Annotated in this window: 222 protein-coding genes and 1 tRNA gene (1 of these 223 cut by a window edge); 95 read left to right on the top strand and 128 right to left on the bottom strand. The window is 67.8% G+C overall.

Features of this window, described 5'->3' with window-relative positions:
- The 5 genes from D6850_RS09690 to D6850_RS09675 all read left to right on the top strand — a co-directional run.
- A protein-coding gene (locus D6850_RS09690; protein ID WP_121166253.1) for an AAA family ATPase crosses the window boundary here: on the top strand, nt 1–82 show its final stretch. The gene continues 758 nt to the left of window position 1, outside the view; the window shows 82 of its 840 coding nt (coding positions 759–840); the start codon falls outside the window, past its left edge; its stop codon occupies nt 80–82.
- Nucleotides 83–324: 242 nt separating this feature from the next.
- Nucleotides 325–1,692, top strand: a complete 1,368-nt coding sequence (locus D6850_RS09685) for a DUF2927 domain-containing protein (protein WP_121166911.1) — start codon at nt 325–327, stop codon at nt 1,690–1,692.
- Between the two features lie 3 nt (nt 1,693–1,695).
- Complete coding sequence (locus tag D6850_RS19465) at nt 1,696–1,863, top strand: hypothetical protein (RefSeq protein WP_166434034.1); 168 nt, start codon at nt 1,696–1,698, stop codon at nt 1,861–1,863.
- Nucleotides 1,864–1,870: 7 nt separating this feature from the next.
- Nucleotides 1,871–3,055, top strand: a complete 1,185-nt coding sequence (locus D6850_RS09680) for a vWA domain-containing protein (protein WP_121166251.1) — start codon at nt 1,871–1,873, stop codon at nt 3,053–3,055.
- A gap of 41 nt (nt 3,056–3,096) precedes the next feature.
- Nucleotides 3,097–4,080 (top strand): LysR family transcriptional regulator, encoded by a 984-nt coding sequence (locus D6850_RS09675; RefSeq protein ID WP_121166909.1) that lies wholly within the window; start codon nt 3,097–3,099, stop codon nt 4,078–4,080.
- On the opposite strand, the gene D6850_RS09670 is transcribed toward D6850_RS09675, so the two are convergent.
- Nucleotides 4,067–5,593: a trimethylamine methyltransferase family protein gene (locus tag D6850_RS09670; protein WP_121166249.1), complete on the bottom strand. Its 1,527-nt coding sequence runs from the start codon at nt 5,591–5,593 to the stop codon at nt 4,067–4,069. The two genes, D6850_RS09675 and D6850_RS09670, sit on opposite strands and share 14 nt — an antisense overlap.
- 29 nt (nt 5,594–5,622) lie before the next feature.
- On the opposite strand from D6850_RS09670, the gene D6850_RS19460 reads away from it, so the two are divergent.
- From D6850_RS19460 to D6850_RS09660, 3 genes are all read left to right on the top strand, one after another.
- Nucleotides 5,623–5,784: a hypothetical protein gene (locus D6850_RS19460; protein WP_166434033.1), complete on the top strand. Its 162-nt coding sequence runs from the start codon at nt 5,623–5,625 to the stop codon at nt 5,782–5,784.
- Nucleotides 5,781–8,201 (top strand): GcvT family protein, encoded by a 2,421-nt coding sequence (locus D6850_RS09665; protein ID WP_121166248.1) that lies wholly within the window; start codon nt 5,781–5,783, stop codon nt 8,199–8,201. Before D6850_RS19460 ends, D6850_RS09665 begins: the two co-directional genes overlap by 4 nt.
- Before the next feature lie 275 nt (nt 8,202–8,476).
- Nucleotides 8,477–9,421 (top strand): DMT family transporter, encoded by a 945-nt coding sequence (locus D6850_RS09660; RefSeq protein WP_245964144.1) that lies wholly within the window; start codon nt 8,477–8,479, stop codon nt 9,419–9,421.
- Nucleotides 9,422–9,592: 171 nt separating this feature from the next.
- Here the strand turns inward: D6850_RS09660 and D6850_RS09655 are convergent, their stop codons facing one another.
- The 5 genes from D6850_RS09655 to pdxH all read right to left on the bottom strand — a co-directional run bounded on the left by D6850_RS09655 (nt 9,593) and on the right by pdxH (nt 15,717).
- Nucleotides 9,593–13,264 carry a vitamin B12-dependent ribonucleotide reductase gene (locus tag D6850_RS09655; protein ID WP_121166246.1) on the bottom strand — a complete coding sequence of 1,224 codons (3,672 nt, stop codon included), beginning with the start codon at nt 13,262–13,264 and terminating at the stop codon, nt 9,593–9,595.
- A gap of 601 nt (nt 13,265–13,865) precedes the next feature.
- Nucleotides 13,866–13,942: transfer RNA gene (locus D6850_RS09650), tRNA-Pro, on the bottom strand.
- Nucleotides 13,943–14,006: 64 nt separating this feature from the next.
- The gene (locus tag D6850_RS09645) at nt 14,007–14,492 is read right to left on the bottom strand and encodes a DUF192 domain-containing protein (protein ID WP_121166244.1); all 486 of its coding nucleotides are present in this window, start codon (nt 14,490–14,492) and stop codon (nt 14,007–14,009) included.
- Nucleotides 14,459–14,983 carry a cold-shock protein gene (locus D6850_RS09640; RefSeq protein WP_121166242.1) on the bottom strand — a complete coding sequence of 175 codons (525 nt, stop codon included), beginning with the start codon at nt 14,981–14,983 and terminating at the stop codon, nt 14,459–14,461. Before D6850_RS09640 ends, D6850_RS09645 begins: the two co-directional genes overlap by 34 nt.
- 128 nt (nt 14,984–15,111) lie before the next feature.
- Complete coding sequence (gene pdxH / locus D6850_RS09635) at nt 15,112–15,717, bottom strand: pyridoxamine 5'-phosphate oxidase (RefSeq protein WP_121166905.1); 606 nt, start codon at nt 15,715–15,717, stop codon at nt 15,112–15,114.
- Between the two features lie 157 nt (nt 15,718–15,874).
- Between pdxH and fabI the strand changes: the two genes are divergently transcribed.
- The 7 genes from fabI to D6850_RS09600 all read left to right on the top strand — a co-directional run bounded on the left by fabI (nt 15,875) and on the right by D6850_RS09600 (nt 23,085).
- On the top strand, nt 15,875–16,690 hold the full coding sequence (gene fabI, locus D6850_RS09630; protein WP_121166903.1) for an enoyl-ACP reductase FabI: 816 nt from the start codon (nt 15,875–15,877) through the stop codon (nt 16,688–16,690).
- Between the two features lie 4 nt (nt 16,691–16,694).
- Nucleotides 16,695–17,294 (top strand): LysE family translocator, encoded by a 600-nt coding sequence (locus D6850_RS09625; RefSeq protein WP_121166240.1) that lies wholly within the window; start codon nt 16,695–16,697, stop codon nt 17,292–17,294.
- A gap of 26 nt (nt 17,295–17,320) precedes the next feature.
- Nucleotides 17,321–17,821, top strand: a complete 501-nt coding sequence (gpt, locus tag D6850_RS09620) for a xanthine phosphoribosyltransferase (RefSeq protein WP_121166238.1) — start codon at nt 17,321–17,323, stop codon at nt 17,819–17,821.
- 47 nt (nt 17,822–17,868) lie between these two features.
- Nucleotides 17,869–19,065, top strand: a complete 1,197-nt coding sequence (locus tag D6850_RS09615; RefSeq protein WP_121166236.1) for an aminotransferase — start codon at nt 17,869–17,871, stop codon at nt 19,063–19,065.
- A 56-nt stretch (nt 19,066–19,121) separates the two neighbouring features.
- Entirely contained in the window at nt 19,122–20,963 is a 1,842-nt protein-coding gene (locus D6850_RS09610; RefSeq protein ID WP_121166234.1) for a peptidyl-prolyl cis-trans isomerase, read from the top strand.
- 12 nt (nt 20,964–20,975) lie between these two features.
- Entirely contained in the window at nt 20,976–22,484 is a 1,509-nt protein-coding gene (trpE, locus tag D6850_RS09605; protein WP_121166232.1) for an anthranilate synthase component I, read from the top strand.
- 64 nt (nt 22,485–22,548) lie between these two features.
- Entirely contained in the window at nt 22,549–23,085 is a 537-nt protein-coding gene (locus D6850_RS09600) for a pseudouridine synthase (RefSeq protein WP_121166230.1), read from the top strand.
- A 6-nt stretch (nt 23,086–23,091) separates the two neighbouring features.
- Here the strand turns inward: D6850_RS09600 and D6850_RS09595 are convergent, their stop codons facing one another.
- Nucleotides 23,092–23,586 carry a hypothetical protein gene (locus tag D6850_RS09595; protein WP_121166228.1) on the bottom strand — a complete coding sequence of 165 codons (495 nt, stop codon included), beginning with the start codon at nt 23,584–23,586 and terminating at the stop codon, nt 23,092–23,094.
- Nucleotides 23,587–23,678: 92 nt separating this feature from the next.
- Nucleotides 23,679–25,154, bottom strand: coding sequence for a divergent polysaccharide deacteylase family protein (locus D6850_RS09590; RefSeq protein WP_245964143.1), 1,476 nt, complete (start codon nt 25,152–25,154; stop codon nt 23,679–23,681).
- A 113-nt stretch (nt 25,155–25,267) separates the two neighbouring features.
- On the opposite strand from D6850_RS09590, the gene D6850_RS09585 reads away from it, so the two are divergent.
- The 6 genes from D6850_RS09585 (at nt 25,268) to lexA (ending at nt 30,134) form a co-directional block, all read left to right on the top strand.
- Nucleotides 25,268–25,861, top strand: a complete 594-nt coding sequence (locus D6850_RS09585) for an anthranilate synthase component II (protein ID WP_121166227.1) — start codon at nt 25,268–25,270, stop codon at nt 25,859–25,861.
- Entirely contained in the window at nt 25,858–26,880 is a 1,023-nt protein-coding gene (gene trpD / locus D6850_RS09580) for an anthranilate phosphoribosyltransferase (protein ID WP_121166225.1), read from the top strand. Before D6850_RS09585 ends, trpD begins: the two co-directional genes overlap by 4 nt.
- Entirely contained in the window at nt 26,877–27,692 is an 816-nt protein-coding gene (gene trpC, locus D6850_RS09575) for an indole-3-glycerol phosphate synthase TrpC (protein WP_121166223.1), read from the top strand. The genes trpD and trpC overlap by 4 nt, the downstream gene beginning before the upstream one ends.
- Complete coding sequence (gene moaC, locus D6850_RS09570) at nt 27,692–28,180, top strand: cyclic pyranopterin monophosphate synthase MoaC (protein WP_121166221.1); 489 nt, start codon at nt 27,692–27,694, stop codon at nt 28,178–28,180. The genes trpC and moaC overlap by 1 nt, the downstream gene beginning before the upstream one ends.
- Nucleotides 28,177–29,352, top strand: a complete 1,176-nt coding sequence (locus D6850_RS09565; RefSeq protein ID WP_121166219.1) for a molybdopterin molybdotransferase MoeA — start codon at nt 28,177–28,179, stop codon at nt 29,350–29,352. The genes moaC and D6850_RS09565 overlap by 4 nt, the downstream gene beginning before the upstream one ends.
- Before the next feature lie 80 nt (nt 29,353–29,432).
- Entirely contained in the window at nt 29,433–30,134 is a 702-nt protein-coding gene (lexA, locus tag D6850_RS09560; RefSeq protein ID WP_121166217.1) for a transcriptional repressor LexA, read from the top strand.
- Between the two features lie 4 nt (nt 30,135–30,138).
- On the opposite strand, the gene D6850_RS09555 is transcribed toward lexA, so the two are convergent.
- A complete protein-coding gene (locus D6850_RS09555; RefSeq protein WP_166434032.1) occupies nt 30,139–32,160 on the bottom strand; it encodes a ComEC/Rec2 family competence protein in 2,022 nt (673 codons plus the stop codon).
- A gap of 62 nt (nt 32,161–32,222) precedes the next feature.
- Here D6850_RS09555 and gltX point away from each other — a divergent pair, with 62 nt between their 5' ends.
- Both gltX and gltA read left to right on the top strand, forming a co-directional pair.
- Nucleotides 32,223–33,632: a glutamate--tRNA ligase gene (gene gltX, locus D6850_RS09550; RefSeq protein ID WP_121166215.1), complete on the top strand. Its 1,410-nt coding sequence runs from the start codon at nt 32,223–32,225 to the stop codon at nt 33,630–33,632.
- Between the two features lie 81 nt (nt 33,633–33,713).
- The gene (gltA, locus tag D6850_RS09545) at nt 33,714–35,009 is read left to right on the top strand and encodes a citrate synthase (protein ID WP_121166213.1); all 1,296 of its coding nucleotides are present in this window, start codon (nt 33,714–33,716) and stop codon (nt 35,007–35,009) included.
- Between the two features lie 82 nt (nt 35,010–35,091).
- Here gltA and D6850_RS09540 read toward each other — a convergent pair whose 3' ends face one another.
- From D6850_RS09540 to D6850_RS09500, 9 genes are all read right to left on the bottom strand, one after another.
- On the bottom strand, nt 35,092–35,907 hold the full coding sequence (locus D6850_RS09540) for an enoyl-CoA hydratase-related protein (protein ID WP_121166211.1): 816 nt from the start codon (nt 35,905–35,907) through the stop codon (nt 35,092–35,094).
- A gap of 40 nt (nt 35,908–35,947) precedes the next feature.
- Entirely contained in the window at nt 35,948–36,400 is a 453-nt protein-coding gene (locus D6850_RS09535; protein WP_121166209.1) for a cytochrome c-type biogenesis protein, read from the bottom strand.
- Nucleotides 36,397–38,364, bottom strand: coding sequence for a heme lyase CcmF/NrfE family subunit (locus D6850_RS09530; RefSeq protein WP_121166207.1), 1,968 nt, complete (start codon nt 38,362–38,364; stop codon nt 36,397–36,399). Before D6850_RS09530 ends, D6850_RS09535 begins: the two co-directional genes overlap by 4 nt.
- A gap of 79 nt (nt 38,365–38,443) precedes the next feature.
- Complete coding sequence (locus D6850_RS09525; RefSeq protein ID WP_121166205.1) at nt 38,444–38,986, bottom strand: holin family protein; 543 nt, start codon at nt 38,984–38,986, stop codon at nt 38,444–38,446.
- On the bottom strand, nt 38,977–39,588 hold the full coding sequence (locus D6850_RS09520; protein WP_121166203.1) for a holin-associated N-acetylmuramidase: 612 nt from the start codon (nt 39,586–39,588) through the stop codon (nt 38,977–38,979). Before D6850_RS09520 ends, D6850_RS09525 begins: the two co-directional genes overlap by 10 nt.
- 69 nt (nt 39,589–39,657) lie before the next feature.
- Entirely contained in the window at nt 39,658–40,107 is a 450-nt protein-coding gene (gene ccmE, locus D6850_RS09515; protein WP_121166201.1) for a cytochrome c maturation protein CcmE, read from the bottom strand.
- Between the two features lie 17 nt (nt 40,108–40,124).
- Nucleotides 40,125–41,153, bottom strand: a complete 1,029-nt coding sequence (argC, locus tag D6850_RS09510; protein ID WP_121166199.1) for an N-acetyl-gamma-glutamyl-phosphate reductase — start codon at nt 41,151–41,153, stop codon at nt 40,125–40,127.
- Nucleotides 41,154–41,227: 74 nt separating this feature from the next.
- On the bottom strand, nt 41,228–42,040 hold the full coding sequence (locus tag D6850_RS09505; protein ID WP_121166197.1) for a glutamate racemase: 813 nt from the start codon (nt 42,038–42,040) through the stop codon (nt 41,228–41,230).
- Nucleotides 42,041–42,122: 82 nt separating this feature from the next.
- The gene (locus D6850_RS09500) at nt 42,123–45,542 is read right to left on the bottom strand and encodes an indolepyruvate ferredoxin oxidoreductase family protein (RefSeq protein WP_121166195.1); all 3,420 of its coding nucleotides are present in this window, start codon (nt 45,540–45,542) and stop codon (nt 42,123–42,125) included.
- Between the two features lie 170 nt (nt 45,543–45,712).
- On the opposite strand from D6850_RS09500, the gene D6850_RS09495 reads away from it, so the two are divergent.
- On the top strand, nt 45,713–46,606 hold the full coding sequence (locus D6850_RS09495) for a LysR family transcriptional regulator (protein WP_121166897.1): 894 nt from the start codon (nt 45,713–45,715) through the stop codon (nt 46,604–46,606).
- A 369-nt stretch (nt 46,607–46,975) separates the two neighbouring features.
- Here the strand turns inward: D6850_RS09495 and D6850_RS09490 are convergent, their stop codons facing one another.
- The 3 genes from D6850_RS09490 to prfA all read right to left on the bottom strand — a co-directional run bounded on the left by D6850_RS09490 (nt 46,976) and on the right by prfA (nt 49,609).
- Nucleotides 46,976–47,515: a DUF4167 domain-containing protein gene (locus D6850_RS09490; RefSeq protein ID WP_121166193.1), complete on the bottom strand. Its 540-nt coding sequence runs from the start codon at nt 47,513–47,515 to the stop codon at nt 46,976–46,978.
- Between the two features lie 241 nt (nt 47,516–47,756).
- Nucleotides 47,757–48,563, bottom strand: a complete 807-nt coding sequence (gene prmC, locus D6850_RS09485; protein WP_121166191.1) for a peptide chain release factor N(5)-glutamine methyltransferase — start codon at nt 48,561–48,563, stop codon at nt 47,757–47,759.
- The gene (gene prfA, locus D6850_RS09480; protein WP_121166189.1) at nt 48,560–49,609 is read right to left on the bottom strand and encodes a peptide chain release factor 1; all 1,050 of its coding nucleotides are present in this window, start codon (nt 49,607–49,609) and stop codon (nt 48,560–48,562) included. The genes prmC and prfA overlap by 4 nt, the downstream gene beginning before the upstream one ends.
- A 73-nt stretch (nt 49,610–49,682) precedes the next feature.
- Here prfA and D6850_RS09475 point away from each other — a divergent pair, with 73 nt between their 5' ends.
- On the top strand, nt 49,683–49,967 hold the full coding sequence (locus D6850_RS09475) for a hypothetical protein (RefSeq protein ID WP_121166187.1): 285 nt from the start codon (nt 49,683–49,685) through the stop codon (nt 49,965–49,967).
- On the opposite strand, the gene D6850_RS09470 is transcribed toward D6850_RS09475, so the two are convergent.
- Together D6850_RS09470 and speB are read right to left on the bottom strand one after the other, a co-directional pair.
- On the bottom strand, nt 49,908–50,327 hold the full coding sequence (locus D6850_RS09470; RefSeq protein ID WP_121166185.1) for a DUF1499 domain-containing protein: 420 nt from the start codon (nt 50,325–50,327) through the stop codon (nt 49,908–49,910). The two genes, D6850_RS09475 and D6850_RS09470, sit on opposite strands and share 60 nt — an antisense overlap.
- 47 nt (nt 50,328–50,374) lie before the next feature.
- Nucleotides 50,375–51,340, bottom strand: a complete 966-nt coding sequence (gene speB / locus D6850_RS09465) for an agmatinase (RefSeq protein WP_121166183.1) — start codon at nt 51,338–51,340, stop codon at nt 50,375–50,377.
- Nucleotides 51,341–51,461: 121 nt separating this feature from the next.
- Here speB and mazG point away from each other — a divergent pair, with 121 nt between their 5' ends.
- Nucleotides 51,462–52,271 (top strand): nucleoside triphosphate pyrophosphohydrolase, encoded by an 810-nt coding sequence (gene mazG, locus D6850_RS09460; protein WP_121166181.1) that lies wholly within the window; start codon nt 51,462–51,464, stop codon nt 52,269–52,271.
- 68 nt (nt 52,272–52,339) lie between these two features.
- Here mazG and D6850_RS09455 read toward each other — a convergent pair whose 3' ends face one another.
- Nucleotides 52,340–53,470 carry a M24 family metallopeptidase gene (locus tag D6850_RS09455; protein WP_121166179.1) on the bottom strand — a complete coding sequence of 377 codons (1,131 nt, stop codon included), beginning with the start codon at nt 53,468–53,470 and terminating at the stop codon, nt 52,340–52,342.
- Nucleotides 53,467–54,498, bottom strand: a complete 1,032-nt coding sequence (locus D6850_RS09450) for a pyridoxal-phosphate dependent enzyme (RefSeq protein ID WP_121166177.1) — start codon at nt 54,496–54,498, stop codon at nt 53,467–53,469. The genes D6850_RS09455 and D6850_RS09450 overlap by 4 nt, the downstream gene beginning before the upstream one ends.
- A 134-nt stretch (nt 54,499–54,632) precedes the next feature.
- Between D6850_RS09450 and purL the strand changes: the two genes are divergently transcribed.
- Nucleotides 54,633–56,798, top strand: coding sequence for a phosphoribosylformylglycinamidine synthase subunit PurL (purL, locus tag D6850_RS09445; protein ID WP_121166175.1), 2,166 nt, complete (start codon nt 54,633–54,635; stop codon nt 56,796–56,798).
- 12 nt (nt 56,799–56,810) lie between these two features.
- Here the strand turns inward: purL and D6850_RS09440 are convergent, their stop codons facing one another.
- The 4 genes from D6850_RS09440 to D6850_RS09425 form a co-directional block, all read right to left on the bottom strand.
- Entirely contained in the window at nt 56,811–57,584 is a 774-nt protein-coding gene (locus D6850_RS09440) for a COG3904 family protein (RefSeq protein ID WP_121166173.1), read from the bottom strand.
- A complete protein-coding gene (locus tag D6850_RS09435) occupies nt 57,581–58,903 on the bottom strand; it encodes a hypothetical protein (RefSeq protein ID WP_121166171.1) in 1,323 nt (440 codons plus the stop codon). The genes D6850_RS09440 and D6850_RS09435 overlap by 4 nt, the downstream gene beginning before the upstream one ends.
- Nucleotides 58,904–58,995: 92 nt before the next feature.
- Nucleotides 58,996–59,727, bottom strand: a complete 732-nt coding sequence (locus D6850_RS09430) for a maleate cis-trans isomerase family protein (protein WP_121166169.1) — start codon at nt 59,725–59,727, stop codon at nt 58,996–58,998.
- Nucleotides 59,717–60,829, bottom strand: a complete 1,113-nt coding sequence (locus D6850_RS09425) for an anhydro-N-acetylmuramic acid kinase (protein WP_121166167.1) — start codon at nt 60,827–60,829, stop codon at nt 59,717–59,719. Before D6850_RS09425 ends, D6850_RS09430 begins: the two co-directional genes overlap by 11 nt.
- A gap of 63 nt (nt 60,830–60,892) precedes the next feature.
- On the opposite strand from D6850_RS09425, the gene tyrS reads away from it, so the two are divergent.
- On the top strand, nt 60,893–62,143 hold the full coding sequence (gene tyrS, locus D6850_RS09420; protein ID WP_121166165.1) for a tyrosine--tRNA ligase: 1,251 nt from the start codon (nt 60,893–60,895) through the stop codon (nt 62,141–62,143).
- Between the two features lie 72 nt (nt 62,144–62,215).
- Here tyrS and aroB read toward each other — a convergent pair whose 3' ends face one another.
- Nucleotides 62,216–63,328 carry a 3-dehydroquinate synthase gene (aroB, locus tag D6850_RS09415; protein ID WP_121166163.1) on the bottom strand — a complete coding sequence of 371 codons (1,113 nt, stop codon included), beginning with the start codon at nt 63,326–63,328 and terminating at the stop codon, nt 62,216–62,218.
- Nucleotides 63,325–63,834: a shikimate kinase gene (locus D6850_RS09410; RefSeq protein WP_121166161.1), complete on the bottom strand. Its 510-nt coding sequence runs from the start codon at nt 63,832–63,834 to the stop codon at nt 63,325–63,327. Before D6850_RS09410 ends, aroB begins: the two co-directional genes overlap by 4 nt.
- Nucleotides 63,835–63,997: 163 nt before the next feature.
- On the opposite strand from D6850_RS09410, the gene D6850_RS19455 reads away from it, so the two are divergent.
- The 4 genes from D6850_RS19455 to D6850_RS09395 all read left to right on the top strand — a co-directional run bounded on the left by D6850_RS19455 (nt 63,998) and on the right by D6850_RS09395 (nt 67,983).
- Nucleotides 63,998–64,147, top strand: a complete 150-nt coding sequence (locus D6850_RS19455; protein WP_166434031.1) for a hypothetical protein — start codon at nt 63,998–64,000, stop codon at nt 64,145–64,147.
- Nucleotides 64,134–65,657, top strand: a complete 1,524-nt coding sequence (locus tag D6850_RS09405; RefSeq protein WP_147438885.1) for a hypothetical protein — start codon at nt 64,134–64,136, stop codon at nt 65,655–65,657. The genes D6850_RS19455 and D6850_RS09405 overlap by 14 nt, the downstream gene beginning before the upstream one ends.
- Entirely contained in the window at nt 65,654–66,586 is a 933-nt protein-coding gene (locus D6850_RS09400) for a site-specific tyrosine recombinase XerD (RefSeq protein WP_121166157.1), read from the top strand. The genes D6850_RS09405 and D6850_RS09400 overlap by 4 nt, the downstream gene beginning before the upstream one ends.
- Before the next feature lie 83 nt (nt 66,587–66,669).
- Nucleotides 66,670–67,983: an HlyC/CorC family transporter gene (locus tag D6850_RS09395; RefSeq protein WP_121166155.1), complete on the top strand. Its 1,314-nt coding sequence runs from the start codon at nt 66,670–66,672 to the stop codon at nt 67,981–67,983.
- A 130-nt stretch (nt 67,984–68,113) separates the two neighbouring features.
- Here D6850_RS09395 and D6850_RS09390 read toward each other — a convergent pair whose 3' ends face one another.
- Nucleotides 68,114–70,534, bottom strand: a complete 2,421-nt coding sequence (locus tag D6850_RS09390) for a GcvT family protein (protein ID WP_121166153.1) — start codon at nt 70,532–70,534, stop codon at nt 68,114–68,116.
- A gap of 209 nt (nt 70,535–70,743) precedes the next feature.
- Here D6850_RS09390 and D6850_RS19285 point away from each other — a divergent pair, with 209 nt between their 5' ends.
- Together D6850_RS19285 and amt are read left to right on the top strand one after the other, a co-directional pair.
- Nucleotides 70,744–71,046, top strand: coding sequence for a hypothetical protein (locus D6850_RS19285; protein WP_147438884.1), 303 nt, complete (start codon nt 70,744–70,746; stop codon nt 71,044–71,046).
- Nucleotides 71,047–71,068: 22 nt separating this feature from the next.
- Nucleotides 71,069–72,391 (top strand): ammonium transporter, encoded by a 1,323-nt coding sequence (gene amt, locus D6850_RS09385; RefSeq protein WP_121166151.1) that lies wholly within the window; start codon nt 71,069–71,071, stop codon nt 72,389–72,391.
- A 249-nt stretch (nt 72,392–72,640) separates the two neighbouring features.
- Here amt and D6850_RS09380 read toward each other — a convergent pair whose 3' ends face one another.
- A complete protein-coding gene (locus D6850_RS09380; protein WP_121166149.1) occupies nt 72,641–74,002 on the bottom strand; it encodes a DUF2254 domain-containing protein in 1,362 nt (453 codons plus the stop codon).
- A 140-nt stretch (nt 74,003–74,142) separates the two neighbouring features.
- Here D6850_RS09380 and D6850_RS09375 point away from each other — a divergent pair, with 140 nt between their 5' ends.
- Nucleotides 74,143–76,560 carry a GcvT family protein gene (locus D6850_RS09375; RefSeq protein ID WP_121166147.1) on the top strand — a complete coding sequence of 806 codons (2,418 nt, stop codon included), beginning with the start codon at nt 74,143–74,145 and terminating at the stop codon, nt 76,558–76,560.
- A 57-nt stretch (nt 76,561–76,617) separates the two neighbouring features.
- On the opposite strand, the gene D6850_RS09370 is transcribed toward D6850_RS09375, so the two are convergent.
- The 3 genes from D6850_RS09370 to D6850_RS09360 all read right to left on the bottom strand — a co-directional run bounded on the left by D6850_RS09370 (nt 76,618) and on the right by D6850_RS09360 (nt 80,002).
- Nucleotides 76,618–77,982, bottom strand: coding sequence for a cytochrome P450 (locus tag D6850_RS09370; RefSeq protein WP_121166145.1), 1,365 nt, complete (start codon nt 77,980–77,982; stop codon nt 76,618–76,620).
- Complete coding sequence (locus D6850_RS09365; RefSeq protein WP_121166143.1) at nt 77,979–79,187, bottom strand: hypothetical protein; 1,209 nt, start codon at nt 79,185–79,187, stop codon at nt 77,979–77,981. Before D6850_RS09365 ends, D6850_RS09370 begins: the two co-directional genes overlap by 4 nt.
- Before the next feature lie 62 nt (nt 79,188–79,249).
- Nucleotides 79,250–80,002 (bottom strand): cytochrome c biogenesis CcdA family protein, encoded by a 753-nt coding sequence (locus tag D6850_RS09360; protein WP_121166141.1) that lies wholly within the window; start codon nt 80,000–80,002, stop codon nt 79,250–79,252.
- Nucleotides 80,003–80,095: 93 nt separating this feature from the next.
- Here D6850_RS09360 and D6850_RS09355 point away from each other — a divergent pair, with 93 nt between their 5' ends.
- Entirely contained in the window at nt 80,096–80,317 is a 222-nt protein-coding gene (locus tag D6850_RS09355; RefSeq protein WP_206019235.1) for a sulfurtransferase TusA family protein, read from the top strand.
- A 42-nt stretch (nt 80,318–80,359) separates the two neighbouring features.
- Here D6850_RS09355 and D6850_RS09350 read toward each other — a convergent pair whose 3' ends face one another.
- From D6850_RS09350 to purC, 6 genes are all read right to left on the bottom strand, one after another.
- Complete coding sequence (locus D6850_RS09350) at nt 80,360–83,044, bottom strand: Rne/Rng family ribonuclease (protein WP_121166137.1); 2,685 nt, start codon at nt 83,042–83,044, stop codon at nt 80,360–80,362.
- Nucleotides 83,045–83,528: 484 nt separating this feature from the next.
- Nucleotides 83,529–84,851, bottom strand: a complete 1,323-nt coding sequence (locus tag D6850_RS09345) for a sigma-54-dependent transcriptional regulator (RefSeq protein ID WP_121166895.1) — start codon at nt 84,849–84,851, stop codon at nt 83,529–83,531.
- Between the two features lie 28 nt (nt 84,852–84,879).
- Nucleotides 84,880–86,640, bottom strand: a complete 1,761-nt coding sequence (locus D6850_RS09340; protein ID WP_121166135.1) for a sensor histidine kinase — start codon at nt 86,638–86,640, stop codon at nt 84,880–84,882.
- Nucleotides 86,641–86,687: 47 nt separating this feature from the next.
- The gene (purQ, locus tag D6850_RS09335) at nt 86,688–87,356 is read right to left on the bottom strand and encodes a phosphoribosylformylglycinamidine synthase subunit PurQ (RefSeq protein WP_121166133.1); all 669 of its coding nucleotides are present in this window, start codon (nt 87,354–87,356) and stop codon (nt 86,688–86,690) included.
- Nucleotides 87,356–87,595 carry a phosphoribosylformylglycinamidine synthase subunit PurS gene (purS, locus tag D6850_RS09330; protein WP_121166131.1) on the bottom strand — a complete coding sequence of 80 codons (240 nt, stop codon included), beginning with the start codon at nt 87,593–87,595 and terminating at the stop codon, nt 87,356–87,358. Before purS ends, purQ begins: the two co-directional genes overlap by 1 nt.
- 14 nt (nt 87,596–87,609) lie before the next feature.
- A complete protein-coding gene (purC, locus tag D6850_RS09325) occupies nt 87,610–88,371 on the bottom strand; it encodes a phosphoribosylaminoimidazolesuccinocarboxamide synthase (RefSeq protein WP_121166129.1) in 762 nt (253 codons plus the stop codon).
- Between the two features lie 174 nt (nt 88,372–88,545).
- Here purC and D6850_RS09320 point away from each other — a divergent pair, with 174 nt between their 5' ends.
- Both D6850_RS09320 and bmt read left to right on the top strand, forming a co-directional pair.
- The gene (locus tag D6850_RS09320; RefSeq protein ID WP_121166127.1) at nt 88,546–88,860 is read left to right on the top strand and encodes a DUF1476 domain-containing protein; all 315 of its coding nucleotides are present in this window, start codon (nt 88,546–88,548) and stop codon (nt 88,858–88,860) included.
- An 86-nt stretch (nt 88,861–88,946) separates the two neighbouring features.
- Entirely contained in the window at nt 88,947–89,957 is a 1,011-nt protein-coding gene (gene bmt, locus D6850_RS09315; RefSeq protein ID WP_121166125.1) for a betaine--homocysteine S-methyltransferase, read from the top strand.
- A 64-nt stretch (nt 89,958–90,021) separates the two neighbouring features.
- On the opposite strand, the gene D6850_RS09310 is transcribed toward bmt, so the two are convergent.
- Nucleotides 90,022–91,131: a PA0069 family radical SAM protein gene (locus D6850_RS09310; protein WP_121166123.1), complete on the bottom strand. Its 1,110-nt coding sequence runs from the start codon at nt 91,129–91,131 to the stop codon at nt 90,022–90,024.
- A gap of 231 nt (nt 91,132–91,362) precedes the next feature.
- Between D6850_RS09310 and D6850_RS09305 the strand changes: the two genes are divergently transcribed.
- The 3 genes from D6850_RS09305 to D6850_RS09300 all read left to right on the top strand — a co-directional run bounded on the left by D6850_RS09305 (nt 91,363) and on the right by D6850_RS09300 (nt 93,079).
- Complete coding sequence (locus tag D6850_RS09305; RefSeq protein WP_121166121.1) at nt 91,363–92,067, top strand: corrinoid protein; 705 nt, start codon at nt 91,363–91,365, stop codon at nt 92,065–92,067.
- 123 nt (nt 92,068–92,190) lie between these two features.
- Nucleotides 92,191–92,364 (top strand): hypothetical protein, encoded by a 174-nt coding sequence (locus D6850_RS19450; RefSeq protein WP_166434030.1) that lies wholly within the window; start codon nt 92,191–92,193, stop codon nt 92,362–92,364.
- A 31-nt stretch (nt 92,365–92,395) separates the two neighbouring features.
- Entirely contained in the window at nt 92,396–93,079 is a 684-nt protein-coding gene (locus tag D6850_RS09300) for a DUF1638 domain-containing protein (RefSeq protein ID WP_121166119.1), read from the top strand.
- A gap of 42 nt (nt 93,080–93,121) precedes the next feature.
- Here D6850_RS09300 and D6850_RS09295 read toward each other — a convergent pair whose 3' ends face one another.
- Nucleotides 93,122–93,532, bottom strand: coding sequence for a SufE family protein (locus D6850_RS09295; protein WP_121166117.1), 411 nt, complete (start codon nt 93,530–93,532; stop codon nt 93,122–93,124).
- Between the two features lie 142 nt (nt 93,533–93,674).
- On the opposite strand from D6850_RS09295, the gene D6850_RS09290 reads away from it, so the two are divergent.
- The 5 genes from D6850_RS09290 (at nt 93,675) to D6850_RS09270 (ending at nt 98,276) form a co-directional block, all read left to right on the top strand.
- The gene (locus D6850_RS09290; protein ID WP_121166115.1) at nt 93,675–94,199 is read left to right on the top strand and encodes a hypothetical protein; all 525 of its coding nucleotides are present in this window, start codon (nt 93,675–93,677) and stop codon (nt 94,197–94,199) included.
- Between the two features lie 249 nt (nt 94,200–94,448).
- Nucleotides 94,449–95,309 carry an FAD binding domain-containing protein gene (locus D6850_RS09285; protein ID WP_121166113.1) on the top strand — a complete coding sequence of 287 codons (861 nt, stop codon included), beginning with the start codon at nt 94,449–94,451 and terminating at the stop codon, nt 95,307–95,309.
- Nucleotides 95,309–95,785, top strand: coding sequence for a (2Fe-2S)-binding protein (locus D6850_RS09280; protein ID WP_121166111.1), 477 nt, complete (start codon nt 95,309–95,311; stop codon nt 95,783–95,785). Before D6850_RS09285 ends, D6850_RS09280 begins: the two co-directional genes overlap by 1 nt.
- A gap of 1 nt (nt 95,786) precedes the next feature.
- Nucleotides 95,787–98,027, top strand: a complete 2,241-nt coding sequence (locus D6850_RS09275; protein ID WP_121166109.1) for a xanthine dehydrogenase family protein molybdopterin-binding subunit — start codon at nt 95,787–95,789, stop codon at nt 98,025–98,027.
- A 3-nt stretch (nt 98,028–98,030) separates the two neighbouring features.
- Nucleotides 98,031–98,276: a MoaD/ThiS family protein gene (locus D6850_RS09270; RefSeq protein ID WP_121166107.1), complete on the top strand. Its 246-nt coding sequence runs from the start codon at nt 98,031–98,033 to the stop codon at nt 98,274–98,276.
- Nucleotides 98,277–98,434: 158 nt separating this feature from the next.
- Here D6850_RS09270 and D6850_RS09265 read toward each other — a convergent pair whose 3' ends face one another.
- Nucleotides 98,435–99,166: a class I SAM-dependent methyltransferase gene (locus tag D6850_RS09265; RefSeq protein ID WP_121166893.1), complete on the bottom strand. Its 732-nt coding sequence runs from the start codon at nt 99,164–99,166 to the stop codon at nt 98,435–98,437.
- Nucleotides 99,167–99,643: 477 nt separating this feature from the next.
- Here D6850_RS09265 and D6850_RS09260 point away from each other — a divergent pair, with 477 nt between their 5' ends.
- The 3 genes from D6850_RS09260 to D6850_RS09250 all read left to right on the top strand — a co-directional run bounded on the left by D6850_RS09260 (nt 99,644) and on the right by D6850_RS09250 (nt 102,658).
- Nucleotides 99,644–100,492 (top strand): fumarylacetoacetate hydrolase family protein, encoded by an 849-nt coding sequence (locus D6850_RS09260; protein ID WP_121166105.1) that lies wholly within the window; start codon nt 99,644–99,646, stop codon nt 100,490–100,492.
- Complete coding sequence (locus tag D6850_RS09255; protein ID WP_121166103.1) at nt 100,489–102,114, top strand: GMC family oxidoreductase; 1,626 nt, start codon at nt 100,489–100,491, stop codon at nt 102,112–102,114. The genes D6850_RS09260 and D6850_RS09255 overlap by 4 nt, the downstream gene beginning before the upstream one ends.
- 193 nt (nt 102,115–102,307) lie before the next feature.
- A complete protein-coding gene (locus D6850_RS09250) occupies nt 102,308–102,658 on the top strand; it encodes a hypothetical protein (RefSeq protein ID WP_147438883.1) in 351 nt (116 codons plus the stop codon).
- A gap of 116 nt (nt 102,659–102,774) precedes the next feature.
- Here the strand turns inward: D6850_RS09250 and D6850_RS09245 are convergent, their stop codons facing one another.
- From D6850_RS09245 to D6850_RS09235, 3 genes are all read right to left on the bottom strand, one after another.
- Entirely contained in the window at nt 102,775–103,251 is a 477-nt protein-coding gene (locus D6850_RS09245) for a copper chaperone PCu(A)C (protein ID WP_121166099.1), read from the bottom strand.
- A gap of 69 nt (nt 103,252–103,320) precedes the next feature.
- On the bottom strand, nt 103,321–103,689 hold the full coding sequence (locus D6850_RS09240) for a hypothetical protein (protein WP_121166097.1): 369 nt from the start codon (nt 103,687–103,689) through the stop codon (nt 103,321–103,323).
- 705 nt (nt 103,690–104,394) lie between these two features.
- Nucleotides 104,395–105,513, bottom strand: a complete 1,119-nt coding sequence (locus D6850_RS09235) for a helix-turn-helix transcriptional regulator (RefSeq protein ID WP_121166095.1) — start codon at nt 105,511–105,513, stop codon at nt 104,395–104,397.
- Nucleotides 105,514–105,778: 265 nt separating this feature from the next.
- On the opposite strand from D6850_RS09235, the gene D6850_RS19445 reads away from it, so the two are divergent.
- Entirely contained in the window at nt 105,779–105,949 is a 171-nt protein-coding gene (locus tag D6850_RS19445) for a hypothetical protein (protein WP_166434029.1), read from the top strand.
- 38 nt (nt 105,950–105,987) lie between these two features.
- On the opposite strand, the gene D6850_RS09230 is transcribed toward D6850_RS19445, so the two are convergent.
- Both D6850_RS09230 and D6850_RS09225 read right to left on the bottom strand, forming a co-directional pair.
- Complete coding sequence (locus D6850_RS09230) at nt 105,988–106,704, bottom strand: RlmE family RNA methyltransferase (RefSeq protein ID WP_121166093.1); 717 nt, start codon at nt 106,702–106,704, stop codon at nt 105,988–105,990.
- Entirely contained in the window at nt 106,704–107,819 is a 1,116-nt protein-coding gene (locus tag D6850_RS09225; protein ID WP_121166091.1) for a Ppx/GppA phosphatase family protein, read from the bottom strand. The genes D6850_RS09230 and D6850_RS09225 overlap by 1 nt, the downstream gene beginning before the upstream one ends.
- 253 nt (nt 107,820–108,072) lie before the next feature.
- Here D6850_RS09225 and D6850_RS09220 point away from each other — a divergent pair, with 253 nt between their 5' ends.
- From D6850_RS09220 to D6850_RS09210, 3 genes are read left to right on the top strand one after another with little or no spacing between them, the layout of a single operon-like run.
- Entirely contained in the window at nt 108,073–108,384 is a 312-nt protein-coding gene (locus D6850_RS09220) for a virulence factor (protein ID WP_121166089.1), read from the top strand.
- 26 nt (nt 108,385–108,410) lie between these two features.
- Nucleotides 108,411–109,343, top strand: a complete 933-nt coding sequence (locus D6850_RS09215) for a methylenetetrahydrofolate reductase (RefSeq protein ID WP_121166087.1) — start codon at nt 108,411–108,413, stop codon at nt 109,341–109,343.
- A 27-nt stretch (nt 109,344–109,370) separates the two neighbouring features.
- On the top strand, nt 109,371–110,429 hold the full coding sequence (locus D6850_RS09210; protein WP_121166085.1) for a methyltetrahydrofolate cobalamin methyltransferase: 1,059 nt from the start codon (nt 109,371–109,373) through the stop codon (nt 110,427–110,429).
- Between the two features lie 89 nt (nt 110,430–110,518).
- On the opposite strand, the gene grxD is transcribed toward D6850_RS09210, so the two are convergent.
- Genes grxD through D6850_RS09195 form a run of 3 tightly spaced genes read right to left on the bottom strand, consistent with a single transcriptional unit; the run spans nt 110,519 to nt 111,349 of the window.
- Complete coding sequence (gene grxD, locus D6850_RS09205; protein WP_121166891.1) at nt 110,519–110,881, bottom strand: Grx4 family monothiol glutaredoxin; 363 nt, start codon at nt 110,879–110,881, stop codon at nt 110,519–110,521.
- Nucleotides 110,874–111,113, bottom strand: coding sequence for a hypothetical protein (locus D6850_RS09200; RefSeq protein WP_121166083.1), 240 nt, complete (start codon nt 111,111–111,113; stop codon nt 110,874–110,876). The genes grxD and D6850_RS09200 overlap by 8 nt, the downstream gene beginning before the upstream one ends.
- Nucleotides 111,113–111,349, bottom strand: coding sequence for a BolA family protein (locus D6850_RS09195; RefSeq protein ID WP_121166081.1), 237 nt, complete (start codon nt 111,347–111,349; stop codon nt 111,113–111,115). The genes D6850_RS09200 and D6850_RS09195 overlap by 1 nt, the downstream gene beginning before the upstream one ends.
- Nucleotides 111,350–111,486: 137 nt before the next feature.
- Here D6850_RS09195 and D6850_RS09190 point away from each other — a divergent pair, with 137 nt between their 5' ends.
- On the top strand, nt 111,487–112,440 hold the full coding sequence (locus D6850_RS09190; protein ID WP_121166079.1) for a glycosyltransferase family 2 protein: 954 nt from the start codon (nt 111,487–111,489) through the stop codon (nt 112,438–112,440).
- A 204-nt stretch (nt 112,441–112,644) separates the two neighbouring features.
- A complete protein-coding gene (locus D6850_RS09185) occupies nt 112,645–114,108 on the top strand; it encodes a DEAD/DEAH box helicase (RefSeq protein ID WP_121166077.1) in 1,464 nt (487 codons plus the stop codon).
- Between the two features lie 81 nt (nt 114,109–114,189).
- On the opposite strand, the gene D6850_RS09180 is transcribed toward D6850_RS09185, so the two are convergent.
- The 30 genes from D6850_RS09180 to D6850_RS09045 all read right to left on the bottom strand — a co-directional run bounded on the left by D6850_RS09180 (nt 114,190) and on the right by D6850_RS09045 (nt 139,070).
- Entirely contained in the window at nt 114,190–115,029 is an 840-nt protein-coding gene (locus tag D6850_RS09180; RefSeq protein ID WP_121166075.1) for a HalD/BesD family halogenase, read from the bottom strand.
- A 101-nt stretch (nt 115,030–115,130) separates the two neighbouring features.
- Complete coding sequence (locus tag D6850_RS09175) at nt 115,131–116,798, bottom strand: ribonuclease J (protein ID WP_121166073.1); 1,668 nt, start codon at nt 116,796–116,798, stop codon at nt 115,131–115,133.
- Nucleotides 116,799–116,804: 6 nt separating this feature from the next.
- On the bottom strand, nt 116,805–117,575 hold the full coding sequence (locus D6850_RS09170) for a type III pantothenate kinase (RefSeq protein WP_121166071.1): 771 nt from the start codon (nt 117,573–117,575) through the stop codon (nt 116,805–116,807).
- Between the two features lie 16 nt (nt 117,576–117,591).
- Nucleotides 117,592–118,353: a biotin--[acetyl-CoA-carboxylase] ligase gene (locus D6850_RS09165; protein WP_121166069.1), complete on the bottom strand. Its 762-nt coding sequence runs from the start codon at nt 118,351–118,353 to the stop codon at nt 117,592–117,594.
- A 28-nt stretch (nt 118,354–118,381) separates the two neighbouring features.
- The gene (gene nuoN, locus D6850_RS09160; protein WP_206019234.1) at nt 118,382–119,818 is read right to left on the bottom strand and encodes an NADH-quinone oxidoreductase subunit NuoN; all 1,437 of its coding nucleotides are present in this window, start codon (nt 119,816–119,818) and stop codon (nt 118,382–118,384) included.
- A gap of 12 nt (nt 119,819–119,830) precedes the next feature.
- Nucleotides 119,831–121,384: an NADH-quinone oxidoreductase subunit M gene (locus D6850_RS09155; protein ID WP_121166067.1), complete on the bottom strand. Its 1,554-nt coding sequence runs from the start codon at nt 121,382–121,384 to the stop codon at nt 119,831–119,833.
- The gene (gene nuoL, locus D6850_RS09150; protein WP_121166065.1) at nt 121,384–123,552 is read right to left on the bottom strand and encodes an NADH-quinone oxidoreductase subunit L; all 2,169 of its coding nucleotides are present in this window, start codon (nt 123,550–123,552) and stop codon (nt 121,384–121,386) included. The genes D6850_RS09155 and nuoL overlap by 1 nt, the downstream gene beginning before the upstream one ends.
- A gap of 4 nt (nt 123,553–123,556) precedes the next feature.
- Nucleotides 123,557–123,862 (bottom strand): NADH-quinone oxidoreductase subunit NuoK, encoded by a 306-nt coding sequence (gene nuoK / locus D6850_RS09145; RefSeq protein WP_121166063.1) that lies wholly within the window; start codon nt 123,860–123,862, stop codon nt 123,557–123,559.
- A gap of 217 nt (nt 123,863–124,079) precedes the next feature.
- Nucleotides 124,080–124,688, bottom strand: coding sequence for an NADH-quinone oxidoreductase subunit J (locus D6850_RS09140; RefSeq protein WP_121166056.1), 609 nt, complete (start codon nt 124,686–124,688; stop codon nt 124,080–124,082).
- Nucleotides 124,685–125,095: a carboxymuconolactone decarboxylase family protein gene (locus D6850_RS09135; protein WP_121166055.1), complete on the bottom strand. Its 411-nt coding sequence runs from the start codon at nt 125,093–125,095 to the stop codon at nt 124,685–124,687. Before D6850_RS09135 ends, D6850_RS09140 begins: the two co-directional genes overlap by 4 nt.
- Nucleotides 125,092–125,586, bottom strand: coding sequence for an NADH-quinone oxidoreductase subunit NuoI (nuoI, locus tag D6850_RS09130; protein ID WP_121166053.1), 495 nt, complete (start codon nt 125,584–125,586; stop codon nt 125,092–125,094). Before nuoI ends, D6850_RS09135 begins: the two co-directional genes overlap by 4 nt.
- 3 nt (nt 125,587–125,589) lie before the next feature.
- A complete protein-coding gene (locus D6850_RS09125; protein ID WP_121166051.1) occupies nt 125,590–126,360 on the bottom strand; it encodes a class I SAM-dependent methyltransferase in 771 nt (256 codons plus the stop codon).
- 4 nt (nt 126,361–126,364) lie between these two features.
- The gene (gene nuoH / locus D6850_RS09120; RefSeq protein ID WP_121166049.1) at nt 126,365–127,402 is read right to left on the bottom strand and encodes an NADH-quinone oxidoreductase subunit NuoH; all 1,038 of its coding nucleotides are present in this window, start codon (nt 127,400–127,402) and stop codon (nt 126,365–126,367) included.
- A gap of 7 nt (nt 127,403–127,409) precedes the next feature.
- Nucleotides 127,410–127,796 carry a hypothetical protein gene (locus tag D6850_RS09115; RefSeq protein WP_121166887.1) on the bottom strand — a complete coding sequence of 129 codons (387 nt, stop codon included), beginning with the start codon at nt 127,794–127,796 and terminating at the stop codon, nt 127,410–127,412.
- Between the two features lie 76 nt (nt 127,797–127,872).
- Entirely contained in the window at nt 127,873–129,930 is a 2,058-nt protein-coding gene (gene nuoG / locus D6850_RS09110) for an NADH-quinone oxidoreductase subunit NuoG (protein WP_121166047.1), read from the bottom strand.
- A 6-nt stretch (nt 129,931–129,936) separates the two neighbouring features.
- On the bottom strand, nt 129,937–130,341 hold the full coding sequence (locus D6850_RS09105; protein ID WP_121166885.1) for a DUF5333 domain-containing protein: 405 nt from the start codon (nt 130,339–130,341) through the stop codon (nt 129,937–129,939).
- 127 nt (nt 130,342–130,468) lie between these two features.
- A complete protein-coding gene (locus tag D6850_RS09100; protein ID WP_121166045.1) occupies nt 130,469–130,807 on the bottom strand; it encodes a hypothetical protein in 339 nt (112 codons plus the stop codon).
- A gap of 10 nt (nt 130,808–130,817) precedes the next feature.
- A complete protein-coding gene (locus D6850_RS09095; RefSeq protein WP_121166043.1) occupies nt 130,818–131,234 on the bottom strand; it encodes an MAPEG family protein in 417 nt (138 codons plus the stop codon).
- 4 nt (nt 131,235–131,238) lie between these two features.
- Nucleotides 131,239–132,534 carry an NADH-quinone oxidoreductase subunit NuoF gene (gene nuoF, locus D6850_RS09090; RefSeq protein WP_121166040.1) on the bottom strand — a complete coding sequence of 432 codons (1,296 nt, stop codon included), beginning with the start codon at nt 132,532–132,534 and terminating at the stop codon, nt 131,239–131,241.
- A 7-nt stretch (nt 132,535–132,541) separates the two neighbouring features.
- Nucleotides 132,542–132,766 (bottom strand): DUF5337 domain-containing protein, encoded by a 225-nt coding sequence (locus tag D6850_RS09085; protein ID WP_121166038.1) that lies wholly within the window; start codon nt 132,764–132,766, stop codon nt 132,542–132,544.
- Nucleotides 132,767–132,778: 12 nt separating this feature from the next.
- Nucleotides 132,779–133,465 carry an NADH-quinone oxidoreductase subunit E gene (locus D6850_RS09080; protein ID WP_121166036.1) on the bottom strand — a complete coding sequence of 229 codons (687 nt, stop codon included), beginning with the start codon at nt 133,463–133,465 and terminating at the stop codon, nt 132,779–132,781.
- 47 nt (nt 133,466–133,512) lie between these two features.
- Nucleotides 133,513–134,691 carry an NADH-quinone oxidoreductase subunit E gene (locus D6850_RS09075; protein ID WP_121166034.1) on the bottom strand — a complete coding sequence of 393 codons (1,179 nt, stop codon included), beginning with the start codon at nt 134,689–134,691 and terminating at the stop codon, nt 133,513–133,515.
- Between the two features lie 101 nt (nt 134,692–134,792).
- Nucleotides 134,793–135,473, bottom strand: a complete 681-nt coding sequence (locus D6850_RS09070) for a hypothetical protein (protein WP_121166032.1) — start codon at nt 135,471–135,473, stop codon at nt 134,793–134,795.
- A 35-nt stretch (nt 135,474–135,508) separates the two neighbouring features.
- Nucleotides 135,509–135,640 carry a hypothetical protein gene (locus D6850_RS19835; RefSeq protein WP_281272576.1) on the bottom strand — a complete coding sequence of 44 codons (132 nt, stop codon included), beginning with the start codon at nt 135,638–135,640 and terminating at the stop codon, nt 135,509–135,511.
- Nucleotides 135,637–136,857 (bottom strand): NADH-quinone oxidoreductase subunit D, encoded by a 1,221-nt coding sequence (locus D6850_RS09065; protein WP_121166883.1) that lies wholly within the window; start codon nt 136,855–136,857, stop codon nt 135,637–135,639. The genes D6850_RS19835 and D6850_RS09065 overlap by 4 nt, the downstream gene beginning before the upstream one ends.
- Nucleotides 136,857–136,985 carry a hypothetical protein gene (locus D6850_RS19830; RefSeq protein ID WP_281272575.1) on the bottom strand — a complete coding sequence of 43 codons (129 nt, stop codon included), beginning with the start codon at nt 136,983–136,985 and terminating at the stop codon, nt 136,857–136,859. Before D6850_RS19830 ends, D6850_RS09065 begins: the two co-directional genes overlap by 1 nt.
- Before the next feature lie 19 nt (nt 136,986–137,004).
- A complete protein-coding gene (locus D6850_RS09060) occupies nt 137,005–137,442 on the bottom strand; it encodes a GFA family protein (RefSeq protein ID WP_121166030.1) in 438 nt (145 codons plus the stop codon).
- Complete coding sequence (locus D6850_RS09055) at nt 137,443–138,051, bottom strand: NADH-quinone oxidoreductase subunit C (protein WP_121166028.1); 609 nt, start codon at nt 138,049–138,051, stop codon at nt 137,443–137,445.
- Nucleotides 138,052–138,087: 36 nt separating this feature from the next.
- Nucleotides 138,088–138,714 (bottom strand): NuoB/complex I 20 kDa subunit family protein, encoded by a 627-nt coding sequence (locus tag D6850_RS09050; RefSeq protein ID WP_121166026.1) that lies wholly within the window; start codon nt 138,712–138,714, stop codon nt 138,088–138,090.
- A complete protein-coding gene (locus D6850_RS09045) occupies nt 138,705–139,070 on the bottom strand; it encodes an NADH-quinone oxidoreductase subunit A (protein ID WP_121166024.1) in 366 nt (121 codons plus the stop codon). Before D6850_RS09045 ends, D6850_RS09050 begins: the two co-directional genes overlap by 10 nt.
- A gap of 300 nt (nt 139,071–139,370) precedes the next feature.
- Here D6850_RS09045 and D6850_RS09040 point away from each other — a divergent pair, with 300 nt between their 5' ends.
- Entirely contained in the window at nt 139,371–139,889 is a 519-nt protein-coding gene (locus D6850_RS09040) for a VPLPA-CTERM sorting domain-containing protein (protein WP_121166022.1), read from the top strand.
- A gap of 12 nt (nt 139,890–139,901) precedes the next feature.
- Here D6850_RS09040 and D6850_RS09035 read toward each other — a convergent pair whose 3' ends face one another.
- From D6850_RS09035 to D6850_RS08990, 10 genes are all read right to left on the bottom strand, one after another.
- The gene (locus D6850_RS09035; protein WP_121166020.1) at nt 139,902–140,687 is read right to left on the bottom strand and encodes a crotonase/enoyl-CoA hydratase family protein; all 786 of its coding nucleotides are present in this window, start codon (nt 140,685–140,687) and stop codon (nt 139,902–139,904) included.
- Nucleotides 140,688–140,689: 2 nt separating this feature from the next.
- On the bottom strand, nt 140,690–141,544 hold the full coding sequence (locus tag D6850_RS09030) for a hydroxymethylglutaryl-CoA lyase (protein WP_121166018.1): 855 nt from the start codon (nt 141,542–141,544) through the stop codon (nt 140,690–140,692).
- Between the two features lie 48 nt (nt 141,545–141,592).
- Nucleotides 141,593–142,261: a glutathione S-transferase family protein gene (locus D6850_RS09025; protein WP_121166016.1), complete on the bottom strand. Its 669-nt coding sequence runs from the start codon at nt 142,259–142,261 to the stop codon at nt 141,593–141,595.
- 90 nt (nt 142,262–142,351) lie between these two features.
- On the bottom strand, nt 142,352–144,289 hold the full coding sequence (locus D6850_RS09020) for an ATP-binding protein (RefSeq protein ID WP_121166014.1): 1,938 nt from the start codon (nt 144,287–144,289) through the stop codon (nt 142,352–142,354).
- 1 nt (nt 144,290) lies between these two features.
- A complete protein-coding gene (locus D6850_RS09015; RefSeq protein ID WP_121166012.1) occupies nt 144,291–144,815 on the bottom strand; it encodes an O-acetyl-ADP-ribose deacetylase in 525 nt (174 codons plus the stop codon).
- A gap of 55 nt (nt 144,816–144,870) precedes the next feature.
- A complete protein-coding gene (locus D6850_RS09010; protein ID WP_147438882.1) occupies nt 144,871–145,440 on the bottom strand; it encodes a thermonuclease family protein in 570 nt (189 codons plus the stop codon).
- 5 nt (nt 145,441–145,445) lie between these two features.
- Entirely contained in the window at nt 145,446–147,050 is a 1,605-nt protein-coding gene (locus D6850_RS09005) for a carboxyl transferase domain-containing protein (protein ID WP_121166008.1), read from the bottom strand.
- Nucleotide 147,051: 1 nt separating this feature from the next.
- Nucleotides 147,052–147,525, bottom strand: coding sequence for a lysozyme inhibitor LprI family protein (locus D6850_RS09000; protein ID WP_121166006.1), 474 nt, complete (start codon nt 147,523–147,525; stop codon nt 147,052–147,054).
- Nucleotides 147,522–149,066 (bottom strand): AMP-binding protein, encoded by a 1,545-nt coding sequence (locus D6850_RS08995; RefSeq protein WP_121166004.1) that lies wholly within the window; start codon nt 149,064–149,066, stop codon nt 147,522–147,524. The genes D6850_RS09000 and D6850_RS08995 overlap by 4 nt, the downstream gene beginning before the upstream one ends.
- A gap of 74 nt (nt 149,067–149,140) precedes the next feature.
- The gene (locus tag D6850_RS08990; RefSeq protein ID WP_121166002.1) at nt 149,141–150,304 is read right to left on the bottom strand and encodes an isovaleryl-CoA dehydrogenase; all 1,164 of its coding nucleotides are present in this window, start codon (nt 150,302–150,304) and stop codon (nt 149,141–149,143) included.
- Nucleotides 150,305–150,467: 163 nt separating this feature from the next.
- Here D6850_RS08990 and D6850_RS08985 point away from each other — a divergent pair, with 163 nt between their 5' ends.
- Both D6850_RS08985 and D6850_RS08980 read left to right on the top strand, forming a co-directional pair.
- Complete coding sequence (locus D6850_RS08985) at nt 150,468–150,938, top strand: pyridoxamine 5'-phosphate oxidase family protein (protein WP_166434028.1); 471 nt, start codon at nt 150,468–150,470, stop codon at nt 150,936–150,938.
- Nucleotides 150,938–151,411: a CreA family protein gene (locus tag D6850_RS08980; RefSeq protein WP_121166000.1), complete on the top strand. Its 474-nt coding sequence runs from the start codon at nt 150,938–150,940 to the stop codon at nt 151,409–151,411. Before D6850_RS08985 ends, D6850_RS08980 begins: the two co-directional genes overlap by 1 nt.
- 3 nt (nt 151,412–151,414) lie before the next feature.
- Here D6850_RS08980 and D6850_RS08975 read toward each other — a convergent pair whose 3' ends face one another.
- Together D6850_RS08975 and D6850_RS08970 are read right to left on the bottom strand one after the other, a co-directional pair.
- Nucleotides 151,415–152,614, bottom strand: coding sequence for a DegT/DnrJ/EryC1/StrS family aminotransferase (locus tag D6850_RS08975; protein WP_121165998.1), 1,200 nt, complete (start codon nt 152,612–152,614; stop codon nt 151,415–151,417).
- On the bottom strand, nt 152,611–153,276 hold the full coding sequence (locus D6850_RS08970; RefSeq protein ID WP_121165996.1) for an HAD-IA family hydrolase: 666 nt from the start codon (nt 153,274–153,276) through the stop codon (nt 152,611–152,613). Before D6850_RS08970 ends, D6850_RS08975 begins: the two co-directional genes overlap by 4 nt.
- A gap of 144 nt (nt 153,277–153,420) precedes the next feature.
- Here D6850_RS08970 and glmU point away from each other — a divergent pair, with 144 nt between their 5' ends.
- Entirely contained in the window at nt 153,421–154,776 is a 1,356-nt protein-coding gene (gene glmU, locus D6850_RS08965) for a bifunctional UDP-N-acetylglucosamine diphosphorylase/glucosamine-1-phosphate N-acetyltransferase GlmU (RefSeq protein ID WP_121165994.1), read from the top strand.
- Entirely contained in the window at nt 154,776–156,599 is a 1,824-nt protein-coding gene (glmS, locus tag D6850_RS08960) for a glutamine--fructose-6-phosphate transaminase (isomerizing) (RefSeq protein WP_121165992.1), read from the top strand. Before glmU ends, glmS begins: the two co-directional genes overlap by 1 nt.
- Nucleotides 156,600–156,606: 7 nt before the next feature.
- On the opposite strand, the gene D6850_RS08955 is transcribed toward glmS, so the two are convergent.
- A complete protein-coding gene (locus D6850_RS08955) occupies nt 156,607–157,119 on the bottom strand; it encodes a hypothetical protein (protein WP_121165990.1) in 513 nt (170 codons plus the stop codon).
- Nucleotides 157,120–157,204: 85 nt separating this feature from the next.
- Between D6850_RS08955 and moaA the strand changes: the two genes are divergently transcribed.
- Genes moaA through D6850_RS08940 form a run of 3 tightly spaced genes read left to right on the top strand, consistent with a single transcriptional unit; the run spans nt 157,205 to nt 160,544 of the window.
- Nucleotides 157,205–158,212 carry a GTP 3',8-cyclase MoaA gene (gene moaA / locus D6850_RS08950; RefSeq protein ID WP_121166879.1) on the top strand — a complete coding sequence of 336 codons (1,008 nt, stop codon included), beginning with the start codon at nt 157,205–157,207 and terminating at the stop codon, nt 158,210–158,212.
- Nucleotides 158,212–159,516: a 3-deoxy-D-manno-octulosonic acid transferase gene (locus D6850_RS08945; RefSeq protein WP_121165988.1), complete on the top strand. Its 1,305-nt coding sequence runs from the start codon at nt 158,212–158,214 to the stop codon at nt 159,514–159,516. Before moaA ends, D6850_RS08945 begins: the two co-directional genes overlap by 1 nt.
- Nucleotides 159,504–160,544 carry a glycosyltransferase family 4 protein gene (locus D6850_RS08940; RefSeq protein WP_121165986.1) on the top strand — a complete coding sequence of 347 codons (1,041 nt, stop codon included), beginning with the start codon at nt 159,504–159,506 and terminating at the stop codon, nt 160,542–160,544. Before D6850_RS08945 ends, D6850_RS08940 begins: the two co-directional genes overlap by 13 nt.
- A 36-nt stretch (nt 160,545–160,580) precedes the next feature.
- Here the strand turns inward: D6850_RS08940 and D6850_RS08935 are convergent, their stop codons facing one another.
- A complete protein-coding gene (locus tag D6850_RS08935; protein ID WP_121165984.1) occupies nt 160,581–161,741 on the bottom strand; it encodes a M20 aminoacylase family protein in 1,161 nt (386 codons plus the stop codon).
- Nucleotides 161,742–161,780: 39 nt separating this feature from the next.
- Nucleotides 161,781–163,391 (bottom strand): dipeptide ABC transporter ATP-binding protein, encoded by a 1,611-nt coding sequence (locus tag D6850_RS08930; RefSeq protein ID WP_281272581.1) that lies wholly within the window; start codon nt 163,389–163,391, stop codon nt 161,781–161,783.
- 134 nt (nt 163,392–163,525) lie between these two features.
- On the opposite strand from D6850_RS08930, the gene D6850_RS08925 reads away from it, so the two are divergent.
- From D6850_RS08925 to D6850_RS08915, 3 genes are all read left to right on the top strand, one after another.
- Nucleotides 163,526–165,211, top strand: coding sequence for a peptide ABC transporter substrate-binding protein (locus D6850_RS08925; RefSeq protein ID WP_121165980.1), 1,686 nt, complete (start codon nt 163,526–163,528; stop codon nt 165,209–165,211).
- Nucleotides 165,212–165,272: 61 nt separating this feature from the next.
- A complete protein-coding gene (locus D6850_RS08920; protein ID WP_121165978.1) occupies nt 165,273–166,280 on the top strand; it encodes an ABC transporter permease in 1,008 nt (335 codons plus the stop codon).
- The gene (locus D6850_RS08915; protein WP_121165976.1) at nt 166,273–167,112 is read left to right on the top strand and encodes an ABC transporter permease; all 840 of its coding nucleotides are present in this window, start codon (nt 166,273–166,275) and stop codon (nt 167,110–167,112) included. The genes D6850_RS08920 and D6850_RS08915 overlap by 8 nt, the downstream gene beginning before the upstream one ends.
- A 69-nt stretch (nt 167,113–167,181) precedes the next feature.
- Here D6850_RS08915 and D6850_RS08910 read toward each other — a convergent pair whose 3' ends face one another.
- From D6850_RS08910 to D6850_RS08900, 3 genes are all read right to left on the bottom strand, one after another.
- Nucleotides 167,182–168,615 carry an NAD(P)(+) transhydrogenase (Re/Si-specific) subunit beta gene (locus tag D6850_RS08910; protein ID WP_121165974.1) on the bottom strand — a complete coding sequence of 478 codons (1,434 nt, stop codon included), beginning with the start codon at nt 168,613–168,615 and terminating at the stop codon, nt 167,182–167,184.
- Nucleotides 168,616–168,628: 13 nt separating this feature from the next.
- Nucleotides 168,629–170,203 (bottom strand): Re/Si-specific NAD(P)(+) transhydrogenase subunit alpha, encoded by a 1,575-nt coding sequence (locus D6850_RS08905; RefSeq protein ID WP_121165972.1) that lies wholly within the window; start codon nt 170,201–170,203, stop codon nt 168,629–168,631.
- A 98-nt stretch (nt 170,204–170,301) separates the two neighbouring features.
- A complete protein-coding gene (locus D6850_RS08900; RefSeq protein ID WP_121166877.1) occupies nt 170,302–170,751 on the bottom strand; it encodes a methyltransferase family protein in 450 nt (149 codons plus the stop codon).
- 98 nt (nt 170,752–170,849) lie between these two features.
- Between D6850_RS08900 and D6850_RS08895 the strand changes: the two genes are divergently transcribed.
- Nucleotides 170,850–171,242 (top strand): MmcQ/YjbR family DNA-binding protein, encoded by a 393-nt coding sequence (locus tag D6850_RS08895; RefSeq protein ID WP_121165970.1) that lies wholly within the window; start codon nt 170,850–170,852, stop codon nt 171,240–171,242.
- 298 nt (nt 171,243–171,540) lie between these two features.
- On the opposite strand, the gene D6850_RS08890 is transcribed toward D6850_RS08895, so the two are convergent.
- A complete protein-coding gene (locus tag D6850_RS08890; RefSeq protein ID WP_121165968.1) occupies nt 171,541–172,317 on the bottom strand; it encodes a gamma-glutamyl-gamma-aminobutyrate hydrolase family protein in 777 nt (258 codons plus the stop codon).
- Nucleotides 172,318–172,399: 82 nt separating this feature from the next.
- Nucleotides 172,400–172,594, bottom strand: coding sequence for a hypothetical protein (locus tag D6850_RS08885; protein ID WP_121165966.1), 195 nt, complete (start codon nt 172,592–172,594; stop codon nt 172,400–172,402).
- Between the two features lie 112 nt (nt 172,595–172,706).
- Between D6850_RS08885 and pepN the strand changes: the two genes are divergently transcribed.
- Nucleotides 172,707–175,283: an aminopeptidase N gene (pepN, locus tag D6850_RS08880; RefSeq protein ID WP_121165964.1), complete on the top strand. Its 2,577-nt coding sequence runs from the start codon at nt 172,707–172,709 to the stop codon at nt 175,281–175,283.
- Here the strand turns inward: pepN and D6850_RS08875 are convergent.
- Nucleotides 175,280–175,837: a transglycosylase SLT domain-containing protein gene (locus D6850_RS08875; protein ID WP_342769533.1), complete on the bottom strand. Its 558-nt coding sequence runs from the start codon at nt 175,835–175,837 to the stop codon at nt 175,280–175,282. The two genes, pepN and D6850_RS08875, sit on opposite strands and share 4 nt — an antisense overlap.
- Nucleotides 175,838–176,103: 266 nt before the next feature.
- Here D6850_RS08875 and D6850_RS08870 point away from each other — a divergent pair, with 266 nt between their 5' ends.
- Nucleotides 176,104–177,369 carry a hypothetical protein gene (locus D6850_RS08870; protein ID WP_121165960.1) on the top strand — a complete coding sequence of 422 codons (1,266 nt, stop codon included), beginning with the start codon at nt 176,104–176,106 and terminating at the stop codon, nt 177,367–177,369.
- 18 nt (nt 177,370–177,387) lie between these two features.
- On the opposite strand, the gene D6850_RS08865 is transcribed toward D6850_RS08870, so the two are convergent.
- Nucleotides 177,388–177,876 carry a winged helix-turn-helix transcriptional regulator gene (locus D6850_RS08865; protein WP_206019233.1) on the bottom strand — a complete coding sequence of 163 codons (489 nt, stop codon included), beginning with the start codon at nt 177,874–177,876 and terminating at the stop codon, nt 177,388–177,390.
- An 89-nt stretch (nt 177,877–177,965) separates the two neighbouring features.
- On the opposite strand from D6850_RS08865, the gene gatB reads away from it, so the two are divergent.
- The 3 genes from gatB (at nt 177,966) to D6850_RS08850 (ending at nt 180,434) form a co-directional block, all read left to right on the top strand.
- The gene (gene gatB / locus D6850_RS08860; protein WP_121165956.1) at nt 177,966–179,474 is read left to right on the top strand and encodes an Asp-tRNA(Asn)/Glu-tRNA(Gln) amidotransferase subunit GatB; all 1,509 of its coding nucleotides are present in this window, start codon (nt 177,966–177,968) and stop codon (nt 179,472–179,474) included.
- A 1-nt stretch (nt 179,475) separates the two neighbouring features.
- Nucleotides 179,476–179,955, top strand: coding sequence for a thioesterase family protein (locus tag D6850_RS08855; protein ID WP_425452374.1), 480 nt, complete (start codon nt 179,476–179,478; stop codon nt 179,953–179,955).
- Between the two features lie 80 nt (nt 179,956–180,035).
- Nucleotides 180,036–180,434 (top strand): DUF4177 domain-containing protein, encoded by a 399-nt coding sequence (locus D6850_RS08850; RefSeq protein WP_121165954.1) that lies wholly within the window; start codon nt 180,036–180,038, stop codon nt 180,432–180,434.
- Nucleotides 180,435–180,500: 66 nt separating this feature from the next.
- On the opposite strand, the gene D6850_RS08845 is transcribed toward D6850_RS08850, so the two are convergent.
- Nucleotides 180,501–180,758, bottom strand: a complete 258-nt coding sequence (locus D6850_RS08845) for a BolA family protein (protein WP_121166873.1) — start codon at nt 180,756–180,758, stop codon at nt 180,501–180,503.
- Between the two features lie 73 nt (nt 180,759–180,831).
- Between D6850_RS08845 and D6850_RS08840 the strand changes: the two genes are divergently transcribed.
- A complete protein-coding gene (locus tag D6850_RS08840; protein WP_121165952.1) occupies nt 180,832–181,458 on the top strand; it encodes a J domain-containing protein in 627 nt (208 codons plus the stop codon).
- A gap of 57 nt (nt 181,459–181,515) precedes the next feature.
- Here D6850_RS08840 and D6850_RS08835 read toward each other — a convergent pair whose 3' ends face one another.
- From D6850_RS08835 to D6850_RS08815, 5 genes are all read right to left on the bottom strand, one after another.
- Complete coding sequence (locus tag D6850_RS08835; RefSeq protein ID WP_121165950.1) at nt 181,516–181,938, bottom strand: OsmC family protein; 423 nt, start codon at nt 181,936–181,938, stop codon at nt 181,516–181,518.
- Nucleotides 181,939–182,057: 119 nt separating this feature from the next.
- Nucleotides 182,058–182,540, bottom strand: a complete 483-nt coding sequence (gene msrB, locus D6850_RS08830; RefSeq protein ID WP_121165948.1) for a peptide-methionine (R)-S-oxide reductase MsrB — start codon at nt 182,538–182,540, stop codon at nt 182,058–182,060.
- Between the two features lie 126 nt (nt 182,541–182,666).
- Complete coding sequence (locus D6850_RS08825) at nt 182,667–183,263, bottom strand: fasciclin domain-containing protein (RefSeq protein ID WP_121165946.1); 597 nt, start codon at nt 183,261–183,263, stop codon at nt 182,667–182,669.
- Between the two features lie 137 nt (nt 183,264–183,400).
- A complete protein-coding gene (locus D6850_RS08820; protein WP_121165944.1) occupies nt 183,401–184,105 on the bottom strand; it encodes an anti-sigma factor in 705 nt (234 codons plus the stop codon).
- Entirely contained in the window at nt 184,102–184,641 is a 540-nt protein-coding gene (locus D6850_RS08815; RefSeq protein WP_166434027.1) for a sigma-70 family RNA polymerase sigma factor, read from the bottom strand. Before D6850_RS08815 ends, D6850_RS08820 begins: the two co-directional genes overlap by 4 nt.
- Before the next feature lie 142 nt (nt 184,642–184,783).
- Between D6850_RS08815 and cobS the strand changes: the two genes are divergently transcribed.
- The 3 genes from cobS to cobT all read left to right on the top strand — a co-directional run bounded on the left by cobS (nt 184,784) and on the right by cobT (nt 189,383).
- Complete coding sequence (gene cobS / locus D6850_RS08810; protein ID WP_121165942.1) at nt 184,784–185,782, top strand: cobaltochelatase subunit CobS; 999 nt, start codon at nt 184,784–184,786, stop codon at nt 185,780–185,782.
- Nucleotides 185,783–186,322: 540 nt separating this feature from the next.
- Nucleotides 186,323–187,264, top strand: a complete 942-nt coding sequence (locus tag D6850_RS08800; RefSeq protein WP_147438881.1) for a hypothetical protein — start codon at nt 186,323–186,325, stop codon at nt 187,262–187,264.
- Between the two features lie 241 nt (nt 187,265–187,505).
- Nucleotides 187,506–189,383, top strand: coding sequence for a cobaltochelatase subunit CobT (cobT, locus tag D6850_RS08795; protein ID WP_121165937.1), 1,878 nt, complete (start codon nt 187,506–187,508; stop codon nt 189,381–189,383).
- On the opposite strand, the gene D6850_RS08790 is transcribed toward cobT, so the two are convergent.
- Complete coding sequence (locus D6850_RS08790) at nt 189,367–190,200, bottom strand: class I SAM-dependent methyltransferase (protein WP_121165935.1); 834 nt, start codon at nt 190,198–190,200, stop codon at nt 189,367–189,369. The two genes, cobT and D6850_RS08790, sit on opposite strands and share 17 nt — an antisense overlap.
- A 112-nt stretch (nt 190,201–190,312) precedes the next feature.
- Here D6850_RS08790 and D6850_RS08785 point away from each other — a divergent pair, with 112 nt between their 5' ends.
- Together D6850_RS08785 and D6850_RS08780 are read left to right on the top strand one after the other, a co-directional pair.
- A complete protein-coding gene (locus tag D6850_RS08785) occupies nt 190,313–192,130 on the top strand; it encodes an aminopeptidase P family protein (protein WP_121165933.1) in 1,818 nt (605 codons plus the stop codon).
- A 67-nt stretch (nt 192,131–192,197) separates the two neighbouring features.
- Nucleotides 192,198–192,539, top strand: coding sequence for a DUF427 domain-containing protein (locus tag D6850_RS08780; protein ID WP_121165931.1), 342 nt, complete (start codon nt 192,198–192,200; stop codon nt 192,537–192,539).
- 24 nt (nt 192,540–192,563) lie between these two features.
- Here the strand turns inward: D6850_RS08780 and D6850_RS08775 are convergent, their stop codons facing one another.
- Complete coding sequence (locus D6850_RS08775) at nt 192,564–194,252, bottom strand: chloride channel protein (RefSeq protein ID WP_121165930.1); 1,689 nt, start codon at nt 194,250–194,252, stop codon at nt 192,564–192,566.
- Nucleotides 194,253–194,333: 81 nt separating this feature from the next.
- Between D6850_RS08775 and D6850_RS08770 the strand changes: the two genes are divergently transcribed.
- Nucleotides 194,334–195,713: an FAD-binding oxidoreductase gene (locus D6850_RS08770; protein WP_206019232.1), complete on the top strand. Its 1,380-nt coding sequence runs from the start codon at nt 194,334–194,336 to the stop codon at nt 195,711–195,713.
- Between the two features lie 19 nt (nt 195,714–195,732).
- Here D6850_RS08770 and D6850_RS08765 read toward each other — a convergent pair whose 3' ends face one another.
- The gene (locus D6850_RS08765) at nt 195,733–196,305 is read right to left on the bottom strand and encodes a hypothetical protein (RefSeq protein ID WP_121165926.1); all 573 of its coding nucleotides are present in this window, start codon (nt 196,303–196,305) and stop codon (nt 195,733–195,735) included.
- A gap of 79 nt (nt 196,306–196,384) precedes the next feature.
- Here D6850_RS08765 and D6850_RS08760 point away from each other — a divergent pair, with 79 nt between their 5' ends.
- From D6850_RS08760 to D6850_RS08710, 11 genes are all read left to right on the top strand, one after another.
- A complete protein-coding gene (locus D6850_RS08760) occupies nt 196,385–196,924 on the top strand; it encodes a tellurite resistance TerB family protein (RefSeq protein ID WP_342769532.1) in 540 nt (179 codons plus the stop codon).
- A 48-nt stretch (nt 196,925–196,972) separates the two neighbouring features.
- Nucleotides 196,973–197,413 carry a tellurite resistance TerB family protein gene (locus tag D6850_RS08755; protein WP_121165924.1) on the top strand — a complete coding sequence of 147 codons (441 nt, stop codon included), beginning with the start codon at nt 196,973–196,975 and terminating at the stop codon, nt 197,411–197,413.
- Entirely contained in the window at nt 197,410–198,165 is a 756-nt protein-coding gene (locus D6850_RS08750; RefSeq protein WP_121165922.1) for a phosphate/phosphite/phosphonate ABC transporter substrate-binding protein, read from the top strand. The genes D6850_RS08755 and D6850_RS08750 overlap by 4 nt, the downstream gene beginning before the upstream one ends.
- A gap of 114 nt (nt 198,166–198,279) precedes the next feature.
- Entirely contained in the window at nt 198,280–199,056 is a 777-nt protein-coding gene (locus tag D6850_RS08745) for an ABC transporter ATP-binding protein (protein ID WP_121165920.1), read from the top strand.
- A gap of 42 nt (nt 199,057–199,098) precedes the next feature.
- On the top strand, nt 199,099–199,815 hold the full coding sequence (locus tag D6850_RS08740) for a transporter substrate-binding domain-containing protein (RefSeq protein ID WP_121165918.1): 717 nt from the start codon (nt 199,099–199,101) through the stop codon (nt 199,813–199,815).
- 128 nt (nt 199,816–199,943) lie between these two features.
- Nucleotides 199,944–200,780 (top strand): ABC transporter permease, encoded by an 837-nt coding sequence (locus D6850_RS08735; protein ID WP_121165916.1) that lies wholly within the window; start codon nt 199,944–199,946, stop codon nt 200,778–200,780.
- A complete protein-coding gene (locus D6850_RS08730; protein WP_121165914.1) occupies nt 200,777–201,583 on the top strand; it encodes an ABC transporter permease in 807 nt (268 codons plus the stop codon). The genes D6850_RS08735 and D6850_RS08730 overlap by 4 nt, the downstream gene beginning before the upstream one ends.
- 31 nt (nt 201,584–201,614) lie before the next feature.
- On the top strand, nt 201,615–202,931 hold the full coding sequence (locus D6850_RS08725) for a glutamine synthetase family protein (protein WP_121165912.1): 1,317 nt from the start codon (nt 201,615–201,617) through the stop codon (nt 202,929–202,931).
- A gap of 82 nt (nt 202,932–203,013) precedes the next feature.
- The gene (locus D6850_RS08720; protein ID WP_245964141.1) at nt 203,014–203,706 is read left to right on the top strand and encodes a type 1 glutamine amidotransferase; all 693 of its coding nucleotides are present in this window, start codon (nt 203,014–203,016) and stop codon (nt 203,704–203,706) included.
- Nucleotides 203,706–205,064, top strand: a complete 1,359-nt coding sequence (locus D6850_RS08715; protein WP_121165910.1) for a glutamine synthetase family protein — start codon at nt 203,706–203,708, stop codon at nt 205,062–205,064. The genes D6850_RS08720 and D6850_RS08715 overlap by 1 nt, the downstream gene beginning before the upstream one ends.
- Before the next feature lie 5 nt (nt 205,065–205,069).
- Entirely contained in the window at nt 205,070–206,374 is a 1,305-nt protein-coding gene (locus D6850_RS08710) for an NAD(P)/FAD-dependent oxidoreductase (protein ID WP_121165908.1), read from the top strand.
- 55 nt (nt 206,375–206,429) lie between these two features.
- Here the strand turns inward: D6850_RS08710 and D6850_RS08705 are convergent, their stop codons facing one another.
- On the bottom strand, nt 206,430–206,837 hold the full coding sequence (locus D6850_RS08705) for a universal stress protein (protein ID WP_121165906.1): 408 nt from the start codon (nt 206,835–206,837) through the stop codon (nt 206,430–206,432).
- Between the two features lie 72 nt (nt 206,838–206,909).
- The gene (locus tag D6850_RS08700; RefSeq protein ID WP_121165904.1) at nt 206,910–207,230 is read right to left on the bottom strand and encodes an antibiotic biosynthesis monooxygenase family protein; all 321 of its coding nucleotides are present in this window, start codon (nt 207,228–207,230) and stop codon (nt 206,910–206,912) included.
- Nucleotides 207,231–207,342: 112 nt separating this feature from the next.
- Between D6850_RS08700 and D6850_RS08695 the strand changes: the two genes are divergently transcribed.
- On the top strand, nt 207,343–207,987 hold the full coding sequence (locus D6850_RS08695) for a hypothetical protein (protein ID WP_121165902.1): 645 nt from the start codon (nt 207,343–207,345) through the stop codon (nt 207,985–207,987).
- A 15-nt stretch (nt 207,988–208,002) separates the two neighbouring features.
- On the opposite strand, the gene D6850_RS08690 is transcribed toward D6850_RS08695, so the two are convergent.
- The 7 genes from D6850_RS08690 to proS all read right to left on the bottom strand — a co-directional run bounded on the left by D6850_RS08690 (nt 208,003) and on the right by proS (nt 215,841).
- Nucleotides 208,003–210,294, bottom strand: coding sequence for a glycosyl hydrolase family 28-related protein (locus D6850_RS08690; RefSeq protein ID WP_121165900.1), 2,292 nt, complete (start codon nt 210,292–210,294; stop codon nt 208,003–208,005).
- A 158-nt stretch (nt 210,295–210,452) separates the two neighbouring features.
- On the bottom strand, nt 210,453–210,860 hold the full coding sequence (locus tag D6850_RS08685; RefSeq protein WP_121165898.1) for a DUF4864 domain-containing protein: 408 nt from the start codon (nt 210,858–210,860) through the stop codon (nt 210,453–210,455).
- A 57-nt stretch (nt 210,861–210,917) separates the two neighbouring features.
- The gene (locus tag D6850_RS08680; protein WP_121165896.1) at nt 210,918–211,901 is read right to left on the bottom strand and encodes an Ldh family oxidoreductase; all 984 of its coding nucleotides are present in this window, start codon (nt 211,899–211,901) and stop codon (nt 210,918–210,920) included.
- Nucleotides 211,902–211,962: 61 nt separating this feature from the next.
- A complete protein-coding gene (locus D6850_RS08675) occupies nt 211,963–212,649 on the bottom strand; it encodes an ABC transporter ATP-binding protein (protein WP_121165894.1) in 687 nt (228 codons plus the stop codon).
- Complete coding sequence (locus D6850_RS08670) at nt 212,642–213,931, bottom strand: lipoprotein-releasing ABC transporter permease subunit (RefSeq protein ID WP_121165892.1); 1,290 nt, start codon at nt 213,929–213,931, stop codon at nt 212,642–212,644. The genes D6850_RS08675 and D6850_RS08670 overlap by 8 nt, the downstream gene beginning before the upstream one ends.
- A gap of 52 nt (nt 213,932–213,983) precedes the next feature.
- The gene (locus D6850_RS08665) at nt 213,984–214,484 is read right to left on the bottom strand and encodes a DUF2937 family protein (protein WP_121165890.1); all 501 of its coding nucleotides are present in this window, start codon (nt 214,482–214,484) and stop codon (nt 213,984–213,986) included.
- A gap of 1 nt (nt 214,485) precedes the next feature.
- Nucleotides 214,486–215,841, bottom strand: a complete 1,356-nt coding sequence (gene proS / locus D6850_RS08660; RefSeq protein ID WP_121165888.1) for a proline--tRNA ligase — start codon at nt 215,839–215,841, stop codon at nt 214,486–214,488.
- A gap of 148 nt (nt 215,842–215,989) precedes the next feature.
- Here proS and D6850_RS08655 point away from each other — a divergent pair, with 148 nt between their 5' ends.
- Genes D6850_RS08655 through D6850_RS08640 form a run of 4 tightly spaced genes read left to right on the top strand, consistent with a single transcriptional unit; the run spans nt 215,990 to nt 221,556 of the window.
- On the top strand, nt 215,990–217,054 hold the full coding sequence (locus D6850_RS08655) for an AI-2E family transporter (RefSeq protein WP_121166865.1): 1,065 nt from the start codon (nt 215,990–215,992) through the stop codon (nt 217,052–217,054).
- Entirely contained in the window at nt 217,054–217,728 is a 675-nt protein-coding gene (locus D6850_RS08650; RefSeq protein ID WP_121165886.1) for a P-loop NTPase family protein, read from the top strand. Before D6850_RS08655 ends, D6850_RS08650 begins: the two co-directional genes overlap by 1 nt.
- A 53-nt stretch (nt 217,729–217,781) precedes the next feature.
- The gene (locus D6850_RS08645) at nt 217,782–219,956 is read left to right on the top strand and encodes an RNA degradosome polyphosphate kinase (protein WP_121165884.1); all 2,175 of its coding nucleotides are present in this window, start codon (nt 217,782–217,784) and stop codon (nt 219,954–219,956) included.
- 55 nt (nt 219,957–220,011) lie between these two features.
- A complete protein-coding gene (locus tag D6850_RS08640) occupies nt 220,012–221,556 on the top strand; it encodes a Ppx/GppA family phosphatase (protein ID WP_121165882.1) in 1,545 nt (514 codons plus the stop codon).
- Between the two features lie 9 nt (nt 221,557–221,565).
- On the opposite strand, the gene D6850_RS08635 is transcribed toward D6850_RS08640, so the two are convergent.
- From D6850_RS08635 to D6850_RS08615, 5 genes are read right to left on the bottom strand one after another with little or no spacing between them, the layout of a single operon-like run.
- A complete protein-coding gene (locus D6850_RS08635; RefSeq protein WP_121165880.1) occupies nt 221,566–221,931 on the bottom strand; it encodes a hypothetical protein in 366 nt (121 codons plus the stop codon).
- 31 nt (nt 221,932–221,962) lie between these two features.
- The gene (locus D6850_RS08630) at nt 221,963–223,000 is read right to left on the bottom strand and encodes an endonuclease/exonuclease/phosphatase family protein (protein WP_121165878.1); all 1,038 of its coding nucleotides are present in this window, start codon (nt 222,998–223,000) and stop codon (nt 221,963–221,965) included.
- Nucleotides 222,997–223,680, bottom strand: a complete 684-nt coding sequence (locus tag D6850_RS08625) for a molecular chaperone DjiA (RefSeq protein WP_121165876.1) — start codon at nt 223,678–223,680, stop codon at nt 222,997–222,999. The genes D6850_RS08630 and D6850_RS08625 overlap by 4 nt, the downstream gene beginning before the upstream one ends.
- Before the next feature lie 59 nt (nt 223,681–223,739).
- Nucleotides 223,740–224,354 (bottom strand): VOC family protein, encoded by a 615-nt coding sequence (locus D6850_RS08620; protein WP_121165874.1) that lies wholly within the window; start codon nt 224,352–224,354, stop codon nt 223,740–223,742.
- 14 nt (nt 224,355–224,368) lie between these two features.
- Nucleotides 224,369–224,875 (bottom strand): MAPEG family protein, encoded by a 507-nt coding sequence (locus D6850_RS08615; RefSeq protein WP_121165872.1) that lies wholly within the window; start codon nt 224,873–224,875, stop codon nt 224,369–224,371.
- Between the last annotated feature and the right edge of the window lie 23 nt (nt 224,876–224,898).

Here is a 224,898-nt window from a genome sequence, read left to right as displayed (position 1 = left end):
CCTGCATGGCGCGCTGCTGAAGAACGAACAGGACGTGCATCTGTTCGAGCGTCTTGCCTTCATGGCGCGCCGGCAGCGGTGAATCCGGCGCCCGAGGGGCGGCGCCGCGCGCGCAAGGCGCTGAAGAACGGTCGTTTCAGCCCCGCCGGCCGGCCGGGTTCGCATTTGCCCCACTTTCGCCTCAAATGCACCATATAGACGACAGGATGCAACACGAGCCTGTGCCCGATCCGGCCCCGGCCCTGACTGGCGGTCGCGACACTCTCCCGCCGCCACGCGCGCGGACGGGGGATGTTCAGTGACCGCAAGAACGCCGGGGGGCCCATGCGTCGATTGATCCTGCCTGTCTGTCTGATGCTCGGGGCGTGCATGCCCGGCCCGTCCAGGGACGTGACCTCGCGCGCGGCGACCGCGACCGAGGGCGGCATGCCCGTGATGCGGTCCTTTCCGGCGTCCCGACCCACCGCGCCGGCGCGCGCCAACAGCGATATCGCGCGCGACTTCATCGACCTCGCGATGCAGCTTGAATCGGGGCGCGCGCTTCCGGTGCTGACGCGCTTCGAGGGGCCGATCACGGTGCGCGTGACGGGCGCCGCGCCGCCGACGCTCATGCCCGATCTGGGCCGTCTGCTGCACCGGCTGCGCGCGGAGGCCGGGATCGACATCAGGCAGGTCGCCGCGAATGACGCCAACATCACGATCGAAGCCGTCACCCGCGCCGAGATCCGCCGCAACCTGCCCGAGGCGGCGTGTTTCGTTGCGCCCAACATTTCGCGGCTGTCCCAGTATCGCGCCGCCCGGCGCAAGCGACTCACCAACTGGAGCGGGCTGACCACGCGGCGCAGGGTCGCGATCTTCGTGCCCAATGACTCGAGCCCCCAGGAAGCGCGCGATTGCCTGCACGAAGAGCTCGCCCAGGCGCTCGGGCCGCTCAACGATCTCTACCGGCTGCCGGATTCGGTGTTCAACGACGACAACGTGCACACGGTGCTGACCGGGTTCGACATGCTGATCCTGCGCGCCTTCTATGCGCCGGAACTGCAATCGGGCATGTCGCGCCGCGCGGTCATGGCGCGGCTGCCCGCGATCCTCGCCCGCCTCAACCCGCGCGGCGAAACGATCGCGCCGCGCCCCGCCAGCACCACGCCACGCGCCTGGATCCGCGCGGTGCAGACCGCGCTCGGCCCCGGGGCCGGCCCGGCCGCAAGGCGCGCCGCCGCGCAGGACGCCGTGCGAATCGCGCAGACGGCCGGCTGGACCGATCACCGCCGGGGATTCAGCCATTTCGCGCTGGGGCGGCTGACGCGCAGCACTGATCCCGATTTCGCGCATGAGCAGTTCCGCTTCGCCGACGCCTTCTACCGTCGCTCACCCGGCGCCGCGCTGCACCGGGCGCATGCGGCCGCGCAGCTTGCCTCTCACGCCATCACAGAGGGGCGCGGCGAGGCGGCGCTGCGTTTGCTTGCCCCGCATGTCGCCATCGCCCAGACGCATGAGAACGCGGCGCTGCTCGCCTCCCTGATGATGCTGCGCGCCGAGGCGCTTGACCTCACGGGGCGGGCCTCCGAGGCCCGCGCCGTGCGGCTGGACAGCATCGGCTGGGCGCGTTACGGATACGGCGCGGACTGGGCGGTGCGCGCGAAGCTGCGTGAAATCTCGGCCCTGAACCCGCTGAAGGCAAGAGACGGGTAGGCCATGATCATCCTGATGGCGGCGCTCATAGGCGCCGCGTTCGGAGCTTTCCGCGCCCACAGGCGCAAGGGGCGGCTCCCGGACATTCTGCAATACGCCGCCGTTCACGCGCTGATCTTCGCGCTGGTCGCGCTGTTCGCCGTCATCTTCCTCGAGCGCGCGCTGCGCTGAGGCGGCGATGTTCCTGCCCTTCTTCGACAATCTGCGCGGCGCCGGGGTTCCGGCCACGCTGCGCGAATACCTCGCCTTTCTCGACGGGATGAGCGCGGGACTCGCCACCTATGACATCGAGGCGTTCTATTACCTCGCCCGCGCCGCGATGGTGAAGGACGAACGCCATATCGACCGCTTTGACCGCGCCTTCGCCGCCAGTTTCGGCGGGTTGGAGGAAATCGACGCGGGCGACGTGCTCGAGGCGATGGACCTGCCCGCCGAGTGGCTTGAGAAGCTGGCCGAAAAGCACCTGAGCGAGGAGGAACGCGCCGAGATCGAGGCGTTGGGCGGCTTTGACAAGCTGATGGAGACGTTGAAGGAACGGCTCAAGGAACAGCAGGACCGCCATCAGGGCGGCAACAAGTGGATCGGCACCGCCGGCACCTCGCCTTTCGGAGCCTATGGCTACAACCCCGAAGGCGTGCGCATCGGGCAGCATGAATCGCGCCACCGCCGCGCCGTGAAGGTCTGGGACAAGCGCGAGTTCCGCAACCTCGACGGCGACGTGGAGCTGGGCACGCGCAACATCAAGGTCGCGCTCAAGCGCCTGCGCCAATGGGCGCGCGACGGCGCGGCCGACGAGCTTGACCTCGACGGCACGATCCGCGCGACCGCCGAACACGGCTATCTCGACGTGCAGACGCGGCCCGAGCGCCGCAACGCGGTGAAGGTGCTGCTGTTCCTCGACGTGGGCGGATCGATGGACGATCACATCAAGGTGGTCGAGGAACTGTTCTCGGCCGCGCGGGCCGAGTTCAAGCATCTCGAACACTACTATTTCCACAATTGTCTGTACGAGGGCGTGTGGCGCGACAACCGCCGTCGCTGGGACGCGCAGACGCCGACGCGCGAGGTGATGAACACCTATGGCGGCGACTACAAGTGCATCTTTGTCGGCGACGCGGCGATGTCCCCTTACGAGATCGCCTATCCGGGCGGCGCGAACGAGCACTGGAACGCCGAGGCCGGACAGGTCTGGCTGACCCGCGCGCGCGAACAATGGCCCGACAATCTCTGGATCAACCCGGTGCCGCAGGCGCATTGGCAATACACACAGTCCACGCAGATGATCCGCCAGATCTTCGACGACCGCATGGTTCCGATGACGCTGGAAGGGCTGGCGCAAGGCATGAAGATGCTCACCCGCTGAGGCCCCTTGCGGTCCGCGCCCAATTCGCGAGGATCATGGACATGAAACGCTCCTCGCTCAGTCTCAAGTGGCTCGAGGTTTTCGAACTGGCCGCGCAGCGCGGCTCGGTGCAGGCGGTGGCCGAGGAAACCGGCCTTTCGGTCAGCACCGTCTCGCACCATATCCGGGCGCTGGAATCCGCGCTTGGCGTGGCGCTGCTCGATCATTCGCGCCGCCCGATGGTGGTGACGGCCGCCGGGGCCGCGTTTCTGCGGGACGTGGACGCGGGGCTGCGCCTGATCCGGCGGGCCGAGACGCAGGCGCGCGCCGGCCCCCTGCCCGAGACCCGCGCGCTGTCGCTCGCGCTGATCGAGGATTTCGACAGCGAGATCGCACCCGAGTTGGCCCGGATGTTGGCCGAGGGGATGCCGCGTTGCGTCTTTCGTCACCTCACACGGCCCAGCCACGAGATCCTGCAACTGCTGCGCAACCGCGACATCGATCTCGGCGTCGCCACGCGCCCGCAGTTCGAGCCGCCGGAGCTGGGCGAATACCCGCTTTTGCGCGATCCCTTCGTGCTCGCCGCGCCGGCCGGGTCGGGTGACGGCGCGGAGGCCCATCTCGCCGGGGAGACGGGGCTGCCGCTCCTGCGGTACACGGGCCGGCAGATCATCGGCGCGCAGATCGAGGCGCATTTGCGCCGCCTGCGGATCGATCTGCCCAACCGGTTCGAGTTCGAGAGCAACCAGTCGATCATGGGCCTTGTCGCCGCCGGCGGTGGCTGGGCGATCACCACGCCGCTCAACTTCATGCGCGCGCGCCGCTTTCACCGCGACATCGCGCTAATGCCGTTCCCCGGCAAGGGCTTCGCGCGCACCGTGTCGCTCTTCGCGCCCGAGGATCACGCCGGCGCCGCGGCCGACACCGTCACCGGGGCGCTGCGCCAGTTGATCCAGGCCCGCGCCATCGATCCGGCGGTCGAACGGATGCCGTGGCTGGCCGACCAGTTCCGGCTGGCCGAAAGCGAACCGGTCAGAGAATCGTGAAACCCTTGCGGATCGCCGCGTCCTGCGCGTCCGTCAGGTATCGTGGACGATGTTCCGCCAGCACCTCGCGCACCTTTGCGTTGGCCCGCGTCCAGGCGTCGGTCGCGCCCGCCTCGGCCCAGGCGCGCGGCGTCAAGCGGTCGGCGATGGCGGGATAGACGTAGTCGCGCTCCATCGCCGCCAGCGTCTGCGCGCCGCCCAGGAAATGCCCCTCGCCCAGCACCGCCGCATGGATCGCCTCGAGGCCGATGTTGTCCTCGCTCACCTCGACGCCGCGCAGGGCGCGATAGGTCGCGGCGTGCATCTCGTCGTCGAGCACGAAAGCCTCGAAGCTCGCACCCAGGAGCGAGGCGGTCATGCCCGAGCTTTCATAGATCAGGTTGCCCCCGGCAAGCGCCGCGGCGAGCGAGGTCAGACCCTTCTCGGCGCCGTATTGCGCGTCGATCGCCTTGGCGTCGGTCATCGAGCAGGCCACGCCCGAAACCAGCCCCAGCGAGTTCGACAGTTGCGCCGAGGCGGCATTGAGCACGGCGATCTCCCCGCCCCCGCCGGCAAAGGCGCCGGTGCGCAGATCGATCACCAGCGGCCAGTTGGAGAACACCATCGGATGCCCCGGTTTCACCACCTGCACCATCACCAGGCTCGCCAGCGTTTCGGCCAGGCTCTGCGCGAGGAACCCGGCCAGCGTCGCGGGCGCCGTCGCGCCCGCCTGCGCGGCGGTGATGCAGGAGACGGGGATGTTGTGCGCAAGGCACTGATAGGTCACGTCAACGGCGTCCGCCCCGAACCGCATGGGCGAGATCACCGGGCTGATATGCGCCTTGACGAAGGGACGTTCGGCGAAGCGGCCGGCGCCGCCCGCCGCGATGTCGAACATTTCGACCAGCGGGGCGACGTGTTCGGGCAAGGTGAAGGCGGTGGCGACGGGTTTCGTGGTGTTCTTCAACAGCGCATAGGCGGTGTTCACGTCAAGCGCCCATTCATCGGCCATGTCGGTCGCGATGCAGCAGCGGGTGAACCAGCTCACGTTGGTCAGCGTGTCCTGGAGGCGCGTGAAATCGTGCAGGTCGGCCAGCGTCGAGGCGCGGTAAAGCCCGCTGTCCAGATCGAGCGTCTGCACCGCCGCGCCGCCGGTGCCGAAATGCACCGCTTGGCCGCCCACGGTGATGGAGCGCGCCGGATCGCGCCCGTGGAGCGTGAAGGTCGAGGGCGCGGCGGCGATGGCCGCCTTGACCATCGCGGGCGGCAGCGCGATGCGTTCGCCCCGCACGCGCCGCCCGCCCGCGGCAAGCAGCGCATCGGCAAGCCGGCCGGGAACCTCCCCCATGCCCAGATCGTCAAGCAGATGCAGCGCCGCGCGGTAGATCACGGCCATGTCCGCGTCCGAGAGCGGACGATAGGCGCCTCCCGCCTGCCCCGGCGGTGCGGGGTTGACGAGCGGCGGGGCGGCGCGCTGCGCCATGCGCGCCCGACGCCCGGAGCGGCGCGACCCCTTCCTGACCTCGATTGTCATCCCCTTGCCCCCGCTGCGGTTGCGGCTTCATGGAACGCCCGGCGGCCCTTTCGGGCAAGGGCAAAGCGGTGCTGCGCAACATATCGGAATTAATTTGCGATAAAATCGCAACTCCGGGAATCGCCATTGACCCGGCCGCCCGGAAGGTCGCCATTGGGCGCACGCCAACCCCGGGGAAAGGACGAAGATGAAATCGCAAACGCGCTGCGTGGTCATCGGCGGCGGCATCGCCGGATGCTCCACGCTCTATCACCTCACGCAGGAGGGCTGGAGCGACGTGATGCTGCTCGAGCGGGACGAGCTGACCAGCGGCACCACATGGCATTCCGCCGCGCAGGTCACGAATTTCGGCATGAACCAGACGATGGTAGGGCTGAAATCCCATTCCATCGCGCTCTACAAGAAGCTGCGCGACGATCCCGACTACCCGGTGGGCTATCATCACGGCGACGGCGGCATCCGGCTGGCCAACACCGAGGCGCAGATGGACGGTTATCGCCACTTCGCGTCTATGGCGCGCGGCATGGGGGTCACATTCGAGGTGATCGACGCCGCCGAATGCGCCCGGCGCCATCCGCTCATCTCGACCGAGAACCTCGTCGGCGGGCTCTGGGATGGCGAGGACGGCGACATCGACGCGGCGCAGCTCTGCCAGGCGCTCGCCTTTCACGCGCGCCGCGCGGGGGCCGAGGTCCACCGCAACACGCCCGTGACCGGCCTAACCCAGCATCGGGACCACAGCTGGACCGTGCACACCGCCAAGGGCGACATCCACGCCGAGGTGGTGGTGAACGCCTGCGGCTACCGCGTGAACGAGGTCGGCGCGATGATGGGCGTGCATCATCCCGTCGCCTCGATGGAGCACCAGTATTTCGTGACCGACGACATCCCCGCCATTGCCGAGGCCGGTCATCGGATGCCGCTCTTGCGCTGTCCGATCAGCGACTACTATTCGCGCCAGGAGAAGAACGGGCTGCTGGTGGGGTTCTACGAACAGGGCTGCAAGACGTGGGGGATGGACGGGATCAGCCCGGATTTCTCGAACGATCTCTGCCCGGACGACCTCGACCGGGTGATGGACGTGCTCGAAGGGGCGTTCGCGCGGATGCCGGTGCTGGCCGAAGTGGGGATCAAGCGGGTGGTGAACGGCCCGATCACCTACACGATCGACGGCGCGCCGCTGGTCGGCCCCGTACCGGGCAAGCGCAACGCCTTCTGCATCATCGGCCTGCGCGCGGGCCTTGGCGAAGGCGGCGGGCATGGCTGGCTGCTCGCCCAGCAGATCGTGCACGGCGAGGCCTGCTATGATACCTGGGGGCTCGATCCGCGCCGCTTTACCGGGCACGCCAACGTTGAGCTGACCGCGCTCAAGGCGGTTGAAGATTACCGCAACGAGTTCCGCTTTCACTTCCCGCATGAACATCGCCCCGCCGGGCGGCCCGCCAAGACCACGCCGCTTACCCCGATCCTCGCCGCCGAGGGGGCGGAGTTCACCGTGGTCAATGGCTGGGAACGCGCGGATTACTTCAAACCGACGCCGGATTTCCACGAAACGCCGAGCTTCCGTTTCACCGAAGCCTTCCCGGTGATCGCCGCCGAGGTCGCCGCCGTGCAGAACGCCGTGGGGCTTTGCGAGGTCAACGGCTTCAACCGCTATGAGCTGAGCGGCAGCGGCGTGCATGACTTCCTCGACCGGATGATCTGCGGCGCCGTGCCGCGCAAAGCGGGACGCGTGGGGCTGGGCTACCTGCTCAACCATCACGGCATGCTCAAGGCCGAGGCGACCGTCGCCGACCTGCCGGACGGGCGGGTCTGGTACGGCTCCGCCGCGGCCGCCGAATGGCACGACATGGACTGGCTGACGCAGCATCTGCGCGCGGACGAGGACGTGCGGATCCGAAGCCTCACCAACGACTCGACAATCCTCGTCCTCGCCGGGCCGAAGGCGCGCGCGGTGATGCAGGCGGTGAGCCGCGCGGACTGGTCGGCAGAGGCGTTCCCGTGGCTTTCGGTGCGCGAATGCTTCATCGGCATCGCGCCCGCCGTGGTCATGGGCGTCAGTTTCTCTGGCGAGCTGGCCTATGAAATCCACGTGCCCAACGCGCAGCTCTACGCCGCCTGGCTCGCGCTCCGCGCCGCCGGCGCGGCGCATGGGCTGCGCCTGTTCGGGGCGCGGGCGGTGGATTCGATGCGGCTCGAAAAAGGCTACCTGCACTGGAAGGCCGACCTGCTGACCGAATTCGACCCGTTCGAAACAGGCCTGGGGCGCTTCGTGCGCATGGACAAGCCCGATTTCATCGGCAAGGCCGCGCTGGCCGAACGGCAGGCCGCCGGCCCTCGCCACCGCCTCGTCTGTCTGCATGTTCACGGCGACGCGGCCCCGGCGCATGGCGGCGCGTCGGTTATGCGGGAAGGCCGCGTCGTCGGCACGATCACCTCGGGCGAGTGGGGGCACCGGGTGGGGATGAACCTCGCCTACGCCTTCATTGAGCCGAAGCTGGGCGCCGAGGGGACGGAGCTCTCCATCGACATCATCGGCGCGCTGACGCCGGCGACGGTGATCCCGATGGGCCCTTACGATCCGGCCCTCGCGCGGGTGCGCGCCTGAGGCGCGAAGACCCGCCCGAAAGGGTTGTTCGGACCGGGCGCGCCGCCATCACCGCGCGGCGGCGCTGACGCGCGGCCATGCCCTCGCTGCAAGGGGGGTATTCGCGCCCGCGCGTTGACAGACCGCGCGGGCGGGCCTCGCTCGGACGGCAAGGGCAAACCGCGCGATGGCGTCGCGCGGGGCTGCCCTGTTCCAAACCCATTTTCGTCCTGAACGCCCGGATGCCCGCGCCTCCCCCATGAGGGAGGCGTTCAACGTCATGAGGTAGCGCAATGATGCAGAACCCGTCCCTGTCCCCCGAGATGCCGGTCATCCGCCCGGATTCCGGCATGCTCTACATGATCGCGGCGATGCTGCTTCTGCCGGTGGGCGACACCTTGGCCAAGCTGCTGAGCGAGACGATGAACCCGCTCGGCGTGACCATGAGCCGGATACTGGCGCAGGCGCTGTTCCTGGCGCCGGTCGCCTGGGTGCTGCGCCGCCGGCTGCGGGGGTCCATGTTCTCGCCCGTGGTGGCGCTGTCGGGCGGGTTGCTGATCGTGTCGCTGACCAGCCTGATCACGGCCTTCACGGTCATGCCGATCGCCACCGCCATCGCCATCTTCTTCGTGGAGCCGCTGATCCTGACGCTGCTGGCCGGGCTGATGCTGGGCGAACGCGCCGGGCCGCGCCGGCTGATCGCGGTCGGCGTCGGGCTGATCGGCGCGCTGATCGTCATCCGCCCCGGCTTTTCCAGCTATGGCTGGGCGACGCTGCTGCCGCTGGTTTCCGCGGTGGTCTACGCGATCAACATGATCATCCTCAAGCGCGCCTCCGCCACGCGCTCGGCGCTGACGGTGCAATGCGGCGCGACGGTCTATGCCGCCCTGGGGCTGATGGTGATCACGGGCGGGCTGCACCTGGCGGGCATGACCGGGTTCACGCCGCAAACGGCGGACCTCCGCGTCTGGGCGCTGATCCTCTGCGCGGGCGCGGTGGCGGCGACGAGCTTCGTGCTGGTGGCCGAGGCCTACCGCAACGCGGACGCGACCGCGCTCGCCCCGTTCCAGTATCTCGAGATCGTGACCGCGACCGCGCTCGGCTTCCTGGTGTTCGGCGACTTTCCCGACGCGCTGACCTGGGTGGGCGTGGCGATCATCCTCGGCTCGGGCGTCTACATCTTCCACCGCGAGCAACTGTCGACCACCCGCGCGCCGCGCCGCAAGCGCGGCGGGCGTTAGGGGCGACGCCAGACGCGCATAAAGAAGGGGCGCCGCGTGGCGCCCCCCCAGTTTCGCCGGAACAGGCTCGATTGGTTCACCGCTCGGAAATTTATTGCCTGCGGCCTGTCCTGCGTTCAGGGCGAGCGCACCCGCCCCAAAACATGTTTCTCTCGCGCCGTCGCGCCCCCCTTAGCTGCACCCGCTCGTCGCGCCGCAGGTGTTGCACTTCATGCAGGTGCCGTTTCGGACCAGCGTGTAGTTGCCGCAATCGCCGCAGGCCTCGCCCTCGTAGCCTTGCATGCGGGCCTTGGTGCGCGCGTCAATGCTGACGCTGGCGGACGTGACCGTCGCGCTCGCGCTGACTGTCCCGCTGGCCGTTTCCGGCACGAGTTGCCCCAGCGCGGAGACGGGATCCTGGCCCGTCTCGACCGGCAGGGCGCCCAGCGATTGCCCGCCGTTCAACACGACGAGTTCCTGGGGCAGACGCTTGCGCAGATACCCGGTCGAGCTGATCTGCTTGAGCACCTCGAGCGACTTGCTGGCGGCGGCTTCGCTCATCTCGGAGATGTTGCTGACGCCTTCCTCCTCGCCGCGGCCGAGATCGTCGAAACTGTGGCCTTCGGGCTTCACATGCGCGAGATCCGTGCGGTCGAGATAGCTGACCGCGAGTTCGCGGAAGATGTAGTCGAGGATCGAGGTCGCGTTCTTGATGCTGTCATTGCCCTGCACCATGCCGGCGGGTTCGAACTTGGTGAAGGTGAAGGCGTCGACGAACTCTTCCAGCGGCACGCCGTATTGCAGGCCGACGGACACGGCGATGGCGAAGTTGTTCATCATCGCGCGGAAACCGGCGCCTTCCTTGTGCATGTCGATGAAGATCTCGCCCAGTTGCCCGTCGGAATACTCCCCGGTGCGCAGGTAGACCTTGTGCCCGCCGATGATCGCCTTCTGGGTATAGCCCTTGCGGCGTTCCGGCATCTTCTCGCGCTCGACCTTGACGACCTCCTTGACGATGACCTTCTCGACGATCTTCTCGGCCAGCACCGCCGCCTTTTCCTGCGGCGTTCCGGTTTCGAGCACATCGGCGGCCTCATCGTCATCCTCGACCAGCGCCGCGGCGAGCGGCTGGCTCAGCTTGGAGCCGTCGCGGTAGAGCGCGTTGGCCTTCACGCCGAGTGACCAGCTCAGCTCATACGCCTTCTGGCAATCCTCGATCGTGGCGTCATTGGGCATGTTGATCGTCTTGGAGATCGCGCCCGAGATGAAGGATTGCGCCGCGGCCATCATGGTGATGTGGCTGTCGACGTCGAGATACCGCTTGCCGCGGCGACCGCAGGGGTTGGCGCAGTCGAAGACGTGGTAATGCGCGGGGTCGAGATGCGGCGCGCCCTCGAGCGTCATGGTCCCGCAGACGTGATCGTTCGCCGCGTCGATGTCCGACTTGGAATAGCCCAGATGCGCCAGCAGATCGAAGGCCGGATCGTTCAGCTGCGCATGGGGCACGCCCAGCACGTTGGTGCAGAACTCGGTTCCCAGCGTCCACTGGTTGAAGACGAAACGGATGTCGAACGCCGTACCCAGCGCCGCGTCGACCTTGGCCAGCTCGTTCGGCCCGAAGCCGTGGCCGATCAGCGAGGTATGATTGACGCCCGGCGCGTTGCCGATGGTCCCGTGCCCGACGGCGTAGCTCACGATCTCTTCGATCTGCGCGCTGGAATACCCGAGTGTTTCGAGCGCCGCCGGAACAGAGCGGTTGATGATCTTGAAATACCCGCCCCCGGCGAGCTTCTTGAACTTGACCAGCGCGAAGTCGGGCTCGATGCCCGTCGTGTCGCAATCCATCACCAGCCCGATCGTGCCGGTGGGCGCGATCACGGTGGCCTGCGCGTTGCGGTAGCCGTGCTCTTCGCCCAGCTTCAGCGCCTCGTCCCAGCTCGACATCGCAAGCTCCACCAGCCGGCTGTGCGGGCAGTTGGCGAGGTCGAGCGGCACCGGTTTCACCGCGAGCCCCTCGTAGCCTTCGGTTGCGCCATAGGCCGCGTTGCGGTGGTTGCGCATGACGCGCAGCATGTGCTCGCGGTTGCGCTCATACCCCGCGAAGGGACCAAGCTCACCGGCCATCTCGGCGCTGGTGGCGTAGCTCACCCCGGTCATGATCGCGGTGAGCGCCCCGCAAAGCGCGCGGCCCTCGTCCGAGTCATAGCCCAGCCCCATGTTCATCAGGAGGCCGCCGATATTGGCGTAGCCAAGGCCCAGCGTGCGGAAGTCAAAGCTGCGCTGCGCGATTTCCTTGCTTGGAAACTGCGCCATCATCACGCTGATCTCGAGCGTCACGGTCCAGAGGCGCGTCGCGTGCATGTAGCTCTCGGCGTCGAACTTGCCGCCCTTGTAGAAGGTCAGCAGGTTCATCGAGGCGAGGTTGCAGGCCGTGTCATCGAGGAACATGTATTCCGAGCACGGGTTGGAGCCGCGGATCTCGCCGTCCTCGGGGCAGGTGTGCCAGGCGTTGACCGTGTCGTGATACTGGATGCCCGGATCGGCGCAGGCCCATGCGGCGTGGCCGACGTCCTCCCAGAGATCGCGCGCCTTGATCGTGCGGGCGACCTTGCCGTCGGTGCGGTTGATGAGCGCCCAGTCGCCGTCCTCCTCGACCGCCTTCAGGAAGGCGTCGGTCACGCGGATCGAGTTGTTGGAGTTCTGGCCCGACACGCTCGCGTAGGCCTCGGAGTCCCAGTCGGTGTCGTAGGTCGGGAACTCGATGCTGTCATAGCCCTGGCGCGCATAGTCCAGCACCCGCTTGACGTAGGTTTCCGGGATCGCCTGTTTCTTGGCGCCGCGGATGGCGTCCTTCAGTTGCGCGTTCTTCTTGGGGTCGACCGAATCCTCGGTGCTGCCGTCCCAGGCGCGGATCGCGGCGAAGATGTCGTTGAGCTTCTGCTCGTGCATCTTGCTTCCCGCGACGATGCTGGCGACCTTCTGTTCCTCGCGTACTTTCCAGTTGATGAATTCCTGGATGTCGGGGTGGTCGGCGTCGCAGATCACCATCTTGGCCGCGCGCCGCGTGGTGCCGCCCGACTTTATCGCGCCCGCCGCGCGGTCGCCGATCTTGAGAAAGCCCATGAGGCCCGAGGACTTGCCCCCGCCCGAGAGCGGCTCATCCGCGGCGCGCAGGGAACTGAAGTTGGTGCCGGTGCCCGAGCCGTATTTGAACAGCCGCGCCTCGCGCACCCAGAGATCCATGATGCCGCCATCGGCCACCAGGTCGTCGGCGACCGACTGGATGAAGCAGGCGTGCGGCTGCGGGTGCTCATAGGCGCTGGTCGAGCGGGTCAGCTTGCCCGTCTTGTGATCGACGTAGTAATGTCCCTGCCCCGGGCCGTCGATGCCATAGGCCCAGTGCAGCCCGGTGTTGAACCATTGCGGGCTGTTGGGCGCGGCCATTTGTTCGGCCAGCATGACGCGCATCTCGTCGTAATAGGCGCGCGCGTCCTCTTCGGTCGAGAAGTAGCCGCCCTTCCATCCCCAGTAGGTCCATGCGCCGGCGAGGCGATCGAAGACTTGCTTGGCGCTGGTCTCGCCGGTGCGCTGCACGTTGTCGCCGTCGGGAACCGAGCGCCACAGGAACTCGGGCACGCCCTTTTCGCGCACCCGCTTGAGCCGCACGGGAACGCCGGCCTTGCGAAAATATTTCTGCGCGATGACGTCCGAGGCGACCTGGCTCCACTTGGCGGGAACCTCGACGTTGTCGAGGTTGAAGACGACCTTGCCGTCGGGGTTGCGGATTTCCGACTGGACGGTCTTGAACTCCAGATCCGCGTAAGCGTCCTGCCCTGCCCTGGTGAATTTTCTTTCAATCTTCATGCTCGCTGCCCCATCGCTCAGCCCGATCCAAAAACCTACGCGGCGCGACGTTGCGCGCCTGCGCTCTCTCGATATCACCGGCCACGGGGCGCTCTGTCCGATCACGGCTATCGACCGCGATCGGCAATACCTGGCGTCGAACGCCTAGGTGTCTTGAGAAACTGTCCCTGCCCGACTGCGCCACACCATATCTAGTGGCCCTGCCGCCGGCTCACACAACTTGGCGTATTCGGGCATATCAGGTCAACGGGATTTTTACGGTTTGTTGACCAGAAAACAGTTGACCTTCGGACATTTCCGTCCTCGCGGAGGCGATCCCCGATTCATCCCCAGAACCGCCCACCGATGCCGCAACTGCATTGCTGCACCTGCACGGCACGGCAAAGGCCAGAGTTTCGGATGGTTTACGCGGATGGGCCAAGGGCAACCGCTTGCCTTGGCGGCAAAATCATCCACCGTCGGTCAACAGGAGGTTAACGAAAAACCGCCGACGAAAAATAATTCGGGGACGCGCGGGGGGCGACGCAGGGATGCAACACTGCCGCCCGGGGGCCGCCGTCGCAAGGGCGAAAATGCATGGGAAGCGCCCCTCGGGGCCGCGTGGTCGGGGCGGCGAGATTCGAACTCACGACCCCCTGTACCCAAAACAGGTGCGCTACCAGACTGCGCCACGCCCCGGACCACGGGCCTGTCTCTATCGCCGAATGGCGCGCTTGGGAAGGGCTATCGCGCAGGGATGCGTTCAGCAGGGCCAAGCTGCGCGGTCGGAGGCGAAGGCCGGGTGGCGCAGGACGCTGCCCCGGGTGATTCCCAGCCGCCGCGCCAGCCCGCCGTTGATCTCGAGCACGGCGCGCGTGTCATGGGGCCCGAAGATCGGAGACAAATCGCCCGGCGTCGCGTTGCTGTGCACCTTGCGCACCGTGCCGGTGGCGTCGAGAAAGATCATGTCGAGCGGGATCAGCGTGTTCTTCATCCAGAAGGCGACGCGCTTTTCATGGGGATAGACGAACAGCATGCCCGCGCTGCGCGCCAGGCTTTCGCGGTGCATCAGGCCCTGCGCGCGCTCGGCGTCGTCGTCGGCCAGCTCGACGGTAAAGTTCGCCTGCCCCCAATCGCCGCGCAGATCGACGCGGTCCTCGCGGCAAACATCCGCGGCGGCCGGGGTCGCGATCGTCAGCGCCAGCAGCGACGCCGCTATTGCTTTCCGGATTTCACCGCGCTTTCCCATCCGCACACCTCCGTCGCCATGCGGCCACGCTTACCATCTATCACGCGGATTGCCAGCGCCTCGCCCGGTTGCAGATCGGCAAGGCCCGACCGGCGCAGCACCTCGATATGCACGAACACGTCTTCGGGCTGCCCGAAGGTGTTGGCGAATCCGAATCCCTTGCCCTTGTCGAACCACTTGATGCGCGCCGGAACGAGCGGCGCGGCGCGGATCAGTTCGGGGTCGATCTCGTCGAGGTCGGCGAGGCCTGCGCCTTCGGATTTCGGGGGTTCGATGTGGTGAACCTCGACGGCCTGGACCCCACGGCTGGTATCCTGCACGTCGATCTCGATATCGGCCTCGTCTGCGATCGAACTCTGGCCGAAATTGCGAAGCACATTGGCGTGTAACAGTATGTCCGGACCGCCCTGGTCCGAGACCACGAATCCGAACCCCTTGACGGGATCGAACCATTTTACGCGCCCGCGCACCCTGCGCACAGTGTCTTCCATTAGAGCCGTTGTTCTCACATTCTTGATGACGTTACGTAATTCTAGCCGCTACGACCTTCGTAGATACACGGCTTCTCGGAAATCTCCAAGAACTGATTCTATGGGTGAATCGGCGGAAATACGCTGGCTCAGGGATTCAGGCGGGTGATTTTCCATTCACTTTCAACGCCTTCGCGACGCCACACGAACCTGTCATGCAGACGGAATTCGCCATCCGCCCAGAACTCTATTTCGACCGGCGTGATCTTGAAACCTCCCCAGAAGGGCGGACGGGGGGGATTCGTTCCATGCCGGGCCGAGACCTTGGCGACCTCCGCCATCAGCGCCGCGCGGCCGCCAAGCGGGCGCGACTGGCGCGAGGCCCACGCGCCCAGGCGACTCTTGAGCGAGCGCGACTTGTAATAGGCGTCGGCCTCGGGCCCCTCGAACCGCGCGACATTGCCGCGCACGCGCACTTGGCGGCGCAGCGATTTCCAGTGCATCACGAAGGCGGCCTTGCCGCTGTGGGCCAGTTCGACGCCCTTGGCGCTCTCGTAGTTGGTGTAGAAGACGAAACCGTCCGGCGCGATTTCCTTGAGCAGGACCATCCGGGCGTTGGGCAGCCCGTCCGCGTCCACCGTCGACAGCGCGATGGCGTTGGGGTCGTTCACCTCCCGCTCCGCGGCCTCGTCCAGCCAGCGCTGCGCAATGCGGAACGGGTCGTCCCCTTTGAATATCCCGGTCCGATTTGCCATCTGCATCGCTCCCTGCCCGCGGCGCCGCCGGGCGGCCCCGTGCGCATCTTCGCCTGCTTGCGCAGCACGCGCAAGCGGCAGGCGCGCCGAGGCTTGATGCGCCGCGGGGGATACCATAAGAAAACCGTGAAACAACGAAATGCGCCGGGAGCGGGACATGTCAAATCAACTGATGGCGGGCAAGCGCGGAGTGATCATGGGCCTCGCCAATGACAAGTCGATCGCCTGGGGCATCGCGCGGGCCTGCGCCGACGCAGGCGCGGAGCTCGCCTTCACCTACATGGGCGACGCCTTCAAGAAACGGGTGGAGCCGCTGGCCGCGTCGCTGGGCGCCGAGCACCTATTCGACTGCGACGTCTCCGACCCCGCCTCGATCGACGCGGCCTTCAAGGGGATCGAAGAGGTCTGGGGCAAGATCGATTTCCTCGTCCACGCCATCGGCTTTTCGGACAAGAACGAACTGCGCGGCCGCTATGTCGACACCAGCCGCGACAATTTCCTGCGCACGATGGATGTCAGCTGCTACAGCTTCACCGCCGTCGCGCAGCGCGCCGAAAAGCTGATGGATGACGGCGGCGCGATGCTTACCCTCACCTATTACGGCGCCGAGCAGGTCATGCCGCATTACAACGTCATGGGCATCGCCAAGGCCGCGCTCGAGGCGTCGGTGATGTATCTCGCCGAGGATCTGGGCCGCGACGGCATCCGCGTCAACGCCATCTCGGCCGGCCCGATCAAGACGCTGGCCGCCAGCGGCATCGGCGATTTCCGCTATATCCTGAAATGGAACGAACTCAACTCGCCGCTGCGGCGCAACGTGACCATCGACGACGTCGGCAAGGCGGCGCTCTACCTGCTGAGCGATCTGGGCAGCGGCACCACCGGCGAGACGCTGCATGTCGACGCAGGCTATCACGTGGTCGGCATGAAGGCGGTGGACGCGCCCGACATCGACGCCGCCGGCAAGGGCTAGCGCGGTGCTGGACGTCGCCACGGTCCTTTTGTTCAACGTCGCGATCCTGGGCGCGCTGGTCAGCCCCGGCCCCGCCTTCATCGTGATGATCCGGTCCTCCTTTGCCGGTGGCAGGCGGGCCGGGCTGCTGACCGGGCTTGGCCTGTCGGTCGCGGCGGTCGCGTGGTCGGCGCTGGCGCTGCTGGGGCTTGAGGTGGCGTTCCGCGCCGTGCCCGCGGCCTACATCGTGCTGAAGGTGCTGGGGGCTTGCTATCTTGTCTGGCTGGCGATCTCGCTCTGGCGCCATGCCGACCGGCCGGTCGAGAGCGTGCCGTCGGGCTTCGGGAATGGTTTGCGGCTGGGCCTGATCACCAATCTCGCCAACCCCAAGCTCGTCTTTCTCATCGCCGCGATCTTCTCCACCGTGGTTCCGGCCGGGCTGTCGGTGACGGCCAAGCTGCAACTGCTGGCCAACCACCTCGCGCTTGAACTGCTGTGGTATGCCTTCGCCGCTTTCGTTCTGACCACCGGCCCGATGCGCCGGGCCTATGTCGCCACCAAGGCCCGTTTCGACCGCTGCGCGGCGGTGGTGCTGGGTGCGCTGGCCCTCAGGATCGCAAGCTGACGCACAACCCACAAGGAACCCCGCCGATGATCACGCCCCTGCCCCACGAGAAAGGCTTTCACGTCAGCTGGGACCAGCTGCACCGCGACGCGCGCGCGCTCGCCTGGCGGCTGGACGGGCACGGGCCGGACGACGGCGCCTGGCGCGCGGTGGTGGCGATCACCCGCGGCGGCATGGCCCCGGCCATGATCGTCGCGCGCGAGCTCAACGTGCGCACCGTCGACACCATCAGCGTCAAGAGCTACGACAACCAGACCCAGGCCGAACCGCGCATCATCAAGTTCCCCGACATGGAGATCGTCGGCGACGGAACCGGCGTGCTGATCGTCGACGACCTCGTCGACACCGGCCGCACGCTCGAGGTGGTGCGCGCGCAGATGCCCGGGGCGCATGTCGCCACCGTCTACGCCAAGCCGATGGGCCGCCCGCAGGTGCAGACCTATATCACCGAGGTGAGCCAGGACACCTGGATCTTCTTCCCCTGGGACATGGCGCTGCAATATGTCGAACCCTATCGCGGCGCCTGACGCGAAGATCGCCCGCGAGGGCGGATGAGCACCACCGGAGACCCGCCATGGCACGCACCGCCAACACGTTCACGCCCCCCGTCATGGCGGCCTTCCGCTGGCTTGAGGGGCTGGAGTTTTCGCCCGACCACCCGCTCATCAACGTGAGCCAGGCCGCGCCGGTCGAGTCCCCGCCCGAGGGGCTGCGCCGCGCCATCGCCGAGGCGGCGATGAGCGAGGGCGACGCGCATCTCTACGGGCCAGTCCTCGGCAACGACGCCCTGCGCGCGGAACTGGCGCACTGGTGGGGCGCGGCCTATGGCGGCGCGCTCGAGCCCGGAAACGTCGGCATCACCTCGGGCTGCAACCAGGCCTTCTGCGCTGCCATCGCCACGCTCTGCGACCAGGGCGACGAGGTCATCCTGCCGACGCCGTGGTATTTCAATCACAAGATGTGGCTCGACATGAACGGGGTGCAGAGCGTCCCGCTGCCCACGGGGGCGGACCTGCTGCCCGACCCCGAGCGGGCGGCGTCGCTCATCACCTCAAGGACGCGCGCCATCGTCCTGGTGACGCCCAACAATCCCGGCGGCGTGGAATACCCGGCCGAACTGGTGCGCGCCCTCTATGAACTCGCGCGCGAGCGTGGGATCGCGCTGATCATCGATGAGACCTACCGCGATTTCGACGCCCGCGCCGGCGCGCCGCACGACCTCATGACCGACCCCGACTGGGCCGACACGCTGATCGCGCTCTATTCCTTTTCCAAGGCCTACCGGCTGACCGGCCACCGGGTCGGCGCGATGATCGCCTCGCCCGCGCGGCTGGCCGAGGCCGAGAAGTTCCTCGACTGCGCCGCCATCTGCCCCAACCAGCTGGGCCAGATCGGCGCACTCTGGGGGATGCGCAACCTCGGCCAGTGGCTCGCCGGGGAGCGGGCCGAGATCCTTGAGCGCCGCGCGGCGATTCACGCACACATGCCCGCGCTCGCGCGCGAGGGCTGGTCGCTGATGGGCTGCGGCGCCTATTTCGCCTACCTGCGCCATCCCTTCGCCGAAAGCTCGGACGCGCTCGCTCCGAAACTGGTGCGCGAGGCGGGCGTTCTGCTGTTGCCGGGCACGATGTTCACGCCCGCCGGCGACCCGATGGGCGCGCGCACGTTCCGGGTGGCCTTCGCCAACGTGGACCGCGCCGGGATCGGCGCGCTCGCCGGGCGTCTGGCGGGGCTGGGCTGGCCCCTTGCCCCGGCCCCGGCCAGCGCGTAGACAGTGCCGGACCCAGCGTTTCCCGGCGCCGGAACCCGCATGCGAAAGAGGCCCCGATGAAAGCCAAGAAGCTATCGAAGACCGCAACCTGGATCCTCATGGGGCTCCTGATCCTCGGGCTCGGCGGCTTCGGCGTGACCAACCTTTCGGGCAGCGTGCGAAGCGTCGGCCATGTCGGCGACGCCGAGATCGACATCAACGAATACGCCCGCGCGCTCCAGAACGAGATCCGCGCGCTCGAGGCCGAGCGCGGCAGCCCGGTTTCCTTCGCGCAGGCCAAGGCGGCGGGCATAGACCAGCAGGTGCTGTCGCGGCTGGTCTCCGCGGCCGCGCTCGACGATGAAACGGCGCGGCTGGGCCTGTCGGTCGGGGACCGCAACCTGCGCGAACAGATCTTAGAGATCCCGGGTTTTCGCGGGATGGACGGCGAATTCGATCGCGAAGCATATACCTACGCGCTCGAACAGGCCGGCCTGACCGAAGCCAAGTTCGAATCCGACATGCGCAAGGAGGCCGCGCGCCGGCTGGTGCAGGACGCCGTCGTCTCGGGCGTGGGCGCGCCCGCGCCCTACACCGACACGCTGCTGGACTACATCTCGGAATCGCGCGACGTCACGCTCGCGACGCTGGGGCGGGCCGATCTGTCCGGCGGCCTGCCCGACCCCTCAACGGAGGATCTGCGCAGCTATTACCAGTCCCACCTGCCCGATTTCACCACCCCCGAAACCCGGCAGATCACCTACGCGTGGCTCACCCCCGACATGGTGCTGGACGAAGTCGAGCTGGACGAGGACACGCTGCGCGCCGCGTATGACGACCATTCCGAACGTTTCAACCAGCCCGAACGCCGCCTGGTCGAACGGCTCGCCTTCAGCGACGCCGCCACAGCCCGGGCGGCCAGGGAAGAAATCGCCGCCGGGAACCGCAGCTTTGAGGACTACGTGAGCGACCGCGGGCTGGAGCTGAGCGACATCGACATGGGCGACGTCACCGCCGGCGAACTCGGCGAGGCGGGCGCGGATGTCTTCAAAGCCGAGGCCGGCGAAATCGTCGGCCCGCTCGACAGCCCGGTCGGCCCTGCCCTGTTCCGCGTCAACGCGGTGCTCGCGGCGCAGGAGACCAGCTTTGAGGACGCCAAGCCCGAGTTGCGCGAGGAACTGGCGGCGGACCGGGCGCGGCGGATCGTCGACAGCCGGATCGACGGGATCGACGACCTGCTCGCCGGCGGCGCCACGCTCGAACAGGTGGCCGACGAAACCGCGTTGGAGCTGGGCAGCATCGACTGGTATCCCGGCATGAATGACGGCATCGCCGCCTATGCCGGTTTCCGCGACGCGGCGGCCGAGCTCGAAGAGGACGACTTCCCCGAGGTCATCTCGTTCGAGGAAGGCCCGATCGTCGCGATGCGTCTTGACGCGGTGAAGGAACCCGCCGTCCAGCCCTTCGAGAAGGTCGAGGACGCGGTCCGCGCCGCGTGGCGCGCCGAGGCGGTGACCAAGGCGCTGCGCGCCGAGGTGGCGGACAAGGTGACGGCGCTTGAAAACGGCGAAAGCTTCGAGGCGGCCGGCCTTGACGGCAAGAGCGTGACCGACATCACCCGCCGTGGTTTCCAGCCCGGCACCCCGCCCGAGTTCATCGAGACCGTGTTCGGCATGTCCGAGGGCGAGGCGACGGTGATCGACGGCGACGAGCGCATCTTCGTGCTGCGTCTCGAGCGCGTCACGCCCCCCGATCCCAAGGACGATGAGCTTGCCGAGCTGCGCACCGCGCTTGCCGAGCAGGCGGCGAACGGCATCGCGCAGGATCTCTATCGCGCGCTGGCCGGCGACATCCGCAGCCGGGTCGGCATCTCGCTCGACACGCAGGCGCTCAACGCCGTGCATTCCAGTTTCCAGTAGAGGCGGCGCCCCGTGGACCTGACCCCCGGCTTTGACGATTTCGCCGCGCGCCACGAGGCGGGCCAGAGCCAGGTGGTCTATGCCCGGCTCGCCGCCGATCTCGACACGCCGGTGTCGCTTATGTTGAAACTGACGGGCGCGGCGACCGACGCCTTCATGCTCGAATCCGTGACCGGCGGAGAGGTGCGCGGGCGCTATTCCATCATCGGCATGAAACCGGACGTGATCTGGCAGTGCCACGGTCAGACGAGCCGCATCAACCGCGCAGCGCGCTTTGACGCGGAGGCGTGGGAGGATCAGCCGGGCGCGCCGCTCGACAACCTGCGCGCGCTCATCGCCGAGAGCCGGATCGAGCTGCCCGACGACCTGCCAGCGGCAAGCGCCGGGCTCTTCGGGTATCTCGGCTACGACATGATCCGCCTGGTCGAGCACCTGCCGAACGTGCCGCCCGATCCGCTCGGCCTGCCCGATGCGGTGATGCTGCGCCCCTCGGTCGTGGCCGTGCTCGACGGGGTCAAGGGCGAGGTGATCGTCGTGGCTCCCGCATGGGCCGGCGGCGGCCAGTCGGCGCGCGCGGCCTACGCGCAGGCGGCCGAACGGGTGATGGACGCGGTGCGCGACCTCGACCGCGCCCTGCCCCATGCGAGCCGCGAGATCGGCGAGGCCGACGAGGATGCCGAGCCGGTGTCGAACTTCACCCGCGACGCCTATAAACGGGCCGTGGAGAGAGCCAAGGAATACATCCGCGCCGGCGATATCTTCCAGGTGGTGCCCAGCCAGCGCTGGACCCAGCCCTTCCGTCGCCCGCCCTTCGCGCTTTACCGCAGCCTGCGGCGCACCAACCCGTCGCCCTTCATGTTCTATTTCAACTTCGGCGGGTTCCAGGTGATCGGCGCCAGCCCCGAGATCCTCGTGCGGGTCTTTGGTAGCGAGGTGACGGTCCGCCCCATCGCCGGCACGCGCCCCCGCGGCGCGACCCCGGAAGAGGACCGCGCGCACGAGGCGGACCTGCTGGCCGACAAGAAGGAGCTGGCCGAACACCTGATGCTGCTTGACCTCGGACGCAACGATTGCGGGCGGGTGAGCAAGGTCGGCACCGTGCGCCCGACCGAGGAATTCATCATCGAACGCTACAGCCACGTGATGCACATCGTTTCCAACGTGGTGGGCGAACTGGCCCCCGAACACGACGCGCTGAGCGCGCTGCTGGCCGGGCTGCCCGCGGGCACGGTGTCAGGTGCGCCCAAGGTGCGCGCGATGCAGATCATCGACGAGCTCGAGCCGGAGAAACGCGGCGTCTATGGCGGCGGCGTCGGCTATTTCAGCGCGGGCGGAGACATGGACATCTGCATCGCGCTGCGCACCGCGGTGGTCAAGGATCGGGAACTCTACATCCAGGCCGGCGGCGGCGTCGTGCATGACAGCGACCCCGAGGCCGAATACATGGAGACGGTCCACAAATCCAACGCCATCCGCCGCGCGGCGGCGGACGCGGCGCGGTTCAACGACGGGAACACATGACCGGGATTCTTCGCCGAGAAGTCTCGCGATCAGAGTTTTCGGCGAGAATTCTCAGCCTGCGCACATGCCCCGGCTGATCCTCTTCAACAAGCCGCACGGCGTGCTGTCGCAATTCACCGACGAGGGCTCGGGGCGGCCCACCCTGGCGGATCATATCAATCTGCCGGGCGTCTATCCCGCCGGGCGGCTGGATCGCGACAGCGAGGGGCTCTTGATCCTGACCGATGACGGCCGGACGCAGGCGCGCATCGCGGATCCGAAACACAAGACCGAAAAGACCTACCTGGTGCAGGTCGAGGGCCTCCCCGACGACGCGGCGCTCGCTGGGCTGCGCGCGGGCGTCACGCTGAAGGACGGCCCGACCCGACCCGCGCGGGTGCGCCGCATCGACGCGCCCGATCTCTGGGAGCGCGATCCGCCGGTGCGCTTTCGCAAAAACGTGCCCGACTGCTGGCTCGAGGTCACGATCACCGAAGGGCGCAACCGGCAGGTGCGCCGCATGACGGCGCATGTCGGCCATCCGACATTGCGGCTCGTGCGTTGGCGCATCGGCGACTGGTCGATGGACGGCATCGCGCCGGGGTGCTGGCGCGACGCCTGAGCGGAGTCAATACCGGCCGATATCGACGTTGCGGATCATCGCCAGCGTCTTGCCATTGGCGTTCACCGCCCGCAGATCGACGGTATAGCGGTTGCCCTTGCCGCCCGAACAGGGCGGCAGATAGCCGGGGCTGGCGTATTTGCCCGTGCCGCGCGCCGCCTTGACCACCTTGGCGCCGCCGGGAAGCCGCGCCGTCATCCCCGGCAACGGCGGCAGATCGGTCGTGGCGCCCTTGACCGGATAGGCGATGCGGCCATGCCCGCCGTTCTGCGACAGCGGTTTATAGCTCTTGTCGTTGTAATCCGCGACGATCCATCTCGCGCCCTGCGGAACGCCCGTCACGCGCATCGGCGGCGTGGCCCCGTTGCCGCCATGCAACCTGCAGTGCTGGCCCGCAGGCACCTTGCGCCCGTCCCAGCCGCCGCCCAGTTTCACGGACATGTCCGCCATCGCCGCGCCGGTCGTCATGACCAGCGCCGCCGTAAAGCCCAAGAGTTTCATGCTATCGTCTCCGCTTTCAAAATCGCACTCTCAAATGCGGCGTCAGGATAGCGGAGGTCGGTTCAGGCGGCAACGCGCGCCGAGCAGGCAGGCTATTGCGGCTCCTCCGTCAGCACCGCCGAGATCGGCGCGATCGCCACGCTGCTGGCGCGGTCCTGGAGCCCCCAGAGCAAAAGCGCGCTGATCGTGTCGGCGCGCAGGCGGCCCAGCATGATCACCTTGCCCTGCCGGCGCCCGGCCTTGAACGCCGCCTGGTCGAGGAACCGGCGGATCACCGCCGCGTCCTGCCCCTTGGCGTCGAAATCGCGGAACACCGCGCCCGTCGGCACGCCTTCGCGCGAGATCAGCTTGCGCGCGGTGTCGAGCCCGTTGGGAAACAGCACCAGCCCGTGCCCGCTCTCGAGCAGGATCGGCGCGAGCTGCTCGGCCGCGGCGCGGTCGGATTGCAGCCCCGCGCCCGTACCCTCGATCACCGCGACCGCGCCGGGGACGGCGTCCAGCACCGTCTGCATCGCGATCTCGGTGTCGCTGGCGCGCGCGCCGGGCGGCAGGTCGGCCAGCGCCAGCACCTCGAACCCCGCGTCGCGGTATTTGCGGGCCGCCTCGGCCGCGCCGTCCCATGACGCGTCGACGGCGAAGCTCAGCGGGTAGGGAAAACTCGCCAGCGCGTCGAGCCCGATCGGGCTCGTGCCGTCGTCGATCAGGATGATCGCCATCAGCGGCTTGTCTTCGGGGTTGTCGAAGGGTTCGGCGTTCGCCTCGATCGCCCGCGCGCTTTCGGACTGCTCCGGTTCGGCCTCGATCAGCTCTTCCGGCGTGTCGGTGACCGACGGCAGGCGGTTGGTCGCGACGTTCTCGGCAAGGTTGCCGATCGTCTTGGCGGGCGGCTCTTCCTGTGCGGTTTCGGCCTCGGCTTCGGCGGCCCCGCCCATTGCGTCCGGCTCGGGCGGTTCCGTCATCGCCTCCGGCTCGGGGGGCTCGGTCACGGCCTCCGGCTCTTCGGCGAGGTCGAGGTCGGGAACGGCCGACGCCACGTCCGGCGCCGTCGCTTCGCCGTCCTGTTCGGGAAAGGCCGCGCTCTCGGCCTCGGCGCTTGGCGGAGCGGGCTGTTCGGGATCGACGGAAATGGACTGCTCCCCGGCGTCTTCGACCGGCGCGTCCGGCACGGCCGAAGACGTGCCGACGGCGGGCGCCTCCGGTTCGCTGGCGGCGCTCATGCCGCTGTCCTCGGCGATGACCTGCGGCGCGGTCAGGTTGGCGTCCGCCATGCCGGTCTCGGGAACTGCGGCGGACTCCATGTCCGACTCGGCGATCGAACTCAGATCGTCGGGCGCGGGGGCGCCGACCTCGGGCGTCTCCCCGGCCTGCGGCGGGGCGTCCGGCTCTGAACTGAGGGTTGCGGGGACATCGTCGCGCGCGCCGTTGAACTCGGACCCCGCGGGCACGTCGACCCCGGCCGCCTCGGGCGCGGAAGGACCGGGAACGCCCGTCGCCAGCGACGCCGCGCCAAGCCCCACCGCGCACACCACCGTACCCGTGACGATCCCACCCAAAAAACCTTGTGCCATGTCCGTTTCACCCTCTCACAGTCTCTGCGCCCCTTGACGCTGCCTGCCAAGCCTGAACAAGTATACCGCGACCGGCCCCCCGGCCTCCACCCCCCAATCGCGCGAGGCGCAGGATGCTGCTGCTGATAGATAACTACGACAGTTTCACCTATAATCTCGTCCATTACGTGGGCGAACTGGGCGCGCAGGCGATCGTGCGCCGCAACGACGCGCTCAGCGTCGAGGAGGCGATGGCGATGCGGCCCGCGGGCATCCTGCTCTCGCCCGGCCCCTGCACTCCGGACGAGGCGGGCATCTGCCTCGACCTTGTCAAGGCCGCCGCCGAGGCGCGCGTGCCGCTGCTCGGGGTCTGCCTCGGGCACCAGGCGATCGGGCAGGCCTTCGGCGGGCGCGTGGTGCGCCATTCCGAGATCGTGCACGGCAAGATGGGGCTCGTCCAGCACCGGCAGGAGGGCGTCTTCGCCGACCTGCCCTCGCCCTTCGAGGCGACGCGCTATCACAGCCTCGTGGTCGAACGCGACAGCCTGCCCGACGCGCTCACGGTGACGGCGGAACTGGCGGACGGGACGATCATGGGTCTGCAACACGCGGATCTGCCGATCCACGGCGTGCAGTTCCACCCCGAATCGATCGCCTCGCAGCATGGACACGCGCTGCTCGGGAATTTCCTGAAGCTGTTGCCCCAGACCCCCGGCGAGGCGGCATGAGCGACGGAATGAAATCCCTGATCGGGGCCGCCGCCGACCGCCCGCTGAGCCGACAGGAGGCCGAAACCGCCTTTGCGCTGCTGTTCGACGGCGAAGCCACGCCAAGCCAGATGGGCGGCTTCCTCATGGCGCTGCGCACCCGCGGCGAGACGGTCGACGAATACGCCGCCGCCGCCGCCGTGATGCGCGCCAAGTGCAAGCCGGTGCGCGCGCCCGAGGGCGCGATGGACATCGTTGGCACCGGCGGCGACGGCAAGGGCACGCTCAACATCTCGACCGCCGCCGCCTTCGCGGTCGCGGGTGCGGGCGTGCCGGTGGCCAAGCACGGCAACCGCAATCTCAGCTCGAAATCGGGGGCGGCGGACGCGCTCGGGCAGATGGGCGTCAACGTGATGGTCGAACCCGACGTGGTCGAGGCCGCGCTGAACGCCGCCGGGATCGCCTTCATGATGGCGCCGATGCATCACCCCGCGATGGCCAATGTCGGCCCGGTGCGCGCGGAACTGGGCACACGCACCATCTTCAACATCCTCGGGCCGCTGACCAACCCGGCGGGCGTGAGACGGCAACTGACCGGCGCGTTCTCGCGCGACCTGATCCGCCCGATGGCCGAGACGCTGGGCCGGCTCGGGTCCGAGCGCGCCTGGCTCGTCCACGGCAGCGACGGCACCGACGAGATGACGATCACCGGCGTCACCTGGGTCGCCGCACTCGAGGCGGACGGAACCGTCCGCGAGACCGAGTTGCATCCCGAGGATTTCGGCCTACCTGTGCATCCGTTCGAAGACATCCTCGGCGGCACGCCCCAGGAGAACGGCGCCGCATTCCGCGCGCTGCTCGACGGGGCGCCGGGGGCCTATCGCGACGCGGTGCTGCTCAACGCGGCGGCCGCCCTTGTCATCGCGGAACGCGCGTCCGACCTTGCGACCGGGGTGGCGCTGGCGCGCGAGAGCATCGACAGCGGCGCGGCGCTGACCTGCCTGCGCACGCTGGCGAAAATCACATCGGAGAAAGCATGACCACACCCAGCATCCTTGAACGGATCAAGACCTACAAGCTCGAAGAGATCGCCGCCGCCAAGGCCGAAACGCCCATCGAGGAGATGCAGGAACGGGCGCGCGCCGCGCCCGAAGTGCGCGATTTCCAGGACGCGCTCCTCCAGGCGAGCAAGCAGGGCTACGGTCTTATCGCGGAGATCAAGAAGGCCAGCCCGTCCAAGGGCCTGATCCGCGAGGATTTCGATCCCGCAACACTGGCCAAGGCCTACGAGGACGGCGGCGCGACCTGCCTCAGCGTGCTGACCGACACGCCCAGCTTCCAGGGCGCCAAGGAGCATCTGACCGAAGCGCGCGCCGCCTGCGCCCTGCCGGTGCTGCGCAAGGAATTCATGTATGACCCCTACCAGGTGGCCGAGGCCCGAGCGCTCGGGGCGGATTGCATCCTGATCATCATGGCCAGCGTCGACGACGCCGAGGCCGCCGCCCTCGAGGCCGCCGCCGCCGATTGGGGCATGGGCGCGATCATTGAGGTCCATAACGAAACCGAACTTGAACGCGCCGCGCTGCTCGAGTCCAGGATGATCGGCATAAACAACCGTGATCTCAACACCTTCGAGACGTCTCTTGACACAACCCGCAGGTTGTCGCGCCTGGCGCCGATCGACGCGCTGCTGATCTGCGAAAGCGGCCTGAACAGCGCAGCGGACCTCGACGATATCGCGCGCTTCGGCGCGCGCTGCTTCCTGATCGGCGAAACCCTTATGCGCGCCGATGACGTCACCGTGGCGACCCGCGCGATCCTCGCCGACCCGGTGAACCGCGGAGGCGTCTGATGCCCGAACAGCCCGGCGGCCTGACCCATTTCGACGCCAAGGGCGACGCCCACATGGTCGACGTCTCGGCCAAGCCCGTGACCGAACGGATCGCGACCGCCGAATGCCACATCAGCATGACGCCGCAAACCCTTGAAATCGCGTCCGAAGGGCGCGCCAAGAAGGGCGACGTGCTGTCGGTTGCGCGGCTTGCCGGCATCATGGGCGCGAAACGCACGGCCGACCTGATCCCGCTCTGCCATCCGCTGCCGTTGTCGAAGGTGGCGCTCGATCTCAGCTTCGACCCGGACCTGCCGGGTGTGCGCATCAAAGCCACGGTCAAGACCACCGGGCGCACTGGCGTGGAGATGGAGGCGCTCACCGCCGCCTCGACCGCCGCATTGACGGTCTATGACATGCTCAAGGCGGTGGACCGCGCCATGCAGATCGGGGGCCTGCGCGTGATCCTGAAAGATGGCGGAAAATCAGGGCGGTACAGCGCGACATGATCACGGTTGCCCAGGCGCTTGACCATCTCTTCGCGCTGGCGCCGCGGATGCCGCAGGAAGACGCGCCGCTGGTCAGGGCCGCGGGCCGGACGCTGGCGCGCGACGTGGCGGCAAGGCGCGACCAGCCCCCCTTCGACGCCTCCGCGATGGACGGCTACGCGGTCCGCTCCGAAGACGTCGCGCAGGGCGCGCGGCTCACCGTCATCGGCGAGGCGGCGGCGGGCCACCGCTTTGCCGGGGCCGTCGGGCGGGGCGAAGCGGTGCGCATCTTCACCGGCGCGCCAATGCCCGAAGGCAGCGACCGGGTCGTGATCCAGGAGGACGTCACGCGCGCGGACGCGCGCATCACGCTCAGCGCGCCCGAAGACGCCGCGCCCCACGTGCGCGCCGCGGGCGGGGATTTCCGCGCCGGGGCCGCGATGAGCGCGCCTCGCCGGCTGCGCCCCGAGGACATCGCGCTGCTGGCGGCGATGAACGTGGCCCGCGTCCCGGTGGCGCGCAAACCGCGCGTCGCGATCATCGCCACCGGGGATGAGCTCGTCATGCCGGGCGAGGATCCGGGGCCGGACCAGATCATCGCCTCCAACTCATTCGGGTTGAAGGCGCTGCTCGATCAGCACGGGGCCGAGGCGCGTCTGCTGCCGATCGCGCGCGACACCGTTCCCGCGCTCGAGACGGCGTTCGACCTCGCGCGCGACGCCGATCTCGTGCTCACCATCGGCGGCGCTTCGGTCGGGGATCACGACCTCGTCGGCAGCGTCGCCGAAAGCCTCGGGATGGAGCGCAGCTTCTACAAGATCGCGATGCGTCCGGGCAAACCCCTGATGGCCGGGCGGATGAACGATGCGATGATGATAGGACTGCCGGGAAATCCCGTCTCCGCAATGGTTTGCGGCTATGTCTTCGTGTTACCCGTGTTGCGCGCGATGCTCGGGTTCGCACCCGAAGCCGCGCCGCGCCAAAGCGCCCCGCTCGCGGCGGATATCCCCGCGAATGGCGCGCGCGAACACTATATGCGCGCCACGTTCGACCCCGACGACGCCCTGCGCGCCGAGACCCGGCAGGACAGCGCGCTGCTGGCGGTGCTCGCCTCGGCCGACGCGCTACTCGTCCGGCCGCCGGGCGATGGCCCGCGCAAGGCCGGCGACATGGTCGACTACCTCGCGCTCTGACCGCGCGGGCGGCATGTATTGACACAAAACGGGAACATGGGTAGAACAAAAAGACCCCGCCCCGTGGAGAGGATCAAGGCATGTTGACCAAGAAGCAGTTGGATTTGCTGGATTACATCAACAAATGCGTGCAGCGGAACGGCGTTCCGCCCAGTTTCGATGAAATGAAGGACGCGCTCGATCTGCGCTCCAAGTCCGGCATCCACCGCCTGATCACCGCGCTGGAGGAGCGCGGCTTCATCCGCCGCCTCGCCCATCGCGCCCGCGCGCTCGAGATCGTCAAGCTCCCCGAAAGCCTCGGCGGCGCGCCCACGACAGGCTTCGCGCCCCGCGTGATCGAAGGCGACCGCCCTGCGGCGAAGATACCGGCCAACGCGCTCGGCGTCGAGGCGGTGCACGCGCTGGAGCTGCCGGTGATGGGGCGCATCGCCGCCGGCGTCCCGATCGAGGCGATCCAGCACGCCTCGCACAATGTGGCGGTGCCCGGCGCGATGGTCAGCGGGCCGGGCGAACATTACGCGCTCGAGGTCAGGGGCGACTCGATGATCGACGCGGGCATCAACGACGGCGATGTCGTGGTGATCCGCGAGACCAGCACCGCCGATAACGGCGATATCGTCGTGGCGCTGGTCGAGGATCAGGAGGCCACGCTCAAGCGGTTCTTCCGCCGCGGCGGCGCCATCGCGCTGGAGGCGGCGAACCCTGCCTACGAGACGCGCGTGCTGCCCGGCGACAAGGTCAAGGTGCAAGGCCGCCTCGTCGGACTGATCCGCACCTACTGATGGCTCAACGCCGGTTCCAGGGCCGATCGCCGGTGCGCTCGCGCGCGCTGACGACGCGCAGCCCCGCCTGCCCGGCATAAAGCGCGAGCGCCCCTGTCTGGCGCAGGGTGCCGGGATGGATCACGGTGCAGGCCAACCCCTCGGGCGGGTCGGTGTTGAACACCAGCCAGTCCGTCGCGGCGCATCCCGTCAACGCCTTCGCGGCGCGCTTGCCCCGCACCATTGTGATCGCCACGCCCCCCGGCAGGACGGCGGGCCAGCGCGCCGCCGCTTCTTCCTGCTCTGCCGGATCGCCGTCATTCTCAAGCCAGTTGCGCGCGATGAACCCCGCGCCGCGCGGCGTGCTGAGCGCGCGGCCCGAAGGCGTCATCACCCCGACAAGTCCGCCGGTGTCGGCGATAAGCGCATCGGGCCGCTGCGCCTGACTCCAGAGGGCGAGCGCCGCGAGCATCGGCAGCGCGCCCAACACGCGCGCGCGCCCCTGCCAGAGCACCGCGAAAAGCGCCCCGAGCGCCAGCAGCGGCAGCACCGCCGGATCGGGGCTGACCACCGTGCCGCGCGCGCCGTCGAGGTCCGCGATCCAATGCGCGACGCCGAGAATCCAGCGCAGCCCCAGCCCCATGAGCCAGAGCCCGACCCATTCCAGCCCGACGGGCAGCAGGCAGGCCGCCAGCACCGCCGCCGGCATCACCAGCGCCCCCATCAGCGGCACGGAGGCGAGGTTGGCGATCAGGCCATAATGCGCGAACTGGTTGAAATGCGCCGCCGCGATCGGCGCCGTCGCCAGCCCCGCCACGGCCGAGGACACCACCACCGCCAGCACCGGACGCCCCCAGCGCGGCAGCCGCGTGTCGCGCCCGCTCATCCAGCCGAACACCGCGACCAGCGCGGTGGTCGCGGCGAACGACATCTGGAATCCCGGCCCGAGCAGCGCCTCGGGCCGCAGACAGAGCACGATCACCGCCGCCAGCGCCACCGCCCGCAGGCTGAGCGCGCGGCGATCCAGCATCACCGCGACCAGCATCACCGCCACCATGACGAAGGCCCGCTCGGTCGCGACGTTCCCGCCCGACAGCAAGAGATAACCCGCCGCCGCGCAGAGCGCGACCGCCGCCGCCAGTCGCTTGATCGGCAAGCGCAGCGCGATCCACGGCACGGCGGCCAGAGCGAGACGCAGCGCGGCGAAGACGAACCCGGCGAGCAGCCCCATATGCAGCCCCGAGATCGCCAGAAGATGCGCGAGGTTCGACACCCGAAGCGCCCTGAGCGTGTCCTGCCCGATGCCCGAGCGATCGCCGGTCATGATCGCCGCCGCAAAGCCGCCGATCTCGCCCGAGAGCGCCGTCTGCACCCGTTTCGAGAGCGCCATGCGCGCGGCGAAGAGCGGCTGCCGCCCGTCGGGCGGAGCCAGCGCCATCAGCGGCGCGCGGCCATATCCCACCGCGCCCAGGCCCTGAAACCAGGCGTGGCGCTGGAAGTCGAACCCGCCAGGCTCCACCGGCCCGCCGGGCGGCGATAGATGACCGGTGGTCATCACCCGAAGCCCCGGGCGCGGCGTCGCGCCGGGGATGTCCGAATGCAGCGACAGGCGCACGCGCGACGGCGTGCGCGCGGGCGCGACGTCGCGCAGCACGACCTCGTCCAGCGTGACGCGAACCGCGTCGCTGCCCGAGCGGTCGATGCCCACGATCCGCCCCTCGACCGGACCGTAATAGCGCCAGCCGAGCACCGGCCCCGAGACCGTCTGAGCGCGCAGCCCCGCGATCAGCACGCCCGCGATGACCAGCGCCGCGCCCACGGCCAGCGGCGACGCCGCCTCGCCCAGGACGCGCCGGCCCAGCAGCAGCGCCACCAGCGCGAGCGCCAGCGCGGCGTACACGGCCGGCCCCGGCTCCGTCCCGAGCGCGAAATAGACGCCGATCCCGCAGGCGAGACAGACCGGCGCCCAGCCGATCAGATGCCCGCGCTGCGCGAGCAACGCGCCGCGCAGGGAGGACGGGATCGCCGGCACTTGTTTCCCCTCCAACGGGCCGATAGATACGAAACCGAAATTATCCCCCCATCGTTACCGAAAGGTTAACCGCGCCCATGCCCCAAAAGGTCGTGACCCGCTTCGCCCCGTCGCCCACCGGCTATCTGCATATCGGCGGCGCGCGCACCGCGCTCTTCAACTGGCTCTTCGCGCGCGGCAACGACGGCGCTTTTCTTCTGCGGATCGAGGACACGGACCGCGCGCGCTCCACCCCCGAGGCGACGCAGGCCATCCTCGACGGCATGGCCTGGCTGGGGCTTGACCATGACGGCGAGGCGATCAGCCAGGCCGCCCGCGCCGAGCGTCACGCCGAGGTCGCGCACCAGATGCTCGCCGCCGGCGCCGCCTACAAGTGCTTTTCCACGCAGGAGGAAATCCAGGCCTTCCGCGAGGCCGCCCGCGCCGAGGGCCGCTCGACCCTCTTCCAGAGCCCGTGGCGCGACGCCGATCCCGCGACGCATCCCGACGCCCCCTTCGCCCTGCGCATCAAGGCCCCGCGCGACGGCGCGACGGTGATCCGCGACGCGGTGCAGGGCGACGTGACGATCCGCAACGACCAGCTTGACGACATGGTGCTGCTGCGCTCGGACGGCTCGCCGGTCTACATGCTCGCCGTCGCGGTGGACGATCACGACATGGGCGTGACCCATGTGATCCGCGGCGACGACCACCTAAACAACGCCGCGCGGCAGATGCTGATCTACGAGGCGATGGGCTGGCCGCTGCCCGTCTACGCGCATATCCCGCTGATCCACGGCCCCGACGGCAAGAAGCTGAGCAAGCGGCACGGCGCGCTCGGGGTCGCGGAATACCGCGACATGGGCTATCCGGCGTCCGGGATGCGCAACTACCTCGCGCGGCTGGGCTGGAGCCACGGCGACGCGGAGTTCTTCACCGACGCCGAGGCGCGGGAATGGTTCGATCTCGACGGGATCGGCAAATCGCCGGCGCGGTTCGACTTCAAGAAACTCGACAATCTCTGCGGGCGCCACATCGCGGCGACGGATGATGCTGCGCTGCTGCATGAACTCGCGGAGTTCCGCGCCGCCACCGGCCTGCCGCCCTTGAGCGAAGAAAAAAACGCGCTCATGGCGAAGGGGATGTATTGTCTGAAAGAGCGCGCGAAGACCTACCCGGAACTCCTTGAAAAGGCCGAATTCATCCTCGCGGACCGGCCGATCGTCCCGGATGGGAAAGCCGCGGCGCAGTTGACGCCCGAGGCGCGCGCGCTGCTCGGAGAATTGACGCCGCACATGCAAAATGCTAGGTGGGAGCGCGAAAGTCTGGAGGCGGCGGCCAATGCATTCGCCGCCGAAAAGGAGATCACGTTCGGCAAGCTGGCGGGCCCGATGCGGGCCGCTCTCGCCGGGCGCAGCGCAACACCGAGCGTGTTCGACATGATGCTGGTGCTGGGGCCGCAGGAAACCCTCGCCCGGCTGGATGAGGCCGCACGGGAAGAGGGCTGAGCCGACCGCCGCCCCCACCCCGGCCTGCCGGAAATGCCGCCCCCGCCCGCGCGGTCGGGGCCACCAAAGGGAGTACGCCGCATGGGCGAAAGCAAGAAATCCGCGACACTCAGCATCGACGGCAAGGACTACGACCTGCCCGTTTTCTCCCCCACCGCGGGGCCGGACGTGATCGACATCCGCAAGCTCTACGCGCAGGCGGGCGTCTTCACCTACGATCCCGGCTTCACCTCGACGGCGAGCTGCGACAGCACGATCACCTTCATCGACGGCGACAAGGGCGAATTGCTGCACCGCGGCTATCCGATCGGCCAGCTGGCCGAGAAATCGCATTACCTCGAGGTCTGCTACCTGCTGCTCTACGGCGATCTGCCCTCGGCCGCGCAGCTCGAGGATTTCGAGGCCCGCGTCACCCATCACACGATGATCCACGAACAGATGATGTATCTGTTCCGCGGCTTCCGTCGCGACGCGCACCCGATGGCGATCATGGTCGGCGTCGTCGGCGCGCTCAGCGCCTTCTACCACGACAGCACCGACATCAACGACCCCTGGCAGCGCGAGGTCGCCTCGGTGCGGATGATCGCCAAGATGCCGACCATCGCCGCGATGGCCTATAAATACACGATCGGTCAGCCCTTCGTCTATCCGCGCAACGATCTCGACTATGCGTCGAACTTCCTGCGCATGTGCTTTGCCGTCCCCGCCGAGGATTACGAGGTCAACCCGATCCTGAGCCGCGCGATGGACCGCATCTTCACGCTGCACGCCGATCACGAACAGAACGCCTCCACCTCGACGGTGCGGCTGGCCTCCTCCTCGGGCGCGAACCCGTTTGCCTGCATCGCCGCCGGCGTCGCCTGCCTCTGGGGGCCGGCGCATGGCGGCGCCAACCAGGCCTGCCTCGAAATGCTCAAGGAGATCGGCACACCCGACCAGATCCCCGAATACATCAAGCGCGCCAAGGACAAGGACGACCCGTTCCGCCTCATGGGCTTCGGGCACCGCGTCTACAAGAACTTCGATCCGCGCGCGACGGTGATGAAGCAGAGCGCCGACGAGGTGCTCGACCTTCTCGGGACCGACGACAACCCCACCTTGCAGGTGGCCAAGGAGCTTGAGAAACAGGCGCTCGAGGACGATTACTTCATCGAGAAGAAGCTCTTCCCCAACGTCGACTTCTATTCCGGCATCATCCTCGAGGCGATGGGCTTCCCGACCTCGATGTTCACGCCGATCTTCGCGGTCAGCCGCACGGTCGGCTGGATCTCGCAGTGGAAGGAAATGATCGCCGACCCGCAACTCAAGATCGGTCGGCCGCGCCAGCTCTACCACGGCGCGACGCTGCGCGACTACGTCGATATCGAGGACCGCTGAGGCCCTGTGCGGCGCGCTTCAATGTCGCGCCGCATATCATTCTTCTTGCTTGAAATATCCTCGCCGAAGGCGATGAGTGTTTCTACCGCCCTTCGAACTTCGCCTCGCGCTTCTCCATGAACGCGACCACGCCCTCCTTGAAGTCGCGCGACTTTCCGCAGGCGCCCTGCAATTTCGCCTCGAGTTCGAGCTGCGCCCCCAGCGCATTGTCCCAGGACCCGCGTATCGCGCTTTTCAGCGCTCCGTAGGCCTGTATCGGCCCGCGCGCGAGATGCGCCGCGCGGGCGCGCCAGTGGGCGTCGAAATCATCGTCCGCCACCGCCTCCCAGATCATGCCCCAGTCGCTGGCCTGCCGCGCACTGATCGGTTCGGCGAACAGGGCCGCGCCCATCGCCTTGGCCGCGCCCATCTGGCGGGGCAGCCAGTAGGTGCCGCCCGCGTCCGGAATGAGGCCGATGCGGGTGAACGCCTGCATGAACACCGCGCTTTCGGTCGCGATCACCACGTCCGCCGCCAGCGCGAGGTTGGCCCCCGCCCCGGCGGCAGGACCGTTGACGGCGCAGATCGTCGGCACGGGGCACTCGGAAATGGCGCGCAGCATCGGCACGTATTCCTCGCGCAGCACCCGCTCGATATCGAGCGACGCGGCGCTGCCCGCATCCCTCAGGTCCTGCCCCGAGCAGAAGGCCCGCCCGGTCCCGGTCAGCACCAGCACATGCGCGCGCCGCCCCGCCTCGGTGGCGGCGTCGGTGATCTCGGCGCGCATCTGCGTGTTGAGCGCGTTCATCCGGTCCGGCCGGTTCAGCCGCAGGATGGCGATATCGTCGGTGATCTCGAAGGCGATGGTCTGGTAGTCTTTCACGGGCCGCGCGCTCCTCGGGGCTGCAATCGCGGCCATAGGACGCGAAATCGCCCGCCAGGGAAAGGAAAACCCCGCGTCAGCCGTCCAGAATGTCGTGCAGGCGCGCTTCCTCGGCCTCGCTCAGCGTCTCGGCGCGATCGGGCGTCGCCCCGGCGCGGCGCCGCAGATAGGCGAACGCGAAACCGCCCCCCAAGAGCAGCATCAAGGGCCCGGCGAGCCAGAGCGCCAGCGTGCTGCCCTCCATCCGGGGATTCAGCAGCACGTATTCCCCGTAACGGTCGACGATGAACGCCACCACCTCGGCGTCGCTGTCACCGGCCAGCAGCCGGTCGCGCACCAGCACGCGCAGGTCATGCGCCAGCGCGGCGTTGGAATCGTCGATGCTCTCGTTGCGGCAGACAAGGCAGCGCAGCCCGCTCGAAATCTCGCGCGCCCGCGCCTCGAGCGCGGGATCGTCCAGCATCTCGTCCGGCTGCACCGCAAAGACCGGCGCGGCCAGCAGGCAAAGCAGGGCGATGAGCCGCCTCATTCCGCGGCCACCGCCGCCGGGGCCGCGCGCCGCGCGCCCGCCGCCACGCGGTAACGCCGGTCGCTGAGCGACAAGAGCCCCCCAAGAGCCATCAGGAGCGCCCCGCCCCAGATCCATCCCGCCAGCGGTTTGACATAGGTGCGCACGGCCCAGCCGCCGCCCTCCTGCTCATCCCCGATCACGACGTAGACGTCGCGCAACGGGGTGCTGTTGATCGCCGCTTCGGTCGTGGGCATCCGCGCGACGGGGTAGAAGCGTTTCTCGGGATGCATCCGCGCGATCACGCTGCCCCCCTTTGCCAGCGTGAAATCGCCCGTCGTCGAGATGTAGTTCGGCCCCTCCACCTCGCGCACGTCGTCCAGCCTGACGGTATAACCCGCCACCTCGAAGCTGTCGCCGAGATTGGCGACGCGGATATCCTCGACCTGCCAGGCCATCACGGCAGCGATCCCCGCCATGGTGACGCCAAGCCCGCCATGCGCAAACGCCTTGCCCCAGTCGGCGCGCGGCAGGCGGCGCAACCGGCGCAGCCGATCCTTGGCCTGCCCGGCGCGCGACAGGATGTCGAGCGCCGCGCCCGTGATCAACCATGTCCCGAGCATGAGACCCACCGGCCCCAGCGCGCTGCGCCCGGTCTGCATCGCCCAGGCCACCAGCCCCACCGCCGCCGCCAGCGCCAGCGCCGGCGTCAACGTGCGCAACGCGCGCCCGATACTGCCGCGCTTCCACGGCAGCATCGCGCCGACGGGCAACACGATCCCGATAAGAACCATGAAGGGCGTGAACGCCATGTTGAAGAAGGGCGCGCCGACCGACAGCTTGCGGTCAAAGAACATCTCCGCGATCAGCGGCCAGATGGTGCCGATGAAGACAATGAAACAGGCCACGCCCAGCAGCAGGTTGTTCACCACCAGCATGGACTCGCGGCTGGTGAGCGAAAACACCCCGCGCGCCTGCATCGCCCCGGCCCGCGCCGCGAAAAGCATGAGCCCCGCCATCATGAAGAACGCGGTGATCCCCAGCAGGAACACCCCCCGTTCGGGATCGTTGGCGAAGGCGTGTACGCTGGTCAGCACGCCCGAGCGCGTGATGAAAGCCCCGATCATCGAAAAGCCGAAGGCGACGATCGCCAGCAGCATCGTCCAGCTCTTGAGGCTCTCGCGCTTCTCCACGACCACGGCGGAATGCAGCAGGGCGGCGGAGATCAGCCAGGGCATGAAGCTTGCGTTCTCGACGGGGTCCCAGAACCAGAACCCGCCCCAGCCCAGCTCGTAATAGGCCCACCATGACCCCAGCGCGATGCCCACGGTCAGGAACATCCACGCCGCGAGCGTGTAGGGCCGCACCCAGCGCCCCCAGGCGGCGTCCACGCGCCCCTCGATCAGCGCCGCGACGGCGAAACTGTAGGTCATCGAAAGCCCGACATAGCCGAGGTAGAGGAACGGCGGATGAAAGGCGAGCCCCGGATCCTGCAACAGCGGGTTGAGATCCTGCCCATCGAAGGGCGGCGCGGCCAGCCGCAGGAACGGGTTGGACGTGAAGATGAGAAAGCCCAGGAACGCGGCGCCGATCCAGCCCTGCACCGCCAGCACCCGCGCCCGCAGCCCCGGCGGCAGGTTGCCCCCGAACCACGCCACGCAGGCGCCGAACAGCGTCACGATCAGCACCCAGAGCAGCATCGAGCCCTCGTGGTTGCCCCAGACGCCGGTGATCTTGTAGAGCATCGGTTTCGCCGAATGGCTGTTGAGCGTGACCAGCCGAAGCGAGAAATCCGAGGTGACGAAGGCCCATGTGAGCGCGGCGAAACTGCCCGCAACCAGCAGGAACTGCGCGCTCGCCGCCGGGGCGGCAAGCGCCATCCAGCCGGGCCAGCGCCTCTCGGCCCCGATCAACGGCACCACCGCCTGCACGCATGCGACGCAGAGCGCGAGGATCAGGGCGAAATGGCCAAGCTCGGTAATCATGCCCTGCGTTATAGGGCGCGCGCGCGTTCGGGCCAATCGCAATCAACGCGCGGCCCGGTCACAATTTGTCGCGGGCGGATCAGCCGCGCGCGGCCCGCCGCCAGTCCTCGAGCGCGGGATTGGCGTCGGCCGGCGCGGGCGCGGCCGGCTCCTCGCTCCGCAGCGCGTCCAGCGCCTCGACATTGGCGATCACCTGCGGCGTGCGCGCCAGCGTGCCGGCGATGCTGCGGCGGAACTCCTGACCCTTCAACTGGTGGCGCGCTCCGAAATAGAAGGACACGATCACGCCCAGCAGCCACCAGAGCGGCTCGGGCACCAGCGCAACCCCCTGCATCCGCGAGGAGAACCAAACCGGATCGACCATCGCCGCCACGAACAGGCCCAGCGTCCCCAGCGCCAGCGCCGGGCGCGGCAGGCGGTTCACCCCGTCCATGAAGCGATCGAAGGCGCCGCGATCGTCCCGTGCGAACTCGGCCGCGTGCTGCGCCAGCGCCTGCGCGCGCTCATCCGTGCGCCGCTGCGCGCCGGCTTCGGCGTTCTCGCGAAAGACCTCGGCGGTTTCCGCCACCACGTTGCGCCCCGACCCGAACAGCGCCTGCATCAGCTTCCCGATCAGCCCCATTGCGCGACCCTCGCGGCGAACTCGCCCGCGCTCAGGTGATAGCGCGGCGCGATGAACTCCTCGGCCCGCCTGATCCAGCCGCCCTTGCCGCCCGCGCGGGTGCGGGCGTATTTGCGGCTGGCCGGACGGCGGTCGGCAAGGCGGAAATAGTAGTTGCGCCGCGCGATTCCGTAGGCGTCGGCAAGGTGGCCGGGCGCCACCGCGGCGGCCTGTTCGGCGGCGGCGATGGTCTGCGGCCCGATCGCGCCGTCGACGGCGATGGCGTGTCCCATCTGGCGCAGCAGCCGTTGCAGGATCTTCACCGCGTTCGCGCCCGCGTTCACATACATGTCGAACACGCTGGGCTGAAGGGCCGCGGGCAACTCCCCGATGCGCGGCCGCTCGAAGTAGTGCCGCACAAAGATCGCCTCGGCCTGCGCGGGGCTTAGCGCGGCCACGTCCGCCACGTCCACGTCCCCGTCGCGGTCGAGGTCGAGCCCCAGCCGGCGCATCGTATGGATGGTGACGCCATGATTGGTCGCCCCGCCCGGATCGTCCGGGTCGTTGACGAAGCCGCCCTCGCGGGCGACGATTTCCTTGGCGATATCTGCGACGGTTCTCATGCGGCGGCCTTTCTGCGACCCTCGGGGAAGACGAGGGAACAGGCTGGCGCTCAGCGGTTAAACCGACGTTTACCCATCGCCCGCAGGCGGCTGGTAAACGCCCTGGTCCTTCAGCGCGTCGGTCACTTCGCGGGGCATGTAGCTCTCGTCGTGCTTGGCGAGGATCTCGGTCGCGGTGAAGACCCGACCGTCATAGGTGCCAAGCCCGACCATGCCCTGCCCCTCCTCGAAGAGATCGGGCAGCACGCCGGCGTATTCCACCGGTACGGACCCGCCGCCATCGGTCACGCTGAAACGCACCACCTCGCCCTGCCCGCGCCGCAGGCTGCCTTCCTCGACCAGCCCGCCGATGCGGAACACCTCCGCCGGCCCGGGCGGTTCGGCCAGTACGGCCGAGGGCGCGCGAAACAGGTTGATCCCGTCGCGCATCGCGTAACCGATCAGCGAGGTCGCCATGATCAGCGCGACCGCCGCCACGACGATGACCTGGATGCGGCGCTTTTTCTTGAGCGATTTCATCGGCCGGCCTGCAAAGCTCAGGGAAAGACGGGCGCGAGCATCAGGCCCGCCGTCTCCTCCTCACCTAACATCAGGTTGGCGTTCTGCAAGGCCTGCCCGCTCGACCCCTTGGTGAGGTTGTCGAGCGCCGCGATGACGATGGCGCGCCCCTCGATGCGGTCGCCCGAGACGCCGATATGGCAGAAATTGCTGCCCCGCACGTGGCGCGTGCTGGGATGCTGGCCGAAGGGCAGCACCTGCAGGAACGGCTCGTCCGCGTAGGCGTCCATCAGCGCGGCGTGAATGTCCTTCGCCTCGCCCTTGACGTAAACAGTGGCCAGTATCCCCCTGTTTGCAGGCAACAAATGCGGCGTGAACTGGACTTTCACCTCGCGCCCGGCAATGGTCGAAAACTCCTGGTCGAACTCCGCAAGGTGCCGGTGCGTCCCGCCGACGCCATAGGCGTGCGCGCCTTCCGACAACTCCGCATGCAGCAAATTTTCCCTGAGGCTGCGCCCCGCCCCGCTCACCCCGGTCTTGAGGTCGATGATGATGTCGTCGAGGTCGATCAGCCCGCCTGCGATCAAAGGCCGCAGCGCGAATTGCCCGGTCGCCGCGTTGCAGCCGGTCCCGGCCACCAGCCGCGCGCCGCGAATCTGCTCGCGGTAGAACTCGGTCAGCCCATAAACCGCCTCGGCCTGTTGATCGAGCGCGGCGTGCGCGCCGCCATACCAGCGCGCGTATTCCTCCGGGTCGCGCAGCCGGAAATCGGCGGAAAGGTCCACGATCTTCAGCGTTTTCGGCAGATCGCGGATCACCGCCTGGCTGGTCGCGTGCGGCAGCGCGCAGAAACAGAGGTCGATGCCGGAAAAATCGATCTCCTCGATGGTCACGAGGTCCGGCAGGTCGAGGTGGCGCAGATGCGGGAACGCCTGAGCCATCGGCTGCCCGGCCTTGGAATGGGCCGACAGCGCCGCGATGCGCATCGAGGGATGCGTGGCGATCAGCCGGACAAGCTCCGCCCCGGTATAGCCCGAGGCGCCGAGGATCGCGATGGAATGGGTCATATGGCTTCCCCTGTCTGACGCACCGGGTTCTAGGCGAGACGACGAACGCCCGCAAGGGCGCGAGGAGCGCGCGCTCAGGCCGCCTCGAACGCGATCGGGCGGCGCATGAACTGCGTCGCTCGGTCCGACACGCGCTTCGGCTCGCCCGTGGTGAGATAGGCGCTCCCGCCCGCCTCCCCGGTCATGCCCGGATGGCGCGTCAGGTAATCCGCAAGGCTCTCGGCGACCAGCGCCGCCTGGCTGAACACGCGCACCTCCGGCCCCAGCGCCTGCTGGAACGCCTCCTGCAACAGCGGGTAATGCGTGCAACCCAGTACCGCCGCCTCGGGCTGCGGCATCTTGCGCCTGAGCGCGTCGACATGGCTGCGCACCAATGCTTCGGCGAGGATCATGTCGCCCTCCTCGATGGCGTCCACCACGCCGCCGCAGGACTGCGCCTCGACATCGACGCCGATGGCGCGGAAGGCCAGTTCGCGCTGGAAGGCGCGGCTCATCACCGTGGCGGGCGTGGCGAAGAGCGCGACATGCTTGACCTCCACCTCGCGCGGCGGCGAATTGTCGCCCCATTGCCGTTCGGTCAGCGCCTCGATCAGCGGCACGAAGACGCCCAGCACGCGCTTGCCCTGCGGCACGCCGCCCTCCTGTATCCGGCGCAGCGCGGCGGCCGAGGCGGTGTTGCAGGCCAGCACCACCAGGTCGCAGCCCATGTCCCAGAGCCGCTCGACCCCCGCGCGGGTGAGCGCGGTCACATCGTCCGCCGGACGCACGCCGTATGGCGCGTTGGCGTTGTCCCCGAGATAGATGAAATCCACCTCGGGCAGCCGCGCCTGCACCGAATCGAGCACCGTCAGCCCGCCCAAACCGCTGTCGAATACGCCAACCGCCATCGCCTGTCCCCGTGATCCGCCGATGCCCCGCTCTTACGCCGCCCCGCGGGGGATTTCCATCGCGGATTTCGCGCGCCGGGCGCTATTGCGCCGCCTGCGCGACCCCGTCGCCACCCGCGCGGATCGCGCTCAGCAGGCTTTCGCGCGTCTTGGCCGCCTTGGCCTCATTCGCGGCCTTGACCGGCCCGAAACCCCGGATCGAGAGCGGCAGTTCGGCAAGCGCGATGATCAGGTCGCGCGTCTGGTCCGTCAGCAGCGGCAGCACCTCGCGCATGTCGGCCTCGTACTGCGTGATCAGGGCGCGCTCCATCCGCCGCTCGGCGCTGTAGCCGAAAGGATCGAACGGCGTGCCGCGCAGCCCCTTGAGTTTGGCCAGCAGACGCATCGGACGCTCCATCCAGGCGCCGAACTCGCGTTTCTGCGGCCGCCCGTCTGCGCCCTTGCGCGCCAGAAACGGCGGCGCGAGGTGAAAGCGCATGTCGAAGTCGCCCTCGAACTCCGCGCGCGCCTTGTCCCGCGTGTCGAGCAGCAGGCGCGCGACTTCGTATTCGTCCTTGTAGGACAGAAGCTTGTGATACCCCAGCGCGACCGCCTCGCGCACGCCCGCATCCTCGATGTCGTCCACCAGTGCGCGATAGCGTTTCGCCAGCCGCTCGCCCTGATAGGCGACCAGTTGATCGGCGCGAAACGCGATGCGCTCCTCCAGCGACTTCGGCAACTCGACCACGTTCGGCGCGGACACGCGCGCGGCCTCTTCGGGGTGAAGCGCCGCCCAACGGCCTACCTCGAACGCGCGCAGGTTCTTCTCGACCGCGGCGCCGTTCAGCGTGATCGCCTCCGCGATGGAGTCATGGCTCAGCGGGATCAGCCCGCGCTGCCACGCGGCGCCGAAGATCATCATGTTGGAAAAGATCGAATCCCCCATCACCGCGCGCGCCAGTTCGGTCGCATCGAAAAGCTGCACCGCCTCGCCCAGCCTCGACTCCAGCGCCAGCGCCAGCCGGTCGGCGGGCAGCCGGAACTCGGTGTCGCGGGTGAAATCGCCGGTGATGATCTCGTGGCTGTTGATCACGGCGCTCGTGCGCCCGCGCGCGGTGAGGCCCAGCGTCCGCGCCCCCGCGCTCACCACCAGGTCGCCGCCGATCAGCGCGTCGCATTCGCCCGTCGCGACCCGTATCGCGCTGATATCGCCCGGTTCCTCGGAGATGCGGCAATGGATATGAACCGCCCCGCCCTTTTGCGCGAGGCCGGCCATCTCCATCATGCCCGCGCCCTTGCCGTCGATCTGCGCGGCCTGTGCGAGCACCGCGCCGATGGTCACGACGCCGGTGCCGCCGACCCCGGTGATGACCACGTTATGCGTACCGTCGATCACCGGCAGGTCAGGGGCGGGCAGGTCGGGCAGCGTGAGGTCGGTCGTCGCGCCCTTGCGCATCTTCGCGCCGTGCAGCGTGACGAAGCTCGGGCAGAAGCCCTTGACGCAGCTGTAATCCTTGTTGCACGACGACTGGTCGATCGCCCGCTTGCGGCCCAGTTCCGTTTCGACCGGCACGATCGAGACGCAGTTCGACTGCACCCCGCAATCGCCGCAGCCCTCGCAGACATCCGTGTTGATGAACACCCGTTTGTCCGGGTCGGGAAACAGCCCGCGCTTACGGCGGCGGCGCTTCTCGGCGGCGCAGGTCTGGATATAGACGATGGCCGAGACGCCCTTGACCTCCGACATACGACCCTGCACGTCCATCAGCTCGGAGCGTTCCTTGATTTCAATGCCTTGCGGGAAGGCGTCAAAGTCGACATCTTCCTTTTCGTCATAGACGACGGCCAGCTCGCGCACGCCCATCGCCTTCAGTTCGCGCGCGATTCGCGGCGCGTCCAGCCCGCCCTCGTTGGGCTGCCCGCCGGTCATGGCCACGGCGTCGTTGTAGAGGATCTTGAAGGTGATGTTCACATCCGAGGCAAGCGCGGCGCGGATCGCCTGCACGCCCGAATGGTTGTAGGTGCCGTCGCCGAGGTTCTGGAACACGTGCCCGCGGGTGGAGAACGGAGCCTCGCCGATCCAGTTGGCGCCCTCGCCGCCCATATGGGTGAACCCGGTGGTCTCGCGGTCCATCCATTGCACCATGTAGTGACAGCCGATCCCGGCATAGGCGCGACTGCCATCGGGCAGCTTCGTGCTGGTGTTGTGCGGGCAGCCGGCGCAGAAATAGGGCAGACGGCTCGCCAGTTCCTCGGCGTTGTCGTTGCGCCGCGCCTCGGCGAGCTTCGCCAGCCCCGCCTTGATGCGGTCGGTCCCGCGCCCCTCCTCGATCAGCAGCCCGCCAAGCTTCTCGGCGATCATCACCGGGTCGAGCGCGCCGCGCGTCGGGAACAGTTCCTCGCGGTGCATCCCGCCGGCGCCGCCCTTGTACCAGCCAAAGACGCGCCGCCCGCGCCGGTCGTCAAAGATCGCCTCCTTGATCTGCACCTCGATCAGCTTGCGCTTTTCCTCGACCACAACGATCAGATCGAGCCCCTCGGCCCAGTCGTGAAACCCCTTCATGTCGAGCGGGAAGGTCTGGCCGACCTTGTACGCGGTCACGCCCAGCCGCTCGGCCTCGGCCGCGTCGATGCCCAGCAGGTCGAGCGCATGGATAAGGTCGAGCCAGTTCTTGCCCGCCGCGACGAACCCGATCTTCGCCCCCGGTTTGCCCAGCAAGCGGCGGTCCATGCCGTTGGCGCGCGAAAAGGCCTCCGCGGCGAACCGCTTGTGGTCAATGATCCGCGTCTCCTGCGCGTGCGGCGTGTCGCCCAGACGGATATTGAGCCCGCCCTCGGGCATGTCGAACGCGGGCATGACAAGCTGCATCCGCTCCACGGAGCCATCGACCACCGAGGTCGCCTCGACCGTGTCCTTCATCGTCTTGAGACCCACCCAGAGCCCGGAAAACCGGCTGAGCGCGTAGGCGTAGATGCCGTAGTCAAGGATCTCCTGCACGCCCGCCGGGCTCACCACCGGCATGTAGGCGTCGACCAGCGCCCATTCCGACTGGTGCAGCACCGTGCTGCTCTCCCCGGTGTGGTCGTCACCCATCGCCATGATGACGCCGCCATGCTGGCTGGTGCCGGCCATGTTGGCGTGGCGCATCACGTCGCCCGATCGGTCCACCCCCGGCCCCTTGCCATACCAGAGGCCGAAAACCCCGTCATACTTGCCCTCGCCGCGCAATTCCGCCTGCTGGCTGCCCCAGAGCGCGGTCGCGGCCAGATCCTCGTTCAGGCCTTCCTCGAAACGGACATTGGCCGCCGCCAGCAGCTTCTCCGCGCGGCGCATCTGCAAATCGACCGCCCCCAAGGGCGAACCGCGATAACCGGTGACGAAACCGGCCGTGTTCAGCCCCGCCGCACGGTCGCGCGCGGCCTGCATCAGCATCAAGCGCACCAGCGCCTGCGTGCCGTTCAACAGCACCTGCCGCTTCCCGAGGTCGAAACGGTCGTTGAGCGAAATCGTCTGCCGGGTCATCCAATGTCCTCCCTGGGATAGGATGTAGGGACTGACACGGCGCAGTATAGGTCAAAATACATGACCTATCAATCGTTTTTTCAACCCATCCGGGCGCATCGCCAGTGTCTTTTGACGTGAAACTTTGCTATGCGCTGGACGGGGAAGAATTTGAGCAGGACTTTGCCTTCATGGATTGGGACAAATTGCGGATTTTCCACGCGGTCGCGGATGCCGGATCGCTGACCCATGCGGGCGACTACCTGAATCTTTCGCAATCCGCGGTTTCGCGGCAGATCCGCTCGCTCGAGGAATCTCTCGACGCCACGCTCTTTCACCGCCACGCCCGCGGCCTGATCCTGACCGAGCAGGGCGAACTTCTGTTCGACGCGACCCGCGTGATGCTCAAGCGGCTGGACGCCGCCACCGCGCGGATCCGCGACAGCGAGGAAGGCGTCTTCGGCGAATTGCGCGTCACCACCACGATCGGCTTCGGCACGCTCTGGCTGGCCCCGCGCCTGCCGCAGCTCTACGAGAAATATCCCGATATCAAGATCGACCTGATGCTGGAGGAACGCCTGCTCGACCTGCCCATGCGCGAGGCGGACGTCGCCATCCGCATGAAGGAACCCAGCCAGGCCGACCTGATCCGCAAACGCCTGATGAGCGTGCACATGCGGCTGTTCGCCTCCAAGGGCTATCTCGACCGCTACGGCTATCCGCAATCGATGGAGGAAATGAGCGAACATCGCCTGATCTGCCAGAACCCGAGCTCCGCACAGGTGAACGCGGGGGCGCGGCTGGTGCAGGAGCTGATGGCCAACGACGTGCGCCCGACGCTGACCGTCAACAACTACTTCGGCGTGCTTCAGGGCGTGCTCAACAATCTCGGCGTCGGGGTGCTGCCGGATTACCTGACCTACGATTTCCCGAATCTCGTCAGGATTCTACCCGAGGTGGAATCAAGCGAAGTCCCGGTTTTCCTCGCCTATCCCGAGGAATTACGCCAATCCCAGCGCATCGCGGCCTTCCGTGATTTTGTCCAGGACGAGATCTTTACCTACCGGAAAACCCTGCGAAGATAAATACTTACGCGGTCCAACCCCTAGCCATGCAGAAAACGCATACCGGGCATGCTGGCCTTTGTGGCTAATTCTCCTTGATCCGCGGATTGGGCGGGCCTAAGTGCACCTCATGACGGTCGCACCGCACGCCGGTTCGACCTTCATACCTCCCTGTTGGACTATGGCCGAGCTTAGTGCTCGGCCTTTTTTTCTTCGCCACGGGCAAAGTCCGCAGGGCGCAGTTCGCTGCGCGCGACTCACGCCGCACAGGCGCGCGAGGTCCCCACGCACCACATTGTCGTAACTGGATCGAAAATGCACGGTTACCGTGCAATGCAGCGCCCGCCCAGCTTTACGCCAGGCGCACGACGGCTTACGTCCGGAACCCGGCTATTCCGCGGTTTCCGAGGGCTTCGGCCCCTCGCTCTCGGCGGCGTCCGGCTTGCGGCGGGGCTTGCGCGGGCGCTTGGGTTTCTCGGGGGGCTGGCTTTCAGGCGTCTCGACCAGTCCGGCATCGCCGTCAGGGGCGGATTTGTCGGCAATGTCGGGCTGCGGCGCATCCGCCGGATCGCTTTTCGGCGCGTTGGATTCACGCTCCTGACGCTGCGCGCGCTCGCGGTCCTTCTCGGCCTGGCGGTCGCGGTTCTCGCGCTCCTGCTGCTCGCGGCGGGCGTCCTGTTCCTTCTGCGCGGCGCCGAGCAGACGCAGGTAGTGCTCAGCATGCTGCTGAAAGTTCTCGGCCGCGATGCGGTCGTTGCCAAGCTGCGCGTCGCGGGCGAGCTGGTTGTATTTCTCGATGATCTGCTGCGGCGTTCCGCGCACCTTGCCCTCGGGGCCGGAGCTGTCGAACACGCGATTGACGACGTTGCCGACGGAACCCGAGCGGTTGCGGTTCGACTTGTTTCTCGAACGTGACTTCGATGATCTCATATGTATGCTGTCCAGCCTTGTCTTGGTGCCGTGGTTTGACCCGAGGGGCGCCCGATGCGCCGAAAACTGTGGAACCGGATCGCGGCAATGTTTGGCTTGGCGTCGTGCGGGACCACCCGGGGGGCATCCACCGCGCTGACATCTCCACTAATCACGCATGGCGCGGCGTCGCAAGGGAAAACCGGGCATTTTCGTCATTTTTCCGCATTTCAGCCGTCCGAATCGCGCGAATCAGCATGATTCAGCCGGGATTGCGCGCCCTCACCACCCGGTCGCGTCCGTCGAGATCGGGCAGGATCGTCACGTCGCGCAGCCCGGCCGCCTCCAACAGCGCGGTCACGTCCGCCCCCTGCGCATGCCCGATTTCCAGCATCACCCAGCCGCCCGACGCCAGGTGCGCCCCCGCCCCGCGCGCCAGCGCGCGGTAGGCCGACAGCCCGTCCGCGCCATCGGTAAGCGCCATGCGCGGCTCATGGCGCAACTCGGGCGCAAGGCCAGGCATCTCTGCCGCCGCGATGTAGGGCGGATTTGAAACGATCAGGTCGAACTGCCCGTCGACGTCCGAAAACCAGTCCGAGCGCAGGAACGTCACGCGGTCGGCGACGCCCACCCGGTCGGCATTGCGCCGCGCCACGGCGAGCGCCGCCTCGGAGAGGTCCGTCGCCACGGCGCGCGCGGCGGGCAATTCGTGCAGGATCGACAGGGCGATACAGCCCGACCCCGTCCCAAGGTCGAGCACGCGCGCCGCGCCGGTATCGCGGGCCGCATCGACCAGCGTTTCGGTCTCCGGCCGCGGGTCGAGCACGTCCGACGTCACCTCGAAATCATGCATCCAGAAGGCGCGCCGCCCGATGATCTGGCTGACGGGGCGACGGCGCAGGCGGCTTTCCACCATCGCGGCAAAGCGCGCGGCGACCTCGGGCGTCATGTCCTCCTCTACCCCCGCCCCGGCGGCGTCGAGCAGGGCCGAGACGTCGCGCCCCGCGTCCGGCACGCCCACCAGTTCGAGCCGCCGGCGCGCGTCCTGCATCGCGTCGCGCAGCTTCACGACAGTTCCGCCAGCATCGCCGCCTGCGCATCCGCCGTCAGCGCGTCGATCACCTCGTCGAGATCGCCCGCCATCACCTGGTCGAGCTTGTAAAGCGTCAGGTTGATCCGGTGGTCCGTCATGCGCCCCTGCGGAAAGTTGTAGGTGCGGATTCGCTCGGAGCGATCCCCCGATCCCACCTGCGCCGCCCGGCTGGCCGAGCGTTCGCTCGCCGCGCGGCCGCGCTCCAGGTCGAACAGCCGCGATTTCAGCACCTGCATGGCGATCTCGCGGTTGCGGTGCTGGGATTTCTCGGAACTCGTGACGACGATCCCGCTGGGCAGGTGGGTGATCCGCACCGCCGAATCGGTGGTGTTGACATGCTGCCCCCCCGCGCCCGAGCTGCGCATCGTGTCGATCCGCAGGTCATTGGCGTCGATCTTCACCTCCACGTCCTCGGCCTCGGGCAGCACTGCAACCGTCGCCGCCGAGGTGTGGATGCGCCCGCCGCTCTCGGTCTCGGGCACGCGCTGCACGCGGTGCACGCCGCTCTCGAACTTGAGCCGCGCAAAGACGCCCTGCCCCTTCACATGCGCCACCAGCTCGCGGATGCCGCCCAGCTCGCTCTGCTGTTCCTCGACGATGTCGAAGCTCCAGCCGCGCGCCTCGGCGTAGCGCTGGTACATCCGCGCGAGGTCCCCGGCGAACAGCGCCGCCTCCTCGCCCCCCGTGCCGGGGCGGATTTCGATGATGGCGGGGCGCGCATCCGCCGCGTCGCGCGGCAACAGCGCCAGTTGCAGCGCCGCCTCCATGCCGGGCAGCCGCGCACGCAGTTCCTCCAATTCGTCTAGCGCCAGCGCCTTCATCTCGGGATCGGCGAGCATCGCCTCGGCGGTCTCGATATCGGCCAGCACCTGCCGGTAGGCGCGCGCCTCTTCGACCACCGGGCGCAGTTCGGCGTATTCGCGCCCAAGCGACGCGATATCGTCACCGCCGCCCTGCGCCATCTTCGCCTCGAGAAACTCGAACCGCTCGACGATCTGCTGAAGCCTGTCCATCGGAACCATGCGCCGCGGTGTCCCCCATCATCACCAATTGGTCAAGACCGCTTGGCGTGCTATCATGGCGCCCATGAAAGGCATGACAGCCATTCTGCTCGCGCTTCTCGCCGCCATTGCCGCGCCGGCGTCCGCCGACGCGACCATCGGCGGCAAGACCGTCGAGTGCTATTGCACCGACAAATCCGGCGCGCGGGTGGAGATCGGCGAAATGACCTGCCTGCACGTGGACGGCAAGACCTTCATGGCCCAGTGCCAGATGTCGCTCAACGTCCCGATGTGGCGCAAGATCTCGGACGGCTGCCTGTCATCCGCGCTGCCCGAACGTCTCCAGCCAGCCATCGATGCGCGCGGCGTTGACTCCTAGGTCGGACTTGCCGAACCGCGCCCGCCCGAATATGGCGATCCGCTGCCCCTCCTGCCGCACCGTGGTGTAGTCCGGAAAGCCGAACACGCGTGAGCGCGTCACGTAGGTCACCATCCCCTCGCCGACCGACCCCGCCAGCGCATCCGTGCGCGCCGTGGCGCGGATGATCCGGTCAAGCCGCGCCAGCCCCTCCGGCCCGGCGCCGATCACCCGCATGGCGCCCCCCGGCAGGTCCGCGTCGCGCTCCACCTCCGGCATCGTGTGCCAGCGCGCCGGATCGCTCGGCGCAAGCCGCACCCAGAGCGCGACCAGCGCGATCCCCGCGCAGATGACGATCCCGGCCCAGCCAAACCAGCTCATCTTTCAAAGTTCCCCAAATACTCGGATCCCGCCGCCCGCGGCGGGCGCTACCGGTCGCGCTTGTCCCACCCCAGCAGGCAGATCAGCGCCGTCGCCACATGCGCCCCCGCCACCGCCGTGGCGCCGGTGCTGTCGAAGGGCGGCGAGACCTCGACGATATCACCCCCCTTGATGTTGATCCCGGCGAGGTCGCGCAGCATGATCGCCGCCTGCCCGCTGCTCAGCCCGCCCCAGACCGGCGTGCCGGTGCCCGGCGCGAACCCGGGGTCGAGCGCGTCGATGTCAAAGCTCAGATAGGTCGGCGCATCGCCGAGGATGCCGCGGATCTTCTTCGCCGTCTCCGCCGGCCCGGCCTCGTGCACCTCGCGCGCGTCGATGATCGTCACGCCCATCGGATCGGGCACCGTCGTGCGGATCCCCACCTGGACCGAGCGCGCCGGGTCCACAAGCCCCTGCTTGATCGCCTTGTAGAACATCGTCCCGTGATCGATCCGGTCCATGTCGTCATCGGCCCAGGTGTCGGTATGCGCATCGAACTGCAACAGCGCCATTGGCCCGTATTTCTCGGCATATGCGCGCAGGATCGGGTAGCTGATGTAGTGATCCCCGCCCAGCACGACGCTGGCGACGTCCGCCGCCAGGATCGTGCGGATATGCTCGCTCAGCAGCCCCGGAAACTCGGGCACCATCGCGTAGTCGAAGGCCATGTCGCCATAGTCGATGATATCCAGCACCTCCATCGCGTCATAGCCCCAGCCATAGGGCGTGTCGCTGGTCTGAAGCGTGCTCGCCTCGCGGATCGCGCGCGGCCCAAGGCGGGTGCCGCTGCGATTGGTCACCGCCTGATCGAAAGGCACGCCGGTCACGGCGATGTCGACGCCCGCCAGGTCCTTGGTGTAACGCCGCCGCAGGAACGACGTCGCCCCGGCGAATGCGTTCTCATAGCTCTTGCCGCGCAGACCCTTGCGGGTAAACGCCTCGTCGACCTGGTTGCCTGCATCCTTGAGCGCCATTCTCCGTTTCCTTCCCCATGTCTTTCGATTTACCCGCGCCGCGGCGGTCCCGCCTGCGCGGCTGGACTCCGGTCCGCTTTGCCATCACGGTGCACTCAACCCCAAAGACGGACCCCGCGCAATGCCAGATGACCAGCCCACCGATAGCGCCGCGGACGGCCTGACCCGCCTGCGCGCCATCATGCGCGCCCTGCGCGACCCCGAGACCGGCTGCCCCTGGGACATCGAGCAGGACTTCGCCAGCATCGCCCCCTACACGATCGAGGAGGCCTACGAGGTCGCCGACGCGATCGAGCGCGCCGCCTGGGACGATCTGCGGGGCGAACTGGGCGATCTGTTGTTGCAGGTGGTGTTCCACGCGCAGATCGCGGACGATCACGGGCTGTTCGGCTTCGACGACGTGGCGAACGCGATCTCGGACAAGATGGTCGCGCGTCATCCGCACGTCTTCGGCGACGAGAGCCGCGACAAGTCGGCCGAGCAGCAGACCCGCGACTGGGAGGCGGTCAAGGCCGCCGAGCGCGCCGCCGCCGCCGAGACGGGAACGCTGGACGGCGTGGCGCTCGGCCTGCCGGCGCTGATGCGCGCGGTCAAGTTGCAGAAACGCGCCGCGCGGGTGGGCTTTGACTGGCCCGAGAGCGGCCAGGTGCTCGACAAGCTGGTGGAAGAGGCGCGGGAGCTGCGCGAGGCGAATATGTCTAGACATATCGAGGAGGAATTCGGCGACCTGCTCTTTGTCATGGCCAATCTCGCGCGGCACATGAAGGTCGATCCCGAGGCGGCGCTGCGCCGCGCCAACGCCAAGTTCACCCGCCGCTTCGAGCGCATCGAGGCGCTGCTGGCCGCACAGGGCCGCACGCCGGCGGAGTCGGACCTGGCCGAGATGGACGCGCTCTGGAACCGCGCCAAGGCCGAAGAGAAATCCGCCTGACATCCCGCGCCAAAAGTCTTCCTCGAAGACTTTTGCGCAGAAAATTCAGTGAATTTTCTGCCGCCCCGTCATAGTTCGACCATCTCCGACCCCGCGAATCGCGTCAGCCGCTCCGGCGCGCCCTTGCGGATCACGATGTTCTCCTCGTGGACCATGATCCGCCCGGGGCCGAGCGCGACCCCCGGCTCCAGCGTGATGACCATGCCCTCCCGCAGCACCGTGTCGTCCCCCGCCATCAGCGACAGCCCCTCGGTCAGCTGCATGCCCAGTCCGTGGCCCAGCCGTCCCGCGCCCTCGCCGCCGCCGGTGATTTTCGCCATCGAATCATACACATCGCAGGCGCGCGCGCCGGGGCGCGCTGCCGCTTCGCCCGCCGCCGTGGCCTCGATCAGCCGCAGATGGGCGTCCCGCGCCTCCGCGCCGACCGCGCCCAGCGCGAAATTGCGGTCGTAGTCGCAGAAATACCCGTCGCGCACCGCGCCGGTATCCAGCATCAGCACGTCGCCCGAAGCGAGCGGCGCGTCCGTCGCCGGCGAGATCACGTCGCCGTAGCCGCCCGGCCCTGCTCCACCGGCAAGATAAGGCACCCAATCCGCCCCCTCCTCGAGCAGCAGCCGCTGGAAATCGCGAAACACGCGCGACAGCGGCGCGCCCGGGCGCGCGATCTCCGGCACGCGGTCAAAGGCGCGCCCGGCGATGGCGCAGGTCTCGGCGATCTTCGCGATCTCGGCCTCGGACTTGATCGCGCGCAGGTCGCGCACGATGCCGCGATCATCGGTGAAGTGCAGCCCGCTGGCCTCTTTCAGCAGCGCGAAATCGTCAAGCGGCATCCGCAGGTGGCTTTCGCGCCCCATCGGCAGACCGACGGGGCCGCCCGTCTCGCGCAGGGCCTCGGCCAGCAGGCTTATGCCGTCATCCTGCGGCGCGGGTGCGGGCCATGTGCGGATATCGTCGATCCATGTCTTCGCCATCAAGGCCGCGCCGATCGACGGAATCACCGCCCTGGGCGCGCCCGAAACGGGGAGGACCAGGAACCACGGTCGGCTCGGGCTTTCCCAGAACCGGGTGAGGAAGCCCGAGAAATAGCGCAGGTCGGCCTCGGTCGTGAGCAGGATCGCGGCCAGCCCGGTGGCGTCCATCCGCGCCTGCGCCGCTGCGACGCGGGCCTCGTATTCAGCGCGCGCGAATCCGCGCGTCATCCGCCCGCCTCTTCGCTGAGGATGCAGAGCACGCGGGCCTCGGGGCAAAGCTCCATGCCCCCGAGCGCCGCCAGCCCAGCCGCCCCCGAGGGCGTGCTCGCCAGCCCTTGCGCGGCAAGGTCGGGCAGCACCGCCTCGGCCTCCCTGTCGGAGATCAGCGCAAAGGCGTCGGCGTCGCGCGCCAGACCCTTGAGCGCGATGAGCGAGGGCGCCTTGCAGTCGAGCCGCCCCATGTTCGACACCGGCCCCGTGGTGTGCACAGGGCGCCCCGCCTCGATGCTGGCCTGCAGCGCGGGGGCCGCGTCCGGCTCGACCACGACGATGCGCGGCGCGTCCCCCCAGGCGGCGCGGAAATACGCGGCGGCGGCCCCGGCCAGCCCGCCGACCCCGGCCTGGAGCATGATATGCGTGGGCGGCTCGGGCATGTCCTCCGCGGCCTCGGCGGCCATCACGAGGTATCCCTCCATGAGCCGGTGCGGCAGTTCGGTATAACCCTCCCACGAACTGTCCGACAGAAGCGTCCAGCCCTTCGCCTGCGCGGTTTCCATCGCCGCGTCCATGCTTTCCTCGTAGTCGCGCCCGGCGCGCACCACCTCGGCGCCCTTCGCCCGCAGCTTCTGCGCGAAGGCGTCAGGCACCGTGTCGGACAGGTAAACCACCCCCCGCGCCCCGAAAAGCGCGGCGCCCGCGGCGAGCGACAGCCCGTGATTGCCCGCGCTCGCCGTGACATAGCAGCGCCCGGCAAGCGCGTCCGAGAGGTCGCCCGCCCCGGTCGCCGCCGCCTCGTGCGCGATCACGTAGGCCGCGCCCAGCGCCTTGAAACTGCCAAGCCCCATGCGCCCCCGCTCGTCCTTGGCCCAGACGCGCGCACCGAAGCCCGTCACCTCGCAAAGCGGCGTGCGCGCGGCCGTGGGGCAGCGTTCCAGCAGCGCGCGGGGCGCGTCGACGTCGACGCTCGGCGCCGGGACGCCGGCAAGTTCATCGCAGTCAAGCCCCTGCCCGCGCCACGGATTATCGAATATCTGCATGTCCCCTCCGCCGGTTTGCGCGTCATAGGACCCGTCATCGCGCGCACGGTCAACCCCGTCGCGCCCGCCCCCTTCCCCCTTGGGCCGGGATCGCCTAAAGGAAGGCCGACAGCGCCCAGAGGGAATCGACAGCCATGCAGGAACCGGACATCACCGCCGATCTCATCGCCGCGCACGGGCTGAAACCGGACGAGTACGAGCGCATCCTCGAAATCATCGGACGCGAACCGACCTTCACCGAGCTTGGCATCTTCTCGGCCATGTGGAACGAGCATTGCTCCTACAAGTCGTCCAAGAAATGGCTGCGCACCCTGCCGACGGACGGCCCGCAGGTGATCTGCGGCCCGGGCGAGAACGCGGGCGTCATCGACATCGGCGACGGCCAGGCGCTCGTCTTCAAGATGGAGAGCCACAACCACCCCTCCTATATCGAGCCCTACCAGGGCGCGGCCACCGGCGTGGGCGGCATCCTGCGCGACGTGTTCACCATGGGCGCGCGCCCCGTCGCGGCGATGAACGCGCTCAGCTTCGGCAGCCCCGATCATCCGAAGACGCGGCAACTCGTGCATGGCGTGGTCGAGGGGATCGGCGGCTATGGCAACGCCTTTGGCGTGCCCACCGTGGGGGGCGAGCTGCGCTTTGATCCGGCCTATAACGGCAACTGCCTGGTCAACGCCTTCGCCGCGGGGCTCGCGGACGCGGACGGGATCTTCTACTCCGCCGCCTCGGGCGTCGGGCGCCCGGTGGTCTATCTCGGGGCCAAGACCGGGCGCGACGGCGTCGGCGGCGCCACGATGGCCAGCGCCGAGTTCGACGAATCCATCGACGAAAAGCGCCCGACCGTGCAGGTCGGCGACCCCTTCACCGAGAAGCGGCTGATGGAGGCCACGCTCGAGCTGATGGCGACGGGCGCCGTGATCTCGATCCAGGACATGGGCGCCGCCGGTCTGACATGCTCGGCGGTCGAAATGGGCGACAAGGGCGGGCTTGGCGTGCGGCTCAACCTCGAGATGGTCCCGCAGCGCGAAGCGGACATGACCGCCTACGAGATGATGCTCAGCGAGTCGCAGGAACGGATGCTGATGGTGCTCGACCCCGCGAAGGAGGCCGAGGCGCGCGCCGTCTTCGAGAAATGGGACCTTGATTTCGCCATCGTGGGCGAGACGATCGCCGAGGACCGCTTTCTCATCCTGCACAACAATGACGTGAAGGCCGATCTGCCGCTCTCCAAGCTGAGCTCGACCGCGCCCGAATACGACCGTCCCTGGGTGGAAACCCCGTCCGCCGCGCCGCTCGACCCGGGCAGCGTGCCGCAGGTGGACGCGCTCGAGGCGCTGCGCACGCTGATCGCGTCGCCCAACCATTGCAGCCGCGCCTGGGTTTACGAACAATACGACACGATGGTCATGGCCGACACGGTCCGCGGCCCCGGCCTTGGGGCCGGGATCATCCGCGTGCATGGAACGGACAAGCTGCTGGCCTTCACCTCGGACGTCACGCCGCGCTACGTGAAGGCCAACCCCGAGATGGGCGGCAGGCAGGCGGTGGCCGAAGCCTATCGCAACCTCACCGCCGTGGGCGCCGTGCCGCTCGCGACGACCGACAACCTCAATTTCGGCAACCCCGAAAAGCCCGAGATCATGGGCCAGCTCGTCGGCGCGATCAAGGGGATCGGCGCGGCGGTGGCGGCGCTCGACATGCCGATCGTGTCGGGCAACGTGTCGCTCTACAATGAAACCGACGGCGCGGCGATCCTGCCCACGCCCACCATCGGCGCGGTCGGCCTCATCACCGACGTCGCGCAGGCGATCACCGGGCGCGCGGTGGCCGGCGACCTGGCGCTGCTGATCGGCGCGCCGGGCGCGCATCTGGGGCAATCCGCGCTGCTGGCCGAGGTCCTTGGCCGCAACGAGGGCGACGCGCCGGCGGTCGACCTCGCGGTCGAGAAACGGCACGGCGAATTCATCCGCGCGCAACACGCCAATATCCGCGCCTGCACCGACCTGGGCGACGGCGGCCTCGCGCTCGCCGCGTTCGAGCTGGCCGAGGCGGCGGGCCTCGGCCTGGCGCTCGACGCCGCCGACACGGCGGCGCTCTTCGGCGAGGACCAGGCGCGCTACCTCGTCGCCTGCCCGCCCGAAGGCGCGGGCGCGCTGATGCAGGCGGCCGAAGAGGCGGGCGTGCCGGTCGCGCAGGTCGGCGTCTTCGGCGGCGACGCGTTCGCCGTCAACGGCGCCTCCGCCCCGCTGGCCGAACTGTCGACGCTCTACCGCGAGAGCTTTGCGCGGCATTTCGGCTGAGGGCGGCGCGCGCTACTCCGCAATCTCGGTGGCCAGCCGGTAGCCGAGCAATTCGTCCCGCAAGAGCACGTAGATCTCGTCCGGCGGCGTGGCGAGCGCGTGCTGCATGAGCAGCGTATCGACCCCCATCGCGTCGAGATAGCGCATCACCTCGCCCTGCCCGCGCTGGATGTCCTCGACCGCGAGAAAGGCGGGCAGCACGACGCTCTTGCCGAAGTAATGCTGATGCAGGCCGACCCGCGCCTCGGGATGAACGACCCGCTCGGTCCCGGCGGCGAGGATATAGGGACAGGCCGAAAAACAGACATCGCCCGCGCCCATCGACGTCCCAAGCTCGGCCGCGCGCAGCGCGCGCCCGATGGCCAGCGCCTCGCGCACCGACCCGCCGGGGCTGCTCAGCCGCACGCGGGTCACGCCCTGTTCGCGCTCCAGCGCCTCGGCAAAGCGGTCGGCGTCGCCGGCGTCGATCGCGCCGATGAGCGTCAGCACGTCGCCCTCGCGCGCAAAGTCGAGCCGCGCAGGCATGTCCGAGGTGTTGCGCCAGCGCCTATCGGGCGTCTCGGGCAGCGGCGTGTCGCGCGGCCGATAGCGGCGCGTCTGATCGCCCGGCGCGACCGGCGTGGTCAGTTGCGGCTGGCGCGAGGGCGACGCGATGTCGGGCAGCGCGCCGATCAGGTCGCGCCCACCCAGGAGCACCGCGATCGCCAGTTGCAGCCCCAACACGGCAAAGAGCACCCGCCGCGTGTCCCAGCCGCGCGCGGCCTCGCCTTGTCCGGCATCGCTCACCTTGTCTTGCCGGTCTCGCTCACCGGCTTGAGCTCCGCGCCCCGACGCTCGACCGCCGGCGCATCACCCTGCGGGCGCACCGGCTCGGCCGGCGGCTGGATGCCCTCGATCTCGCGCATGGCGATCATCGCGCCGCGCAACTCCGAGAGCGTCAGCGTATCCTCCACCCGCACCCCGTCGCGCCCCGAACGGATCGCCGCCTGCGTGACGGCAAGGATCAGCACCAGAACGGCGGGCAGCAGGTCGATGGCGATCGCCCCCGCCCAGGAGGGCGCGAAATTCCCGGCGTAGAGGATCACCGCGTCGGCGGCGGAAATCGGCGTGTAGGTGGTGTCGGCGGCGGGCGGCATGGCGATGACCGCCTCCGCCGCGCTGCGCAGCGTGTCGGCGCGCTGGCCCAGCACCTCGAGCACGGAGCTTATCGTGCTCTGCTGGTCGCCGCGCGCCGCGCCGGTGCGCCCGTCAAGCTCGGGCAACACCACCGACGCGGCGAGATCCTGCGCCGCGCGCGCCACCAGCGGCGCGACCGAAAGCTGGCGCAGCTGCGTGATGATCCCCGCCAGCCGCACCGCCTCTTCCGAGAACTGGACCGAACGCGGCTCGACCGGGCCCGGCTCGACCGTGAGCGCGCGCATCCGGCTCAGGATCGCGTTTCCCTCCGCGAAGGCGCCGTCGACCAGCGGCGCCTGGCTGGCGATCTGCGCCTCGAGCGCCGCCAACTCGTCGGACTTCTGCCGCAGCACGCGAAACACCGCCCCGCGCCCGGCCAGGCCGGAGAGGTTGCCATCGGCCTCCTGCTGGCTCAGATCCTCGAAGGACTGGCGCACGCGGGCGACGTCGCGCTCCAGCCCCTGCGCGGAAACCGCGACCTGGTGCGCGCGTTCCAGCGATGCCTGGTATTCCTGCACGGTCTTCGCCAGATGCTGTTCGACCGCCGCCGACCCGGCGAGCGCGGCTGCGTTGAGCCACGACGACATGGCGATGATCGCGAGCGAGCCGATCAGCATCGACACCATCAGCCCCAGCCGCGCCCCCATCGTGCGCACCGCCGGCAAGAGGCGCATCAGGTAGGACCAGAAGACGAAGATGCCCACCGACACGGCGATGGAATAGGACACCGCGGCGAAGAAGCTGAGCGCGCCGGTGTCATCAAGAAGCGAGGACACCCCGAGATAGGTGTAGATCCCCGACGCCACCGCCAGCACGCCGAGCGCCGCCCCGGTGATCCCGTCGAGCCAGCGCACATGTCCCGTCAACTCGCTGGCGTAGCGCACCCCGTCCGCATCGCCGCGCACGCGGCGCCCGGTGTCATCCGGCATAAGTCATGTCCTCCCTGCGTCCGGCCCTATATGGGGCCGCCGGCCGGTATTTCAAAACCGATCCGCCCACGCCCGCAAGGGCGGAGAAGGCGCTAGGCCCCAAAGAGCCACCCCGGCCCCCAGCCTGCCGCGTCCACGCCGGCCAGCCGCAACATGTGCCACAGAAGCGCCTGGTTGGAACTGACGACCGGCAGGCCGAGCGCCGCCTCGGCCTCTTTCAGCACGCTGAAGGTCTGAAGGTTCGTGCAACTGGCGAAGACCGCGTCGATGCCCGGCGCGCGCCCCGCCTCGAGCAGCGCCGCGCGCGAGGAGGCGGGCGTGATCCGCCCCACGGTCCAGTCGTCGCCCTGTCCGAAGCTGATCTCGCGCGCGACCTCGACCCCGCCCCGGGCCAGCAGCGCGCAGATCGGCGCGGTGACGCTCGCCACGTAGGGCGTGACCATGCCGATGCGCCGCGCGCCGAGCGCGGCGAGCGCCGCCTGCACCGCCGTGATCGGGTCGGTCACCGGCGCGCCCGGATGCACCGCCTGCACCGCGCGCGCCACCCTCGCCTGCCCGATCACCGTCGCGCCAGAGGTGCAGCCATAGCCCAGCACGCCAAGCCCCTGCGGCAAGAGCCGCGCAGTCGCGGGCAGCGCGCGCTCCATCTGCGCCAGCGTTTCGGGCGTCACCTCCGCGTGGCTCGGGATGCGCGCGTGCAGCAGTTGCACATCGCGCCCCGCCAGCACCTCGCGCGCCTCGAATTCGAGCGTCTCGTCGGTGCTGAGCACGATCAGCCCCAGCCGCGCCTCGCGCCCCACCACGTCGCCCAGTTCATACTCCATCACGCGCCCCCGGCCTGCTCAGCGTGCCGCCCGCCACGGCGGCGCGCACGCCCGTCGTGCCCGGGCAGGAGGTCGGCAGCCCGCGCGCCACCCGCACCGCGAGAAAGGCAAATGCCTGCGCCTCGAGCATGTCGCCGTCGAGGCCGGCGTCCTCGACCGGGGCCACCTCGCAATCGAGCGCGGCGCGCAGCATGTCCATCATCACCGGGTTGCGCCGCCCGCCGCCGGTGACCAGCATCCGTTCGGGCGGGGACGGGCAATGCTCCATGCCCTTCAGCACGGCCGCCGCCACCATGCCGGTCAGCGTCGCCGCCGCGTCCGCGTCATCGAGTTCCGCGACCAGCCCGATCATGTCCGAAAATTCGTCCCGGTCGAGCGATTTGGGCGGCATGTGCGTGAAATAAGGCTCTTCGAGGAACAGCTCGAGCGCGCCCTCCGCCACCGCGCCGCCGCGCGCGATGCGCCCGTCCTCGTCGTAATCGAGATTGCGCCGGGCGGTCAGCAGATCGTTGATCGGCGCGTTGGCCGGGCCGGTGTCGAAGGCCAGCAGCGCGCCTTCGTCCTCGGGGCGCGCCTTGCCCGGGTCGACCCAGGTGAGGTTGCCCACGCCCCCGAGGTTCAGAAAGGCCAGCGGCCCGGTCGCGCCGACGTAGCGCGCGCAGGCAAAGTGGTAGAACGGCGCGAGCGGCGCCCCCTGCCCGCCGAGACGCACATCGGCGCTGCGGAAGTCCCAGACCACCGGGCGGCCCAGCGCATCCGCCAGCGCCGCGCCGTCGCCGATCTGGTGGGTGCCGCACCCGCGCGGCTCATGTGCGAGCGTCTGGCCGTGAAACCCGATCAGGTCCGCCGCCTGCGCCAGTTCCGCCAGCGCGGTCGCATGCGCTCTCAGCACGACGCGCTCGGCCGCCGCGACGTCCTGCCCCGGCCAGAGCCCGAGCGCGGCGCGCAGCACGGCGCGCTCACCGTGGGAATAGGGGCGATAGGCGGTCTCGCCGAAGGCGTGGATTTCATGGCCGTCGGTCTCGATCAGGGCGGCGTCGACGCCGTCGAGCGAGGTGCCCGACATCGCCCCCAGCGCCCGGATGCGTCCCGTCTTCAACATGGCCTTTTCCTTCGCCCGCCCGCCCCCTATACATGCCGCGCAAACCTGCCCGGGACAAGCGATATGACCTACACACCCAAGTCCGAATTCATGGCCGTGATGACGCAGCGCGGCTTCCTCGCCGGCTGCACCGACATGGAGGGGCTGGACGAAGCGATGAGCGCGGGCAACGTGCCGACCTATATCGGCTATGACGCCACCGCGCAGTCGCTGCATGTGGGGCATCTGCTCAACATCATGATGCTGCGCTGGCTTCAGAAGACCGGGCACCAGCCGATCACGCTGATGGGCGGCGGCACGACCAAGGTGGGCGATCCCAGCTTTCGCGCCGATGAGCGCCCGCTCCTGGGCCCCGACCAGATCGGCGCCAACATCGCCGGGATGCAGAGCGTTTTCGCCAGCTATCTGTCCTATGGCGAAGGGGCGACGGACGCGATCATGGTCAACAACGCCGAATGGCTCGACGGGCTCAACTACCTCGAATTCCTGCGCGACATCGGGCGGCATTTCTCCGTCAACCGGATGCTGTCCTTCGAGAGCGTGAAATCGCGGCTCGACCGCGAACAATCGCTGAGCTTTCTCGAGTTCAACTACATGATCCTGCAGGCCTATGATTTCCTTGAACTCAACCGCCGCTACGGCTGCCGGTTGCAGATGGGCGGCTCGGACCAGTGGGGCAACATCGTCAACGGAATCGACCTCACGCGCCGGGTGCTCGAGACCGAGGTATTCGGGCTGACCTCGCCGCTGCTGACCACCTCGGACGGGCGCAAGATGGGCAAGTCGGCGGGCGGGGCCATCTGGCTCAACTCCAACATGCTGAGCCATTACGAGTTCTGGCAGTTCTGGCGCAACACCACCGACGCCGACACCGGGCGGTTCCTCAAGCTCTACACGGAGTTGCCGGTGGAGGAATGCGAGCGCCTCGGCGCGCTTTCGGGGTCTGAAATCAACGAGGCCAAGATCGTGCTCGCCAACGAGGTGACGACGTTGCTGCACGGGGCCGATGCAGCCCGAGCCGCCGAGGCGACGGCGCGCGAGGTGTTCGAGAAGGGCGGCGTCGGGGACGACCTGCCCACGGTCACGCTGGCGCGCGCGGACGTGGCCGACGGCATTTCCGTGGTGCAACTGCTGGTGCGCTCGGGCCTCGTCAAGTCGGGAAAGGAGGCCAAGCGCCTCATCGCCGAGAACGGCGCGCGGCTGGATGACGCGCCGCTGACCGATGCGGGACTGATGCTCGACTCGGGGGCGTTTTCGGCGCCGGTCAAGCTGAGCGCGGGCAAGAAGCGGCACGCGCTGGTGCGGGTGGAGTAGATCGCCCGACCGGCGGCGCGCGGCGGCTGGCGTCGGGTTGTCGAGTATTTTCAGAACATTGAAAGTGCAGGTTCACCGCGCCGCAAGCGCATCGTTCAGCACCGCGCGCACCGCGTCTGGGGGCACGTCCGCCGTCACGAAGGCGTCGCCGATGCCGCGGACGAGGATGAAACGGAGCTGGCCGTCGACCACCTTCTTGTCCTGCCCCATGAGCGCGAGAAGCGCGTCGGCGTCCGGCAATTCCCCGTCAATGTCAGATAGATCCACCTTCATCTTCATGTCGCGCAGATGGGCGCGCACGCGGCTGGGGTCCTCCTGGCTGCACAGGCCAAGCCGCGCCGAAAGCTCGAAGGCGAGCGCGCAGCCGATGGCGACGCCCTCGCCGTGCAGGAGCCGGTCGGAATAGCCGGTCGCGGCCTCGAGCGCGTGGCAGAAAGTATGCCCGAGGTTCAAGAGCGCGCGGTCGCCCTGTTCGGTCTCGTCCCGTGCGACAATATCGGCCTTCATCTGCACCGAGCGCGTCACCGCGTGGATCCGCGCGGCCACATCACCGCCGGCGGCGGATGAACCATGCGCCTCAAGCCATTGGAAGAACTTTAAATCCCCGAGAAGACCATATTTCACCACCTCGCCGTAACCGGCCAGGTAGTCGCGGGGACTGAGCGTGCCAAGCGCGTCGGTATCGGCGAGCACGAGGCTCGGCTGATGGAACGCGCCGATCAGGTTCTTGCCCTGCGCGGCGTTGATCCCGGTCTTGCCGCCCACGGAACTGTCGACCTGCGCCAGCAGGCTGGTGGGAAGCTGCACGAAGCGCACCCCGCGCCGCAGGATCGCGGCCGCGAATCCGACGAGATCGCCGATCACGCCCCCGCCGAGGGCCACCACCACGTCATTGCGCTCGACCCGGCGCTCCAACAGCCAGTCGACCGTGCGCTCCAACTGCGGCCAGGATTTCGTCGCCTCCCCCGCCGGCAGCGTCAGCGCCTCCATCGAAACGCCGGCGTCCGCCAGCCCCTCGCGCAGCGCGCCCAGATGCAGCGCCGCGACGTTCTCATCCGTCACCACGGCGACGCGCGGGCGGCTGAGCAGCGGCGCGATCAGCGCGCCGGAACGCGCAAGCAACCCGGGCCCGACATGCACGTCATAGGCGCGAGCGCCGAGCGGGACATGCACGACCTCGCTCATTGCGGCGCTCCGAGCACATCGGCGCGCTGCGCCAGCGCGGCGAGCACCTGGTCGGTCATCGCGTCGATGCTGTATTCGGGCCGCGCCCTGACGGTAACGTCGGCCTTGGCGTAGATGGGAACGCGCGCGTCATAAAGCGCCTTGAGCGTCTGGTAAGGGTTGGCAGTCTTCAGCAACGGCCTGGTATCCTTGTGTTTCACGCGATTCCAGAGCAGCCGCAGATCGGCGTTGAGCCAGACCGACACGCCCTTTTTGGAGATCAGCGCGCGATTTCGTTCGCACAGGAACGCGCCGCCGCCCGTGGACAGCACGCCGCGCTGCGATTCGAGCAGCCGGTCGATCACCTCGGTCTCGCGGGCGCGAAAGAACGGCTCGCCGTCGCGCTCGAATATCTCGGCAATGCTCATCGCCGCCGCCGCCTCGATCTCGGCGTCCGAATCGAGGAACGGCGCCCCCAGCCGCGCCGCCAGCGCCTTGCCCACGGCGGTCTTGCCCGCGCCCATCATGCCGATCAGGACGACCGTTTTTCTCAGTGTCCCTGTCCCGGCATCCGCCACGCCTCGGCGCTCCCCCGCTTAAATCGAAAATCAGGTGCACCAATGACGTGATCTTGGGCAAAAGGCCAGTTATAACTTCGCCAAGAGCAGATCGAACCCGGGCAGGCGCATCGTGTTTAGACTCATCAAATGGCTGATCTATCTGGCGATCATCGCGTTCGTCGGGTTGGTGGCCTATGCCTATATCGGCCCGTTCTTCGGCGCGGACTTCTCGCCGCCGGTCAATGAGATTCGCCAGGAAATCATCCTTGAAACCGGGTAAGTTCATTTTGCTTGCCGCCTTGCTGGCGTCGCAGGCCGGCGCGGAGGAGCCGCTTTCGGCGATCGACTGGCTGAACACCCCCGGCGCGGTGCCGATCGCCGCGCCGCGCACGCCCGTCCTGAACGAGCCGCCCACCGCCCAGGGCGTCACCGTGCCCGAGGTCACGGTCATGCCGCTCGACTCCGCGGGGCACGAGGCGGTGGGCCTGCTGCCCTCCTCGGTCACCGGCCTGCCCGGCAGCCTCTGGTCCGCGAGCGCGGCGTCGGACCTAAGCGCGCTGTGGCGGCGCGCATCCGCGGAACCGCTCCCCGCGATCCAGGCGCTCTACTACTCCCTGCTGCTGGCCGAGGCCGAGCCGCCGCGGGACGCGGGCGGCGCGTTTCTCGGCGCGCGGGTGGCGGCGCTGATGCGGCTCGGCGCGGTGGAGCCCGCGCTCGCCCTGGTCGAACGCGCCGGCCCCGGCACGCCGCAACTGTTCGGCGCCTATTTCGACCTCGCGCTGCTCAGCGGCGAAGAGGTCGCGGCCTGCCAGCTGCTGCGCGACGCGCCGGCGCTGCGTCCGGGCTACGCCACGCAGATCTACTGCACGGCGCTGAACGGCGACTGGCAGACCGCGATGCTGCTGTTCGACACCGCGAACGCGCTCGGGATGCTGACGCGGACCGAAACGCAGCTGCTCGCGCAGTTCCTCGACCCGGAAATGGTCGAAACCGCCATCGGGCTCGCGCCCGTCTCCCACCCCTCCCCGCTGCTCTTCCGGCTTTACGAGGCGGCCGGCACGCCGCTGCCCACGCGCAACCTGCCGCTGGCCTTCGCCATCGCGGACCTGCGCGGCGATTCGGGCTGGAAGGCCGAACTCGAGGCCGCCGAGCGGCTGGTGCGCACCGGCGCGCTGTCCGAGAACCGGCTGCTCGGGCTTTACACCGATCAGCGCCCCGCCGCCTCTGGCGGCGTCTGGGAGCGGGTCGCGGCGGTGCAGGCCCTCGACAGGGCGCTCGAGACGCGCGATAACGAGGCCGTCGCCAAAGCCCTGCCCGCCGCTTGGCGCCTGATGCAGCAGCAGCGGCTCGAAGTCGCCTTCGCCACCCTGTTTTCCGAACGGCTGTCGCAGATCGAGCTGCCGCCGCGCGGCGCCGCGCTCGCTTTCCGGATGAAGCTTCTGACGCCCGAATACGAGGCGGCGACGCCCGGCGCCGGCGCCTCGCGGGATGAGCGGTTCCTCGCCAGCATAGCGCGCGGCGCGCCCGACGCGGCGCTGGCCGGCGCGGGCGTGGAGCAGGCGATCGCGCGCGCCTTCGCCACCCCGCCGCGCCCCGCCCCCGATCTCGCGCGGCTCATCGATGCCGGCAAGCTGGGCGAGGCGATCCTTTCCGCCGCCAACCGGGCGGACCAGGCCGATGGCGACCTGCGCGACATCGCCGAATCGCTGGCCACGCTGCGCGCCCTCGGGCTCGAGGACACGGCGCGGCGCGCGGCGCTCCAGATGTTGATCCTGGAGCGTTCGGAATGAGCGGCGCCTGGCTCTCCGCCTTTCTCGAGGCTCAGGCCGCCGAACAGGGCGCGTCCGAGAACACGCTGCTGGCCTATGCCCGCGACCTCGGGGATTTCCGCGACTGGCTGACCGATGCGGGCGGCGATCCCGAGACCGCCACGCAGGCGCAGATCGAGGCCTATCTCGTCCATTGCGAGGCGCAGGGGCTGGCCCGCGCGACCCGCGCGCGGCGCCTCTCGGCGATCAAGCAGTTCTACCGCTACGCCTTCGAGGACCGCCTGCGCGGCGACAATCCCGCGATCCGCATCAAGGGGCCCGGGCGCGAACGCCGCCTGCCCAAGACCCTGACCGAGGAGGAGGTCGATCGCCTGCTCTCCGCCGCGCGCAACCATGGCCGGCGCAAGAGCGACCGGCTGCGCAACACCTGCCTGATGGAGCTGCTCTACGCCACCGGCATGCGGGTGAGCGAGCTGGTCTCGCTCCCGGTTTCTGCGGCGCGGGGCGATCCGCGCATGCTGCTCATCCGCGGCAAGGGAGGCAAGGAGCGGATGGTGCCGCTCTCCTCTCCCGCGCGCGCGGCGCTGGCCGAATGGCTCGCCCATTGCGACGCCGCCGCCGAGGTGGCGCGGGCCCGCGGACGAGCGCCCTCGCCCTTCCTCTTCGCCTCGGGCGGCAAGTCGGGGCATCTCACGCGGCATCGTTTCTATGGGCTGATCAAGGAACTGGCGGTCGCCGGCGGCGTGTCTCCGGACAAGGTGACGCCGCACACGCTGCGCCACGCCTTCGCCACGCACCTGCTGGCCAACGGCGCGGACCTGCGCGCGATCCAGACGTTGCTGGGCCATGCCGACGTCGCCACGACCGAGATTTACACCCACGTGCTCGAGGAACGGCTGAAGACGCTGGTTCTTGAACATCACCCGCTCGCGGACAGCCCAAAGGACTGAGCGGCCCCGCGCATGTCACTCCTGCCTTGATCGCACGGGCGTTGCGCCGCATAACCCTTCTGCAAAGAGGGAATTGACGACGAATGGACATCACCGGCGCGCATCTGGACGCGGCATTCTGGATCACCTGCGGCGCGATCCTGTCGCTGCTGGTGCTGTCGGGCTTCTTCTCGGGCAGCGAAACGGCGCTGACCGCCGCCTCGCGCGGCAAGCTGCGCGCGCGCGCAGAGAAGGGCGACAAGGGCGCCGAACGCGCGCTGGCCATCACCGAGGACAATGAGCGGCTGATCGGCTCGGTGCTGCTGGGCAACAACCTCGTCAACATCCTCGCCGCGTCGCTGGCCACCGCGCTCTTCACCCGGCTTTTCGGCCAGAACGGCGTGGCGCTGGCGACGCTGGTGATGACGCTGCTGGTGCTGATCTTCGCCGAGGTGCTGCCCAAGACCTACGCCATCACCAACGCCGAGGCGGCGGCGAGCCGCGTCTCCCCGGTCATCATGCTGGTGATCCGGCTGTTTTCGCCCATCGTGAGCGCGGTGCGCGTCTTCGTGCGGGGCGTGCTGCGGCTTTTCGGGGTGCGCACCGATCCGGACAGCCACATCCTCGCCGTGCGCGAGGAGATCGCCGGCGCTCTCTATCTCGGCCAGTCCGAGGGCGTTGTCGAGAAGGAGGACCGCGATCGCATCCTCGGCGCGCTCGACCTCGGCGAACGCGCGGTCGAGGAGATCATGCTTCATCGCAGCCAGATCGAGATGATCGACGCCAGTCTGAACCCGCAGGCTATTCTCGACCAGTGCCTTCAGAGCCGGCACACCCGCCTGCCCGTCTTCCGCGACGAACCCGACAACATCGTCGGCGTCGTCCACGCCAAGGACCTGCTGCGCGCCATGCACAAGCTGGTGGTGAACGGGCGCGGAGAGCTGCCCCGCGCGCTGCGCAATTTCGACGTGACCTCGGTGGCGATGAAGCCCTATTTCGTCCCCGAGACGACGACGCTCGACGACCAGATGCGCCAGTTCCTGCGGATGCGCACCCATTTCGCGCTGGTGGTGGACGAATACGGCACGCTTCAGGGGCTGATCACGCTCGAGGACATCCTCGAGGAAATCGTCGGCGAAATCACCGACGAGTTCGACGCCGAAGAGGACGAGGAAACTCTGCACCGCACCGAGGACGGCCATTACCTAGTCGATGGCGCGATGACGATACGCGACCTCAACCGCGCCACCGACTGGACCCTGCCCGACGACGCCGCCAACACGGTGGCCGGGCTGGTCATCCACGACGCGCAGATGATCCCCAAGGTGGGCCAGGTGTTCAACTTTCACGGCTTCCGCTTCGAGGTGCTGGCGCGCAACGACAACCGCATCACGCGGCTGAAGATCGGCAAGCTCTGAACGCCCGCCGATTGCCCGGACCCGCCGTGCATCACCATTTTGGCGCGCCTATCTCGCTGCGCGCCCCGCGCTCTTTCAATGTTCCAGAAATACGCACCCGCGCCACGCAGGCGGCCCGCGCAGGCGCGCCTCACGCCCGCAGCCGCACTCCTTCGGGATCGAACGGCGGCTCCGCGAGGATCACCGCCCGGTGCGGCCGGCCGAGGATCATCACCTCCACCGCGTCCCCCGGCCCTGCATCCCGCACGAAGCCCAGCGCGAGGCTCATGCCGACTGAGTATCCATAGGCGCCCGAAGTGACGCGCCCGATGCCGCGCCCGTCGCGGAAGATCGGCTCGCCCCCCGTGGCGTCCGCGTTCGAGGCGGCGGCGTCGCCCTCGTCGACATGCAGCAGGACCAGCGTTTCGCGCGGCGCGCGCGCCATCACCTCTGCCGCGACGGGTTTGTGCAGGAACTCCTTGTCCATCTTGCACAAGCCCGCCAGCCCGACCTCCTGCGGCCAGTATTCGGGGCTGTATTCGCGGGACCACGACCCGTATCCCTTCTCGATCCGCAGGCTCATCAGCGCGCGGCTGCCGACAGGGCCGGCGCCGAATTCACGCCCCGCCGCCAACAGCGCCTCGTAGAGCCGCACCTGATCCTCAGTGGCGCAGTGCAGCTCCCACCCGAGGTCGCCGGTGAAGCTCACTCGGAGCGCAAGGCAATCGACGCCCGCGATTTCAATCCGCCGGGACCGCATGAACGGGAAATCCTCGGTCGCCAGCGACGCATTGGTGAGCCGCGCCAGCATCTCGCGCGATCTTGGCCCCGCGACATTGAAGCCGCAGACCGCTTCGGTCAGGCTCTCGAACACGACGTTATCGGGCAGCGGAACCATGTCGAAGAACCGCTTGTGATAGCGTTCCGCCATGCCCGACCCGATGATCCGGAATTCATCCTCGGCCACGCGCGTCACGGTGAAATCCCCCGCGATCCCGCCGCGCACGGAGATCAGCGGCGTCAGGCAGGACCGCCCCACTGCGCGCGGCATCCGGTTGGCGAAGACGGCGTTCAGCCAGTCCTCGGCCCCCGGCCCGGCGCAGCGGTATTTCGCGAAGTTCGAGATGTCGATGATCCCCGCGCGGTCGCGCAGCATCCGCGCCTCGGCCCCCACGGGTTCCCACCAGTTCTGGCGGGTGAAGCCGTTGGTATCCTCGGCGCCGGGCGCATCAGCGAACCACAGCGGATGCTCCCACCCGTAGTTGAGCCCCATCACCGCGCCCATGTCGCGCTGCATCTGGTAGACGGGCCGCGTGCGGCAGGGGCGGCCCGCCGCGCGTTCCTCGTTCGGGAAATGGATGGCGAAGCGGTGGGCGTATTGGTCGCGCACCTTTTCGCGGGTGAAATCCCTGCCCGCCCAATGGCCGAAACGCGCCATGTCCCAGGCGAACATGTCGTATTGCATCTCGCCTGTCGTGATCCACTGGGCGCACATCAGGCCCATGCCGGCGGACTGGCTGAAACCGGGGATGATGCCGTTGCAGCAGAAATACCCCTTGAGTTCGGGCACTGGGCCGAGGATCACGTTGGCGTCCGGCGTCCAGATCATCGGACCGTTTATCACCCGCTTGATCCCCGCCTCGCCCACCGCCGGGACGCGGTCGATCGCGCGCATCATGTTGGGTTCGATCCGGTCGAGGTCGTCGGCGAAAAGTTCATGCGCGAAATCGGGCGGCGTGCCCTCCTCGGCCCAGAGCCGCATGTCGCGCTCATAGGCGCCGATCAGCAGGCCCTTGCCCTCCTGGCGCAGGTAGTATTCGCCGTCGCGATCCGCGACCGACGGCAGGCGGCGGTCCATGCCGGCGATCTCGGCAATCGTCTCGGTCACGAAATACTGGTGCTCGGTCGGTTGCAGCGGCAGCTCTACCCCCGCCAGCGCGGCCACCTCGCGCCCCCAGAGCCCGGCGGCGTTCACCACCCAATCGGTGCGGATCTCGCCCTTGGGCGTGCGCACGATCCACGTGCCGTCGGGCTGCGCCTCGGTCGCCGTGACCGGGGTGAAGCGGTGAATCTCCGCGCCGTTCGCGCGCGCGCCCGCGGCGTAAGCGTTGGTCACGCCCGAGGGATCCACGTTGCCGCCGTCGGGTTCCCACATGATGCAGCGGATGCCGTCGAAATTCACCAGCGGGTGCAGGCGCTCGGCCTCGTCGCGGCCGATCTCGGCGAAGTTCATCCCGTATAGCTTCGCCTTGGCCGCCTGGAGGCGCAGTTGATGCTCGCGCGCCTCGGTCTGCGCGAGGTAGAGCGAACCGGGCTGGAACACGCCGCAGCTCTGCCCCGTCTCGGCTTCGAGCTCTTTGTAGAGGGTCATCGTGTAATGCTGAAGGCGGCTGATATTGGCGCTGTCATGCAGCCCGTGGATGTTGGCCGCCGCGTGCCATGTGCTGCCGCTGGTCAGCTCGTCGCGTTCGAGAAGCACGACATCGCGCCAACCCTGTTTCGTGAGATGATAGAGGATCGAGCATCCGATGACGCCGCCGCCGATCACGACGGCCTGTGCATGGGTCTTCATGGGGTCTTCCCTGGCTTGTGTCGCCCCAGCCTTAGCGCCCCGTCGCCGCGCCGGTTGCCCGGGCGCGACAGATCGCGTCGCAGGCAAGCAAGTGGCGTAGAAACGTCGATCCCGGCGCGCTGTGCCGGCTCGGAAGGCGATCTGGCGTCGCCACTCCCTGAACATTGCGATCATTTTTTAGGCAGTTCTCATCTCCCTGCCCAAATTTTGTGCAGCAGCACCAATTTGAACCACCCGAGGTCAGCAGCTCAGCTTTACGCCGCGCCGCAGAGATTTTTACGCTGCAGTTGCAACAATCACCGCGCAAAAATCCGAAAGGCAGGTATGTGAAACCCAAAACAGCAATAACAGATCCGTTCAAATTCGACGCGGCGCGCGGAGCGCTCACCGATGTCAGGGCGCGCGGCAGGATACCCGGACCGGTCGGATCGGGGACGGGAAAACCTTTCCTACAGGACGTCAAGCAAACCTTTTGCATGCACACCGGCGCAACCAGCGCCGATGCAGTGTGACGCGCAAGACAAGGAGAATATCATGTTGAACTACATTAGGCTGGGCGTCGTCGCAGCACTGATCGCCCTGCCGCAGATGGGGGCCGCGCAAGAGGCCGACACGACACCCCTCAACGCCGATATCGGCTTCATCTTCACGACCTTCATGTTTCTGGTTTCGGGCTTCCTGGTGTTCTTCATGGCCGCAGGTTTCGCCATGCTGGAAGCGGGGTTGGTGCGCGGCAAGAACGTCGCGATGCAGCTCACCAAGAACGTGGCGCTCTTTTCGCTCGCATCGCTCTTCTATTACATCCTGGGCTACAACCTGATGTATCCCGGGGACGCCTGGACGATTTCCAGTGTCCTTGGCGCGTTTTCCGTGACCGGGCTGGAGCCCGTGGGTCTCGATGGCGCGGACCCCGACCTCACCTACGCGTCTGTCGGCTCGGACTTCTTCTTTCAACTGATGTTCTGCGCAGCCACGGCGTCCATTGTCTCTGGCGCGCTGGCTGAGCGGATCAAGCTTTTGCCTTTCCTGCTGTTCGTGGTGCTGCTGACGGCGGTGATCTACCCGATACAAGCGAGCTGGAAATGGGGCGGTGGGTTTCTGGACGCGATGGGCTTTCAGGATTTCGCGGGTTCGACCGTGGTGCATTCGGTGGGCGGCTGGGCCGCCTTGACCGGAGCGATCATCCTGGGGCCCCGACTGGGCAAGTACAAGAATGGCAAGATCAACCCGATCCCGGGCTCCAATCTGGCGCTGGCGACGCTGGGCATGTTCATCCTTTGGCTGGGCTGGTTCGGTTTCAACGGCGGCTCGCAACTGTACATGGATACCGCAGGCAACGTGGCCGATATCAGCCGCATCTTCTCGAACACCAATATCGCGGCGGCGGCCGGCGTGATGGTCGCGCTCGTCCTCACGCAGTTGATATACGGAAAGCCCGATCTCACCATGATCCTCAACGGCGCGCTTGCAGGCCTGGTGTCGATCACTGCCGAGCCACTGACGCCCACGCTGGTTGAAGCGACGTTCATCGGCGGCATCGGCGGTGCGATCGTGGTCTTCGCCGTACCCATGCTCGACAAATTGCAGATCGACGACGTCGTCGGCGCAATTCCGGTGCACCTGTTCGCAGGTATCTGGGGCACGATCGCCGTGGCGTTCACCAACGATGCGGCGAATGTGCTCACGCAATTCTATGCGATCATGATCGTCGGCGCTTTTGTCTGCGCAACATCGGCCCTGGCCTGGATGGTTCTGAAACTGACCATCGGTTTGCGGGTCGATGAAGAGACCGAAATCACCGGCCTTGATATGGCCGAGCTGGGGATGGAGGCCTATCCGGAATTCAATCCAGTATGAATATTGAAGACACCTGTTGTCCGAGGCCTCCGGCGACATTCGCCGGAGGCCAAATTCGTGAGGTTGACGCGCGGACGTGACCTTCGCTCAATTTCGCGACAGACGGCAGAGCGGGCCCGCACATCCGCCGCGCGATGCCGCCCCCGTGAACGTCAGATCGCGATGCTATCGCCGCCCGCCGCGGCAATCCGTCAGTCACGCATGGACATTCAGCCGCCGCAGACCCACGGCCCGGCGCCGATCCGAAGATCAACGTCCCGGCGGCGCGGCATCCTCGGGCACCTCGCGGCGCGCGGCCTCGGGCGCGTTTCGGTAAAGCTGTTCGCGATCCCACGCGAATGGCAGGTTCTGCATTCCGCGCAGCAGGTAGCGCGCCGCGGCCCGCTCGGCGGCGCTTGCCAGCGCCGGCTCGGAATGGCGCATGAGCCCCGACAGGATGGCTTGCAGGTGCTGCTGCACCTCGATCACCGCCTGGCCGTCCCGCGCCAGCGCGCCGAACCCGTCATCGATCAGGTCATCCGGCGACAGCGCCGGGATGTAGAGCCTTTCAAGCTCGACCTCGCGATCCTCGTCCGGGGTGCGCAGGTAGGACGACAGGATCCGCCCGATCCGCGTGATGACGTCGATCGCGGTGCCCGGATCGTTGATGCCCGGCGACAGCGCCTTCGACGCGATCTCGCCCAGCACGATCAGGCCGAAACGCGGGTCCTGGTCGTAGGTGCGCAAATCGCCCAGCGTGATGTGATCGCGCACCAGCTCGGGCAGCTTGCGCTTGTCCTTCCTGCGCGGCGCGTCGCCCCGCTCGCCCTCCTGCTCTTCTTCCTCCTCTTCCTCGAAGTCGCCGCGCACCAGCGCCAGCGGCTCGTTCACGAAGACGAAACGGCCGACCTGCAGGGGCAGGAACAGCTCCACGTCGAACCGCTCGGCGGCGGCGTTCAGCCCCTCGGGGTAGATATGCTGCACATAGCCCGATTCGCGCGCCCGGATCGGATGCAGGTCGTCGGGCAGTTCGTCAGGCAGCGGATTGGCTCCGAGGCACGGCGTCTTCAGCCGCTCGAGGAAACGGTCGCGCGTCTGCCGCTCGACCTGGCGCGAGGTGTCCAGCAGGCTGCCGAAGGTTTGCAGGTGCAGCACCCAGCGGATCAGCGAATAGACCACCAGAACCAGCACCAGCACCGTCACCCAGAACAGGACGAAGGCGCGCTCATCCCCGAAGACGCCGGTTTCGCGCAGGATGATCCCGACCAGGGCATAGACATAGGCGCCGATGAAGGCGGCCAGCGTCTTTTGCGTGGTGGTGTCCTGCATGATGACCATGTGCACCCGCGGCGTCCATTGCGAGGACGAATTGCGGTAGACCGTGACCATCACCGTCATGCTGAAGATCGTCACCGCCAGCATCGCGTTGGCGATGATGTCGAGCAGCCGGTCCGCCGCCGTCCCGGAGAGGCGCGTCCCAATGCCCTCGGGCACCCACTCCTGGGCGAACTGCGCCAGCCCCAGCGCGACGAAGGCCAGAAGCCCCATCCCCACGACCCGCACCCACAGCTTGCGCATGAGTTGCCGGGCCATGCGCCAGAGGGTTGCGGGCAGAAGGCGGATGTCGTCCATGTATCCTCAATACCCCGCGACGCGCAGCGGTTCCATCCCTCGCGCTTGGTTCGCCTCTTGCGACAACATCTGTCGCGAACGGCCTTGCATAAGGGCGGACATTTCCCCACCCTGCCCCAAATCGCGAGGGAGATTCAGGGATGCAGACCACCACCCGAGTGGCCGTGATCGGCGGCGGCGTCGTCGGATGCAGCGTGCTTTATCACCTGACGAAACTCGGCTGGTCCGACGTGATGCTGATCGACCGCTCGGATCTCACGAGCGGCTCGACCTGGCACGCCGCCGGCGGGTTCCACACGCTCAACGGCGACACCAACATGGCCGCCCTCCAAGGTTACACGATCAGGCTTTACAAGGAGTTGGAGGAAATCACCGGCCTCTCCTGCGGGCTGCATCACGTGGGCGGCGTCACGCTGGCCGACAATCGCGACCGCTTCGATATGCTGCTCGCCGAGCGGGCCAAGCACCGCTACATGGGCCTGGAGACAGAAATCGTCGGCCCCGAGGAGATCGCCCGCATCGCGCCCGTGACGGACGTGACCGGCGTCATCGGCGCGCTCTACGACCCGCTCGACGGCCATCTCGACCCCTCGGGCACGACCCACGCCTACGCCCGCGCCGCGCGCCTGGGCGGCGCGACGATCGAGACGCATTGCAAGGTGCTCGAAACCAAACCGCGCGCCGACGGCACATGGGACGTGGTGACCGAAAAGGGAACGATCCACGCCGAACACGTGGTCAACGCCGCCGGTCTCTGGGCGCGCGAGGTCGGCGCGATGGCGGGCGTCTACCTGCCGCTGCACCCGATGGAACACCAATATGTCGTCACCGACGAGGTCCCGGAGATCGTCGAGATCATCGAAGGCGGCGAAGAGCATCCGCATGTCATGGACCCGGCCGGCGAATCCTATCTGCGCCAGGAGGGGCGCGGCCTCTGCATCGGGTTCTACGAACAGCGCGCCAAGCCCTGGGCGGTGGATGGCACGCCCTGGGAGTTCGGGCACGAACTGCTGCCCGACGACCTCGACAAGATCGAGGACAGCATCGCCTTTGCCTATCGCCGCTTCCCGGCGCTGGAACGCGCGGGGGTGAAATCGGTCATCCACGGCCCCTTCACATTCGCGCCGGACGGCAATCCGCTCGTCGGGCCTGTGCCGGGGATGCCGGGCTACTGGTCCGCCTGCGGCGTCATGGCCGGGTTCAGCCAGGGCGGCGGCGTCGGGCTGATGCTGGCGCAATGGATGGTGGAGGGCGAATGCGAACGCGACGTCACGGCGATGGACGTGGCGCGCTTCGGCGACTGGATCACGCCGGGCTATACGTTGCCGAAGGTGGTGGAGAACTACCGACATCGGTTCTCGGTCGCCTACCCGAACGAGGAGCTGCCCGCCGCGCGCCCCTTCCGGCAGACGCCGATGTATGACGTGTTCGACCGGCTGGGCGCGGTCTGGGGGCATCAATTCGGGCTCGAGGTGGTCAACTACTTTGCCGAAGGGGACGAGCCCCGCTATGAGACCCCCTCCTTCCGCCGCTCCAACGCGCATCACGCCGCCGCGCGCGAGGTCCGCGCGGTGCGCGAGAACGTGGGCATCAACGAGGTCCACAATTTCGGCAAATACCTCGTGACCGGGGCCGGCGCGCGCGACTGGCTCGACCGGATCATGGCCGGGCGCATCCCCCGCCCTGGCCGGCTGTCGCTTACCCCGATGCTGTCGCCCAATGGCCGCCTGATCGGCGACTTCACCGTGTCCTGCCTCGGCCCCGAGGCGTTCCAGCTCACCGCGTCCTATGGCGCGCAGGCGGTGCATATGCGCTGGTTCCAGAAGAACGAGGCCGACGATGTGCGGGTCGAAAACATCTCGGACCGGCTCAACGGGTTCCAGATCGCCGGACCACGCGCGCGCGACGTGCTGCTGGCCGCGACCCGCGCCCCGCTAGACGAGATGCGCTTCATGGACCTGCGCCACGCGACCATCGGCATGGTCGACTGCCTCGTCCAAAGGGTGAGCTACACCGGCGATCTGGGCTACGAGATTTACTGCGACCCGATGGCGCAGCGCGCGCTGTGGGACGCGCTCAGCGCCGCGGGGGAACCGCACGGGATGCGCCCCTTCGGGATGCGCGCGATGATGAGTCTGCGGCTCGACAAGTTCTTCGGCTCCTGGCTGGGCGAATTTTCCCCCGATTACACGCCGGGGGAAACCGGCATGGACCGGTTCATCCAGTGGTCCAAGAACGCCGATTTCATCGGCCGCGCGGCGGCCGAGGCCGAGCGCGCCGAGAGCGCCGCACGGCGGCTCTGCGCCTTCCAGGTCGACGCGCTCGACGCGGACGTGGCGGGGTATGAACCGATCTGGATGGGCGGCGCGGTCAAGGGGTTCTGCACCACGGGCGGCTATTCGCACCACGCGCAGAAATCCATCGCGCTGGGGCTGATCCCGCGCGAGGCGGCAGAGGACGGCCTGCAGGTCGAAATCGAGATCCTGGGCGAAATGCGTCCGGCGACCCTGCTCACCGAGCCGCTTTTCGACGCGGACGGCGCGCGGATGCGGGGCTGACCCAAAAGTCTTCCCTGAAGACTTTTGCGAAGAGAATTCATTGAATTCTCTTCCACCTCAGCGCGGGGTGAACTTGAGCCAGATCCCGTCCTCGCCGCGCACCGTCAGATGCGCCACCGGCATCGCCGGGCGCTCGGGAACCGTCTCGAACCGGTAGGCGCGCGCCAGCATCGCGAGGATCAGCACACCCTCGATCATCGCGAAACCCGCGCCGACGCAAACCCGCTGCCCGGCGGAGAACGGGATGAAGGCGTCGCGCATGCAGGCCTTGCCGTTCTCGGCGCCATAGCGCGCGGGATCGAAGGCGTCCGGCCTCTCCCATAACCGTTCGTGGCGGTGCAGGTGCCAGGGGCTCAGCACGATCTGCGCGCCCGGCGCGATGTCGCGGTCGCGGAACCGCTCGGGGCCGCGCGCCTCGCGCACCATCATCGGCACCGGCGGATAGAGGCGCAGCGTCTCGCGGAACACGTCGCGCGTGAGCCTGAGCCGCCCGACATCGGCGAACGCGGGCGCGCCCTCGCCCAGCACCTCACCCGCCTCCTGCGCCACCCGGTCCTGCCACTCGGGATAAAGCGCCAGCAGGTAGAGCGCCCAGGCCAGCGCCGAGGCGCTCGTCTCGTGCCCCGCAAGGAAGAAGATCGCGACCTGGTCGATCATCTCCTCGGCGCTGAACCGCTCGCCGCTTTGGGGATCGACGGTGGTCATGATCTTGGTGGCGAGGTCGTCGGGCGCGGTTCCCGCCTCGATCTGCTGCATCCGCTCGCGCGTGAGCCGCGCGATGAGGTCGCGGATCGCCGCTGCGGTGGCCTTCGTCTCGCGCTTGTGCAGGCGTGGCATCCAGCGCGGCAACGGCAGCAGCGCGCCGATGTTGACCACCGGCTGCGTGCGCTGGTGATCGCGGAACTTGGTGAAGACCCGCGCGGCGATCTCGTTCTCGATCGGGATCGAGAACAGCGTGCGAAAGATCACGTCGGCGGCGACGTGGCTCGTCTCCTCCTCGATCTCTTGGGCGCTGCCGTCGGCCATGCCGGCCAGCCGCGCGACCGCGCTTTCGCCCGCTGCGACCATGGCCGGGAACACGTCGCGCAGGCGCCCGCCCTCGAAGGCGGGGTCGATGATGCGGCGCTGACGCTTCCACGCCTCGCCGTTGGTGACGAAGACCGAATCGCCCAGGAGCGGCTTCAGCCCCTCTCGGACGCGGTCCGATTTCGGGAAATCGTCCGGACGCTCCTTCAGGACGAGCCGTACGAGATCGGGCTGGTTGCAAAGGTAGGAGCGGAAGAACGGCGTGCGGAATTCGGCCATCCACGCGCGGTAGAGCCGCGCGGGCTGCGCCGACAGGATATCGGCGCGAAACAGCCGGACATAGCGCCAGAGCGACACGCGCCCCGCGCGCGCCGGCGGCTTGGGCGGCAGGGTCACGCGGCGATCCCGTTGAACTTGTTCACCGGGGTTTCGATCCGGCTCTTGGATGGCGCCCGCCCCTTGTACCGCGCGCCGAGCGTGCGCGCGCCGGCGGTGATGCGGAAATAGTCGTAGTCATTGGGGCGGTCGAAGGCGCAGAGATACTGGAAATGCAGCCGGAAGAAACGCCAGCGCAATTCGCGCCACCGCGCGGGGCTGAGCGTCTGCGTGAACGCCGCCGAGATCACCAGCGGCCAGCGTTTGGCCGGGGTCGCCACGCCCGAAACGCTGACCGGATCGCACAGCGCGAAGGCGCAGCCATCCCCCGGCGCCGTCACGTCCACCCATGCGAGGGCGTCCGTTTCGCCCAGGTATTGCAGATCAGCGCGCAGCCGGTGGGCGTCCGGCAGGAAAGACACCATCGGCGCCACCTGCCCCAGCGTGAGCAGCGACAGCGCCGGCCCGTTCGCCGGCGCCCGGCGCGCGCGAATGAGATCCGCGAGGATCGACACCGCCAGATGCGCGCCCGAAGAATGACCGACGATGAGCACCTCGTCCGCGTCCCCCGCGAGCGCCTCGGCGATTTCGTCCGCGAATTCGGCCATCCGCGCCTCCAGCTCCGGCGGGTTGGCCCCGCGATATCGTGCGGAATAGGCGTAGTCGTGCATGAGGTAATAGGCGAAGAACCTGCCGTCCCTGCGCCGGAACCATTCGAGCACGAAGGGAACCACGATCAGCCCCGCCCAGGCCAGCCACGGATGGATCAGCGCCAGCAGCCGCCCCAGCCCCCAGGCCAGCAGCAGCGCCAGCGCCAGTTGCGCCAGCAGGAACACCACCGGGTAGAGCGCGGCGATCACCGGCCCCTTGCGCAGCCGCATCAGCCGCCAGAGCACGCCCGAGCCGATATAGGTCCACGCCGTACGCGCCAGTTGCAGGTAGGTGCCCGCGATCCCCTGCGCCATGCTGCTCCGCACGATGTCGGACCAGACCAGCACGTCGAACTCCGCCTCGACCGGCTCATCGTCGATGCGCCCCTCGACGCGCCAGCCGTAGCGCCCCTTGCCCGTGCGCGCGCTGAGCGCGATGTCGTAGCCGGAAATCGCCGCCTGCGCCGCGCCTTCCTTGCGGTAAAGCTCGCGGTAGCGGCGGGGATGGATCGGGTCGTAACCGGGGATGTAGAACACCCGGCGGCGGCGCACTGTGATTTCGCTGGGGTCGCTCATCGCGCACCTGTCTCGGACTGCTCGCGCGCGAGCCTAGCGCAGGAGTTGGGCGAGAGTAAGGCTCAGCCCAGCAGCGCCAGCCCCGGGAACACCTCGAGCAGCCAGAACGCGAAGGCCGAGAACCCGCCGGTCAGCATCAACAGGCCGATGGTCCAGAGCAGCAGGCCCATGATGCGCTCGATCTGCTCCATGTGCCGCTTCATCCAGCCCATGAACCCGGTAAGCCGCGGAAGGAAGGCCGCGACCAGCAGGAACGGGACGCCAAGGCCGATCGCGTAGACCGCCAGAAGGACCGTGCCGCGCCCGACTGACGCCTCGGAGGCCGCGAGGCTCAGGATCGCGCCCAGTTGCGGGCCGATGCAGGGCGTCCAGCCAAAGGCGAAGGCGAGGCCCAGCACGTAGGCGCCGAACGCGCTGCCGCCCCGGTCGCCCGCGTCGATCCGCGCCTCCCGGTCGAGGAACCCGATGCGGTAGACGCCGACGAAATGCGCCCCGAAGATCATCACAAGAACGCCCGCCACCGCGTTGAAAACGCCCTGGTATTGCAGGAACAACGCGCCCACGGCCGAGGCCGCGAACCCCAGCAGCAGGAAGATCGTCGATAGCCCCAGCACGAAGAACAGCGCCGGCAGCACCGCGCGGTTGCGCGCCTGTCCGCCCTCGCTGAGATCAGCCACCGTGACGCCGCTCATGTAGGCGAGGTAGGGCGGCACGATGGGCAACACGCAGGGGCTCAGGAACGAGATGAGCCCCGCCGCCAGCGCCACGATCATCGCGGGCAGAAGGCTCGCGTCCATGATTTCGATTCCGAACATGGTCCTCGCTTAGCCGATATCGCGGGCGGCGTCACCGGGGCGTCGCTCACATCCCTGTGGACTGTTCGCCGCAGGCCGATTATCCCGCGGGACATGGACACGCTCGACGCCACCGGGCTCATCTGCCCCCTGCCCGTGCTCAAGCTGCGCAAGCGGCTGCGCGCCCTCGCCCCCGGCGACACGATCGAGATGCGCGCCGACGATCCGGCGGCCGTGATCGACGTGCCGCATTTCTGCGCCGAGGCCGGGCATGAACTCGTCTCCCACAGCCGCGCCGGGGATGCGGATGTCTATGTCGTGCGCAAGGGCGGCTGACAAACCGTCAGACCGCCCTTGCAAAAAAGCCCCGAAGATGCGTCAGCGCCCCAGCGACCACCACCCCCGGCGTTTGGGCTTGGCGTCCTGCGAGTCGCTCTCGGCCGCCGGTTCGGGGCTGGCGTCGGCGGGTTCGGGTTGCGGCTCGGGGGCCGGTTCGGGCGTCGATTCCGCCGCCGGCGTCTCTTCGGGCTTCTTGCGCGGGGCGCGGGTGCGGGTGCGCTTGGGCTTGGCGTCTTCCTTGGGGGCGGCGCCATCGGGCGTATCGCCGCTTTGGGGCGTATCGCCGCTTTGGGCCGCTTCAACAGCCTGCGCCGCGTCGCCGCCATCGCCCGCCGCCGCGGCGGCCTCGGGCTTCTTGCGCGGGGCACGGGTGCGCTTGGGCTTGGGTTTTTCCTGCGCATCCGCGCCGTCATCGGCCTTGGCGGCCTTTTCCGGCGCGGGCGCCTCGGCGGGCTTCTCGTCGCTCCTTGCGTCGTCCCCGCCATTGCCGTCGCCCCCGCGCGAGGCGTCACCCTCCGCGTTGTCGCCGGCGCCGTTGCCGTTCTCGCCATCGTTCCGGGACTTGCCGCCCCGTCCGCGGCTGCGCCGGCGGCGGCGGCGCTTCTTGGACTTGCCATCCCCTTCACCGTTGCCGTTACCATTGCCGTTTTCGTTGCCGTTGTCGGCATCGGCCTGATCGTCGCGATCCTGATCGTCAGTCTCGGCCTGGTCGTCGTCGACGTCGTCCATCAGCGAACTGTCGACCGACACCACCGGCGCCGCCGCTTCGGGAACGGCGCGGGTGGCGGTCTTGAACTTCTCCAGGCTGAAGTCGGGGCTGACGAGCGACGGGTCGCCCTCTATGCGCACCGACAGGCCATAGCGCGCCTCGATCCTCGCGACATGCTCGCGCTTCTGGTTCATCAGGAAGTTGGCGACGCCGACGGGCGCCTTGACCAGCACCTCGCGCGAGCGGCGGCGCACGCCCTCCTCCTCGATCTGGCGCAGGATGTTGAGCGACAGGTTGTCGTCCGAACGGATCAGGCCGGTGCCGTGGCAGGCGGGGCAAGGCTGCGTCGTGGCCTCGATCATGCCGGGGCGCAGGCGCTGGCGGCTCATCTCCATCAGGCCGAATCCCGAGATGCGGCTCACCTGGATGCGCGCGCGGTCGGTCTTCAGCTTGTCCTTCATCCGCTTCTCGACGGCCGCGTTGTTCTTGCGCTCGTCCATGTCGATGAAGTCGATCACGATCAGCCCGGCAAGGTCGCGCAGACGCAGTTGCCGCGCCACTTCCTCGGCGGCCTCGAGGTTGGTCTTGAGCGCGGTCTCCTCGATCGAGCCTTCCTTGGTGGCGCGGCCGGAGTTCACGTCGATCGCGACCAGCGCCTCGGTCACGCCGATCACGATGTAGCCGCCGGATTTGAGCTGCACCGTGGGGTTGAACATCGCCGAGAGGTAGCTTTCGACCTGGTGGCGCGCGAAAAGCGGCATCGTGTCCTGGTAGTGTTTCACGTTCTTCGCGTGGGACGGCATGATCATCTTCATGAAGTCCTTGGCGATGCGATAGCCGCGCTCGCCCTCGACCAGCACCTCGTCGATCTCGCGGTTGTAGAGGTCGCGGATCGAACGCTTGATGAGGTCGCCTTCCTCGTAGATCTTGGCCGGCGCGATGGATTTCAGCGTCAGTTCGCGGATCTGCTCCCACAGACGTTGGAGATATTCGTAATCGCGCTTGATCTCGGTCTTGGTGCGCTTGGCGCCCGCGGTGCGCACGATCAGGCCCGCGCCCTGCGGCACGTCGATCTCGCTCGCGATCTCCTTGAGCTTCTTGCGGTCGGGCGCATTGGTGATCTTGCGGGAAATCCCGCCGCCGCGGGCCGTGTTGGGCATCAGCACGCAGTAGCGCCCGGCGAGGCTGAGATAGGTGGTCAGCGCGGCGCCCTTGTTGCCGCGTTCCTCCTTGACGACCTGCACCAGCAGGATCTGGCGGACCTTGATGACCTCCTGGATCTTGTATTTGCGCGGCCGCGGCTTGCGCGGCGGGCGGATGTCGTCGTGATCGTCCTCGTCGGCGACCACCTCGATGTCGGAATCCTTGCTGGCCGCGCGGGTATCGTCATCGCCGTTGACGTCATCGCCGTTGTCGTCGCTGGCGTCGCCGTTGTCATCGCCGTTGTCGTCACTGTCGCCGTTCCGGGCGTGGTCCTCGCCGCCCGTCGCGTCCGGCGTTTCGGAGTGGCCCTCGGGTTCCTCCACGGGGGTTTCGCCGACACGCTCCATCGGCGAGGAGCCTTCCTCGTCGTCGCTGTCGATCGTCTCCATCCCCGAGATGTCGCCGCTCTGGACGGCGTCGTCCGTGTCGGTCTTCGCGGCTTTCGAGCGGCTGCGCCCGCCGCGCGAACGGCGCTTGGGCTTGCCGTCCTCGTCCTCCTCGGCCCTGGCTTTCTGGGCCTCGGCGTAGGCGCGTTCCTCCTCCATCAGCGCCTCGCGGTCGGCGATGGGGATCTGGTAGTAATCCGGGTGAATTTCCGAGAAGGCGAGAAAGCCGTGGCGGTTGCCGCCGTAATCCACGAACGCCGCCTGAAGCGACGGTTCGACCCGCGTTACCTTGGCGAGATAGATGTTGCCGGCGAGCTGGCGTTTGTTTTCCGATTCAAAGTCGAATTCCTCGACCTTGTTTCCGTCCACCACCACGACGCGGGTTTCCTCCGCGTGGGTGGCGTCGATAAGCATTTTCTTGGGCATAAGTTCCGTCTGCACCCGAACGCACCCGCCCGCCCCGGTGGGGCCGCGGATCGCCAGGGGTGTCTATTGAGGGCGATGACGCGCCGACAGGGCGCTGCGGGCGCGCCGTGCGCCGCCCCGCCAAATGCCTGTCGCTGTTTCGCGCGTCTCATCGCGGTTCTTCTCCGGCGCCTCTGGGGCGCCCATTCAGGACCCGGCAACCCCGCGGAGCGAGGGCCGGGCGTACATGTGATCCCGTATTTCGGGATCCAATCGGCCTGCTCAGATATAACGGATGCATATCCTGAAATTGTCTGAAACAGCGAATCTCGAAGGACGCGGCCGAACTGCGGCGCTATGTCCTGTAATCATTCTAATCGGTGCGGGCAGGCAATGACAATGGGCAAAATGCGACCCCGTTTCGCCGCGCGTGGCGCGGCGACCGGCCGGGGGCCCTGCCCCGGACCCCCGTGAATATTGCCAGCAAGAAGAAGAGCCGCCCGCCTCAGAGGTAGTCGGAGCGTTGCAGGCCGTATTTCGCCATCTTCTCGTTCAGGGTGCGGCGTGGCAGGCAGAGTTCCTCCATCACGGCGGCGATCGAGCCCTTGTGGCGGCGCATGGTGTTGTCGATCAGCATCCGCTCGAACGCCTCGACATACTCCTTGAGCGGCTTGCCCTCGGTGGTCATCACCGGCTGCATCTCTTGGTGGTCGGACATCAGCAGCGACACGATGGTGCCCGAGCCGCGGCGCGATTGCAGAACCGCGCGTTCGGCCACGTTGAAGAGCTGGCGCACGTTGCCCGGCCAAGGCGCCTGCAAGAGCTGCGCGGCCTCCTGCGCGCTGACCTGGGGCGCGTCGCAGCCGTAATCGTCGGCGAACTGGTCCGCGAAGCGGGTGAACAGCGTCAGGATATCCTCGCCGCGCTGGCGCAGCGGCGGCACGGTGATGCGCAGGCTGGCGAGCCGGTAGAACAGATCAGAGCGCAGCGCGTCCTCGGAGGTCCGACCCTCGTCCTGGAGGTTGGAGATCGCGACGATGCGGGTCTCGGGCGGCGTGCCCTCCTCGTTGAGATAGGTCAGCAGCCGCGCCTGCGCGGCGTCGCTCAGCACCTCGATATCCTCAAGCACGAGCGTGCCGCCGCGCGCCTCCTCGACCGCCGGAAGGCGGGTGTCCTCGGGGTTCATCGGGCCGAAGAGCCGCTTGAGCAGCGCATCCTCCTCATGGGCGCCGCAGGACACGAGCACGAATTTCTTGCCGGCGCGCGCGCCGGCGGCGTGCAGCGCGTGGGCCACCAATGTCTTGCCGGTCCCCGTCTCGCCGTCGATCAGCACGTGGCCGTCGGCCTGACCGAGATCGAGGATATCCTCCTTCAGCCGCTCCATTACCGGGGACGAGCCGATGAGCTTCTTCATCAGTTGGGTGCCGTCCGACAATTCACGCCGCAGCGCCCGGTTGTCGAGCGTGAGCCGGCGCGCGTTGGTCGCCTTCTTGGCCAGTTCGGTCATGCGGTCCGGATTGAACGGCTTTTCCAGGAAATCGTAGGCCCCGACGCGCATCGCCTCGACCGCCATCGGCACGTCGCCGTGACCGGTGATCATGATGACGGGCAGTGAACTGTCCGCGCCCATCAGCTTCTTGAGAAACTGCATCCCGTCCATGCCGGGCATCTTGATGTCGCTGACCACGATGCCGGGGTAGTCCGGTCCGAGCTTCTTGAGCGCGTCCTCCGCGCTCGCGAATGTCTCGGTGTCATAGCCCGACAGCGCCAGCCACTGGCTGATCGACTGGCGCATGTCCTTCTCGTCGTCGATGATCGCAATCTTCATCGCATTGGCCACGGGTCCATCCTCCGCATCATTCCGCTGCCTGGCTCTCCGCGTTCAAGATAGGCAGCTGCATCTCGAAAACAGCCCCCCCCGCGACGGCGTTTCGCGCGGTGAGACGGCCCCCGAGGTCGTTCACGATCCCCGAGGAAATGGCAAGCCCCAGCCCAACGCCGTCGCCGGGCTGCTTGGTCGTGTAGAACGGCTCGAACAGGTTGTCGGTATCCTCGATGCCGTGACCGTTGTCGCGCAGCGACAGCGTGGCAGTGTCGCCCGCCGCCAGCACGATGTCGATCTGCGCGTCCTCCACCCCCTCGGTCGCATCAAGCGCGTTGCGCAACAGGTTCACCATGACTTGTTCGATGCGCACGCGGTCGCCCATCACCATCACCGGCGTGTCAGGCAGCGCCTGGTCGATGGTGACGCGTCGTTGGCGCAGTTGCGGCTCCATCATCGCGAGCGCGGAAGCCAGCGAATCGCCCATGTTGACGGGCTCGAACGTGTTGCCCGCGTGGCGCGCGTAGCTCTTGAGCTGCCGGGTGATCGCGCCCATCCGCTCGATCAGGTCGTCGATCCGCTGGAACGACGACAGCGCCTCCTCCGGGCGGTGGCGGCTGATCAGCAGGCGCGCGCCCGCCAGATAGGTCTTCATCGCCGCCAGCGGCTGGTTCAGCTCGTGGCTGACGGCGGCCGACATCTCGCCCAGCGCGGCGAGCTTGGAGCTTTGCGCCAGCGTCTGTTCGGCCACGGCGAGGTTCTCCTGCACCCTTTCGCGCTCGGCGATTTCCCGCTGCAACCGCCTGTTCAATGCGCGAAGCTCTGCCGATTCGCGCTGGAACAGGGCGGCGCGCACCGCCGTCTTGCGGTTGAGGAAATAGAACGCCAGCGCCAGCAGAATCGCAAAACCCATGATCTCGAGCGCGAGAAACCCGTTCACCTTCTCGCGCACGCTCGCGTAGGTGGTGAAGCTGGCGATGCGCCAGCCGCGAAACGCCACGCGCCCCTCGACGCGCATCACCGCCTCGCCCTTGACGTAGGCGTCGGCGGGCAGTTGCGTCCAGTCGGCGGTGGCCTGAATCGCGCGCTCGATGGCGCTGGCGACCGGTTCGTGATGCAGCGCCTCGGCCTCGGTCAGCCCGCGCCAGCGCGGCTCGGTCGACAGGATGATGACGCCTTCGCTGTCGGTCACCAGCACCGCATCGGAAATCCCCGCCCAGGCGCGTTCGAACTTGGCCAGGTCGATCTCGACCACGATGACCCCGACAAGGTTGCCCTGGCTCTCGATGCGGCGGGAGTAGAAGAAGTCGTACTTGCCCGTTTCGCGCTGCAAGACCTTGAAAACCGTGTCCTTCGAGCGGACCGCGTCGACGTAGTAGGGCGCCGCGCGATGGCTTTCCCCGATCGAGTTGCGGTCGGTCGAGGCGACGGTGCGCCCGTCCTTGTCCAGCAGGGTGAGGGAGGCTGCGCTGATCTCGGTCACGAACGAGATGAGCCGCTGCGTCGAAAGCTGGTAATCGCCTGAATTGAGGGCTGAAATCAGCGCGGGATCCCGCGCGAGAAGCTGCGGAACGATGGCGTTCTGGCGCAGTTCGCTCAGCAGGTTGCCGGAATAGAGCACGAGGCGCAGCTCGGCCCGGTTGCGGGTGTTCTGGGTGAACCGGTCGGTCAGCAGCCGGTTGGTGACATAGACCGTCGCGACCGCCGCCAGCGTCATCACCAGCAGGAGCACGCGCACGCGCCAGCCTGTCGTGCGCGTCCACTGTTTTCCGCGAGGGGGCGCTTGCGTGTTCATCCTGTCAGGTTAAGCGCGCGCGCGCCCCGCCTCAAGGCCTTGGCGCCTCACGCGGCGACGAGCGCATCCACCAGCCCGGTGAACATCGACGCGCCGTCGGTCCCGCCATGCGCGGGTTCGGCCATCCGCTCGGGATGGGGCATCATGCCCAGCACGCGGCGGTTTTCCGACAGGATGCCGGCGATGTGGTCCACCGACCCGTTCGGGTTGTCCACGTAGCGGAACGCGATCCGGTCCTCGCCGCGCAGCCGCGCGAGGGTTTCGTCGCCGCAGTGGTAATTGCCGTCGTGATGCGCCACCGGAACCGTGATGACCTGCCCCGCATCAAAGCCGCGCGTATAGACGGACTCGGCGGTCGTAACCTGCAAATGCACCGGTTTGCAGACGTATTTCAGCCGCGCGTTGCGCAACAGCGCGCCGGGCAGCAGCCCGGTTTCGGTCAGCACCTGGAAGCCGTTGCAGATCCCAAGGACATGACCCCCCTTGCGCGCATGCGCCACGACCGAGCGGCAGATCGGCGAATTGGCCGCGATCGCGCCGCAGCGCAGGTAATCCCCGAACGAAAAGCCCCCCGGCACGGCGATCAGATCGACGCCCGCGGGCAGTTCCGTGTCCTTGTGCCAGACCATCGACACGCGCGCCCCCGCGCGTTCGAACGCGACGGCGAGATCGCGATCGCAGTTCGACCCCGGGAAAACGATCACGGCGGCATGCATCAGGCGATCTCCACCGAATAGCTTTCGATCACGGTATTGGCGAGCAGCTTCTCGCACATGGCGGTCACGCTTTCGCGCGCACGGTCGGCGTCGGTTTCGGTAAGGTCGAGTTCGATCACCTTGCCCTGGCGCACGCCGTTGACGCCGTCAAAGCCGAGGCTTCCCAGCGCGTGGCGCACCGCCTCGCCCTGCGGGTCGAGAACGCCGTTCTTCAGCATGATATGCACCCGTGCCTTCATCGCGTCATGGCCTTTCAGTTGATGAGTGTCGGCCGCGCCATCGGCGTCGCGCCCTTGGGCAGCACGCCAAGACGCTTGGCCACTTCGGTATAGGCGTCCGTCAGGTTGCCGAGATCGCGGCGGAACACGTCCTTGTCGAGCTTCTGGCCGGTCTCGATGTCCCAGAGACGGCAGGAATCCGGGCTGATCTCGTCGGCGACGATGAGGCGCTGGAAATCGCCGTCATAGACGCGGCCGATCTCGATCTTGAAGTCGATCAGCCGGATGCCCACGCCGAACATCACCCCTGACAGGAAGTCGTTGACGCGCAGCGCGAGGCTCAGCATGTCGTCCATGTCCTGCTGGCTGGCCCAGTTGAAGGCGGCGATATGCTCCTCGGTGACCAGCGGATCGCCAAGCGCGTCGTCCTTGAGACAGTATTCCACGATCGGGCGCGGCAGTTGCGCGCCCTCGTCCAGCCCCAGCCGCTTGGCCATGCTGCCGGCGGCGTAATTGCGCACGATCACCTCCAGCGGGATGATCTCGACCGCGCGCACCAGCTGCTCGCGCATGTTGAGCCGCTTGAGGAAATGGGTCGGCACGCCGATGTTGTTGAGCCCGGTCATGAAATATTCGCTGAGGATGTTGTTGAGCACCCCCTTGCCCTCGATCACCGCCTTCTTCTCGGCGTTGAACGCGGTGGCGTCGTCCTTGAAATACTGGACGATGGTCCCCGGCTCGGGCCCCTCGTAGAGGGTTTTCGCCTTGCCTTCGTAGATTTTCTTGCGACGCGCCATGACAACTCCATCGGTGCCGGGAACGGCGGGCGGGCGATGGCCCCCCGCGTTCCATGGCGTCCTCATAGTCCATGCGCCGCACTGCCGCAAGGTCGCGCGAAACCCTTGCGGTCGCGCGCGCCCGCGGCCATATCTGGGGACAACGCCACGCCTGCAGGAGAGGGATTTGACACCGTGACCACATTCGATGAACGAAAGAACGCATTCGAGAACAAGTTCGCCCATGACGAACAGATGAAGTTCAGGGCCGAAGCGCGCCGGAACAAGCTGCTGGGCCTCTGGGCCGCCGACCTGATGGGCAAGACCGGCGACGACGCGCAGGCCTACGCGCAGGAAGTGATCCGCGCCGATTTCGAAGAGGCCGGCCACGAGGACGTCGTGCGCAAGGTCGCCGCCGATCTCGGCGACCGGGCCGATCCCGACACGATCCGCGCCAAGATGGAGGAACTGTTGGCCGAGGCCATGGCGCAATTAATCGAGGAAAACTGAAGGTCCGGGGCGCCCCGCCCCGATTACAGGTTTGCAGCGCGGACGCGGCCGTGACAAAAGACGCGCAGCAGTCCCAGGAGAGATTGATGACCAACGCGCTTGCCCGCATGATCGCCGCCCGCGAATGGATTCTCGCCGACGGGGCGACCGGCACCAACCTGTTCAACATGGGCCTGGAATCGGGCGAGGCGCCCGAGATGTGGAACGACTGGCATCCCGACCGGATCACGAAGCTCTACCGGATGGCCGTCGACGCGGGGAGCGATCTGTTCCTGACCAACTCGTTCGGCGGCAACGCCGCGCGGCTGAAGCTGCACGGCGCGCAGAAGCGCGCGCGCGAACTCAGCCGCATCGCCGCCGAACTGGGCCGCGAGGTGGCCGACAGGACCGACCGCGATATCGTGGTCGCCGGCTCGGTCGGCCCCACGGGCGAGATCATGGCCCCGATGGGCGCGCTCACCCATGAGCTCGCCGTCGAGATTTTCCACGAACAGGCCGAGGGGCTGAAAGAGGGCGGCGCGGATGTCTGCTGGCTCGAGACGATTTCAGCGCCAGAGGAATACAAGGCCGCGGCCGAGGCGTTTCGCCTCGCTGGCATGCCCTGGTGCGGCACGATGAGCTTCGACACCGCCGGGCGCACGATGATGGGCATGACCTCCTCGGACATGGCCCACATGGTCGAGACGCTCGACCACGCGCCGCTGGCCTACGGCGCGAATTGCGGCGTCGGCGCCTCCGACCTGCTGCGCACCGTGCTGGGCTTCGTCGCGCAGGGAAGCGAACGCCCGATCGTCGCCAAGGGCAACGCGGGCATCCCGAAATACGTGGACGGGCACATCCATTACGACGGCACGCCCGAATTGATGGCCGAATACGCCTGCCTCGCGCGGGATGCTGGCGCGACGATCATCGGCGGCTGCTGCGGCACCATGCCCGAGCACCTCACCAAGATGCGCGCGGCGCTGGAAACCCGCGACCGCGGCCCGCGCCCGACGCTCGAGCAGATCACCCAGACGCTCGGCGCGTTCTCCTCGGCGGTGGACGGCACCGGCGACGACAGCCCGCAACCCTCGCGCCGTTCTCGCCGCCGCCGCTGAGCGCAATTCTCTTGCCAAGAGAATTGGCAAGGCTTTTGCTTCAAAAGCCTTGTACGGCGCCGTTTCAGAACAACTCCATCTGGTCGCCGTTCTCGACCGGCGCGCGGAAGAGATCCGTGCGCAACGGCGCCAGCGCCCGGTCCAGTCCCAGCCGCCGCGCGGCCTTGCTGAACCGCTGAGCGACAATACCGGCATAGGGGCCGGTCCCGCGCATCCGCCGGTCCCAGCGCGCGTCGTAATCCTTGCCGCCATGCATGGCGCGCACGTGACCCATGACGCGGTTCAGGCGATCCGGATAATGCGTCGCCAGCCATTCGCGAAAGAGCGGCGAAACCTCCCGCGGCAGGCGCAGCATGATCCAGCTCGCCGCGACCGCGCCGGCGTCCCGGCCCGCCTCGAGCATCGATTCGAGCTCGTGATCGGTGAGGCCCGGGATCAGCGGAGAGGTCATGATCCGCACCTCGATCCCCGCCGCGCTCAGCGCGCGGATCGTGGCCAGGCGGCGCGCCGGCGCGGGCGCGCGCGGCTCGAGCCGCCGCGACAGCGCCGGGTCCAGCGTCGTGACCGAGATCCCGACCCGCACCAGCCGGTCGCGCGCCATGTCGCGCAGGATGTCGATGTCGCGCTCGATGAGCGTCCCCTTGGTCACGATCCCGACCGGATGGCGGAAATCGCGCAGCACCTCGAGCACCCCGCGCGTCACCCCGTGCGTCTTCTCGATGGGTTGATAGGGATCGGTATTGGTCCCGATGGCGATGGTCCTGGGCGTGTAGGTCCGGTGACGCAGTTCAGCCCGCAGCCGCGCGGGCGCCTCGGGGCGCGCCACCAGCCGCGTTTCGAAGTCGAGCCCCGCCGACAGGCCCAGCCAGGCGTGGGTGGGCCGCGCGAAACAGTAGACGCAGCCATGCTCGCATCCCCGGTAGGGATTGATCGAGCGGTCGAACGGCAGGTCGGGCGAGCGGTTGTAGGTGATGACCCGGCGCGGCGCCTCGATCGTCGTTTCGGTGCGCAGCACCCGCTCGGGCCCCTGCCCGGCCCCGTCGCCGACCCCGTCGCCGGGCCAGCCGTCCGCCTCGTACCGCCGCTCGCATCGCTCATACCGGCCCGCCCGGTTGCTGACGGCGCCGCGTCCGGCGATGCGCTGATCGATGGGAAGGCTCTGGTGATGCGACATGGGGCAAAGATAGAACGAAACATGAACCTGCGCAACAAGTCATGATCATCCTGACTATTTTTCACGTGATTTCGCGCGATTGCCGCTCCGCCCCGGAGCGAATCCGGGCTAAAGGTCGGAAGAAGCGCGGCCAGTGTCGCATTTCGCTAAGTCAGGCGCCGGCAAAAGACCCAAAGCTGGCTTGGGAAACACGCGGTCCTCAAGGGCCTCAACACTATGGGGATAGCATCCATGTCGGAAGAAGAAGACGACATCATCCTGTCGGAACTGGACGACGAGGAACTCGTCCAGCAGATGTTCGACGACCTCTATGACGGTCTCAAGGAAGAGATCGAGGAAGGCGTGAACATCCTCCTGGAGCGCGGCTGGGAACCCTACAGGGTGCTCACCGAGGCGCTGGTCGGGGGCATGACCATCGTCGGCAAGGACTTCCGCGACGGGATCCTCTTCGTCCCCGAGGTGCTGCTCGCCGCCAACGCGATGAAGGGCGGCATGGCCATCCTCAAGCCCCTGCTGGCCGAAACCGGCGCGCCGCGCGTCGGCAAGATGGTGATCGGCACGGTCAAGGGCGACATCCACGACATCGGCAAGAACCTGGTGTCGATGATGATGGAGGGCGCCGGTTTCGAGGTGGTCGATCTCGGCATCAACAACCCGGTCGAATCCTACCTCGAGGCGTTGGAAAGCGAAGGCCCGGACATCCTCGGCATGTCGGCGCTGCTGACCACGACGATGCCCTACATGAAGGTGGTGATCGACACCATGGTCGAACAGGGCATCCGCGACGATTACATCGTGCTGGTGGGCGGCGCCCCGCTCAACGAGGAATTCGGCAAGGCGATCGGCGCGGACGCCTATTGCCGCGACGCCGCCGTCGCGGTCGAAACCGCCAAGGAATTCGTCGGGCGCAAGCACAACCAGGGCGTGACGGCCTGACCGCCGCCCGAGAACGATAGAAGCACGCGGCGAGTGTGCATGATCCATGACCCCGCCCGTGTCCCCGGGCGGGGTTTCTTCGTGCCTCGTCACGCCTATATGCAAGAGGGAAAGGAACCCGCCATGCCTCTTGGGAAATTCATCATGATCCTCGCCTGCGTCATCGCGGCGGCGGGGGCGACGATATGGAGCGCGACGCTCATTGTTCCGGCCGCCCCGGCCGCGCCGCTCGCCATCGCGCTGATCGGCTGCGCCGCCTTGCGACTCACTGTCTGGCGCGCCGGCAAGCGCCACTGAACAATGAACCACGGCAAGGCGGAGCAACGGCATGAAACAGAATGAACATCTTCCCAGCGACGCCACGCTGACCGAAGAGGGGCTCGCCCCCGTTGCGGCCCCGAGCGGTGACGCGGGCCGCATCCTGCTCATCGCCTGCGGCGCGCTGGCGCGCGAGATCCTCGCCTTGATCCGGGCCAACGGCTGGGACCACATGACGCTGACCTGCCTGCCGGCCAAGCTGCATCTCCACCCCGACCGGATCACAACCGCCGTGGAGCAAACCGTGCGCGAGAACGAGGGCCGCTTCGAGCGCATCTTCGTGGTCTACGCCGATTGCGGCACCGGCGGGCTGCTCAAGGCGAAATGCGACGAGCTGGGCGTCGAGATGGTCGCCGGCCCGCATTGCTACAGCTTCTTCGAGGGCAACGAAGCCTTCGCCGAGCTCGACGACGAGATCACCGCCTTCTACCTCACCGATTTTCTGGTCAAGCAGTTCGACGCCTTCGTCTGGAAACCGATGGGGCTCGACCGGCATCCCGAGCTGCTCGAAATGGTGTTCGGCAACTACACCAAGCTGGTCTACCAGGCCCAGAAGGAGGATCCCGCGCTCTACGCCAAGGCGCAGGAGTGCGCGGCGCGGCTCGGGCTCGACTTCGAGTACCGCTTCACCGGCTACGGCGACCTCGCCACCACGCTGGCGGCCCAGGCGCGCAAGACCGCGTCCCCCGGCTGAAATCACCCAGTTGCCGCGGCATGCCCCCTGCGCTGCGCCGCCTCAGCTTTCGGCGGCGGCGACGATGCGGATGCGTTCGATCATCGCGCGCAGCCCGTTGGAGCGTTGCGACGACAGGTGCTCGTTCAGGCTGAGCCGCGCCAGTTCCCCGCCCGCGTCCACGCGCGGCACCTCGGCCACCGGCAGACCGTTATAGAGCGCGCGCAGCACGGCGATCAGGCCGCGCACGATCATCGCGTCGCTGTCCCCCTCGAACGAGAACCGACCGCCGTTGATCCGCGGATGCAGCCAGACCTGGCTGGCGCAGCCGTCGACCTTGGTGGCGGGCACCTTCAGCGCCTCGTCAAGCGGCTCCATCGCGCGGCCCAGCTCGATCACGTGGCGATAGCGGTCTTCCCAATCCTCGAGAAACTCGAAATCCGCCACGATGTCGTCAAAGGCTGGCTGAGCCATGTCGCATCCCCTTGTTCCGGTTGCATGCGGCACAGGTAAGCGCATGATCCGAAAACGTCCACCCCGCCCCGCGCCCCGCCTTGCCCACGCCGCCGTGGCGGTCTAGTGTCGGCGCCAGGATTGCAAAGGCTGAGGACGGAACATGCGCCGCGCAACGACGACACTGCTGATTTCGTGCCTGTTGCTGAGCGCCTGCGGCGGCATTCGCGACTCGGCCTGGAACCCCGGCAACTGGTTCGGCAAGAGCCGCACGGAACGCCGGGTGCAGACCACCGCGCCGGACTCGGCCAACCCGCTCATCCCCGAAGAGCGCGCCAGCATCTTCCGCCGCAAGTCCGACGAGGAACTCTACGAGGGCACGCCGGTGCACACGATCACCGGCCTCACGATCGAACGCACCTCCGGCGGCGCCATCGTGCGCGCCAGCGGCGTGCCGCTGCGGCAGGGCGGCCATGACGTCCGCCTCAAGGCGCTCAACGACGGCGAGCCGGTCGAAGGCGTGCTGACCTACGTGATGGAGGCGGTGCAGACCACCAACCTTCCCCAGGGCACGCAACGCAGCCGCACGCTCAACGCGGGCCGCTTCATCACCGACCAGACGCTGACCAAGGTCAAGGCGATCCGCGTGCTCGGCGCCACCAATTCGCTCAGCAGCGCGCGGCGCTAGACCGGACCGGCGCCCGGGTCCGCCCCCACGGTTCTCGGCATGGACGCCGCCCCCGAAGGGCGCGCATGGATATCTGCGAGGCGACGCGCGCCGGATCGCGCCGCGCCAGCGCGGGGCGCACAGCCGCATTGCGGGCCATTCGTATTTGCGCTTTACTCGGCCCGAGGGTCGAACGACAGCACGCGACCAGAGGTCGGACATAGCACCCGACCAGAGGTCGGACATAGCCAAGGGGGGTCAACCGCAGCCATGCAATATCTCAAACCTCAATCCATCGAGGAGGCCGCCGACATCCTGTCGCGCAACGCGGGCAAGGCGCGCATTCTCGCCGGGGGTACCGACCTGCTGGTGCAGTTGAAATCCGGCATGATCGAACCCGAGATGATCGTCGACATCAAGCATCTCGACGGCATGCACGACATCACCGAGGAAGACGGCGGTTACCGCGTCGGCGCCGCCGTGCCGGGCATCAAGCTCGGGCAGCACGCGGGCGTGAAGGCGCTCTGGCCCGGCGTGGTCGAGGCGTGCGAGCTGATCGGCTCGACCCAGATACAGGGCCGCTGCACGATGGTGGGCAACCTCTGCAACGGCGGCCCCGCCGCCGACAGCGTGCCGGCGATGGTCGCCGCCGACGCGACCGTGCGGATCGCGGGGCCGAACGGCGCGCGCGATTGCGCCGTCTTCGACGTGCCCACCGGGCCGGGCAAGATTTCACTTGAGCCGGGCGAATTCGTCACCTCCGTCTTCCTGCCGGCCCGCCCTGCGCGCGCTTCGGACGCCTACCTGCGCTTCATCCCGCGCACCGAGATGGACATCGCGGTGGCCTCGGCCGGCGTCAGCCTCGAACTGGGCGAGGACGGAACCATCACGGCCGCGCGCGTGACCCTCGGCGCGGTCGGCCCCAAGGTCATGCTGGTCGAGAACGCCGCGCGGGCGATCATCGGCACGACGCTCGACGACGATGCCGCCGAGGCGCTCGCCGCCGCCTGCCGCGACGCCGCCTCCCCCATCGACGACAAGCGCGGAACGGTCGAATTCCGCACCCAGGTCGCGGGCGTGCTGGCCAAGCGCGCCGCGCGCATCGCAATGACACGCGCCGGAGAGAAATGATGAAGAACATCCACGTATCCACCACCGTCAACGGGGACGAGCTCGAATTCGTCTGCGCGCCGGGCGAGACGCTGCTCGATTCGCTGCGCGACCGGCTCGGGCTCAAGGGCGCAAAGGAAGGCTGCGGCACCGGCGATTGCGGCGCCTGCACCGTCGAGATGAACGGCGAGATCGTCTGCTCCTGCCTCGTGCTCGGGGCCGAGGCCGAGGGCGCGGATCTCAGAACCGTCGAGGGCATGGCCACGGGCGACAAGCTGCACGCGCTGCAACGCATCTTCATCGACGAGGCCGCGCTGCAATGCGGGATCTGCACCCCCGGCATCCTCGTCGCCGCGCAGACCCTGCTCGAACGCAACCCGGACCCGAGCGAGAGCGAAATCCGTTACTGGCTGGCGGGCAATCTCTGCCGCTGCACCGGCTATGACAAGATCGTCCGCGCCGTGCAGAGCGCGGCCGCAGAAATGAGAGGGGCGTGACATGAACTTCCCGGCGAAAACCAAGCGCGACTTCAAGGTCGTGGGCACCCGCGTGGCGCGCCCCGACGGGGTGGACAAGGTCACCGGCCGCGCGCTCTACGGCGCGGATTTCTCGGTCCCCGGCATGCTGGTCGGCCGCATCCTGCGCAGCCCGCACGCCCATGCGCGCATCCGCAACATCGACGCCTCCCGGGCAGAGGCGCTGGCGGGCGTGAAGGCGGTCGTGACCGCGGCCGATTTCGGCGTCCCCGAGGATGCGGCGCTGCGCGACATCCAGGACAACTGCATGGCGCGCGAAAAGGCGCTCTACCACGGCCACGCCGTCGCCGCCGTCGCGGCCAAGGACGCGGAGACGGCCAAGGCCGCGCTGAAACTGATCGAGGTCGATTACGAGGTGCTCCCGCATGTCACCGACGTGGACGCGGCGATGGCCGCGGACGCCCCCGTCGTGCAGGAAGGCCGCGCGGACGAAACCGTGCCCGAGGGCAGCGGCCCCAACGTGACGATGTATACCGAGTTCGGGCATGGCGACCTCGAGGCCGGCTTCGCCAAGGCCGACCTCGTGCTGGAGCGCAGCTTCAAGACCGAGGCGACGCATCAGGGCTATATCGAACCCCACGCCTGCCTCGCCACGCTGACCGGCGGGCGCGGCGAACTCTGGTGCACCACGCAGGGCCAGTATCTCGTGCGCGAACTCTGCGCCGGGATCCTCGGCATGGAGGCCAGCCAGCTGCGCGTGACCGCGTCCGAGATCGGCGGCGGCTTCGGCGGCAAGACGACCGTGTTCATCGAACCCGTCGCGCTGGCGCTTTCCCGCAAGTCGGGCCGCCCGGTCAAGATAGTGATGACCCGCTCGGAAATCTTCTGCGCCACCGGGCCGACGATCTCGTCCTCGATGGACGTGAAGATCGGCATAACCAGGGACGGGCGCATCACCGCGGGCGAGGCGACGCTGCGCTACCAGGGCGGCGCGTTTCCCTGCGAGACGGTGAGCATGGGCGCGCAGGCGGCCTTCGCCGCCTACGACCTCGAGGCGGTGCGCACGTATGGCTGGAACGCGCTTACCAACCGGCCCAAGGAAGCGGCCTACCGCGCGCCCGGCGCGCCGGTGTCGATCTACGCGGTCGAATCGGTGGTGGACGAGCTTTGCCAGGAATTCGGGCTCGACCCGCTCGAGATCCGTCTCAGGAACGCCGCGCGCGACGGGACCAAGGCGTCCTACGGGCCGACCTTCGACCAGATCGGCCTTGTCGCCACGCTCGAGGCGGCGAAGGCGCACCCGCATTACACCGCGCCTCTGGGGGAAAACCAGGGCCGCGGCCTCTCTTGCGGGTTCTGGTTCAACTTCGGCGGCAACACCTGCGTGTCGCTCAACCTCAACAACGACGGCACCGTCGGCATCACCGAGGGCAACCCCGATATCGGCGGCTCGCGCGCGTCGATCTCGATGATGGCCGCCGAGGAACTGGGCATCCCCTACGACAAGGTGCGCACCGTCATCACCGACACCAACAGCCTTGGCCATAACGACGTGACCGACGGCAGCCGCGTGACCTTCGCCGTCGGTCTCGCCACGATCGAGGCCGCGCGGGCGGCGATCAAGGTGATGTGCGCGCGCGTCGCCAAGATCTGGGGCATCGACGAGGAGGCGGTCGTCTGGGAAGACGGCCACGCCAAACCGTCAGGCCCGAACGCCGGCGACTTCGACCCCATGAGCATCGAGGAGATCGCCGCCATCGCCTCCGAGACCGGCGGCCCGATCGCCGGCCATCACGAGGTCAACGCCGAGGGCGCGGGCGTCAGTTTCGGCGTGCATCTCGCCGATGTCGAGGTCGACCCCGAGACCGGCGCCACCAAGGTCGTGCGCTACACGGTGTTCCAGGACGCGGGCAAGGCGGTGCATCCGGACTATGTCGAGGGGCAGATGCAGGGCGGATCGGTGCAGGGCATCGGTTGGGCGCTGAACGAGGAATATATCTATGACGAGGACGGCCGCCTGCAAAACGCGGGCTTCCTCGACTACCGGATACCGGTCGCCTCGGACCTGCCGATGATCGAGCCGGTGATCCTCGAGATCCCCAATCCCGGCCACCCCTACGGCGTGCGCGGCGTCGGCGAAACCTCGATCGTGCCGCCGCTCGCGGCGCTTTCCAACGCGGTCAGTCGCGCGGCGGGCATCCGGCTGCACGAACTGCCGATGTCGCCGCCCAAGATTCTCAAGGCGATGATGTCGAAAGGATAGCTCATGGTCGCCGTCACCCTCTGGGGCGCGCTGCGCGACCAGGCGGACGGGCAGGAGGTGGTCGAGGTCGAAGCCAGCAACTTCAAGGAGTTGCTGGACGCGCTCGAAGCCTCCCACCCGGGCCTGAAACCGCAGATCGAACGCGGCGTCTCCGTCGCCATCGACGGGCGCGTCTACCGCAATTCGTGGTTCACCGAGATCCGCCCCGACAGCGAGGTCGTGCTCATGCCCTACATGAAGGGCGGATGACCATCTTGGCGCGCAGTATGCACGCCCCCTGCCCCGCCCCTGCGCGTCGGGGCGAGGACGACCCCATCACGAGACCCTTGGCGGCAATGACCGCTTGGAGGCCTTTCACGACATTCGATAGCATGTCACCCGGCCGATAGGACTGGGGGACAACGAGATCAGGTCTTGTATGCCAAAACCATCAACATCATTGGCCGCTCCACCTCGTCGGCCAACTCCGGCATTACCGCGATCTGGTCCAGGGTCGGTGCAAACTCCTCGATCCGGCGCAGCGCGAAGCCCGCGCCGAGCAGGGTGTTGACCGTGGTCGCCAGCGTCCGGTGATGCTTCAATACACCCTCCGCGAACCAGTCGGTGCGGCGTTCGCCCTCCATCGAATAACCGTTGACGGGCCAGGTCTTGCGACCGTCCTCGTCCTTGATCCAATGCGGATGGGCCGCGGCCATGAAGATCGGGTGTTCTATGGTGAAGACCAGGTCTCCGCCGGGCGACAACGCGCGGTGGATCGCCCGCATCAGCCGCTCAAAATCCTGCACGTAGTGGAAGGTCAGTGCACTATAAACCAGATCGAACGCGGCTTCCGGCAGTTCGAGCGTGTCGAGATCGGCAATGCTATAGGCGATGGCGGCATCTTCTGTGTCGGCCCGTGCCCGGTTGATCATGTTCTCCGATAGATCGAGCCCCAGAACCGAGACCGCACCGTTCTCGCGGAACCAGCGGGACGCCCAACCGAAGCCGCAGCCCAGATCGGCCACGCGCTTGCCTGCTACGTCCGGCAGCATGGCGCGGATAGCGTGCCATTCCGGCGCACCGTCCAGCCCGTGCACCTGCCGGGGAAGCTGGCTGTAGCCAGTGAAGAATTCGGGGTTGTCGTAGATATTCTGCGCCATGCTCATCTCCAAATAAAAGGGAGGACGAGGCAAGTTTTCCTCACCAAAACACCTCGTCCAAAAGGGCGAGGCCGAGGCTGGCAATCGGCGTGTTCAGGTCGCGTGATCGTCATCCCGGCATCCCGCCAAGGGGATACCGGCTGACCGGGCGACTATGTGGATGTCCTTCTCAACCATGCGGGCGGTATTGACCGTAATGCAAGAAAAGTCAATTTGACCGCCACTCGAACGACCGCTTCGTCCGCACAGCCGACATCCAGGCCACGATGCGCCCGAATTTTCGTCACGAGTCTCATCTTCCCAAAGCGTCTCGTTCACGGTGCTCCACCAGGTGCAAGGGGTTGCGCCCCCCGCCGCGCCCCTTGCATTGGGGCGCGCGGATGGGGCACACCCGGATAGGAGCGGACGACGCAACGGCATGCTCGCCAGATACCAAAGCGAAATCCATCATATGGCGCAGACCGGAGGGACAGCGGCATGAAACTCATCAGGCATGGCGAACGCGGCGCCGAACGCCCCGGCATGGTCGCGCCCGACGGCACGCTGCGCTGCCTCGCGGACGTGATCGGCGATATCGACGGCGCGGCCCTCGCCCCTGCCGCGCTCGACGAATTGCGGGACATCGACCCCGCCACCCTGCCCCGCGTTCCAGACAATACCCGCCTCGGCGCTTGCGTCGGCCGCGTGGGCCAGCTGATCGGCATCGGCCTCAACTATTCAGATCACGCCGAGGAATCCGGCCTGCCAATCCCCACGGAACCCATCGTGTTCCTCAAGGCGACGACCTCCATCGCCGGCCCGCATGACGCCCTGATCCTGCCGCCCACCGCGCAGAAGACCGACTGGGAGGTCGAGCTCGCCTTCGTGGTCGGCACGCGCGCGCAACGCGTGTCCGAGGCGGACGCGATGAAGCACGTCGCGGGCTACTGCATCGTCAACGACGTCTCCGAACGCGCCTGGCAGGCCGAACGGCAGGGCCAGTGGACAAAGGGCAAGAGCCATGACGGCTTCGCCCCGATGGGGCCGTGGCTGGTGACGGCGGACGAGATCGCCGACCCGCACGCCCTGCACATGACATGCGACGTGAACGGCGACCGCCGCCAGGACGGCAGCACGGCCACGATGATCTTCGGCATCCCGGAACTCGTCAGCTACCTCAGCGCCTTCATGACGCTGGAACCCGGCGATGTCGTCACCACCGGCACGCCCCCCGGCGTCGGCATGGGAATGCGCCCGCAGGTCTGGCTGCGCGACGGCGACGTGATGCGCCTCGAGGTGGCCGGCCTCGGCCAGCAGGAAACCCGCGTCCGGGTTGACGCGGCATGAGCGGGCCCGCGCCCCCGCGCGATTTCGGCGCCTACGATTTCGTCATCGTCGGCGCCGGCTCGGCGGGCTGCGTGCTCGCCAATCGGCTGAGCGCCGATCCCACCAAGCGCGTGCTGCTGCTCGAGGCGGGCGGCAGCGACAACAAGCTCTGGGTGCATGTGCCGGTCGGCTATCTCTACGCCATCGGCAACCCCGCGCTCGACTGGTGCTACAACACCGAGGCCGAACCGGGGCTGAACGGGCGCACGCTGCGCTACCCGCGCGGCAAGGTGCTGGGCGGGTGTTCGTCGATCAACGGCATGATCTACATGCGCGGCCAGGCGCGCGATTACGACATCTGGCGGCAGATGGGCAATCCCGGCTGGGGCTGGGACGACGTGCTGCCCTATTTCAAACGTTCCGAGTCGCATTTCGGCGGCGCGGACGAGGCGCATGGCGGCGACGGCGAACTCCTGGTGCAGGAACAGCGCCTGCGCTGGCCGATCCTCGACGCGGTGGCCGAGGCGGCGGTTGAACTCGGCATCCCCGAGACCACCGATTTCAACCGGGGCGACAACGAGGGCGTCGGCTATTTCTCGGTCACGCAGAAGAACGGGCTGCGCTGGAACGCGCGCAAGGCGTTCCTGAACCCGGCGCGCAAGCGGCCCAACCTGCGCATCGTCACCGGCGCCGAGGTCGAGCGCATCACCTTTGACGGGCGCCGCGCCACCGGCGTGACCTTCCGCAAGGACGGCGCGCTGCGCCACGCGCGCGCGGAGGCGGAGTTGGTGATCTCGGCCGGGGCCATCGGCACGCCCAAGCTCTTGGAACTCTCGGGCGTCGGCCAGCCCGAGCGGCTGCGCGATCTCGGGGTCGATGTCGTCCATGACGCACCCGAGGTGGGCGAGAACCTCGCCGATCACCTCCAGATCCGCACCATCTTCCGCGTCACCGGCGCGCGCACGCTCAACGATCTCTACGCCAGTCCGCTGGGCAAGCTGCGCATCGCCGCGCAATACGCCCTGCGCCGCCGCGGCCCGCTGTCGATGGCGCCAAGCCAGCTTGGCATCTTTTCGCGCTCGGGGCCCGAGCACGACACACCCAACATCGAATACCACGTGCAGCCGCTCTCGCTCGACGCCTTTGGCGAGCCGCTGCACAGCTTCCCCGCGCTCACCGTGTCGGTCTGCAACCTTCGCCCCGAAAGCCGCGGAAGCTGCCACGCCGCCGCCCCCGATCCGGCCGCGGCCCCGCGCATCCGGCCCAACTACCTCGACGCGCCGGCCGACCGCCAGATCGCCGCCGACAGCATCCGCCACGCCCGCGCGCTCATGCAGACCGAGGCGATGCAGCCTTTCCAGCCGACCGAGGAAATGCCGGGCGCGACGCTCACCTCGGACGAAGACCTGGCCTGGTTGGCGGGGCAGATATCGACCACCATCTTTCATCCCGTCTCGACCGCGCGGATGGGCAGCGATCCCGGCGCGGTGGTCTCGCCCGAGCTTACGGTGAACGGGCTCTTCGGGATCTCTATCGCCGACGCCTCGGTCATGCCGGCGATTCCCTCGGGCAACACCCACGCGCCGGTCACGATGATCGCGGAGAAGGCCGCGGAGATGATCCTCGCCCGCGCGGCGGGGTAAGGACGCGGCGCGCGAGGCGCGGCCTTGCGCAAACGTCCTGCCGCACACGACGCCGTGATCGGCGCGGAACCTATTGCACCCTTTCGCATCCAATCCTGCAAGCGCCGGCAAGACGGCGCTGTTCACCCCCCAGGAACGGGCCGGCGCGCGCTTCAGGGCTGCGCCGGCCCTCAGAACCCGAAAGGAATCCGACGTGACACACGCCACCCGAACCCCCGCATTCCGTATTGTCGCACTCGCGCTCGCCGTCTCGCTGGCCGCGGCGATCCCCCCCGCCAGCGCCATGGACCGGGATCCCCTCAGCCCGGTTCCCAGCTGGATCAGCCAAGGCAGCTTCGATTCGATGGACGCCAACGCCATCTACGCCATCGACCACGCCCAGAAGCTCGGCAAACGCATCATCATCGAAGGCCACACGCCGAGCCAGAGCCGCGCGCTCGTCGACAAGGCGCTGACGACCGAGATCGTCGCCTCCCGCGCGAGCGCCTTCGAACAGCGCCCCTCCGAGCGGCTGAACCGGCATCCGGAGTCCCATGACCGGTAAGCGCAGCCCAGGCGTTCCATATCCATCAGCCCCCCGCCAGGCATTGGCGGGGGGCGTTCGTCGTTGACCGCCCGCTCCGGGTCAGGCCGGGGACGGGCGGTTTCGATCAGGCGCGATCAGTCATGGCCGGAGTGATCGCCCATGCCGCCATCGGCGCCATCGCGCGCCTCGACTTCGAATACGACGTCGACCTCGCCCGCCTCCTCGAAGACGAGCGTGGCGGGGACTTGCTCGCCAACCTCGAAGGGATTGTCGAGGCCCATGAACATCACATGCATGCCGCTCGGGGCCAGCGTCACGGTTTCGCCCGCCGGGATGTCGATCCCCTCGAGATGAACCATCCGCGCGACGCCGTCGCTTTCTTCGGTCGTGTGCAGCATCACCATCGGAAAGTCGGCGCGCACCTCGAGCAGCCGGTCGGGCGCCTCGCCCGTGTTGGTTACGCTCAGATAGCCGGCGCCGGACTTGGCGGTCTTTGGCGTCTCGAGCGCCACGGGATGATCGATCACCAGGTCGCCGAGCGTGTATTCATGGGCGCTGAGCGGGGCGGCGAGGACACAGGCGGCAAGCGCCGCGGCAAATTGCAGTTTCATGTGGTTTCTCCATATGGGTCGGGGCCGGACCCTGTCCGGCCGGGGATATTTCTTGAAAAGGGGTAAGGCTCAGGCCAGGGGTGGCGCGCGCACGGCGCGGCTCGGGTCGCGACGCGCGGCGCGACGCAGGGTCGGCTGGCGCGGGGCCGCGAGCCGCGCGGACACGGTCCCGAGCGCGCGCAGCCCGGCCGAACGCGCCGGCAACAGCGCAAGCCCCGCCATCACGCAGAGCGAACAGCCCCTCGCCGCCGCGCCTTCCGCGTCCCCCGCCGCACCACACAGGTCGGACGGCAGGCCTCCCGCCGCGACATAGGCGGCAAGGTCCGCATCGGGCAGCGGCGTCGTCACCCGGTGCGCGAACCCGCCCGCCGCGAAGGCAAGGCAAAGCGCGAAGATCGCGAACACGCGCATCGGACCGGAATGGAAGCGGGGCGACATGGCCGCGAGGATAGGCGCATCCCCCCGCAGCTTCAACGCCGATCGGCGCCGCCGGGCGCGACAGGGCGTCACGGCGATCCCTCTTCAAACGCGACGGCCGGCCACGGTGTCCCGCAGCCGGCCGCCCACCTTGATCCGCAGGACCGACGTCACCGCCGAAGAGCCGATGCACCCCGGAACGACGATCCTGCCGTCGGCCATCTCGGTGACATGAGAACCGCCGCCACGACACCGCTGCCGGTATTGATGCTGAAACCGGGCGCTTCATCGGGCATGAAAAATCTCCCTTACTCGAACATGGGCCGGGGCCGGCCCGGACACGGATGCCGCGCCGCGCGCGTGATCGCGGCCGCATGCAGTGATGGAACGGGGATGTTAACGGGGGTGGGCGCGACAGCCGCCAGGGCGACTGCCGCAATGCGATCCATGATCGCCTGGCTCCCGAGTCGCGCGGACACGACCAGAGACGCCACTAGTGGCACACTACTCAACAAATACTCACAAGACCGGCGAACCGGTCACGCCCCAAGTTCCGGGCCGCTTTGCCGCGGCTGATTTTTGTTTCCGGAAGGTCGTTCTGCCCTTCTCCTCCTGCTGACCGACGCCGCCAAATTCCGGGCCATCGGACGCGGGGATAATCAAACTCAATTTTAACGATTGGCCAACTACCATATGGTAGGAAACGCGCGCCGCGTCAGGAAAATGTTAACCTTGGTTGACGAAGCCTCCGGCGGACGGGAACCGCCCGTCCAGCCCCATCGCCAGCGCGACAAGCTGGTGCTGCGCGTTGGTGCCGGTCTTCTGGAACACGGTCTTGAGCCGCTGGCGCGCGGTGCCCTCCTTGATGCCCAGCGCCCTGGCCATGTCCTTGATCATCTCGCCCCGGCACAGCCCCAGCACGACGCGCACCTCCGAGGGCTGAAGCCCGAAATCGCGCGCCAGCAGCATGGCGATCTCCTCTTCCACCGGGTTGTGCTCGGACAGGGTCACGACCAGCACGTTGGCGCTCAGGAACAGGCGCAGCGGCTCGGGCACGCGCTCGATCACGGCGACCACCGAATGGGTCGGGGACTGGCGAACCACGTAGGGCAAGGGCCGAAAGGGCCGGTCGGGATGCGCGCGGCAAAGCTGCGTGAAATGGCCCGCCGTGCAGTCATCGGGAAAGCCGAACGCCGCGCCCGTCGCCCCGCAGCGCCCCAGCATGGCCTCCGCCACCGCGCTCTTGCGCACGATCCGTCCGGTCGAATCGAGCAGCACGACCCCCCTGTTGAGCGCGCCGAACGCCGCGAAGGCCGCGCTCCAGCGCGCGTCCACCTCCGCCGCGATGGCGGTCGCGGCCTCCTCCAGCGCCGCGGCGATGAGCGGCACGCGCTCCAACCGGGCCGCTGACGGCGAGGACACCCCGAGCGGCAGCTGCACGGACGCCATCCACTCTTCATCCATGACGTGAAACAGGATCCCGACGAACCCGCCGATCCCGTGGCGGCGCACGAGATCGCGGTAATAGGGCTCACGCGCCAGTTCCGCCGCCGGCCCGACATCGCTGTCGAGCACATAGCCCCGCTTGCGCCCCGCCGGCAGCCCCTGCTCGCGCAGGTCGCACTCGCACCAGCCTTCCGTCATGTACTGCCGAAGCGCCGGCCCGAGCGACGCCGACGCGCAGAGCGAGGGAAACCGCCGGGAGCGCGAAATCGGCAACAGCGCCGTCCCCAGCCCGTCGAACTCCGCCGCGAGCGCGTCGCATAGCGGCCGCCACGCCGCCACCTCGCGCCGCGCGCGATTGAAGGCCTCGGCGAGCCGCGGGGAAAGAGCAGGATGCGCCACCGGGGTTCCGGCTCCTATACAAACACCTTCGCGATGAAAATCGGGTATCGCGAACCTTGCCGCCACGTCGCGCGGCGCGGGATGGCGTCCGGGACCCACCCGCGCGATTTACCATAACCGGCGACCTCGCCATTTCAAGAAAAATGCGCCCGTACCGCCGCGCGCCTCTCATTGCCCCTGTTTTGCACAATAAGCGCGCGAGAATCGCCGCATTTGACCGCCAGGATAAACCCTACGGCAACACCCGCACTGTAATGAGGACCGCATGTACAGCCGCGCCATGACGATGCCCGAACCGCGCCACGCGCGCCTGTTCGAACTGATCCGCCAATCGCGCCGCGCCGAACGGACCGGCGCGCGTCGTCCCCCGCCCGCGCTCGACGCCGGCGACGCGCAGGCATTCATGCAGGACGCGCTGCGTTCGCTGCGCCCGTAACGGGCGTTTCGGCGGTGATCGACGGCGGATCGCGCGGATCAGCCGCGAAACCCCGTCGCGACCACGAATTTCTCGGAACTGTCGGACCGGCTGGCGGGCGGCTTCACGTTGGCGACCTTCTCGAACCGTTGCTTCAGGAGCTTCTGCAACTCGCCCTCGGCCCCTCCGGCCAGCACCTTGGAGACAAAGGCGCCGCCCTCCTCCAGCACGTCGAAGGCGAAATACGCCGCCGCCTCGCAGAGCGCGATGATGCGCAGATGGTCGGTCTGCTTGTGCCCCGAACTGGACGCGGCCATGTCCGACATGACCACGTCGGCCTTCCCGCCAAGCCATTCCTTGACGCGCTCGTCCGCGCCCTCCTCCATGAAGTCGAGCTGGTGCAGCTCCGCCCCCGCGATCGGCTCCATTTCCTGAAGGTCGACGCCGATGATGCGTCCCTGCGCCTTGCCGCCCTTCTCGCCCAGCGCGTTGATCCGCGGCACGGCCACCTGCACCCAGCCGCCCGGCGCCGCGCCAAGGTCCACCACCCGCGCGCCGGGCACGAGAAAGCGGAACCTGTCGTCAAGCTCCATGATCTTGAACGCCGCGCGCCCGCGATAGCCCTCGGCCTTGGCGCGCTTGACGTACGGGTCGTTCAACTGTCGCTGCAACCAGCGGGTCGAGGACGCGCGCCGCCCGCGCGCCGTCTTGACCTTGACCGTCAGGTCGCGTTGCCCGCGCCCCGAGGTGTTCCTGCCGTCCGGCCCCTTCGCCATCAGTCGTCCCCTTCCGTCAACACGCCGTCCGCCGTCATCTGCGCATAGAGCATCCCCTCGCGCAGCCCCCGGTCCGCGACCGACAGCCGGTCGGTCGGCCAGCAGCGCAGCAGCGCCTGAAGGATCGCGGCGCCCGGCATGATCAGCGCCTGCCGGTCCGTCCCGATCCGCGGATCGCGGCGGCGCCCCTCGGGGCCAAGCGTGAGGTAGGTGCGGATCACGCGGTCGATCTCGTCGCTGGTCATGCGCAGCCCGTCCACCCGGTTGCGGTCGTAGCGGCGCAGGCCCAGGTGGCTCGCCGCGACGGTGGTGACGGTGCCCGAGGTGCCGACGATCTGGAAACCCTCGCGCTTCTGTTCGCGCTTGTAGGGGGCGAACTCGGCCAGGTTCTCCTCGAAGAACCAGCTCATCAGCGCAAAGCGCGCGGCGTCGTCCTCCACGTCGCTGAACTGGTCGCGCAGCGTCGCCACGCCAAGCGGCACGCTGATCCAGTCCACCACCCGCGCGCGCGGGCCGTCGCCGCCGTTCTGCGGCTCGAACCCGCCATGCAGGCGCATGATGGCGCGGACGCGCTCCTCGGGGGGGATGCCGGTCAGGTCGATCCACACCAGCTCGGTCGAGCCGCCGCCGATATCCACCACCAGCAACTGGTCGGTTTTGCGGCTGACCAGCGGGGCGCAACTGACCACCGCGAGCTGCGCCTCTTCCAGCGGGGTGATGATGTCGAATTTCAGCCCCGTCTCGCGCTGCACGCGCGCCATGAAGCTGTCGCCGTTCTCGGCGCGTCGGCAGGCCTCGGTCGCGACCAGCCGCATTCCGGCGATCCTGTGCCGCCGCAACTTCTGCTGGCACACCCGCAGCGCCTGGATCGTGCGCCCGATCGAGGCGCGCGACAGCCGCCCCGTCCGCTCGAGCCCGGCGCCAAGCTGAACGGATTTGCTGAAGCTGTCCACGACTCTGAACTGATTGCCGCGCGGCTCGGCAATCAGCATCCTGCAGCTGTTGGTCCCCAGGTCGAGCGCCGCGTATCGCGGGCCGCGGGGAACCGGTTTCGGCGCGACGCTCTCTACCGGGTCCGGAAATGCGTCCGCACCGTTGGGACGCCTGGGCGCCATGTCACGCCCTCCATTACGAGTTGCCCCGAAGGTATGCCTTCACGGCCCCGCGCGCAAGTCGCGCGCGCATTCATCTTGATCATGAGAAGTTCTGAATCCCGCCCGCATGGCCATCGCGCCCGCGCGCGGTTAGGCTCATACCCGACCAACGCCGCAGGCGCAGGTCGCTTCGCGCGCGCGCTATGTCGAAATTGGGCGCTGCGTCGGGCGGGACGTGCTCTAGACAAGGGCGACGCAAGGGGAGATTCGAGGAATGGACGTCACCATCGTCTACTGGCGCGACATGCCCGCGCAGGTCATCGTCGGAAAAGGACGCCGCGGCGCCAAGCGCAAGCTGCCCGAGCGTTTCGAGCAGGCCATCGACCGCGCCGCGATGAAGGGCGGCGCGCGGGGCAGCGACGACTACCTCGCCGAGTGGCGCAAGGCCGCCCCCTACCAGGTTCCCGGCGACGACGCCGATGCCATCGCCGAGTCCGAGGCCGCGCGTCTCGACGCGGAATACGACACGGACCGCATCAAGATCCTGATCGCCAACGGCGGCTGGAACGAAGACCCTGACGCATGACCCCACGGGGTATTCTGGAGGCCGCCATGGCATTACTGAACTTCAAGAAACGCGAACAACCCGGCGCACCGCCGCCCGTCAACGCCGAGGTCGAGGCGCTGCTCGAGGGCTATTCGATCGAGGTCATGCCGCGCACCGCCGAGAAGGTCGAGGATTTCCGCGACCTGCTGCCCGACGGCACGCGCGTCTACATCGCCCATATCGAGGGCACCCCGATCGAGGACATGGTCGCCACCGCGCGCCGGCTCGCCCTTGCGGGGTATCCGGTCATGCCGCATTTCCCCGCGCGCATCATCAAGGACCGCGCCACGCTCGCCGACTGGATCGCCCGCTACCAGGGCGAGGCGGGCGTCGACCAGGCGCTCTGCCTTGCGGGCGGGGTGAGCGCGCCGCACGGCGAATTCGACAGCTCCATGCAGATGCTCGAGACGGGCGAATTCGACCGCGCCGGCTTCAAGCGCCTGCACGTCGCCGGCCACCCCGAGGGCAACCGCGACATCGACCCCGACGGCGGCTGGCTCAACGTCGACGCGGCGCTGCGCTGGAAGCAGGAATTCTCCATGCGCACCGACGCCGAGATGGCGATCGCCACGCAGTTCGCCTTCGAGGCCGGGCCGATCATCAAATGGGCCGACTCCCTGCGCGACGCGGGCATCACCCTGCCGATCCATATCGGCATCGCCGGCCCTGCGAAATTGCAGACCCTCATCAAGTTCGCCATCGCCTGCGGCGTCGGCCCCTCGCTCAAAGTGCTGCAGAAACGCGCGATGGACGTGACCAAGCTCCTGCTGCCCTACGAGCCGACCGAGGTGCTGACCGAATTGGCCGCGCACAAGGCGGCGCATCGCGACTTCAACGTGACCAACGTGCATTTCTTCCCGCTCGGCGGTATCAAGACGAACGCCGCCTGGGCGATCGAACACGGCGGCGCGGCGGGCAAACCCGCCAACGCAAGCTGAACACCGGAAATTCCGAAAGGCCCCCACATGACCCGAACCATCGTCGAGAGCAAAACCAAAACCGCCGTGATCGGATTCGACGAACCGTTCTGCGTCATCGGTGAGCGGATCAACCCCACCGGCCGCAAGAAGCTCGCCGCCGAACTCGAGGCCGGGGATTTCTCGACCGTGGAGTCCGACGCCGTGGCGCAGGCCGAGGCGGGGGCGACCGTACTCGATATCAACGCGGGCGTGGTCTACAACTCCAACCCCAACCCGAACGAAACCGAACCGCCCCTGATGACCCAGATGATCGAACTGGTGCAGGGCCTCGTCGATCTGCCGCTCTGCATCGACAGCTCCGTTCCCGCGGCGCTCGAGGCGGGGCTGAAGGCCGCGCATGGCCGCCCGCTCCTAAACTCCGTCACCGGCGAGGAGGAGCGGCTCGAATACGTGCTGCCGCTGGTCAAGAAATACAACGTCCCCGTGGTCGCGATCAGCAACGACGACACCGGCATTTCCGAAGACCCGGACGTGCGCTTCGCCGTCGCGCAGAAGATCGTCCGGCGCGCCGCCGACTTCGGCATCCCCGCGCATGACATCGTGGTCGACCCGCTGGTGATGCCGATCGGCGCGATGGCGACGGCGGGTCAGCAGGTCTTCACCCTGGTGCGCAAGCTGCGCGAGGAACTGGGCGTCAACACCACCTGCGGCGCGTCCAACATCAGCTTCGGCCTGCCCAACCGCCACGGCATCAACAACGCCTTCCTGCCGATGGCGATGGGCGCGGGCATGACCAGCGCGATCATGAACCCCATCGCCCTGCCGGTGAAACCCTCCGAGATCGAGGCCAAGAAGGCCGAGATCGCCGAGGCCGGGATCACGCTGCCCGACGACATGGACGACGAAACCTTCTGCCGGCTCTTCGGTCTCGGCTCCACCAAACCCCGCGCGGGCAAGGAGATGGAGGCGATTCACGCCGCCAACTTCCTCACCAACAACGACCCGCACGGAACCAACTGGATCCGCGTGAACAAGGTCGCCCCCAAGGCCGGCCACGAGGGGCGCGGCCGCGCCGGGCGCACCGGCGGACGCCGCCGCCGCTGAAACGCGAAAGCCCGGCGGCCTCAGACCGCCGGGCTTTCAATGTTCCGAAAACACCCGATAATCCGCCGCCACGGGCGCGGCGGGGCGGATCAGGCGTTGGCCTCGCGGATCTTCTCCGCCGCCGCCTTGTCGAAACTCACGCCGTTCTGCTCCAGCAGCGTGTCCAGCTCGCCCGACAGCGTCATCTCGGTGATGATGTCGCAGCCGCCGACGAATTCGCCCTTCACGTAAAGCTGCGGGATCGTCGGCCAATCGGAGTAATCCTTGATCCCCTGCCGGATGTCCTCGTCCGCCAGCACGTTCACGTCCGCGTACGCGACTCCCATGAAGTTCAGCACGCCGGCGACGCGGCTCGAGAACCCGCATTGCGGCATTTCCTTGGTGCCCTTCATGTAGAGCACCACGTCGTTTTCCTTCACGGTCTCGTCGATCCGGGTCTTCGCGTCAGTCATGTCGTTCATCCTTTGGCACAAAGTGTTTCGCGTATTCCTGCGGGTCGCGCGGCACGGTCCAGCGCGTCACATGGCCCCCGCCGACGCCCGACTGGTAGTCGGACTCGAGCACATGAACCCCCTTGCCCGGCTCGCTCCCCCGACTGCCGGGGGACTTGCGCTGCCCCAGCATGGCCAGCGCCGCGACCACCGTGGCGATGAGCGCGAGGATCAGGAGGATCCCCCAGTTCATCACTCCGGCGCCCGCGTCGTCAGCGCCAGCGCGTGCAACTCGCCGGCGGGACCGTCCATCTTGCCCTTGAGCGCGGCGTAGACGGCGCGCTGCTGCTGCACCCGGTTCTTGCCGCGAAAGCTTTCGTCGACCACATGGGCGGCGAAATGCGCCCCGTCGTCGCCCTGCACGGTGATCTCCGCATCGGGGAAACTTTCGCGGATCAATGCTTCTATGTCGCTGGCGAGAATGGCCATGTCCGCTCCTTCGTTCTTGGGCCATGATGTAGAGCGCCGCGGCCCCCGGCGCAAGGCGCGCGCCCCTGAAATCCCCGCTTGCGCGCCGCTGCGCGCGCCGCCAAAGTCCGGCGCATGATCCACGCGCAACCCGCCTCATGACCGGCCTGCCCAAATGGGGGATCGTCGCCACCATCAGGGCCGACGCGCGCGCGATCCTTGATTTCGCGGCGCATCACCTCGATCTCGGCGCGCACCGCCTGCACGTCTTCCTTGACGAGGACTGCCCGCAGGCGCGCGCCGCCCTTGAGGCGCATCCGCGCTGCCGGGTGACGCTGACCGACGCCGCGTTCTGGGCCGCCCGGCGCCGCCCCCGCCCGGACAAGCACCAGGCGCGCCAGACGATGAACGCCACCCGCGCCTATCGCCGCCGTCCCGGTGTGGACTGGCTCGCCCATATCGACGTGGACGAATTCCTGCTGCCCGAGGCGCCGCTCGCCCGACAGCTTGCGGCGCTGCCCGCCGCGGCGCCGACCGCGCGCATGCGCCCGGTCGAGGCGCTGGCCCCCCTGCCCGGCGACGATCCGGCGCAGACATGGTTCAAGGGCTGCGCGCCCGGCCAGAAGCTGCGCAACCGGCAGACGGCCGAGATCTACCCGACCTACGGCGCGCATCTCAACGGCGGATTTCTCAGTCACGTCGCCGGCAAGATCTTCGTACGCACGGGGATCGAGGGACTCAGCCTGCGCATCCACAACGCCTTTCTCGACGGCGCGCGGATCCCCAACGCGCATGAGTTGCCCCGCACCCTTCTGGCGCATTTCCACGCCCCCGACTGGCAGACCTGGCAGCGCGCCTATCGCTACCGGCTGCGCCACGGCTCCTACCGGGCCGGACTCAGGGGCGGCGGCGCCGAGGGCACGGCCATGAACACGCTGTTTTCGCTCATCGAGCGCGAGGGCGGCGAGGCTGCGCTGCGCGCCTTCTACGACGAGGTTTGCACCGCCTCGCCCGGTTTGCGCGCGCGCCTGGCGGCCAACGGTCTGCTGCACCGCGCCGCGCTCGACCTCGACGCCAAGCGCGCGCGCCACTTCCCCGATCACGCCGGCTGACGGGCGCACCGTGCCGAAAAGGCGACAATCCGCGCGTTTCCCGGTGGTTCATCCGTCGCGAAACCCGCTGTCGCATTGCCCTGCGGGTCATTTTGCGCTAGATCGCGGTCACGGGTCTTCTCACGTGGAAAATCACGAGGCTGCCGACGGCCTTGACCCGATCAGACGCGCGGGCCATGAAGTGTCCGTAAACCACGGATATACATGACAAAATTCACCGATCTCAACCTCGCCCCGAAGGTTCTCAAAGCCGTAGAAGAAGCCGGATACGAATCCCCTACGCCGATCCAGGAAGGGGCGATTCCCCCTGCGCTCGAGGGGCGCGACGTGCTGGGCATCGCCCAGACCGGCACCGGCAAGACCGCCGGGTTCGTTCTCCCGATGATTACCCGCCTGGCGCGCGGGCGCGCGCGGGCGCGGATGCCGCGCAGCCTCGTGCTCTGCCCGACCCGCGAACTCGCCGCCCAGGTGGCCGAGAATTTCGACACATATTCCAGGCATGTGAAGCTGACCAAGGCGCTGCTGATCGGCGGCGTGAGCTTCAAGGAACAGGACAAGCTGATCGACAAGGGCGTCGACGTGCTGATCGCCACGCCCGGCCGCCTGCTCGATCATTTCGAGCGCGGCAAGCTGCTTCTGACCGGCATCGAGATCATGGTCGTGGACGAGGCGGACAGGATGCTCGACATGGGGTTCATCCCCGATATCGAACGCATCTTCAGCCTCACGCCCTTCACCCGGCAAACGCTGTTCTTTTCCGCCACGATGGCCCCCGAGATCGAGCGCATCACCAACACCTTCCTGAGCGCCCCGGCGCGGATCGAGGTCGCCCGCCAGGCGACCGCGTCCGAGACGATCGAACAGGGCGTTGTGATGTTCAAGGGTTCGCGCCGCGACCGCGAGGCAAGCGAGAAACGCAAGCTCCTGCGCGCGCTGATCGACGCCGAAGGCGATCGCTGCACCAACGCCATCGTCTTCTGCAACCGCAAGGTCGATGTGGATATAGTCGCGAAATCGCTGAAGAAATACGGCTATGACGCGGCCCCCATCCACGGCGACCTCGACCAGAGCCAGCGCACCCGCACGCTCGACGGCTTCCGCGAGGGCAGCTTGCGTTTCCTCGTCGCCTCGGACGTGGCCGCGCGTGGGCTCGACGTGCCGGCGGTCAGCCATGTCTTCAACTTCGACGTCCCCGGCCATGCCGAGGATTACGTCCACCGCATCGGCCGCACCGGGCGCGCGGGGCGCGAAGGCAAGGCGATGATGATCTGCGTCCCCCGCGACGAGAAGAACCTCGAGGATATCGAGCGCCTGATTCAGAAGGACATCCCGCGCCTCGACAACCCGCTCGGCGCCGGCAAGCCCTCGGTCGCCGACGACAAACCGGCCGAGGCCGAGGACAAACCCGCCAAGCCGCGCCGCTCACGCAGCCGCCGCAAATCCGATGACGCCCCGCAAGGGACGGAAGAGGCGGCGGCCCCCCAGCCCACGCCCGAGGCGGAGCCCCCCGCCCCCGCGCAGGACGACGCGCCGAAATCGCGCAGCGGGCGCGGCGGGCGCGGCCGCGGGTCCGATCGCGACAAGAACGGCGGCAACAAGGTCGTCGGCATGGGCGATCACATGCCCCGCTTCATCGCGCTGAGCTTAGAGGACCGCCGCGCCGGCTGAGCGTCCCTGCAATCCGCCGATTATGTCTAGACATAATCGGCGCGGGCATGCGTCATTTCGGGTCGCGGACGCCGCTGTGCGTCAGTCGATATACGCATCGCCGCGCTGCCCGGCCCGCTGGTGGTGGATCGGCAGGGTTCGCCCATAAAGTTGCATCGTGCGTTCCGGCGCGCCCACCATGCCGGGTTCCTGCACATAGGAAAAGATCGCCACATAGCGTCGCCGCTTGCCCCGCAACGGCGCGACCCGGTGCAACGAGTAGCGACCGCGGAACAGTTGCAGATCGCCCGGCTCCAGTTCCAGCACCTTGACCCGCTCGGACGTGCCGTCAAGCACGCGCGAGACTTCGTCAAAATTCTCGTCTCCTTCCCGGATGCCCGGCGCATACTCGAACGCGCCGCCTGACTCCGCGTTCTGGATCGCCAGCGTGACGGTGAAATTATTGGTGTCGAAATGCCAGGGAAACCCGTTTCCTTCCTCGGCCATGTTGACGATCACATCCGCCAGCGGGTCCGCGTAACGGAAGAACGCCGTTTCCTGAAGGCACTCGCGGATGAAGTCATCGAAACCGGGGAAATCATAGACCGACCGAAGCGGCGCGCCGGGCGCGAAATTGTCTGCCGGAATGAAAGCATTCGATCGGTCGTAGAACCGCCGGCGCGGGTCGTTGGCCGGCAGGTCGGGGTCGTCCTGCGTGAAATAGGCATTGGTGCGACTGAAGGATCGGTGCCCTTGCGCGGCCACGCTGTCCGCTTCCGCCGTCAACGCCGCAACGCCCTCCTGCGTCAGGAATCCCTTGATCACCGCGCAGCCGTCATCGGCCAGATCGGCGCGCACCCGCGCCAGTATCGCATCGCGCGCAGGCCCGGGCGTGTGGATCGGATAGGCCTTGAGATCGATTATTTTGTCGGCGTCTGGCATGGTGGCGCACCTCCCCTGTCGTTGGTTCAGGAAACCAGCCGCCGGGTGGACGCGTCCCGCGCGAATGCGACATCGCGCGGGTCGTTTTCAGGCGCGCGGCCTCAGCTCATGCGGGAGATTATCACCGTCACCTCGGGCTTCTTGCCGACCTCGGAATTGGCCGACTGGCGGGTGACGCGGCGCAGTTCTTCGTCGAGCTTCGCATCGTCGGCGCGCGTCTTCTTTCCGGCCCGGCCCAGGAACTGGGCGAGATCCTCTTCCAGCACGTCGACCAGCGGCGCGCGGCTCACGCCCTCTTCGGCCAGACCCTTGATTTCGCACCACGGATCGCCCAGCATCTCGTCCTCTTCGTCGAGGATCACGTTCACACTCACATGCCCGTTGAGCGCCAGGCGAACCCGGTCGCGCACCACCCCGTCCAGCGCGCCCACCTGCACCGACCCGTCCAGATAGGTGCGGCCCGTCTCCACGTATTCCACCACCGAAGGCGTGCTGGCGGAAAGATCCAGCATCATGCCATTGACGGCCAGGATTCCCTTCATCTTCTTGGGCTTGCAGGTTTTCACATGCTCACGCAGATGCCGGTGCTCGCCGTGCATCGGCACCACGATCCTTGGCTTGAGAAGGTCGTGCATCGTCTCGAGGTCGGGGCGGTTGGCGTGGCCCGAGACGTGGTAGAGCCCGCTCGAGTCATCCACCACGTCGACGCCCATCTCGGAGAACTGGTTCATGATGCGGATGACGCCGCGCTCGTTGCCGGGGATCGTCTTGGAGGAGAACAGGAACAGGTCGCCCTCCTTCATCCTGACGCCCTGGTACTTGCCGTTGGCCAGCTGCGCGCTCGCCGCGCGGCGTTCGCCCTGGCTGCCGGTCACGATCAGCATCAAATGCTCGCGCGGCACGGTCTTGGCCTCCTCGGGGCTGATCGTCGCCGGAAAGCTCTGGAGCACGCCGGTCTCGACCGCCGCTTCGATCATGCGGCGCATCGCGCGCCCCATGAGGCAGACCGAGCGGCCCGCGCGCTCGCCCGCCTCGGCAAGCGTCTTGACCCGCGCCACGTTGCTGGCGAACGTGGTCGCCGCGACCATGCCCGAGGCCGAAGCGACCAGCTTTTCGATCTCGGGGCCGACCGTGGATTCAGAGCGCCCCGCATGGTCATTGAAAACATTGGTTGAATCGCACATGAGCGCAAGCACGCCGTGCTTCCCGATCTCTTCCCAGAGCGCGTGATCGAAGGGCTCGCCGACGCCGGGCGAGGTGTCGATCTTGAAGTCGCCGCTATGCACGAGCCGGCCCTTGGGCGTGTCGATGACGAGGCCCGAACTCTCGGGGATGGAGTGCGAAATCGGCGCAAACCCCACCGTGAACGGCCCCGCCGTCACGGTTTCGGGCCAGACGGGCGCGGTGCGCACGGCCTTTTCCGGGTGGCCATGCTCGGCCATCTTGCGCCGCGCGATGTTGGCGGTGAAGGGACGCGCGTGGATGGGCGCGCCGAGCCGGTCGTAGTAATGCGCCACCGCACCGACGTGATCCTCATGCGCGTGGGTGACGAAGATCGCCTCGAGGTCGTTCTTGCGCGCCTCGAGCCAGGCGATATCCGGCAGGATCAGGTCCACCCCCGGCGTGCTGTCCATGTCCGGAAAGGTCACGCCCAGGTCGACCAGGATCAGCCGCTCCTTGCCCGGCTTGCCATAGCCATAGACATAGGCGTTCATTCCGATCTCGCCCGCTCCGCCCAGCGGTAGGTAAATCACTCGCTCGTCGCTCATCCGGCCTCAGCCTTTCTTGTTGTGTGCGTGGATCACGGTCAGCCCGTGCATCGTCAGATCGTCCTCGATCACGTCAAAGAGCCTGTGCCCCTGCGCGAAGAGCGGCGCAAGCCCGCCGGTGCCGATCACCTTCATCGGGCTGGCATATTCGTCACGGATCTGCCCGCAGATCCCGCGCACGAGGCCGATATAGCCCCAGAACACGCCCGACTGCATGCATGCGACCGTGTTGGTGCCGATCACCTTGGCCGGCACGGTGACATCGACATGCGGCAGCGCGGCGGCGGCGGCGTGCAACGCCTCGAGGCTGAGATTGACGCCCGGCGCGATCACCCCACCGACATAGGCGCCGTCCTGCGCCACCACGTCGAAGGTGGTCGCGGTGCCGAAATCCACCACGATCAGGTCGCCCCCGTGCCGGTCATGCGCCCCCGCGGCGTTGACGAGCCGGTCGGGCCCCACCGTCGTGCCCGGATCGACCCGCGGCTCGGCGGGCAGCGCGCAGTCGGGCTTGCCCACCACCATCGGGCGGCAGCCGAAGAAACGGTCGGCGAAGACGCGCAGGTTCCACACCACCCGCGGCACGGTCGAGGAGATGATGACGTCGGTGATCTCCACGTCGATGCCGTAATGTTTCACCAAAGTCGAATACCAGGTGAAATAGGCGTCCGCCGTGCGCGCGTGGTGGGTCGAGGTGCGCAGCGTGCAGAGGAACTTTTCCCCGTCCCAGATCGCGAAGACGGTATTGGTGTTCCCGCAGTCGATGGCCAGCAGCATCCCCCTGCCCCCGCTTTCAGAAAAAGACATCCGCGGCGGCGATCGCGCGTCGCCCGGTGGCGGTAGATAGAACGAGATTGCCGTCTTCGTCCACCGTCTCGAACCGCCCACGCGTCTCGGCGGCACCGGTGCGCGCGGTAATCTCCTGCCCCAGCCGCGCCGCGCGCGCCAGCCAGGCGGCGCGGATCGGCGCAAAGCCCCCGGCGGCGAACTGCGCCTCGCGGGCGGCGTAGCAACTGGCCAGCACGGTGAGGAACGACTCGGGGTCGATGGCGATGCCGGTTTCGCCGCGCAGTGACACGGGCGCAACCGCGCCCGGTTCCACCTGGTCGGGCGCGTGGGACAGGTTGACGCCGAAGCCGATGGCGAGGTGGCTCAACCGCCCGCCCGCGCCCGCGCTCTCGAGCAGGATGCCCGCCAGCTTGCGCCCGTTCAGCAGCACGTCGTTGGGCCATTTGAGCGTCACGCCGCCCCGTCCCCCGGTCACGACGCCAAGCGCGTCCCCCAGTGCGAGCGCGGCTACGAATGAGCGCAACGCCACCCGCGCCGGCGGCCCCTCGGGGCGCAGCACGAGGGTCGCGGCGAGGTTGCCTTCGGGATCGCTCCAGGCGCGCCCGCGCCGTCCGCGCCCCCTGGTCTGGCGCTGCGCCATGATCCAGGTCGGCCTCGCAAGATCAGGCGCGCGCCGCGCCGCCTCGGCGTTGGTGCTGTCCACCTGCGCCAGCAGGATGCGGTCATGGTCCTGCGGCCAGTCTTCCGATGTTCCGGAAGTACTCACACCACAGCGACCGCCGGGCCGGCCACGCTCATTTGATCAGCGTCGCCGCCGCCGCCTGCGCGATGCCCTCGATCCCGAAGAGGTTGATCACCCCGATCACCATCACCGCGGCCGAGGCCATCAGGATGCTCCAGAGCACCGGCGAGCGCGGCGGGTCGAGCGTTTCGCCCTCTTCGCCGAAATACATCAGGTAGACGATACGCAGGTAGTAATAGGCGCCGATCACCGACGCGATCACCCCGAGCACCGCCAGCCATGTGAGCCCTCCGACATAGGCCGCGCGCAGCACGTAGATCTTGCCGAAGAACCCGAGAAACGGCGGCACGCCGGCAAGGCTGAACATCAAGATCAGCATCGCCAGCCCGCGCGCCGGGTGGCTGTTCGAGAAATTGTTGAGGCTGCGGATATCGGTCACCGGCTGCCCGTCGCGCTGCATCGTCAGGATGAAGGTGAATGCGCCGATATCCATCGCCACGTAGATCGCCATGTAGATCAGCATCGCCTGCACGCCGAACGCGCCGCCACCGGCAAGGCCCATCAGCGCAAAGCCCATATGTGCGATCGTGGAATAGGCCATCATGCGCTTGATGTCGCGCTGCCCGATCGCGGCGATGGAGCCGAGGAAAATCGACAGCACGCTCAGAACGGCGAGGATCTGCTGCCAGTCGCCAACCACGCCGCCATAGGCGTCATAAAGCGTGCGCGCCAGAAGCGCCATCGCGGCGACCTTGGGGGCGGTGGCGAAATAGGCCGTGACCGGCGTCGGCGCGCCCTCGTAGACATCCGGCGTCCACATGTGGAACGGGACCGCCGAGACCTTGAACGCCAGACCGATCATCACCAGCACCATGCCGAACAGCAGCCCCAGCGGCGCCTGCCCCTCGGCCGAGGCGATGATGCCCGAGAACTGCGTCGTGCCGGCATAGCCATAGGTCAGCGACGCCCCGTAGAGCAGGATGCCCGAGGCCAGCGCGCCCAGCACGAAATACTTGAGCCCCGCCTCGTTCGATTTCACGTTGTCCCGGCGCATGGAGGCGAGGATGTAGAGCGTCAGCGACTGCAGCTCGAGCCCCATGTAGAGCGTCATCAGATCGCCCGCGCTCACCATCGTCATCATGCCGACCGCGCCAAGCGCGATCAGCACCGGGTACTCGAAGCGAAGGCTGCCCAGCCGGGCCATGTATTCCTGGCTCATCAACAGGATCGCGGCGGCGGCGAGCAGGATCATGATCTTGGCGAAGCGCGAGAACGCGTCGTCGATGAACATCCCGCCGAAGGCGGCGTTTTCGCCGCTGCCGGTCGAGCCGATCCAGGCCGCCATCGCGACGAACAGCGCGGCGGTCAGCCAGACCAGCATGCCGGCCATCTTGTCCTTGCCGGTATAGACCGCGCCCAGCAGCGCCAGCATCGCGTAGATCGCGATCACGATCTCGGGCAGGATAATGTTCAGGTCGGACTGGATCATCTCAAGCGTCCCTCAATGCGATATGTCCGCGGTCTGGTTGGCGGCGCCGGTCTGCGCCTCGGCCAGTGCGGTGTCGTAGTTGGAAATCAGCGCCTCGGTCGAGGGGCCGATGATGTCGGTCACGAGGCTCGGGTAGACGCCGAGCAGCAGCGTCATCGCCACCAGCGGCGCAAAGATCGCCCGCTCGCGCCCGGTGAGGCCGGTGATCGACTTGAGGCTTTCCTTGATCAGGTCGCCGAACACGATCCGGCGATAGAGCCAGAGCGCGTAGGCCGCCGACAGGATAACGCCGCTGGTGGCGAAGAGGGCCACCCAGGTGTTGACCTGGAACGCGCCGACCAGCGTGAGGAATTCGCCGACGAATCCGCTGGTGCCGGGCAGGCCCACGTTGGCCATGGTGAAGAACATGAAGATCAGCGCATAGGACGGCATCCGGTTCACTAGGCCGCCGTAAGCGTCGATGTCCAGCGTGTGGATCCGGTCATAGACCACGCCGATGATCATGAACAGCGCGCCGGAGATGAAGCCGTGGCTCATCATCTGGAAGATCGCGCCGTCGACCCCCTGCTGCGTCGCCGAGAAGGTGCCCATCGTCACATAGCCCATATGCGCGACCGAAGAATAAGCGATCAGCTTCTTCCAGTTGGTCTGCGCCAGCGCCACCAGCGAGGTGTAGACGATCGCGATCGCGCCCAGCCACAGCATCATCGGCGCCAGAATGTCCGCCGCCACCGGGAACATCGGAAGGCTGAAGCGCAGGAAGCCGTAGCCGCCCATCTTGAGCAGGATCGACGCCAGCACCACCGAGCCCGCCGTCGGCGCCTGCACGTGCGCGTCCGGAAGCCAGGTGTGCACCGGCCACATCGGCAGCTTGACCGCGAAGCTCGCGAAGAAGGCGAGGAACAGCAACGTCTGCGCGCCACCGAGGATATGGACGCCGAGCACGCTGAAGTCCTCGTAGGCGAATTCATGCGTCAGGAGCGTCGGAATGTCGGTGGTGCCGGCATCGGTGAACATCGCCATCATCGCGACCAGCATCAGCACCGAGCCGAGGAAGGTGTAAAGGAAGAACTTGAACGCGGCATAGATGCGTTCCTTGCCGCCCCAGATGCCGATGATCAGGAACATCGGGATCAGCTGGCCCTCGAAGAACAGGTAGAACAGAACGAGGTCGAGCGCCATGAACACGCCCAGCATCAGCGTTTCCAGCAGCAGGAAGGCGATCATGTATTCCTTGACCCGGGTCTTGATCCCCCAGGACGCGGCGATGGTCAGCGGCATGATGAAGGTGGTCAGCAGCACGAAGAGCACGCTGATCCCGTCGACGCCCATCTTGTATTTCAGGCCCAGCAGCCACTGGTGTTCCTCGACGAACTGGAAGTCGGTGTTCGAGGGGTCGAAATCGAACAGGATGAACAGCGACACCAGGAAGGTCACGGTGGTCGCCACCAGCGCCACCCACTTGGCGTTGCGCTGCGCCGCCTCGTCCTCGCCCCGCAGGAAAATCGCCAGTATCGCCGCCGCGATAAGCGGCAGGAACGTCGTGATCGACAGCACGTTATCCATCAGTTTGCCCCTCCGGCGAAGGTCATCCATGTCACGAGGACCACGATCCCGATCACCATCGCGAACGCGTAGGTGAAGAGATAGCCCGATTGCGCCCGCCCCGCGAGACGGGTGAAGAACGGCACGATCCCGAGCGCGACCCCGTTTATCGTCCCGTCGATCACGCTGCCGTCCCCGCGTTTCCACAGCACGCGGCCAAGCGCGTTGCCGCCGCGCACGAAGACAAGGTCGTAGACTTCATCGAAATACCACTTGTTGAGCAGGAAGAGGTAGAGCGGTCGCTGGCTCTCGGCGGTCTTGCGGGGCATCGACGGACTCCAGACGTAGAACCAGAGCGCCGTGACAAAGCCGAGCACCATGGCGATGAACGGGCTCACCTTGACCCATGCGGGCGCATGGTGCGCGTCATCCATCACGTGGTTGTCGGGCGACATGTATATCGCGCCCACCGGCGCCGCGCCCGCGCCGTGATCGCCGGCGTCCGCTGTGGCGGTCGTGGTCGCCTCGCCGGGGTCTTCGGTCACCGCGTCGGCGGCGGCGTCGGCATCGCCCTCGGTGACGTCCTCCACCGCGGCGACGACGCCTTCCTCCTCGCCGGCGTCAGCGTGTCCGGTCTCGGCCTCGGCCTCGACGTGGTGCGCCGGGATGCCGAAAAAGGCGTTCACCTGGTCGTGCTTGCCGAAGAAGCTGCCATACCAGACCATGCCCGCCAGGACCGAGCCGAGCGCCAGCACGCCCAGCGGCGCCAGCATGACCATCGGGCTTTCATGCGCGTTGTCATGCGTGTGCTTGTCCCCGCGCGGGGCGCCGTAGAAGGTCATGAACATCAGCCGCCAACTGTAGAAGCTGGTGAAGAGCGCCGCGATGACCAGCATCCAGAAGGCGTAGCCGCCCTGCGTGCCGGCCCAGGCGCTTTCGATCACGGCGTCCTTGGACAGGAAGCCGGCGAACCCGATATGGGTGAGCGGAATGCCGACGCCGGTGATCGCCAGCGTGCCGATCATCATCGCCCAGAAGGTATAGGGCATCTTTTTGCGCAGGCCGCCATAGTTCCGCATGTCCTGTTCGTGATGCATGCCCGTGATGACGGAGCCCGCCCCGAGAAACAGCATCGCCTTGAAGAAGGCATGGGTGAACAGGTGGAACATCGCCACCGAGTAGACGCCGACGCCGGCGGCCACGAACATGTAGCCGAGCTGGCTCATCGTCGAGTAGGCGATGACGCGCTTGATGTCGTTCTGCACGAGGCCGATGCTCGCCCCGACAAAGGCGGTGCTGGCGCCGATGAAGGTCACGAACATCATCGCCTCGGGGGCGTATTCCATCAGCGGCGACATCCGGCAGACGAGAAAGACGCCCGCGGTCACCATCGTCGCGGCGTGGATCAGCGCCGACACCGGCGTCGGGCCCTCCATCGCGTCGGGCAACCAGGTGTGCAGGAACAATTGCGCCGATTTGCCCATCGCGCCGACGAACAGCAGGAAGGCGATCAGGTTCGCCGCGTTCCATTCGCTCCACAGGAAGGCGAGGTTGGTCTGCGCGATGTCGGGCGCGGCGGCGAAGATGTTGTCGAACGTCAGCGACTCGGTCAGGAAGAACAGCGCGAAGATGCCCAGCAGAAAGGCGAAGTCCCCGACCCTGTTGACCACGAAGGCCTTGATCGCGGCGGCGTTCGCCGACGGCTTGCGATAGTAGAAGCCGATCAGGAGGTAAGAGGCGAGCCCCACCCCTTCCCAGCCGAAGAACAGTTGCAGGATGTTGTCCGCCGTCACCAGCATCAGCATCGCGAAGGTGAAGAGCGACAGGTAGGCGAAGAAGCGCGGGCGGTAGCTCTCGTCTTCGCGGAAATTCTCGTCATGGGCCATGTAGCCGACCGAGTAGAGATGCACGAGCGCCGAAACGGTCGTGACCACGATCAGCATGATCGCCGTCAGCCGGTCGATGCGGATCGACCAGGAGGCGTCCAGCAGCCCCGACTGCACCCAGTCCAGGATGTGGATCTGGTACATCGTCCCGTCATGGCCGAGGAAGATGACCCAGCTGAGCAGGCAGGCGAGGAACAACAGCCCCGTGGTGAGCCACTGCGCCGCCGCGTCGCCGATCACGCGCCAGCCGAAGCCGGCGATGAGAGCGCCCACGAGAGGGGCGAAGAGGATGATCTTTTCCATGATCTCAGCCCTTCATCACGTTGACGTCTTCGACCGCGATCGAGCCGCGGTTGCGGAAGAAACAGACGAGGATGGCCAGCCCGATGGCGGCCTCGGCGGCGGCGACCGTGAGGATGAACAGGGTGAACACCTGCCCGACCAGGTCGCCGGCGAAGGACGAGAAGGCGACCAGGTTGATGTTGACCGCCAGCAGCATCAGCTCGATCGACATCAACAGGATGATCACGTTCTTGCGGTTCAGGAAGAGCCCGAAGATGCCGATGACGAAAAGCACCGCCGCCACCGTCAGGTAATGTTCAATTCCGATCATGTCTGTCCCTCCGGGTCTCTTGCCCGTCCGTCTATTTTCGTCGCGCCCCGGAGCGGGTCCGGGGCCTGATCTTCAGAGGATCGAGTAGCCGCCAAGCAGGATGATGAGCACCACCACCAGCACGACGATCACGTTTCTCGACATGGCTTCGTCCTCTCTTTCGTCCTCGTCTCTCCTCAGCCCCCGCACCGGGCCAATGCGATCCCGGCCGCCCGGCTCACAGCCCCTGCCCCGGCTTCACGTCGCGCAGCTCCATCGCCTTCTTCGGGTCGCGATACATCTGCGTCAGGATGTCCTGCCGCTTGATGTTCTGGCGATGGCGCACGGTCAGCACGATGGCCCCGATCATCGCCACCAGCAGGATCAGGCCCGCCAGCTGGAACAGCAGGAAATACTGGTCATAGAGCAGCAGCCCGAGCGCCGCCGTGTTGTGCACGTCCGTGGGCGTCACCGCCTCGCGCGCGGCTTCGGCCCCCGCCGAGACGCCCCAGGCGCCGAAGGCGATGCCGAACTGCATCAGCAGGATCACCCCGATCAGCAGCGCCAGCGGCATGTAGCGCGCCATTTCCGCCTTCAACTCGGCGAAATCGACGTCGAGCATCATGATGACGAACAGGAACAGCACCATGACCGCGCCGACATAGACGATCACCAGCAGCATCGCCACGAATTCGGCCCCGAGCAGGACGAACAGGCCGGCGGCGCTGATGAAGCTCAGGATCAGCCAGAGCACCGAATGGACCGGATTGCGGCTGATCACGGTGAAAAGTCCGCCGATCACGGCCGAAACCGCGAACAGGTAAAAGGCCATCGCCATGACGGTCATGTGTCTTTCCCTTCCTCGTCCTTCTTGTCGAGCACCTGCTGCGCCAAGTCCAGCGCGCGGGTCATCGCGGGCAGGCCGGCGAACATCGACATCTGGCCGATGGTTTCGACGATATGCTGTTTCGTGGCCCCCGCCTCGACCGCGTGCCGCACGGCCTGGCGGAACGCGATGTCGTTCTGAGCGCCCTGCATCGTCAGGCCCGCAACTGTCAAGAGCATCCGCGTCCGCGCATCCAGCCCGCCCTTGTTCACCGCGTCGCCGAACCAGAAGTCCATCACGTCGCGCGGCATGGTGCCCATCATCTGTTCGAACGCCTTCGGGGTGAACGCGTCCATCGCCGGAAACGCCTTCGCCATCTCCTGCGCCTGGCGCATCATCGCCTCGAAGGGGTTGGCGGGGTCGCTCATCGGTAGGGCGCGTCCAGTTCGAGGTTGCGGGCGATCTCGGCTTCCCAGCGGTCGCCGTTGGCCAGGAGCTTGGCCTTGTCGTAGAAGAGTTCCTCGCGGGTTTCGGTGGCGAATTCGAAATTCGGCCCCTCGACGATGGCGTCGACAGGACAGGCCTCCTGGCAGAAACCGCAATAGATGCATTTCGTCATGTCGATGTCGTAGCGCGTCGTGCGGCGCGATCCGTCGTCGCGCGGCTCTGCGTCGATGGTGATCGCCTGGGCGGGGCAGATCGCCTCGCACAGCTTGCAGGCGATGCAGCGCTCCTCGCCGTTGGGATAGCGGCGCAGCACGTGTTCGCCGCGAAAGCGCGGGCTGAGCGGCCCTTTCTCATGCGGGTAGTTTACCGTCGCCTTGGGCGCGAAGAAATACTTAACGCCCAGCACGATCGCCTTGTAGTAGTCGCCCAGCAGGAAATACCAGGTCGCGCGTCCATAATCGATACCGGCCATCACTCAGCTCCTTGCATCCGTCTCCAGGTGCGTCTTACCTGCATTTGCGTGACCATTCCACCGGGTCTCGTAGTCGCTTTGCAGCGCAAAGTCCGGCAGATGCGAGTCTTCGGTCTTTTCGACCTCGTAATAGAGGTAGGTGCGCCCGGGTCCGATCTTGTTCTTCAGCTTCAGCCGCACCCCGGCGAGCGCGGGATCGGCGAATTCGACCTGCCCGAACGAATCGCCCGGCTCTTCGGGGACGGCGCGGCAGTCGATGACGTTGCAGTTGCACGCCCGCTTCCAGAAGGTCCAGACCAGTTCGGGGTTGAACTGGTACATGCCGTGGCCATACCAGCCGTTCAGCCCGTTGGCCGACACCAGCCGCCCGCCGGGGCGCAGCAGACGCAGCATCCCCTCAAGCGCGTTGGGCACGTTGAAGACGTGTTCGATCGTGCCGCCGTCGAAGATGAAACCGAACTGCCCCTCGAGCGCCGGGTCGGGCAGCGCGTTGAGGTCGTGCAGCACCGTCGCGCCCTCGTAGTCCGAGAAATCCATCGTTTCGATCTCGCCAAGGCCGAGCCTGGCGAACAGGGTCTCGGCAAAGCCGTCCTCCTGGAGGAAATCGAACCGGCGCCCTTCGACGCCGTAGCGTTGCAGCGTCTCCTCGTAGAGCTTGCGGTGCTTGCCCTTGATGCCGAATCCCTGCCGCCCGAGCATGAGGCTGCGCCCCTCCGGCCGGAACCGGGTGGACAGCTCGACGAGCCGGTCGAAAAGGACATAGTCGATCCCCAACGGATCAGCCCCCCATCGTGTAGCGCGCCCAGAATGCGCCCAGCACCTCGAATTTCGCAAGGAACGAGATGATCACCACCCAGGCCAGCGAAAGCGGCAGGAACACCTTCCAGCCGATGCGCATCAACTGGTCGTAGCGGTAGCGCGGCGTGATCGCCTTGACCATCGCGAACATGAAGAAGAAGAACGTCATCTTCGCGATCATCCACAGCACGCCGTCCGGCAGCCCCGGAATGGGCGACAGCCAGCCGCCGAAGAACAGCAGCGAGGTGAGCGCGCACATCAGGAAGATCGCGATGTATTCGCCCGCCATGAAGAGCAGGAAAGGCGTGGAGGAGTATTCGACCTGGTAACCCGCGACCAGTTCGGACTCCGCCTCGGGCAGATCGAAGGGCGGGCGGTTGGTTTCGGCCAGCGCGGAGATGAAGAACAGGAACAGCATCGGCAGATGCGGCAGCCAGTACCAGCCGAAGAAGCCGTAGGGCGTGTCCTGCGCGGTGACGATCGCCCCGAAGTTCAGGCTGCCGGTCGAGATGACGACGCCGATGATGATCAGGCCGATGCTGACTTCGTAAGATATCATCTGCGCCGCGGAGCGCAGCGAGCCGAGGAACGGATACTTGGAGTTGGACGCCCAGCCGCCCATGATCACGCCGTAAACCTCGAGCGAGGAAACCGCGAAGACGTAGAGGATCGCGATGTTGAGGTCCGAAATCACCCAGCCGTCCGACATCGGGATCACCGCCCAGGCGATCACGGCGAGCACGAAGCTCGTCATCGGCGCGAGGATGAACACCGCCCGGTCGGCGCCGGCGGGGATCACCACCTCCTTGAGCACGTATTTCAGCGCGTCCGCCACCGATTGCAGGATGCCGAACACCCCGACCACGTTCGGCCCGCGCCGCAGCTGCACCGCCGCCCAGATCTTGCGGTCGCCATAGACCAGGAACAAGAGCGAGATCATGACGAACCCGAGCATGGCGAGGCATTGCGCCACGATGATCACCAGCGTTCCGAACGGGGTTGCAAAGAAGTCAGCCATCAGGTCCTCACACCATCGGTATTCCGTTTTCGGCGCAATCCGCGGCCACGACCTCGGCGTCGATCGTCCTGAGGCCGCGCGGAAGCGTCGGTGAGATCGTATAAACCGCATCCCCGCGCGATATGCCACCCTCTTCGGTGATATTCGTGCGCACGTGCCGGGCGAAGCCGTAGCCCCGGATCAGCGCGTATTGCGCCGCCGCGCAGGCGGCGTAGCGGTCCACGTCGTCGGTCGTGCGCGCGCCGGACATGACCACGTGGAAATTGACCAGGTCGCCATCCAGCAGATGCGTCTCGATGCCGCGGTAGTCGGGGGTGAACGGCGCCTCCGCCTCGCCGGTCTGCTCGCACGCCGAAAGGGTGCAGGCCAGAGAGAGGAACGTCGCTGCGATCATGCCCTTCATGGTCCTTCGCACATCAAAGGCGCCCTGGCGCGGCGCAGGCCCGACCCGGACGACACCCCGCCGCCCCTCACTCGGCCGCGACAGGCTGCTGTTCGCGCCGCGCCTTGGCCCTCGCGCTCAGTTCGGCCATCAGGGCGCTGGCCCGCGCGATCGGGTTGCTGAGGTAGAAGTCCCTGATCGCAAGGCGGAAATCCCCGTTTCCGGGCGTCGAGACGGGAAGCGCCCGCCACTCGATTTCCGCCACCTCGTCGATCCGCCCGAGATGCGGCGCGGCCTCGTTCAGCGCGCGGCGCAGTTGCGGCAGGCTGTCATAGGGCAACACGCTGCCCAACTCGCCCGAGAGCGCGCGCAGAATCGCCCAGTTCTCCTTGGCCTCGCCCGGCGGGAAGCTGGCGCGCAACGCAAGCTGCGGGCGCCCCTCGGTGTTGACGAAGATCCCGTTCTCCTCGGTGTAGGCGGCGCCGGGCAGGATCACGTCGGCGCGATGCGCGCCGCGGTCGCCGTGGCTGCCCTGGTAGATGACGAAGGGTCCATCGGTGATCTCGATCTCGTCCGCGCCGAGGTTATAGACCACCTCCGCCCCGTCGAGCGCAACCTCCACGCCGCCCTCGGTCACGCAGCCGGCGTCCATCGCGCCGACCCGGCCCGCGGCGGTGTGCAGCACCAGCAGCTTCGCGCCCGCGCCTTCGGTGTATTTCATCACCTGGCTCAGCACCGCCTCGCCGTCGGCGTCGAGCAAGGCGCCCTGCCCGACGATCACGATCGTGTCGTCCTTGGCCTCGACCTTGCCGACCAGGTCGGTCAGCGCATCGCGCCCCGCGCCAAAATGGTGGTAATCGTAGGTCAGTTCGACCTTCGGGCCGATCACGCCGACGCGCGCCCCGGCGAGCCAGGCCTTGCGGATGCGCGCGTTGAGCACCGGCGCCTCAACGCTCGGGTCGGAGCCGACGATCAGGATGGTCTTCGCGGTGTCGATCTCCTCGATCGACGCGCCACCGACATAGGCCGAGCGGTTGCCCGCTGGCAGCTTCGCGCCGTCGGTGCGGCATTCGACGCGCCCGCCCTGCCCCTCGATCAGCTGTTTCAACGCGAAGGCGGCCTCCACCGGGGCCAGGTCGCCGACCAGCCCGGCCACCGTCTTGCCCTTCATGGCGGCGGCCGCGGCATTGAGCGCCTCGGGCCAGTCGGCGGGGCGCAGCTTGCCGTTTTCACGGATATAGGGCCGGTCGAGCCGCTGGCGGCGCAGCCCGTCCCAGACAAAGCGCGTCTTGTCGGAAATCCATTCCTCGTTCACACCGTCATGGTTGCGCGGCAGGAAGCGCATGACCTCGCGCCCCTTGGTGTCCACGCGGATGTTCGAGCCGAGCGCGTCCATCACGTCGATGCTCTCGGTCTTGCTCAGCTCCCACGGGCGCGCGGTGAAGGCGTAGGGTTTGCTCACCAGCGCGCCGACCGGGCAGAGATCGGTGATGCAGCCCTGCATGTTGGAGCTCAGGCTCGAACGCAGGGCGGCGCTGATCTCGTCGTCCTCGGTCTGCACGATCTCGTTGCCGTAGGTGACGATGCGCATGTCCTCGCCGCGGCCGACCGCGCCCATCTCGGGGACGCCGGCCACCTCGGTCATGAAACGCACGCAGCGCGTGCAGTGGATGCAGCGCGTCATGTGGGTCTCGACCAGCGGGCCGAGGTCGATATCCTGCACCGCGCGCTTGGGCTCGCGCAGGCGCGAGAAGGACACGCCGTAGGCCATCGCCTGATCCTGAAGGTCGCATTCGCCGCCCTGATCGCAGATCGGGCAGTCGAGCGGGTGGTTGATGAGCAGGAACTCCATCACTCCCTCGCGGGCCTTCTTGACCATGGGCGAGTTGGTCTTCACCTGCGGCGGCTGCCCCTCGGGGCCGGGGCGCAGGTCGCGCACCTGCATGGCGCAGCTCGCCGCCGGCTTCGGCGGGCCGCCGACGACCTCCACAAGACACATCCGGCAGTTCCCGGCGATCGACAGCCGCTCATGGTAGCAGAAGCGCGGGATTTCCACGCCCGCTTCCTCGCAGGCCTGGATCAGGGTCAGCGCCCCGTCGACTTCGATCTCGGTTTCGTCGATGATGATCTTGCGGAGGTCGGTCATGTCGTTTCACTTTGCTTTCAGGAATGAGCCGGCGCGCGTGTGTGCGGCGATTTCCGCCCGGCCCAGCACACACAGGCTCGCATGGTCCAGGTTGCTCGCGCCCTTGGACTTGTAATAGGCGTTGCGCATCTCGCGCATCTCGGCCTTGTTGTCCGAGTCGTTGACAAAGGCGTCGATCTCGGCGTCGCTGTAGCCGCGGTCGCGCGCGATCCTCTTCAGGCCCATCAGGTAGGAACGCGCGGTCCAGAGCCGCCCGGAGATGTCGTCGCATTCGCGCCGGATCTTGTCCGCGACGGCGATGGCGAGAAGCCCGGCGGTGATATCGCGTTCCTCCTTCAGCCCGGCCTGCGCGCCGCCGGCGGCAAAGCCGGCGAGGGTAAGCCCGAGGATGACGGTTTTCATCATGCGCATGGTGTCACTCCTGTCTTGCATGTCTCGATGCCCGCAGGAACTGCGGTTTCATCGATCCTGCAGATGGGTGCGCATGCGCCCGTTATGCAATAACAGCGGTTCGAGTCGGCGGATATCTGCGGAATCCTTACCATTTCACGCAGCTTCCCCGCACGGTCAATGCGTCGCCCTCGACCCGCAGCGCGCCGTCCGCCGGGTCCGCCCCGGGTTGCCAGGTGATGGTGGAATCGCCGAAATTCTTGATGCAGTAGCGCGTGCCCTCATACGCGGCGGCGGCGCGCGCGCCCTCGATCCCCTGACCGACGCGGCGCACGGAGACGACGAAGTTCTCGCGCGCGTCGCCGGCCTTCTTGGCCTTCGCCGGGTAGTAGTTGCCGTCAAAGCGCACCCGCTCGCCCGGCTTGGCGCAGGCGGAGAGCGCGAACGCGGCGGCCAAAAGACCGGCAAGGATGTGTTTCAACGTCATCTCGCTTTCCTCAAAACGCCGCGACGATCGCCATGACCGCCAATACCATGCTGATCACCCAGCCAAATACGTAAACGACAGACCGCAGGCTCATGTCGGGGCGGCCCAGACCGGCGACATGCACGACCGCCAGCACCACGCGGCTGACGAGGTAGAGCGACGCCAGCCAGTTCACCCAGAGCGGGCTGGCCCCCGCAAGGATCGCGGCGACGGTGACCAGCGCGAAACTGCCCGTCGCTTCGGTCAGGTTCCCGTGGGCGCGGTGCAATCGATAGATGGGCGAAGCGTAGCTGGCGTCGGGCTGCGCCCCGGGCGCAAGGCCCGCGGCCGTCTTCCTCACCGCCGTGAGCGGGCTGAGCAGCAGCGTCAGGAACGCCAGCCCCGCCATCGCCACGATCGCATGACCGTATGCCGCGAACGCCTCCATGCCGCTACTCCGCCGCCACGGCGCTGACGCGGCCGGTGCGCTTGTGCTTGATGCGGTCCTCGATCTCGTCGCGGAAGTGGCGGATAAGGCCTTGGATCGGCCAGGCGGCGGCGTCGCCCAGTGCGCAGATGGTGTGGCCCTCGACCTGCTTGGTGACGTTGAGCAGCATGTCGATCTCCTCGACCTCGGCGTCGCCGCGCACCAGCCGCTCCATGACCCGCATCATCCAGCCCGTCCCCTCGCGGCAGGGCGTGCACTGGCCGCAGGATTCGTGCTTGTAGAATTTCGCGAAGCGCCAGATCGCCTTGATGATGTCGGTGGACTCGTCCATCACGATCACCGCCGCCGTGCCGAGGCCCGATTTCTGGTCGCGCAGCCAGTCGAAATCCATGATCGCCTCGCGCGCGATGGAGCCGGGCAGCAGCGGCACCGAAGAGCCGCCGGGCACGATCGCCTTGAGGTTCTTCCAGCCGCCGCGGATGCCGCCGCAATGCTTCTCGATCAGTTCCTCGAAACCGATGCTCATCGCCTCTTCGACGACGCAGGGGTTGTTGACGTGACCCGAGATCGCGAACAGCTTCGTGCCCGTGTTGTTGGGCCGCCCGAAGCTTGCGAACCAGTCCGGCCCGCGCCGCAGGATGGTGGGCGCGACTGCGATGGATTCGACGTTGTTCACCGTCGTCGGGCACCCGTAAAGCCCCGCGCCCGCCGGGAAGGGCGGCTTCATGCGCGGCATCCCCTTCTTGCCCTCGAGGCTCTCGAGCAGGGCGGTCTCTTCGCCGCAGATATAGGCGCCCGCGCCGTGGCTGAGGTAGACGTCGAAATCGTACCCCGACCCGCAGGCGTTCCGGCCGATCAGCCCGGCGTCGTAGGCCTCGTCGATGGCGAACTGGAGCGCCTCGCGTTCACGCACGTATTCGCCGCGGATGTAGATGTAGCAGGCGTGCGCCCGCATGGCGTAGCTCGCGATCAGGCAGCCCTCGATCAGCGTGTGCGGATCGTGGCGCATGATCTCGCGGTCCTTGCAGGTGCCGGGTTCGGATTCGTCCGCGTTCACCACGAGATAGGCGGGCCGCCCGTCGCTTTCCTTGGGCATGAACGACCACTTGAGCCCGGTCGGGAACCCCGCGCCGCCGCGTCCGCGCAGCCCGCTGGCCTTCATCTGATCGATGATCCAGTCGCGCCCGTTCTGCAGCATTTTCGCGGTGCCGTCCCAATGGCCGCGCGCCTGCGCCCCCTTCAGGGTCCGGTCATGCATGCCGTAAAGGTTGGTGAAGATACGGTCCTGGTCTTTCAGCATCCCGCTACTACCCCTTGTTGTCCTGGCGCGCGCGCCAGATATTGTAAATCATCCACAGCGCCCAGACGAACCCGCCAAGCGCGATCAGGTCGAACAGCGCCAGCGTCCGGTTGTCGAGCCCGAGCTCGCCTCCGATCAACGTGGCCAGCACCCAGAAGACCGCCGTTCCGGCAATCACCAGGGCGGCGCGCCGCCCCTGCCTGTGTTCGCTGTCCCGGCTGTCCTGGGGCATTGCGCACGTTCCTTACTTTCCGCCCCTGGAGCGGCGTGAGAATTCCGTCTCGCCGCCATCCGCAAGGGTCTTGGCCTGGGCGACCCAGTTGTCGCGGCTCACCCGGCCCCTGAACCCCTCGAGGTTCTCGTCGACCCAGGCGACCTCCCGGTCGCTCCAGGCGGCGATCTGGTCGAAATGGTAGAAGCCGAGCCGGTTCAGCAGCGCCTCGAGCTTGGGCCCCACGCCCTTGATGAGCTTGAGGTTGTCGCCCTTGCCGTCGCGCGGCGCCTCGAGCGTCTCCGGCTTGTCCTGCGCCCCGGTCTCCGCCACGTCGGATGCGGTTTCCGCCGCGGCGCCGGGCGCGTCCTGCGGAACTGCCTCCTTGGGCGGTTCGGGCGTCTTGGCCGGCGTCACCGTGCCCGGCGGCACGCGCCCCGGCGCAGCCGCGGCGGGGCTTTCGGCCGCCGGGGTCGCCGCCGGCTCGTCGATGCGCGGCGCCGCCGGGGTGGCGGCTGTCTCCGCGCCGCTCACGCCAGGGCCGGAGCAGAACAGATAGGTGAACAGGAACCCGCAGACGAAACAGACGATGATCCCGGTCAGGAGCGAAGAGAACCACCCGTAGCCGCCCGCCCAGAACAGCAGGACCGCGAACGCGATTCCCACCGCCAGGGCAAAGCCCCAGCAGGTCTTCCTGCACGTTGCGGCAAGGTCGCTCATCGTTGTCGCTCCTCTTTTGGTCCTCGGGGCTGCGTCCGCCCGAAGCCCTAGTAAACGTCACCCTTTTTCACCCGCGAGGCGAACTCAGTCTCCCCGCCCTTCGCCAGCGTCTTGGCCTGCTTGACCCATTCGTCGCGGCTCACCCGGCCCTTGAACCCCTCTAAGTTCTGGTCGACCCAGCGCACTTCGGCGTCGCTCCAGGCGGCGATCTGGTCGAAATGGTGAAAGCCGAGCCGGTTCAGCAGCGCCTCGAGCTTGGGGCCCACGCCCTTGATGAGCTTGAGGTTATCCGCCTTCCCGCCGCGTGGCGCGTCGAGCGTTTCGGGCTTCGCGCCCGCATCCGCCGCACCGCTGTCGGATTTGGCCTCGGGCGCGGGTTTCGGCGCGGGGCTGGCCGCGGACGCGGTCTCTTCCGGCTTGTCGTCCGGCTTGGCCGCGGCCTTGGACGGCTTGCCGAGGATCGGCACCGGGGTTTCGTTCACCTTGACGGTGGACTCGGCGGGGTCGTGGCGCGCGCCCTTGTCGTGCCACGGCTGCGTCAGCGGCTGTTCGCTTCCGTCGATGCGGCGGATCGTGTCGTTGAGATCCGCGGCGCGCTGCACGCTGGCGTTATGCGCCGCGCGGTTGTCGTCGAAGGACTCGAGCGTGGTCAGACCGCTCAGCGGCTCGGCGGCGTAGCGTCCGTTCTGCGGCCCCGGCAGCGGAACCTTGCCCGCCGCCAACTCATCGAGGATCTCGCGCAGGCGTTCGGCGGTCAGGTCCTCGTAGTAGTCCTTGCCGATCTGGACCACCGGCGCGTTGGCGCAGGCGCCGACGCACTCGACCTCTTCCCAGCTGAACTTGCCGTCCTTTGACAGCTCATGCGGTTTCACCGCGATCTTTTCCTGGCAGACGGCCATGAGATCCTCGGCGCCGCAGATCATGCAGGACGTCGTGCCGCAAATCTGGATATGCGCGACCGAGCCGACCGGCTGAAGCTGGAACATGAAGTAGAACGACGCCACCTCGAGCGCGCGGATACGGGCCATGCCCAGCATGTCGGCAACGTATTCGATCGCCGGGCGGGTCAGCCAGCCCTCCTGTTCGTGCGCGCGCCACAGGATCGGGATGACCGCCGATGCCTGGCGGCCCTCGGGAAACTTGGTGATCTGCGCCTCGGCCCAGGCCTGGTTCTCGGGCGTGAAGGCGAAGCTGGCAGGTTGATCGGGATAGAGACGGCGTAGCATCTAGACAGCGGCTCCTGTGTGGTCGGCGGGCGCGAAGCGGTTCGCCCGCGCCTTGTATGATTTCACGCGCCCGCGCGGCGGGCCATGCGGCGCCGGACGGGTCATTTGCAGTGCTCCTCGAACACGATCAGGGACTCGTCGGGGCCATAGTAGATCGCCTGCCCCTGGCTCACCAGTTTCTCGATGACGATATCGGTGGCCGCGGGATCGAGCCCGGCCTCGGCGACGGCGCCGTCATGATCCCGCCGGCCCATGCGGCAGCCATGCGAGGCGATGAAGGCGAGAAACGCCTGCTCGGGGTGCGGCGTGATCGACGCGGCCAGTTGGCGCGCATCGGCGCATTGCGCCGCCGCGAGCCGCAACGTCGCGCCATCGTCGCCCGCGACCAGTTCGCCCCGGCCTTCCATCTCCGCACGCAGCAGGTCGGCCTGCGCGCGGGTCAGCCCGTGGGCCTCGACCTTGTGATAGAGGCGGTCGAGCGGCTGGGCGCAGTCCTCAGCCTGCCCCAGCACGGCCAGCAGACGCTCGCGCCCTGTCGGGCCGTCGCCGCGGCGGCAGGCGTCGCTGCGCACCAGCAGCGCGGGGCCAAGGCGGCTGGCCTTGCGCTGCGCCTCGAGCTTGCCGACGATGGCGTTCACCTCGGCCCTGTCCGCGAACCCCTCCTCGCGCAGCGTCGCGTCGAGATCGTGGATGACGCAGCCCTGCGCGCGCGCCACCTCAAGAAACGCATCCAGCCGCGCGGAATCGACCGCCTGGGCAGGGACCGCCAGCATGAGCGCCAAGATGGCGGCAAGCGGGAAAGATGCGGCCAGGCCCCTCAATGCCCCGCCCCCATGGATACGGAACGCGCGGCGAGCGCGGCAAACAGCACGGCCGGCAGCAGGGAACCGCCGCTTCCGAACATGTCAACCGGCAAGGCGATCCCCGATAATCCGATCGTGTTGATCATCGGTCGATCTCTCCGAACACGATGTCCAGCGTGCCGATGATCGCCGCCACGTCGGCCAGCTGATGCCCGCCCGCGACATGGTCCATCGCCTGCAGGTGCGGAAAGCCCGGCGCGCGGATCTTGGCGCGGTAGGGCCGGTTCGTGCCGTCCGAGACGAGATAGACGCCGAACTCTCCCTTGGGCGCCTCGACGGCGGCGTAGACTTCGCCCTCGGGGACGTGAAAGCCCTCGGTATAAAGCTTGAAGTGATGGATCAGCGCCTCCATCGAGGTCTTCATGTCGGTGCGCGATGGCGGCGTGATCTTGCCCCGCGCGAGAACGTCGCCCTTGCCCTCGGGCGCGCGCAGCTTGTCGATCGCCTGGTAGATGATGCGCAGGGACTGGCGCATCTCCTCCATCCGCACGAGGTAGCGGTCAAAGCAGTCGCCGTTCTTGCCGACCGGGATCTGGAAATCGAATTCGTCGTAGCATTCATAGGGCTGCGCGCGGCGCAGGTCCCACGCCATGCCCGAGCCGCGCACCATCACGCCGGAGAAGCCCCAGTCGAGCGCCTCCTGTTCGGTCACCACGCCGATATCGGCGTTGCGCTGCTTGAAGACGCGGTTCTCGGTCAGCAGGATCTCGATGTCATCGAGAACCTGCGGAAAGCCCTTGCCCCATTCCTCGATATCGTCGAGCAGTTCGTCGGGCAGGTCCTGATGCACGCCGCCGGGGCGGAAATACGCGGCGTGAAGCCGCGCCCCGCAGGCGCGTTCGTAGAAGACCATGAGCTTCTCGCGCTCCTCGAACCCCCAGAGCGGCGGGGTCAGCGCGCCGACGTCCATCGCCTGCGTGGTGACGTTCAGCAGGTGGTTGAGGATGCGCCCGATCTCGCAGAACAGCACCCGGATGAGCTGCGCGCGGCGCGGCACCACCACGCCGGTCAGCTTCTCGATCGCGAGACACCAGGCGTGCTCCTGGTTCATCGGCGCCACGTAGTCGAGCCGGTCGAAATAGGGCAGGTTCTGCAGGTAGGTGCGGCTTTCCATCAGCTTCTCGGTGCCGCGGTGAAGCAGGCCGATATGCGGATCGCACCGCTCCACGATCTCGCCGTCGAGCTCGAGCACCAGCCGAAGAACCCCGTGCGCCGCAGGGTGTTGCGGGCCGAAGTTCAGGTTGAAATTGCGAATCTTCTGCTCGCCCGTCAGGGCGTCTTCGAAACCTTTGGAGCCGTCCATCATTTGCGATCTCCTTGCGGGGCGGCGCTACGGGCGACGCCTTGATTATTCGTGAGAACGGGCATCGACGCCGCGAGAAGCACCGCAGCGGCGGCCAGCCCGGCAAACCCTGTCGCGCAGATCATCATCCGTTCTCCTTCGACATACTCATTCCCCCGCACCCGGCGGCGGGGCGAACATCGCCATGAGTTCGGCCCCGGTTATCTTCTTCGTCTCGTTGGCCAGCGCATAACCCGCGGGCTTCTCGTCGTAGAACACCTCGGTCGTGAGGGTGAACTGGTCCGGGTCGTCGAACGTCTGGGTCGAAACCATCTGCATCCCGCCGTCGCGCATCTGCCACACCAGGGTGGAGCCGCAGACGCCGCAGAACAGCCGTTCGCCCCAGTCGCTCGAGACGTAGCGCTTGACCGGCGCGCTCTCGTCGAAGACCACCGAGGAGCCGCATTCCGCGACGAAGAACATCCCGCCCGACCATTTGCGGCACATGCCGCAATGGCACACTCCGGCCTCGCGGTTGAGGGGCTGGGCGCTAAAGCCGCAGGCGCCGCAGAGGCAGGAGCCGCGCAGGGTATCGCCCTCGGCCATTCAGGCGCCCTCCTTCTTCTTCTCGTCGCCCGGAAGGATGTATTCCGCGCCCTCCCAGGGGCTCATGAAATCGAAAAGCCGGTATTCCTGCACGAGGCTCACCGGTTCGTAGACCACGCGCTTTTCCTCTTCGTCGTAGCGAACTTCGGTATAACCCGTGGTCGGGAAATCCTTGCGCATCGGATGCCCGCGGAAGCCGTAATCGGTCAGGATGCGGCGCAGGTCGGGGTGGCCGGAAAACAGCAGCCCGAACATGTCGAAGACCTCGCGCTCGAACCAGTTGGCCGAGGGGTGGACGGACGTGATCGAGGGGATCATGTCCTCCTCGCGCACGGCGACGCGCAGGCGGATGCGCTGGTTCTGGTACATGCTCAGGAAATGATAGACCACGTCGAACCGCCTGGCCCGCTCGGGGTAGTCGACCGCGGTGATGTCCACCAGCGTCGAGAACCGGCAGGTCGGATCGGTCTTGAGGAACTCCACCAGCGTCACGATGTTGCTGAGCGGCGCGTCAAGCGTCAGTTCGTCAAAGGCCACTTCCCAGCCCAGCACGCAGTCGGCGCGCTTGGTCTCGATATGCGTGCCCAGTTCCCGTAGCGCGTCACTCATCGCGTTATCCCCCTTGCCGTCCTGCCGCGGCCCGCCTCAGCGGGTGATCGTGCCGGTGCGGCGAATCCTGCGTTGCAACTGAAGAATGCCGTAAAGCAGCGCCTCGGCGGTCGGCGGGCAGCCCGGCACGTAGATGTCGACCGGCACGATCCGGTCGCAGCCGCGCACCACCGAGTAGCTGTAATGGTAATATCCGCCGCCATTGGCGCAGGAACCCATCGAGATCACGTAGCGCGGCTCGGGCATCTGGTCGTAGACCTTGCGCAGCGCCGGCGCCATCTTGTTGGTCAGCGTGCCGGCCACGATCATCACGTCGGACTGGCGCGGCGAGGCGCGCGGGGCGAAACCGAACCGCTCCACATCGTAGCGCGGCATCGCGACCTGCATCTGCTCGATCGCGCAGCAGGCCAGCCCGAAGGTCATCCAGTGCAGGCTGCCGGTGCGCGCCCAGTTGATCAGATCCTCGACCGAGGTCAGGAGAAATCCCTTGTCGGTCAGGTGCTTGTTCAGCTCCTGCGTCGCGACGTCGGTGCTGTACCCTTCCGCGTACGCCTCGACCGGCGCGCCCGCCGAGGGGCCGCTCTTGACGCGGGGCGACTGCACGCCCTCGCCTTGCGTGTCGGTCACGAAATCGCCGGTCTCTTCGCTCTGCTTCACTCCCATTCCAGCGCTCCCTTCTTCCACTCATAGGCGAACCCGGCCGTCAGCACGGCGAGGAAGAACATCATCGACCAGAAGGCGACCATGGACACGTCCTGGAACGCGACCGCCCATGGAAACAGCATGGCGATTTCCAGGTCGAAGATGATGAACAGGATCGACACGAGGTAGAACCGCACGTCGAACTTCATCCGCGCGTCGTCGAACGCGTTGAATCCGCATTCATAGGCGCTGACCTTTTCGGGATCCGGCGCGCGCACGGCAAGCACCACCGCGGCGAGGATCAAAACGAGGCCAAGCCCGATGGCGATGGCCAGAAACACGAGAATCGGGAGGTATTCCCTCAACATCTCTTCCAAGAGCGGCTCCTTTTCTGCACGTGGACAGGGCCACGCGCGGTCAAGTGGCAAAGTTGACTGCCATCGTGTCTACCCCTGCCCCCGGACGGGGTCAACGGGTCGCCGCCAGAATCGGGACGACGCGCCGCAGGGCGCGCGGGGCGCCGACGCCCTGCGGCGCAGGGGGGATTTTTGAGATTCGCCGCGTCTGTGTTAACCTCATGCGATAATCAAGATCGATAAGGGAGAAGCACATAGTTCAGATCCATCCTTTTCACGCTTGGCCTAGCCTGCGCGCCGGCCGCGGTTCATGCGGCATCCGTGTTCGAGGCGACCGTGACCGATGCCGGCGGTTTCGACGTGACCGCGGCCTCCGGCTCGAGCTTTCCCGGCAATCACGCCCAGTTCACCGGCACGATATTCGGCGGCGAAGGCATCGCCATCAGCGGGGTCGAGAATTTCTCGGGCGTGCTGGCCTCGGGCGGATACATGACGTCGCTGTCCTTCGACGTCTATGAGCCGACCACGACGCAGACGCTCGAGGGCTGCAACTGGGGCTCCTGCACGGACAGCACGTTCACGCTGGAGCTCTTCAACGGCGCTGCGAGCATCGCATCGACCTCCTTCAACCCGACGGATGACGCGATCTTCAATTTCGGCCTGGCACTAGCACCCGGTCAGAAATTCGACCGCTTCGTCATCACCGAACTGAACAACACGGTCGACAACGAATTCTTCGCCAATTTCAAGGCCGACCTCGCGCCGATTCCGCTTCCGGCCACCGGATGGCTCCTGATCGCGGCCCTGGGCGGCCTGGTCCTGCGCCGCAGGATGGGCTGAGGCGCGGCGCGGCTACCGCTGCGCCCATCCCGGCTTGCGCTTCTCGAAGAAGGCGGCGATGCCCTCATGGGCCTCGCCGCCCTCCCAGCATTTCGCCAGTTCCTCCACCGTATGCCCGATCACGGCCGCGTCGATGCGCGGGCCGAGGCTGCGCAGCAGCGCCTTGGCCCGCGCCACCGCTTCGGGCGCGCAGGCCAGGTAGGGCGCGACCTCTTCCTCGACCGCCGCGTCGAGCGCGTCCGCCGGCACGGCGCGCGCCAGAAGGCCGAGCGTCACCGCCTCGGCCGCGTCGAACCGCCGGCCCGACATGAAGACCCGCCGCGCGTTCGCCTCGCCCATGCGGGCCGCGACGTAGGGGCCGATGGTGGCGGGGATCAGGCCCAGCCGGGTTTCGGTCAGCGCCATCTTGACGCCCTCGGCCCCGATCGCCGCGTCGCAGACGCTCGCCATGCCGACGCCGCCGCCGAAGGCGTTGCCGTGCAGCCGCCCGATGAGCGGTTTCGGCAGCGTGTTGAGCGCCTGCAACATATGCGCAAGCTTGGCCGCCTCGCGCGCCCTCACGTCCGGATCGGCCTCGAACTGCTCGCGCATCCAGCCAAGGTCGCCGCCCGCGCAGAAGGTCCGCCCGCGCGCGGCCAGCACCACGACGCGCACCGCGTCGTCGCCGCCAAGGCGCACCGCCGCCGCGGTCAACTCCTCGATCATCCGCGCCGACAGCGCGTTGTGCTTCTCCTCCCGGCTCAGCCAGAGCGTCGCCACGCCGCGCGCATCCGTTTCGATCTCCAATGTCTCGTACATGCTCATCCCTCCCGCATGGCGCGCGCCATCCGCGCGGCTTCGGCGATCACCTCCCGGTCGAGCCCGGTCTCGAAGCCGAGCGCCGCCAGCCGCTCGGCCACCGCGCCCGTGGCCACGTTCCCGGCGGCGCCGGGCGCGTAGGGACAGCCGCCCAGGCCCCCCACGGCAGCGTCGAACACCCGCAGCCCGCGCCCGAGCGAAACCTCGATATTCTCGAGCGCCCGCCCGGCGGTGTCGTGGAAATGCCCCGCGAGCCGATCTGCCGGCACGACCTCGAGCACCGCGTCGAGCATCGCGCCGACCCGTTCCGGCGCGCCCTGCCCCAGCGTGTCGCCAAGGCTGATCTCGTAGCAGCCGAGATCGCGCAACGCGCCCGCCACCCGCGCTGCCTGCTCCGGCGCCACCGGCCCGTCATAGGGGCAATCGGTCACGCAGGAGACGTAGCCGCGCACCGGCAGCCCGGCCGCGCGCGCCGCGCTCGCCACGGGGGCGAAACGGGCGAGGCTTTCCTCGATGCTGGCGTTGATGTTGGCGCGGCTGAACCCCTCGGAGGCGGAGCCGAAGATCGCCACCTCGTCCGCCCTCGCCGCCAGCGCGTCCTCAAGCCCGCGCATGTTCGGCGTGAGCGCGGCGTAGGACACGCCGGGCGCGCGCGTGATCCCGGCCAGCACCTCGGCGGAACTGGCCATCTGCGGCACCCATCTGGGGCTGACGAAGCTCGCGACCTCGATGCGGCGGAACCCGGCGCGCGACAGGCAGTCGATCAGCGCGATCTTGTCGGCCACGGGAATCGCGCGCGCCTCGTTCTGCAACCCGTCGCGCGGCCCGACCTCGAATATCTCGGCGCGCTCGCTCATCCGCCCCGGTCTTTCAATGTTCCAAGAATACGCAAATCCATCGCCGCCTCAATCCGCCCACGCCGGATAGAAATCCTGTTCATAGAGGCGCATCCCTCCCGGCTGCGGCAGCGCGTCCTGGAAGCTCTGCCGTTCGGTGAGACGCGCGAACCATTTCGCGGTCTCCGGAAAATCGTCGAGCTTCGCGAAATGCCGGGCCATGTAGACCGCCTGCCCGACGCAGATATCGGCCGCCGAATACCCCGCGGTCAGCAGGTAGTCGCGGTTTTCCACCGGCGTGCTCAGCCGCGCCTCGATCGCGGCGTAGCATTTCTCTAGCCGCTTCGCCTCGAGCCGCATGATGAGCGGGCTGCGCATCGAATCCTCGTAGAGCATGATGTGCTGTTGCGTCAGCGTCGCGGAATGCTGGCTCACCGTTTCGGCGAAATGCACCCAGACGAGCCACGCCATCCGATCCATGTCGCCCGGGGCGCGCCCGAGGCCGCGTTCGGGGAACCGTTCGCAGAGATACTCGACCATCGCGCCGCTTTCGAACATCCGCTCGCCCTCGATCTCGAGCGCGGGCACCCGGCCCGCGGGCGACAGGGTCAGGAACTCGGGGCTGCGCAGCGAGCGGTCGAAGGGATGCTCGACCACGCGGAACTCCGCGTCCAGCTCGTTCAGCAGCCACAACACCCGCATGGAACGGCTTTGCGGAACGTGGTGCAGGGTGATCATGTCTTCTCTCCTTGGCAGTCCTGCGGCGCCTGCGGCGGGCCGCGCCCGAACCTGCGCCGCGCGGCGCCTCTGCGCAAGCCGCCCGTCGCGTCAGTCTTCTTCTTCGAGCCGGATCAAGGCGGCGCCGGCGGCGACCTGCGCGCCCGCCTGCGCCAGCACCTCGGCCACGATCCCGTCGCGCGGGGCGAGCAGGCTGTGCTCCATCTTCATCGCTTCCAGCACGGCGAGCCGGTCGCCCGCACTCACCGCCTGTCCGGCCTCGGCATGCATCGCCTTGACCAGTCCCGGCATCGGCGCCTCGATCACCGCGCTGTCGGCGCCTGCGGCGGCGGCCCGTATCAACGGATCGACGATCCCGAATTCGATACCGTATTGCGCGAAGACCGTGACCGTGTCGCCGGTCACGGCCACCTCGGGCGCGACATGGTCGTCAAGCCGCCAGCGCCCGCCGACGCGGCGCGCCTCCACCGTGGTTTCGTCCACCGTCACGTCGCTGGCATCCGCCGAAAGCACCCGCACCCGCAGCGTGATATCCTCCTCGTCGCGGCGCAGGATCAACGTCCGCGCGGACCGCGCCCAGAGGGCGAAGCCGATGTCGCGACCCTCCGCCCCGAGCAGCCCGAGCGCCGCCAGTCCGGCCAGCGCGGTTTCCCGCGCGCCCGGCGCGGGCGTGACCACCAGCGCGTCGAGGTCGCGCGCGATGAGCCCGGTATCCACCTCGCCCGCCGCGAACCCCTCGTGCCGCGCCAGCGCGCCGAGGAAGGCGAGGTTCGTCACCGTCCCCGCAACCTGCGTCTGCGACAGCGCGGTGGCGAGCCTGCGCAGCGCCACGTCGCGCGTCGGGCCATGCGTCACCAGCTTGGCGATCATCGGATCGTAGAACGGGCTGATCTCGTCGCCCGCGCGCACGCCGGTATCGGCCCGCGCGCCCGGCGGAAAGCGCAGATGCGTCAGCGTCCCGGTCGCGGGCAGGAAGCCCTTGGGCACATCCTCGGCGTAAAGCCGCGCCTCGAAGGCGTGGCCGGTGATGGCGAGGTCCTCCTGCCGCGCGGGCAGTGCCTCGCCCGACGCCACGCGTAACTGCCACTCGACGAGGTCGACGCCGGTGATCGCCTCGGTCACGGGGTGTTCGACCTGAAGGCGCGTGTTCATCTCCATGAACCAGAACCCGTCCGCCCGCAGCCCGCCCGACCCATCGACGATGAACTCCACCGTGCCCGCGCCGGAGTATCCGATCGCCTCGGCCGCGCGCACGGCCGCCGCGCCCATCGCCGCGCGCACCTCGTCGGTCATGCCGGGCGCCGGGGCCTCCTCGATCACCTTCTGGTGGCGGCGCTGGAGCGAGCAGTCACGCTCGAACAGGTGCACCGCGTTTGCGCCGTCGCCGAAGACCTGCACCTCGATGTGTCGGGGATGCTCGATGAACTTCTCGATCAACACCGCGTCGTTGCCGAAGGCCTTCGCCGCCTCGCTGCGCGCGCTTTCGAGCGCGTCGGCGAAATCGCCCGCGCGCTCGACCAGCCGCATACCCTTGCCGCCGCCCCCCGCGACCGCCTTGATCAGCACCGGGTAGCCGATCTTTTCCGCCTGCGCGGCGAGGTGGTCGGTGGCCTGCTCCGCGCCGTGATAACCGGGCACCACCGGCACGCCGGCCTCCTCCATCAGCGCCTTGGCCGCGTCCTTCAGCCCCATCGCGCGGATCGCCTTTGCGGACGGCCCGATGAAGGTGAGGCCGGCGGCCTCCACCGCCTCGACGAAATCGGGGTTCTCGCTCAGGAAGCCGTAGCCGGGATGGATCGCCTGCGCGCCGGTGGCCTGCGCCGCCGCGATGATCGCGTCGCCGCGCAGGTAGCTGTCGGCGGGCGCCGCGCCGCCGATATGCAGCGCCTCGTCGGCCATCGCCACGTGCCGCGCATCCGCATCGACATCGGAATGCACCGCGACGCAGCGCACCCCCATCTTGCGCGCCGTGTCGATCACGCGGGCCGCGATCTCGCCCCGGTTGGCGATCAGGATCGTGTCGAACATGTCAGCCCCCGCTTCCGGTGTCGTCCAGCGCCGCGCGATGGTGCGCCGCGCTTTCCTCGGAATAGCAACAGAGGATCACGCGGCGCAGGCTGTCGCACCCTTTGAGCGCCTCGCGCAGCGCGCCCACGGCGACCCGCGCGGCGCGGTCGGGCGGGAAACCGTAGACGCCGGTCGAAATCGCCGGAAAGGCGAGGCTTTCGCAATTCAGCCCCTCGGCCTTTTCCACCGCCACGCGGTAGCAGGACGCCAGCAGCCGGTCCTTTTCGTCCTTGTCGCCGCCCCAGACCGGGCCGACGGCGTGGATGACCCATGACGCCGGCAGGTCGTGCCCGCCGGTGACCTTGGCGTCGCCCGTCTCGCACCCGTTGAGGCGCTTGCTTTCCTCCAACAGCCCCGGCCCCGCGGCACGGTGAATCGCCCCGTCGACCCCGCCGCCGCCCTTCAACTGCTTGTTGGCGGCGTTGACGATGGCGTCGACCTCCAGCGTCGTGATGTCGGCGACGATGACCTCGATTTCCGTCTTCATCCGGCCACTCCCGTCCTTGTATCGTTCCGCAAATACTCAATGAAACCGCCCAGCGTCATGCGTCGCACCAGCCCTGCCGCACCCCGCCGGCATAGGGGCGGGAAAGACCCGCCTCGATCATCCGCCGCGCGACCGGCGCGCCGTCCAGCGTCATGGTGACGAGAGCGCGCCCATAGCGGTCGGTCCCGCTGCGAACAAGGCTGACCCCGTCCGCCTGCCAGAGCATCCGCCGCAAGGCCCATGTCGCCTTGACGGCGCGCGTCCATTCGGAGGCGCAGCGCGGGCTGAACTTCTCGGGCGTGTCGAACCCCATGAGCCGCGCGCTCTCGATCCCGTGACCCGGGCAATACATACGCACCGTGTCGCCGTCGGTCACGCTCAGGACGCGGCAATCGCCTGACGCCGGCCTAGCCCCGGCAATCGCGTTGAGCGCATCCGCTCCAAGCGGCAGGATGATCAGCCCCACAACACCAAGACCGATCACCCCCTTGAGGTAGATCGTCGGATCGGCATGTCTCAGCCGGCGCAGGCGCGACGGGTTGCGCTGATCCGGCGGCGTGCCGAGATCCCAGCGCGGATGCCTCCGCGCGCCGCGCCGGAACCGTATGACGTTGTTCCGCCGCATCCCGATCACATCCGGAAGACGCCGAACCGCGTCTCCCCTATGGGCGCGTTGAGCGCCGCGCGCAGGGACAGCGCCAGCACCTCGCGCGACTTGCGCGGGTCGATCACCCCGTCGTCCCAGAGCCGCGCGGAGGCGTAGAGCGGGTGGCTCTGGCGTTCGAACATCTCCAAGGTGGGCTTCTTGAACGCTTCCTCCTCCTCGGGCGACCATTCGCCGCCCTTGCGCTCGATCGCGTCGCGCCGCACGGTGGCGAGCACCCCGGCCGCCTGTGCGCCGCCCATGACCGAGATCCGCGAATTGGGCCAGGTCCACATGAAGCGCGGTTGATAAGCCCTTCCGGCCATGCCGTAATTTCCCGCACCGAAACTGCCGCCGACAATCATCGTGACCTTGGGCACGGCGGTCGTCGCCACCGCCGTCACCATCTTGGCGCCGTGGCGCGCGATGCCTTCGGATTCGTATTTACGGCCCACCATGAAGCCGGTGATGTTCTGCAGGAACACCAGCGGCACCTTGCGCTGGCTGCACAGTTCGACGAAATGCGCGCCCTTCTGCGCGGATTCGGAAAACAACACGCCGTTATTGGCGACGATCCCGATGGGATGCCCCTCGAGATGCGCGAAACCGCAGACCAGCGTTTCGCCAAAACGCGCCTTGAACTCGTCAAAGCGGCTGCCGTCGACCAGTCGCGCGATCACCTCGCGGATGTCGTAGGGCGTGCGCAGGTCGGCGGGCACGACGCCGAGGATTTCATCAGGGTCATAGGCGGGCGGCTCGGGCGTCTCGAGGCCGGGCGTCGCGCCGGGCGCGGCCCCGAGGTGACCCACCGCGCGGCGCGCCAGCGCCAGCGCGTGCGCGTCGTCCTCCGCGAGGTAGTCGGCCACGCCCGACAGCCGCGTGTGCACGTCGCCGCCGCCCAGATCCTCTGCGCTCACCTCCTCGCCGGTGGCGGCCTTGACCAAGGGCGGGCCGGCGAGAAAGATGGTCCCCTGCTCGCGCACGATGATCGCCACGTCCGACATGGCGGGCACATAGGCGCCGCCGGCGGTGCAGGATCCCATCACCACCGCGATCTGCGCGATGCCTTTCGCGCTCATCCGGGCCTGGTTGTAGAAAATGCGGCCGAAATGATCCCGGTCGGGGAACACGTCGTCCTGGTTGGGCAGGTTGGCGCCGCCCGAATCCACCAGGTAAACGCAGGGCAGATGGCATTCCTCGGCGATCTCCTGCGCGCGCAGGTGTTTCTTGACGGTCATCGGGTAATAGGTGCCGCCCTTCACCGTGGCGTCATTGCAGACCACCATGCATTGTCGCCCCTCTATGCGGCCCACCCCCGCGATGAGCCCCGCGCCGGGGGCCGCCCCGTCATAGAGGCCATGCGCCGCCGTCGCGCCGATCTCGAGGAAAGGCGAGCCCGGATCGAGCAGCCCCGCCACCCGGTCGCGCGGCAGCATCTTGCCGCGGGCGACGTGGCGCTCGCGCGGGCCTTCGCCGCCGCCCGCCGCCGCCGCCTCGGCCGCGGCGCGCACCTGCGCAAGCGCCTCGAGATGGGCGGCGCGGTTGGCGCGGGCCGCGTCGGACCCGGCGACGTGGTTCGATGTCAGGCGCATCTCAGTTCGCCCTCATGTCGCGCAGTTCCAGCGTGCGCTGCGCCGTCATCCCAAGCTGGCAGTTCGCCGCAACGATGGTGCGGATCGACCCGCCGGCCCACCGCGAATAGGCGAGCCCGCATTCGGCGTCGCGAAAGGCGATCCAGGCCCGCTGGGCGTCGCGCAGCGCAACGGTCAGCCCCTCGCCGCCCTCGGACCGGAACATGCGGCGCACGGCCTTGTATTCCTCGTTGAGCATGGCGTCCCAGACCTGCGTTTCGGCCATGATGCATTCGGTGATGCCGATGGTGGTGTCTCCGCCTGGACGCGCCTGGCATGCGTTCGACGCGCGGCCAATGCAGTCCGGCTGCACCACGCCCAGGGGCGTCTGCGCCATGCAGGCGCGCACCGCGACCGTGTCGATCGGCGGCGCGTCCTGCGCCACCGCCGCGCCCGCCATCATCGCCAGGCCGGCCAGCCCGCTTGCAAGTCTCATGTTTCTGCCTCCTGTGCGGCGCGCGCCTTCAATTCCCGGCGGATCACCTTGCCTGTCACCGTCATCGGCAAGGTGTCGAGAAACGCGATTTCCCTTGGGTATGAATATCTTGCAAGGCGCTCTTTGACAAACTCCTGCAACTCCGTCGCGAGGTCGGGGGTCGCCCCGGCATGGGGTTTGAGCACGACATAGGCCTTCACGATCTCGGTGCGCAGCGCGTCGGGCTTGCCCACCACGGCGCAGGTGCTCACGCAATCGTGGCGCAGCAGGCAATCCTCGATCTCGCCGGGTCCGATGCGGTAGCCGCCCGAGGTGATGACATCGTCCTCGCGCCCGATGAAGCGCAGGTAATCGCCCTGCCAGACGCCCCGGTCGCCGGTCAGCATCCAGTCGCCGCGGAATTTCGCGGCGGTGGCCTCGGGCCGGTTCCAGTAGCCCAGCATCATCGCCGCCGAGCCGCGCCGGATCGCCACGTCGCCCTCGCCGTCGGTGGGCGCATCGCCCTCCAGCACGGCGATCTCGTGGCCCGGAACCGGCTTTCCGATGCAGCCCGGCGCGGGATCGAACAGCGAGGACGCCGAACTCGCCACCATGTTGCATTCGGTCTGGCCATAGAATTCATTGATGGTGAGGCCGAGCGCCGCGCGCCCCCAGTCGAGCATCTCCGCGCCGAGCGATTCACCCCCGCTCGCGACGCTTCGCAAGCCGGGGATTCGCGCATCCGCCGCCTTCAGCATCCTGAGCGCGGTGGGCGGGAAAAAGATATTGCGAACAGACGCTTCCTGCGTGATCCTGATGCATTCGTCCACGTTGAACTTGGCCATGCGCGCGGCCACCACCGGCACGCCCAGCGCAAGGCCCGGCATCAGAACGTCGAACAGCCCGCCGATCCAGGCCCAGTCCGCCGGGGTCCAGAGGCAATCGCCCTCGCGCCCGAGAAAATCATGGCTCATCTCGACGCCGGGCATGTGGCCGGTCAGAACGCGATGCGCGTGCAGCGCGCCCTTGGGGCTGCCGGTGGTGCCGCTGGTGTAGATCAGCACCGCCGGATCCTCGGGTCCGGTATCGGCGATCTCGACCGGCGTCGTATCGAGGGTTTCATCCTCCGGAACCAATGCCGTCACGCCGTCAAGCGCGGCCAGCATGCCGATCCCTTCGGCGTCGGTGACGACGATGCGCGCGCCGGCGTCCATCACCCGCGAGGTCAGCGCGTCCTGCATGAAGAGCTTGAACAAGGGGATTGAAATCGCGCCTATTTTCCAGATCGCGATATGCGCCGCCGCGCACCACTTGCCCTGGCTGCGCAACACGCCGACGCGGTCCCCGCGCGTCACGCCACGCGCCAGAAGCGCCTGCGCGATCCCGACCGAGAGCGCGCGCAGCGCGCCGAAACTCACATCCTCGCGCGCGCCGGTCAGATCGATGATCGCGAGCGCGTCGTCGGGATGGTCGAGCACCTGCCGCGCCATGTTGAGCCGCCCGGGCAGGTTCCATTCGAAACCGTCGCGGAGGGCTTCGTATGTCAGGTTCGGGTCGAGCATCTTCCGTCTCCTCACACCCCGTCAATCACGCGGGTCGGTCCCTTCTGGAAGAACCACACGCGCCGCCAGACGCATCACCCCATCGCCCCCATCAGTTCGCGCCCGATCAGCATGCGGCGGATCTCGGAGGTTCCCGCACCGATCTCCATCAGCTTGGCGTCGCGGAAAAGCCGCGCGACAGGCGCGTCGTCGAGGAAACCCGCCCCGCCCAGCGCCTGCACCGCCTGATGCGCCTGCACCATCGCCTGCTCGGAGGCGTAAAGACAGCAGGCGGCGGCGTCCTGGCGGGTGACGTCGCCGCGATCACAGGCGCGGGCGACCTCGTAAACATAGGCGCGGGCCGAGTTCATGGCGGTGTACATATCCGCGATCTTGCCCTGCATGAGCTGGAAATTCCCGATCGGCTGGCCGAACTGGCGGCGCTCGGACAGGTAGGGCATGACCTCGTCAAGGCAAGCGGCCATGATCCCGAGCCCGATGCCCGCGAGCACGACGCGCTCATAGTCGAGCCCGGACATCAGCACGCGCACGCCGCGCCCCTCCTCTCCCAGCACGTTGTCGAACGGCACCTCGACCCCGTCGAAGATCAATTCGGCGGTGTTGGACCCGCGCATCCCGAGCTTGTTGAAGTGCGGGCTGGTGGAAAAACCGGTCATGTCCTTCTCGACCAGGAAGGCGGTGATGCCCTTCGCCCTCGCGTCGGGATCGGTCTTGGCGTAGACCACCAGCGTATCGGCGTCCGGGCCGTTGGTGATCCAGTACTTGGCGCCGCTCAGGCGGTAGTGATCGTTGCGCTTCTCGGCGCGCAGCTTCATCGACACCACGTCGCTGCCCGCCCCCGCCTCGGACATGGCGAGCGCGCCGACATGCGCGCCGCTGACGAGGCCGGGCAGGTATTTCTCCTTCTGCGCCGCGCTGCCGTTCAGGCGGATCTGGTTCACGCAGAGGTTGGAATGCGCGCCATAGCTGAGCGAGACCGACGCGCTGGCGCGCGCGATTTCCTCGGTTGCGATCACATGGGCGAGGTAGGTCATGCCCGCGCCGCCGTATTCCTCGGGCACGGTGATGCCGAGCAGGCCCAGCTCGCCCATCTCGCGCCAGAGCTCGGACGGGAAGATATTGTCGCGGTCGATCTGCGCGGCCATCGGCCTTACCCGCTCCTGCGCCCAGCGGTGGACCATGTGGCGCAGCGCGTTCACGTCCTCGCCCAGATCGAACTGCATGGCGGCGTTGAACATCGGTCTCCCCCCCGGCGTAGATTTATTGAACGCTCGTTCATTTATAGCGCGCGGCCCGCAGCCCGGTCAATCCCCGCGATCGCGCGCCAGACGCGGAACCCGCGCGCACCGGCGGACGTTCCCGCCCCGACCCCAAGGGACACATCAACCGGAAGGAAACCCGATGTCCGACGATCTTGCCACCGAATTCTGGAAACGCGCCGGGAAAGTCACCGCCGGCATGCTCTCGGCGAGCGGCGCGCCGCCGCGGCCAATGGCCCATCAGACCCGCGACGGCGACCAGGCGCTGTGGTTCATCACCGCGAACGGCACCGACATCGCCGACGCCGCCGCCGAGGGCGCGCGCGCCCAGCACATCATCGCCTGCGGGCACGGGCATCTCTACGCCGCCATCGACGGCACGCTCAGCGTCGAGCACAGCAAGCCGGTTCTCGACGACATCTGGTCGCCGCTGGCCGCCGCCTGGTTCGACGAGGGGCGCGAGGACCGGGATGTCTGCCTCGTCCGGTTCACCCCGTCGCAGGCCGAGGTCTGGACCACCGACGGCGCGGCGAAGACGCTGTTCGAGATGACCCGCGCCTCGGTCGCGAACGAGAGGCCCGACGTGGGCGCGCACGGGCATCTGCGGTTCTGATGCGGGGGCTGGTTGCAACGCTCGGGGCGGCGGCGCTTTTGCTGGCGCCCCGGCCCGCGCCCGCCGAACAGGTCGGCGAAATCGGCGTCGACTGGGCTGGCAACGACATCGTCATCGAAGCGGTGCGCGATCCCAAGGTCAGCGGCGTCACCTGCCACCTCGCCTATTTCGAGCGCGGGCTGATCGACCGGCTGGCCAAGGGCAACTGGTTCGAGGATCCCTCGAACAGCGCCATCGAATGCCAGCAGACCGGCCCGATCAGCTTGGGTGATATCGACCGCTCGGAGGATGGCGAGGACGTGTTCCGCGCCAGCCGCTCGATCATTCTCAAGACGCTGCGGGTGAAGCGCATCTACGACGAGGCGAACCGCACGCTGATCTACGTTTCGCACGCGCGGGAACTGACCGAAGGTTCGGCCAAGGTGTCGATCTCGACCGTTCCGGTGCCCCTTCCGGCGGGCGAGGGGAAATAGGCGCTACCCCTGCCCCGCCTGCCAGACCGCGCCGACCTCGGCGCGGATGATGCGCGCGATCAACGCGCAATCCTCAAGGGTGAAGGTCAACGGCAGACGCATATCCAGGATGCCGCGCAGGACGCGGTCGGTCGCCGGCATCGGCGCAGCGGGGGCATAGCGCCACGAATCATAGCGGCTGGTAAAGCCCACCGGCTCCGCCCCGCCGAACCACTTGAGCTCGACCCCGCGCTTCGCGCAGCGCGCCAGGACGTCATTGATCGCCGCGTCGCTCCAGTCCAGAAGCAGAAACTGGATGGAGGAGCCGACGAACCGCTCCGCTTCGGGCCGTTCCACGATTGTCAGCCCCGGCGCGCCGCGCAAGCCCTCCTCGACCACCGCGTAGCGCGCGTTCCACGCCGCGCATTGCGCGTCAATCCGGGCCAGTTGCGGGCGCAGGATCGCGGCGCGTAAATGGTCCATCCGCCCCGAGACGTTCGGAGTGACGTATTTCACCCGCTCGAACGCCTGCTCGGGCGGCCGCGTGCCGTTGCGGCCATAAAGCATGTAGGAGCCCGACAGGATCGTGGCGCGGGCCATCACCTCATCGTCGTCGGTGATGAGAAACCCGCCCTCGCCCGAATTCATGTGCTTGTAGGTCTGCGTCGAATAGCAGCCGATCAGCCCGTCGCGCCCCGAAAGCCGCCCGCGCCATGTCGCCCCCATCGTGTGCGCGCAATCCTCGATCACGGTGACGCCCGCCGCCCGGCAGATCTGCAAGAGCCGGTCCATGTCCGCGATATGCCCGCGCATGTGGCTCAGCAGCAGCACCCGCGCCTGCCCCGCCTTGGCCTCGAGCTCGTCGAGGTCGATGGTCAGCGCCTCGGTCACGCCGACGAATACCGGCGTCGCGCCGACGCTTGCGATGGCCCCCGGCACGGGGGCAAGCGTGAAGGCGTTGGTCAGCACCGGCTCACCCGGCTCGACCCCCACCGCGCGCAGCGCCGTGGCCAGCGCATAGCCCCCCGACGCCACCGCCAGCGCGTATTTCGCCCCCGTCCAGGCGGCGAATTCACGCTCGAGCAGGGATGTCTCGCCCGGCTCATCGGGGGCGAGGTTGTAGCGGTGCAGCCGCCCCGAGCGCATGACTTTGAGCGCGGCTTTGACGCCCTCTTCGGGGATCGGCTCCTGCTGGGTGAAGCTGCCGGTGAAGATATCGCTCATCCGATCAACCCCCGCACGACGCCGGGAAGCTCGTCGTAATGGGCGATCATCGCCTCGGGCTCGAACGCCGCCACATCGTCGCCGTCCGGACCAAAGCGCACCAGCACCGACGGCATCCCCGCCGCGCGCGACGTGTCGCGGTCGGTGATCGTGTCCCCCACCAGGAGCGCGCGCGCCGGATCGCCGCCCGCGCGGCGCACCGCCTCTCGCAGCGGTTCGGGGTCGGGCTTGCGCACGGGCAGCGTGTCCGCGCCGATCAGCGCGGCGAAAGCGTCGAGCGCGCCCAGCCGCTCCATCAGGAGCCGCGCCAGCCGCTCGGGCTTGTTGGTGCAGATGGCGACCCGGTAGCCCGCGTCGCTCAGCGCCGCGACCGTCTCCATCGCCTGCGGGTAGAACACCGTGTGCGTGTCGATGGCCTGCTCGTAGGCTTCGAGCAACACCGGGTAATAATGGTCGAGCACCATCGCATCCGCGTCCCGGCCCAGCCGGGTGAGCCCAAGGCTCAGCATCGCGCGCCCGCCGCGCAGCGCGGTGCCCGCGTCCTGCGCCACGTCAAGCTGATCGCCCACGCCCATCTGGCGAAAGCAGGCGTTCGCCGCGGCGATGAGATCGCCGCTGGTGTCCGCCAACGTCCCGTCGAGATCGAAAACAACCGTCCGCATGGTCCGGCCTCCCTTCCTGCCCCGTTCCGGGCGCCTTTCCGCGCAAGGCTGACACATTCGGCAACACGGATTGATGAGCCCGCGCCTTGCACAACTCCCCCCAGCAGATAAAACGGGCGCGAATTGAAGGCAAAGGGAATCCCGATGGCGACGGCCCTCATCATCCTTGCCGCGGGCAAGGGCACACGGATGAAATCCGACCTGCCCAAGGTGCTGCACCCGATCGGGGGGGCGCCGATGCTGGGCCATGCGATGCGCGCGGGCCAGGCGCTGACCCCGGACCAAACGGTGATCGTCGCCGGCCACGGGGCCGAGGCCGTCGCCGCCGCCGCGCGGGCGCATGACGCCAACGCGCAGGTCGTCCTGCAATCCGAACAGCTCGGCACCGCGCACGCGGTCGCACAGGCCGCGCCCGCGCTGGCCGGACATGACGGCGACGCGATCGTGCTTTACGGCGACACGCCCTTCATCCGCCCCGAAACGCTGCGCCGCATGCTGGCCGCGCGGCAGGATCACGACCTCGTCGTGCTGGGCTTCGACACCGCCGATCCGGGCCGCTACGGGCGGTTGGTGATGGAGGGCGAGCGGCTCGAGCGGATCGTCGAGTTCAAGGACGCGACCGAGGCCGAGCGCGCCATCGGTTTCTGCAACAGCGGCGTAATCGCGGCCCGCACCGAAACGCTGTTCGAACTGATCGCGGCGGTCGGCAACGACAACGCGGCGGGCGAATATTATCTCACCGACATCGTCGCCATCGCGCGCGCGCGCGGCCTCGGCGCCACCGCCGTCGCCTGCGAGGAATCCGAGACGCTCGGCGTCAACTCTCGCGCCGAACTGGTGCAGGCCGAGGCGCTGTTCCAGGACCGCATGCGGGCCGCGATGATGGAGGGCGGCGCGATCCTCGTCGCGCCCGAGACCGTCCATTTCGCCCATGACACGCAGATCGCGCCCGACGCGCAGGTCGAGCAGAACGTCGTCTTCGCCCCCGGCGTCACGGTCGGCGCGCGCGCGCGGATCCGCGCGTTTTCGCATCTCGAGGGCTGCGAGGTCGCCGCCGGCGCCGTCGTCGGCCCCTATGCCCGTCTGCGCCCCGGCACGAAACTGGCCGAGGACGCGCGCATCGGCAATTTCGTCGAGGTCAAGAACGCCGTGGTGGCGGCCGGCGCGAAGGTGAACCACCTCAGCTATATCGGCGACGCGGAGCTGGGCGCGGGCAGCAACGTGGGCGCGGGGACCGTCACCTGCAATTATGACGGCGTGTCCAAGCACCGCACGCGGATCGGCGCGCGGGTCTTCATCGGCTCGGACACGATGCTCGTGGCGCCCGTCACGGTCGGCGACGACGCAATGACGGCATCGGGATCGGTCATCACCGAGAACGTGCCGCAGGGCGCGCTGGCGCTTGGCCGGGCGCGGCAGGTGAACAAGCCGGGGCTCGCCGTCAAATTGTTCGAAATGTTAAAACTGAATAAGAGAAAACGCGATAGAGAGGCCGAATAATGTGCGGAATTGTAGGGGTTCTGGGTCAGCACGAAGCCGCCCCCATCCTTGTCGAGGCGCTCAAGCGGCTGGAATATCGCGGCTATGACAGCGCCGGGATCGCCACGCTCCAGGACGGCGCGCTCGACCGGCGCCGCGCCGTGGGCAAGCTGGTCAATCTCAGCGACCTGCTGGTGCATCAACCGCTGGCCGGCAAATCCGGCATCGGGCACACCCGCTGGGCGACGCACGGCGCGCCGACGCTCAACAACACGCACCCGCATCGCGCGGGGCGGGTGGCGGTCGTGCATAACGGCATCATCGAGAACTATCGCGCCTTGCGCGAGGAACTGGCCCGCGCGGGCGTCGCCCACCAGACCGAAACGGATACCGAAACCGTCGCGCTCATGGCGCAGCACCTGATCGACGGCGGCGCGTCGCCACAGGAGGCGGCGCAGCAGACCATCGCCAAGCTCGAAGGCGCCTATGCGCTCTGCTTCCTGTTCGAGGGCGAGTCCGATTTGCTGATCGCCGCGCGCAAGGGCAGCCCGCTGGCCGTCGGGCATGGCGAGGGCGAGATGTATGTCGGCTCGGACGCGATCGCGCTGGCGCCGCTCACCGACCGGATCACCTATCTCGAGGAGGGCGATTGCGCCATCGTCACGCGGCAGTCGCTGAGTATCCTCGACGCGGACGGCGCGCCCGTCACCCGCGAGATGAAGACGATCCGCATCTCCAACGCGCGCGTCGACAAGGCCGGCCACCGGCATTTCATGTCAAAGGAAATCGCCGAGCAGCCCACCGTCATCAGCGAGGCCATCGCGAACTATGTCTCGGAGGAGGCGCGCAGCATCCGCCTGCCCGGCGAGGGCATCGATTTTCGCGCGCTCAATCGCCTGACCATGGTCGCCTGCGGCACCGCCTATTACGCCTGCGTGACCGCGAAATACTGGTTCGAACAACTGGCCGGCATGCCGGTCGAGGTCGATATCGCCTCGGAATTCCGCTACCGCCAGCCGCCGGTGACCGAAGGCACCGCCGCGCTGTTCGTCAGCCAGTCGGGCGAAACCGCCGACACGCTCGCCGCGCTGCGCTATTGCGCGGGCAAGGCGGACCGGATCCTGTCTGTGGTCAACGTCGCCGAAAGCTCGATCGCGCGCGAAAGCGACCTGGCCCTGCCGATCCATGCCGGCGCCGAGATCGGCGTCGCCTCGACCAAGGCGTTCACCTGCCAGCTCACCGTGCTGCTGCTGCTGGCGCTGAAGGCAGCGCATGCGCGCGGGCGCTTGGACGACGACGCGTTGGCCGAGCGCCTCCTGACGCTGCGCGGTCTGCCCGCCGCGCTGAACCAGGCGATGAGCATCGAGAGTTCGGTCGAAACTGTCGCGCAGCGCATCGCCAATGCGAATGACGTGCTTTTCCTCGGGCGCGGCATGATGTTTCCGCTCGCGCTCGAAGGTGCGTTGAAGCTCAAGGAAATCAGCTATATTCACGCCGAAGCCTATGCATCCGGAGAACTCAAGCACGGCCCCATTGCGCTCATCGACGAAAAGATGCCGGTGGTGGTGATGGCCCCGAGCGACGCGCTCTTCGACAAGACGGTATCGAACATGCAGGAAGTCATGGCGCGCGACGGAAAGATCATCCTGATCACCGACCAGGCCGGCGCGGCGGCGGCGGGCGACGGGGTCTGGCAGACCATCCTCATGCCCGACGTGAACCCGATGCTCGCGCCGATCCTCTACGCGGTGCCGGCGCAGATGCTCGCCTATCACGCGGCGGTGGCGAGAGGCACGGACGTGGATCAGCCGCGCAACCTCGCCAAGTCGGTGACGGTCGAATAGGCGGCGGTCAAGAGCCCAGCCGGAACACGCGCACCTCGGGCAACCCGGCAAGCGGCGCGCCGATCAGCCGCATCGCCGCCAGCGACATCTGGCTGCCCCCCGTGGCCGGCCCGTCGAGCGGGATCAGATCGACCTCGGCCGACTGGCCGGTTTCAGGGTATTCCACGCGGCCCCTGGCGGGCGCCTTCACCAGCGGCGTCTTGAGCCAGAACCCCGGCTCGGACGGCGCGCCCAACGAGGCGATGGTGACGCCCAGCGCGCGGCCCCCCGACGCCCCCGCCGCCGCGGCCTTCTCGGCCTCGGACGTGGTGTCGAGGCTGTCGGCCGTGCGCGCCCCGCCCGCGCCGAGGACGCTGCGCGCCTCGGGACGGGCCTGCGGGCGCTGCGTTTCGGCGTCCGGCGCGGCGGCCTGGGGCGCAGCGGTGGGCGCGGGCCGTTTGCGGAACAGGTCGCCCAGTCCGCCGTCGGCGCAGCCCGCGACGAGCGCGGCGGCGCTCAACATGATGCAAATCCGTTTCATTCCCCAAATCTAGGGCGCGCCCCCGCCCCCGGCAATCCCAAGATCGGCCTTGCCCCGCCCCCGCCCCGATCCTATGTTCCCCGATATGACCCAGCCCCTTGTCGACCCATTTCAGCGCACGATCGATTACCTGCGCGTGTCGGTCACCGACCGCTGCGATTTCCGCTGCGTCTACTGCATGTCCGAGAACATGACCTTCCTGCCCAAGAAGGAGCTTCTGACGCTCGAGGAACTGGATCGCATGTGCAGCGCGTTCATCGGCCTCGGCGTTAAGAAGCTGCGGATCACGGGCGGGGAGCCCTTGGTGCGGCGCAACATCATGTCGTTCTTCCGCGCGATGACGCGGCACCTGGATTCGGGCGCGCTGCGCGAGTTGACGCTCACCACCAACGGCAGCCAGCTCGAGCGGTTCGCGCAGGATCTGCACGCCGCGGGCGTGCGGCGCGTCAACATCTCGCTCGACACGCTCGACGCGCAGAAATTCGCCGACATCACCCGCTGGGGCCGCCTGCCGCAGGTGTTGCGCGGCATCGACGCGGCCCAGGAGGCGGGGCTGCGGGTCAAGATCAACGCCGTCGCGCTCAAGGGCTTCAACGAGGACGAACTGTTTTCGATGACGGAATGGTGCGCGGATCGCGACGCCGATCTCACCTGGATCGAAGTCATGCCGATGGGCGATATCGGCAACGAGGACCGGCTCGACCAGTATTGGAAACTGTCGGACCTGCGCGCGCGGCTGGCTGAACGCTACACGCTGACCGACATTCCCGAACGCACCGGCGGGCCGGCGCGCTACGTGCGGCTCGAGGAGACGGGACAGAAGATCGGCTTCATCACGCCGCTCACCCATAATTTCTGCGAAAGCTGCAACCGCGTGCGCCTGACCTGCACCGGGCAGCTCTTCATGTGTCTCGGACAGGAGGACATGGCGGACCTGCGCCCGGCGCTGCGCAACCACCCCGGCAGCGACGCCCCGCTCGAGGATGCGATCCGCGCCGCCATTGCGAAGAAGCCCAAGGGCCATGATTTCGACTATTCCCGCCAGAGCGTCGACGGCCGCGTCAGCCGCCACATGAGCCACACGGGCGGCTGATGTCGACCCCCCTGCCGGTCACGGTCTACGCCCGGTTGGCCGGCGTGCTCGCCCCCTTGACCCACTCGGGCATCAGGGCGAAGATGGCCGCGCAAAAGGTTGACGCAGAACGTTTTTCCGAAAAGCTTGGCCATGCGTCCCTGCCGCGCCCCGAGGGGCCGCTGCTCTGGTTTCACGCCGCCAGCGTCGGCGAAAGCCTGTCGGTGCTGCGTCTGATCTCGCTCATCGGGGCGCGCGCGCCCGGGCTTGGCTTTCTCATCACCACCGGCACCGCCACCTCTGCGCAGATCCTCGCGACGCGCCTGCCGCCGCGCTGCCGCCACCAGTTCGCGCCGCTCGACACGCGCCGCGCGGTCGAGCGGTTTCTCGATCACTGGCGCCCCGACGCCGCCGTCTTCGTCGAGAGCGAGCTCTGGCCAAACATGCTCACCCTCACGGCCGCGCGCGGCGTGCCGATGGCGCTTCTGAACGCGCGCATTTCCGAGCGTTCGGCGCGCGGCTGGAAACGGGTGCCCGCCACGGCGCGCCACCTGCTCGGGCTGTTCGGGGTGATCCACACGCAGGACGCGCGCACCACCCGCCACATGCACGAGATCGGCGCGACCCACGCCCGCACCGGCCGCAACATCAAGGCGGCGTCGGGGCCGCTGCCCCACGACGCGGACGCGCTTGCGCAGATCCGCGCGGCGCTCGGGGATCGCCCGGTCTGGGTGGCGAGCTCCACGCACCCGGGCGAAGAAGAGATCGTGCTCGACGCGCATCGCGCGCTCCTGGACGATCATCCGCGCCTTCTGCTGATCCTCGTGCCGCGCCACCCGGAACGCGGCGACCGGGTGCAATCGCTGATCAGGGCGCGCGGCCTCACCCTCGCGCGGCGCAGCGCGGGCGAGCAACCCGGAGCGGGCACGCAGGTTTATCTCGCCGATACGCTGGGCGAAACCGGGCTCTGGTATGCGGCGAGCCCCCTCGTCTGCCTCGGCGGGTCCTTCACGCCCGTGGGCGGGCACAACCCCTACGAGCCCGCCCATGCCGGGGCGGTGGTCCTGCACGGCCCGCTCTACGCCAATTTCTCGGACGCTTACGCGGATTTCGCGCAGGCGGGCGGCGCGGTCGAGGTGGCGGACGGCGCCGCGCTGCGCGAGGCGCTGGACGCGCTGTTGAAAGACGCCGACCGCCTCGCGGGTCTGCGCGACTGCGCGCGGGCCTTCGCCGCCGCGCAGGAGGACATGCTCGAAGCGCAGGCCGACACGCTCTTGCAGGCGCTCGGCCTTGGGGAGCCGGAGCCGCTCACATGCCCGAGCTGATCGTCACCAATTTCAACCGCAACTTCACCGGCGTCTCGGCCACCGCCGCCGGCGTTTTGCGCCAGCAGGCCACGCGGTACGACCTGCGGCTGGCGGGCCACCCCCTGCCCGGCTGTCCCGCGCCCGTCAGCGCGCGCGAGGCGACGCGCCTCTGCCGCCACGCGCCAAGGGGGCGTCCCTTCGCCATCTGGCACGTGCGCCGCAACCCCGAGATGCGCCGCGCGCTCTGGGCGCGGGACGTGCTGGGCCTGCCGGTGCGGATCGTCTTCACCTCGGCGGCGCAGCGCCGGCACTCGGCCTTTCCGCGCTGGCTGATCTCACGCATGGACGCGGTGATCGCCACGACTGAACGCGCCGCGGAATTCGTGCCTAACGTGCGCGCGGTGGCGCCGCATGGCGTCGATACGGATCGCTTCCGCCCGGCGGAGGATCGCGCCGCCGCATGGGCCGCGACGGGCCACCCGGGCCAGCGCGGCATCGCCACGATTGGGCGCATCCGCCCCGAAAAGGGCACGGACCGCTTCGTTGAGGCGATGATCGCGCTACTGCCGCAGGCGCCGGACGTGACCGCGCTGGTGATCGGGCGCGCCGCGCGCTCCGACGCCGCCTTCCTGCAGGATCTGCGCGATCGCGTGGAGGCTGCGGGTCTGTCGCGCCGCATCCTCTTTCCCGGCGAGGTCGCCGCCGACGCGCTGCCTGCGCTGCTGCGCGGCCTCTCGGCGGTGGTGCAATTGCCGCGCTACGAGGGTTACGGCATGGCCCCGCTCGAAGGGATGGCCAGCGGCGCGCCGTTCGTCGCGACCGATGCGGGCTATTACCGCAGCTTCTCGGACGGGGGCGCGGCGGGGATCATCACCGGGGATGCGCCCGAAGACGCCGCCCGCGACCTGCGCGACCTTCTGCGCGCGCCCGAACGGATCGAGGCGATGGGCCGCGCCGCGCGCGTTGCGGCGAAGACCCGTTTCGGAATCGAGCAGGAGGCGGACGCCATCGGCGCGGTCTATGACGCGCTCTGGGCGCAGGGGTGAACGCCTGGGGCACCGCAGCAAGTTCGCAGAATTTGCTTATGCCGGCAGGCGCCGCTCGACCAGTTCGGCCCACCAGCTGCACCCCGCGGGGATCGCCTCGTCGTTGAAATTGTATTCGGCGTTGTGAATCATCGCCGAATCGCCGTTGCCGACCAGGATATAGGCGCCGGGCCGTTCCTCGAGCATGAAGGCGAAATCCTCGCCCCCCATGATGAGCGGCGCCTCGGCGCAGTCCCCGGCCACGGCGCGCGCCACGTCGCGCACGAAATCAGTCTGCGCCTCGTGATTGACCATCACCGGGTAGTTGCGCTGGTAGTCGAGATCGAACCGCCCGCCCATCGCGGCGACCGTATGTTCGACGATCGTCGCAAAGCGGGCCTGCGCCAGATCGCGGATATCCTCGTTCAGCGTGCGCACCGTGCCCCTGAGCGTGACCGCCTCCGGGATGATGTTGTAGGCGGTCGAGGACGATTCGATCGAGGTGACCGAGATGACAAGCTGTTCGGTCGGGTCGGCGCTCCGGCTGGCGATGGTCTGAAGCGCCATGACCAGTTGGCTCGTCATCACGATGGGGTCGATCGTTTCGTGCGGTTTCGCCGCATGCCCGCTTTGCCCGGAGACCGTCAGCGTGAACTGGTCCGTGGCGGCGAAAAACGGCCCCGGCCGGATCGCGAAGGTCCCCAGCGGCACGCCGTGCCAGTTGTGCATGCCGTAAACCTCTTGAATGCCGAAACGGTCCATCAGCCCGTCGTCGCACATGACCTTGGCGCCGCCGCCGCCCTCCTCCGCGGGCTGGAAGATCACCGCAACCGCGCCATTGAAATTGCGCGTCTCGGCCAGGTATTTCGCCGCCCCCAGCAGCATCGCCGTGTGCCCGTCATGGCCGCAGGCGTGCATGACGCCGGGCGTCGTGCTCGCGTAGTCGAGCCCGGTCGCCTCGGTGATCGGCAGCGCGTCCATGTCCGCGCGCAGGCCGATCACCCTGCCGGAGGTATCGGCGCGGCCCCGGATCACGCCGACCACGCCGGTGCGCCCGATGCCGGTCACCACCTCGTCGCAGCCGAACTCGCGCAGCTTTTCGGCGACCAACGCGGACGTGCGGTGCGTGTCGAACAGCAGTTCGGGATGGGCGTGGATGTCGCGCCGCCATCCGGTGATCTCATCATGCATTTCTGCAAAGCGATTCTTGACAGGCATCGGTTGCTCCCGCTTCTCTGGCCGCGCCCAGTCTAGCCCCTAATCGCGCGGGGGACAAAGCCGATCGAGCCGCGGCGCCGCGGCCAGCAGCGCGCGGGTATAGGCATGTTCGGGGCGCGTCAGCACCTGCGCCGCCGGTCCGCTCTCGACGATGCGCCCGCCCTGCATCACCGCCACGTCATGCGCGATCTGCGCCACGACATTCATGTCATGCGTCACGAACAGGTAACTCAGCCCAAGCTCCGCCTGGAGCCTGCGCAAAAGGGCAAGGATTTCCGCCCGCACCGGCGGGTCGAGCGCCGAGACCGGCTCATCCGCGAGGATCAGCGCCGGGTTCAGCGCCAGCGCGCGCGCGATGGCCACGCGCTGCCGCTGCCCGCCCGAAACCTGGTGGGGAAAGCGCCGCATCAGCGCGGGATCGAGCTGCACCAGCGCAAAGAGCTCGGCCACGCGCGCGCGCCGCTCTGCGCGCGCGCCGATTCGGTAGTTGCGCAGCGGTTCGCCCACCTGCGCGCCAAGGCGCATGCGCGGGTCGAGGCTGTCCATCGGATCCTGGAACACCATCTGCATCCGCGCCCGCATGGCCCTGAGCGCCCGCCCCCTGAGCGCGCCGACCGCCTGCCCGTCGAAGGTGATGCGCCCCGCGCCCGCCCGCTCCATCTGCATCAGCGCGCGCGCGAGCGTGGTCTTGCCGCTGCCCGATTCCCCGACCAGCGCAAGCGTGCGACCGCGCCCGATCTCAAGGCTCGCGTCGCGCACCGCCGCGACCCCGTCATGCCACACGCCCAGCCCGCTGACCTGCAACAGCGGCGCCGCCCCGCGCGCGGGCGGCTCAGCCGGCGCGTCATCCGTGGCGCGCGCAGCGTCCAGCAACGCCCTTGTCGCCGGATGGCGGGGCGCGTCCAGAACCCGCCGGACCGGCCCTTCCTCCACGATCCGGCCCGCCTGCATCACCGCCACGCGGTCGGCGACCTGCGCCACGACGCCCATGTCATGCGTGATCACCAGAAGCGCCAGCCCCCGGTCCCGGCGCAGCCGGTCCAGCAGCGCGAGGATGCCGGCCTGCACCGTGACGTCGAGCGCGCTCGTCGCCTCGTCCGCGATCAGGACGTCTGGATCGCGGGCCAGCGCCAGCGCGATCATCACCCGCTGGCGCAGCCCCCCCGAGAGCTGATGCGGATACTGGCGCAACCGGCGCCCGGGCTCGGGCATGCCGACCTCTTCCAGCAACTCGCGGGCGCGCGCCTGCGCCGCGCCGCGCGGCGTTCTTCCCTGCAGGCGCAGCGCCTCGACCAGATGCGCCCCGACGCTCAGCACCGGGTTCAGAGCGCCCATGGGATCCTGGAACACGATCCCGATCCGCCGCCCGCGTACGCCGCGCAACACCGATTCGGACGCTTGCGCGAGGTCGATCTCGCCCTCCGCCCCGCGCAGAACGATGCGCCCCCCGGTCAGCCGCCCGCCGTCATGCCCCTCGAGGCGCAGCATCGCGAGGCCAGCGACGGATTTCCCGGCCCCCGACTCCCCGACAAGGCAAAGCGTGCGCCCCGCCTCCAGATCGAGCGACACGCCGTTCACCGCCTGCGCCTGCCCGCCCGCCGCGAAAGCGACGCCGAGGTTATCGAGGCTGAGCGGCGCGAAGCGGGACAGATCGGACCTCGGGATGCGGGGGTTGGGGGAACGGATTGCTTGCAGCCTAGGGCGCGCGATGCGACGCTGTCAAACAGCGCCATACGCGCCCGCCCGCCGCGCCGGGCCTGCACCCTTGGGACCGGATCGACATCATGACCTTGCGCATTCCGCTCATCCTGCTGACGCTGCTCACCGCCCCGCCCGCCGCCGCCGAACGCGGCGCGGACGGCGATCTGCGCATCCTCTACTGGCAGGCGCCCTCGACGCTCAATCCCTACCTTTCGGGCGGCATCAAGGATCTCGAGGCGGCGAGCCTGGTCCTGGAGCCGCTGGCGCGCTACGACCCGCAGGGCGACATGACGCCCTGGCTGGTGGACGTGATCCCGACGCCGCAGAACGGCGGGGTCAGCGCCGATCGCACGCGCATCACCTGGACGCTGCGCGAGGGCCTGCGCTGGTCCGACGGCAGCCCGCTCACCTCGCACGATCTGCGCTTTACCTGGCTCTATTGCACCGCCGAGGGCGGCGGCTGCGCCCAGGCCGAGAAGTTCCGCGACGTGATCGACGTGGAGACCCCGGACCCGCGCACCGCCACCGTCGTCTTCAATCAGCCCAAGCCGTTTCCCTACGGCCCCTTCGTCGGGCCGCAATCGCCGATCCTCCAGGCGGCGCAGTTCGCCGACTGCCTCGGGCCGCGTGCGCCCACCTGCGTCGAGGCCAACTTCGCCCCCCGCGGCACCGGCCCCTACGTGGTCGAGGAGTTCCGCGCCGGCGACGTCGTGCGCTACCGCGCCAACCCCGAATACCGCGACCCCGGCAAGCCCGCCTTCGCCACCGTCACGATCAAGGGCGGCGGCGACGCGGCCGCCGCGGCCCGCGCAGTGCTGGAAACCGGCGAATTCGACTACGCCTGGAACCTGCAACTCGCCCCCGAGGTGCTCGAACGGATGGAGGCGCGCGGCAAGGGGCGCGTGGCGGTCGCCTTCGGCTCTCTGGTGGAGCGGGTGGCGATCAACTTCACCGATCCCGACCCCGCGCTCGGGGCCGCCCGCTCGACCCGCGCGCACGCCCACCCAATGCTGAGCGACCCGGCGGTGCGGCGCGCGCTGTCGATGGCGCTGGATCGCGGCGTGATGACCGAGATCGGCTATGGGCGCGCGGGCCGGCCGACCTGCGATCTGCTGCCCCCGCCCGAGGGGCCGGACGCCGCCTGTCTCGAACAGGACATCCCCGGCGCGCGGGCGCTGCTGGATGAGGCGGGCTGGACCGACAGCGACGGCGACGGCGTGCGCGAAAAGGACGGCAAGCGCCTTCACCTGCTGTTGCAGACCTCGACCAACGCGGTGCGCCAGGACTTCCAGAGCATCATGAAGGAATGGTGGCGCCAGATCGGCATCGCGACCGAGCTGCGCAACATCGACCCTTCGGTGTTCTTCGGCGGCAACCCGGACAGCCCGGACACGCTTCAGAAATTCCACGCGGACCTGCAAATGTATGCCGGCGCCTATGACGGCGGCGACGCGGAGCCCTACCTCGCCACCTGGAGCTGCGACAAGGCGCCGGGCCCGGAAAACCAGTGGCAGGGCGCGAATGTCAGCCGCTTTTGCGAACCAAACTATGACGCGCTCGTGCAGGAACTGGCGAGCGCGGCCACGCTCGACGCGCGCCGCGCGCTGGAACGGCGGATGAACGACATGCTGGTGGCGGAGGGCGCGGTGATTCCGCTGGTCGATCGCGGCCGGGTCTCGGCCCATGCGCTCGATCTCGAGGGCACGGCGGTCAACGCCTGGGACAGCGAGCTGTGGAACATCGCCGACTGGCGCCGCGCGGCGCAATGAATCGCCAAGGCCCCGCGCCCCGGCCTGGCATCGGGCGCCGGCCCGGACAGGCGCGCGCCGCATGATCCGCTATACCCTCCGCCGCCTGGTTTTCGCCGCGCCGGTGTTGCTGGCGATCTCGCTCGTGGTGTTCCTGCTTCTCGACCTCGCGCCCGGCGACCCGATGGCGCAACTGCCGCTTTCCATCCCGCCCGAGGTCAAGGCCGAGATGCGCCGCGTGCTCGGGCTCGACGCGCCGCTGCCGGTGCGCTTTGGCAAGTGGGCGTGGCAGTTCTACGTGATCGAGCCGGCGACATGGATCGACCGCGCCCTCGGCACGGCGCTGACCGAAGACCGCCCGCGCATGATAAGCTGGCAGACGCGCGCGCCGGTGATGGACCTCATCGCGCAGCGCCTGCCGCAAACGCTCTGGGTGGTCGGCCTCGCCTATGTCGTCGGCATCCTCCTCGCCGTACCGCTTGGCCTCTGGTCGGCCTATCGCCAGTATTCCGCCTTCGATCAATTGGGCGGCGCGGTCAGCATCATCGGCTTCGCCGTCCCGCCCTTCTTTTCCGGCGTGCTGCTGATTTTGCTGTTCTCGGTGCATCTCGGGTGGCTCCCGTCGAGCTACGACACCACGCTGCGCGTCACCGGCTGGGACAGCCTGCTGGCGCAGATGCGCCAGATGGCGATGCCGGTCGCGGTGCTGAGCCTTCAGACCACCGCGCTCATCAGCCGCTACATGCGCGCCGCCGCGCTCGACGTGCTGGGGCAGGATCACGTGCGCGCCGCCCGCGCCCGCGGCTCCAACGAGCGGCGCGTGCTGATGCGACACGTGGCGCGCAACGCGATGCTGCCGGTGGTGAGCGTGATCGCGCTCGGGCTGCCGCAGGTCTTCGCGGGCGCCATCGTGACCGAGCAGATCTTCCGCGTGAACGGGGTGGGCCACCTGCTCATCACATCGATCCAGGCGGGCGATCTGCCCACCGTGCAGACGATCACCGTGCTGCTGGCCGTCTTCATCGTGCTTGCGAACCTCGCCGCCGACCTCATCTACGCCGCGCTCGATCCGCGGATCCGCTATGCGTAGGCCGTTCGCCCTCTGCGCCGGGGTCGCGCTGTTGACGCTCATCGTGCTGGCGGTGCTGGCGGGGCCGCTGCTCTGGTCCGTCCCGCCCGAGCGGATGGACCTTGCCGCGCGCAACGCGGGCGCGAGCCTCGCGCATCCGCTGGGGACGGACCAACTGGGGCGCGACCTGCTGGCGCGGTTGATGGCGGGCGGACGCATTTCGCTCGCCGTGGGGGGCGCCGCAATGCTCGCAGCGGTGGCGCTGGGGACGGTGATCGGCGTGGTCGCCGGCATGGTCCGCTGGCTCGACGGGCCGCTGATGCGGCTCACCGATCTCTTCCTGTCGCTGCCGCTGCTGCCGCTCGCGCTGATCGCGGTCACGCTGTTCCGCGCGCCGCTCGCCGCCGCGCTCGGGCCCGAGGCCGGGCTCTTCGCGCTCATCGTCGGCGTCATTGCCGCGACCAGCTGGATGCAGACCGCCCGCGTGTTGCGCGGCGAGGTGCTGGCGCTGATGGCGCGCAGCTTCATCGCCGCGGCGCGCAGCGCCGGCACGCCGCCGCTCGCGCTCGCGACCCGGCACATCCTGCCCAACGTCGCCTCGGCCATCGCCGTGTCGGCCACGCTCGCGGTGGCGGGGGCGATCATCACCGAAAGCACGCTCAGCTTCCTCGGCGTCGGCTTTCCGCCCGATTTCCCGTCCTGGGGGCGCCTGCTCGCCGACGGGACGGCCTACCTGGGCGATCGGCCGGGGCGCGCGCTCTGGCCCGGCGCGCTCATCTCGCTCACGGTGCTGGCGGTCGCCTATATCGGCGACGCGCTGCGCGACCGCAGCGATCCGCGCGGCCCGCGCTGAACGCGCTGAACGCGCCAGGGCTTTCCCTGGTGAAGATACCCCGGACCGGACGCCCTTGCCGGCGCGCCCTCAGCCGATCCGCGACAGCAGGCTCGTCACGCTCTCCTTGGCGTCACCGTAGAACATCCGCGTGTTTTCCTTGAAGAACAGCGGGTTCTCGATGCCCGAATAGCCCGTTCCCTGCCCGCGCTTGCAGACGAAGACCTGCTTGGCCTTCCACACCTCCAGCACCGGCATCCCGGCGATGGGGCTGTTGGGGTCGTCCTGCGCGGCGGGATTCACGATGTCGTTGGACCCGATCACGATCACCACGTCGGTCGAGGGGAAATCGTCGTTGATCTCGTCCATCTCCATGACGATGTCGTAAGGCACGCGCGCCTCGGCCAGAAGCACGTTCATGTGCCCCGGCAGCCGGCCCGCGACGGGGTGGATGGCGAAACGCACCTCCTTGCCCATGCCGCGCAGCTTGGTGGTGAGCTCGCTCACCGCCTGCTGGGCCTGCGCCACGGCCATGCCGTAGCCGGGCACGATGACGATGCTGTCGGCGTCTTCGAGCGCGGCGGCCACGCCGTCCGCCTCGATCGCGACCTGCTCGCCCTCGACCTCGGCCTGCGCGCCCGCCGGGCCGCCGAAACCGCCCAGGATGACGCTGATGAACGACCGGTTCATCGCGCGGCACATGATGTAGGAAAGGATCGCGCCCGAAGAGCCGACTAGCGCGCCGACGACGATCAACAGGTCGTTCCCGAGCGAAAAGCCGATCGCCGCCGCCGCCCAGCCCGAGTAGGAGTTCAGCATCGAGACGACCACCGGCATGTCCGCCCCGCCGATCCCCATGATCAGGTGATAGCCGACGAAAAGCGCCAGCAGCGTCATCAGGAACAGCGGAAAGAACCCGCCGCTGTTGAAATACCAGATCAGGCAGATCACCGACAGCGCCGCCGCCCCGGCGTTCAGCATGTGCCCGCCCGGCAGCTTTTGCGCGGCGGTGTTCATCTTGCCCGCCAGCTTGCCGAAGGCGACGATCGAGCCGGTGAAGGTCACCGCCCCGATGAACACGCCAAGGAAAAGTTCGACCCGCAGGATGTTGATCTCCACCGCGCTCTTGTGGGCAAGCACGGCGGCGAAGCCTTCGGTCGCCGCGCGCGCGGTTTCGTCCATCGCCAACACGCGGCCCAGCTCGAAATGCGCGTTGAACCCCACCAGCACAGCGGCGAGCCCGACAAGACTGTGCATCGCCGCCACCAGTTGCGGCATTTCCGTCATCTGCACGCGCTGCGCGATGACCACGCCGATGGCGCCGCCCGCCGCGATCAGCAGCAGCGACAGCAGCCACAAGCCCGAGCCGGGGCCGATCAGCGTCGCCAGCACCGCCAGCGCCATGCCGACGATGCCGTACCAGACCGCGCGTTTCGCGCTTTCCTGCCCCGACAACCCGCCAAGGCTGAGGATGAAGAGAACCGTCGCCACCACGTAGGCGGCCGTCGTGAATCCGTATTCCATCGCGCCGCCCCCCTCAGGATTTCTGGAACATGGCGAGCATCCGCCGCGTGACGAGGAAGCCGCCGAAGATGTTGATTCCGGCCATGAAGACCGACAGCATCGCCAGCAGCAGCACCAGCCACGATCCCGATCCGATCTGCAACAGCGCGCCGAGGATGATGATCGAACTAATGCCGTTGGTCACCGCCATCAGCGGCGTGTGCAGGCTGTGCGCCACGCCCCAGATCACCTGGAACCCGACGAAGACCGCCAGCACGAAGACGATGAAATGCTGCATGAAGCTGACCGGGGCGACCGCCCCCACCGCCAGCAGCAGCCCGCCGCCGATGGCCAGCATGCCCACCTGGTTGCGCGTCTGCGCCTTGAACGCGGCGACCTCCTGCGCGCGCCGCTCTTCCGGCGTCAGTTCCTTCGCCGCCGGTTTCTTGGGCTGCGCGGCGATGGCCGCGACCTTGGGCTTGGGCGGCGGATAGGTGACCTCGCCGCCATGCGTGACGGTCGCGCCGCGGATCACGTCATCCTCCATGTCATGCACGATCGCGCCGTCCTTCTCCGGCGTCAGATCGCTCAGCATGTGGCGGATGTTGGTCGCGTAAAGGGTCGAGCTCTGCGTCGCCATGCGGCTGGGGAAATCGGTGTAGCCGACGATGGTGACGCCGTTATCCGTGACGATCTTCTCGTCCGGTTCGGTCAGTTCGCAGTTGCCGCCCTTCTCGGCGGCGAGATCCACGATCACGCTGCCGGGCTTCATCGCCTCGACCATGTCGCGCGTCCAGAGCACCGGCGCCGCGCGTCCGGGGATGAGCGCGGTGGTGATGACGATGTCCATCTCGGGCGCGAGTTCGCGGAACTTCTCAAGCTGCTTCTCGCGGAACTCGGGGGACGAGGGCGCGGCGTAGCCGCCGGTTTCGGCCCCGTCCTGTGCCGCCTCCTCGAAATCGAGATAGACGAATTCCGCGCCCATGCTCTCGATCTGCTCGGCCACCTCGGGACGCACGTCGAAGGCGTAGGTGATCGCGCCGAGGCTCGTGGACGTGCCGATCGCGGCCAGTCCCGCGACGCCCGCGCCGACGACCAGCACCTTCGCGGGCGGCACCTTGCCCGCCGCCGTGACCTGCCCGGTGAAGAAGCGGCCGAAATTGCTCCCGGCCTCGATCACCGCGCGGTAGCCGGCGATATTGGCCATCGAGCTCAGCGCGTCCATCTTCTGCGCGCGGCTGATGCGCGGCACCATCTCCATCGCGATGACGGTTGCGCCCTTGTCGGCGGCCTGCTTCATCTGCGCGTCGTTCTCGGCGGGGTTGAAGAAAGTGATGAGCGTCTGGCCCTTGCGCAGCCGCTTGACCTCGGTGTCGGTGGGCACGCGAACCTTGGCGATCACGTCGCAGGCCTTCCAGAGCGCGGCGGGCGACTTGATGATCTCGACCCCCGCTTCCTTGTAGGCCGCGTCCGAAAACCCGGCCCTCTCGCCGGCGCCGGTCTCGATCGCGCAGTCATGGCCGAGCTTCTGCAATTGCCGCGCCGAGTCCGGCGTCATGGCGACGCGCGCCTCGCCGTCCAGCACTTCCCTGGGCGTTCCGATCTTCACCTGTCCATCCCCCCGTCTTGATCGTTCGGCGTGTTTATTTCACATAGCTCGTCGACATGCGAGCCGGAGTTTCAGGCACGTCGCATCCAGTCGGAAAATCACAGCCAGCGACGGGTCTTCTGGCAATAGCGCGCGAAATCGGCGCGGAACTTGCGGCGCAGGCGATCCTCCTCGGGGATGACGAAGCGCCGCTCGATCCACCACAGGAAAACCGGGATCAGCACCAGCGAGAGCACCGCGTCCCAGCGCAGGATGAACCCGGCGAGGATCGCGAGGTCGCCCAGGTAGATCGGGTTGCGCGAGCGCCGGTAGATGCCGGAGGTGACCAGCCGGTCCGCCTCCATGTGCGGCATGATCGTGGTCCGCGACCGCCGCAACTCAAGCGCCGACAGCAGGATCAGCAGGATTCCCGCCCCGATGAGAAGCCCGCCGGCAAAATCCGCCCAGGGCCCGCCGAAGCCGAGCCCGAGATCGAAACAGCGCGCCTGCGCCCAGGCCAGCGCGAGGCAGAGGATCAGCCAGACCGGCGGCGTATCAAGCAGTTGCATCGGTTTCATCGGCGCGTTTCCTACGGGCGGGGCGGCGCGTCTTGCGCCGCGTTGTTCGCGCGGGGCTATATGCTACGCTGCGGCAAAAGGAAATCGGAATGACCCGGGGCGAGTTCAACGCCTTCTGCGCCCGCCTGCCCGCCGCCAACCATGTGGTTCAGTGGGGGAATGCGGATGTCTGGAAGGTCGATACCAAGGTCTTCGCCATCGGCGGCTGGGCAGAGGGACAGGATGCGTTCACCTTCAAGGTCTCGGACATCGCGTGGGAAGTGCTGCGCGACCAGCCGGGGCTGCGCCCCGCGCCCTATCTCGCCTCGCGCGGAATGAAGTGGTTGCAGCACCACGCCCCGCCCGGCCTGCCGGATGCGGAGCTGCGCGAACACCTGATGCTGTCTTACCTTATGGTGGCCGAAAACCTCACCCGCAAGCGGCGCCGCGAACTGGCGCTCCCGGACACGCTTGACGCATTGCGGGAAGCGGTAGGCGTCTAGGGTCCGGCCAGATGCGCCTCGGCGGGGCCGCAATTCGTCCCGCATTGGCCCGGATTCCGCCCCGTTGGCGCCGCGCGGATCTGCCAAGGCTGGGGGAACGCACCCCGAATGAGGACCGGACCGATGCAGAAGTCACGCCCGAAACAACAGGATAGCGGCAAGGGATGCGCCGCCTGCACGCAGCAAATCTGCGCCAATTCCGGAAAAGCCAGCCGGGCGGTTTCGGCCCGGTCGTTCTTTGCCGGCCCCCTGACAGGCGCGCCCGTCGCACCGGCGCCGCGCGCGGGCTAACGCCGTCTCAGGCGGATCTGCGCGCCATACCCGCACCCCGGGCGGCCCAGGCGCGGGCCGCGTCCCCGAAGGCATTGAACAGAACCCGCGACACCGGATCCCTGGCCGCGTTCCACTCGGGGTGCCATTGCACCGACAGGGTGAACCCGGGGGCGTCGCGCACGTAGATCGCCTCGGGCGTTCCGTCCGACGCGAGGCCGTCGATCACGATATCCGGCCCCGCCGCCTTGATCCCTTGCCCGTGCAGCGTGTTGGTCATCACCTCCTGCGCGCCCATCAGCCGGTGAAACACGCCGCCATCGGCGAAATGCACCTTGTGACGCAGGGCGAACTGTTCCTCCAGCGTGCCGTCGGGCGGCATGCGGTGGTTGTCGCGTCCCGGCAGGTCGCGGATCTCGGGGTAGAGCGTGCCGCCCATCGCCACGTTGACCTCCTGGAAGCCGCGGCAGATGCCGAAGAACGGCTGGCCGCGCTCCACGCAGGCCCGGATGAGCGGGATCGCGATGGCGTCGCGGGCCTCGTCGAAGGCGCCATGCGCCTCGGTCGGCTCCTCGCCATACTGGCCGGGATGAACGTTCGGGCGCCCGCCGGTGAAAAGGAACCCGTCGCAATGTTCGAGCAGTTCAGGGATGCTCACGTAGTCCGGGTCGCTCGGGATCACCAGCGGCATGCATTGCGCCGGCCCGGCGATGGCCGCACAGTTCATGCCGCCCGCCGCCTGAACCGGAAAGCGGTTGTCGATCACGTATTGGTTGCCGATGATGCCGATAACGGGTCTGGACATGCGCGCGCCCCTGTCACTTGCTTCCTCTGCCGTGATACAGGTGCGGCCGCGTCGTGCCAAGCGGGCAAAGCCCCGCGGGCGATCACTCGGTCGTGGTCGCCGCAGGCTCGGATGCGCCGTCGCCGACGGGCTCATCCGCCGGCGGGTCGAAATAATCCATCCACACCAAGACCCCCAGGAACGCGAGCACGGCGACCGCCAGCGCGCCCCCTATGCCGACCAGAGGTCCCTTGTGACGTTTTTCCTGCTTCTCGAGATTCGTGTCGGGTGGCGACATCGAAGTTCTCCTTTCCGCCTCGCGTTTCCTTATCGGGATCGCCCATTGAAGACGCCCCCGCGCGACACTAACGTCCGGCGGGACATGAGGTTCCAAAGCCCGGAGTGCACTGATGAAAGACGCCGTCCCCCAGACCATCCGCCTGTCGGACTACACGCCCCCCGCATACCTGGTGGACGAGGTTCATCTTACCTTCCGGCTCAACCCGTCCGCCACGCGGGTCACGTCGCGGATCGCCTTCCGCCCCAACCCCGAGGCGCGCGAGCGGCGGTTCAAACTCGACGGCGAAGGGCTGAAACTCATCCGTGCGATGATCGACGGCGAACCGGTCACGCCGGCGCTGAGCGACGCCGGCCTCACCTGCGACGCGCCCGACGCGCCCTTCACCTGGGAGGCCGAGGTCGAGATCGACCCCGAGGGCAACACCGCGCTCGAAGGGCTCTACATGTCGAACGGCATGTACTGCACGCAATGTGAGGCCGAGGGTTTTCGCAAGATCACCTATTACCCCGACCGTCCCGACGTGATGGCGGTCTTTACCGTGCGCATCGAATCGGACCTGCCCGTGCTGCTGTCCAACGGCAACCCGGTGGAACGGGGCGAGGGCTTTGCAGAATGGCATGATCCCTGGCCGAAACCGGCCTATCTCTTTGCGCTGGTGGCCGGGGATCTCGTCAACCACCCCGGCCGTTTCACCACGAAATCGGGCCGCGAGGTCGACCTGAACATCTGGGTGCGCCCCGGCGACGAAGGCAAATGCGCCTTCGGAATGGAGGCGCTCAGGGCTTCGATGCGCTGGGACGAAGAGAAATACGGGCGCGAATACGATCTCGACCTCTTCAATATCGTCGCGGTCGACGATTTCAACATGGGCGCGATGGAGAACAAGGGGCTCAACGTCTTCAACTCCTCCTGCGTGCTGGCCAGCCCGGAGACCTCTACCGACGCCAATTTCGAACGGATCGAGGCGATCATCGCGCATGAGTATTTCCACAACTGGACCGGCAACCGCATCACCTGCCGCGACTGGTTCCAGCTCTGCCTGAAGGAAGGGCTGACCGTCTTTCGCGACAGCCAGTTCACCGCCGACATGCGCAGCGCGCCGGTGAAGCGCATAGGCGACGTGATCACCCTGCGCGCCCGTCAGTTCCGCGAGGATAACGGCCCGCTCGCGCACCCGGTGCGGCCCGAAAGCTTTGTCGAGATCAACAATTTCTACACCGCCACCGTCTATGAAAAGGGCGCGGAGCTGATCGGGATGCTCAAGACGCTGGTGGGCGACGACGCCTATTACCGCGCGCTCGACCTCTATTTCGAGCGTCACGACGGGCAGGCCTGCACCATCGAGGACTGGCTCGCCGTGTTCGAGGACGTGACCGGCCGGGACCTGGCGCAGTTCAAGCGCTGGTACGAGGAGGCCGGCACGCCGCGCATCGACGTGGAGGAAAGCTGGACCCCCGGGGCGCCGGGCGCGCAAGGGGGCGGAACCTATACGCTCACCCTGCGCCAGCACACCCCGCCCACCCCGGGACAGGAGGTCAAGAACCCGCGCGTCATTCCGGTCAAGGTGGGCCTCATCGGCCCCAACGGGGACGAGGTCGCCGAAACCCGCGTGCTGGAACTGACCGAGGCCGAACAGAGCTTCGCCTTTGAAGGGCTGACCGCGAAACCCGTGCCGTCGATCCTGCGGGAATTTTCCGCGCCGGTGATCCTCAACCGCGACAGCGACGCCGCCGAGCGCGCCTTCCTGCTTGCCCATGACACCGACCCGTTCAACCGATGGGAGGCGGGCCGCGCGCTCGCCCGCGAGGGGCTGATGGCGATGATCGTCGAGGGCGCGGCGCCCGACCGGCACTACCTCGACGCGATCGAGCGGGTCGCGCGCGACGAGACGCTCGATCCCGCCTTCCGCGCGCTCGCCCTCGGCCTGCCGAGCGAGGAGGACATGGCGCAAGCGCTGTTCGACGCGGGCCACACCCCCGACCCGCAGGCGATCTGGGAGGCGCTCGACGCGCTCAAGAGCGCCCGTGCGCACGCCATGCAGGACATCGCCGCCACGCTCTATGACGCCCACCAGGTGCGCGCGCCCTACCGACCGGACGCAGAGCAATCGGGCGCGCGCAGCCTTGCCAACGCGGCGCTGGCGATGCTTGGCCGACTCGATGGCGGCGCCCGCGCGCAGGCGCAGTATGACGCCGCCGACAACATGACCCAACAGCTCGCCGCGCTGACCTGTCTCGTCCGCGCCAACGCGGGCGACGCGGCGGTGCAGGCCTTCTACGACCAGTGGCGACACGACCGGCTGGTGATCGACAAATGGTTTGGCCTGCAAATCCTCAACGCCGAACCCGCCCGCGCCGTGGAAGTAACCAGGAGACTGACGCAACACCCCGATTTCACGCTGAAGAACCCCAACCGCTTCCGCGCGGTGCTGGGCGCGCTCACCGCCTTCCCCGCCGGGTTCCACGACCCTTCCGGGGCGGGCTACGCGCTGCTCACCGACTGGCTGCTGAAGCTCGACCCGCTCAACCCGCAGACAACCGCGCGGATGTGCTCGGCCTTCGAGACGTGGCGGCGTTACGATGCGGATCGGCAGACGCTGATCAAGGCTCAGCTCGACCGGCTCCTCGCGCAGCCCGGGCTCAGCCGGGACACCGCCGAGATGGTGGGCCGCATCCGGGGGAACTAGCGGTCGGCGCGGCGCATCGGCGGCGCGGCGGGGCGCGCCTTGGGCCGGGGCGAGCGCGTGATCGCGCAGTAGCTCTGCCCGCGCAGCCAGGCCGCCATCTCGGCGCGCTTGCGCTTGGAGCGCATCGGCCCCCAGTCCGCCGCCACCCCGCGCCAGCGCCCGTCACGCAGCGCGATGGCCCGGTCGCGCGGCACCGTCCGGGCGAGGATTCGGATCGCGCAACTCAGGTTGGCGTTTCCGTTCTTCAGCGCCTGTCCGGACCGCGCCCGGCAGCCATAGCCGCGCGCCGTCGATGGCTGGATCTGCAACAGGCCGAACCACCGCCCGCCGCCGCCGACCGCGTTCGGGCGCCAGGTGCTCTCGTACTTGGCCAGCGCCGACAGGAACCCGACCCAGAAGGCGCGACGTTGCGGCGGGGCGGCCGTCTCGTAGCCGGGGCACCACTGGGCGATGTCGCGCGGCACGCTCGCGGCCAGGGGCGCGCCGTGTGTGCGCAACGCCTCCAGCGCGCTGCGCGTCCATTGCGCGGATTCCGGCCGATGGGCCCAGCGCATCGGCGGCGGAGCCGGGGCGCGCGCGACCGGCCTGACCTCCGCGTCATCCGGGAACGCGCCAGTCGGGGCGGAAATTATCAAGAAAAAACAAAGGGCAGCTCGCAGCATCCCGCATGATTGCCGGAATCCCGGACAATGGCAATGGGCGGGCGCGGCGGGCGCATTGTTCCCGGCTTCTCCTTGGGCCGGTCATGTTTTGGCCCGAATGGCCGCGCATCCTGCCTGTGACGTCACCATGAACTCCCCGCAACGAGGCCCGTTCCGCCGTGCAACCGCCCGATCCCGCGACCATCACCCGCCTGCTCCGCCGACTGCCGGTCATGCGCGCCATGCGCCGGCTGACCGGGTCCGGAGCGCCGTCCCTTCACGACCTCGACATGCTCAGCCGGCGCATCATCCTGCCGTCCATGCCGATCACGGACGAGGAGATGGCCCGCGCCGAATTCCAGGATCGCGGCCTGCGGTTCGCCCGGCAGGAGCAATGGGCCGAACTGGCCGAGGCCATCCACGACGCCGATGCCGCCCGCACCGCCACGCCGGGGGGCGAATCGGCGGCGATGCTGCTCGCCTTCGGGGCGCGCAGCGACGTGGTGGCGATGGCCGAGGACGCTCTCTTTGACGGCGTCGCGCCGCCGCAGGACGGCATCGACGCGTTCGAATCGATCCTGAACGATCACCCGGACGATTACGCCCTCGCAATGATCGTGGCGATGGCGCATGTCGATATCGGCTGGGCCTGGCGGAACGCGCCGGCGGGCGCCGGCAGCCACGCGCCCGAGGATCGCGAAGCCCGCTTCCGCCGCCATTTCGACCGGGCCGCCGGGGTTCTCGCGCCCCATAGCGGGCTGGCCGAGAACGCCCCCTCTCTCGCCGCGGCGGAATGCGCGCTCCTGGCCGCGCTGAGCCAGACCGATCGGCGGATCTCGGACGATTTCGAGGACCTGATCGACCTCGACCCCACTGGCTCGCGCCACATGCGCGCCCTCGGGCAGACGCTCCTGCCCGCGCGGCTCGGCGATTACCACACGCTCGAGCTCGAGGCGCGCCGCACCGCCGCGCGCACCGGCGACGTCTGGGGCGCGGGCGCCTATGCGTGGGTCTATCTTGACGCGCTGGCGCTCGATCCGGGCGCGCTCGGGCTGATCGACACCGTGTTCTTCGGCGACGGGCTGCGCGACATCATCGCGCGCTGCCCCGACCAGCACACCGCCAACCTGCTCGCCGCCTTCTGCGCCATTTCGATGCGCCCGCGCGACGACGACCCGGCGCCGATCGCGCGGGTGCGCGCGGCGCTGCACGCCAACCTGCGCTGGATCCTCTCCGATCACCTGCACGAACTGCATCCCTTGATCTGGACGCAGGCGCTTCACCACCCCGGCCAGACGCCCCGCCTGCCCTCGCGCCGCGCGCTGATCAGCGAAGGGCGGCGCACCGCGCTGCGCGCCATCGCGTCGATCTTCGCCGATGACATCGCCGATGGCGGCAGCATCGCGTTCTCGCCCGCGGGCATGTATCGCCTGCCCACGATCTGACGCCGCGCCGGGCGCGGGTCACTGGCGCATGTTGTCACAGGCCCAGTCCCGAATCGCGTCGATCACCGGCGCCATGCGCGCGCCTTTCTCGGTCAGGTGATATTCGGACCGCGGCGGGGATTGCGAATACTGCCGGCGTTCGATCAGGCCCGCCGACTGCATCCGCCGCAGCCGCGCTGACAACGTATTGGGAGAAATGCCGAGATATTCCTGAAGGTCCAGGAACCGGCGCGCGCCGTGTTCCAGAAACTCGTTGAGAATCAGCAAGGACCAACGATCCCCGATAACTTCGATCGCGGCGCGCGTGGTCCGCCATTCGTATTCACTGGTACGCATGAGGAGACCCCGGGCGCTCATATCAAACATCTTATGTTGAGGATAGAACCGGTCTTTGCGCGGAAATGCAATCGCCTCAGAGAGGCATCGGGCGGCGCGCCATTCACGCGGACGTTGCGTATCCCGCGAACGTTGCCATTTGATCACAATCCGGCGGACCTTGCCCCGCAAGGCGCGCTCAAATAAAGCGTTGCGTCACAGGCATGGGTCCGGCGGGACCGGACGCCTGTGCGGCGAGGCGACGACAAGGGAAGCAAATTATGCTCGATCTGACCTACGAGACCCCGAAACCCCGCGTGATCGCAGGCGCGAAACACGATTGGGAACTGGTGATCGGCATGGAGGTCCACGCCCAGGTCGCCTCGAAGGCCAAGCTGTTCTCGGGCGCCTCGACCGAATTTGGCGCCGAGCCCAATTCGAACGTCGCCTTCATCGACGCCGCCATGCCCGGGATGCTGCCCGTGATCAACGAATTCTGCGTCGAACAGGCGGTGCGCACGGGGCTTGGCCTCAAGGCGCGAATCAACCTCAAATCCGCATTCGACCGAAAGAACTACTTCTATCCCGACCTGCCGCAGGGCTACCAGATCAGCCAGCTATACGAGCCCCTGGTGGGCGAGGGCGAGATCCTCGTCGACATGGAGCCCGGCGTCGCCCGGCGCGTGCGGATCGAGCGTATCCACATGGAGCAGGACGCCGGCAAGTCGATCCACGACATGGACCCGGCCATGTCCTTCGTCGATCTCAACCGCACCGGCGTCTGCCTGATGGAGATCGTCAGCCGCCCCGACATCCGCGGCCCCGAGGAGGCGGCGGCCTATGTGACCAAGCTGCGCCAGATCCTGCGCTACCTTGGCACCTGCGACGGCAACATGCAGAACGGCAACCTGCGCGCCGACGTGAACGTGAGCGTCTGCCGCCCCGGCGATTACGAACGCTACCAGGAAAGCCAGGATTTCTCGCATCTGGGCACGCGCTGCGAGATCAAGAACATGAACTCCATGAGGTTCATCCAGCAAGCCATTGATTACGAAGCAAGACGCCAGATCGCGCTGTTGGAGTCCGGCGGCGAGGTCGTGCAGGAAACGCGCCTATATGACCCCGACCGGAGCGAGACCCGTTCGATGCGCTCCAAGGAAGAGGCGCATGATTACCGCTACTTCCCCGACCCCGATCTCCTGCCGCTCGAGATCGAACAGGACTGGGTCGACGGCATCGCCGCGTCCCTGCCCGAACTGCCGGACGCCAAGAAGGCGCGTTTTGTCACGGATTACGGCGTCACCGAATACGACGCCTCCGTGCTCACCGCCGACCGCGACCTGGCCGCCTATTTCGAGGCCTCAGTGGGCGGCGGCGACGGCAAGAAGACCGCCAACTGGGTCATCAACGAAGTGCTGGGCCGCGCCAACAAGGCCGAACTCGCGCCGCAGGACATCGCCGCGCCCGAGGTCAACGCCGCCATCCTCGCGATGGTCGCCGCCGACGAAATCAGCACGAAGATCGCCAAGGACGTGCTTGAAATCCATATCGAAACCGGCGACGCGCCCGGCAAGATCGTGACCGAGCGCGGGTTGAAACAGGTGACCGACACCGGCGCAATCGAGGAAGCCGTCGACAAGATCATCGCCGACAATCCCGCGCAGGTCGAGAAGGCCAAGCAGAACCCCAAGCTCGCCGGCTGGTTCGTCGGACAGGTGATGAAGGCCACCGGCGGCAAGGCCAACCCCAAGGCGGTGAACCAGATCGTCGGCGCGAAGCTGGGCCTCTGACGTGACCGCCGCGCCGGAGGTTTCGGGCCTGATGGAGATCGAGCCCGGCTGGATCGACTTCAACGGTCATCTCAACATGGCCTATTACAACGTCCTGTTCGACCGGGGCGCGGACCATGCCTATCCGCGTCTCGGCTTTGGCGCGGACTACGCGCGCGAGCGGCGTATGACCACCTACGTGGCCGAATTTCATGTCCGCTACTTGCGCGAATTGCACCTGGGCGACCGGGTGCGCGCGTCCTTCCGGCTGCTCGACTTCGACGCGAAGCGCTTTCACAGCTACCAGGAGTTGCGGCACGAGGACGGCTGGCTCGCCGCGACAGCCGAGGGGCTGACGCTGCATGTGGACATGACCGGTCCGCGCGTCGCGCCGATGCCCGGGGACGTGATGGAGAACATGACGAAAATGCAGGCCGAGCACGACCGCCTGCCCCGCCCCGAGGGGATCGGGCGCCCCATCGGCGTCCGGCAGCGTCGCTGAGCCGCGTTTTGCGGCTTTCACCCAAGCGCGCGGGCCGTTAGATTCCCGACACCTGCATACCGATCCAAGGGACCGCCGCCATGATCCGCTACGAATACCGCGTGCTGAGCGCACCCACCAAGGGCCTCAAGGCGCCGGGCAAGAAGACCCCGGAAGCGCGGCACGCCAACGCGGTCGAGACGCTGCTGAACGCGCAGGCCGCCGAGGGCTGGGAATTCATGCGCACGGACCTGCTGCCCAGCGACGAGCGGCAGGGGCTCACCTCGAGCCAGACGGTCTATCGCACGGTGATGGTATTCCGCCGCCCCGTCACCGACGCGGCCGACGAGGTGATCGCCGATGCGCAGGCGGCCGCCGAGACGAAAGCGACACAGCCGACCCCGGAACGCGCCGCGCCGATCACGCCGCAGCACCCCGGCGGCGCGCCGGCCGATCCGCCCGACGCCGACCCCGACGAAACGCCGCCCAAGCCCGACTGACGCCCCGGGGCTTCCCCTTGAAAAGCCACGGCGATTTCCTACCTGTGAGGAAGTTCGCCGTCCACGTCACTCCTCGATCTCGATCGCCAGCGCGTGTATCTCGCCCATGAGCCTGGGCCCGATGGCGGCGTGCACCGCGCGGTGGCGCGCGATCCGCGTCATCGCGTTCAGTTCGGGGGCGCGGAGCCGCACGCGGAAATGCGACTGCCCGCCCTCCTGATAGCCCGCATGTCCGCGATGCGCTTCGCTTTCGTCAATGACTTCAACGTGCTGTACGTCGAATGCAGCCTCGAGAGCGCTGCGGATATCTGCCGATCTGTTCATTTTGCCGATCCGCCCCTTCAATTCGTGTGGTTTTAGCCTAAACTCTCCGCTCCGACTCGCAAAGAGGTGCCTCATGTCCAAATCAGATCCCTTCGGCTTCGACATGTCCGTGTCCTCGGCCAAGAAGAAGAACCCCCGCGGCCGGCGCGGCATGTCCGGCGCGTCCGAGACCTCGACCCGGCTCTGCGAACACGAGGGCTGCAAGGAGCCGGGCAAGTACCGCGCGCCCAAGGCGCCCGACGTGCTCGACGATTACTACTGGTTCTGCCAGCAGCACGTGCGGGAATACAACCTCAAGTGGAATTTCTTCGACGGCACCACCGAGGCCGAGATGAACGCTCAGATGTCCAAGGACAAGGTCTGGGAACGCGGCACCCGCCCCTTCAACGATCCCGAGACGCGCGCCTGGGCGCGGCTCGGCATCGAGGATCCGCACCAGGTGCTGGGCGAGAACGCCACGCGCAACCCGGGCAAGGCCAAGTCGGGCGGCGGACGTCGCCTGCCCCCCACGGAACGCCAGGCGATCGAGATTCTCGAAGCCGGGGACACCTGGACCAAGGCCGAAATCCGCAAGGCCTACAAGTCGCTGATCAAGGTGCTGCACCCTGACATCAACGGCGGGGACCGAAGCCAGGAGGAACAGCTGCAACAGGTCGTGTGGGCCTGGGACCAGATCAAGCAGAGCCGGAACTTCAAATGAGAACGGCCCCCGTCGGGGGGCCGTCTGGCGACATTATGTCTAGACATAACGCCCCTGTCAGGCCAGCTTGGCGTCCATCGTGATGTCGGCGCTCAGCAGCTTGGAGATCGGGCAGGACGTCTTGGTCGTCTCGGCGACCTCCTGGAAATCCGGCTCGGAGATTCCGGGGATCGACGCGCTCACGTCGAGATGCACCTTGGTCACCGCGAACCCGTCATCGACCTCGTCCAGCGTCACCGTCGCCTTGACGTCGATCCGGTCGGCGGTCACTCCCTTCTCGCCCAGCGCCAGCGACATGGCCATCGCGTAGCAACCCGCATGCGCCGCGCCGACAAGCTCCTCGGGATTGGTGCCGGGCGCGTCCTCGAACCGCGTGTTGAACCCGTAGGGGCTGTCCTTGAGCGCGCCGCTCTGCGTGCTGACGACGCCCTTGCCACTCTTGAGATCGCCTTGCCAGACTGCGGATGCGTTGCGTTTCATGGCCTAAACCTTTCGTTGCGCTGAGTGTGAAACCGCCGGGGTCCGCATCGCGGACACCGGCGGCCCCATAACGTCCGAAAGCTGTGAAAGTTCCCGACCGCGCGCGACCTGGCGGCGCGCTAGGCGGCCCGGAAAACCAGGCTGACGCCGTTCAGGCAGTGCCGTTTGCCGGTGGGGGCCGGGCCGTCGTCGAAGATGTGGCCGAGATGGCTGCCGCAGCGGGCGCAGTGGCATTCGGTGCGCACGAACAGGAACTTGCGGTCGTCCTTGGTGCCGATGGCGCCGGGCAGCGACTGGTAAAAGCTGGGCCAGCCGGTGCCGCTGTCGAACTTCGTTTCGGAGGAATAGAGCGGCAGATCGCAACCACGGCAATGGTATGTGCCGTCCTCGTAATTCTTGTCGAGCGGCGAGCTCCCGGCGCGCTCGGTTCCTTCCTCACGCATCACGTCGTATTGCGCGTCGCTCAGCATGGCGCGCCATTCGGCCTCGGTGCGGGTCACCTCGAAATCGCCCCCGGCGGCGCCGGTCGCGGCGCGGCTCAGCGCGGTCAGCGATCCTGCGGCGAGCGCGGCGGTGGCGGTGATGAAATATCGTCTCTGCATCCTTCTGCTCCTTTCAAAGGGCTGTCGGTCGCCTGAAATTGTGACCTGTGCAGGCCCGCACCACAAGACACGGGCCTGCACGTTCGCTTGAACAATGTTACTCGTTACCAACCAGTCGTGGTTCTATCACTCGGCCGGCAGGATCACGCCGTCGACCACGTGGATCACGCCGTTAGACTGTTTCACGTCCGCGATCGTCACGTGGATCATCTGCCCGCGCTCATCCTCGAGCGTGATCGTGCCGTCACCGTAAGTCGCCTTGAGCATGCAGCCGCCGAGCGTCGGAACCATGTGGCTGCCGCCATCGTCGTCGATCATGCCCATGATGTCGCCCGACATCGCGTCTGCGCCCACCACGTGGCAGGTCAGCACCTTGGTCAGCATCTCCTTGTTTTCCGGCTTCAGCAGCGTTTCCACCGTGCCTTCGGGCAGCGCGGCGAAGGCCGCGTTCGTGGGGGCGAAGACGGTGAACGGCCCCTCGCCCTGAAGCGTGCTGACGAGGCCCGCGGCCTTCACCGCGGCGACGAGCGTGGTGTGATCGGCCGAGTTCACCGCGTTCTCGACGATGTTCTTGTCGGCGAACATCGCCGCGCCGCCGACCATCGGGTTGCTGGTCGCGATCATCTGCGTGCCGGTTTCCGTGCTGGTGTTGGTGCCGGCCACGGCCGCGGTTGCGCCAAGGCAGATCGCGGCGGTCGCGCCCAGAATACGTGCATAGGTCATTTCTTGTCTCTCCTGTTCATTATCGGGCGGTGTTGCCCGGTTGGTGACAGGAGACACGAAGACCCGGATGAAAGAGTTTCAGGGCATCGTGATTTTTTTCCAGAGCGACGCATTCCGGGGATCCGGCGCGGGGCGGATCAGACCGGAGTGACGTTTCCGACGGCCAGCACCGCGCCGGTGGCGACGCCGGTTGGCGAGCCGCCCTCGGGTTCGTCCGAGATCGCCAGCACGCCGCCGGCAAGCTTCGGACGCAATTCGGTGGGGACGATCATGTTGCCCTTTTGTGCGTCGGGCAGCACGCCAAGAGAGATTGCCGGTTCCTCGCCCGCGATCAGCCACAACTCCAGCGAGCGGCCCGGCGCAGGTGCGCCGACGGGACGGTCCACATAGAGCGCGCCGCGCTCAGCGTCATAGGCCGCCTGAACGATCAGCGTGCCGTCTTCGGCCGCGATCTGCGCCACGTATTCCGGCTCCAGAGGGGCGCGCGGCCCGACGTCGAACAGCCCGGCGTTGAGTGCGATGACGGCGGCGACCGCCGCCGCGGCCAGGCCGCCGCTGATCCAGCCAAGGCCCAGCCGCTGGGCGACGGAACGTTGCTCGGGTTTGTCGAACAACTGCTGCATGATCCGCGCGCGCGCCCTTGCCGGCGGGGCGATTTCGGGGAAATCGTCCGTCAGCGCCGCGAAATCCTCGGCCCAGGCGGCGTAGAGCGCGCGCAATTCGGGGTCCTGCGCCATGCGTTCCTCGAACGCGGCGGCCTCCTCGGGCGTGAGCAACCCGAGGGCGTATTCCCCCGCGAGGACGCGGTCCTCGTCCCTGTCCGGTTGCGGCCCGTCGGTCATCGGTCCAGGCACTCCCTCAGTTTCAGCAGGCTGCGGCGCAGCCAGGTTCGCATCGTGTTGAGCGGCACGTCCATCGCCGCCGCCAGTTCGGCATATGTCTCACCCCCCAGATAGGCGCGGCGCACGGCCTCGGCCTTGTCGCGCTCGAGCTCGCCGAAGCAGCCGGCGAGCCGCTCGCGCTCGGAGCCCGCGACCGCGTGCGCCTCGGGGCCGGGGGCGGGATCGGGCACGACCTCGGCGGCGTCAAGCTCCGCCTGCCCTTCGCGGCGCCTGCGCAGCCGGTCGATGGCGGCGTTGCGCGCAATGGTGATGAGCCATGTCATCGGGCTCAGCCCGTTGGCGCGGTAGCGGTCGGCGTTGCGCCAGACCTTGACGAACACCTCCTGAAGCACTTCTTCCGCCTCGGCGCGGTCGTTCAAGACACGCAAGGCCACGCCAAAGAGTTTCGCCGAGGTCAGCGAATAGAGCCTGCCGAACGCCTCGCGGTCGCCGGTGGCTGTCCTGGCGATATGCTCTTCGATCAATGGCTGCGACAAGTTTCGGCCCTTGCGGAAACGGGAATTCAGCAAGTGTAGAGCAGGCGCGCCGGATGGCCAGCGAATCTTTGCCTTTCCCTTGCCCCCGGACGCGATATGTTGCACCAGAGCGCGAAAGCAAACGACCGGCGAGGAGCCCGACATGGCCGATGGCAGCATTGACATGAACGCGAAACCGACCGAGGAAATCTCGGTGCGCGAGGTGTTCGGCATCGACACCGACATGAACGTCAAGGGCTTTGCCGAGCGCACCGAGCGGGTGCCGGATCTCGACAGCACCTACAAATTCGACCCCGACACGACGCTGGCGATCCTCGCGGGGTTCGCGCATAACCGGCGCGTCATGATCCAAGGGTATCACGGCACCGGCAAATCGACCCATATCGAACAGGTGGCCAGCCGGCTGAACTGGCCCTGCGTGCGCGTCAACCTCGACAGCCATATCAGCCGGATCGACCTGATCGGCAAGGACGCGATCAAGCTGCGCGACGGCGTGCAGGTGACCGAATTCCACGAAGGCATCCTGCCCTGGGCGCTGCGCAACCCCACGGCGATCGTGTTCGATGAATACGACGCGGGCCGCGCCGACGTGATGTTCGTCATTCAGCGCGTGCTCGAGGCCGACGGCAAGCTGACGCTGCTCGACCAGAACGAGGTCATCACGCCCAACCCCTGTTTCCGCCTGTTCGCGACGTCCAACACCGTCGGGCTGGGGGACACGACCGGACTTTATCACGGCACGCAGCAGATCAACCAGGGCCAGATGGACCGCTGGAGCCTGGTGGCGACGCTGAACTATCTGCGCCATGACGCGGAGGTGAACATCGTGCTGTCCAAGAACCCCGTCTTCAACACGGAGAAGGGGCGCAAGACGATTTCCCAGATGGTGACGGTCGCGGATCTCACCCGGACCGCCTTCATGAACGGCGAGCTCAGCACGGTGATGAGCCCCCGCACGGTGATCGCCTGGGCGCAGAACGCCACCATCTTCCGCGACGTGGGCTACGCCTTCCGGCTGACCTTCCTGAACAAGTGCGACGAATTGGAGCGTCAGACCGTGGCCGAATTCTACCAGCGCTGTTTCGACGAGGAACTGCCGGAGAGCGCCGCGAGCGTGAGCATGGGGGTGAGTGTTGGATGACTTTGATCACATTGCCTGGATGTTCGCATTCATCTTAGCAGTTTGCAGTTACAAGCTGGGAGTTTACGTCGAGAAGGGGAGGAGCCCTTCCTATAAAGAAATGACCGTAAGTGCCCAAGAGTGCCAGTCGATGTTCGATCGGCGGCTCTCGGAGCTAGATGTTAGTGAATTAGGCACCATCCACTCCGAAATTCTCGCTTTTGAGGTTTCTGATAGGAGACCAGTAGGGGCAGAACTCAATGACTTGTGTATTCGTGTCTTCGACGAGTTAGAAACAGATTACGAGTCCGACGCGGGACGATATTAAAGAACAAACCCAGCGGCGACCCCGCCGATCCGTTCAGGAGCCGCCCGCCGAGGCGATCAAGGTGACGGCGGGGCCTCCGTCCGGTTTTGTCACACCCGGCGCATTGCCGCCAATCCGTTAGCGCGGCGGAATTTCACGCTCCGCGCGGGAACCTTATCCGATCTTCCACATCCAACTGGTCAGGCGCCGATCAAACAGGCGCCGGGGGCGGCTGAAATGAGAGCCTTACCGCCTTGGAGCGCGTCTGGCCGCCATTCGCAGCCGTTTCGTCCTGTGGAGATAAGAGGAAAAGCATCATGTCCAGAGTCGACCGGAAATTCGTTATCGCCATCGCCGGGATCATCGGCCTTGCAGCGCCAGCCAGCGCCGCGGGCTATTACGTCGAGGACCGCATCACGTCCAACAACCCCTTCGCCCTGCTCGGCGGCCAGGAGGCGGATGGGCCGACAAGCAAGAGTACCCGCCATGACGAGGGCGCGACCTCGATGAAGACGGGCGCCGATCTCGCCAAGGGATTGCTGGAGGGGCATCTTCATTCCGAGGGCGAGGACGCCATCCGCGGGCTGAGTTCCGAGTTCGGCGACCGGGTGACGATCATTGGCGGCGCGGGAACGAACGTGACTTTCAACTTTCATGTTGAAGCGGCGATCAATGCGGTCGTGGATGTGCTTGGCAAGACCCCGGCATTGATGACGGGACTGACCCGCTTTGCAGTTTTCGATCCGTCCCAGGGCGCCACGTCGGCAAACTGGACAAGTCTCGCCTTTCCGTTTTTCGGCACGGATCGAAGCCTCGGCAGCGATAAATCCAACTTTGGCTATCATGGGGCGGAGTTCGCTGTTCCGATATCGGACTCACTGTTTGAAACGCTTTCGGTTACGCTGCCGGTCCTTTCGGACAACCAGAGCTTTGACTTGTTCGCCGGACTGTCGACCTCGCTCCTTGCGGGCGACAACCCGCTTGACGTGGACATCACGTTCAGCAGCCTGGCGAGCCTCGGGCTCGCCGATGGGGTGACGATCAGTTCGGCCTCCGGCGTGTTCCTGACCCAAGGTCCGAACGCTGCGCCGCAGGCGATGGCTCCGGTGCCGCTGCCTGCGAGCGGCTTGCTGTTCCTCGGCGCGTTGGGGCTGCTGGGCTGGGGGTTGCGGCGCAAAACGGTGCGCGTCCGCTGAAGCGCCGCGGCGAAGGTCGGCAAGTGGCGGCTGCCCCTTCCCGGGCCGCCGCCATCGCAACCGCCGCGCGCCGGGGCCGATTCCGAAGCGCGATTGATTGCGGGAACACGGCCTGCCTGCCGCGCGGCTGCCGAACCGTCCGCGAAGGGCCGGCGATCGCGCGGCGGGACGCCGACAGCACAGCACCGACAGGGCGATTAACCGCTTGCCTCCCCCGCCCCGCTGCCCCATTTTCAGGGCCATGAGCAAACCCAGCGACAACCCCGCCGATCCGTTCAAGAAGGCGCTTGCCGAGGCGACCAAGGTGATGGCCGACGACACCGAGCTGTCGGTCACCTACTCCATGGATCCCTCGGGCGTCTCGGGGGACGCGATGCGGCTGCCGCAGGTCTCGCGCCGGATGAGCCGCGAGGAGGTGCTGCACGCGCGCGGCACGGCGGATGCGCTGGCGCTGCGCCACAAGTATCACGACGCCGCGACGCACGCGCGCTATGTCCCGCCCGGCGAGATGGCGCGCGACATCTACGAGGCGATGGAGACCGCGCGCTGCGAGGCGGTCGGCGCGCGCACCATGCCCGGCACCGCGAGCAACATCGACCACAAGATCGCCGCCGAGGCGCAGCGCCAGGGGTTCGAGCAGATCACCGACGCGGCGGATGCGCCGCTGGCCACCGCCGCCGGATATCTCATCCGCCACCTCGCCACCGGGCGCGACATGCCCGCCGGCGCGCAGAACGTGATGGAGCTCTGGCGCGGCTTCATCGAGGCCGAGGCGGGCGCCACGCTCGACACGCTTCAGGACACGCTCGCCGACCAGGGGAAATTCGCCCGCTTCGCCCGGCAGGTGATCGAGGATCTCGGCTATGGCGACCAGCTCGGCGACGACCCGGACGCGCCGGACGACGAGTCCGAGGACGACGTCGAACAGGACGCCGAGGACGAGGACGATCCCGACAGCGCCGGGCAGGACGAGAGCGAAAGCGACGAGGCCGACGCCGATCCCGAGCAGTCCCAGGACGAACAGCAGGACGCGAGCCAGGCGCAGGTCAGCATGGACGAGCAGGCCGACGAGGATTCAGGCGAGGAAACCGAGCTGCCCGATGGCGAGGCGCCGCTCGAACCGCCGGCGCCGCAGCCCGTGTCGGACGCCGATCCCGATTACCGCGTCTATTCCATCGACCACGACGAGGAGATCAACGCCGAGGATCTCGCCGAACCGGTCGAGCTGGAGCGCCTTCGCGCCTATCTCGACCAGCAGCTCGAACCCTTGAAGGGCGCGGTGAGCCGCCTCGCCAACAAGCTGCAACGCCGCCTTCAGGCGCAGCAGAGCCGGTCCTGGGAGTTCGACCGCGAGGAAGGCATCCTCGACGCCGGGCGGCTGGCGCGGGTGGTGGCCAACCCGACGACGCCGCTTTCCTTCAAGGTCGAGAAGGAGACCGAGTTCCGCGACACCGTGGTGACGCTCTTGCTGGACAATTCCGGCTCCATGCGGGGGCGGCCCATCTCGATCGCGGCGATCTGCGCGGACGTGCTGGCGCGCACGCTGGAGCGCTGCAACGTCAAGGTCGAGATCCTGGGCTTCACCACCCGCGCGTGGAAGGGCGGGCAGAGCCGCGAGGCGTGGCTCGCCGAGGGGCGTCCGCAGCTTCCCGGGCGGCTCAACGACCTGCGCCACATCGTCTACAAGTCCGCCGACAACCCGATGCGGCGCACGCGCCAGAATCTCGGGCTGATGATGAAGGAAGGGCTGCTGAAGGAGAATATCGACGGCGAGGCGCTCGAATGGGCGCATCGGCGCATGCTGCAGCGCCGCGAGGCGCGCAAGATCCTGATGGTGATCTCCGACGGCGCGCCGGTCGATGACAGCACGCTGAGCGTGAACCCCGCCAACTACCTCGAGAAGCACCTGCGCGACGTGATCGCGATGGTCGAGAAACGCCGCGCGGTCGAATTGCTGGCCATCGGCATCGGCCATGACGTGACGCGCTACTACGACCGCGCGGTGACGATCACCGACGTCGACCAGCTTGCCGGGGCGATGACCGAACAGCTTGCCGCGCTGTTTGACAGCGACCCCCGCGCGCGGGCGCGCGTCATGGGGATCAGGCGCGCGGGCTGAGCGTCGCCGAGACGATGACCGCCGGCGCATCGACCGTCCACGGCCCATGCGGCCCATAGATCGCGCGGATCCTGTCGGCCACGGCCCGCCGGATCAAAGCGCGCGCCGCCTTTGGTTGCGGGCGCAACAGCGCGCCGCCCCGCACCGTGCCTTCGAGAAAGAAATCGACCGGCGCGTCGGGGGCGTCGACCCGACACGTGGCGGGCGCCACGCGGAACCGGGGCCGCGCGAACCCGGCCTTCGTCAACGCGTCGGTCGCGATGCCCTCGTCGGCGTAGTCATGCGCGCCCGGCCCCGGCGGCAGGGCGACCGACGGATCGCCATGTTCCGCGATGGCGCCGAAGACGATGGTGAACACCGACGCCGCCGCGCCGCCCTGCCAAACGCTGTAGGCGATGCGCCCATCGGGGCGCAGCACGCGGGCGGCTTCGGCGAATGTCCGTCCGGGATGCGGAATATGCGGCACGCCGAAGCCGATCGTGACCGCGTCGAACATCGCGTCGTCAAAGGGCGCCGCCATCGCGTCGCCCTCGATGAACGTCGCGCCGGGGACGGCGTCGCGCGCGAGGTCGAGCATCGCGGGCGAGAAATCGAGCCCGGTCACGCGCGCCCCCGCCGCATGCAATCCGCACGCCACGTTGCCATGCCCGCAACAGAGGTCGAGCGCTTCGCATCCCGGCCCCGCCCCGACCGCCGACACCAGCGCCGGCACGCATTGATCGGCGGCTTCGGCGAACCGCGTCGCATAGTCGCGCGCGGTGGCCGGATCGGCCCAGCCCGCGCGCTCCAGCCGGTGAAAGGCGTCGAAATCGGGCATGGCGCCCCCTTTTTTCGGCCACTATAGCACATCGCCGTGCGATACCGGGGCTGGTCATTCCGCCGTGCCTGCGGCAGACAAGCATTGATCCATTCGACGAAAGGCCCGCCCCATGTTCCAGAGCTTCGACACCACCGCTTCGCCGGAACAGGGGCCGCCCCGGCTCGCGGCGCTGCGCGCGGCGTTGTCGGCCGCTGGCGTCGACGTCTTTCTCGTCCCCCGCGCGGACGCCCACCAGGGCGAATACGTCGCCCCCTGCGACGAGCGGCTGGCCTGGCTCACCGGGTTCACCGGCTCGGCCGGGTTTGCCGCCGTCACGCCCGAGCGCGCCGGTCTTTTCGTCGACGGGCGCTACCGCGCGCAGGCGCGCGGCCAGGTCGACGCGAAGAGTTTCGAGATCGTAAACTGGCCGGAAACCGGCCTTGCGAAATGGCTGAAGGAGGCGCTGCCCGACGGCGGGCGGGTCGGATATGATCCGTGGCTGCACACGCGGGGCGAGATCGACAAGCTGAACGACGCGCTGGAGGGCGGCGACATCATCACCCTGCCCTGCGACAACCTGGTCGATTCGATCTGGCACGACCGCCCCGGCCCGCCGACGGGCGCGATCACCGCCTATCCCGATGACCTCGCCGGTGAGACCTCGGCGCAGAAACGCGCGCGGCTGGCGGAGGCGCTGCGCGAGGCGGGCGCGCGCTGCGCGGTGCTGACGCTGACCGACAGCATCGCCTGGCTTCTCAACATCCGCGGCGCGGACATCCCGCGCAACCCGGTGCCGCACGCCTTCGCGATCCTGCATGACGACGCGACGGTCGATCTCTTCGTGAACGCGGCCAAGCTCGACGCGCTGCCCCCGTCCTGCACGCGCGACGGCGTGCGCGCGCATGACGACGCCGGTTTCGCCGCCGCGCTGGCCGAGCTGGAGGGGCCGGTGCGGCTGGACCGGTCGAGCGTGCCGGTGGCGGTGGTGAAGATCCTGACGGACGCCGGGATCGCGCGCGATTTCGGAGCGGAGCCCTGCGTGCTGCCCAAGGCGCGCAAGAACGCCGCCCAGCTCGACGCGACCCGCGCCGCGCACCTGCGCGACGGCGCGGCGGTCTGCGAGGCGCTGGCCTGGCTCGACGCGCAGGAGCCGGGCAGCGTGAGCGAGATCGGCGTCGTGACCGAGCTCGAGGCGCGCCGCCGCGCCAGGGGCGAGGAACTGGGGGGCGAGCTGCTCGACATCAGTTTCGACACCATTTCGGGCAGCGGGCCCAACGGCGCGCTGGCGCATTACCGCGTCTCCGAGGACAGCAACCGCACCATGCAGGAGGGCGACCTGCTGGTGCTGGACAGCGGCGGGCAATACCTTGACGGGACCACGGACATCACCCGCACCCTGCCCATCGGCGACCCCGGCGCGGACGAGCGCGCGGCCTTCACCCGCGTGTTGCAGGGGATGATTGCGATCAGCCGCCTGCGCTGGCCGCGGGGCCTGTCGGGGCGCGATATCGACGCCATCGCGCGTTATCCCCTGTGGCTTGCCGATCAGGATTACGCGCATGGCACGGGGCATGGCATCGGGGTCTATCTCTGCGTGCACGAGGGGCCGCAGCGCATCAGCCGCGCGAGCGAGGTCCCGCTCGAGCCGGGGATGATCCTGTCCAACGAGCCGGGTTATTACCGCGAGGGCGCTTTCGGCATCCGCATCGAGAACATCCTCGCCGTGCAGGAGGCCGCGCCGCTCGGGACCGGCGACGGCGTGACGCAGCTTTGCTTCGAGACGCTGAATTACGTGCCCATCGACCGCCGCCTGATCGACGTCGACCAGCTGAGCGCGGACGAGCGCGACTGGCTTGACGATTACCACGCCGATTGCCTCGAGAAGATCGGGCCGCTGCTGGAGGGGGACGCGGCGGCCTGGCTCGAGAGGAACGCGCGCCCGCTCTAGGGCGATTTTGCATAGGCAGCGCCGCCGCGCATGGGTAAGCTGGCGGCGCAAGCATCAGGGAGGCAGCATGCCGCATATAAGAATTCGCAAGGCGGGCGGCACATGGGTCGTTCGCGCCGGGGGCGCCGTTCTGGCGGAGACGCGCGATGCGCTTGAACTCAGCGAAGGAGATTACCCGGCGGTGATCTATTTCCCGCGCGCCGACGTGGCGATGGCCTTTCTCGACGACAGCGAGCAGACCACCAAATGCCCGCACAAGGGGCGGGCCAGCTACTTCAACATCGTCACCAAGAGCCAGACGCTCGAGAACGCGGCGTGGAGCTATCCCGACCCGAACGAGCAGGCGGCCGCCATCGCCGGGCATCTCGCCTTTCACCGCAGCGACACGGTGACGGTCGAGGAAGTCTGAGCGCGGCGGCGCGGCGCCGGCCGCTCAGCTATGCTCTTCCTTGCTGATGGCGCTCAGCGCGCGGTTGAACGCCTGCAGCGCATCGACATGAAAGAGCGCGCCCAGCAGTTCCGGCTCCTCTCCCTGCTTGCCGAGCGTGACCACCGGAATGAAAAGCACGCCGGTGCGGTCGAAGATCGGCATCGCCACCTCGAGCGTCGCGGTGGCGTCGATGTAGATGCCGTCGTCGATCATCTCCCAGCAGGTCTCTTTCGGGGCGCCCTTGGCATGGTCGGGCTTGCGCATCAGCAAACTGACCCGGTTCATTGACAGCAGGTAGGATTGCGGCCCCGCCGCAAGGCGCACTCCGCGCCGCTCAAGCTGCGTGAGGAAATAGGAGCGCGCCACGAACCGCGCCGACAGCGCGGTCGAGATCGACACGGAGATCATCACCGCGATCCCGGTCTGCCAGTCGCCGGTCAGTTCGAACACGATCAGCGTGGTCGAGATCGGCGCGCCGAGCACCGCGCCGGCCACCGCGCCCATCCCCGCCAGCGCGTAGAGCGTGGCGCTGCCGGACACCTCGGGGAAGAAGCCGGTCGCGATCAGCCCGAAGGCCAGCCCGGTGAGCGCGCCCACCATCAGCGAGGGCGAGAACATCCCGCCGCCCATCATGCCGCCCATCGTGATCGCCACCGCCGCGACCTTGAGCACGGCGAACACGACCGCCTCGTGCAGCACCAGCTTGCCGGTGAGCGCGGCCGAGGTCGTCTCGTAGCCGACGCCGATGATATGCGGATACCAGATCGCCATCCCCCCCAGCAGCGCGCCCGCGATCACCGGGCGCAACCAGCGCGGAAACCCGAGCCGCTTCATCGCCGCGCCCGCCGTGTCCTCGGCGAAGAAGATCGAATACATGTAGATCGCCGCGACCATCCCGCTCACCACGCCCAGCAGCAGGTAGGCGGGAAGCTCCCCGTAGAACGCGAGGACACCGCTGCCGGGCACGATGAATTCGGTGATGTCGCCGAAATAGAACCGGCTGACCACGGCGCCCGCGACGCTGGCGATGACGATGGGGGCGAAGGCCTGCACGGCGAAATGGCGCAGCACCACCTCCATCGCGAAGAGCGCGCCGGCGATCGGCGCGTTGAACGACGCCGAAACCGCCGCCGCGACCGCGCAGCCCAGCAGGTTGCGCCCGGTGATCCCGTCGGCGTCGATGCGCGAGCTGACCCAGCTCGCCAGCACGCCGGCCATGTGCACCACCGGCCCCTCGCGCCCGCCCGAGCCGCCCATGCCCAGCGTCACCAGCGAGGCCGCGATCGAGGCGACGCCGGCGCGGTGCTCCATCCTGCCCTCGTTCACCGCCGCGCCCTCGATCACCTCGGCCACGGCGCGGGCGCGGGCGTCGGGGGTGAAATGGTGCAGGATCTGCCCGATGATGACCCCGCCCATGATCGGCACGGCGAGGATCCACCACCAGTCGAGCGTCTGCACGTAGCTGTGCAGGCGCGTTCCGTCGTCGGCGCCGTAGGAGAACCGTTCGAGCGCCTCGAGCGACTTTCGGAAGAGAACCGTGAGGAAACCGGCCATCACCCCGATCCCGAGCGCGATCAGCCAGAACTGGAACTTGCTCGGGCCGCGGGTCAGCAACACGCGCCACATCTTGTGCAGCGTCTTGCGCAGCGCGGCGACATTGCGCGCGACGAAGGGGTTTTCCGGCTCACTCATGCGTCTTGTCCGGGCGTCTTGCCGATGGTCTTTCCCCTTGCTGGCCCTTGCACTAGGTTCACCGCCAAGCGGGAGGACGCGATGACGGACAAGGACGGAGCGATTGCCGCGCTGGACACATTACTAGGCCAACGGCTCGTGCGGTCCAAGGCCGATCTGGCCGCGCACGGCGAATCCGAATCGCATTTCGCGACGACGCCGCCCGATGCGGTGGCCTATCCCGAAACCGCCGAAGAGGTGGCGCGGATCGTGGCCATCTGCGCCCGCGCCCGCCTGCCGGTCGTCGGCTGGGGGGCGGGCACGTCGCTCGAGGGACAGGCGCAGGCGTTCCAGGGCGGCGTGAGCGTCGATTTCACCCGCATGAACAAGGTTCTGGAGCTGCGCGCCGACGACATGGACGTGACCGTGCAGCCCGGCGTCACGCGCGAGGCGCTCAACCATGAACTGCGCGCGACGGGCCTGTTCTTCCCGGTCGATCCGGGCGCCAACGCTACGCTGGGCGGCATGGCTTCGACCCGCGCGAGCGGCACCACCGCGGTGCGCTACGGCACGATGCGCGACAACGTGATCGCGCTCGAGGTGGTGACGGCGGACGGGCGGATCATCCGCACCGGCGCCCGCGCGCGCAAGTCGAGCGCGGGCTACGACCTTACCGGGCTGTTCGTCGGGGCCGAGGGCACGCTCGGGCTCATCACCGCGCTCACGCTGCGCCTGCACGGCCAACCCGAGGCGATCTCGGCCGCGATCTGCGCGTTTCCGGGCGTCGGCGAGGCGGTGGGCGCGGTGATGGACGCGATCCAGATGGGCCTGCCCGTCGCGCGGATCGAACTGATGGACGCCGCCAGCGTGGCCGCGGCCAACGCCTATTCCGGCATGGACATGCCCGAGCGCCCGCACCTGCTGCTGGAATTCCACGGCTCGCCCGCCGCGGTCGCCGAATGTTCCGAAACCTTCGGCGAAATCGCAGCGCTGCATGGCGGGTCGGGTTTCGACCGCGCGACCCGCACCGAGGAGCGCAACGCGCTCTGGGAGATGCGGCACAACGCCTATTACGCGATCCTCGCCGCGCGGCCCGGGGCGCGCGCCATCGTCACCGACATCTGCGTGCCGATCAGCAAACTTGCCGAAGCAGTGGACGAGACCCGCCGCGACCTTCAGGAAAGCGGCGTGCAGGGGCCGATCCTCGGCCATGTGGGCGACGGAAACTTTCACGCGATCCTCCTGATCGACGAAACCGACGCGGAGGAGGTCGCCGCCGCGAAGGCCGTGTCGGACCGGATGGTGAAACGCGCGCTGCGGCTGGGCGGCACCGCCACGGGCGAGCACGGCGTCGGCGTCGGCAAGCTGGGCTACATGCGCGCGGAGCACGGCCAGGCATGGGAGGCGATGGGCGCGCTGAAGCAGGCGTTCGATCCGCTGAATATCATGAACCCCGGCAAGCTGGTCCCGCCGCGCAACTGACAGGGCGCGCCGCCCCCGCTCAGGCCAGCGACGCGGCGAGCCAGCGGCCAAGCCGGGCGCGCGGTGGCGCGCTGCGCGTGGGCGCGCCCGGCGGTTCTGGTTGCGCCAACGCGCCGTCATGCCAGAGCCGCCCGACGATCTGTTCATCCAGCGCCCAGCGCCCGATCGCGCCGCGCGCGCGGTCGGCCTGCTGGCCCGCGATCCATTCGCTCAGCCGGCGCAGATCGGGCTCGGGGGCGTCCGCCGCCACGGCGTAGAAGCCGGAATTGACCCGCAGGCAGATATTGTCCAGCACCAGCGCAGCCGCCTGGAACTTCAGCGGCACGTCGCGCTTGTGCAGATGGTTGAACCGCTCGGGCGTGCCGTTGAAGAATGCGGTGACGGCGCCGGCCAGATCGACCTGTCGCTGCCCCATCGCCCAACCGAGCACCGGTTCGGGGTGCAAATCCCAGTCATAGCTGCGCACGAGGGAGCGCAGGCCTTCCGCCCCCGCCGCACGGGCGGCGGCGAGATGCGCCTCGGCCGGCTGGCGCGCCCAGCCGGACCTGTTCCAGTCATATATCGGGGTTGTCGCCCTGCGCCTCGCCGTCACGGATTCGCCTTTCGTGTTAGCCCCTGGGTTCGCGTCGCACGAGGATCTGCAGCGCCAGCTTGGAAAAACTTGGGAACGAATGTGGCGGCGCTGCGGCAAGTCGCGAAAATCGCCGACCGTGGCGAGCGGCAAACCGCTGCAAGCCCTTGCCGTGGGCGCGTGGGCGGATACTCTGGCGGACATGCTCACGCGGATCATGGATCTCTTCAAGGGCGACACGCCCGCGCCGCTGCCCGAGCCTGACGCGCGGATCGCGCTCGGGGCGCTGATGGTGCGGGTAATCAAGGCGGACGAGGGATACCGCGCCGAGGAGATCGGCCGCATCGAACGCCTGCTGGCGCGGATCAACGGGCTCGGCCAGCCGGAGGCCGCCAAGCTGCGCGCCACCTGCGAAAAGATCGAGGCCGCCGCCCCGGCAACCCGGGCTTTCGCGCTGCTGATCCGCGAGACCGTCAGCCTCGAGGCGCGCGTCGAGGCGCAGGGCGCGTTATGGGAGGTGATGCTCGCCGACGGGCTGGAGCGCGACGAGGATCTCGAACGCATGGAGCGGATGCGCGCGGCGCTCGGGCTGAGCGAGGAGGACTGCGCCCCGATTCGCGCGCGCGACGCCGCGCGGTAGCGCGCTTTCGGTTTGGCGCGGGGGGCGCGCCGGGATATAACCCCGCCCATGATAGCTGACATTCTCAGACGACTCACGGCGCCCGCGCCTGAACCGCTCAACCCCGAGGACGCGCGGCGCGCGCTCGCCGCGCTACTGGTGCGGGTGGCGCGGACCGACGGCGATTACAGCCCCGGCGAGATCAGGCGCATCGACCGCATTCTCGCCACCCGCTACGGGCTGGGCGAGGACGCCGCGCAATCCCTGCGCGCCGAGGCCGAGACGCTCGAGGCGAGCGCGCCGGACACGGTGCGTTTCACGCGCGCGATCAAGGACGCCGTCCCCTACGAGGAGCGCATCGGCGTGATCGAATCGCTCTGGCAGGTCGCGCTTGCTGACGGGCAGCGGGACGAGTCCGAGGATGCGATCCTGCGCATGGCGTCGAATTTTCTCGGGGTCAGCGACATGGACAGCGCGCTCGCCCGGAAACGCGTCGACGAAGGCGGATGATCGCCAGCCTGCCGATGTATGACCGCCCCGAGACGGCGGCGGCGAACGACGCGCTCTGGTCCGGCATCCGCGCCCGCCTGCCCTTCGCCGCGCCCGCGCGCCTGACCCGCGGCGGCGATTTGTGGGAGCAATGGCAATCGCCCGATCTCGTGCTGTCGCAGACCTGCGGCTATCCCTTTCGCGCGCGGCTGAATGGCCGCGTGACGCTGATCGGCGCGCCGGACCACGCGCTGCCGGGTTGTCCGCCGGGGCATTACAATTCGGTCTTCGTCGCGCGGCGCGACGATCCGCGCGCCGCCCCGGCCGAATTCGCGCAGGCGCGTTTCGCCTTCAACGAGGCGCTGTCGCAATCGGGATGGGCCGCCCCGCAGACCCATGCCGCCGCGCATGGCTTCGCCTTCGCCAACCCGGTGCAGACCGGCGGGCACGCCGCCTCGGCCCGCGCGGTGGCCGAGGGGCGCGCGGACATCGCCGCGATCGACGCGCTGAGCTGGGCGCTGATCCTGCGCCATGACAGATGGGCCGACGCGCTGAAGGAACTGGAGCGCACCGCGCCCACGCCGATCCTGCCCTACATCACTGCGTCCGGGCGCGACGCCGACGCGCTGGCCGACGCGGTGGCGGGCGCCATCGCCGCGCTGGAGGCATGGCATCGCGAGGCGCTGATGCTGACAGGGCTCGTCCGCCTGCCCGCAGAGGCGTGGCTCACCGTGCCCAATCCGCCGCCGCCGGAGGGCGCGCGCCCCACCTGACCCTGCGTCACTTGCGGCGGCCCGCGCCCGCACCCTTGCATTGCACGTTGCATTGTGGCGGAATTTGCGCCCTACTGCCTTGCGCAACCTGCCCGCTGCATATCCGGAGCCGCCTTGACCGACACCGCCCCCGTCATAGAGATCGCCAATCTGCACAAGGCCTACGGCGCGCTGGAGGTGATCAAGGGGGTGGACATCACCGCCCGGCGCGGCGACGTGGTGTCGCTGATCGGTTCTTCGGGGTCGGGCAAATCGACCATCCTGCGCTGCGCCAACCTGCTCGAGGACAGCCAGCAGGGCGACATCCTCTTCAAGGGCGAGCCGGTGACATGGCGCGGCAAGGGGCTGCACCGTCACCCGTCCGACCCCAAGCAGGTGCTGCGCATCCGCACCAATCTCAGCATGGTGTTCCAGCAATTCAATCTCTGGGCGCATCTCACCATCCTGCAAAACGTGATGGAGGCGCCCGTCACCGTCCTGCGCCGCCCCCGCGCCGAGGTCGAGGAGGCCGCGCGCGGCTATCTCGACAAGGTGGGCATCGCCGACAAGGCCGACGCCTACCCGGCCCAGCTCTCGGGGGGGCAGCAGCAGCGCGCCGCGATCGCGCGCGCGCTCGCGATGGAGCCCGAGGCGCTTTTGTTCGACGAACCGACAAGCGCGCTCGACCCCGAGCTCGAACAGGAGGTGGTGCGCGTGATCCGCGACCTTGCGAACGAGGGACGCACGATGATGATCGTCACGCATGACATGAAGATGGCCGCGGATGTGTCTGATCACGTTGTGTTCCTGCACCAGGGCCTTATCGAGGAAGAAGGCGCGCCCGAACGGCTGTTCGGGGCGCCGGAATCGGAACGGCTGCGGGGCTTTCTGAGCTCGACCCGGCCGGACTGAACCATCCCGTCACACGGGATAAAACCAAGGGAGACCAAGAAAATGAAGAAACTGATGATGACCGCGACCGCGCTGGCGCTCGGCGCCGGGATGGCTGCGGCCGACACGATCCGCATGGGCACCGAGGGCGCCTACCCGCCCTACAACTTCATCAACGATTCCGGCGAGGTAGACGGCTTTGAGCGCGAGCTGGGCGACGAGCTCTGCAAACGCGCGGAACTGACCTGCGAATGGGTGACGAACGATTGGGACAGCATCATTCCCAACCTGGTGTCGGGCAACTACGACACCATCATCGCCGGCATGACCATCAACGATGAGCGTGACGAGGTGATCGATTTCACCCAGAACTACACCATGCCGGACCCGTCCGCGTACCTGGCGCTGTCCAAGGACGTCGATGTCGACAGCGGCGTGGTGACGGCCCAGACCGGCACGATCCAGGCCGCGTTCGTTGCGGATAGCGGCGCGACGCTGGTGGAATTCGCCACCCCCGAGGAAACCGTCGCCGCCGTGCGCAACGGCGAGGCCGACGCGGTCCTGGCGGACAAGTCCTACCTCGTTCCCATCGCCGAGGAAGACGACAGCCTGGTGCTTCTCGACCGCGAGGAGAACATCAACATGGGCATCGGCATGGGCATCCGCGAGAGCGACACCGAGCTCAGGGAGAAATTCGACGCCGCGATCACCTCGATGAAGGAGGACGGATCGCTGAACGAACTGATCAAGAAATGGGACGTGGGCGCCACGTTCGACTGATCCTCGACCGGAGGGGGGCCGCGCGCCCCCCTCTTTCAATGTTCTGAAAATACTCAACCAACCTCGCCACGAGGCCCGCCATCTTCGATTTCTGCGCAACCCCCGAGACGCTCGATTCCGTCCGCTGGATGGCGTGCTACCTGACCACGGGCAAGCACATGTCGCTCTACTGGAGCTTCGGCACCGTGCTGCTGCTCCTGGCGATCACGGCGCCGACGGCGCTTGTCTTCGGCTTCGGGGGGGCGATGGCGGCGCGGTCGCGGATCCTCCCGCTGCGCTGGTTCGGCAAGGTCTACATCATGCTGGTGCGCGGCGTGCCCGACATCGCGTTCTTCCTGTTCTTCGTGATCGCGCTTGACCAGGCGTTCGAATGGATGCGTCACCAGTTCCTGTGCCCGGACTGGGACGCGCCGATCCGGCAGGGCAACGATTTCGTCGTCTGCGCCGCGGCCAAGCTGCCGCTTTCCACCGCGCCGCAATGGGTGCACGAGGTCTACGGCTTCTTCACCGCCGTGCTGACCTTCGCCATCGTCTTCGGCGCCTTCGCCGCCAACGTGCTCTACGGGGCGATGCGCGCGGTGCCGCGCGGCCAGCTTGAAACCGCCGAGGCCTATGGCATGAGCCGCCACCAGGTCAACTGGCGGATCCTCATCCCGCAGATGTGGGTTTACGCGCTGCCGGGGCTTTCCAACCTCTGGATGGTGCTGATCAAGGCGACGCCGCTGCTCTTCCTGCTCGGGGTGAAGGACATCGTCTACTGGGGGCGCGAACTGGGCGGCACGGCCAATCCACGCTTTACCGACTTCCCGCATGGCGACTGGCGGATGTGGTATTTCCTGGCGCTGCTGATCTTCTACCTGGCGTTCACCCGGGTTTCGGAGCTGTTTCTGGAGCGGGTGATGAAACGGCTGACCCGCGGGCAGGCGACCACCGGCGGCGAAGCCCAGAGAAGGGCGGGCGCATGAGCTGCCTGCAGACCATACAGGATTACGGGTTGCGCAGCCTCGGGCTGGGCGAACGTTTGCTGCCGCGGGACAATTTCACGCTCTGCGACCAGTTCGTGCTGATCGGCTCGGGCATGGTGTGGAACGTCTATTTCGGTGTCTGCGCGCTTATAGCGGGCTTCTTCCTCGCCACATTGGTGGCGGTCGGCAAGGGGGCGCGCAACCCGCTGCTGCGCAAGCCGTCGGAATGGTTCATCCTCGTATTTCGCGGCTCGCCGCTCTTCATCCAGTTCTTCTTTGCGTATTTCCTGTTTCTGGATCTCAAGGGCATTTCGCCCATCTTCGACGCGTTCACCGCCGCGTGGCTGGGCGCGTTGATCGTGCTGTTCCTCAACACCGCCGCCTATTCGGGCGAAATCTTCTACGGCGCGCTGCGTTCGATCCCCAAGGGCGACGTCGAGGCGGCGGACGCCTACGGCTTCTCGGGCTGGCCGCGGTTCCGCCGCATCGTCTGGCCCACGATGCTGCGCCTCGCGTGGCCGGCCTACACGAACGAGGCGATCTTTCTCTTTCACGCCACGACGCTCGTCTTCTTCAGCGGGTTCCCGGCCTGGCAGCAGCGGGGCGACGCGCTCTACTACGCCAATTATTTCGCGGACAAGACCTTCAACCCCTTCATCCCCTACCCGATCCTCGCGGGCTATTTCATCCTGCTGACGCTATGCGTGATCGGCTTCTTCGGCCTCGTCAACCGCCGCCTGAACCGCCATCTGCCCGGCGAGGCGCGGCGCAGATTGCGGTTGCGTCCGAACCTCATCCGGTGAATCAAGCCTTCATCCTTCATGAGGTAATCCGATGCAGCTTGAAAATTTCGCCACCTTCCGCGTCGCCGCCTGCGATCTCAACGGCCAGATGCGCGGCAAGCGCGTGCCCGCCTCCTATTTCGAGAAGCTCGGCAGCGGCGCGGTGCGGATGCCGCTCTCGGCGCTCAACGTCGACATAAAGGGCGCCGATATCGAGGACAGCCCGCTGATCTTCGAGACCGGCGACGCCGACGGCATCCTGCTGCCCACCTCGCGCGGGGCGGTGCCGCTGCCCTGGCTCGACTCCGTGCAGCCGTTGGTGCCGATGCAGATGTATTTCGAGGACGGCACGCCCTTTTACGGCGACGCGCGGCTGGCGCTGAAGGCGGTGCTCGACCGCTTTGCCGCGCGCGGCTGGAGCGTGGTGGCCTCGACCGAGCTGGAGTTCACCCTAGTGGACGACAGCGGCAAGACGCTGAAATCGGTGCGTGACCCGCGCAGCGGGCGGCGCATCGACGGCTCTGAAATCCTGTCGCTGAGCGAGATGGACGCGTTCGACCCGTTCCTGTCGGCCCTTTACGAGTCCTGCGCGCTGATGGATATCGACGCCCAGACCGCCACCAGCGAGGCCGGCGTCGGACAGTTCGAGATTACGCTGAACCACCAGGACGCGCTGCACGCCGCCGACGACACTTGGCTGTTCAAGCATCTCATCCGGGGACTCGCGCGCAAGTTCGGCTGCGCGGCGACCTTCATGGCCAAGCCCTTTGCGCTGGATTCCGGCAACGGGATGCACATGCATTTTTCCGTGCTGGACGCGGAGGGCAAGAACGTCTTCGACGATGGCGGGCCCAAGGGAACGGACACGCTGCGCGCGGCCATCGGCGGCTGCCTAGCGGCGATGCGCGGCTCCACGCTCGTCTTTGCGCCGCATGCCAACAGCTATGCGCGGCTGGTGCCCGGCGCGCATGCGCCGACCGCGATCTGCTGGGCCTACGAGAACCGCACCGCCGCTGTGCGCGTCCCCGGCGGCGCGCCTGCCGCGCGCCGGATCGAGCACCGCGTCGCGGGCGGGGACATCAACCCCTATCTGATTTTCGCCGCGATCCTCGGGGCCGCGCTGACGGGCATCGAGGACGGCATGGACCCCGGACCCCCGATCAAGGGAAGCGCCTACAGCCAGGACCTGCCGCAACTGGCCGGGGACTGGGCGGGCGCCGTCGACCTCTTCGAGAGCGACCCGTTCATCGCGCGCATCTTCGATTCGAAGATGATCCGCAACCTCGTGCGGACCAAGCGGCAGGAGGTCGCGATCATGACCGCGATCCCCGAGGACCAGCATTGGAAAACCTACCTGGAAAAGGTCTGACAGCGGCCACGCGCCGCCCTATTATCCGCTTGCCGGGTGGCGCGGGCTGGACTAGCCTGCAATTTGATCAAATTATGGTGGCATGATGGGCGACGAAACCCGAATCGGAATCCTGCTGGCCGGGCACGCGCCCGATGAGATCAGGAAGGACATGGGCAATTACGACCGCATGTTCGCCGATCTGCTGGCCGGGCATGGCTTTACCTATGACACCTACGCCGTGGTCGACGGCGAATTTCCCCCCGGGGTCGACGCCGCGGATGGCTGGCTCATCACCGGCTCGAAACACGGCGCCTACGAGGATCACGACTGGATTCCCCCGCTCGAAGAGTTCATCCGCGCCGTCCGGGACGACGGGCGACCCATGGTGGGGATCTGTTTCGGCCACCAGATCATCGCGCAGGCGCTTGGCGGCAAGGTCGAGAAATTCGAAGGCGGCTGGGCCGTCGGCCGCCAGAACTACCGGATCGAGGGGCAGCCGCTGCAGCTCAACGCGTGGCATCAGGACCAGGTGGTCGAACTGCCCGAGGGCGCCAAGGTGATCGGCGAGAGCGAGTTCTGCCGCAACGCCGCGCTGCTATACGGCGACAGCATCTACACGGTGCAACCGCATCCCGAACATACCAACGCCTTCGTCGAGCGGCTGATCGAGTCGCGCGGACGTGGCCTCGTGCCCGATGTGCTGCTCGACGGGGCGCTGGCGCAGACCGACCGGCCAACCGACGCGCAGATCGTCGCCGACCGCATGGCCCATTTTCTCAAGCGAGGCGCCTGATGGCTGACTGGACCAAGAACCTGCCCGACGCGGCGCGCGACTATCTTCAGGGGCGGCGGCTCGACGAGGTGGAGTGCATCATCTCGGACCTGCCCGGCATCGCGCGCGGCAAGGCCGTCCCGGCTAGCAAGTTCGCGCGGCAGAAGCATTTCCACCTGCCCGATTCGATCTTCTTCCAGACCATCACCGGCGACTGGGGCGACGCGGCGGGCGAAAAGGGCTTCATCGAGCAGGACATGATCCTGAAACCGGACATGAGCACCGCGACCGCCGCGCCCTGGACCGGCGACTGGACCATCCAGGTGATCCACGACGCCTATGACAAGGATGACGCCCCGATCCCCTTCAGCCCGCGCAACGTGCTGCGCCGGGTCGTCGCGCTCTACGAGGAACGCGGGCTGACCCCGGTGGTCGCGCCGGAGATGGAGTTCTACCTCGTCGCGCCCAATATCGACCCGGCGCAGGAGATCAAGCCGATGATCGGCCGATCGGGCCGGCCGGCGGCCGCGCGGCAAGCCTATTCGATGACCGCGGTGGACGAATTCGGCCCGGTGATCGACGACATCTACGACTTCGCCGAGGCGCAGGGATTCGAGATCGACGGCATCACCCAGGAGGGCGGCGCCGGCCAGCTCGAGATCAACCTCAACCACGGCGATCCAGTCGCGCTTGCCGACGAGGTGTTCTATTTCAAGCGCCTCATCCGCGAGGCGGCGCTGCGCCACGACTGTTTCGCCACCTTCATGGCCAAGCCCATCGCGGACGAGCCGGGATCGGCGATGCATATCCACCATTCTGTTCTGGACGCGAAGACCGGCAGAAACATCTTCATCGACAAGAAGGGCGAGGAAACGGACGCCTTCCACTACTACATCGCCGGCATGCAGAACCACATGCCCGCGGCGATCGCCGTGATCGCGCCCTACGTCAATTCCTACCGTCGCTACGTCAAGGACCACGCCGCGCCGATCAACCTCGCCTGGGGGCGCGACAACCGCACCACGGGGATCCGCATCCCGATTTCCCCGCCCGAGGCGCGGCGCGTCGAGAACCGGCTCGCGGGGATGGACTGCAACCCCTACCTCGCCATCGCGGCCAGCCTCGCCTGCGGGTTGCTCGGCCTTCGGGATGCGAAGACGCCCGAGCCGGAATTCCGCGGCGACGCCTACGAGGGCGAAGGCGACATCCCGCGCGTCATGGGCGAGGCGCTCGACCTGTTCGAGGAGGCGCACGCGCTGCACGAGGTGCTTGGCCCCGAATTCGCCCGCGTTTACGGGATCGTCAAACGCGCGGAATACGACGAGTTCCTGCACGTGATCTCACCCTGGGAGCGTGAGCACCTGCTGATGAACGTCTGACGCGGATGGACCTGCTCTACGCCAACGACCGCGCGGGCGCCTATCCCGACAGCTGGTATGCCGCCACTGCCGATGCGCCGCCGCAGCGCGCGCCGCTCAAGGGCGAGACGCGCGCCGATGTCTGCGTGATCGGCGGGGGCTATACCGGCCTCTCGGCGGCGCTGCATCTGGCTGAGGCAGGGCTCGACGTGGTGCTGCTCGAGGCGCATCGCGCGGGGTTCGGCGCGTCGGGGCGCAATGGCGGGCAGCTTGGCAGCGGGCAGCGCGTGGGCCAGCGCGAACTGGAACGGCTGGTCGGGCGCGATGACGCTGGAAAGCTCTGGGAGATGGCGGAGGAGGCCAAGCGCCTCGTCAAGTCGCTGATCGAGAAGCACGAAATCGACTGCCACCTGAAACCCGGCGTGGCGCATGCCTGCTTTAGCGCGCGCGAAATGAGCGAGGAACACGCCGAGGCCGACCATCTGGCCGAGCATTACGGTTACGCGCATATCGAAAAGCTCGACCGCGACGCAATGCACGCGCTCTGCCCCTCGCCCGCCTATCACGGCGGGACGCTCGACATGGACGCGGGGCACCTGCACCCGCTCAACTTCGCGCTCGGCCTCGCCCGCGCGGCCGAGGCGGCGGGCGCGCGCATCCATGAGGGCGCAAAGGTGCACGACATCGACACGCGCCACGGCACGCTGGTGCGCACCGATCACGGGCGCGTGGCGGCGGATCACGTGATCCTCGCCTGCAACGGCTATCTCGGCGGCTTGAACCGCAAGATCGCGGCCAAGGTGATGCCGATCAACAATTTCATCGTCGCGACCGAACCGCTGGGCGCGGACGCCGCGCGCGTGCTGACCCGCGACGTCGCCGTGGCGGACAGCAAGTTCGTGGTGAATTACTTTCGCCTCAGCCATGATGGGCGGCTGCTGTTCGGCGGCGGCGAAAGCTACGGTTACCGGTTTCCATCGAACATCCGCGCCACTGTGAGCAAGCCGATGCTGCAGATCTTCCCGCATCTGCGCGGCGTGCCGCTTGAATACGCCTGGGGCGGAACGCTGGCGATCACGATGCAGCGGATGCCCTATCTCGCCCGCCTCGCGCCCAACATCCTGAGCGCGTCGGGCTATTCCGGCCACGGGGTCGGCAATGCGACCCATGCGGGCTATCTCATGGCGCAGGCGGTGGCTGGCGAGGCGTCGGGTTTCGATCTCATGTCCCGCGTACCTGCCCAGACCTTCCCGGGCGGCGCCGCGCTGCGCAGCCCGCTGCTGGCGCTGGCGATGACATGGTACGCTCTGCGCGACCGGCTGGGCGTTTGATACTCTTCCCGAAAAAGTCTTCCCAATTCTCCTCAGCGAAGAGAATTGACCCCCGCTACCGGATCACGTGGACGGCGCATTTGGCGTGACGCACCACTCTGGCGGCGGTCGAGCCCAGCAGGAAATGCTGCATGCCCGGCCTGTGGCTGGCGATGACGATGCAGTCGATACCATGCGTCTGCGCATAATCGAGTATCGCGCGCCCGGCATGACCCGAGGCGACGGCGCCCGTCGCGTGCGGAACCTCGTCGGTCATCTTGGCAAGCTGCGCCTCGACCTCGGCGCGGCGCTTGGCCATGTGGTCGGCGGGCAGGTAGGACAGCGTATGGGGCGGCAGTTGTTCGACCACGTTCAGAAGCGTGATCTGCGCCTTGCCGCCGCCCAACCGCTGCGCCACTTCGAAGGCGGTGTTCAGGTCGCGGTCCTCGCTAAGCGATACGGGCACGAGAATGTTGTCATACATGGGGAACGCTCCTCTTGGGTCGGTGTTCATCCCGGTCCTACGCCTTTCGCGCCCGCCCCGCCTTGATCCAGGTCAGCCAAAGGTCGCGGCGACGTCGTACATCACCGGCTCGAAGCTCTTGCAAAGCGCGTGGATCCGACGGTTGCGCTCGCGCATCTCGGTGGTGCGCAGCATGGCCTGGAAATCCTCGCGGCGCTTCCATTGCGAATAGTTGGCGATCCGGGTCTGGGCGTCGTTGACATGCAGCCCCGCGGCGATGAACCCGGGCTGACGCGAGATGAAGTCCTCGTAGGCGCTGGTCAACTCGTCCAGCAGGTCCTGGCAGGTGCCCGGCGTCATCTCGAAGGTCGTGATCACCGTCTGATGGCTCCCCGCGGCGTCAATCCTTGGCATGGCGTCCTCCCTTTTCATCCCAGCGTAGCAAGTAATGCCGCCGCGGCAAGAGTCACGGTTCTTAACGCTTGGTTTACCAAAGCCGCCGAAACTTCCGGCGAGAGGATAAAAAATGATCCGCCTTGCGTTCCTGCTGCTTCTGCTGCTGCCCGGCTCCGCCGCGGCAGGCGCATGGCTGCGCGAGAAGGGCGCGGGTTTCCTGTCCTATGACGTCACGCTCAAGGAGGGCGGCGCGACGCGCGGTTACGGCTCTCTCTACGCAGAATACGGGGTGCGGCCCCGACTGACGCTCGGGGTCGATATGGGCAGCAACGAGGAAGGCCGCTACGAGGCGTTCGCCTTTGCGGTGCTGCCGCTGGGCCGGCCCGACGCTCCCTTGCGGCGCAGCTTGGAGCTGGGCCTTGGCGCCGTCGAGGGCGCGGCAGTGTTTCGCCCCGGCCTGTCGGTCGGGCGCGGGTTCATGGCCTTGGGGCAGTCCGGGTGGGTCGCGCTCGACAGCCGCGCGCTCATCTCGCTGGACACCGGGGAGATCCGGACCAAGACGGACGTGACGCTTGGCCTCAACCGGGGCGAGCGGGCGAAATGGATCCTGCAACTGCAACAGGGCGGCCCGATGGCCGATCCCGACTACCTGCGGTTGGCGCCCTCGGTCGTGCTGCGCACGCGGCCCGGCCGCCATCTCGAACTCGGGATGACGGCCGGGCTTGGCGGGGCGGAGGATTACGGGATCAAGCTGGGCGTGTGGCGCGAATTCTGAACGCGCGCCCGGCCCTCAGAGCGGATCGTCCATCCGCACCCGCACAGTCACCGTCCCGCGCACCGGCGTGCCGAAGCGCAGGCGGATCTGGTTGCTCTCCGGCCCCTGCTTGGCCTGGTAATAGGGCGCGACATGCACGATGCCGCCCGCGCCGTCCCTGAGCGGGCCCGCCGGGATCGCCGCCTCGACCGTCTGGGCGAAGGCGCCGAAGGGCATCTTGTCCGCAAGGTCGATGGTCCAGGCTTCGGCGGCGACGGTTTGATCGTATTCGATCATCGCCGGGCTCTGCACGGGGTGCAGGATGTTGCCGAAGGTGTTGTCGCTGAAATTGATGTTCTTGATCCGGTTGTAGTCGAAATCCGCAAATGTCGTGTCCACGGCGTCCACCCGATCGATGGGATCGTCGATGATGCGGAAGGAATTGCCGGTCACCGTCATCCCGTTCAGGTAATGCCCCGCGCCATGCGGCTTGACCACGATGAAGGTGAACCACGGCGCCACGTTCCCGGCCAGGAACACGTTGCTGGTGACATTGAGCGCGCTGAATGAAAATTCGGACGCATATTCGGGCGCTGAATCATGTTCGTTCGACCACTCGATGAAACAGTTGTCGATGTAGTTGGCGTCGATGGTCGTGCGGCAGTTGGTCCGCGTCAGGACAAGCCCCGCGCTGCGCGTCCCGTCGTTGGACGAATCCCCCTGGAACCAATGATTGCCGGTGACGATGTTGCTTGACCCGGCGAGGATCGCGAAATGCCGGAAGCGGGTCACCCGGTTGTTGCGCAGCTTCACGTCGTTCTGGTTGGCGTTGAGCGCGATGGAGGTGCGGTTCGCGACCAGCTCGGCATCCTCGTTCGACAGGAACTGGCAGCGGTCCACGATCATGCCCTGATCGCCCTTGGACAGGCTGGAGATGCCGCGATCCTTCGGCCGGGTGAAGAAACAGTCGCGGAAATGAAACCCGGTCGCCGTCTGCGGCAGCATCACGCAGCTGCATTCCCCCGAGGCCTGGAATTCCACGTTCGACAGCGAGAACTTGCTCAGCTTTGCAAAATTGCTGAAGTCCAGCATGTATTTGAACCTGCGGAAGGTGAAAACCTGCGTCCCTGCCGCGTCGTACAACTGCTGGCTGAGCGTGACCTCCTGACGGGCGATGTTCACGCCCGCGACATAGACCTCGCGTCCCACGCCGTTGCCTTCGACCACCGCGCCCAACGGCACGTTGGCGACGTTGGTCACATCCGTCAGCTTCAGGCTGTTGGCGGGCGAATAGCTCGCTTGCGAGGTCACAACCTCGGTATCCCAGTTGGAACTGCCGGACGCCGAAAGCTGGCCGTTCTTGATGATGCGGCGCTGCGAATAGCTGGTCTTGTCGTGGACAGCGGCCTGCATGTCGACCGGGCCGGTCAGCGTCACGATCCGCCCCTTCATGTCGAGCGAATCGTGGCGCACGTTGTTCAGAAGCGCCTGGAACGCCTTGCGAAAGGCCAGTTCCTCGTCGCCGAATGCGTCGATATAGGCAGGCAGGTCGTAGTTCTTCGTGAGCGACAGCATGTGTTGCGGCGCCATCGTGACCGTGCCCTCGAAGCGCACGGCGGACTGGAAGGTGACGCTGTCGCCCAGCCGGTAGAGCCCCGCGGGCACCAGCACGTCGCGCCCATTCGCCGCCGCGTCCGCGGCCTCGAAGGCGGGCGCGTCATCGTGTGATCCGTCCCCCAGCGCGCCATAGTCGCGCACATCGACCCAGTCCATCAGGTCGCGCAGGAACGCGGAGGTCGCATCCTCGATCACGATGTCGTCGATCCGCAGGATGCCGCCATTGGGGCCGGTCAGGTCGATGCCGAAATGCCCGTAGGCCGCGCTCGGTCCCCAGGCCATGTCGACCCCGGGCCGGTCGGCGGTGGCGACGATGGCGCTCACCTCGACCACCTCGCCGTAATGCTGCAAGGTGACGGACGGCCCGAATTCCGGCGCGCCGCCGACATGCCCGCCCCCCGGCGCCGCCGCCCAGCCGGCGATGCGCACGGTCGGCAGGTTGCCCGCGATCGCCTTCACCCGCGCGGTGACGCGCAGGTAGCAGCCCGGCAGCAGCGGCGTCTGTCCCGTGTAGCGCAGCTTCTGCACCGTGTCGGTCTTCTGCATCTCGAGCGCGCCGCCGAAATCCTGGTCGGCGGCCACGAGTGCTGCGTTGATCGCATCCTCGTAGGTGTCCGAGCCGGGCGTGCCGTTACCGCTCGACCAGACGTCGAGGCCGTTCTCGAAGGCCGGGGGCATGAAGACGATGCCGTCGGTTACTGCCTTGTTCATTGGGATCCCTTTCCGCATCCGACAGCGCCGCGTTCCGGGCAAGGGAAAACGCGGGGGTCGGACATCATCTGTTTCGCCAGTCCGGGCGCGCCGGATGGGTCAGGGAAATATCGACAAGGGGTTAACCGGGTCTGCGTCCACCGCGCGGTGGTCAGGGTTCAGGCCATACCGGGGGCGGGTTCGCGCAGGCGCACGGCGTTGATCTTCCATCCGTTTTCGTCCTCGATCATCTCGTATTCGAGGATATGGACGCGTCCCTCGCCGTCGCGGATCATCACGTCCTGCCAGAGCGCGCCGTCGCGGCGCGCGAGGCCGAGAAAACGCAGATCCTTGGGCCGCCACACCATCGGATAGCCGTTGCGCACCATCGCGCCGAAATTGCGCGAGGTGCCGAAAATCCGCCGGATGTTCGGGCTGGCGTAGGTGAAGGCGCGTGTGAAATCGTCCGTCTGAAACGCTTCGATCTGCGCGGAAATGACCTCGCGGATCGGCCCCTCCTGCGCGTTGGTGGCGGGCGCAATCATGCCGATCAAAAGGATGAACGCGGCGCGCAGTGCGTGTTTCATGGCGGATCTCCTCGGGCGGAGGATACCACGCAACGCCGTTTCGACAAAACCGCGGGCTCAGCCCTTCCCGGCTAGCGCCTGCAACTCGGCCCAGACGCGCTCTTCGAGATCGACGCTCTCGGCGGGCGTCTTGCCCTGTCCGGGCATGCGCGCGTCCGGATCCTTCGCCACCGCGCCCGCGACGCGGTCCAGCCGCGCGCCGAAGGCGTCCGACAGGTCCGGATCTATCAGCGTGTAGAACTGGCCGAGATCGTGGGGCGGTCCTTCGGTCGCCTTGAGCGGCGGCACGTCGACCGAGTTGCGCGACGCCGTCATGCCCGCCGCCAGCAGTTCCGCCATCAGCCCGAGGCCCCAGCCCTTGTAACCGCCCATGCTGACGAGAGAGCCGCCCAACGCCGCCTCCGGGTCGGTCGTGGGCGCGCCTTGCGCATCGATGGCCCAGCCTTCGGGAATCGGCTCGCCGGCGGCCTTGGCCATCGTGATCTTGCCCAGCGCCACGGTCGTGGTGGACTGGTCGAACTGCATCGCCACGCCCCCCTGCCCGTCCGGCACCGCGAACGCGATGGGGTTGGTGCCGATCGCGCGATGCCGCCCCCCCGGCGGCGCCACGATGGGCGAGGCGTTGGTCGCCCCGAACGCGATCAGTCCCTCGCGCGCGATCCGGTCGGTGAAGTAGCCCAGCGACGTGCAGGTGTGCGAATGACAGATGGCAAGGCTCGCGATCCCGTTCTCGCGCGCCGCCGCGACCGCCTCGGGCAGGCCGCGATCAAAGGCCGGCTGCGCGAAACCCAGTTTCGCATCCACCACGACCGCGCCGGGCCGGGGGCGCGTCACCTCGGGGTCGGCGTCGCCCTTGACCCGCCCGCTTTGCAACTGTTTGCAATAGCTGTCGAGGTAGTAGAGCCCGCAGATCTTGTTGCCCAGCGACTCGGCGGTGGCCGTCGCCCGCGCCAGCGACGCGGCGATCCATTCCTCGGCCCCGTGGCGCATCAGCGCCGTCCGGGTCAGGCTTTCGATCTCGGGGACGGGGATATTGGGCATTGCGTTTCTCTCTGTCTGTGCTCGATCCACCTTGCGCAAGCCCGGCTGCCTGGTCAACGCGCTAAGCGCCTGCCACCACGCGCCCGTCCTCCAGCCGCACGGTGCGGTCCATCCGCGCCGCCAGGTCGAGGTTGTGCGTCGCGATCAGCGCGGCAAGCCCGGTGCCCCGCACGAGCCCGGTAAGCGCCTTGAACACCTGGTCCGAGGTCGCGGGATCGAGGTTGCCGGTCGGCTCATCCGCGAGCAGCAGGCGCGGCGCGTTGGCGAGCGCGCGGCAGAAGGCGACGCGCTGTTGCTCGCCCCCGGACATGGCCGAGGGACGGTGCGCCGCGCGCGGCGCGATGCCGACCTCGTCCAGAAGCTCCATCGCCCGCGCCTCGGCCGCACGGCGCGCCACGCCGGCGGCCAGCTGCGGCAGCACGATGTTCTCGAGCGCGGTGAACTCCGGCAAGAGATGATGGAACTGGTAGACAAAGCCCACGTCGCGACGCCGCGCGATGGTGCGGCGCCGGTCGCCCAGCCCGCTCATCACCGCGCCGCCGATCTCGACCTCGCCCGCGTCCGGCGTGTCGAGCAGCCCGGCCATGTGCAGCAATGTCGACTTGCCCGCGCCCGATGGCGCCACGAGCGCGACGACCTCGCCCTTCGCAAGGGCGAGGTCGGCCCCCTTCAGCACCGCGACCTCGCTCTCGAGCCCGCGGTTATAGACCTTCTCCAGCCCGCTCAGCCGCAACACCACGTCACTCATAGCGCAGCGCCTCCACCGGGTTCATCCGCGCGGCGCGGCGCGCGGGGAAGATGGTCACGATGAACGACAGCCCCAGCGACAGCGCGATGGCCGAGGCCACGTCGCCCAATTGCAGCTTGGCCGGCAGGTGATAGATGCCCCGGATCGACGGATCCCAGACCTGCCCGCCCATCGCCCAGTTCACGAAAGAGAAGATCGGGTCGATATAGATCGCAAAGAGACAGCCCAGGATCACCCCCAACACCGTGCCGATCAGCCCGGTGAACGCGCCGCAGATGAAGAACACGCGCAGCACCGATCCTTCTGTCAGGCCCATCGTGCGCAGGATGCCGATGTCGCGGCCCTTGTTCTTGACCAGCATGATGAGGCCGGAGGTGATGTTCATCGCCGCGATCAGCACGAGGATCGACAGGATGATGAACATCACGTTGTCCTCCACCTCAAGCGCGCGCAGAAAGCCGCCGGAGGCGTCCTGCCAGGTCCAGACAAGCGCGCGTTCGCCCGCCGCCTTGATGAGCGCGGGGGCCAGTTCGGCGACGTTCTCGGGGTCCTTCACCATGACTTCGAGCTCGTCCGCCCGCCCCTCGCGGTTGAAGAAGGCCTGCGCCTCGGCAAAGGGGAGGTAGACGCGCACGCGGTCGATGTCATAGCGCCCGGCGGTGAAGATATAGACCACCTCGTAGGCGTTGACGCGCGGGCTGGTTCCGAAGGCGGTCTTGACCCCGCCGGGCGAGATCAGCCTGATCCGGTCGCCGACGCTGACGCCCAGTTCGCGCGCCACGCCCGAGCCGATGGCGATGCCTTCGTCGAAACGGTCCAGCTCGCCTTGGCTCGTCTCGGGGTCGGCGATGCGCGGGATGGTCTTGAGATCGTCAAGCGCGATGCCGAACACTTCCACGCCCGCGTTGCGGTCGCGCGCGTTGGCCATGACCTGCGCGCGGATGAGCGGCGCGGCGCGCGTCACGTCGGGGACGGCGCGCACGCGTTCGGCCATCGCCGCGTAATCCTCGATCATCCGGTCCACGCGACCTGTTTGCGCGTCCACCTCACCCGCGTTGTAGATCGTCACATGCGCGTTCGACCCCAGGATCGTGTCCACGAATTCCGCGCGAAAGCCCGAGCGCACCGCCAGCGTCGCGATGAGCGCGAACACCGCCAGCGTGATCCCGATGAGCGAAATCCAGGTCATCACGCTCACGCCGCCCTCGGCGCGCTTCGCGCGCAGGTAGCGCCAGGCGATCATCCACTCGAAGGGGGCGAAGGGGGCGGGTGTGCCTGCCACGTGCGATACCTCGTTCTTGTGGCGCGCAAAATGCGCCGGGGGCCGGGTGGCGTCAAGGACGCGCGCGCCGGCGCGGCCACAGCATCCGCGGAAGGCCGATCAGCCCGCCGATGAGGCCAAGGCCCGCCAGCAGGCCGAAGCCGGCGAACGCCGCGCCTTCGAAGGTGAGCGGCAGGGCGGGTTTGAAGTCCTCCCATGCCGCCTGCGCAATCTCGGGGTCGGTGAGATGCCCGGCGCGATAGGCCCGCGTGAACGGTCCCGCCGCGCGCAATGCGGCAAGGTCCGCGCGCAGCCGTTCATAGCGCGCGATCGTCTTCTCCATCGTCGCGGCGCGCGCGGCGCCCATCGCGCCGCCCTCGGCCAGATCGACCAGCGCCGCATCGCGGGTGAGGCCCGCCTCAGAGGCGTCCGCGTCGAATTCCTGCACGAAGCGGTGCAGCTCATCCACCGCGCCGCCCAGGCGCTGGGTGTATTGCTGGGAGAATTCGGGGAATTGCGACAGCGCCGCCGCGCCCGCCAGCCCACCCGCGAGCGTGAGGGCGCGCGCGATCATCTCAGATCGCCATCGGCACGCGATGCCCCGCGTAAATCTGCGCGAGCTTTTCGACCGCCTGCTCGGGCGGCAATTCCTCGCTCTCGCCGGTGCGGCGGCTGGTCAGCTCGACCACGCCATTCTTCAGGCCACGCGGCCCCACGGTGATGCGCCACGGCAGGCCGACCAGATCCATCGTCGCGAACTTGCCGCCCGCGCGCTCATCCCGGTCGTCATAAAGCGGATCGAGACCCAGCGCCAGCACCGATCCGTAGATCGCCTCGCAGGCCGCGTCGGCTTCCGCGTCGCCCTGCTTGAGGTTGACGAGACCGACATGGAAGGGCGTCACCCCTTCGGGCCAGATGATGCCGCGCTCGTCATGGCTCGCCTCGATGATGGCGCCGACAAGGCGGCTCACTCCGATACCGTGGCTGCCCATGTGGACCGGCACTGATGCGCCGTCCCTGGTCTGGACCGTGGCGCCAAGCGGCTCGGAATACTTCGTGCCGAAATAGAAGATCTGCCCGACCTCGATGCCCCGCGCCACGCGGCGGCGTTCTTCGGGGATCTGGTTGAACAGCGCCTCGTCATGGGTCTCATCGGTGCGCGCATAGCGGCTGGTGAACTCCTCGAGCACCGCTTGGCATTCCGCAACCGAATCGTAATCCACCTCGCGCTCGCCAAAGCGCAGATCGGTGATCTCGGAATCGTAGTAAACCTCGCTCTCGCCGGTTTCGGCGAGGACGAGGAACTCGTGCGTGTCGTCACCGCCGATCGGACCGGAATCCGCGCGCATGGGGATCGCCTGGAGGCCCATGCGCTCGTAGGTGCGCAGGTAGCTGACCAGGTGGCGGTTGTAGCTGTGCAGCGCGGCCTCCTTGGAGACGTCGAAGTTGTAGCCGTCCTTCATCAGGAATTCGCGCCCGCGCATCACGCCGAAGCGCGGGCGGATCTCGTCGCGGAACTTCCACTGGATATGGTAGAGCGTGAGCGGCAGATCCTTGTAGCTGCCGACGTGCGCGCGGAAGATGTCGGTGATCAGCTCCTCGTTGGTCGGCCCATAGAGCATGTCGCGCCCCTGCCGGTCCTTGATGCGCAGCATTTCCTCGCCGTAATCGTCGAACCGCCCCGACTCGCGCCAGAGATCGGCCGATTGCAGCGTCGGCATCAGCATCGGGATATGCCCGGCGCGGATCTGTTCCTCGTGCACGATGTTTTCCAGCTTGCGCAGCACCTTGAAGCCGAGCGGCAGCCAAGAATAGATGCCTGCGCTGGCCTGCTTGATCATGCCAGCGCGCAGCATCAGGCGGTGGCTGACGATCTGCGCCTCGGAGGGCGTTTCCTTGAGCACGGGCAGGAAGTAGCGGGACAGGCGCATGTGCGAACCTCGGATCACTGTGATTTCGCCCCTCGTTTATGGCTTTGGGACGAGCGAGACAAGCGCCGCAAGCCGCGCGGGCGCGCAATCGCGACTTGAAAGACGGACCTGCTTCGGCCATTTGTGGCAGGTCAGCAACGGGGCGCGCATGTCACTGCCGATCGGCACGCAGATGAAGTACTGGGGGATCGCCTGCGCGGTCTTCTTCGTGCTGCTGTGGTTCCTCGGCGACGTGATCATGCCTTTCCTGCTGGGCGGGGCCGTGGCCTATTTCCTCGATCCCGTCGCAGACCGGCTCGAGTCGATGGGCCTCACGCGCGCGCTCGCGGTGACGGTCATCACGATCTTCGCGGTGGCGGCCTTCGTGCTGATCGGGCTCTTGATCCTGCCGACGCTGATCGAACAGGCGGTGGCGCTGGTCGACACGGTGCCGCGCGTCTTCCAGGATTTGCAGGCTTTTCTCACCGATCGGTTCCCGCAGCTGGTCGATTCCGAATCCACCATCCGCAAATCCCTCACCTCGGTCGCGATGACCATCCAGGAACGCGGCGGCGAGATGCTGGAGACCCTGCTCGCCTCGGTCTCTTCATTGATAAACGTGTTGATCCTCTTCGTCATCGTGCCGGTCGTGGCCTTCTACCTGCTTTACGACTGGGACCGCATGATCGCCGAGATCGACGAGCTGCTGCCGCGAGAGCACGCCCCGACGATCCGCCGCCTCGCCCGGGAGATCGACCAGACGCTCGCCAGCTTCATCCGGGGCATGGGCACGGTCTGCCTGATCCTTGGCACCTATTACGCCATCGCGCTGATGGCGGTGGGGTTGCAGTTCGGGCTGGTGGTGGGCGCGATCGCGGGGCTCATCACCTTCATTCCCTATGTCGGCGCGCTGGTCGGCGGGTCGCTGGCCATCGGGCTCGCGCTGTTCCAGTTCTGGGGCGAGTGGTTTTCCATCGGGCTGGTCGCGGGCATCTTCGTGCTGGGCCAGGTGATCGAGGGCAACGTGCTCACTCCGAAACTGGTGGGCAACTCGGTCGGGCTGCACCCGGTCTGGCTGATCTTCGCGCTCTCTGTCTTCGGCGCGCTTTTCGGCTTCGTGGGGATGCTGGTCGCGGTGCCCGTGGCCGCCGCCATCGGCGTGCTGACGCGCTTCGCCATCGGGCGTTACAAGAACAGCATGCTCTATCGCGGCCCGCAGGATCCAGCGGCCTGATGGCCCGCCAGCTGAGCTTCGAACTGCCCGCCAGACCTGCGCGGGGGCGGGGCGATTTCTTCGTGTCGAACGCCAACGCCACCGCCGTCGCGCTGATCGAGGCGTGGCCTGACTGGCCCGCGCGCAAGCTGGTCCTCTGCGGCCCCGAGGGCGCGGGAAAGACCCACCTCGCCCACGTCTGGGCCGACCTCAGCGGCGCGATGATCGTGCAGGCGGCCGAACTGGCGGGCGCCGATGTTCCCGCCCTCGCCTCCGCGCATGTCGCGGTCGAGAACGCCTCCGACATCGCCGGCGTCGTTGAGGCCGAAACCGCGCTATTCCACCTGCACAACCTCGCGCTCGCCGAGGGGCGATCGCTGCTCGTGACGGCCCGCGCCGCGCCGAGCGCATGGGCCTTCGCCCTCCCCGACCTGGCGAGCCGGCTGCAGGGGACCCCGACCTGCATGCTCGAGGAACCCGACGACACGCTGCTGGGCGCGGTGATGATGAAACAGTTCGCCGACCGGCAGATACTGCCTTCTCCCGGCACCATCACCTATCTCACGCGCCGCATCCCCCGTTCGTTCGAGGCGGCCAAGCGGACGGTCGAGGCGCTCGATGCGCTGTCACTCTCCACCGGACGCCCGGTGGGCCGGGCGCTGGCGGCGGCGCTGCTGGACAAATCCGGCGGTTAGCGCGACACTCCGGGGTCCGATCCACGCCCCAGCCGGAAGCGCCCGAACCCGCCATGACGCAAGCCGATTTCCTCGCTTCCCCCTTTCCCGAGCCGGTCGCGCTGTCTGATCTCGACCCGGCCGGACCGGGACGCTTCTACAATCGCGAGCTGAGCTGGCTCGGCTTCAACTGGCGCGTGCTCGAGGAGGCGCAGAACCCGCGCGTGCCGCTGCTCGAACGGCTGCGCTTCCTGTCGATATCGGCCACCAACCTGGACGAGTTCTATAACGTCCGCGTCGCGGGCCTGCGCGAACTGGCGCGCGCGGGCAACACCACGCCCGCCGCAGACGGGCTCACCCCGGCCGAGCAACTGGTGCTCATCAACGAGAACGCCCGCCGGCTGCTCGCCGCGCAGCAGCGCACGCTGCAGACGCTGCGCCAGGAGCTCGAGGCCGAGAACATCACCATCCTCGACGGCTCAGGCCTGAAGATATCCGACCGCGACTACCTCGGCGACGTGTTCCTCGACCGGGTGTTCCCGGTGCTATCGCCGCTGGCCATCGACCCCGCGCACCCCTTTCCCTTCATTCCCAACCTCGGTTATTCCCTCGCCCTGCAACTCGAGCGGATCGCGGACAAGCGCCCCTTGCAGGCGCTGCTGCCGATCCCGCAGCAGATCGACCGCTTCGTGTCGCTGCCCGCGCCCGAGGGCGTCTCGCGCTTCCTGCCGCTCGAGGAGTTGCTGCTGCTGCATCTCGGCAGTCTCTTTCCCGGCTACCGCTACAAGGGGCATTGCACCTTCCGCGTGCTGCGCGACAGCGATCTCGAGGTCGAGGAAGAGGCCGAGGACCTGGTGCGCGAATTCGAGGTCGCGCTCAAGCGCCGCCGCCGCGGAGAAGTTGTGCGCATGAACATTTCCTCGGGCGCGCCCGAGGCGCTTCGCGCGGTCATCATGGATGAATTGCACGTCACCCCCGAAGAGGTGGTCGAGGTCGACGGGATGATCGGGCTCGCGGATCTGAACGCGCTGGTGATCGACACGCGGCCCGACCTGCTCTGGCCGGCCTTCAGCCCGCGCGTGCCCGAACGCGTGCAGGACCACGGGGGCGACATGTTCGCGGCGATCCGCCAGAAGGACATGCTGCTGCATCACCCGTATGAAACCTTCGACATGGTCATCCGCTTTCTCGCGCAGGCGGCGCGGGATCCGGACGTGGTGGCGATCAAGCAGACGCTCTACCGCACCTCCAACCGCTCATCGATCGTCGAGGCGCTTTGCGAGGCGGCCGAGAACGGCAAGTCGGTGACCGCGCTGGTCGAGCTCAAGGCGCGCTTCGACGAGGCCGCCAACATCCGCCAGTCCCGCCGGCTGGAACGCGCGGGGGCGCATGTGGTCTATGGTTTCCTCGACCTCAAGACGCACGCCAAGATCAGCACCGTGGTGCGCCGCGAGGGCGCCAATCTCGTGACCTATACCCATTACGGCACCGGCAACTATCACCCGATCACCGCGCGCATCTATACCGACCTGTCCTTCTTTACCTGCGACGCGGTGCTGGGACGGGACGCGACCAAGGTATTCAACTACCTTTCGGGCTACGCCCAGCCCGAGCGGCTGGAGAACCTCGCCATCTCGCCGCTCACGCTGCGCTCACGCCTTCTCGAGATGATCGCGAACGAGGTCGAGCACGCCCAGGCGGGCCGCCCGGCGCAGATCTGGGCCAAGATGAACGCGCTGATCGATCCGGGCATCATCGATGCGCTCTACGCCGCCAGCCAGGCGGGCGTCGAGATCAGTCTCGTGGTGCGCGGCATCTGCGGTCTGCGCCCCGGCGTGAAGGGCCTGAGCGAGAACATCCGCGTCAAGTCCATCGTCGGGCGCTTCCTCGAACACAGCCGCATCGTGTGTTTCGGCAACGGCTTCGGCCTGCCCCACGGCAAGGCGCGCGTCTTCATGTCCTCCGCCGACTGGATGGGGCGCAATTTCAACCGTCGCGTCGAAACGCTGATCGAGATCGCCAATCCCACCGTCAAGGCGCAGATCACCAGCCAGGTGATGGCCGCCAACATGGCCGATGTCGCGCAAAGCTGGGTCATGGATGCGACTGGCGGCTTTACCCGCGCCGCGCTGCCCGAAGGCGAATTCGCGTTCAACTGTCACCGCTTCTTCATGGAGAACCCGTCGCTTTCAGGGCGCGGCTCGGCCGGGGCTTCGGACGTGCCGAGACTCACCCATACCGATGATTGACCGCTCCCGCGCCCTGCCGCATAACAGGCGCGACGCTGGCACCGAGGCAAGGACGATGGACGCAGGCTCCGATCCAGGCGACCCCGACGGCGGCCCGTTCGGCCGGCCGCTCTTCGACAAACCCTCCGTGCGCGCGCTGCGCCGCGTCGGCGTGGTCGACGTGGGGTCGAACTCGGTCCGGCTCGTGGTGTTCGACGGCGCGGCGCGCAGCCCGGCCTATTTCTACAACGAGAAGATCATGTGCGGCCTCGGCGCAGGCATGTCCGAAACCGGACAGCTGAACCCCGAGGGGCGCGTGCGCGCGCTCGACGCGCTCAAGCGGTTCCACCGGCTCTCGATCGGACTCGAGACCGGGCCGCTCACCGTGGTCGCCACCGCCGCCGTGCGCGAGGCCACCGACGGCCCCGCCTTCTGCGAGGACGTGCGCGCCGCCACCGGCCTGCGCGTCTGGGTCGTCGACGGGCGCGAGGAGGCGCGGCTCTCGGCGCAGGGCGTGCTGCTGGGCTGGCCCGGCTCCTACGGGCTGGTCTGCGACATCGGCGGCTCCTCGATGGAACTGGCCGAGATCGAGGGGGGCCGCGTCGGGCGTCGCGTATCCTCGGCGCTTGGGCCGCTCAAGCTGCGCGACATCAAGGGCGGACGCAAGGCGCGGCGCAGCTATATCCAGGACGTGGTCGGCGCGCTTTCGGAGAAGCTGGGCGAACAGAAGAACCGGCTGTTCCTCGTCGGCGGCTCATGGCGCGCGATCGCCAAGATCGACATGGAGCGGCGCGACTACCCGCTTCACGTTCTGCATGAATACCGCATGCAGACGCGCGAATTGCGCAAGACGTTCAGATACATAGAGGAAGAGGACGCCAACGCGCTACGCCAGCGCGCCGGCGTGTCCTCGGGTCGGATGGCGCTGGTTCCGCAGGCGACGGAGGTGCTCAACGAGGTGCTGCACACCTTTCGCCCCCGCGACATCGCGGTGTCGAGCTACGGCATCCGCGAGGGGCTGCTCTATGGGCAGATGCCCCAGGCGCTGCGCGACCGCGATCCGCTGATCGAAGCCTGCCGCTTCATGGAAACCAAGGACGCCCGCCTGCCAGGCTTCGGCAAGACGCTCTACCGCTTCATCCAGCCGATCTTTCGCGCGCTACCGCCCGAACGGATGCGGCTCGTCAAGGCCGCCTGCCTGCTGCATGACGTGAGCTGGCGCGCCCATCCCGATTACCGCGCCGGGGTCTGTTTCGACACCGCGACCCGCGCCAACCTGGGCGGGCTCAAGCATTCCGAGAGGGTGTTCCTGGGGCTCGCGCTCTTGCACCGCTACTCCAACGACCGCTCCGGCACCCGCTTTGGCGAGTTGAACACGCTGGTGGACGAACGCACCCAGCACGAGGCCGAGGTGCTGGGCAAGGCGATGCGCTTTGGCGCGATGCTCTGGCTCAAGAAGGACGCCGAACTGGGCGAGATGCGCTGGTCGCCGCGCAAGAAGGTGCTGGAACTGCGCCTCTCGGCCGCCGCTTCGCAGCTTTTCGGGGAGGTGGCCGAGGCGCGGTTCCTGTCACTGGTCAAGACGCTGGGCGCCGAACCTGTGATCCGCAAGCGCGCTTGACGCGCGGCGTCAAATCTCGATCTCCTCGCCCGGCGCGGGCGGCTCGATCCTTTCCTCCGGGGTTTTCCGGCGGATGATGATATCGCCGTTGGGCAGCATCTCGGGCACGTGGTAGGCGCTCAGATCGTCGATCTTGCCCATGATGTCCGCGAGCGCCGGCCCCATCTTCTGCGCGAATTCGCGCAGCTTCGGCTCCATTTCCTCGGTCAGCCCCATCAGGTCGCGCAGCGTCGGCTCCATCTCGCGGCTCAGCCCCTCGAACAGCAGGCGCGCGCCTTCTTCCATCAGGGAAAACCCGTCGTCCTCCGCCTCCTGCGCCTGCACGGGCGCGGCGGCGAGAAAACCGATGGCGGCAAGGGTAACGATCCGTTTCATACTTCCAATATAGCCCATCGCCCCAACGATTTTAAGACGTGAGATCGATATCGAGCGTGACCGGGAAATGATCGGACGCCGTGAGCAGGGCCGCGCTCAGCTCCGGGTTGCCCCAGCAGCCGGGGTCGTCGAACGGATGCCAGATGCGCCAGGCCGGCCCGCGCGCCCGCAGGTCGTGCGAGACCATGATGTAATCCAGCAACGCCTGCATGTAGCGTTTGCGGTGGGACAGGTAGAACCGCGCGGTGGTGTGCAGCCCGCCGATCCGCGTGCCCAGCGCCGCCCGCGCGTTGGGGTCGAATAGCTGCAAATCCTTCGGCTCGCTCCTGCCCATGATGATCTCGACCGATGAGCGCCCGAAGAGGTCCTCGTATTCATCAAGGCCCGGCCCATCGTTCAGATCGCCCAGCACGATCATCGGGCCCCCCCCCTTCAGCTGCGCGCGCACCCGCTTGCGCAGCCATACCGCCTGCGCGAGCTGCTTGCGCCGGCTGGCGATGGCGATCCGCATCGCGTCGGCCGCGTCCACCGCGCCATGCGGGGCCTTGGATTTCAGATGCACGCCGATCAGGCGCAGCGCCATGCCGCCATGCACCTGCAACGCCACCTCGAGCGGCGGCTTGGAAAAGCGCACGAGATCCTCGGTCGCGTCGATGTCCAGATCGATCCGGAACACCCCGTCAAAGCGCGGCGCGTCCGCCGATCCATGCTTGCCCGTCGGCTCACCCAACGGGTCGTGCGCCGCGCTCATCACGTCCGGATCGTAGAGCAGCGCGATTTCCTGCTGGGTGTCATTCGCGAATCCCAACAGCGCCTTGCGCGCCCGCAGCCCCATCTGGCGCGCGAAGCTTTCCAACGCGCGCACGCAGGACCGGCCCCGGCTGTCGTCGGGCGCCTCGATGATCATCACCGCATCGGCGTCGATGGCGGTCAGCACGATGCCGACCGCCGCGATCTGCTCGGCCCGCGTCACCCCGTGGCGCGCCGACCACTCGTTGTCCCCGAGCAACCCGCCCCCGTCGTCGAACAGCGCGTTGAACCACTCCACGTTATAGGTGGCGAGCCTCACGCGGCGTGCTCCGCGTTGATCTCCTCCCAGGCGCGGTTGACGTCGACCATGCGTTTCTCGGCCAGCTTGATCGCCTCTTCGGGCACGCCGCGCGCCAACATCCGGTCGGGATGGGTTTCGCGCACCATCCTGCGATATTGCGCGCGGATATGCTCCATGCTGTCCTCGGGGCGCACGCCCAGCACGCTGTAGGGGTCGGCCTTGGCGTCGGGCACGAACCGGCAGCGCAGCGCCTGGAATTCGCGCGGCGTGAGGCCGAATATTTCGGCCACGCGCGACAGGAACGCATCCTCGTTCGGGTGATAGTCGCCATCCGCCATCGCGATGTGGAATAGTCCCTCCATCAGGTCGCCCAGCATATCGCGATCATCGCCGAACATCCGTCTGATGCGGGTTGCGTATTCCTCGAACCCCGCCACGTCCCTGCGCGCCATGTTGAATACTCGCGCCGCGCCGGCCTCGTCGTCCTTGGCGATCAGGAACACCTCGCGGAAGGCCGTCACCTCGTCGCGCGTGACGAGCCCGTCGGCCTTGGCCATCTTGGCCCCGAGGGCGATCACCGCGATGGCGAAGGCGACGCTGCGTTCGGGCGGCGTGCGCAGCCGCTCGAACACGGCGCTGAGCCCCTCGCCGCTGGCGAGGGCCGAAACCGCCTCGGTTATGCGCGTCCAGATCGACATGCGCGCAGCTTAAGGGGTTTCGGGGCCAAGTTGAAACGCTTTGGCCGGAAACGGGGCGGTCACGTCAGCACGCGCGCCCCCGAGGGGGTCTCGATCTCGGCGCGCAATCCCGGCGCACCGGACTCGAACGCCACGCGCGCATCATGCAGATGCGGATACAGCCGGTCGGCCAGCGCCTCCGCTTCGGGGTGCGAGACCACGAGCCGCGCCAGCCGGCAGCCCGAGGGGCGCAGCGCCCCCGCCGGATGCGCCACCCCCGCACCCCATTCGATGAGCGGCGGAAACAGGTTATCGTAGGGCAGCACGCCATCCGCCGGCACCGCCATCGTCCAGCGCAGATCCCCACGTTCGAGCGGAACCGGCGCGCCCGCCTCGGGCAGATCGGCGCGCAGCGCAGCGAGGTCGTCGGTGCGGCAGATCCAGTTGGTCAGCCGCGGCTTCCCCGAAAACCGGTCGAGGTCGAACCAGCGCGGCCAGGCGGGCGCGGGCGCCTCCGGGTCGATCGCGATCACCTCGAGGTAGAGACCGTCCTCGAGCCCCAGCAGCATGTTATGCGTGCCGAAATGCGCGTGCTTGCCACCCTGCTGAAGCGTGACGCCCAGGGCCTCCTCGACCGCTGCCTGCCCCTCTTCCAGCGTCTCGCAGGCCACCGCGAGGTGATCCAGTTCCATCATCGTCCTCTCCTTTTTCATCCGGCCATACCGGCCAGCCGCACCAGCGCCCAGAGAGCGACCAGAACCGTCGGGTAGAAGGTCGCGGCAAAGCCGAAGGCGCGCAAGGGCGGCGCGATGTGATAACCCGCCCAGAACGCCAGCCGCGCGATGGCGAAGCCGATCCCGAGGCTCACGATCACGCCGGGCCCCTGCCCTGCCAGCAGCACCGCCGCCGCGGGCCAGATGCATAGCGCGAGCACCAGTTGTTCGGCCGTGTTGCGCAGCACCCGCTGGTCAATATCGGCCGCGCTGCCGGGCGCGAAGGCGCCGCCGCCGATGATCCCCTCGTCGAAGAACCGCCGCTGCGCCAGCCGCGCCACCATCGCCGCCATCACGAGGCCAGGCGCGAGGAACGCCGTCATGATCGTCGGCACCAGGGTAAAGACCGGCAGTTGCACGTAACGCGCCGCACCCCAGAGCAGGCCCACGGCCCAGAGAAGCCCCGCCGCCATGCCCAATGCGATCCGCGCCCGGTCCGTCATCCGCCCGTCCTCCGTTCGCGGCC

The sequence above is a fragment of the Roseovarius spongiae genome, assembly GCF_003651245.1.
In the GTDB taxonomy this organism is placed as follows: domain Bacteria; phylum Pseudomonadota; class Alphaproteobacteria; order Rhodobacterales; family Rhodobacteraceae; genus Roseovarius; species Roseovarius spongiae.
This window is presented reverse-complemented; position numbering and strand designations above follow the sequence as displayed.

Bases quoted from the DNA above. Each gene is read 5' to 3' on its own strand.
- D6850_RS09685 (WP_121166911.1), top strand. From the start codon at position 325: ATGCGTCGATTGATCCTGCCTGTCTGTCTGATGCTCGGGGCGTGCATG.
- D6850_RS19465 (WP_166434034.1), top strand. From the start codon at position 1,696: ATGATCATCCTGATGGCGGCGCTCATAGGCGCCGCGTTCGGAGCTTTC.
- D6850_RS09680 (WP_121166251.1), top strand. From the start codon at position 1,871: ATGTTCCTGCCCTTCTTCGACAATCTGCGCGGCGCCGGGGTTCCGGCC.
- D6850_RS09675 (WP_121166909.1), top strand. From the start codon at position 3,097: ATGAAACGCTCCTCGCTCAGTCTCAAGTGGCTCGAGGTTTTCGAACTG.
- D6850_RS09670 (WP_121166249.1), bottom strand. From the start codon at position 5,593: ATGACAATCGAGGTCAGGAAGGGGTCGCGCCGCTCCGGGCGTCGGGCG.
- D6850_RS19460 (WP_166434033.1), top strand. From the start codon at position 5,623: ATGGAACGCCCGGCGGCCCTTTCGGGCAAGGGCAAAGCGGTGCTGCGC.
- D6850_RS09665 (WP_121166248.1), top strand. From the start codon at position 5,781: ATGAAATCGCAAACGCGCTGCGTGGTCATCGGCGGCGGCATCGCCGGA.
- D6850_RS09660 (WP_245964144.1), top strand. From the start codon at position 8,477: ATGCAGAACCCGTCCCTGTCCCCCGAGATGCCGGTCATCCGCCCGGAT.
- D6850_RS09655 (WP_121166246.1), bottom strand. From the start codon at position 13,264: ATGAAGATTGAAAGAAAATTCACCAGGGCAGGGCAGGACGCTTACGCG.
- D6850_RS09645 (WP_121166244.1), bottom strand. From the start codon at position 14,492: ATGGGAAAGCGCGGTGAAATCCGGAAAGCAATAGCGGCGTCGCTGCTG.
- D6850_RS09640 (WP_121166242.1), bottom strand. From the start codon at position 14,983: ATGGAAGACACTGTGCGCAGGGTGCGCGGGCGCGTAAAATGGTTCGAT.
- pdxH (WP_121166905.1), bottom strand. From the start codon at position 15,717: ATGGCAAATCGGACCGGGATATTCAAAGGGGACGACCCGTTCCGCATT.
- fabI (WP_121166903.1), top strand. From the start codon at position 15,875: ATGTCAAATCAACTGATGGCGGGCAAGCGCGGAGTGATCATGGGCCTC.
- gpt (WP_121166238.1), top strand. From the start codon at position 17,321: ATGATCACGCCCCTGCCCCACGAGAAAGGCTTTCACGTCAGCTGGGAC.
- D6850_RS09615 (WP_121166236.1), top strand. From the start codon at position 17,869: ATGGCACGCACCGCCAACACGTTCACGCCCCCCGTCATGGCGGCCTTC.
- D6850_RS09610 (WP_121166234.1), top strand. From the start codon at position 19,122: ATGAAAGCCAAGAAGCTATCGAAGACCGCAACCTGGATCCTCATGGGG.
- D6850_RS09600 (WP_121166230.1), top strand. From the start codon at position 22,549: ATGCCCCGGCTGATCCTCTTCAACAAGCCGCACGGCGTGCTGTCGCAA.
- D6850_RS09595 (WP_121166228.1), bottom strand. From the start codon at position 23,586: ATGAAACTCTTGGGCTTTACGGCGGCGCTGGTCATGACGACCGGCGCG.
- D6850_RS09590 (WP_245964143.1), bottom strand. From the start codon at position 25,154: ATGGCACAAGGTTTTTTGGGTGGGATCGTCACGGGTACGGTGGTGTGC.
- D6850_RS09585 (WP_121166227.1), top strand. From the start codon at position 25,268: ATGCTGCTGCTGATAGATAACTACGACAGTTTCACCTATAATCTCGTC.
- trpD (WP_121166225.1), top strand. From the start codon at position 25,858: ATGAGCGACGGAATGAAATCCCTGATCGGGGCCGCCGCCGACCGCCCG.
- trpC (WP_121166223.1), top strand. From the start codon at position 26,877: ATGACCACACCCAGCATCCTTGAACGGATCAAGACCTACAAGCTCGAA.
- moaC (WP_121166221.1), top strand. From the start codon at position 27,692: ATGCCCGAACAGCCCGGCGGCCTGACCCATTTCGACGCCAAGGGCGAC.
- D6850_RS09565 (WP_121166219.1), top strand. From the start codon at position 28,177: ATGATCACGGTTGCCCAGGCGCTTGACCATCTCTTCGCGCTGGCGCCG.
- lexA (WP_121166217.1), top strand. From the start codon at position 29,433: ATGTTGACCAAGAAGCAGTTGGATTTGCTGGATTACATCAACAAATGC.
- gltX (WP_121166215.1), top strand. From the start codon at position 32,223: ATGCCCCAAAAGGTCGTGACCCGCTTCGCCCCGTCGCCCACCGGCTAT.
- gltA (WP_121166213.1), top strand. From the start codon at position 33,714: ATGGGCGAAAGCAAGAAATCCGCGACACTCAGCATCGACGGCAAGGAC.
- D6850_RS09540 (WP_121166211.1), bottom strand. From the start codon at position 35,907: ATGGCCGCGATTGCAGCCCCGAGGAGCGCGCGGCCCGTGAAAGACTAC.
- D6850_RS09535 (WP_121166209.1), bottom strand. From the start codon at position 36,400: ATGAGGCGGCTCATCGCCCTGCTTTGCCTGCTGGCCGCGCCGGTCTTT.
- D6850_RS09530 (WP_121166207.1), bottom strand. From the start codon at position 38,364: ATGATTACCGAGCTTGGCCATTTCGCCCTGATCCTCGCGCTCTGCGTC.
- D6850_RS09525 (WP_121166205.1), bottom strand. From the start codon at position 38,986: ATGGGGCTGATCGGGAAGCTGATGCAGGCGCTGTTCGGGTCGGGGCGC.
- D6850_RS09520 (WP_121166203.1), bottom strand. From the start codon at position 39,588: ATGAGAACCGTCGCAGATATCGCCAAGGAAATCGTCGCCCGCGAGGGC.
- ccmE (WP_121166201.1), bottom strand. From the start codon at position 40,107: ATGAAATCGCTCAAGAAAAAGCGCCGCATCCAGGTCATCGTCGTGGCG.
- argC (WP_121166199.1), bottom strand. From the start codon at position 41,153: ATGACCCATTCCATCGCGATCCTCGGCGCCTCGGGCTATACCGGGGCG.
- D6850_RS09505 (WP_121166197.1), bottom strand. From the start codon at position 42,040: ATGGCGGTTGGCGTATTCGACAGCGGTTTGGGCGGGCTGACGGTGCTC.
- D6850_RS09500 (WP_121166195.1), bottom strand. From the start codon at position 45,542: ATGACCCGGCAGACGATTTCGCTCAACGACCGTTTCGACCTCGGGAAG.
- D6850_RS09495 (WP_121166897.1), top strand. From the start codon at position 45,713: ATGGATTGGGACAAATTGCGGATTTTCCACGCGGTCGCGGATGCCGGA.
- D6850_RS09490 (WP_121166193.1), bottom strand. From the start codon at position 47,515: ATGAGATCATCGAAGTCACGTTCGAGAAACAAGTCGAACCGCAACCGC.
- prfA (WP_121166189.1), bottom strand. From the start codon at position 49,609: ATGGTTCCGATGGACAGGCTTCAGCAGATCGTCGAGCGGTTCGAGTTT.
- D6850_RS09475 (WP_121166187.1), top strand. From the start codon at position 49,683: ATGACAGCCATTCTGCTCGCGCTTCTCGCCGCCATTGCCGCGCCGGCG.
- D6850_RS09470 (WP_121166185.1), bottom strand. From the start codon at position 50,327: ATGAGCTGGTTTGGCTGGGCCGGGATCGTCATCTGCGCGGGGATCGCG.
- speB (WP_121166183.1), bottom strand. From the start codon at position 51,340: ATGGCGCTCAAGGATGCAGGCAACCAGGTCGACGAGGCGTTTACCCGC.
- mazG (WP_121166181.1), top strand. From the start codon at position 51,462: ATGCCAGATGACCAGCCCACCGATAGCGCCGCGGACGGCCTGACCCGC.
- D6850_RS09455 (WP_121166179.1), bottom strand. From the start codon at position 53,470: ATGACGCGCGGATTCGCGCGCGCTGAATACGAGGCCCGCGTCGCAGCG.
- D6850_RS09450 (WP_121166177.1), bottom strand. From the start codon at position 54,498: ATGCAGATATTCGATAATCCGTGGCGCGGGCAGGGGCTTGACTGCGAT.
- purL (WP_121166175.1), top strand. From the start codon at position 54,633: ATGCAGGAACCGGACATCACCGCCGATCTCATCGCCGCGCACGGGCTG.
- D6850_RS09435 (WP_121166171.1), bottom strand. From the start codon at position 58,903: ATGCCGGATGACACCGGGCGCCGCGTGCGCGGCGATGCGGACGGGGTG.
- D6850_RS09430 (WP_121166169.1), bottom strand. From the start codon at position 59,727: ATGGAGTATGAACTGGGCGACGTGGTGGGGCGCGAGGCGCGGCTGGGG.
- D6850_RS09425 (WP_121166167.1), bottom strand. From the start codon at position 60,829: ATGTTGAAGACGGGACGCATCCGGGCGCTGGGGGCGATGTCGGGCACC.
- tyrS (WP_121166165.1), top strand. From the start codon at position 60,893: ATGACCTACACACCCAAGTCCGAATTCATGGCCGTGATGACGCAGCGC.
- aroB (WP_121166163.1), bottom strand. From the start codon at position 63,328: ATGAGCGAGGTCGTGCATGTCCCGCTCGGCGCTCGCGCCTATGACGTG.
- D6850_RS09410 (WP_121166161.1), bottom strand. From the start codon at position 63,834: ATGATGGGCGCGGGCAAGACCGCCGTGGGCAAGGCGCTGGCGGCGCGG.
- D6850_RS09400 (WP_121166157.1), top strand. From the start codon at position 65,654: ATGAGCGGCGCCTGGCTCTCCGCCTTTCTCGAGGCTCAGGCCGCCGAA.
- D6850_RS09395 (WP_121166155.1), top strand. From the start codon at position 66,670: ATGGACATCACCGGCGCGCATCTGGACGCGGCATTCTGGATCACCTGC.
- D6850_RS09390 (WP_121166153.1), bottom strand. From the start codon at position 70,534: ATGAAGACCCATGCACAGGCCGTCGTGATCGGCGGCGGCGTCATCGGA.
- amt (WP_121166151.1), top strand. From the start codon at position 71,069: ATGTTGAACTACATTAGGCTGGGCGTCGTCGCAGCACTGATCGCCCTG.
- D6850_RS09380 (WP_121166149.1), bottom strand. From the start codon at position 74,002: ATGGACGACATCCGCCTTCTGCCCGCAACCCTCTGGCGCATGGCCCGG.
- D6850_RS09375 (WP_121166147.1), top strand. From the start codon at position 74,143: ATGCAGACCACCACCCGAGTGGCCGTGATCGGCGGCGGCGTCGTCGGA.
- D6850_RS09365 (WP_121166143.1), bottom strand. From the start codon at position 79,187: ATGAGCGACCCCAGCGAAATCACAGTGCGCCGCCGCCGGGTGTTCTAC.
- D6850_RS09360 (WP_121166141.1), bottom strand. From the start codon at position 80,002: ATGTTCGGAATCGAAATCATGGACGCGAGCCTTCTGCCCGCGATGATC.
- D6850_RS09355 (WP_206019235.1), top strand. From the start codon at position 80,096: ATGGACACGCTCGACGCCACCGGGCTCATCTGCCCCCTGCCCGTGCTC.
- D6850_RS09350 (WP_121166137.1), bottom strand. From the start codon at position 83,044: ATGCCCAAGAAAATGCTTATCGACGCCACCCACGCGGAGGAAACCCGC.
- D6850_RS09345 (WP_121166895.1), bottom strand. From the start codon at position 84,851: ATGAAGATTGCGATCATCGACGACGAGAAGGACATGCGCCAGTCGATC.
- D6850_RS09340 (WP_121166135.1), bottom strand. From the start codon at position 86,640: ATGAACACGCAAGCGCCCCCTCGCGGAAAACAGTGGACGCGCACGACA.
- purQ (WP_121166133.1), bottom strand. From the start codon at position 87,356: ATGCATGCCGCCGTGATCGTTTTCCCGGGGTCGAACTGCGATCGCGAT.
- purS (WP_121166131.1), bottom strand. From the start codon at position 87,595: ATGAAGGCACGGGTGCATATCATGCTGAAGAACGGCGTTCTCGACCCG.
- purC (WP_121166129.1), bottom strand. From the start codon at position 88,371: ATGGCGCGTCGCAAGAAAATCTACGAAGGCAAGGCGAAAACCCTCTAC.
- bmt (WP_121166125.1), top strand. From the start codon at position 88,947: ATGACCAACGCGCTTGCCCGCATGATCGCCGCCCGCGAATGGATTCTC.
- D6850_RS09310 (WP_121166123.1), bottom strand. From the start codon at position 91,131: ATGTCGCATCACCAGAGCCTTCCCATCGATCAGCGCATCGCCGGACGC.
- D6850_RS09305 (WP_121166121.1), top strand. From the start codon at position 91,363: ATGTCGGAAGAAGAAGACGACATCATCCTGTCGGAACTGGACGACGAG.
- D6850_RS19450 (WP_166434030.1), top strand. From the start codon at position 92,191: ATGCCTCTTGGGAAATTCATCATGATCCTCGCCTGCGTCATCGCGGCG.
- D6850_RS09300 (WP_121166119.1), top strand. From the start codon at position 92,396: ATGAAACAGAATGAACATCTTCCCAGCGACGCCACGCTGACCGAAGAG.
- D6850_RS09295 (WP_121166117.1), bottom strand. From the start codon at position 93,532: ATGGCTCAGCCAGCCTTTGACGACATCGTGGCGGATTTCGAGTTTCTC.
- D6850_RS09290 (WP_121166115.1), top strand. From the start codon at position 93,675: ATGCGCCGCGCAACGACGACACTGCTGATTTCGTGCCTGTTGCTGAGC.
- D6850_RS09285 (WP_121166113.1), top strand. From the start codon at position 94,449: ATGCAATATCTCAAACCTCAATCCATCGAGGAGGCCGCCGACATCCTG.
- D6850_RS09280 (WP_121166111.1), top strand. From the start codon at position 95,309: ATGAAGAACATCCACGTATCCACCACCGTCAACGGGGACGAGCTCGAA.
- D6850_RS09275 (WP_121166109.1), top strand. From the start codon at position 95,787: ATGAACTTCCCGGCGAAAACCAAGCGCGACTTCAAGGTCGTGGGCACC.
- D6850_RS09270 (WP_121166107.1), top strand. From the start codon at position 98,031: ATGGTCGCCGTCACCCTCTGGGGCGCGCTGCGCGACCAGGCGGACGGG.
- D6850_RS09265 (WP_121166893.1), bottom strand. From the start codon at position 99,166: ATGGCGCAGAATATCTACGACAACCCCGAATTCTTCACTGGCTACAGC.
- D6850_RS09260 (WP_121166105.1), top strand. From the start codon at position 99,644: ATGAAACTCATCAGGCATGGCGAACGCGGCGCCGAACGCCCCGGCATG.
- D6850_RS09255 (WP_121166103.1), top strand. From the start codon at position 100,489: ATGAGCGGGCCCGCGCCCCCGCGCGATTTCGGCGCCTACGATTTCGTC.
- D6850_RS09245 (WP_121166099.1), bottom strand. From the start codon at position 103,251: ATGAAACTGCAATTTGCCGCGGCGCTTGCCGCCTGTGTCCTCGCCGCC.
- D6850_RS09240 (WP_121166097.1), bottom strand. From the start codon at position 103,689: ATGTCGCCCCGCTTCCATTCCGGTCCGATGCGCGTGTTCGCGATCTTC.
- D6850_RS19445 (WP_166434029.1), top strand. From the start codon at position 105,779: ATGTACAGCCGCGCCATGACGATGCCCGAACCGCGCCACGCGCGCCTG.
- D6850_RS09230 (WP_121166093.1), bottom strand. From the start codon at position 106,704: ATGGCGAAGGGGCCGGACGGCAGGAACACCTCGGGGCGCGGGCAACGC.
- D6850_RS09225 (WP_121166091.1), bottom strand. From the start codon at position 107,819: ATGGCGCCCAGGCGTCCCAACGGTGCGGACGCATTTCCGGACCCGGTA.
- D6850_RS09220 (WP_121166089.1), top strand. From the start codon at position 108,073: ATGGACGTCACCATCGTCTACTGGCGCGACATGCCCGCGCAGGTCATC.
- D6850_RS09215 (WP_121166087.1), top strand. From the start codon at position 108,411: ATGGCATTACTGAACTTCAAGAAACGCGAACAACCCGGCGCACCGCCG.
- D6850_RS09210 (WP_121166085.1), top strand. From the start codon at position 109,371: ATGACCCGAACCATCGTCGAGAGCAAAACCAAAACCGCCGTGATCGGA.
- grxD (WP_121166891.1), bottom strand. From the start codon at position 110,881: ATGACTGACGCGAAGACCCGGATCGACGAGACCGTGAAGGAAAACGAC.
- D6850_RS09200 (WP_121166083.1), bottom strand. From the start codon at position 111,113: ATGAACTGGGGGATCCTCCTGATCCTCGCGCTCATCGCCACGGTGGTC.
- D6850_RS09195 (WP_121166081.1), bottom strand. From the start codon at position 111,349: ATGGCCATTCTCGCCAGCGACATAGAAGCATTGATCCGCGAAAGTTTC.
- D6850_RS09190 (WP_121166079.1), top strand. From the start codon at position 111,487: ATGACCGGCCTGCCCAAATGGGGGATCGTCGCCACCATCAGGGCCGAC.
- D6850_RS09185 (WP_121166077.1), top strand. From the start codon at position 112,645: ATGACAAAATTCACCGATCTCAACCTCGCCCCGAAGGTTCTCAAAGCC.
- D6850_RS09180 (WP_121166075.1), bottom strand. From the start codon at position 115,029: ATGCCAGACGCCGACAAAATAATCGATCTCAAGGCCTATCCGATCCAC.
- D6850_RS09175 (WP_121166073.1), bottom strand. From the start codon at position 116,798: ATGAGCGACGAGCGAGTGATTTACCTACCGCTGGGCGGAGCGGGCGAG.
- D6850_RS09170 (WP_121166071.1), bottom strand. From the start codon at position 117,575: ATGCTGCTGGCCATCGACTGCGGGAACACCAATACCGTCTTCGCGATC.
- nuoN (WP_206019234.1), bottom strand. From the start codon at position 119,818: ATGATCCAGTCCGACCTGAACATTATCCTGCCCGAGATCGTGATCGCG.
- D6850_RS09155 (WP_121166067.1), bottom strand. From the start codon at position 121,384: ATGGATAACGTGCTGTCGATCACGACGTTCCTGCCGCTTATCGCGGCG.
- nuoL (WP_121166065.1), bottom strand. From the start codon at position 123,552: ATGGAAAAGATCATCCTCTTCGCCCCTCTCGTGGGCGCTCTCATCGCC.
- nuoK (WP_121166063.1), bottom strand. From the start codon at position 123,862: ATGATCGGAATTGAACATTACCTGACGGTGGCGGCGGTGCTTTTCGTC.
- D6850_RS09140 (WP_121166056.1), bottom strand. From the start codon at position 124,688: ATGACCGTCATGGCGATGGCCTTTTACCTGTTCGCGGTTTCGGCCGTG.
- D6850_RS09135 (WP_121166055.1), bottom strand. From the start codon at position 125,095: ATGAGCGACCCCGCCAACCCCTTCGAGGCGATGATGCGCCAGGCGCAG.
- nuoI (WP_121166053.1), bottom strand. From the start codon at position 125,586: ATGGCCGGTATCGATTATGGACGCGCGACCTGGTATTTCCTGCTGGGC.
- nuoH (WP_121166049.1), bottom strand. From the start codon at position 127,402: ATGGCTGACTTCTTTGCAACCCCGTTCGGAACGCTGGTGATCATCGTG.
- D6850_RS09115 (WP_121166887.1), bottom strand. From the start codon at position 127,796: ATGATCGCAGCGACGTTCCTCTCTCTGGCCTGCACCCTTTCGGCGTGC.
- nuoG (WP_121166047.1), bottom strand. From the start codon at position 129,930: ATGACCGACCTCCGCAAGATCATCATCGACGAAACCGAGATCGAAGTC.
- D6850_RS09105 (WP_121166885.1), bottom strand. From the start codon at position 130,341: ATGCGCATGATGAAAACCGTCATCCTCGGGCTTACCCTCGCCGGCTTT.
- D6850_RS09100 (WP_121166045.1), bottom strand. From the start codon at position 130,807: ATGACGTTGAAACACATCCTTGCCGGTCTTTTGGCCGCCGCGTTCGCG.
- D6850_RS09095 (WP_121166043.1), bottom strand. From the start codon at position 131,234: ATGGAGGCGTTCGCGGCATACGGTCATGCGATCGTGGCGATGGCGGGG.
- nuoF (WP_121166040.1), bottom strand. From the start codon at position 132,534: ATGCTGAAAGACCAGGACCGTATCTTCACCAACCTTTACGGCATGCAT.
- D6850_RS09085 (WP_121166038.1), bottom strand. From the start codon at position 132,766: ATGCCCCAGGACAGCCGGGACAGCGAACACAGGCAGGGGCGGCGCGCC.
- D6850_RS09080 (WP_121166036.1), bottom strand. From the start codon at position 133,465: ATGAGCGACCTTGCCGCAACGTGCAGGAAGACCTGCTGGGGCTTTGCC.
- D6850_RS09075 (WP_121166034.1), bottom strand. From the start codon at position 134,691: ATGCTACGCCGTCTCTATCCCGATCAACCTGCCAGCTTCGCCTTCACG.
- D6850_RS19835 (WP_281272576.1), bottom strand. From the start codon at position 135,640: ATGATCAACACGATCGGATTATCGGGGATCGCCTTGCCGGTTGACATG.
- D6850_RS09065 (WP_121166883.1), bottom strand. From the start codon at position 136,857: ATGGACGGCTCCAAAGGTTTCGAAGACGCCCTGACGGGCGAGCAGAAG.
- D6850_RS19830 (WP_281272575.1), bottom strand. From the start codon at position 136,985: ATGATGATCTGCGCGACAGGGTTTGCCGGGCTGGCCGCCGCTGCGGTG.
- D6850_RS09060 (WP_121166030.1), bottom strand. From the start codon at position 137,442: ATGGCCGAGGGCGATACCCTGCGCGGCTCCTGCCTCTGCGGCGCCTGC.
- D6850_RS09055 (WP_121166028.1), bottom strand. From the start codon at position 138,051: ATGAGTGACGCGCTACGGGAACTGGGCACGCATATCGAGACCAAGCGC.
- D6850_RS09050 (WP_121166026.1), bottom strand. From the start codon at position 138,714: ATGGGAGTGAAGCAGAGCGAAGAGACCGGCGATTTCGTGACCGACACG.
- D6850_RS09035 (WP_121166020.1), bottom strand. From the start codon at position 140,687: ATGTACGAGACATTGGAGATCGAAACGGATGCGCGCGGCGTGGCGACG.
- D6850_RS09030 (WP_121166018.1), bottom strand. From the start codon at position 141,544: ATGAGCGAGCGCGCCGAGATATTCGAGGTCGGGCCGCGCGACGGGTTG.
- D6850_RS09025 (WP_121166016.1), bottom strand. From the start codon at position 142,261: ATGATCACCCTGCACCACGTTCCGCAAAGCCGTTCCATGCGGGTGTTG.
- D6850_RS09020 (WP_121166014.1), bottom strand. From the start codon at position 144,289: ATGTTCGACACGATCCTGATCGCCAACCGGGGCGAGATCGCGGCCCGC.
- D6850_RS09015 (WP_121166012.1), bottom strand. From the start codon at position 144,815: ATGAAGACGGAAATCGAGGTCATCGTCGCCGACATCACGACGCTGGAG.
- D6850_RS09010 (WP_147438882.1), bottom strand. From the start codon at position 145,440: ATGCGGCGGAACAACGTCATACGGTTCCGGCGCGGCGCGCGGAGGCAT.
- D6850_RS09005 (WP_121166008.1), bottom strand. From the start codon at position 147,050: ATGCGCCTGACATCGAACCACGTCGCCGGGTCCGACGCGGCCCGCGCC.
- D6850_RS09000 (WP_121166006.1), bottom strand. From the start codon at position 147,525: ATGAGACTTGCAAGCGGGCTGGCCGGCCTGGCGATGATGGCGGGCGCG.
- D6850_RS08995 (WP_121166004.1), bottom strand. From the start codon at position 149,066: ATGCTCGACCCGAACCTGACATACGAAGCCCTCCGCGACGGTTTCGAA.
- D6850_RS08990 (WP_121166002.1), bottom strand. From the start codon at position 150,304: ATGTTCAACGCCGCCATGCAGTTCGATCTGGGCGAGGACGTGAACGCG.
- D6850_RS08985 (WP_166434028.1), top strand. From the start codon at position 150,468: ATGTCCGACGATCTTGCCACCGAATTCTGGAAACGCGCCGGGAAAGTC.
- D6850_RS08980 (WP_121166000.1), top strand. From the start codon at position 150,938: ATGCGGGGGCTGGTTGCAACGCTCGGGGCGGCGGCGCTTTTGCTGGCG.
- D6850_RS08975 (WP_121165998.1), bottom strand. From the start codon at position 152,614: ATGAGCGATATCTTCACCGGCAGCTTCACCCAGCAGGAGCCGATCCCC.
- D6850_RS08970 (WP_121165996.1), bottom strand. From the start codon at position 153,276: ATGCGGACGGTTGTTTTCGATCTCGACGGGACGTTGGCGGACACCAGC.
- glmU (WP_121165994.1), top strand. From the start codon at position 153,421: ATGGCGACGGCCCTCATCATCCTTGCCGCGGGCAAGGGCACACGGATG.
- glmS (WP_121165992.1), top strand. From the start codon at position 154,776: ATGTGCGGAATTGTAGGGGTTCTGGGTCAGCACGAAGCCGCCCCCATC.
- D6850_RS08955 (WP_121165990.1), bottom strand. From the start codon at position 157,119: ATGAAACGGATTTGCATCATGTTGAGCGCCGCCGCGCTCGTCGCGGGC.
- moaA (WP_121166879.1), top strand. From the start codon at position 157,205: ATGACCCAGCCCCTTGTCGACCCATTTCAGCGCACGATCGATTACCTG.
- D6850_RS08945 (WP_121165988.1), top strand. From the start codon at position 158,212: ATGTCGACCCCCCTGCCGGTCACGGTCTACGCCCGGTTGGCCGGCGTG.
- D6850_RS08940 (WP_121165986.1), top strand. From the start codon at position 159,504: ATGCCCGAGCTGATCGTCACCAATTTCAACCGCAACTTCACCGGCGTC.
- D6850_RS08935 (WP_121165984.1), bottom strand. From the start codon at position 161,741: ATGCCTGTCAAGAATCGCTTTGCAGAAATGCATGATGAGATCACCGGA.
- D6850_RS08925 (WP_121165980.1), top strand. From the start codon at position 163,526: ATGACCTTGCGCATTCCGCTCATCCTGCTGACGCTGCTCACCGCCCCG.
- D6850_RS08920 (WP_121165978.1), top strand. From the start codon at position 165,273: ATGATCCGCTATACCCTCCGCCGCCTGGTTTTCGCCGCGCCGGTGTTG.
- D6850_RS08915 (WP_121165976.1), top strand. From the start codon at position 166,273: ATGCGTAGGCCGTTCGCCCTCTGCGCCGGGGTCGCGCTGTTGACGCTC.
- D6850_RS08910 (WP_121165974.1), bottom strand. From the start codon at position 168,615: ATGGAATACGGATTCACGACGGCCGCCTACGTGGTGGCGACGGTTCTC.
- D6850_RS08900 (WP_121166877.1), bottom strand. From the start codon at position 170,751: ATGCAACTGCTTGATACGCCGCCGGTCTGGCTGATCCTCTGCCTCGCG.
- D6850_RS08895 (WP_121165970.1), top strand. From the start codon at position 170,850: ATGACCCGGGGCGAGTTCAACGCCTTCTGCGCCCGCCTGCCCGCCGCC.
- D6850_RS08890 (WP_121165968.1), bottom strand. From the start codon at position 172,317: ATGTCCAGACCCGTTATCGGCATCATCGGCAACCAATACGTGATCGAC.
- D6850_RS08885 (WP_121165966.1), bottom strand. From the start codon at position 172,594: ATGTCGCCACCCGACACGAATCTCGAGAAGCAGGAAAAACGTCACAAG.
- pepN (WP_121165964.1), top strand. From the start codon at position 172,707: ATGAAAGACGCCGTCCCCCAGACCATCCGCCTGTCGGACTACACGCCC.
- D6850_RS08875 (WP_342769533.1), bottom strand. From the start codon at position 175,837: ATGCGCTGGGCCCATCGGCCGGAATCCGCGCAATGGACGCGCAGCGCG.
- gatB (WP_121165956.1), top strand. From the start codon at position 177,966: ATGCTCGATCTGACCTACGAGACCCCGAAACCCCGCGTGATCGCAGGC.
- D6850_RS08850 (WP_121165954.1), top strand. From the start codon at position 180,036: ATGATCCGCTACGAATACCGCGTGCTGAGCGCACCCACCAAGGGCCTC.
- D6850_RS08845 (WP_121166873.1), bottom strand. From the start codon at position 180,758: ATGAACAGATCGGCAGATATCCGCAGCGCTCTCGAGGCTGCATTCGAC.
- D6850_RS08840 (WP_121165952.1), top strand. From the start codon at position 180,832: ATGTCCAAATCAGATCCCTTCGGCTTCGACATGTCCGTGTCCTCGGCC.
- D6850_RS08835 (WP_121165950.1), bottom strand. From the start codon at position 181,938: ATGAAACGCAACGCATCCGCAGTCTGGCAAGGCGATCTCAAGAGTGGC.
- msrB (WP_121165948.1), bottom strand. From the start codon at position 182,540: ATGCAGAGACGATATTTCATCACCGCCACCGCCGCGCTCGCCGCAGGA.
- D6850_RS08825 (WP_121165946.1), bottom strand. From the start codon at position 183,263: ATGACCTATGCACGTATTCTGGGCGCGACCGCCGCGATCTGCCTTGGC.
- D6850_RS08820 (WP_121165944.1), bottom strand. From the start codon at position 184,105: ATGACCGACGGGCCGCAACCGGACAGGGACGAGGACCGCGTCCTCGCG.
- cobS (WP_121165942.1), top strand. From the start codon at position 184,784: ATGGCCGATGGCAGCATTGACATGAACGCGAAACCGACCGAGGAAATC.
- cobT (WP_121165937.1), top strand. From the start codon at position 187,506: ATGAGCAAACCCAGCGACAACCCCGCCGATCCGTTCAAGAAGGCGCTT.
- D6850_RS08790 (WP_121165935.1), bottom strand. From the start codon at position 190,200: ATGCCCGATTTCGACGCCTTTCACCGGCTGGAGCGCGCGGGCTGGGCC.
- D6850_RS08785 (WP_121165933.1), top strand. From the start codon at position 190,313: ATGTTCCAGAGCTTCGACACCACCGCTTCGCCGGAACAGGGGCCGCCC.
- D6850_RS08780 (WP_121165931.1), top strand. From the start codon at position 192,198: ATGCCGCATATAAGAATTCGCAAGGCGGGCGGCACATGGGTCGTTCGC.
- D6850_RS08775 (WP_121165930.1), bottom strand. From the start codon at position 194,252: ATGAGTGAGCCGGAAAACCCCTTCGTCGCGCGCAATGTCGCCGCGCTG.
- D6850_RS08770 (WP_206019232.1), top strand. From the start codon at position 194,334: ATGACGGACAAGGACGGAGCGATTGCCGCGCTGGACACATTACTAGGC.
- D6850_RS08760 (WP_342769532.1), top strand. From the start codon at position 196,385: ATGTGGCGGCGCTGCGGCAAGTCGCGAAAATCGCCGACCGTGGCGAGC.
- D6850_RS08755 (WP_121165924.1), top strand. From the start codon at position 196,973: ATGATAGCTGACATTCTCAGACGACTCACGGCGCCCGCGCCTGAACCG.
- D6850_RS08750 (WP_121165922.1), top strand. From the start codon at position 197,410: ATGATCGCCAGCCTGCCGATGTATGACCGCCCCGAGACGGCGGCGGCG.
- D6850_RS08740 (WP_121165918.1), top strand. From the start codon at position 199,099: ATGAAGAAACTGATGATGACCGCGACCGCGCTGGCGCTCGGCGCCGGG.
- D6850_RS08735 (WP_121165916.1), top strand. From the start codon at position 199,944: ATGGCGTGCTACCTGACCACGGGCAAGCACATGTCGCTCTACTGGAGC.
- D6850_RS08730 (WP_121165914.1), top strand. From the start codon at position 200,777: ATGAGCTGCCTGCAGACCATACAGGATTACGGGTTGCGCAGCCTCGGG.
- D6850_RS08725 (WP_121165912.1), top strand. From the start codon at position 201,615: ATGCAGCTTGAAAATTTCGCCACCTTCCGCGTCGCCGCCTGCGATCTC.
- D6850_RS08720 (WP_245964141.1), top strand. From the start codon at position 203,014: ATGATGGGCGACGAAACCCGAATCGGAATCCTGCTGGCCGGGCACGCG.
- D6850_RS08715 (WP_121165910.1), top strand. From the start codon at position 203,706: ATGGCTGACTGGACCAAGAACCTGCCCGACGCGGCGCGCGACTATCTT.
- D6850_RS08710 (WP_121165908.1), top strand. From the start codon at position 205,070: ATGGACCTGCTCTACGCCAACGACCGCGCGGGCGCCTATCCCGACAGC.
- D6850_RS08705 (WP_121165906.1), bottom strand. From the start codon at position 206,837: ATGTATGACAACATTCTCGTGCCCGTATCGCTTAGCGAGGACCGCGAC.
- D6850_RS08700 (WP_121165904.1), bottom strand. From the start codon at position 207,230: ATGCCAAGGATTGACGCCGCGGGGAGCCATCAGACGGTGATCACGACC.
- D6850_RS08695 (WP_121165902.1), top strand. From the start codon at position 207,343: ATGATCCGCCTTGCGTTCCTGCTGCTTCTGCTGCTGCCCGGCTCCGCC.
- D6850_RS08690 (WP_121165900.1), bottom strand. From the start codon at position 210,294: ATGAACAAGGCAGTAACCGACGGCATCGTCTTCATGCCCCCGGCCTTC.
- D6850_RS08685 (WP_121165898.1), bottom strand. From the start codon at position 210,860: ATGAAACACGCACTGCGCGCCGCGTTCATCCTTTTGATCGGCATGATT.
- D6850_RS08680 (WP_121165896.1), bottom strand. From the start codon at position 211,901: ATGCCCAATATCCCCGTCCCCGAGATCGAAAGCCTGACCCGGACGGCG.
- D6850_RS08675 (WP_121165894.1), bottom strand. From the start codon at position 212,649: ATGAGTGACGTGGTGTTGCGGCTGAGCGGGCTGGAGAAGGTCTATAAC.
- D6850_RS08665 (WP_121165890.1), bottom strand. From the start codon at position 214,484: ATGATCGCGCGCGCCCTCACGCTCGCGGGTGGGCTGGCGGGCGCGGCG.
- proS (WP_121165888.1), bottom strand. From the start codon at position 215,841: ATGCGCCTGTCCCGCTACTTCCTGCCCGTGCTCAAGGAAACGCCCTCC.
- D6850_RS08655 (WP_121166865.1), top strand. From the start codon at position 215,990: ATGTCACTGCCGATCGGCACGCAGATGAAGTACTGGGGGATCGCCTGC.
- D6850_RS08650 (WP_121165886.1), top strand. From the start codon at position 217,054: ATGGCCCGCCAGCTGAGCTTCGAACTGCCCGCCAGACCTGCGCGGGGG.
- D6850_RS08645 (WP_121165884.1), top strand. From the start codon at position 217,782: ATGACGCAAGCCGATTTCCTCGCTTCCCCCTTTCCCGAGCCGGTCGCG.
- D6850_RS08640 (WP_121165882.1), top strand. From the start codon at position 220,012: ATGGACGCAGGCTCCGATCCAGGCGACCCCGACGGCGGCCCGTTCGGC.
- D6850_RS08635 (WP_121165880.1), bottom strand. From the start codon at position 221,931: ATGAAACGGATCGTTACCCTTGCCGCCATCGGTTTTCTCGCCGCCGCG.
- D6850_RS08625 (WP_121165876.1), bottom strand. From the start codon at position 223,680: ATGTCGATCTGGACGCGCATAACCGAGGCGGTTTCGGCCCTCGCCAGC.
- D6850_RS08620 (WP_121165874.1), bottom strand. From the start codon at position 224,354: ATGATGGAACTGGATCACCTCGCGGTGGCCTGCGAGACGCTGGAAGAG.
- D6850_RS08615 (WP_121165872.1), bottom strand. From the start codon at position 224,875: ATGACGGACCGGGCGCGGATCGCATTGGGCATGGCGGCGGGGCTTCTC.